Genomic DNA, 230,686 nt, shown 5'->3' on the forward strand with positions numbered 1-230,686 from the left:
TTGGTTAAAATAATGGCTGCAATGTCATCACTAATTGCACGTTGGCAAAGCTCCATATCGGAGTAACCAGAGAGTAATACACGCCCTATACTCGGATTATACCCTTTTATTTGTGATAACAACTCAACACCATCCATTACTGGCATACGAATATCAGACAGTACTAAATCAATGTCATTTTGCTTCACAATCTCAAGCGCGTTTTCAGGTTCACTGCATTTTGTAATGGTATAGTCCTTACGCAGTAAACGAGCGATTGCGTTAGTTACTTCCGGCTCATCATCAACCAGTAAAATATGTTGCATATATCACTCCTTTCCTATTAATAATAAAACACTTTTTTAAACTTGGCATAATGCATTTACGCGCAAAATGGCGAGCCGTTTTAAATCAGAGCATAAATGCTTTAAATGGCGCTTATGCGGATACTCTTTAAATGCTTTGTAAGAAAATGAAATGGCTGTAGATAAATCACCATCTTCACGGTGCATCTCGCCATAAGATTCAAGCAGTCGTGCATTTGCTTTGCGACGCGTCGTTGGCTCTACATTACCAAGTGTGCAAATGCGTTCGGTGATCTCGGCCATGGCATCAATACGGTTTTGTTTATTTGCCGTGATAGAATTTGGACGCATTAGGTAATCCATTGTAATGTCCTCACAAAAACCAATCTCACTAATAAGTGCAATGCGCAGCCAGCAATCCCAATCACTGGCGCTGCGAAGGCTTGGATCAAACCCGCCTGCACGTTCAATAATTTCTTTGTTTACCATTACACAGGAAGTACCGATAACGTTGGCAATCAGCAATAAGTTAAGAGCGTTTGCTAACAGTTGATAATTGGTGTTATTTGCATCGCGGTACTTTTTGAACTCGGGCCAATAAGAAAAGCAATCGATAATATTTTGATACTGCATATCCACATGCTGGTAGTTGGTAAATGTTAGGCCGCAATTGCGGTTAGCCAACATAAAGTCTACTTGTTTGCGTAATTTACTTGGGTACCAATAATCATCGGCATCAAGAAAAGCAATAAACTGACTATTCGCTTTTTTGATTGCACGATTGCGCGCAGCAATCACCCCTAAGTTTGGCTGAGTGATAACTCGCAATTGATTGTATTTTTTTTCAGCTTGTAACAACCATTCAAGCGAACCATCGGTAGAACCATCGTCGACAACAATTAATTCAAAACGCACATCTTGTTGCTGTAATACACTATCGATGGCTTTTGGCAAGTAAGCCAAACAGTTGTAATTAGGCATAATAATCGAAACTTCTTTACACATAGCAAATTCCTCCGAGTGATAAAGTAAATACGCAAGGTGTATGCCGAGGCAAAAAGCAGCAAATAAGGGTTAAAAAGCAAATTTGCTTTGCAAAATGCAACGGAACAATTGCAAATCGGTAAAAATTGCGTGATTCAATGCTGATTTTTGTCGGCATAAAGATTGCGATAGAGGTGTATCGACTTTGTTAGGAGAGCACCATGAAACATATTGCAATTTATGTCCCGCAGTTTCCGGTTCCATCTGAAACCTTTGTGATTACTGAAATAGAAGCACTTAGAGCTGCGGGTCACAAAGTGAGTGTAATAACGATGGAGCACTTAGCTCATGCTAACCAATTTGATTTCGAAGTGTTCGAACTAAAACGCGAGCGCATTACAACTACACTTAAAGGGTTATGGTGCACCACTGTACAAGGGGCTGTAAATGCTTATAAGGCGGCATCAAGTCAGCATGCGATACGCAACTTATCACTGCTTTATTTTGGTCTTCAAATTAACTACCTGATTAAAAAACAGCAGATCTCACATATTCACTGCCATTTTATGCACAGTAGTTTGGCCTATGGCATTGTGGCTGCAAAATACGCAGGTATTGGGGTATCAAGTGTAGGCCATGGCCACGATGTGTACGTTAATGCCAACGATCTTAACGCTAAACTGGCATTTTGTGATTTTAATGTGGCTGTTTGCCAAGATATGTTTCACTTGCTGCAAAATATTAAAACGCACTCGGTCCATTTGCTTCACTGTGGTGTCGATGTAACTAAGTTTACGCATCACAAATCACCAGGCAATCATCAAGTTAAGTTACTGTTTGTTGGTAGGTTAGTGGATAAAAAGGGTATTGAATTTGCGCTTCAAGCATTAGCGGATATTCCTGCACCACAAAGGCCACAGCTTGATATTGTCGGCAGCGGTCCTAAGCTCGCATCATTAGTTGCCAGTGTGAATTATTTACACCTTAACAAATGGGTACGTTTTTTAGGTCAACGCGATTCTCACGAAATTATAACGCTTTCAAAAGAGTACGATGCCTTTATAGCGCCGTTTTGCATTGCTGAGAATGGTGACAAAGATACCGGCCCTGTGGTGTTAAAAGAAGCAATGGCGATGGGGTTACCAACCATCACTACAAATATTATGGGCTGCACCGAAATTGTAGATGAAAGCTGTGGTTACACAGTACCGAGTAAAGACAGCGCAGCGCTAAAAAAGGCCATTTTAACATTCTGCCAATTGCCAGAAGCCGAGCGCAGTAAAATGCGTTTGGCGGCGCGCAATCGTGTACAAGCACACTTTAATGCTCGCAAACAGGGTTTGAAACTCTCTTATTTAATTGAACAGGTGGCGTATGAAAATTAATACGCCATTTATTCACTACACGTTAGCGATTGCTGGCTTAAAGGGCATAAGCTTGCTGATGCTGCCGATAGTAACGCGCTTTTTACCCCCCGAAAGTTACGGTACGTTAAATTTTCTTGTCAGCATTGGCGCGATGCTAAGTATTTTTCTTGGCTTTGGTATGGCAGAAATGCTGTTTCAATTTACGGCTAAAATTCCTTGTTCCCAACTAGAATCATTTATTGCCCGAGGCATTAAGTTTACCTTTTTGGCAAGTGGCGTTTTCTTAGCACTTGCGATTTTGGCAGCAGATATATGGCTAAGCCTATTGCCAATAACGATTGAAAAACACCATTTTATTGTACTGATGACAAATTTAGCGCTCAGTTCAGTACAAGCTATTTACTTAACCCGTTACCGGATTTTGCAGCAGTCCAAGCCTTATATGCTGGTGGCATTATGCCAAGGGACAGCGCAAGCAGTGCTCACATATATGCTGCTATCGTTTAACTTGGGTATTTTTGGGGTATTACTCAGCGGGTGTATTACCACTTTTGTGGTGACTTCAAGCTTAGTGGTATTACATAGCCATGTGTTGTTAATCAAAGCACCTTTTCTCTCACGTAAGCACTTGCGTTATGGCGCTTATATTGCACTTTCAGCATTGTTTCTTTATGGCTTAGGTGGTGCTGAGAACTGGTTTATTGTCGGTACGTTAGGCGAGTCTCAGCTTGCGTATTATTTTATTGCAACGCAATTTTCATTGGCGTTATCACTGGCATTTGAGCCTTTTCGTTTATGGTGGTTTCCACTGCGTTTTAAGCGTTTTTATGCCAATCCAGAATTAGCAGCGAGAGGGGCTGTTATGGGGTGCTTTATCATCACGTTACTTGCATTGTGCATGATGATATTTGCCCCCTTTATTATTCAGTGGTTATTACCTAGTAACTACCATGCAAGCAGTGAATATATTGCAATTTTGTGTGTGATTTTGGTGATCAAAACTTATGCAGAGCTGCTTAATTTAGGGTGTTACCTTGATAAAAATACTGTTTTCGTACCACTTATTAATGGCGTATGTGCACTAATTGCCCTTGTGAACATTGCATCTACTACTGCTAAGTGGGGAATTAATGGGGTGTTTGCAGGCTTGATATTAGCGCATACATTACGCTTTTTTAGTTTTTATCTGATAAGCCAACGTATTGCCCATTTACCCTATCAACTGAGTTTTGTCGTCGTCGCGTTTAGTTTGCTGGTAATGCAATTAGTGCTGGCAGAATCAGTTTGGCAAAATGCCCTGTTATTAGGAGTTGCTGCTCTTTGCGCTGTTAAGGTGCTATTTACCCACCAGTTAACTAAAACGGGAGGTAAATATGAATACTCTTAATCCACACCAAGATGCTTTTATATCACCGTTTAAGCTGACAACGTTTGGGTTATTGGTGAGTATTACTGTGATTGCGCTTTTTAAGATTGCAGGCCCCGCGGCACCATTTGCACTACTTCTGTTACCGTTTGCTCTCTTTTTTACAGTGCGTTATAGCGTGATCTTTGTCATTTTATTTATTCTGTTTAGTTATTTTCGTATTCACGAAGCCTTTCCAGTATTAATGCCATTAAAAATTCCTAAATTACTGGCCTTGGCATCTTTGTTTGGCATCGTATGGCACTTGGTGTTAAGCAAAAAGCTCACACCATTTTGGCACCCTGCTCATAGTGCATTTTTATTCTTTTTTGCCTGGTTAACACTGTGCGTAATGATGGCGACAAATCGCGGCATGGCAATTGAATATTGGAGTTCAACCTTAAGTAAAGTGTTGATTATGGTATTTGTTATCAGTTGGTGGGTAAATACGCCCCGGGCTTTTATTATCGCTCGAGTTGGGATCATGTGTAGTGGTGCTCTAATAGCCTCAGTTGCTGTATCCAACAAGTTGCAAGGTATCGGCTTGGTGGAAGGTACTCGAGTTACAATTTCACGTCATTTACAGTCGCAAATTGGTGACCCAAACGACCTCTCTTTAGTACTGCTGTTCCCTGTGTCATTTTTCTGTGCCGAATTATTTAACAAAGAAAGTAAACCGGTGTTCCGTGGACTGGCATTTTTAGGTTTATGTTTAGTGGTGTACGGCATTATCGCGACTCAAAGCAGAGGCGGCTTGTTAGGCGTAATGGCGATTATTGCTTATTTTCTTGCGCGCACGGTTAAAAACCCAGTGGTGTTGATTTCTATTTTAGTAATGGGATTAAGTGTGTTGCTAGTGGCTGCTGGCATAAGCGATAGGCAAAGTGGTGGCGCTGCCGAAAGTGGGGTTGATGAATCAGCAATGGGGCGGATTTATGCTTGGCAAGCCGCAATTAATATGGCGCTCTCAAATCCACTTACCGGTGTTGGGGTTAATAACTTCTATGTGAATTATTTCTTTTATAGCCCACATTGGGATGGCAAAAATCACGCAGTACACAGTACCTGGTTTCAAGTATTAGGTGAAACTGGTTTTGTCGGAATTTCGCTTTTTGCAACGCTTATCGCGACGATTTATCGCACCTTAAAACGCAGTGGGTCACTTGTTAAGTATTGCATAGAGCCCAATCTGCTGGTCAATGTACAAGCTTTAAAGGCAGGATTAATAGGCTTTGTCGTCTCTGGCACCTTTTTAACGCAAGCGTTTACATGGCCAATCTATATTGTGCTTTCGCTTAGTATTGCGTTGGAACGAATGCTGCAACTCACCAGTAAATCGCATGTGGAGGTTAACCATGATAGCTGATATGAAAAATTGGGTAAAAAGCAGTGACACTGGGTTTGGTAAATTTTGCCGTAGCAGTTTTTATGCATTTAAACATATCGAAATGCCGGTGATCCCAGTGCTTTACAAAGTACTGTTTGTTGTTCATCACAGCATTAAAAATATCTGGCAAAAAGCGCTTCAGTTTTTTTATTTCACGCCCATGTTTAAAAGCCAACTCAGCGGCTCAAAAAAACGTTTAACGCTGCAATGCGGTATGCCGCAAGTACTCGGCGCTTTAGCAATAACCGTTGGCGATGATGTCAGAATGTCAGGCATTGCAACATTTTGTGCCCGTTATAACCCTGAAAAAATGGCGCAATTGGTGATTGGCAATAATGTTGATGTTGGTTGGCAAAATGCTTTTTCGGTAGGCACGCGTATAGAACTTCATGATGATGTACGCCTTGCAGGAAAGGTGTTTTTAGCGGGTTTTCCAGGGCACCCACTTAACTGCGCTGAACGCGCAAAAGGCAAACCTGATTTACCTGAGCAAGCCGGCGATATCATTATTAAACAAGGCGCCTGGATCGGCACAGGCGCAACCGTACTGGCTGGCGTTACAGTAGGGCAAGGGGCAATTGTGGCAGCAAATGCTGTTGTTACCAAAGATGTGCCCGATTTTTCTTTAGTAGCAGGGAATCCTGCGAAAATCATCAAGCAAGTAAGCTAGGGAGGCAACATGAAATTTGTCGTATTCGCAGAAGACTGGGCTCGCCATCCAAGTAGCACCCAACATATTTTTAAAGTGATTGCCGAGCAATACGATGTCACTTGGTTTAATTCTGTTGGCATGCGCAAACCTAAATTTAATTTTAATGATGTAAAACGAGTGTTTGGCAAATTGAAATTAATGCTGTTAAATCGCAGTAAAACGCCAACGGACAAAGTACCAGTAGATGCCCGCAATCCGCTGATTTTACCTTGGCATGATAGAAAGTGGGTGCGCGAATTTAATAAACAGCAAATCGCTAAACAAATCGATTTATCCTCATCAGAACCCATTGTTTATTGGGTAAGTGTGCCAACCGCTATCAATATGATCCAACTGCGCCCACAAGATAGCCTAATTTATTATTGTGGTGACGATTTTTCGAACCTTGCAGGTGTGGATCCTGAATTGATCAAAGAAAGTGAACTTCGTCTGATTCATCAAGCACATAATATTTTTGTCGTCAGTAAAGTGCTGCTTGATAAAATGCCAAAACACAAAACTCTAATGCTTGAACATGGCGTTGATTATGCTCTTTTTAGCGAGTTAAAAAAACGCAATAGTCAGCTTAATCAGCTAGATAATATAGTCGGTTTTTATGGCTCGTTATCTGAATGGTTGGATGTCGATTTACTAATAAAACTTGCCAAGGCACGCCCGCATTATAATTTAGTGCTGATTGGCAAGGCGCATATTGATATTAGCGCATTAATTGCTTTGCCAAACGTAACCTATATTGAACAGATGGCACATCATCAACTGGCAAGTTTTTCACAGCACTGGCAAGTATCGCTGTTACCATTTTTATTTAACGGCCAAATTAAGGCGTGTAATCCATTAAAATTAAAAGAATATTTAGCAGCAGGTAAACCCATTGTGTCTAGTCATTTCCCAGCAGTAGAGCGTTATAAAGACGCGGTATTAATTGCCCGTGATCATGTTGGTTTTATTGCGAGGGTCGACCATGCCATGGTGATTTCTAAAAATCCATTTTTAGACTGGCGAACTTACTCTCAGCAGCTTGTCGAAAAACACAGTTGGCAGCAAAAAGCCGCCTTTGTTATGGAGCAACTCGTATAAGCGCTATTTAGCGCTTATTTTTTTAGCTTGGTTACAACTTTCTCCTATCCCATTTCAATCTGTTCGCATCATAAAAACATGCAATTTGAATTTTCTTTTAGCTAATCGACGAAGAGTTGGCTTCGAACTTGCGATATTCCTATTAGATGCGTGAAAAAACGGTGTTTTTCACATTTTGACAGCAAAAATCGCTAAATTGCGTTGCAATTTGCGAAATAGGATTGGAAATGGTTTTTACGATTGCGCAAATTAAAAAGCTTATTTACCTCGCGTTGTACACTATGTACGAGCGTTGGCAGCTGATTGCGCTTCCTATGATCATTGTGCCAATCGCGGTGATTGGTATTGCCCTTAACAGTGAAAAACAATACACCAACCACGCCACCATTTTGATAGAAGAATCGGCATTACTTAACCCGTTTTTAGATGAATTGGAATTCTCGTTCGAACTGTCCGCTCGTATGGATGCGTTACGCACCTTAGTGTTAAGCCGTAAAAATTTAACCGAAGTCGTGAAAGAAGTGGGTTTGGTAAAAGACTTAAATAACCAACTTGAAGTTGAAAAAATGCAGCAAAAATTGGCAAGTGCTATTTCAATTTCGTTAGTTGGTGATGAGCTGGTGCGTATTCATTTTAAATGGACAAAGCGTGAAGAAATGAAACCTGTGCTTGAAGCCTTGGTAGAAAAATTTATCGAACGCTTACTTGCGCCAACCAAAGCCTCACTCGATACCTCCGAAGTCTTTTTGAAAAATCAGCTTGAAGAAATGCGTGTTCAATTAGAACTTGCCGAAGACAAGCTGGCAAAATTTAAGCGCGATAATCGGGCAGCACTACCAGAGTTACTCAACGTAAACCAAGATACGTTGGCGCGTTTAGAGCAAGAGAAACAGCAAAAGTTGGTGGATTTAAGCGGTGCTAAAGCCCGTCTTGCAACGCTTAAAAAGCAACTTGCGAAAGCCAATCCAGTTAAAGGGCGTTTAGTAGATAGCATTATGCGTATTGAGTCGGACATTGCATTACTGCGAACTCGCTACACCGATCAACACAGTAAAGTACAAGCAAAACTTCGCGAACTAGAAACCTTTAAAACGCAAAAAGCTGAAATGGAATCGCAATCGCAGCCTTTTGAAGAAGCTGATCTAGATTCGCTTTGGCAGATAGCTAACAGTTTACCACTTGGCGCAAACGCAAAAGACAGCGCACTACTGGTCGCGCAGCTGATCACGTTAGAAGAAGCCGAAAATCGCGTTGCGCAATTTAATAATGAGCTAGAGATGCTCAGTGAGCAGCTCTCGGTGGTGTCTACTCGTTTGTCTAGTTCCAGCGAAATTGATAAGGCGCTGCGCCAATTACAACGTGACTACCAGGTGAAACAAACACTCTACTCTGAAATGTTAGAACGTTATGAGATGTCGAAAGTCACTGGGCAATTAGTGCGTTATGAAGGGCCAGACAAAGTTAAAACCATTGAACGCGCTTACAGCCCAACCACGCCAATTAACCAATCGCTTGGTGTGAGCATTTTACTTGGTATTGTACTTGGTTTATTTAGCGCGGCGGCACTGACATTTGTAGCCATGATCACCGACATGCGCGTTCGCGACGAAGGCACTATTGAAGCCATTTCGGGGCAACGTGTACTGACAAAATTACCTATTGTGAATGATGTTTCTGTACATCACATCGACTCATCGGAGGCACTATGAATAACATCATACAGCTAATTCAGCACCCATTTATTGGCGGACTCGAGAAAATGGCGTTTGGCCTATGTTGCAGTGAATTGGAAGATTCAAAAATGTTTTTAGTGGCGTTAGAGGGAACTAAAAAAGGAGCTATTCGGTCATGGCCAGAGCTTTCTGAGCTAGACAATTTTTACTGTTTAAATAAATCCAACGGCATGGACTGGAAAATAGTAAAAAAACTGGTAGCACTTATAGATCGCTACCACATAAAAGTTATTCATAGTCATCATATTGGGCCGATGCTTTACGGTAGCTTGGTGAAAATGATGCGTCCCAAAATACAGCATATCCATACCTTACATGATGCGTGGTACTTAACTGATTTTAAATATCGCATGTTCACAAAGTTAATCGATAAATTAACCCCAATTACTATTGTTGCTGATGCAAAAGCCGTTGCACAAGTAGCAAAAGCAAAAGCGAATGTGACTCCAAAGCATGTTGTTCATAATGGTATTGATACAGATTACTTTACACCATCATCCCGTTATTTAGCCCGTATAAAATTGGGGTTACCGAATAACTGCACCTTAGTTGGCTGTGCAGCAAGAGTGGAAGATGGCAAAGGTCATAAAGCCATGCTGCGTACGTTAACCACCTTACCCTATAAAATCCATATGGTATTTGCAGGGAGCGGCAGTCAGCTTGCAGAAATGAAAGCGTATGCTGCGCAATTAGGTGTTTCAGAAAGGGTTCACTGGTTAGGTTGTGTCAACCATATGCCAACGTTTTACTCCGCAATTGATGTGTTTTGTTTGTATTCAGAGCGCGAAGGTTTGCCATTATCTATTTTAGAAGCAATGGCATGTAACCGTCCTGTGGTGGCAAGCGACGTTGGTGGCATTAGTGAAGTAGTTAACGACAAACTTGGCTTTGTATTACCGCTAGGAGACGAATGTTTGTTGGCACCAAGCTTATTAAAAGCGTTAAAACTTAATTATGGCATGGATATTCGTCATTACGCGTTAGCACAAGCAACGCTTAAAGTGATGGCGGAACGCTACAACAGAATCTATCAACATGCATTGGTGTAGGAGTTGATTATGCTTTGGTTTATTTTTATATCGATTGCAATTGTATTTATTTACCATCACTTGCTATACCCGCGATTATTGGCATTTATTGCGGCAAAACAGCCTGTAAAAGCAGTTTCAGAGGCTAAGCTAAGTCATCGTGAAACGCCGTCTATTGGGGTGTTTATTGCAGCTTACAATGAAGCTGAATTTATAGAAGAAAAGTTACATAACTTAGCTTCGCAGCTTTATCCGAACGACAAAATGGGTATTCATATTGTTGGCGATGGCTGCACCGATAGCACCTCTTTGGTTGTTAAACGGGTAAGTCGCCATTTGCATGATCAATTTATCTACTGCACTTATGACGAAATCAAAGTGAATGCAGGTAAAGTGAATGCACTAAACTACCTGATTGCAAAATATCGCAGTGAGTATGACATTGTGGTATTTACCGATGTAAGTGCATTAATGAGCGTAGACTGCTTAGAGCAAGTGGCTATGTCTTTGCAAAATAAGGAAATAGTTGCTGTCTCTGGTAATTACCTGCCAAACAGTGATGCCCATGAAAGCCTTGATAAGTACTGGCAATATCAAAATGCTATTCGCAAACTGGAAGGACAATTAGGCGCAGTTAACGGCTTTGCTGGCGCTATGTTTGCGATGCGCTCAGAAGCAGTAATAAAACTGGCAGCTAAAACCATCAATGATGACTTTGTGCAAGTCGTATCTGCAATCGATAAAGGCCATTACGCGGGCTTTAACGAGTCTATCTCAATCATAGAGCGCGAAGCAGATAGCTCAAAGCAAGACTTTAAACGTCGAGTGCGCATTGGGGCTGGTAACTGGCAACAACTCAATACTATTTTTACAGCAGCAAAAGGCTTTAACAAAGGTCAATGGTTATGTTTTATATCAAATAAGGTGCTACGTGGGGTTATGCCAATACTGCTGTTTGTTGGTTTTTGTGCCCTGATGTTACTCGCTGTGAAAGGGGATTTATTAGCGCAAGTGCTTATCGCGAGCGCCCTTAGTATTAATCTCATTGGTGTTGTTAAATCGGTTTTTAAATGGCGTTTAAAATTGCCAATTCTTGATGCGTTTAACTACCTTGTTTCGAGCTATTTTGCTGCACTGATAGGTATTTTAACTCTGTCTCGCTATAACACACCTTGGCGTCGCGTTGCTCATGTAAAAGCCCATATTCCTTATATTGCGATTTGCAAACGTTGTGTGGACTTTGTTGGTGCGCTGGTGGGACTTGTACTTTTTAGTCCCATAATGCTCGTGGCTGCGATTGCGATTAAACTCGATTCGAAAGGTGGTGTGATTTATAAGCAATTACGTGTTGGTCGTATTAACGAAGATAAAACCGAACTTATTTATGTTTATAAACTGCGTACTATGCGTTTTGATGCTGAAAAAGCCACAGGAGCGGTTTGGGCACAAGGTAATGACCCGCGTATTACTAGAGTTGGCCGCTTTTTAAGAAAAACGCGCATTGATGAATTACCTCAGTTTTGGAATGTGCTGTGGGGTGATATGTCGTTGATTGGTCCGCGTCCGGAACGCCCTAGTTTTTACAGTAAATTAGAAAGTGAAATTCCCTATTTTATTCAACGTACTTACGGTATTAAACCAGGCATTTCTGGCCTCGCTCAGGTAATGAATGGCTATGATGAAAGTGTGGAAGACGTAAGAAATAAAATTGCTTGGGATTATTCTTATGTACTGTCAATGACCCGTTTTTCAACTTGGATTGCGATGGAGTTTGATATCGTATTTAAAACCATCAAAGTGGTCGTTTTAGGTAAAGGGCAATAGCATTGCAAAATGCAACAAGTCGCTAAAGGTTTGTTGCATTTTGCTACTTTTTGTTTTTGTTAAAACTTAAATGTCTGAAATTAAAGCTATTTAATTTTGGCATCGTATTTGGTTGTTATTAGTCATAGTCTCAAAAGAGGATTGGATTATGAACAACCTACTACCTACAAAAGAGCAAAACAACACACTAATTGTTGAGCTTCCTCATGATTTTTCTGGCTTAAATGTCGATAAATATCGCGAGCACTTTGAATGCTTTGCCGCTACCCAACACGATTCGGTAGTGCTGGATTTTAGTAATACTGAATTTATCGACTCTTCTGGTATTGGTGCCATGGTGTTCTTATTTAAGCGCATTGAACAGCGTGGTGTATCTATGCTGCTGCTAGATGTTGCAGGTCAACCTGAAAAGCTAATGAAGCTACTTCGCGTTGATGCCACCATTCCATTTGTGCAGTCAGAACCTGCCGCTTAAATAAGGAATCGCCGCCATGGAAAAGTTACTGCCCCTCGCATGTGTAATTAGCATCTGTACTGGTTGCTCTACTTGGCCTGAAGAAGGCCGTGGCGGCTGGGCAGAGTTATATCACCCTGATGCACCTCGCACTACAAATGGGTTTGAAAATGCTGCACCTTTTCAAGTTATGAACGAGTTTGAACATTTATCGCTAAAACTCGATTGGTTGAAAAGTCGTGGCATTAAACATTGTATGCCAGGTCAACTTTACCAAGCGGAGTTAATGCTCACCCGTATTAATCGCACGATATCGGCTGAAATGTACTCAGAAGCACAACTCGATTTGCGCACTTTTTACCATCAGCTACATCAGCTTGAGAATCATTTTGAACGGGTGATAAGTACCACACATTGCGGCACGGAAGACAAAACTGATGATTCAAAATTGGTAGGCAAGCTTGAAAACTTGCTTAATAGCGATAATCAGTTTGCCTTTGATAGCTTTGAAGTTACGCCGAAGTATCGCGTACGTTTAGCGCAAAGTGCAGAGCTACTTAAAATGTCGCCACAAACTCAGGTGTTACTTGTCGGTCATACTGACATTAAAGGTGACAAAATCAGTAACTTTGAACTGGCTTACAAACGGGCGGAAAGTGTTAAAAGTTGGTTGACGCTGTATGGCGTCAATCCTGAACAAGTAAACACGTTGGCGCAAGGCGCACAAATCCCATTTTCGAATGAAGCTGAAAGTGCACCAAAACAGCTTTCAGATCGCCGCGTAAATGCCTACATCTTAGCCACCTCATCAAAAGCAGCAGAGCTTACAAAAGTAAAACCGCTGAGTGAGTGGACAAGCGCACTGGAAGATAAGGAGTAAGCATCATGAAATACATAATTTTCCTTACATTCTTACTATTTGTTAGCGCAAGCTTTGCCAACGATAGCGTTGATGACGCGGTGATTGAAGTGGGTAATAAAGTCTTTTTTAATGTGCCAGGCGAAGCAGAATTTGAAAACACATTTGAAGTAGATGACAAAGGTTTTGTAGAACTGCCTGAAATCGGCAAAGTGAAATTGGCGGGTAAAACACCTAAGCGTGCTGAAGCCGAAGTAAAAATGAAGTTGGCAGGGGTTTATAAAGCGCTTGGGAAATTTTACTTAGAAGTGCGCTCGCGTGATTTACTGGTGACTGTACTTGGTTATGTGAATAATCCGTCACAGGTCAGTATTCCGGCCAATGGTAATATTCAAATGGTGATTGCAAAAGCTGACGGAATTAAACCTGGTGCGCAACTTAATAAGCTACAGATCCGCCGTGACGACACCATTACCACGTTCGACTACAAAGCGTATCTCGATAGTGGTGATGTCAGTTTATTACCGCAATTGCGCTCTGGCGATACCGTGTTTGTGCCAGTGTCACCGTTACTTGGCAATGTGCAAATTGATTTTGATGCTCAGACACTCTCAAGTGCAGGCGATGCAGACGGCCAAGGCCAAGCAGTGACATTATTTGGTGAATTACACAGTCCAGGCAGTTTTTCATACAAACCTGATATGAACATTATCGATGCTCTAATGCGTGCTGAGGGTGTTACCCGTTATGCTGATGTAACTAAAATTCGTGTAATTCAAAATAATCAGCCTACCATCTTCGATTTAAAACAATATTTAGATTCTGGTGATACCAGCTTACTGCCAAAAATTGGTGCAGGTACCACAATTTTTGTGCCGATTATGGTGGATGATGTAAATACCACAGCAAGAACCGTTTACATCATGGGCGAAGTGCAAAAGCCGGGTGCCTATGAAGCAAGCAATGACATTGGTTTTCTCGATATTTTGGCCAATGCAGGTGGCCCAACGCGCTTTGCAGAAACACGCCAAATTAAAATTTTAACGCCTGCTGGTAATAACGTGCTATTTGACTTACAAGCTTACAGTGAAGGTTATAGCACTGTTTCAATTCCTAAAATTGCCCCAGGCGATGTGATTTTTGTGCCAGAGAAAACCGATTTAAACGAAAAGAGCTGGCTAAAAGTCGCGCCAACGCGTGCAGTTAAAATTATGGGGGCGATTCATCATCCTGGCCGCTATGAGTGGAGCGACGAGATGGATTTTACTGACTTATTTGCACATGCAGGCGGCCCAACTAAAGGCGCTAATGTCAACGACATTAAGATTATTCGTCAAGGTCAGTTATTACAGCGCTTTAGTTTAGATGAATATGCTAACAGTGACGGTGATAACTACCCACTACCAACGATTATCGCGGGCGATACCATTATTGTTGAAGAGTTACCTCACGACCCGAAAGATAATAAATCACAATGGGTGCGCCAAGATGCTAAAAGCTCGATTTATGTGCTTGGTCAGGTCGGTGCGCCAGGTCGCTATGCATTTGATAAATCGCTTCATTTCTTAGACATTATTTCAGCAGCTGATGGCCCAACAGATGATGCAGACTTACGTAATATTCGTATTACACATCGTAATGGTACACAGTCTCGTGTGAGCAAACTGAACTTAGCGCTGTATTTTGAAACAGGCGATGAAACAATGTTCCCACGCGTTTTACCGGGCGATACCATTTTTGTGCCAGAGAAAAGTAAAGACTGGTTGCGCCAACCAAAAGAGCAAGTCGTACGTATTATGGGAGCAATTAAACAACCTGGTCGCTATAGCTTTGACGATTCAATGACACTGCTTGATGTATTAGCAGAAGCAGGTGGACCAACATCCGAAGCGCTGATCAGCAAAATTGTGGTGATTAATCACGGCTGTTGCAAAGAGCAATCGCGTCTCTTTGATTTAGAAAAATTTATCAAGCAGCCAAACTCAGCCAATATTCCGTTATTGCGTGCGGGCGATACGGTATACATTCCAGATCAAGGTCAAGACTTTACCCAACGTGCAAAAAGCTCATTGGTTGATATCTTAACTGTAATTGCACTGGCGATAAGCTTATGAAAATTATTCCAAAACAGTATCAAGAGCTTGAAGTGATATTTGAAGCAATCAATAGTGAAAACTCACGTTGTATAGCGTTTGCTTCACCTAACGGGCATGCAGGGGCAACTTCTTTAGCCATTAGTGTGGCAAAGCGTCTAAGTGGTCGCAATGAACGTGTGCTGGTGATTGATTTAAATACCTGTAATCCGATGTCAGGCAATGATTTGGTGAGTATGCCTAATGCACTAGCTAAGTGGTCTTTTGGTGATATTAGCTGCCAACTTAATGCGCAAGCCATTGATGATTTTTACTTTTTAAGTATTACCCAATTACAAGACTTAGCACTAGTCAGAGAAAAAGACGTGTTTGGCATGGCAATTTTGATGCTGAAGCAAGAGTTCGACTATATTTTGTTTGATATGTCGCCAATTTGTAAAAAGAACCACGCGAATTTTCCATTGCATTTATTGCTCTCAGTGACGGATTTACTCTTACTCGATATTGCGCTTGGCAAAACCACGCAAGAAACACTCGATACAGTGGTAAGCGAGCTAAAACAGGCAAACTGTAAACGCTACGAAATTGTGGTTAGTCAAATGTTTATGCTACCGCTAGGCGAGCGATTAATCGAGAGCATAAACAAACGGTGTTATAAATTGCCAAAACTAAAACATCGTTTGATAAATTTTGTGAATAAGCAGCATTGGTTGTTTCATGGAGTGTAACTATGAATGTCTTGTTTTATCGTCGCTTTAATCTAATGTGGTCTTCCTTACATTCGGTAAGGGAAATTCTATTAACCTTGCTTGCTAAGTTAGATGTCGAAAGCGACGCCATCGACAATACTGGATTAGTAGTCACTGAATACCTTACTAATTTAATTCGCCACAGCGAAGGGGAAGATGAAGCAGTGACATTAGTAATCGGACGTACCTTAAACGATATCAATATTGAATTAGTTGACCCAACAAACTATTTTCACCCGACCCTTTCAAGTGATCGCAATACTGATTTAGCCGACGGCCAATTACGAGAAGGCGGAATGGGGCTTGCCTTAATTGCTCATTATTTTCCGGGTTTTCGTTATTTTACTAAAGATGGAAAAAACCATTTTAGTTTTGCTTTACCTCTTAAAAAAGTAAAAAACCGCGTAGTGATCATTGATGATGACAATGCCAGTTTACAGCTTGTTAAAGCGTATCTAGAGCGCGACTATGAATGCCATGCATTTGTTGACGAACACCAAGCGTACCAATACTTAACCGGTCATAATGTGGATTTGTTGCTGATTGATATGAACTTAAATGTCATGTTGGCAGATGAATTTATCTCTAACATTAAGCAATTAGATCATCTTAATAATATTGGTATAGTGGTGATTTCCGGTGATGGTAGCCGCGAAACCATGCTAAAGGCACATTTGAGTGGGGTTGATGATTATTTGGTAAAACCGGTCAGTAAGCAGCAACTAGAAATCGTTTGTGAGCGAGTTAAAAGCCGCTGTGTGACGCGCGCTTTGCCACAGGTAAATAATCACAGCGATTACCAAAATACGGTTTTTGCAAATCACTCGCTTACTGCATGCGCTTTTGGCAATGTTGCAACAGGCAGAGGGGGCGATGTGCTTGTGCATTTTCAAGAGGGTGAGCGCACGCTTTTATTTTTTGGTGATGTGATGGGGCATGGCGAAGCGGCAAATCGGGTAGCGCTTCAACTTAAAGGGTTTTTAAAGGGGTTATTTCAAGCGCCTTATGTTTCGCTTGAACAGTTTGTTAATCATTTTGCCACAACCTTAATACAGCAAGACTTTATGCAAAAAAGCTTAGTCACTTTTATTGTATTAGAAGTGAGTGGGCGCACAATTCGTTTTATTAATGCCGGGCACCCTCTGCCGCTTGTGCTATCAGCAAATCATCCCCCGCGCAGCATTGGCTGTGCGCAAGCTTTATTGGGTTTGGCATCTCACACCGACTACCAAAGTGAACAAATCACTTTAAATCCGGATGAAACCTTGTTGTTAGCAACGGATGGGTTATTTGAAAATCATGATGAATGCGACGAGTTAACTCAGTTGCTGCGCATGATACCTAGTTGCCCAGATAGCAAAACAGTATTTGATGGTGGCCAACTTTGGCATAAATGTTTACCAAGATTGTCAAAAGAAATTGACGATTCGTCTCTCCTGGTACTTAATTAGAATAAGGAAATTGTTAAATGTGATCAGGAGGTTGCCTATGCCGAATAAGATCTTAATTGTTGAAGATACCGAATCACTTGCTCTTTTGTATCAGTCATACCTGATCCCAACAGGCATGCACAGTGATATTGCTTTTACAGGGCAAGAGGCACTTGATTATTTGGCAAACAACAAACCTGATCTGATTATGCTTGATGTAATGCTACCAGATATGAGTGGCATGGACATTTTGGCTCAGCTGCCAGTCAATGATCGCCCCAAAGTGGTGGTATTAACAGCTCATGCGAGTAAAGAAATGGCGGTGGATGCCATTCGTTATGGTGCAGCTGATTTTATCGAAAAGCCAGTTGATGCTGAGCGATTTCGCATCACAGTCAATAACGCATTAAAACTTAACTCTCTGAGTGAAACGGTCGAAAAATACCAATCTCGCTACGAAAATGGCCGTTTTTGTGAGCTAATAGGCAGCTCGGCACCCATGCAGTCGGTTTATCAAATCATTAGTAACGCAGCAAACAGCAAAGCGACGGTGTTTATTACTGGGGAAAGTGGCACAGGTAAAGAGCTTTGTGCACGGGCAATCCACCAATGCAGCGATCGCAACAAAAAACCATTTATTGCCATTAACTGCGCTGCCATTCCTAAAGATTTAATTGAAAGTGAAATTTTTGGTCATGTAAAAGGGGCATTTACGGGTGCAACCAATAGCCGTGAAGGGGCTGCAGGCATGGCCGATGGTGGTACGCTGTTTCTTGATGAACTGTGTGAAATGGATTTAAATCTGCAAAGCAAATTACTGCGCTTTATTCAAACTGGGTGTTTTCAAAAAGTAGGTAGTGAGCAACAACAACAAGTAGATGTGCGTTTTGTTTGTGCTACTAATCGCGATCCTTGGTTAGAAGTGCAAGCAGGGCGTTTTAGAGAAGATTTATACTACCGCTTATATGTGATCCCAGTACAGTTGCCGCCGCTTCGCCAACGTGGTCGCGATGTAATCCAAATTGCAGAAGCGCTGTTCTCGCGTATTGCAAGCGAGGAAGGGCAAACGTTTGATGGTTTAAGCGAAGATGCAAAACACCATCTAATGACCTACAGCTGGCCTGGAAATGTGCGCCAATTAGAAAATATGATCCGCAATACCGTGGTACTTAACAACACGCCTTGGATTGAAAAGCAGATGTTTCCGCCGTTTCCGCAAAGTAATATGCCCCATGAGCCGGTAATGGCAACACAAGCAGCAACGCCTGTGTACAGCGCTTCACCTAGTATCGAGACAACCAATTTATTGCGTAGCTCGGATATAGAGCCGCTATGGATTGTGGAAAAACGCTATATTGAAAAAGCCATAGCGGCTTGTAATGACAATGTGCCCAAGGCCGCAGCGCTATTAGATATCAGCCCTTCAACCATTTACCGCAAAATGAAAACGTGGGAGCAAATGGCCGAGCAAGCATATTAACTTAGCTAAAATAGAGCTTGCTCAATTGTACGTATTGCGCTTTGCCTGCGTAAAAACGATGCAATTGGCTGGTGGCATTTTTCACCAGATAATTGCGCTCTTGTTGGCTCATAAATAATACGGTTTTAATCTTAGTTACTAATGCATGATGCGACTGATCATCGGTTAATAATCCCGTTTGATTATTATTGATAACTGTCCCAATTGCGCCCACAGCATTGGCAACACATAGAATTTTATTATCAATTGCTTCAAGTAATACCATAGGCAGCCCTTCTTCGCGCGAGCAAATAACCAAAATATCAATTTCTTGCCAAAGTGCATTATTGGTTTGATGACCATGAAAAATGGTGTTGCTAGCGGCTGATTTTTTTAATTCTGTCGCCATTGGGCCATCTCCGTAAAGGTGAAATGTCAGTCGTTCTTGGTGTTGAAAATGTGTTGCTAGTTTTATAAAACGATCCGGTGCTTTTTCATACGATAAGCGACCAACAAACGCAATGTTGAGCTGCTTTTCAGGTAATTTTTGTTGCGGGTTGTTAGGCACAATAAAGTTTGCAAGAAACTGACTGTTTTTAACTTTATTTGTGAGCTGCTCTGCGACAACTAAATTTTGTGAAAAACGACTCGTGATGTGATCAAGCCAATTATACACCCGTATTCTGCCAGCGCCTTTTTCACCTGCATGGTAGGTAGAGATACAAGTATGACCGGTGATTTTACATGTAAGCCTGCCAATGATGCCCGCTTTGTAGCCATGGGTATGCACAACACAAGTATCATTTTGTTTGAGATAGTGAAATAAATCGAGCGCTTTGCCATTTAAACATTGAAAAGGACAGTTAAGCACGTTTAATAAATCATAAAGCTGTCGATTTTGGTGATCTTGGTAAAAAAGCACCGACACGGGCACCTTTTGTGACTGCATCAATTTAACTAATTCAACAATGTGCGATTCAATGCCGCCAAATAGGCTAGAATCTAAAAAGAGTACTAGATTTCGCATATTTATCTCCTCGACAAGGAACACTATGTTTAATCAAACAACCATAAAACAACTGGAAGCTGATGTTGGCAAAGAGGTGCTTGCCCAACTATTTGCCGTTTTTGCTAAAGAAGCCACAAAACTAACCGAGCAATTATTGGCCTGTACGTCACTTGATGAAGAGTGCATTCGTTTGAGTCATAGCCTTAAAAGTTGTGCCCGCTCTTATGGCGCAGATCAACTGGGTGCACTAGCCGAAACATTAGAGACATTGGCAAAAAATAACGATGCCAGCTTCTTTAACGAACGTGCATTACTAAGCGAAATACACCAAGCGACTATGGCTGCTTTACCTTCACCTTAATGCACTTTTGCACTCACATTTGTTGTGTGATCACTCGTGTTTGGTAACAACTGCTCAATAATATGTTTAAGCTGAGATTTATTGTGCTTATCAGTTGACTGCTCTTTTTCTATGGCACGTAAATCCATTGCTTCAAGTGCGTCAGGTGTCAGACACACATCAAAAAATTTATACCCTAAAATATCCATTGCTTTGGCGAGCTGTTCGCTTGCGGCGAGTTGATCAACCGCGTTGTGCTCAGGTGCTAAATTTTCAATAAAAATGCGGCAACCAGCCGTGCGACATAATGCACTACGAATATCGCTGAGCAATAATGGTGGCATGACACTGGTGAGCAAACTACCTGGGCCAAGTAAGATTAAATCAGCAGAGTAAATAGCCTCTATCGCTTGTTGATTTGCAATCACTTGTTTAGACAAACTTAAATCGCTTGGAAAACTTGAGAGCGCATCTACATTGCATTCACCAAAAATGGTTTCGCCTGATTCGGTAGTGGCAATTAAATCCACGGGTGAATTGGCCATTGGCAAAATAGTGTGTTTAACGCCTAACATTGCAGAGAATATTTTTACGGCATCGTTGGCGTTGTGAGTAATTTGGCACAGTGCGCTGAGTAAAATATTGCCGAAACTGTGCCCTTTTAAATCGTTTTCTAATTCAAAGCGCTGCTCGCTTAATACTGCAAGCATATGGTCTTGATTGGCAAGTGCGCTAACACAGCGACGAATATCACCAAGCGCTATCTGACTTGGGTCTTGACGAAGTCGGCCAGTACTTCCGCCGTTATCCGTAGTTGTTACAATCGCTGTCAGCGAACACGGCATATTTTTTAAAGCACTTAATACTTGCGACAGGCCATGACCTCCGCCAATACACACTATATTCATAATTCGCCCTCAGCTAGTTTGTTATAGCTACTGATTCAAGTTATGTACCAAGATGAAAGTCGCAAAAATAGCGTATTTAGGCATTTAATTCGCATTTTGCAATGCAGCTTGCAGGGACATTCGCTAAACTTATTTTTATTATTTGTGAAATGTCGCGAAGAGGTGTCATGGAAAGACTTAGTGCTAATGCTATGTTGCAACTAGTTGAGGATCTGATCAGCAGTAAAAATGCATCAGAGGTACTGGTAAAATTGCAACTTGGGCTTAAACCTATTGCCACATTTTCAGATATGCTGATTTTAACCCAAGATCATCAACAACTGTGTGCTTTAGCTAGCACATTTGAGCCGTTATCTGGGGTGTGTTTATTACACTCAAATAGCTTGATGGAACGCGTGTTTGAAAATAACGTCATGGTGGTTAGCAGCAATGTATTACCCGCAGATTGGCAATTACCGCAACAAGAGCAAAAAATTGCGCTTGTAGCGAATAACTTTGCTGAGCGACGAGGTATGTACATCTTATTTTTAGCAAATAGTAAGGTGGATAGTGCCCAGCTTGAAAGTAATTTGCTGGCAACTGTGAGTGTGTTTCGTCAGGCGTTTATTCAACTTGATCAGCAACATCAAACATCGCAAATGTTGCTCGATCGCACTTATGCGTTAACGCAAAGCCAACAACGCTTTCAAGCGTATGCTGAGCTGGCTTCGGATTGGTTTTGGGAAACCGATGAAAGCATGTGCTTTACCTATCTATCATTTACCGAACAAAGTAAACCCAGTAATTTTGCTCATTTTTTACATAAAAGTCCGCTTAATATTCGCAGTGATAGCGAGAGCACGCAATTTAAAAAGTGGGAGCACTTTTTACACCTTGTACGGCAACACCATGAGATTCTAGATTTTGAATTTGAAGCAATTGATAACCAAGGGCACAGGGTGTGGATTTCAATTAGTGGTAAGGCTAAATACAATGCTGATGGGAGCTTTGCAGGTTATTTGGGGATCGCCAAAGACATTAGTTTCGCAAAGCAACGCGAGTCTGATTTAAAGGCGGCAAAAGAAAAAGCCGAAAGTGCAAATACCGCAAAATCACATTTTTTGGCTGTGATGTCACATGAAATTCGCACACCAATGAATGCCATTTTAGGTATTTTAGAACTACTAGAAGATACGAATCCCAATGACAAACAGCGAGAATTAATTGATTTTATGCGTGGCAGTGCCCAGCTGTTACAAGGCGTTATTAGCGATACTCTCGACTTTGCCAAAATTGAGTCGGGCACTTTAGCGCTTGAAAATAGTAATGTTAATTTGCATAAATTAATAAAAAACTTAGTTCAACAATTTGAAACGCAAGCGCTTAAAAAAGGCATTCATTTCAAGGCTATTTTAGGGAATGGGGTGCCGGAGCAAATTAATACCGATGGTGTGCGCTTGTCACAAGTGCTACTTAATTTGCTGGGTAATGCCTTTAAATTTACTTTAGAGGGGGAGGTTTGCCTTGCGGTAAACCGCAGCGATACCGAACTATTAATTTCAGTAAAAGATAGCGGTATTGGTATAGAGCAGAGCCAAATCGATACGCTGTTTGAACCATTTTCTCAATTACACGATAAACAAGTGGGTCGTCAGCAAGGAGTTGGCTTAGGTTTAAGTATTACCAAACGTTTACTTGAATTAATGAAAGGAAAAATAGAATGCCATAGTGAGATTGGCGTGGGTACGGAGTTTTCTGTGGCCATTCCGCTCGAGATTGAAATCGTTTCGTCAAACAGCACGGGTGGTGCAACCAAAGCAATTGATAATCCGAGCTACCGGATTTTGGTGGCTGAAGATAACCCAGCCAATCAATTTATAATTAAAGCCATTTTAGAAAAACGAAATCACACTGTTGCACTTGCTGATAATGGTGAAAAGGCCGTTGCCGCGGTAAAAGAAACGCAGTTTGATCTTGTGTTAATGGACATGGTAATGCCGGTAATGGATGGCGTTACTGCAGCACGTACAATTCGAAATGAACTCGGTGAAATGGCGCCTCCCATTATTGCTTTAACCGCAAATGCAGGTCTGGCTGATAAAACGAAATGCTTAAATGCAGGCATGTTAGATGTTTTAACAAAACCGCTTAACAGTGCATTGTTAGATGAAAAAATAAAAGCTTTGTTTAGGACTTAAAGTTATTTGGAGAAAATAAAATCAACTCTGTTGGTTCTTGCGAATTGCTTAAACTAACAGAGTTGACTGTAAGTTACGCATTAGTTGTAACCCAAAACACAATCATAATCTTCACGTACGCACGGCTCTGCAAACTCTTCTTTGAGTTGCTGTAACATGCGCTCTTGTTGTTTAAAACTAAAAATCACTTTGCGACGATAATCAATAGAACGATTAAACAGTTCTAAATCAATAAATGGTCTCATTGCTTGTAACTTTTGATCGATTGAAAATTGTTGTTTACCGTCATGCATAATACATCTCCACTTGTGTACTTATTTCATTATGAATACAGCAAATATTGAACCAAACGTAACTGACTGAAATCGTGAAATAATTGATAATTCAAATGGGCTGACGCTGAAATTTGCGTTGCAAAATGCAAATTATTTTGTCTTCTTTATAAAGTTTAAAAAGTCATATAACGAACAGTAGAACTTTGCAGTAATTACCTTCTTAGCCACATTGTAAAGTAAGTGCATCACTGTTAAGGTGTTAAAAATATGATTATAAATTAATGTGATAGAGGCCAGCTTTGTAAGGGCATGCTATAAAAGCCTCAGTCTTTACATTAATAAATTGATTTAAGGGATATAAATGAATTTCAAACTCTTTGCCGTAAGAACCATGATGAGCGCTCTATGTGCTTTGCTTTTTATTCCAAACCTTCAAGCAAAACAAACCCAACAAAGCGAATTAGAACAAGCTAATTTGAAAAAAGCGCTGTACTGTATGGAAATTCTGGAAAATCGCCCTGATATGGCAGCAACAGAGCGCCTTAACATATTGCGTGATGACTGTTTCGCTGAAAACTATATTCAACATTCGCCACACATGGAAGATGGTCGAGAAGCCGTATTAGCGGTTTTTGCAAAACGCTATGAAAAATACCCCAAATTATCTATGTCAGTAAAACGTACCGCATCTGAAGGTGATCTTGTTTGGATGCATTTACATGTTAAACGTACACCTGATTCGCTTGGTGCAGCAGTAATCCATATTTTCCGTATGGAAGAAGGAAAATTAGCAGAGCATTGGGGTGTTGGTCAGCCGGTTCCAAAAACCGCTAAAAATACCAATACGATGTTTTAGATATCACGTTTAGCTTAGCTATTAAGATGAAATAGCTTCTGTCTTTTCTTCGTTTTTAAACTGGGTTATTCAAGGAAGAATATGATTAGTTTTAAATGTATTAGTGTCTGCACATCATTTGTAGCGATGTTGTTATGCTTTGTATTAATCATTCATCCAGACATTTTGTTTATGCTATTTGGCATAGAAAAGGAAAATGCGGGCATCTTTATTGGTCGAAGAACTGCGATGCTATTTTTAGGGTTGTCGATATTAACTTGGTGCGCTCGAAATACGGCCCATTCAAACGCTCGTCAGGCGATTTGCTTAAGCATAGCTATCTCGATGTTAGGGTTAGCTCTATTAGGTATTTTTGAGTACCTAAGTGGCACTGCCAGTATTGGTATTTTGCTTGCCATAGTGACAGAGGTTACGTTTGCACTGTTATATTTTAAAATCTGGCTGCATTATAAAGATGTTGTGATTGGGCTAAATATCAAAAACGCTTGATGTGTTTTTGCCAATAAAGTTAATTTATTGTAAATTACTCTGGTTGGTTTTTATTAGAGAAAAGAAGATTAAAAGGAATTAATATGCAAGATGAAATTCAAGGAAAAGTGTTAACTCGTGGCGAGTCAGGTTTAATCGCTGGGGTATGCTCTGGGTTAGCTGATTATTACAACGTTAGAAAAAATGGTCTTCGCCTCGCGTTTGTATTTACGAGCCTGATTTTAGTGTTCCCAGTTTTAATTTATCTTGTGCTGTGGATGATTCTACCTAAATACCCTTCTACCCAGGCGATGGCACGCCACTTAAGACGAAAAGCAATGGCAAAAAAATTGTAACTTGAATTAAGCTTTGCTTCAAAGAGATTCAAAAAAGGCGATTTCAAACTCTGTACCAACGCCAAGCTCGCTATTTACGGTCACCTTCGCGTTGTGTTGTTGCAAAATACTATAAGATATAGCAAGTCCCAATCCAGTGCCTTCACCGGGCGCTTTGGTTGTGAAAAACGGGGTAAAAATATCCGCCAAATGCGAAGGATCAATGCCATGTCCTTGATCTTTAACTGTTACAACTATTTTATTCCGATCTTTTTTACTACTGATTGTTAGTGTACCGCCCTCTGGCATTGCGTGTTTGGCATTTACAAATAGGTTTATAAATACTTGCTGTAATTTACCCGCGTTACCAAGAATATTTGCTTCGGGTAGCAGATCTTTAACTACCTGATGGTGATATTTAAATTCGTTACTTACCACATTTAGTGACTTTTCAATCACCACGTTTAAGTCAATGCTGTCGAGTTCATCATTATCCATGCGTGAAAAAGTACTCAAATCAGACACTATGTCTTTTACTCTAATAAGCCCTTGTACTGAAGCAACGAGAATCTCTTCGCTGTCAGAAAGCAAAAAATCTCCATCTAACGACTGCCATAGGCTAAGCATATTATCGACTTTGCTTTCGCTATTTAATTCAGCATTATTGAGTGGAGCTATTATTTCTGAAAAGTCACTAAAGTAATCGCGCATGGTATCGAGGTTACTTAACACAAAACCGATTGGGTTATTTATTTCATGGGCAACCCCAGCGGCTAATTGCCCGAGCGAGGCCAGCTTTTCTTGTTGTAGTAATTGCTGCTGGGTTTGCTCTAACATTTTATTACTGGTTTCAAGTTCAACTAAGCGCTCTTGCAGTGCTTCTTCAGCACGTTTACGTTCAATGGCCACTGCTAACATGCTGCGCGACGATTCTAGCGTTTGCAGCTTCACAATATTAATGTCGTCTTGTGATTCGTAGAGTAAAATTGCAATACCTACCGCTTTACCGCTAGGGACATCAAGGTTGTACAAAGGCACCATCACACTGTATTCAAAATTAGTATTGGGTGCTTTGCTGATCTCAACTAGTTCGAACATTTGCGATTCGCTTTCACTTGAAACATGTTGATAGAGCTTATTTCGATTTAGCTGGCTTAAAACAACTTTATATTGTTCAGGTAAAATTTCGGATTGTTGTTTAGAGGCTTGGCAATAATATTGAAATTGATGAAATGAAAGGTCAGCATGAATTTCAACAAATAAATTGTGCGCATTGCTCATAAAGTTATTGGTGCGCTCTAAATAATTAGCCACAATTTTTTGTAAGTTAGGCTGGCGCCATGTTTCGGCCAGTAAACCCGTTAAAAACTCAAGTTGCCCTTGCTGTGATGCAACTTCTTGTTGCGTATGGTTAACTGCTTCTTCTTGTTGGTACAGCTCTCGGGTGTAGTCTTCTAATTGTTTTTCGGCTTCTTTACGTGCTAATCGCTCACGTTCTAAGATGCGCTCAAGTGCAGCTATTTTTGCCTCGGCTTCGTTATTATCCATTGAACGTTACTTCAATTTCGCAGCATTCAGCACCTTGGTGCATACAACAGTTTTGTGAGATAGATACGGTTTCTTTAAAGTGATCTGCAGCCCCTAAAATCAGCCCTTCGGATAAAAAACACAGTTTTCGTGGCGAGCGATAGATCATAGTTAACTTATCATCAATATGATCGTCATAGTTAAATTCAGGCAATTGAGCATCTTTATAGAGTTTTTTCACTTCTACGTGAATTAATTCATCTACCATCATTAAAAATGCGCGCAGAGAAGGGGCTTTTTGCGCCTCTTCTGGCGCTTGTGGCATTAATATTGGAAAAAGGAAAACGCCAAATGCCCTGACTAGATCAGATACGGGAACTTCGAGTCGCTCTGACAAATAACCCACAATGGCAAAAAGTTCACTGTCGTCATATTGTTTTGTTGAGGTGTAAATACCATGAGAGGCTAAAGTATTGTTGGTAAGCGCATCATCCCACACTTGATAACCGTGGCCTTGCTCAACAAATTCTTGCAGTGCATTAAAGATTGCTCCTTTCATCATGTCCCCTTTTTTGCGCAAAATCAGGTTGATCAATTTAAAAAATAGTGTCACTTTTTAGTTAAGGCAATGTTTTTATAGTAAATAGCGATATCGCTTGGTTCGGGCATTATGATGACAGATAAGTTAAAAATGATGATCGTTGATGACGAAGTAGAAGTGTTGAATGCCCTGAAAAGGTTGTTCAGAAAAGACTATGACGTTGAAATATTTAGCGATCCCGAACTCGCTGCGCAACAATTTCTTGAAACGACCTATGCAGTGATTGTCTCTGATATGAAAATGCCGAAGATGACAGGCGCAGAATTACTTTCTAAAGCATGTGAAATTTGTCCTGATACACCGCGTATTTTACTTACTGGATATTCGGATATTGATTCAACCGCAATGGCGATAAACCAAGGCAAAATTAACAATTATGTAAGCAAGCCTTGGAGCAATGATGAATTGAAAAACGTGGTGCTGCAGGCGGTTGAGCAATTTCAGTTGAAACAATCTGTGCAGCGCTTAGAAGTTGAGTTGAAACTTAAAAATGATCTACTCAGGCAGCAAAATTTGGAGTTAGAAAGCAAAGTTGAAGAGCGTACAATGTCGCTGTCAAAACTTAACGAAAAATTGAAATCTGCCAACAATCGCCAGCGCAGCTTATTTTATGATGTGATTGAAATGATCAACTTGATCATTGAAGACACGACAGGTGGAGGCGAAGGCCATGTAAAGCGTGTTGCTAGTCATTGTCGAATGCTTGCGGCGACACTTGGACTTGAAAAAAACCAAGTAACCCAGGTGTATTTAGCTGGGCTTATGCATGAAATAGGCAAAGTATCTCTTACCGATAATTTAGCTAAAAGTATTGAAAACGAACTTTCTAGAGCGGAACTTTCTGAAAAGCAAACACATGCTGTTAAAGGCGCTGAAATTTTACAAACCGTGCCGCATTTAAAAGCGATTGGCACAGCGGTTAAGCATCAATATGAGCGTTTTGACGGCAGTGGTGTTCCTGAGCACTTAATCGGTTCAAATATTCCGATTGCATCACGTATTTTAACCGTGGTAAATGAGTTTGATAAGTTGGTGTTAGGGCGGATCAGCAAACAAAAACTGTCACAGCAACAAGCGATAGAATTTTTGAAAAAAGGACGTAAAACCCTTTTTGATCCTGAAGTGGTTGACGCTTATATCCAATTACTTTCGAGCAAAGTGTCTCTTGAACAACACAATATTGATTGGTGCGTTGGTGTTAACATGCTCGAGCCGGGTATGCATTTAAGCCAAGACTTAGTTAATAAACAAGGGGCAATTGTGCTTACACAAGGCACCGAAGTAACCCCAGCAGTCATTGCAAAATTAAAATCCTATGAAAAAGAGTGGCGTTACATTTTTAATATTTTCGTGCACTAATTTCTTGTACCCCACAATCCTGTTTCGAAATATGTTTAAGTGCAGGTGCAAAAATTGGCACTTAAACTTGCTTATTTGTTGAACTATCGCGTTAGATACATTTGAATTTCTTATGGTTAACATTTAAATAACTTGGTGTGTCAAAATGTGACCAAAAACACACTTTCTTACCGAAAACAGGCGATTTGCAGCCCATCCTATTTCTTTGAGCGTTAAACTATTTCTCACTTTCTTGCGACTAATTTCTAACTATAGTCAAGCACGTTGTTTGCGAAAAAATAAAATAGGGAACGCAATGAACATTACAACTCGGGCTTTAAAAAATCCGGCGGGGGTAGCGATATTTGTCACCTTGTGCTTGGTATTAGGAATAGTCAGTTTTACAAAACTACCTATTCAACTATTTCCAGATATAGAACGTCCTCAAATTACCATTTTTACCAGCTGGCGACAGGCGTCACCTGCGGAAATGGAATCTGAAATTCTTGAACCCCAAGAAGATGTATTGCAAGGCTTACCTGGGCTTACCAGTTTAAGAACGTTTGCTAATTCTGGGTCGTCGTTCGTTAACTTAACTTTCACTCTCGATACCGATATGGATAAAACCTTGATCGAAGTGATTAGTCGCATGAACCGTGTGCCACCGCTGCCACGCGATGTAAACCCGCCTGTGATCAGCTTAGGTGGCTTTAATGGCGGTGCACCAGCACTTACTTATTTCTTCTTACAAGCATTACCGGGCAATGATAAGCCGATTGGTGAATATGCTACGTTTTTTGATGACACCATTCGCCCACGCTTAGAAAGCATTCCGGGTGTTGCACGTGTGCAATTACAAACAGGTAACTCACGTGAGCAATTACAAATCGAATTTGATGCATACCGCGCTGCGGAGCTTGGCATCAATTTAACCCGCGTAAGCAATTTAATTGGTTCTGCTAATGATGCCTCGGGTGGTTATGCCGATATTGGTCGCCGCCGCTATACGCTGCGTTTTGCAGGTCGCTTTGATCCAACACAGTTAGGTAACTTAGTGCTTGAATGGCGCGATGGTAAGCCGATTAAACTAAGTGATATTGCAGAAATTAAAGTGACCCGTGACCAAGATAATGGCAGTGCGGTGCAAAATGGTAACCCTGCAATGTCAGTGCGCATTGACCGTGAAAGTGGCGCAAATGTTCTAGCCACCCTTGAGCGAGTTAAAGAGGAAGTTGATAAAATTCGCAGCCAAGTACTTGAGCCGCAACAACTGACAATGCATCAGTCGTTTGATGCCTCAGTATTTATTTACCGCGCGATAAATCTTGTATCAAGTAACTTAGTGCTTGGTATTTTACTCGCAGTGGGCGTTTTATGGTGGTTCTTACGTCAGCGCAGAGCCACTTTGATTGTGGCAATGGCTATTCCAATTTCAATTATGACGACCTTTATTGTGCTTAACATTACAGGGCGTTCGCTTAATGTGATATCACTGGCGGGTTTAGCTTTTGCAACGGGTATGGTACTCGATGCCGCAATTGTGGTGCTTGAAAACATTGTTCGGCTTAAAACCCAAGGTTTGCGCGCTGACAAAGCTGCGGCAAAAGGAACACAGTTGGTGTCAGGTGCACTTATGGCCTCAACAGCAACCACCATTGCGATTTTTATTCCGGTTATTTTCCTGCGCGATGTTGCTGGGCAGTTCTTTGCAGATTTAGCGCTCACCATTGCGATTGCTGTGTTTATTTCGTTATTGGTAGCACTTACGATTTTACCTGTGGCTGCGAAAATGTGGCTCACTCAGGCCGTGGAAGAAGATAGGCTTGATGGCCTTTGGCAAAATATCACCTCTAAAATTATGCAATTGACTAATTCAAGCAAAAAACGGGTAGCGGTGATTGTTACTCTGATGGCTGCGCCCGTGGCGTTAACTGTATTGTTATTGCCTCCACTTGATTATTTACCACCGGTAAAACGTGACGCAGTAGATGCTTTTGTTAGATTACCAACTGGTTCAAACCAAGAGTTTGTTGAGCGTGAATACATTAAACCGTTAGTTGAGCGCTTGCAGCCATATATGGATGGCACTAAGCAACCTGCGCTGAAGAACTACTATATTTTGTCGTTCCCAGGCAATGCAAACTTAGGTGTGCGTGCAAAAGATCAATCGCAAGTGAAAGAGCTTGAACGTGTAATGCGTGAAGAAATCTTGGTTGATTTACCAGATACCCGTGTTTTTTCTCAGCAAGGAAACCTCTTTGGTGGTTTAGGCTCTGGGCGCAGTATTCAAATTCACCTGCAAAGTAGAGACACACGCGCTATGGCGGATGTGGCTGATAAAGCTCGCGACATTTTGCAAGCACGTTTTGAAGGCAGCAATATTAACATCAACCCAGGTACGCAAGATGCGGAGCCGGAACTGCGTTTATTGCCAAATGATCGTCGCATGATGGAAGTGGGTTTTAACCGTCGCGATTTAGCGCAAATTACACGAGCAATGGGCACAGGCCTTTATGTGGGTGAATACTTTGATGGCAATAAACGCCTCGATATGATTTTTAAAGCCGAAGGCTGGCAAAATCCTGAAGAGCTTTCAGCAATGCCAATCACTACTCCGAGTGGCACCGTTGTGCAACTGGGCGAGCTAGTGGATGTAACGCGCACAGTTGGCCCATCTCGTATTCAACGTATTGACCGTCGCCGCACCATTACAGTGAATGTTAATCCGCCAGAAGGTATGTCGCTGCAACAAGCAATGTCGATTATTGAAACGGAAATTGAGCCGCAACTTAAAGCATTGATGCCTGCGGATGGTTCAATTAACTACGGTGGTAGTGCTGATAGTTTGAAACAGTCAATTCAAACCATGGGGCAAAACTTTATTTTGGCACTTGGATTACTATTTATTCTGATGGCCGGTCTCTTTAAATCGTTAAAAGATAGTCTCATGGTGACTTTATCGATCCCACTTGCAACGGTCGGTGGTGTACTGGCATTACAAATGATGAACTTAATTCAGTTCCAACCGCTTGATTTGTTGACCATGATAGGATTTATCATATTGCTTGGCTTGGTGGTTAACAACGCAATCTTACTGGTGGATCAAACTCGCCAAGGTGAACGTGAAGGCCTAAGCCGTGAAATGGCAGTAGAACAAGCACTGAAGCTACGTTTACGACCAATTTTTATGAGCACGTTAACCAGTATTTTCGGCATGTTACCACTGCTTATTATGCCGGGTGAGGGCAGTGTTATCTACCGCGGCCTTGCTGCTGTGATTGTAGGTGGCATGCTGTTCTCGACCTTATTCACCTTAGTACTGCTACCAGCGCTACTGAAACAATTTTCAACCCGAACAAGTGTTCAACCAACCCCTGTTACTTCAACTCAAACGCAACTGGAAGGGAATTAGTTATGAGATACGTTATTTCAACCATTTTATGTACCTTGCTGGCATTAATCAGCTGTTTTGCCAGTGCCAATGAACGTCCAGATCCGTTAGTTGCATTAGGAGAAGTTGAACAAGCCGAAATCGCTGAACAAATGTGGGTACCAGGCACTGTGGTAAGCCGTTTTGACTCGCGCCTGACCACTGAGGTTTCAGGTGTAGTAAAACGCATTGCTGAAGTAGGTGAGCGCTTTAAAAAAGGCGATACCATTTTGCTTTTGGATGATGCATTTTTGCAACTTGAAAAACAGCAAGCAAGTGCCAGCATTAAAAGCTTTGATACACGTGTTACTTTACTTGAGCGCCAATTAACACGTTTGGAAAAGCTTGGTAAAAACGCCTCTCTTGATGCCTTAGAGGCTAAAGAAGCTGAGCTGATGATGGCAAAACAAGAGCTTGAACAAGCTAAAATTACCTTTCAACGCATTGCCCTGCAATTAGGGAAAACACAGCTGGTAGCACCATTTGATGGCACAATTGTTGAGCGTTATAAACAAGTTGGCGAATTTAGCCAAACCAATGCACCTGCGGTGCGTTTAGTCAGTCTTGATGATTTAGAGGTTCGCGCTAATGCGCCACTCTCTCATACTCAATTTAACCAAGTGGGTGATGATGTATTTATTGCTAACAAAGAAGGTCGTTTTAGCTCAAAAGTTCGCGCTCTTGTTCCGGTAGGCGACGAATTAAGTCGTACCATGGAAGTACGTGTGTCATTAAGCGATCGCTCGTTACCTATTGGCACTGCGGTGCGGGTTAGCCTTGCCAGTAGTGCAAAACATAATGCGCTTACAGTTCATCGAGATGCGCTTATTTTACGTCAAGACAAAGTGTATGTGAATGTAGTGCAGGACGATTTAACTGTTAAACAAGTCACTGTGACACCTGGTAGTGGTTTTAATGAACTTATCGAAGTGAAAGGTGAATTAACATTAGGTGAAAAAGTGGCAATCCGTGGTGGTGAGATGCTGCGCGATGGCGCAAAAGTGCGTGTTAAATCAACTGACAACTTAGTTGCCTTGCGTTAAACAAAAAAGCGAGCCTAAGTGGCTCGCTTTTACCGAATTATGATTGATGGGTTGGTATTCACCTCGCCATAATCGTCAATGGTGGCGATAGAATCTTCTAACGTCAGCACCGCTAACTTTCCGTTTCCTACATTTCGAACAAATGCTAAATCATAACCATAGTTATGCAAGTCGTAGATGGCTATTCTTTGTTCGTCCGTTAACAAATCCATATGTTCATTAAATCTTGGATTGTTTACTCTACGGTCAATCATAATTACTACTCAACAAATAACCCTGACTTTTAAATATAGTTCATTTTCTATGCTGGGTAAAATATAGGCAGACGATATTTCATAAAGACATTTGCTGTTTTTCTGTGAATTGATTAAAGTCCCATTTTTCTCGAAATGAGAATGATATGTTTGCCTCTCTTTTTCCGTTAGTTGTTTTGGTTTTGCTTGGCTACCTTGCCATTCGCACTGGACGTGTCAGTCAAAGTACTATTTCTGAGTTAAGTAAAATCACCTTTAGTTGGTTATTTCCACTTTTTTTATTTATTAACATTGCACAGGCAAATTTGTCAGGTGTGCTGTCGTATTCGGTGTTTTTAACTTTTTACGGCGCTGTTTTTATCACTTTTTTATTTACTTATTTAGTGTCACCAAGGGTATTTAAAAAGGTGAATGAATCGCGAGCAGTTTTTGCGCTTGGCAGTACCTATTCCAATACCGTGATAGTAGGTTTGCCTATTTTAATCAGTTTAATCTCGCCGAATGTTACAGCGTTGGTATTTTTGATAATAAGTTTTCATAGTGCGATGCTATTTGCTGCAACCAGTTTTTTCACAAGCGTTACGACCAATAAAACGTTTGATGTTAAGTCATTTTTGCTTGAGCTTTGCAAAAATCCTTTATTAGTTGGTATTTATGCTGGTTTGTTAATGAATCTGACGGGCATGGATTTCCCGGAGTTTATTAGTAGTTCACTTCATTTAATGACAAAACCTGCGTTGACGTTGGCACTGTTTATTTTAGGCGCCAATCTCTACCAATACAGATTAGCGGGCAGTTATGGGCAGATAGCAACTGCCAGTATAATTAAATTAATTTTATTGCCGCTATTTACGCTTTTATTGGCTCATGAGGTATTTCAGCTAAGCCAAAATCTCGTTTTGACCTTAGTTGTATTAACCGCCTGCCCAACAGGTGTGAATGCCTATATTGTTGCCTGTCAGCAAAATCACGGGCAAAGCGTTGTAGCAGGCACCGTTGTGATGAGTACACTGCTTAGCGTTATTACTATCCCTGCCTGGCTTTTGATATTGGAGTATGGCGTATTTTAATAATACGCATTACTTCAGAAACCTTTCATTGTGTTGCTATTCAGTAAACCTAATGACTATCGAATAGGTTAGCAATTAACATCCGAGCACCAAAGACAACTTTTTTGTATTAAATACCCACGCTAAATGTAATCTCAAATAGGGTGTTCGGTTATTTAATAGTCGATAAATTGATTAGTATTCTAACTAATGTTATATTGTTTAGTGTTCTAATTAATTTTAAAGAGACTTACACCTGTTAGAGTTCTTAATTCCTCTAACATTAAATAATTATGTATTACTTCCACCTATGTTCAATTAACCATATTGCTATCAATTCTAATTATGTTTTGTGTGTTCAACATTGACTTGTTTTATCACCATACAAATTCCCTTTTTATACAAATTAACAGCAAGGATACTAGATGATGACAGCGACGCAATTTGACAGTGAAATGACATTAACTGGAAACAACATTCGATTTGGTAAATTAAATGACCGTGTTTACATTACGGACGCAACAATTGAGTTACCAAACACCTTTCATAAAGAGGTTGAAGATTTTGCTAAACAAGGTGGCTACAGCAAGATCATTGCGAAAGTAAAAGATGCGCAAGTATTGCCATTTCTTAAACGCGGTTATCAAATTGAGGCAACGGTGCCTGGTTATTTTGGTCTTCAGGACGCTATTTTTATTTCTCGCTTTTTTGATGAAGAGCGCGCATCTTGTGATCATATGGATTTAAGTGATGACATTTTAAATGAAGTGCAAAATGTTGATACATGGCAGCCTTCATCATTTTCGCAGCCGGTGTTTTTTCGTAAGTGTAACCAAGCTGATGTACGTGCACTTTCGAAACTCTATCAATTAGCTTTTTCTAGCTATGGCTCTCCAATAGGCGATGAACATTACATATCACAAAGTATTAAAAACGGTGTGGATTATTTTTGTGTCGAATATATGGATGCAATTGTTGCCTGTGTGCGCATTGAATATGAAAAAGATGCACCGAATGCGCGTCTGTACGACACGGTAGTACTTAGTCAATTTCGCAATGAAGGCATTGCCTCTGCTTTAATCTATGAAGCCAGTAAATACCTCAAAAACAATGGGGTTGAGTTTATTTATTCCGTTTGTAGAGCATCATCGTTTGCGATTAACAAAGTATTTGCTCGTCTCGATTTTGAATACGGTGGGCGACTGATAAACAATAACTTGGTAAACAACAAGCTTGTTTCTATGAATGTATGGTCGCAGAAACTTTGATATCAAATTAATCAATGGTCATTAATTTGAAGGAGAAGGGCACATGAAAACCGTTTTTAAAGAGCAGCTTGATAGCTTAACTGACAACCAAAATACACGTTTTTTTACAAGCCAAATTAGCCAGTTACTCAATGAACGGGCATGTGAGCTCGATCATATCTTAATTGAAATGTGGCGCGAGTGCGGCCTCGTAAACTCAAGCTGTTCGTTAAATGCTGTGGGTGGTTATGGTCGAGCATCACTCCATCCTTACTCAGATATTGATATTGCGATTATTGTTGCTGATGAAGAGAATATTCCAGAGGCAAAACTACGTGAATTTATTGCTGGTTTATGGGATTTAGGGCTCGATATTGGTCACTCTGTTCGCACTTTATCACAAGCGAAAAAATATGCCCGCGAAGACATTACTATTGCCACAAACCTACTCGATATTCGCTGTTTATATGGCGATAGCCAACATGCAGATGAGTTATTGTCATTTTTGTATGATAAAAATGACATAACAGATCATGCGTTTTTTAACGCAAAACTGTTAGAACAATCAACGCGCCATAAGAAGGCACTAAATACCGCACTTTATTTAGAACCAAATATCAAAACAAACCCTGGCGGTTTGCGTGATTTTCAAACCATAGTTTGGGTGGCAAGAAAGCATTTACAACTATCAAATAATCAATTGCTAGCTGAAGGTAGGTTGCTCCAAGAAGATGAGCAATTTGAGCTGATTGAGTGTTATGACTTTATTTGCCGAATTCGTTGGGCACTTCATTGTGTGGCTAACCGAGCACAAGAAGTTTTACTTTTTGAGTATCAAGCACAAGTGGCTGAGTTTTTAAAATTTGGTCGTGGCGATAGTGCACAACAAGCAATTGAACGTATGATGCGCCAGCTCTTTCGTGCTATGACACGACTGCAAGAGCTAAATCAAATTTTATGTGAAAATGTACGCAGTTGTATTACTAAAGATCAGCAAAAACATTCACAAAAAATTGATCAACACTTTTCACTGGTGGATGGCTTGATTGAAACGAATTCATCAAGTGTCTTTATTGATAAATCACAAGTAATCAGGCTATTTGGTTTGCTTGCTGAAAACCCGCATGCAAAAGGTATTTCGTCAAATACCCTTCAATTATTACGCAAAGTTCGTCATCGTTTATTAGGTGAACTGCAAGACTATCAAAGTTGTCGTGAACAATTTATAAAATTATTTGAACAGCCTAATACGCTTAAAAAAGTGCTTGGTTTAATGCACCGCTACGGAGTGCTTGAAATGTACTCTTCACAGTGGGCGCAAAGTGAAGGTCGCATGCAGTTTGATATTCATAATGCCTACACGGTTGATGAGCACGTTTATAAAACGGTGTCGTATATTTCTGATTTTGCCAATTGTCATGAAGCGCAAGAAAGTTACCACATTGCTTATGGACGAGTGCAAAACAAATTAGCCTTGTTTTTAGCGGCGTTTTGTCATCATCTTGCTGGTTCGCAAGAGAGCGAAAGCCACGGTACCAGTGCTATTTTGGCAAGAGAATTTGCCCGTTTTCACAATTTAAAAAATGCATCAGTTGAGTTGGTTGTTTGGTTAGTAGAGCACCAAGAGTTATTTATAAATACTAGCCGTACGTTGGATATTTATGATCCCCGTACAATTAAATCTCTCAATAAAAAAATCAAATCGCTGGAACGTTTAAATGCGTTATATACCTTCACTGTCGCCGATATTATGGCCACTAATGAAGATGCATGGAATGATTGGCAAGCAGCTACGCTTGAGCAGCTTTATATTGCATGTAGAGAAGCCTTTAAAACCGATGGACAAAGTATTTTTGAACAGCGAACTGTGATCCGAGAGAATAAAGCGCAGGCCCACACCATTTTATTGAAAAGTAATATCGCACTTGACGATGTGACAACGTTTTGGTCAACACTGCCAAACAGCTTTTTCACTTTCACTAGCGCAAAAGAACTAGCAGAAATTACAGCCAAAATAGTAACTACACGTCAGTTTCCATTAGTGTTTCTCACGCAAAGTGAGCAAATAGGCTGCTCAACGTTAGTGGTATATACCCCAAATCGAGAAAAACTGTTTGTCGATATTTTCAATACGTTAACGCGCTCTAAAGTAAATGTTAAAGATGCTGAACTACTTGAAACAAAGGACGGTAATGTGCTTGAGGTGTTTCGCGTATTAGATGTAAATGATGAGCAACTGTGTGAACGTTTTCGTATAGAGCGTGTGATAAGGCAGATAGAGCAAGTGATCACTAAGGGTTACAAAGATTGTAAATTACCAGTTGCAAAGAAAATCAAAAGCTTTGACTCAGAACCTATGGTGGAATTTATACCTACACCAAAAAGAGGGCGCACGTTGCTTAAAGTAACAACACTCAATAACCCTAGCTATGTCGATAAAATTTGCTCGGTGTTTCGCAATCACACCTTGTCTATTCATTCAGCTAAAGTAACCACACTGGGTGAAAGTCTTGAAAGTGTGTTTTTACTATCAGACAGTAACAACCAGTGTTTAAAAGAAGATTTGCGCAGCCAAGTAGTTGATGCGTTTGGTTATAAACTAAGTTAGTTATTATTTTCGTCGTTAGTACTTACGCTCATTGGCGCAATCTCTAACATCGGCGCGGCATCAAGATCTGTTGCATCCATCATGCTTGCAATACGTTGCATTGATGAAAGTAATAGGCTTTGTTCCCACTGTTCAAGCGCGCAAAAATTCTTAATAAAGTGTTCTTGTAGCGGCTGCGGTGCGTCAATTAACGACATTTTGCCTTTTTCAGTAAGAAATAAACTGACGCGGCGTTTATCTTCTTTACTTCGAACACGTTCTACTAGGTCACGTGATTCTAATCTGTCGAGAATATTTGTCACTGTTGCAGCGCTTAAATTAATTTCTTTGGCAACGGCGCCTGCTGTGACACCTTTAACACGGGCAATTTCTTGCATTATCAACAGTTGTGGCCCAGTTAAACCTGAAGACTTATTAAGTTGTTTTGAATGTAAATCGATGGCTCGGATCACCTTGCGGATAGAAACAAGCAGCTCTTCGTATTTTTCCATATTTTGATCTTAGCGCTATAGAAGTGTCATAAATTAATAATTTGAGTTGATAATAACAAATTGTCTTTGTCAAAACAGTTTTAAAATTATTTTACGCGCTAATTAGCGCGTTAAATAAGTCAAAAGGTATTAATTTATAATGATTTTTAACCAAAACTCTATTAATCTTTTAAAATAGCAACGGATGATTTGTGAATTATTTATGATGAAAAAAAGTTTTAACTTTGAAGATATTATTCAAATTTGCGTTGGCGCTTTTGCCCTAGCGGTACCCATTTCATTTTCTGAAGAAGCATGGCAGTTAGCCCAAACACTGCCTTTTACCAACTTATTACTGCTTTTTAGCTTATCGCTTATTTTTTTAAGCCTTTATACCTTTGAAAGTGTCTTTCAGCGAAATATTAATACCCGTCGCGTTTTGTTTGTAACACGGATTGTGATTGCTTACCTAATTACATTTTTAATTGTCTGTTTGGTACTTTTGAGCATTGATAAATTACCCATTTCTAGTGATCCGCTCATAGCCTTAAAACGCGTTGTTGTGATTTCAATGCCTGCATCAATGGGAGCGATTATCGTTGATAGTTTTGATAAAGAATAATTGGTATTTAATACGCTTTTATCAGGTTATTAGCGAGTAATATTGACCGCAACCAAACATATCTATCAAATTGTTTTTTAACCACTGTCTGCCATACTCAATAAGAGTTTCACTGTAATTAAAGGGATTTCAGTTGAGCACAATGACAGAACAGTTTTTTCGTGGCGATTACATGCCGCATGGGCATTGTTATCTTTGGCAACCCCACATTTTATGGACCCATGTTGTCTCTGACCTATTAATTGCAACCGCTTATTTTTCAATACCTTTTGCGCTGATAATGTTTATGCGCAAACGTAATGATATTGGCTACCACAACGTATTCTTGCTTTTTTCTCTGTTTATTTTGTTTTGCGGTATCACTCACCTGTTTGGTATTTGGACTATTTGGCAGGGAGTTTATGGCTATCATGGTATTGCCAAAGCGGTTACTGCCTTGGTGTCTATTACTACTGCATTTTATCTTTATAAATTACTACCAGATTTACTGAGAGTGCCTACGATTTCCCAATATGAGGGCATTAAGTCGCAATACGGCTATTCAAAACGGGAAAATAAAATTCTTACTGGGTTATTGGAAGGGCATATTCAAACTAAATGGATGCTCGACTCATTGCCTCTCAGTTTTATATTAGCGAATGAGCATGGCGATATTGTGTTTGTGAATGAACACTTTAGAAGTGAATTTGGCAATCCAGTGGATAAACTCGGAAATTTAATCCATGCAAATAGCCAAGAGTTTGAACGAATTATTCAATCAAATGCGGATTCGCTAGAGTTTAACGAAAGCACTAATTTTATAGGCCATGTACACACTGAAACATTAAGTAAAAGTGTTGAAATCATTTTAAATAAAAAACAATACGAAGGCGAAACGCAATTATTAATTACCTTAAAAGATTTAAAAGAGGTGGCTTCATTAAAACAGCAACTAGTAGAAACAAATGCACGCTTCGAACGCGCTATTTCAGCCACGAACGATGGTATTTGGGATTGGAATATCGTTACAGGCAAGCAGGTATGGACACCTAAGTTTTATGAATTAATAGGACTAGCTAAGACAGAAGAGGCGAATTATGAAACTTGGTTCAATCATATCCACCCAGCCTATCAAGAAAGCGTGCAACAAGCAGTCGACATTCACCTACAAACAGGCGTTAAATATGAAGTTGAATATTTAGGGCGCAACAGTGAGGGAGAATACGGCTGGTTTTTAACACGTGGAAACTCAGTTTACGATGATAAAGGTGTACCAATCATGATGTCTGGCTCGTTAAGGTATATTGATGAGCAAAAGCAAGCACAAACTTTACTCGATGAGCGTACTCAGTTCCTAGAAGCACTTTATATGGGAACAAATCACGGTATTTGGGTGGTTGAATACTTAGATAGTGATTTTAAGTTTACGACTTACAATAAGACCGCTTTAAAATGGACTGGCATCACGCATCAGCAAATTATTAATAAAAAACTTTCAGAGTTAAGTTTTTTCCCCGATGAAGTAAAGCAACACTTATATGAACGTTACTCAACTTGTATAGAGCAAGGCACACCCCTTGAGTACGTTGAGTATATTCCATTTGAAGGCAAAGCTAAGTGGTTTAAAACATCCCTGTATCCAGTCAATGAAAACTACTTAATTGGCAGTGCGGTCGATATCACCAGTGAAAAAGAATCGCAGCAACAGTTGGCTGAAAACCATAACTTCTTAGAGAGCTTATTAGACAGTTCAGTCTGTGGTTTTTATATCTTCAATTTAGAGACGCAACAAAATGAACGCATTAATAAAACCTACACTGAACTGCTTGGCTACGACCTCGATGATTTTACTAATGACGTTGATTTACTCGAGAAATTTCATCCAGATGATAGAGCAAGTGTATTCCAGCATATGGAGGTGATTTTAAATACGCCGGGTAACGAAAAGCACTATTTAGAATATCGTTTCAGACATAAAAAAGGGCATTGGGTGTGGTGCTATTCTGTTGATTCAGTTTTAGAGCGCGATGAAGATGGTAAGCCAACACGTATGCTCGGCACGTTTGTAGATGTGAGCGATAAAAATGAGTTTTTAAATAAACTTAAAGCGTCCAATGAGTATTTGGAACAATTTGCGTTTATTGCATCTCATGACTTACAAGAGCCATTACGAAAAATATCCGCTTTTAGTGAGTCAATTTATCAACGACTCCAAGAGCAATTTAAATCGGACCCTGATAGTGAATTTGAATTAGAGCGATTGCAGTTGGCTGCTAAAAGGCTGAGCAAAATGATTGAAGATTTGCTTAAGCTATCGCGCATTAATACTAATACACTTTGCTTTGATACGGTTGAATTTAAACATATCTTGGCACCTGTTTTAGAAGGGCTCGAGTTAGTTATTGAACGTGCTAATGCCAGCATTGAATGTGAAAATGAGCAGCAAAAAATCACCGTAGATGTTGGGCTTTTCTCACAAGTACTACAAAATCTTATTGGTAATGCTATTAAGTTTGCCAAAATCAACGTACCACCCAAAATAGCCATTAGTGTTGAAGAGAATGAATCATCAGTGGTAATTACATTGAGTGATAATGGTATTGGCCTTGATTCAGCGCATTCAAAACGAATTTTTGAACCGTTTAAGCGGTTACATACTCGTGAACAATATGAGGGAAGTGGCATTGGTTTGGCAATTGTCGCGCAAATAATAAAGGTTCATAACGCGCAAATTAGATGTGAAAGTATTGAAGGTGAAGGCACTCGGTTTATTATCGAGTTACCTAAGGAGTACTAGTTTTGCTTAATTTAATTTTGATTGATGATGACCCTGATGAGGCATATATTCTAAAACAAGCACTTAAAAAAGTAGATCAAGATAAAGTGTTGACTCATTTTGACAATGGCAATCAATTTGTCGATTCGTTAGCGCAATATTTAGGTTCCAATTGTTTGGTTTTACTAGATTTGAATATGCCACAAAGCGGTGGGTTAGAAATACTTAAAAAAATCAAAGCGAATAAACAAGCGGCTAATGTACCTGTTGTGATTTATTCAAATTCAAATAGCCCGCACGATATTGAATTATCATATGAGCAAGGCGCTAATTCATATGTGCGAAAACCCCAAGGGCTAAATGAAACGGTAGATTTTTTAAGTGCATTATTAAACTATTGGCAAAGGGTAAATAAAACATGAGTGAGCAAAGAAAGTTTAAGTCTAATCATCTCATTTATTTGCTAGAAGATGATAGTGATGATGCTTACCTGATCAGAAATGCCTTAAAAGACGATAAGATTATTAGTCACTCCATAATGACATTCGATTCGTTAGAAAAGTTGGTGCAAGCCCTAGCTAATTTCAAGCCTGACCTGATCATTATGGATTTAAATGTTACCGATAGTGACGGCTATAATACCATGCTAACAGTGAAGCACAGCGCACAATCAGTGCCAATTGTAGTAGTTACAGGCGTTGCTGATGAGGCTATGGGTGATAGACTTATTCAACTTGGTGCACAAGATTATGTGCCAAAATCAGAGCTTACCTCGTCGCTGTTACAACGGGTGATCCGCTTTTCAAAAGAACGCCACCATTTATTGCAGATTTTAGAAAATTCAGCGAATCGTGACGCACTAACAAAATTGTACAGTCGTAAGGCACTTGACCTAAAACTCGAAGAATTAGTAAAACACGCCCAGCGCTATGGGGAAACGTTCGCCATATTATTTATCGATTTAGATAATTTTAAACCTATTAACGACCAATTTGGCCATGATGCGGGCGATCAATTATTGCAGCATGTCGCAAATCGCCTCACGTTATTTAGTCGCTCTACCGATTTTGTCGCACGTTTTGGCGGTGATGAATTTGTAACACTACTGCCACATATTAAAAATGCAGACGATGCACATCAAGCGAGCCAACAGCAGCTTAATGCTATTTGCGATGACTTTTATATTACAGATATAGACGGGCAAGCGCAGCAAGTGCACTTATCCGCTAGCATTGGCTTCGCGCTTTTTGGAGAGCATGGTGAAACGGCGGTAGAGCTAATAAAGGCGGCAGATAACGCAATGTATCACAATAAACAAAAAGAAAGCCGTTGATGGTGATGCTTATATTTAAACACAAGCAATGCTAATTGAGCTGATAGTCAAAATAACGTGAATAAATAAGATGTACTAGCTCATATCTGATCTTATTACAGTTTAAGTAAATAAGTTTAGACTTCGTCAGACAGACAGTTTTGAGCGAATAGTAGCCGTTGAATAATCTATTTCATTTCTTAATGATTATTTCCCCCTTAATAATATTAACAGGCAATTTGCCTGTTTTCTGCAACTGATTAAATGTTAATTTTCAATTAACTATCTGACTAGTAACAACTAATTATTAGTGTTATAAATTACATCAGTATGTAAACAGGCGATGTTGCAGTAGAAAAAGAGGCAACTTGCCTCTTAATAAACTGTTAGGTTACAAGGCAATATCGGAGAGTATATTAAGCTATTGTATTAAATGAGATAATTGACTTATGTTCAGGCATATGGTATCGTTAGAGCCGCTTGTAAAACTTGTTTTGAAGCGGCTCTAACGATACCATATGCTGGTAACCCATTCTTTGTTTTATCCTTATTTTTCAATCGCTTACTTAAGTTCTTTGCTTTTCCTTTCTTAGAAAAGGTTTTTGTCTTTACGTGTGTTATTTTTTTCATGTTGCAGATCTCCGATAGTGCAATTAATGGACTTATTTCTACGTTCATTATACCATATCTACTTGAAAAACTTAAGAATAATGAGTAGTTTGCAACCTAACAAGTCATTAAAGCAGGACAAAAAACAGTTGGTTTTTGCTCCTGCGTCGCTTATTTTAACCAACTATTTTTTGCCTCTTAATGAGGCGTTATGTGCTTCAGGAGTTCACACTGCAATGGAATTAAAAGAACAATATAGTGACCAAGCACGAATTCAGCTCAATTTTGCTTCGTTTATGGTCATCGCAATTTGGATTTGTTTCGGTGTAGCACTTGCCTTCGGTGTTGCCTTTCATTTGGTAATCAGCAACGTATTTATTGCAGAGGGTTCCGAAGGTACAATTTTTATTTTATCTACCTTAATGTACTCAACACTTGGTTTTATCTTTTCATTAATCGGGTCAGCGGCTATTTACCCACTTTATAAACTGTGGTGCGAGAATATGAGAGGGCAGAGTGTGAAAGGTAAATTTGCTTTTATCAGCAAAGGCACATAACAAACGTATTAACACTCGCTGCGCTCGCTAGGGACAAAAACACGTAGGCTCCCTGCGCTTCGCTTGGTTTTGTAGCCTACGTATTTTTGTCCGTTATGCGGGCGTTAGTTTATGGAGAAGCTATGCGATGACAGACTTAACAAACTGGGTGCTGATCAAGGATATTGCGCTGTCTTTGATTGAAACAAATGATAGACCTGTTTCTGCCTCTGAAATACGAGAGGTTTTTGAAAAGCTTCACCCTGAACGAAAGTCAATAAATGTTGCGGCTGACATGAATATGTTAACTGTAAATTCGCAATCAAGACTTAGCTATTTGCACATATTCGGTAAGGTCTCGCCTTCAGGCAAAATAATGAATCCAGCACTAAATAGCAGGCCATTTGATGAGTATCCGAGAAAATCATGCGAAAGTAACCCGAAAGATGTTTTTTTCAAATCTGGTCGTGGTATGTATGAAAAGTATAACTCAAACCTTCATGGGGTTTGGTATATCAACCTTGGCCATGATTATGTAAACCGCCTTAAATGCCTAAGTGAATTTGAAGTAAAAGAAAAAAGCTTCTATTCAGATGTTAAAGAGTCTTTTAAGTTATCAGCAGCTCAGAGGTCCCAATTTGTTAATTCGGTTAAGCAGGTTGAATATGAAATAGTCCAAATAAAGAGGTTTAAAAGGAACCCACATGTTGTTGCTGAGAGACTGCATCGCGCAGATGGTAAGTGTGATAAGTGTGGCAGGTCTGCTCCATTTGATCGTAGGTCAGACGGAACTCCTTATTTAGAGGTTCATCATTTGGTCCACCTTTCAGAAGGTGGGTCTGACTCACTGGACAATACATTGGCCTTATGCCCAAATTGCCATAGAGAGTTTCATTTTGGTTAAAACTAACAAATGCTTTTAGACGAATTCTTGAACGTGTGTCGGAGTCGCTTCGCTTACACATGGCACACGTTCACAAACCGCTTAAGCAAGCTTAACGAATAACAGCTTCTGGCACATATGCAACGGTCAAATTTGATTCAGTTTTATTATTCGAGTTTGACAGTTTAAGTTAAGACTTATTCAACTAAGAGAGGGAAATAACCGCCAAGGTGACGCTCTATAGATAAAACGCCAGTCTTGGAGGTTAGTAGTTAATTACTTGAAAGTATTGCTAATTCATTTTAATCGTAGAAATCAAAGTGGCTATCGGCAATTTGCTTATTGAGCTTCGCTTCATCTTTCAACAATTCAATTCGCTGCCATGGTGATAAGCGTTTCTTGCTTGTCACTTTCATTGGTGCAGGTTTGCCTGATGTGTAGGAAATTTGATATTTAACTTCCAACTCATCTTCATAGTCAAAATCAGATTCGTCAATTTCCATCTTTATATACCTTTTAACGCATCGTTTCGTGTTTTAAGTACAACGATTGAGTTTAAAAACACTGGCTTTTCAGCCACTTTTTGGCGATAACTAAAAGCCATTGCTTGTTGTCATCGCAAAGAGAAACTTTTGCCACAGTTTTACTGCGTAAAGCGTGGCGGTTTCATCACTATTTAATTCCATTACAAACATGGCTTCTTCGGCATTTTCTGGCGAAATCAAACCATTTTGTAAACCATACAAGGTGTCACCGTAAGCAACGAGCGCTTCAGATTCACTCGAGCTAAAGTAGCCGCTTTGTGATAACCCAAATGGGAAAATATGGTTAGCATGAAAAGGTGTTTTGCCTTTTCGTATTGCTGTTTCCACTAGTCTTCACCTTTGCCAACATAAGCAATTAACTCGCTATACGTTGCAAATGTTTCAAAGCCAGAACCTTCCAGCTCAGTGTTAACACAGTTGAGAATATTTGCTTCGTGATCACTGTCACTTTCCACTAGAATATCTTTACAATACTCTAGATAATTTAGGGCAATCGAAGGTGGCGCTTTTGCCACATCTTCAGCTTCAACAATCGCAGGATTTGCTACTACAAGTAGTCCAAATGCGACCATTTTTATGAGCTTCATTTCCAGTCCTCTGGGTTAGTTTCTGCGCTAAATTTAGGGCTAGTTAAGTAAAATGAAAAGCAAATAATTATTGTCGATATAACAAAAAATCTTTAGATTAATAGGGCAAATTTCACTAGGTAAGATTATGGATATTAAGGTTTTTAAAACGTTTATCGCGGTTGCTGAAAATCGACATTTTGGCAAAGCTGCAGAGCAACTTTATATTACGCAAGCAGCGGTAAGTGCTCGTATTAAACAATTGGAAGAATACTATGCAACACCAATGTTTATTCGTGATAAAAATAACCTTACCTTAACACCTGCTGGTAATGCGCTGTTACCTTTCGCTCATTTAGTCATTGAACAAATCGACCAATCAAAAGCCATTGTTGGTGTTGCAAGTCAACAAAAAGAGCTATTTAACATTGCGGCCACGCCAAATGTTTGGGATGCTTTTTTAAGTTCGCATATGAGTGAGCTTAACTCGTTATTAGAAACCGCTGTGGTAGGTACGGAAATTTCTGTGCGCGAAGCTATTCAGCGAAAATTAGACGATAAAAGCTTAAGCATTGCGTTTTTGCCCGATCCGATTAAAGACAGCGATTTTAGCAATACGCTGATTGGTTATTTTGATATTTCATTAGTGGGCACTGAGCCTGAATTTAGTGATGATGTGACAAATTATATTTTTGTTGATTGGGGTATTACGTTTGCAAAAGAGCACGCGCAGCAGCACAAAGTACAACCAATGCATCGCACATCAACTGCAACCATTGCGTTTGATTTAATGCTGGCACAAGGTGGCTTTGCTTATTTACCAACGCACCTTGTAAAAGACTATATCGCTTCTGGTCGCTTTTATAATGTAGCTAGTTCAATGCAATTAAAACGACCTGTGTATTTAACGCAAAAAAAATCAGCGCCACAAACGGCGCTGATAGAGAATGTAATTGCTCATTTAACCGCGAAACAGTAATTCTGTTTCGCTCAAAAGGGTCTTTTGACGTTTAAGTGCGTTTTGTAGCCGTGAAAACGGGCCCTATAGAAACTTCCAACGGCGAAACATTACTAAGGCAAACACACCGATACCCGTTAAAACACCACAAAACCAATAAAAGGCATTGGGATTATCAACGCCAGGCATGCCACCCACATTAATACCAAACAACCCGGTTAAAAAACCAAGCGGTAAGAAAATACCCGCGATAATCGATAGCATGTAGGTATTTCGGTTCATAACTTCACTGTTAATTTGCGAAATGCGGTTGTTAATTACATCAATTTGAGCAATATAAAAATCAATGGTATCGACGATACGCTCCAAGGTATCGAGCTGATTAGCAAGGTTGACTTCATATTCTTCAAATGCGCTAACAATATTTTTGTTCATTGCTGAAAGAGCATATAACTGCGGTTTTAAAAAGCGATTCAGCCTAAGCAATTTACGGTGTTGTACGCTTATTTCAGCAATTTCTTCATTATTAAATGCATCGTTATCTTGCGAATTAATAAAGTGTTCAATTGGCTCAATAACAGATTCAATTTTTGCATTGAGCTGGTTGAGAATTTCAATTACTAAGGATTCTAATGAATCCGGTCCTTGCCCATTTTTAAGTTGAGTTGCAACTGATTCAATTGCTCGAGAGCGTTGTAAATTACAAGTAATGACACGCTCAGGTGTGTACAACAAGCGAATCGTTAACATGTCGTCCGGTTGTTTGCCGGTATTTAGGTTTACGCCGCGCAGAATTAAAAAGAAACTGTCGTTATCAATTTGTTGGAAACGAGGGCGAGTATCTGTTGCTAGCAGTGAGGCAGAGATTGATTCATCAATGCCTAACTGTTGAAGCCACGACTCAAACTCAGCCGAGGAGCGATTACAATGTACCCAATAATTCTGTCCTTGCAGTTGTTCGTTGTCGTTAATCGCAGAAGCAGCAGCATCTGTATTTAGTTGCCAACCTTCAATAATAAAATCATGCTTCATTGTTGTCTTCCGTAATAAGTAAATGGGTTTGTAATAAACTGAACACGAACACTGGCGTGTGCTATTTCCTTACAATTTTCAACGTACCATCAAGATGAACATCGCGCTGTGGAAAGGCGATAACAATGTCTTGTTGTTTAAATGCTTCATCTAACGCGAAGCGAATATTGCTTGATACCAAGCGTAATCCACCTTCCACTTGCGAATTGATCCAAAAATACACTTCAAATAATAATGAATTGTCACCAAAATCTTGGAAAAACACCTGAGGCTCACGGCCGTTATCATTTAATGTTTCGCTTTGTGCGTTTGCTACTGCTAGCATAATTTCACGAACTTTTTGGCAATCGGTGCCATAGGCAACACCTACAGCTACAGTACCGCGCACCAATTTATCGCGCAGCGTCCAGTTAATTACTGTATTTTCAAGAAGTTTACTGTTTGGAATAAGCATATGAACGCCGTCTACGCGGCGAATTCGTGTCGAGCGGGTATTAATTTCTTCAACAATACCTTTAACACCTTCAACTTCTAAAAAATCGCCAATACGAATTGGCTTTTCACCCATTAAAATCCAGCCACTAATGAAGTTGTTGATAATGTTCTGCGCACCAAAACCAAAACCAATTGCAATCGCACCTGATAAAAACGCAAAGGCTGTAATTGGTACATTGAGCATTGATAGGGTGGTCATAAAGATAATGGCAAACGCAACAACGTATAAAATGCGCTGAACTAAATGAATTACATTAGGATCTTTATTCTTTTTGGTTAGGCGTTTGCCAATTAATTTAATTAAAAAATGGGCAAGCCAAATACTGGCAATCACCCATACAGGGACTGCAAGCACTTCGATTAGCGTGATAACACGTTCGTTAAATTTAAATAGTGGGAAGTTAAGCCAATATTTAATTTGTTCTAACATTAAAATTTCCTTTAACAGGGATAGTTTGCTTGGCATCTGTGCATTTGCGAGCCAATACAAATGCACAGAAAAGCAAGCAAAACGTGTTTATTGTGAGGTAAACACGTGCGTTAAATTTAGGCTTGAGAAGCAACAAAACCGTTGGACGGATCAATAAAGAAGTGATCGCCCATTGCTTGGCGCCCTAATAACATTAAGTAGGTCATATCCGAGCGGTCAGTTAAGGTTATTTCAATATCCCACTGATGATCACCTAATATTGCAGGTGTTTTAATCACATAACGTTGCTCACTCATTCCGTTTGATGACTTTACTTTGCGAATATCATGCAAAATTGCAGTACACCTTACGGTCTTTTCAACGTTGTGGATCTCTGGGTGAATATCAAAAGACACCGCAGGCTTTTTATCGATTTTAGTGCGTTGAATGTTATCTACATGCAGCGACGATGTTTGTGCGCCTGTATCCACACGAACCGTTAACTGATTAATACCAAGTTCGGGTAAATCAATGTTTTCAACATGACCAATTATCATTCGTTTGTTCATAGCAATCCTTCACTGTTTTCAATATGGTTTACTAATTCTTCCTCTACACTGCCAATATGTTCGGCAATTTCTTCATCGTCTTCTTTAAAGTAGGCGATGTGGTACATGGCTTCACCTTCTTGTACCAAAGGAATATTCTGTTTGCCAATAATGACACCACTTTTATTAGCGAGTACCTCAGTTAAAACATCACCATAAGGGCTGCCGATTTCGGCTAATACTTGCCCTTTTTTAACTTGATCTCCCAAGTTAAATAAGTGAGTCACAATGCCACTACTGGTTGCGCGAACCCAACCGCTATTATTAGCGATAAACTGATTGTCAGATTTTTTACGTGAGCGTCCTTTTGGCATCATTTTCAGATGGCGCAGAACATTGACGATGCCTTTGATACCAGCGCGAATTGAAAACTCATCAAAGCGCAACGCTTCACCGGCTTCGTAGAGCAATACTTTGGTGTCATTCGCCACCGCGGCATCACGTAAAGAACCTTCAATAATCTCAGAGTTCAAAATAACCGGAGCACCAAACGCATTCGCTAGTGCAAGGGTTTCTTCATCTGCAAGCTGTGCTCTAATTTGAGGTAAATTAGTGCGATGAATCGCCCCCGTGTGCAAATCAATGCCGTAATCACAGTGGCTAACGATTTCTTTTAAGAAAATATTTGCCACTCTGGCAGCTAATGAGCCTTTTGCAGACCCTGGAAAGCTGCGGTTTAAATCGCGTCTGTCAGGCATATAACGGCTTTGGTTTATCACACCGTAAACGTTTACCATAGGTACCGCAATTAAAGTACCAGACGAGATTTTGAACCCTTTTAAATTAATTAGGCGTCTTATTATTTCAATTCCGTTGAGCTCATCACCATGTACAGCCGCACTAATAAACATTGTCGGACCCGCTCTTTTTCCGCGGATAATATGTACCGGTAAGTGAACATCCGCATCGGTGTAAAGCTTAGCAACTGGCAAATCAATCTTCTTTGTTTCGCCAGGTAAAATAGTATGCTCACCAATTATCAATTTGTTCATATATGTGTTTATGCCTAATTAACCTTGACCTTTGGTTTTAGTTGAACCTGACTTTGCAGTTTTTTCTATAAACTCAACAAGTTTACCTGCCACATCTAAACCTGTTGCAGTTTCGATACCTTCAAGGCCTGGAGAAGAGTTTACTTCCATTACCATAGGGCCATTGTGTGAGCGAAGTAAGTCTACACCGCAGAAATTAAGACCCATTACTTTTGCCGCATTTACTGCTGTTGCACGTTCTTCTTTGGTTAGTTTTACAATTTCAGCGCTGCCACCACGGTGTAAGTTTGAGCGGAATTCGCCTTCTGCGCCTTGACGCTTCATAGCTGCAACTACTTTGCCACCAACTACTAGACAGCGAATATCGGCACCGCCAGCTTCTTTAATGTATTCTTGTACTAGAATGTTCGCTTTTAAGCCCATAAACGCTTCGATAATGCTCTCTGCGGCTTTAGCTGTATCAGCAAGTACTACACCAATACCTTGAGTACCTTCTAAAAGCTTGATTACTAAAGGTGCACCACCCACGTTTTTAATTAAGTCTTTAATATTATCTGGTTTGCGTGCAAAACCTGTACGCGGCAGACCTATACCTTTACGAGATAACAGCTGAAGCGAGCGAAGTTTGTCGCGCGAACGGCTGATTGCAACAGACTCATTTACATTGAATGTGCCCATCATTTCAAACTGTCTTGCTACAGCAGTTCCGTAAAAAGTTACCGATGCACCAATACGCGGAATAATCGCATCATATTTTGGTAATTCTTTACCGTGGTAACGAACCGCAGGACGGCTACTAGTAATGTCCATATAGCAGTGAAGTGTATCGATAATATCTGCTTCATGACCACGTGCAATACATGCCTCTTGAAGGCGACGAGTTGAATATAAGTTTTCGTTTCTAGATAAAATAGCAATTTTCAAAATTTGGCTCCCTTAATCGTTTTTAGTCCGATAATTTATATTAGGAAAGGTAGTTGATAATTAATAGAAATAGAAACAAAATAAAAATAGTCATTTAATAAAACATTTTTATCAAAAGGGTGGTTTTGCGTGAAAATCGAACTTTTAACTACTTTTTTAGAAGTGAGTCAAACATTACATGTACGTATTGCGGCCGAAAATCTATATCTTACGCAAGCGGCGGTGAGCAGTCGTATTAAACAATTAGAAGAAGAGCTCGGTGTGCAGCTATTTGACCGTACGCAAAAGCGTTTAAAGCTTACCGCAGAAGGTCATCGCCTTGTTAAGCATGCTAATGAAATGCTTATTATGTGGCAAAAACTAAAACAAGATGTGGGTGTTGCTCAGCCTAACTCCTACCAGCTGTTTGTTGGTTCAATGATGTCTATTTGGGATATTGTATTGCAAGACTGGTTACAAAAAATCCATCGTAATTTGGATGATGTGCATTTATTTACCCACACATATTCGCCGTTAGAGCTTAGAAAACAAGTGGTTAGCCGGTTAATAGATATTGCCTTTTTGTTTGAGCCACCGTTTATGCAAGATATTGTGAATGAAAAAGTGGCAACCGTACCGCTACAGCTAGTGTCAACAGATCGAGAAATGACGTTACACAATATTGAGAATATGGTGATGGTTGACTATGGTGAGTCGGTTAATAGCCAAATTTTACGTGATTACAGTGATTTAAATGCTATTCGCCACCATATGAGTCAACCAAGAATTGCGCTTAATTTTATATTAGAAGCGTCTGGCTGTGCCTATTTACCTAAGCAAATGTGTTTTGAGCATATTCGTAAAGGCAAACTTTTCAGAGTAGAAGGGTCTCCGGAATATAGTCGCGATATCTATGCTATTTATTTGGATAAAAGCTATAAAAAACAGATAATTAAAGATGCTCTTATGTTGTTTCCGTATATGCGAAGTTAATTAAATTTCCATTTAATAAAAATTTTTATTTGATTTTGCTATTTTGATTAATTTAATTTGTTGTCGTCGTTTTTTTAGACTGCACTTTTAGTATTGCCTGTTTAATTAATTGTTACTTTAAGTTTTTTTAGCATGATTAATTACGTTATTTAATCAATAATGTCGTAAATAAAGTGATGTTCAGAGCATTATGAATATACAAAAAATTCGTCAAGTGGGCATTTTTACAGAGTCACCTGAAGTGACAGCCTGGTTAGAGTGCACTTTAAAGCTAACTTCCATTGCGTTTGATAGTGTCTGCATCATTAATAAAACCAGTGATATTGCTTCCTCTTCTCCCTCGTTACTGATTGTTACTGAGCGAAAGTTTCGTACAACTTATAACTACTTGAGAAAAGTGAACAAACTCTTACCTGTTTTGGTGGTCACAAGTGACTTTAATGGTTTTTCAGTGCCTAATTCGTGCAAATTGACGATTGATATTTTACCGTTACCTGCGGCTACCATTGGTTTAGTTGAGCACAGTATTAAAGCGGTTTTTCAAGATTTTAAATTAAACCAAGAGCTAACCAAATTAGCACATTATGATGCACTGACAGGTGCCGCTAATCGCTTGCTATTTCAAGACCGTTGCAAGCAAGCACTTAAAATGGCAAAACGTAGTAAACGTGCGGTAAGCTTACTTTACTTTGATTTAGATGATTTTAAACCAATAAATGATACTTATGGCCATGATGTGGGTGATGAGTTATTAAGGCGATTCGTTCAAATTATTTCATCAGTAAGCCGTGAAACAGACACATTGGCTCGGTTAGGGGGAGATGAGTTTGCATTGTTATTGCCCGACACCCCTGAATCAGAACTTTCACAATTTTGCCAAAAAATAATACAACACCTTCGTGAGCCACAACAATTAAACGAGCACGAAATTGAAATAAAATGCTCAATTGGCGCAGTGTCTACATCGAGGGAAGAGCATGTCACGTTAATTCCGCAAAAGCTCATTAAAAAAGCCGATCAAGCAGTATACCGAGCAAAAGAAGTTGAAGGTTCAAGCTTTGTTATTATTTAAATGTGTTTTATTAGTTTTTTTTGACTAGAATCATAAAGTTGAGCAGTAATTTGTATTTTAAAGCTATAACAACTCTTTTAGAGTTATTAAGTCTTTCAAATACAATAATCTGTTCCTAAAATAGTCGAGAGCTTTCGCTTTTTGCCGATAACTCAATATCCGACGTTAAAACCTTCATTCCAGTATGGTGCTTTGCGCGATGCATGATCTGAGGCGTTTTCATTTCGTTACCCATTCACTAAATAAAAGAGGTGCTTAATGTTCTTAAATTGGGTGAACAAAAGTGAACTAGAAAAATTACAACTAGAAAATCAGCACTTAAAACAAGAAAATGCGAAATTAATCCAAGCGATAGAACAAGCTCAACAAGAAAATTTAAGTATTTCGGGCGACCTCGATATGCTTTCTGATAAAGCCCAGCATCAAGAGTCTTTGTGTAAATTATCTCTTCAGTCTGGTGATCTTTTAAGTCAAATTCGTGAAAGTTTGGCGGCATCTTCGACAGAATTAATCGCACATCGTGATGACTTTAATGCGTCACAGCAATTATTTGACCAAATCAAAGATATGCTCGCTTCCACAATTAGAGCAACTTCGGTGATTTCCAATGACTCACAAGAAGCCTCAAATTCTGTTGATGAACTGAATGAAGTAACTAAGGGAATTAATGACTTTGTCAACATTATCAAAGGCATCTCTGATCAAACAAACTTATTGGCATTAAATGCAGCAATTGAAGCTGCACGTGCAGGTGAGCAGGGCCGCGGTTTTGCTGTTGTTGCAGACGAAGTTAGAACGCTTGCACAGCGCTCAGCCGAAGCCTCAAATGAAATTTCAGCATTGATTGAACAAGTAAACAATCAGATGAAAGATGTGGTGACAAGTATTCGAGGTGTTGGTGAGAGAAGTATTAAGATTAGTGACAGTACAGGCTCTATCGATAAAACTGCAAATCGGATAGTTGAGTTTTCTCAGAATATGTACACTGTAATAACTAATTCAACTGCTGATGCATTCCTGCAAACGGTAAAAATGGATCATGTTGTTTGGAAAATGGAAGTTTACCAAGTGATGTTGGGGTTATCGAATAAATCACCAGAGGATTTTGCAGATCATACTATGTGCCGTTTAGGCAAGTGGTATTACGAAGGTGAGGGTCAGAGTAAGTACACTAGTTTTACAGCATTTAAGAAACTCGAAAAGCCACATGCGGAAGTGCACCAAAATGGTTTAGCCGCTTTAAATGCTAATCTCGCAGGAGATAAAAAAGCCGCAGCTCACTACCTTGCGCTGATGGAGTCTGCAAGCTTTGTCGTCGTCGAACAATTGTCTCAGTTGGCTAATCAAATTGCCGGCGAAGTGACATTTGTAAAAGACCATGCAGAGTTATTTTAAAACTCTGCTTTAGTTGTGATTCATTATTTTATTTAAAATTTGTGTTACAAGTGCCTGTTTGCTAAGGTGCTAGCGTTATGAAAAATACATTACATATTTCTACTATCACATCATTTACATCTTGGTGGCGCTCACAATAGAGCGGCGCAGGATTTTTACATTCTTAAGCTGCTGGTAGGTAGCTTAAGCAACGTGTCTTTTTTGTATCTCCAGTGGCTACTTTTCATCTTGGAGATACACATGAAACAAACAGCATCACAGCAAAAAGAAATAATTTTAACCGGCGATAGAGCTACAGGCCCTTTACATTTAGGGCATTTTGTTGGCTCATTAAAACAGCGCACCCAACTGCAACATCTGCACGAGCAAACCATTTTAGTCGCCGATATGCAGGGCCTAACCGATAACGCCCACACCCCTAAAAAAGTCAGCGAAAACATTTTAAATGTGGTGGCTGATTATTTAGCCGTAGGTATCGACCCTGTTAAAACCACTATTTGTTTGCAATCAAAACTGCCAGCACTTGCTGAACTCACCATGTTTTACAGTAATTTAGTTACTATTTCGCGCTTAGAGCGTAACCCAACGGTGAAAAGTGAAATTCAAAGTAAAGCCTTTAATCGTAGCGTTCCCGCGGGGTTTTTAACCTACCCAATTTCGCAAGCTGCGGATATCACAGCGTTTAACGCTACGCTTATTCCGGTGGGTGATGATCAACTGCCAATGCTTGAGCAAACCAATGAGATTGTAAGAAAAATAAATTCACTTGCGGGCAAACCGATTTTAAATGAATGCCGTGCATTATTAAGTAATGCGCCGCGCTTACCAAGTACCGACGGTAAAAACAAAATGTCTAAAACCATGGGCAACACCATTAATTTAGGCGCAAGCGAAAAAGATATTCGGACTGCGGTGAAATCGATGTACACCGATCCAAATCACTTGCGTGTAGAAGACCCAGGGCAAGTTGAGGGCAATGTGGTTTTTACCTACCTTGATGCGTTTCACCCAGAAACCGCCTATGTTGCTGAGCTTAAACAGCAATATCAACAAGGTGGTTTAGGCGATGGTACAACCAAAAAGATTTTAGAAGATTGCTTGCAAACACTTATTGCCCCAATTCGTGAAAAACGCGCGATGTATTTAAATGATAAAGCCCAACTAATCGATATTTTGCGTAAAGGCAGCGAACACGCCGACCATAAAACGCAGCAGGTTTTGTTTGATGTTAAAGAGTTATTTGGTTTGAACTTATTCTAGTCAAACGCTGCTTATTTGAACAAATAGGGTGCAAGCCTAATAACTCAGGTCTTGGTTTATCTATGAAATTAATTCACATTCGCATTAGATTTATTTGCTTGTACCTTGATTAATAACTTCTATACTCAGTTGGCTTATATTTTGCGTTAAAAGGATATATGGCGAATATTTAGTGTTAAATTGCATGATTTGCATCAAATTAGTGCATAAAAAATTTTTTATGCACTGTCACGAAGCGTAAATATTCCTATGTTTAGATAATCACAGTTATACGCTAGGCAGTTTGAAGCGTGTTAGTTAAATGGAAAGGAAAAGCACAATGTTAACTAAACGATTTTTTAAGACCAAGCAAGAAGCAGAAGTAACGTTCGAGTTTGCAGCAGAAGCAGACACAAAAGTGTCGTTGGCAGGTGAATTTAATGATTGGCAGCCAGTGACTATGAAGTACGTTAAAAAGGACAACGTTTTTCGTACCAAACTTCGCTTACCTATTGAACAAGATTTCCAATTTAAATACCTCGTTAATGAGCAAGAATGGCAAAACGACCATGCTGCGGATCACTACTTACTAAACGCGTTTGGTACTGATAATTCAGTTGTTTCTACTGTGCGAGCTTAATTTGAGTGAATGCAGTAGAACAATTGTGTTACCTGCAAGGAGTAGCACTCGATTATGTTGATTATTATGGTCAACAAACACGTATCGCAGATGATGTAAGACGACAAATTCTTACAGCCTGTGGCCATGATGTTACTAACCAAGACTACGTTTGCGACACTAACTTTCGCTTAGATGCGTTGCCTTGGCAAACAGTGCTTAATGCATTTCAAGTGACTTCAAGTGAACACGCTGTATTAAAAGTACGTGCGCAAAGCTTTGAGCCAGAAAAACACCTTGAAATTGTTATTTCTGAGGGTGAAACAGAGTTTTGCAGATTACACGTTGCGCTGACAAACAGCCTAGAAATTGGTGACTATGTTATCGATGGTGTGCGTTATTGTGAATATCAAATTGAGCTACCATCACTTGTTGCAAACTACTACCAAGTTGATGTTGTTTTCTCGTCTCAAATTACAAAAGCACAGTCATTCCGTGCGACTTTGGCTGTGGCGCCGCCAAGTTGTTTTGCGTTAGATGAAAACCAAAGGCCGTGGGGCATTTCTTGTCAGTTATATACCCTGCGCGATAAGCGCGAAAGTGGCTTTGGCGATTTTTCATCACTTAAAGAGCTTATTCAAAGAAGTAGTGAAAAAGGTGCGGATTATATTCTACTTAATCCATTGCATAAGTTATTTGCCAAAGAGCCTGAGCGTGCAAGCCCCTATAGCCCAAATGATCGTAATCAAATAAACCCGCTCTATATCAGTCCGCGTTTATGTATTGATTACACTTTGCCAAACGGTGAATATCGCTCAGACAATCAATTTATTGATTACAGCCAAGCGACACAGCATAAATATCAGTGCTTTAAGGTAATGTATCTTAATTTCTGTGAATTAGAGTTGGCAAAAAATACTGAACGAGCAGAGGATTTTAATACCTTTGTTGTTGTGCATGCTGACTGGCACTTATCCCAGTTCGATTATTACTTGCAGTGGGTCGCTAAAGAGCAGCTTGATTATTGCCAGCGCTATGCCAAAAACAAAGGCATGGCAATCGGCTTAATTTTAGATTTAGCGGTTGGTTGTTCGCGTGATGGCGAAGAGTATCAGCGCAATAAATCGCTCTTTGTTAAACATGCCAATATTGGTGCGCCGCCTGATCCATGGGCACGTGATGGACAAGACTGGGGCTTGGCAGTACAAGATCCAGTTAAATTAAAAGCCTCACATTTTTCTCATTTTATCGCATTAATTCGCGCCAATATGATTGCCGGTGGCCTGCGCATTGATCATGTTATGGGATTACTGCGGTTATGGTGGTGTGTTAGCGTTAATGACCAGCCAGCAGGCTGTTATGTCTATTACCCGTTTAAAGAATTATTAGCGCTCTTGTGTTTGGAAAGTCACTTAAATCAATGCATTGTCATTGGTGAAGATTTAGGTGTTGTACCAGAAGAAATTAAACTCGATTTAGATAATGCCCATGTTTATGGCAATGATATTTTCTATTTCGAAAAAGATGCAGCGGGTCAATTTCTATCGCCAAACGAACATCGTAAACATGCCCTTGTGATGATTGCCAACCATGATGTTGCGCCGTTTTATGCGTGGTGGCAAAGCATCGATATCCACACTCGTGAAAAATACCAGCTTTATTCAAATAATGAACAATACGGTTTCGATTTAACGCAACGAGAACACGACAAACTCGCATTGATTCATTGGTTGAAAAAAGCAAATGCGTTACCACAAAACGATGATGCAAAAAGCATTTACCGTGCATTGGTAATTAACCTTGCAACAACCAATTCGCAATTTTTATGTTTACAACTTGATGATTTAAGTGGTGAAACGCTTGCGGTAAACATCCCTGGAACCGATCAAGAATACCCCAACTGGCGACGCCGTCTTTCGTGCTCTTTAGCGACTATTTTTGGCCCTTTGAGCTCAGAAGAGCAAGACACACAAAATGAAGATAACGGTTTTTGGCAGTTGTTAAATGCTAGGAGAGATCATGTCAGTAGCTAATTTTGTTTCACTTAGCCAACTAAACGAAGAACAACACACGTTAGAAAAGGCCTATTCATTACAACGCGCTGATTTTATTAATGCGTTTAGCTTTTTAGGCAAGCATAGTATTAACAATGAGCTTGCGATCATTCGCTGCTTTGTTCCTGGTGCAAAAAATGTTGCAGTGCGCGCAAATAAACTAAATCTCGCGATGGAACAGTTTAAAGACTCCGCGTTATTTCAGCTTGTGGTGAGTAACAGTAAAGTTGCAGAGCCCATCGAGCTTGATATTGATTATGGTAATTGCCAAGTACAAGGTTATTTACCTTATAGCTTTTCTTCAAGCTTAGACGTTGATGCAATGTACTTATTTAATCAAGGCACTTTGGCACATGCATATCGTCATTTCGGTGCGCATGTAATAACGCATCAAGGGGTTAAAGGCACGCGTTTTACCGTGTGGGCACCTAATGCTAAAGCGGTGTCAGTAATTGGTGATTTTAATCATTGGGATGCCAGTTGCTACCCCATGCGCTTTCACCCAGCATCTGGGGTGTGGGAAATTTTTATCGGGGAAGATTTAAGCGATAAAAATTACAAATACAGCCTGCTAACCGAGCACAACCAGCGCATAGAAAAAGCCGATCCATTCGCGCTGCAAATGCAGTTGCCGCCCCATACGGCCTCGCGGGTAGCTAGCTTACCTACAAACCCAGCGCCAATTTCACCTATTAATAAATTCAATCAAGCAATCAGCATTTATGAAGTGCACTTAGGTTCGTGGCGTCGCAATGTTGAGCAAGGTAACGGTTATTTGAGCTACCAGCAACTTGCCGAACAATTGATCCCTTATGTATTAGATCTTGGTTTTACCCATATTCAATTAATGCCAATCAGTGAATTTCCATTTGATGGTTCGTGGGGCTATCAACCCGTTGGCCTTTATGCGCCAACCAGTCGTTTTGGCGATATCAATGAATTTGCAAAGTTTATTCGCCAAGTAAAGGCAGCGGGGCTGGGCGTACTAATTGATTGGGTGCCGGGACATTTTCCAAATGATCCCCACGGCTTAGCCATGTTTGATGGTACTCATTTATACGAACATGCGGATAAACGTCAAGGCTATCATCCAGATTGGAATACCCATATTTATAATTACGACCGTGCTGAAGTGCGCAGCTTTTTACTGTCGAACGCCACATATTGGCTGACAGAATTTGGTATTGATGGCATTCGTGTCGATGCGGTGGCATCGATGCTTTACCTGGATTACAGCCGCGAAGAAGGGCAATGGGTACCGAATTGTTATGGTGGCCGTGAAAACCTCGGGGCAATAAGCTTATTGCAGCACATTAATGCCAGCGTTTATGGTGAAAATCCAAATATTGTCACGATTGCAGAAGAATCTACAGCGTGGCCGGGAGTGACCAAGCCAACCGACCAATCGGGCTTAGGCTTTGGCTTTAAATGGAATATGGGCTGGATGAATGACAGCTTAGAGTACATGAAAAAAGATCCCATTTATCGCCGTCATCACCATAACGAGATGACCTTTTCATTAGTTTATGCGTTTAGTGAAAATTATATTCTGCCGCTATCGCATGATGAAGTAGTGCACGGAAAAGGCTCACTTATTAACAAAATGCCGGGAGATGACTGGCAAAAGTTTGCAAACTTACGTGCATTTTATGGCTTTATGTGGGCACATCCCGGTAAAAAACTACTGTTTATGGGCGGCGAATTTGCTCAATATCATGAATGGGATCATGACATTAGTTTGGATTGGCACTTACTTAATGAGGCGAAACATCAGGGTGTTTCTAACCTAATAAAAGCACTCAACACGCTGTATAAAACGCATCCGTCACTGTATCAACTGGATAATCGTGGCGAGGGCTTTCGCTGGATTGATGGTGGTAATGCTGAGCAAAGCGTTTTTAGTTTTATTCGTAAAACTAGCGACCAACCAAATGTGATTGCGATTTGCAATTTTACCCCAGCGGTTCGTGAAAATTTTAAATTAGGCGTGCCAAAAGCAAAAGGTTACCAGTTGGTGCTAAACACTGATGACATTCAGTTTGGTGGAAGTGGCGTGTTGGTTGAAAGCGATGTCACTGTGTCAGATGAAGAAAATCATGGCTTTAAGCACAGTATTTCGTTAACGCTTGCACCGCTTGCAACCTATTACCTTGTGGAGAAATAACTGTGTCTGCGCGCTTTGCAATACGACCCGGAAACACTTCACCACTTGGTGCAACACCAAGTGAAAATGGCACTAATTTCGCGCTTTTCTCAGAAAGGGCAAGCAAAGTTGAGATCTGTTTGTTTGATCAAAGTGGTCACAGCGAAATTGCGCGTATTCCGCTTTACCGTGACGAGCAAGGTATTTGGCATATATTTATTCGCGGCGTTGGCCAAGGTCAGCTTTATGGTTATCGGGTTTATGGTGACTATAACCCGAAAAAAGGTCACTATTTTAATGCAAATAAATTGCTACTAGACCCGTATGCTAAATCCTTATTTGGCGAATTTAATTGGGGCAATTCGCATAAAGCTGATGAAGCTTACAGGCACTTAGATTCGGCAACGGATATGCCAAAATGCAAAGTCTCAGTGTTGCCACATTATCAAGGCACAAGGCCAAATATCCCCTGGCATAAAACGGTCATTTATGAATGCCATGTCAAAGGTACTACCAAGTTATATCCGTCAATCCCAGAAGAACTTCGCGGTACTTACCTAGGTTTGGCTCACCCAAATTTTATTTGGCATTTAAAAAGCTTAGGTGTGACTGCTATTGAATTATTACCAGTTCACAGTTTTATTAGTGAAGCGTTTTTACCAGAGCGCGGTCTTAGCAATTATTGGGGTTACAACACACTTAATTTTTTCACACCTCATTTAGCCTATGCACACACCAAGCAGGAACAAGAATTTCAGCAGATGGTTTCGGTACTGCACGAAGCGGGTATTGAAGTAATTGTTGATGTGGTATTTAACCATACTGCGGAAGGTAATGAACAAGGGCCAACCTTGTCTCTGCGCGGCATTGATAATCAAGCCTATTACCGCTTACAACAAAATAACTTTGCTTTTTATGTTAATGATACAGGCTGTGGTAACACCCTAAATATTTCACATCCTAAAAGTTTGCAGTTGGTAATGGATAGCCTGCGTTACTGGGTGCAAGTGTATGGAGTTGATGGCTTTCGTTTTGATTTGGCGAGCATTTTGGGGCGTGATCAAGATGGTTTTAAAAAGCATCACACCTTTTTTCAAACCCTTGCCCAAGACCCAATTTTAAAAGGTATTAAGCTTATCGCAGAGCCATGGGACTTAGCGATTGATGGCTATCAACTGGGTAATTATGTTGCTCCATGGCGCGAATGGAACGATCAATACCGCGATACGGTACGCAGCTTTTGGCGTGGCGATATGAGCATGTTGCCAGAGTTTGCCCGTTTCTTTCATGGCTCAAGCCATTTGTTTGAGAAAAAAGGGCGTGCGGTTACGTCCAGTATCAACTTTATTACCGCCCATGACGGTTTTACCTTGGCCGATTTAGTGAGTTATAACAACAAACATAATCTTGCCAACCAAGAAGAAAATCGCGACGGGCACGACCATAATCTATCCAATAACTGGGGCTTTGAAGGTGTCACAGACGATACAGATATCAATGCACTACGTTTGCGCGCACAAAAGAACTTTTTACTGACACTGTGCTTATCAAATGGTGTTCCCATGTTGTGCGCTGGCAGCGAAGTTGCACACTCGCAAGGCGGCAACAACAATGCCTATTGCCAAGATAACGAAATTAGTTGGATCGATTGGCAAATTGATGGTCTTGACGATACGCAGCAGCACCCGCTTTATCAATTTATTAGTCGCGCATTAAAACTGCGCAGTGAATTTTCTTTATATCGCCAAAGTCAGTTTATTCACGATGATGATCCGCGTTTTAGTGTTACTTGGCTAAATGAACACGGCGCGTTAATGCAAGATGCTGACTGGCATAATCCAAATGGCCATTGTCTTGGCTATTTAATGGAAGATATTCAAGACGATAAAGCGCTGTTATTACTGTTTAATGCCTCTAGCAAAAATGTAATGTTTAAATTACCTGAACAAGAAGCCCATCACTGTTGGCGTATCCGCCTTTATTCTTATTCAGACGAGCGCGATGAAGAATGTTTAGCGCCTGGCCAAACGCTATTACTCAATAGCTACAGTGCCTGGGTGCTTTCCAGCCATATCAAAATGCCTGCAAATACGCAGGAAGATAATGATACGTCCCATACGTTCAATTTAACTAAGCAAGGAGTTTAGTGTGAACAAACAATCAAACTTAGCGAAAAAGAAAACTACCTTGTCACCTAGTGTGATTGAAAATTCCGACTTAAGTGAAGATTTATATCGCCATTTTTATTACACCTTAGGGCGCGATCAGGTGAATAAGTCGCAGCGTTACTTGTATCAGGCGCTGGCGCTAACCATTCGAGACAGATTGGTGGCAAAATGTCGTCACACAAATCAACAGCGCGACAGCGCACCTCACAAACAAGTTGCTTATTTATCGCTAGAGTTTTTAATGGGGCGTGCACTAAACAATGCCATTTTAAATTTAGATTTAGCACCTGAAGTAACCGAGGCACTTACCCAATATGGCAGTGAACTTGAGCAAGTTGCGGCGGCAGAGCATGATGCAGGCCTTGGCAACGGCGGTTTAGGGCGTTTAGCCGCGTGCTTTTTAGATAGCTGCGCCACACTAAAATTGCCTGTGGTTGGCTACGGTTTACGTTATGAATATGGCATGTTTAATCAATCGCTTGAGCAAGGGCGTCAAATTGAACAGCCCGATCACTGGCTACATGAAGGTCACCCGTGGGAAATTGCCGCGCCAGAGCAAAGCCACCGAGTAAAATTCTTTGGTCATGTGGAAGTGTATAAAGACAAACATGGCCGTGAGCATCGCAACTGGGTGAATACCCAAGATGTTTTAGCTGTGCCATATGATGTGCCGATTCCCGGATACCGCAATGACGTGGTTAACCGTCTACGCCTTTGGAAGAGCGAAGCAACAGAAGAGTTTGACTTAAGAGAGTTTAATGCGGGCAGTTACCCAGAAGCGGTAGCTAAAAAGAACCAAGCTGAACAAATCACTATGGTGCTTTACCCGAACGATGCCAGCGAAAATGGTAAAGAACTGCGTTTACGTCAGCAATACTTTTTATCAAGCGCAACACTGCAAGACATCATTGCAAAATGGGTTAAACAATACGGAGAAGATTTCCATAACTTCCCGAAATACCATGTTTTCCAATTAAACGATACACACCCAAGCATTGCAGTGGCAGAGCTGATGCGTATTTTACTGGATGATCATCAGCTTGATTGGGATAAAGCATGGCAAATTACCTCAAGTACTATGGCATACACCAATCACACCTTGTTGCCGGAAGCATTAGAAAAATGGCCAGTAAGGTTATTTGAGCGTTTACTGCCGCGTTTACTTGAAATTATTTACGAAATTAACGCGCGTTTTTTACAGCAAGTAGCCACCTGCTGGCCGGGTGATACACAAAAACAACGCGATATGTCACTAATTGAAGAAGGGCCTGAGCCCAAAGTGCGTATGGCATATTTAGCCATTGTTGGTTCGTTTTCGGTAAATGGTGTGGCAGCGCTTCATACTGAGCTACTCACTAGCGGCTTATTTAGCGATTTTTATGCGCTGTGGCCAGAGCGCTTTAATAACAAAACCAATGGGGTAACACCACGGCGTTGGTTGTCGCATTGTAACCCTAAATTAGCGCACTTAATTAACCAACAAATTGGCGACGATTGGGTCAGCGATTTTAGTAAAATTAATGCGTTACGTGCAAAATTTGATAACAAAGCGCTGCATAAAAAGTGGCAACAAGTAAAGTTTGAAAACAAACAAGCGCTGGTGGATTTAGTAAAACGTGAAACTGGCGTGGAGTTTGATGCAACCATGCTGTTTGATGTGCAAGTAAAGCGTATTCATGAATATAAGCGCCAGTTACTCAATATTTTGCATGTTATTCACCTTTACGAACGTATTCGCGAAGGGGAACTTGAAGGCTTTACACCGCGCTGTGTGTTATTTGGTGGTAAAGCAGCGCCTGGTTATTTTATGGCGAAGCTGATTATTCGTTTAATCAATCATGTGGCGGATGCCATTAACAATGACCCAGCTGCCAAACCTTATTTGCGTGTCGCATTCTTGCCTAATTATAACGTTACGGCGATGGAAACCATCTGCCCTGCAACCGATCTCTCAGAGCAAATTTCGACGACTGGCAAAGAAGCGTCGGGCACTGGCAATATGAAATTTATGATGAATGGGGCACTCACCATTGGCACCTTAGATGGTGCAAATATTGAGATTTCAGAGGCTGTAGGCCTTGATAACTTCTTCTTATTTGGTGCCAAAGCTGAGCAATTAGCGCAAATTCGTGAGCATTATAACCCCAATGAAATTATTGCAAATTCGCCTAATTTATCTCGCGTCATGACGTTATTGGAAAGTGGTCATTTTAATTTATTTGACCCAGACTTATTCCAGCCATTAATTAATTCAATCCGTGACAATCATGACCAATGGCTAACAGCTTACGACTTTGATAGTTACGTGAAAGCACAAGAGGCAGCAGCTACGCTTTACCAAGAGCAAAGTGCTTGGACTCAGAAGAGTATTTTAAATACGGCCGCATCAGGTATGTTTTCGAGCGACCGCACAATTAGCCAATACAACAGTGATATTTGGCAAGCAAAGGCAATCGAATTCAACAAGGCACAAGGAGACCGCAATGCCTAATTCTGCAAATCGTTATATTAGTAACCTTACCCGTGATACGTATGCACTTATTTTGGCAGGTGGACGAGGTTCACGCCTTAAAGAGTTGACGGATTGGCGTGCTAAACCCGCAGTGTACTTTGGTGGCAAATTTCGCATTATCGACTTCCCACTATCAAACTGCATTAACTCAGGCGTGCGCAAAGTAGGTATTGCTACGCAGTATAAATCGCACAGCTTAATTCGCCATGTGAATCGCGCGTGGGGTCACTTTAAAAAGGAATTAGGTGATTCAGTTGAAATTTTACCAGCGTCACAACGTTACAGTGATGATTGGTACTGTGGCACTGCCGATGCGGTGTATCAAAATATGGATATTATTCGTCACGATTTACCTAAATACGTAATGATCTTATCGGGCGACCATGTTTACCGTATGGACTATGGTGAGTTGATTGCTAAGCACGTAGAAACGGGTGCGGACATGACAGTATGTTGTTTGGAAGTGCCAGTGGAAGAAGCTGCCGGTGCTTTTGGTGTGATGGCGGTTAATAACGAAAAACGCGTACAGCGCTTTGAAGAAAAACCAGCGAACCCTGCGCCATTACCGAACGACCCAACTAAGTGTTTAGCATCGATGGGTAACTATGTGTTTAATACTGAGTTTTTGTTTGAGCAATTGAAAAAAGACGCACAGAACAGCTGCTCTGGTCGCGATTTTGGCCACGACATTATTCCATCAATAATTGAAGAGCATAATGTGTATGCGTATCCATTTAGAGATACACGCCAAGGCGGTACACCGTATTGGCGCGATGTAGGTACACTAGATTCGTTCTGGGAAGCGAATATGGAATTAGTATCGCCAACGCCATCGCTTGATTTATATGATAGAAATTGGCCAATTTGGACCTATCAAGAACAGTTACCACCCGCTAAATTTATTTTTGATGATGAAACACGTCGCGGTATGGCGGTGGATTCAACGGTGTCGGGTGGTTGTATTATTTCTGGCTCAACCATTCGTAAATCACTGCTGTTCTCAAATGTGCACGTGCATTCTTACTGCACCGTCGAAGAAGCGGTGATTTTACCGGGTGTAGTGATTAACCGAAACTGTATTATCAAAAAAGCCATTATTGATCGCAGCTGCGTTATTCCTGAAGGCTTAAACATTGGGGTTGATCATAAACAAGATGAAGCCAATGGCTTTAGAATTTCAAGTGGCGGCGTGGTGCTTGTGACGCGCGATATGATTGCTGCACTGGCAAAAAAGTCGCAAGAAGCGGATGCTAAAAGTAGTGAATCTTCAAGCCAAGCGGCGATTGCATAAGAGGACTGTATGCGAATTTTGATGTTAGCGGCTGAAAATGATTGTATTTCGGGCGCGAAAGTTGGCGGTGTCGCCGATGTAATTCGCGATGTGCCACAGGCACTTGCAGAGCATAACATTAATGTGGATGTGGTGATCCCAGATTATGGTTATTATCACAGCCATTATAACGGTGAGTGTGTCGCAGAAGTGAGCTTTTCATTCGCTCATCAGCAACACACAGCTTACCTTTATAAATTGCATGCAATTTCAAGCGACAAAGTGACACAGTATGTGGTGGTGCATCCGCTCTTTCAACAAGCAGGGGAAAGCCGGGTTTATTGTCATGATGAAGATAACCGCCCATTTGCCAAAGATGCCACCAAGTTTGCGCTTTTTTGTAATGTCATTGGCGAATGTATTTTACAGGGGCATTTAGCGGCAGATATTTTTCATTTGCATGATTGGCATGCAGCAACTTTGGCTGTGCTACTGAAGTTTGATACACGCTATCGTGATTTTGCAAACACAAAGCTGGTATACACAGTTCATAATCTCGCGCTACAAGGTACGCGACCATTTAATGGCGATGATTCAAGCTTAGAGGCGTGGTTTCCAAGTTTAAGTTACGACGGCCAGCAATTATGCGACCCGCGTTACCCGTTTTGTTATAACCCGATGCGTGCAGCAATCAGTTTAGTTGATAAAGTACACTTTGTATCAGACAGTTATGCCGAAGAGGTGCTCTGTGCCAGCGACCATCAAAATGGTATATATGGCGGCGAGGGGCTGGAGCATATTCTAGCTGAAAATAGTGACAAACTGGTTGGTATTTTAAACGGCTGTGAATACAGCAATGAACCTGAGCCGAAAGTCACGTTAGATTGCTTTTTACGCAGCAGTAAATCTTGCCTTCGAAACTGGATGAGTCGCTTTGAGCAACTAAAAACCGTGCATTACCTTGCTAACGAGCAAATATCGCTTTGGCAAGATAGTCCTCAGTTTAAAGGCCCCATTGTTTCTAACATTGGTCGATTAACCGAGCAAAAAGTACGTTTGCTAGTTGAGCGCATTGATGGCGAATTAGTGTTAAGTAAGTTGCTGTTCGATTTAGAACAAAAGGGCGGGCGTTTTATTATGCTTGGTAGCGGTGATAGCCACTATGAATTTGTCCTAATGCAGTTGATGGCAAAGCACAGTAACTTTTTGTTTTTAAATGGTTATGGGCAAAGCTTATCGGATGATTTATACGTGCTAGGTGATATGTTTTTAATGCCAAGTTCATTTGAACCATGTGGCATCAGCCAAATGCTTGCGCTAAAAGCAGGGCAACCTTGTATCGTGCATGGGGTCGGCGGTTTAAAAGATACGGTCAAACACCACGAAAACGGCTTTGTATTTGAGGGTAATACTATTGGTGAGCAAGTAGTTTCATTGCAAAATGTGTTTAATGATGCACTTAATTGTTATATGAACGAAAGTAGCCATTGGCAAACTATGATCAGTACCGCAAAAGCCAGCCGCTTTAGTTGGCAAAGCAGTATAGAGCAGTATTTATCTAAGCTTTATAACAATTAATGTTATAAATAACAGCTAGTTGCATTGTTTAAATTAAATACCAATGTTAGGGTGACTAATTAACATTAGTCATCTTTTTTATTTATGAAACCTCTTTTTTTTACAGCAGCTATTATTCTCTCGTTGTTATTTGCAAACACTACAAGCGCAAAGCAAATCGCCTTTTCTTTTGATGACGCACCGAGGCAAGCAACTGGCTATTTTGATGGGCCAACGCGCGCGAAAACACTGATTAAAGAACTAAACGATCACGGCATAAAACAAGCGGCATTTTTTGTAACCACACGCCATTTAAATGAAGAAGGCAAAGCGCGATTAAAAGCGTACGCAAATGCTGGACATATTATTGCCAATCACACCCATACCCATCCTGATATCAACAAAACCAGCTTAGAAGATTATTTGCAGGAAATTACAACCGCCCATAATCAAATTAAAGACTATCCAAACTTTAAAGCTTGGTTTCGCTTCCCCTATTTGCGAGAAGGCGACACTCAACAAAAGCGCGACGGCGTGCGTGCTTATTTAGCTAAAAATGATTACAGCAATGCATATATCACACTTAATAACTACGACTGGTACATTGAAAACTTGTTTCAAGATGCACTAAAAAATGGCAAAGAAGTCGACTTTGATAAACTAAAAGAGTTTTACATCGATGTAATTATACAAGGTGCACAATACTATGATGAATTGGCGGTAAAATATTTAGGTCACTCGCCAAAACACGTTATTTTGCTGCATGAAATGGATATTACTGCCCTGTTTGTTGGCGATTTAGCCGATGCTTTTCGCGAAAAAGGGTGGCAAGTGATCTCGCCAGAAAAAGCCTACCAAGACCCAATTGCCAGCTACCAAACCGAGCGCATTATGAAATATAACCCCGGGCGCATTGGCGAAATTGCAAAAGACAAAGGACAAACTAAACAGCTTTGGCACAACACCTTAGATGAAACGTATCTAAAAGCACGCTTTGACAAGGAAGTGGTGAAAACTAGATTCTAATCTCTATTTTTATACAACCGAATGCTTAAAATTTGGATTATAAGGGGAAATCAGGTTAGGTACTCTAGGGCTTAAGTAATTTTATTTTGGAAGTGAAAACAAATGACGATGTGCACCCATCAGAGGCCAATTCAGGCTATAAATGGGTTTTTACACCCGATATGATCCCAAACTCCAGAAAGCTACATAACGTTCCAAGCGATGCGTTGATAAAAGAATATGAAGAGAAGTTGCTTAAGCACACGATTGATCACTTAAAGAATGATGAAAAAGCTCTGAAAACTCTTATAGATAAAACAGGACTAGATAGTTCGAAGCTCGATCAATTCGAACTTGACGAATATCTTGATGATTTAGCTAAAGAATTAAGCGATGCTAAGTTTTTTGAAATCACAAAATTTAAACATATAGTAAAAAACAATGATTAGAATTTATTCAGCTACATGCAAACAATACGAGTTGTTTTTAGAAGATAAAAATAGCACGGTATTTTCAACTCAACTTGAAGACTCGGCACTCAGTATAACTAATGATGGACTGAGGATATGCCACTATTCATCGACTGAAAAATTTGTATTTGCAGAAAACCTGTTAGGTGAAAATCAAATATTGATGGGGTCGGATAAAAAAGGGTTTAAGTTTGCGAACTCATCACTTGAACTTGATTCAAGTTTATTTATTTCACCATACGGCATGTTTGAGAGTAAATCTGGTTTCATTACTGGAGATGTAAGGAATGATAAAAAAGACTTAGTTACTTATGCATATCATATTAATGGTGAATTATATTACTGTGAGCCATACATAATGATTGAATATGTCGATGACAAATTTATCTATGGTAAGCATAAAAGGACGTTTTATAAAAAATTTGATAGTAAATTAAATGAACTTTGGTCGTTCAACATCCCTTATAAAGTTCGAGGCTATTTTACCAAGAAAAAACCTATCCGCTATGGTCATAAACTAATTTGGTTTGTCGGACCAACAGGGGCACATGGAACTTATAATGAAGGTGGTCTCCTTGTCGGGTTAGATGACAATACAGGCCAACTTATTTGGCAAAAAGAGTTTGTGAATGCGTTAGATACTACCTGCATTGATGAAGGCATTTTATATGTGGGTACCTTTGAAGGGGTGTATTTACTTAACCCTGAAACAGGTGAAACACTTAATTTTATTAGTTCAGGTCACAGCGAACAAACTAAAACCTGCCGTGGCCGGGGCTATGCTGAAGTAGTGGGCAATTTGATTTACTACACCCATGAAGCCAGTTTTACGTTAACGATTTTTGATAAAACATCGCTGCAACAAGTAAAGCAATATCAATTACCTGACAGTATTCGACCGAGCAAACATTTATTTACCCACCCAAAAACCGGCGTAATGTACTTTTACGGTTTTCAAGACAAAATCGACATTGGTGGCAGCTATTTATTAGAGCTAAACCCCGCTGAGAGCAAAACTCAGGTGTATTTTGAAGAAAAACCTACGATATCCCATGAATTTGTGCCAACTGAAGCAGATGCCAATGAATGTGATTTAGTGATTACCATAGACACCCCGTCACTTGATGATGCCATTCGATACGGCGAGATTGTAACCCGAGACTTAGCCAAGCAACATGGCGATACTGTGGCAGAGCCTCAGGCATGGGAAATTCGCTATAACCGTTACCCTGATAAACGCTTTAACGGTACTATTAAGGTTATTTTTAAAGGGTGTGTTGCCGAAAGTGAACTCATTAATGAGCGCCTAGCGGTGTTTGAAAAGCGTTTTTTAAATTGGATGAATGATATTAACCCAATAACTGGTTGGAAAAACGGGAAATCAAACCGCCAATTAGCAAACCTAATTGCCGTCACAGCCGATAAAGCCAATGAGCTAATAGCTAACAAGCCGATAACCACACCTAAGAACGAGCAGGCACATGCTTTCAGCCAATATACGTTAGCGGATTTGCTGGATGCAGTGATTGGTCAAGCACCTCCTGATGACTCTGATTTCTATTCACAGTTGAAACACGTTGCAGAAAAAACCATAAATGAAAGTAAAGAAACTGAGTTTAAAGCGATAGCATCAGCCTATCTTTTAATGGCGGTGTATTATCAAAACGAAAACGATGTAACTGAAAAACAAGCCGCGTTTGCAAAAGCAGCCGAGTATGGCAGTGTAAACGGTGCCATAGAGCTGTTATCAGAAGTGTATTTCGATAGTTTAGCGCTAACAATACAAGCAACAATCATCGCCATGAACAAACAAGATAACGAAATGTGGAGTTGCCAAGAGGATGTTGATTATATATTTGAAAAAATGCCACAACAGCAGCGTGATGAAATAAATAACAACGCACAAGCGATACTCAATAAATGGCAAGCAGCAAAGTTTGAAAGCTTTTATCTGTATTAACTTGATGGTTTTAGAATCAACGATTCTGACCTCATTGATTCGAAAAGGTGGAAGCGCTTTGACCTTAGTAAAGGTGGTCAGGGGCTGCACAAACAGTTTTATTTAGACCGTGTTTTAACCGCGCAAATAAACACCCAGCAAAAGATTGTAAATGAAATGCAATGGTTTTACCAAAAGTTTAAACGGTCTAAAGAGCTGGAAGGTTATAGCGAACAAACATTAGATAAAGTCGCCCAACGCGCGCGCAAACTGCCAAAAGAAGGTGGCAAGAGTGGTGGTTTTGCAAGCTTAGGCTTTAGCAGTGCGAAAGAGAATGATAAATACACGGTCAAAGACGTAAGAAAGATATTATTACATGGTGATATCAAAACCTTGATATTAACGACTGGGCGAGATGTTATGCTCGATGGCGTGGAAGACGAATTAATAACAGAACTAATTGAACAAAGTGTGGCATTTTAATGGATAAATATTTAGCTGGCTGGCAGCCTGATAACAAAGAATGGCTTAAAGCCCGTAAAGAAGATTGGAAAAACGTTAAAACCGTTGTTGAACGTTATGGTCCGCGAGACAGAGAAGCGTTTAATAAATTAAAGACGTTTTTTTTAACGGGTGATTTAGATTTCACCAATAGTAGAGGCTATTCGGCAGATTCTTTAAAAGAAAACAGCGAAAAAATAAGAGATGATTTTGACTGCGCGCTAAATGGCTTTCATGCACGTGTATTTCTTTTATTATTGTTTAGCCCAGTTCAAACTGATGAGATGTATCAGTATGTAATTGATACCTTCAAAGCACGTGATAAGCAGTGGCCGCAAAAAATGGCGGATGCGAGAAAACGTTATTTATCATGTGCAGAACTTTACCATGGAACAGCCATAGCCAGAGAATTAAACTTTAAAGACAGATACCCCTTAGCGGGGCGTGAGGCGCTGTTATATAAATACCTTCACGGTAATAGCCTTAGTCAAGATTATCAATTTGCAATAAGTAAAACCCAAGTAGCTTATGTTAATGGTGTTTTTTATCAATTGACGAATATATACCGTTTTTGTTGCCGTCCTTATGTTGACAACAACGATTACTATCAGTGGTACCCTAAATATATCGAGTCATGTTTGGATTTTGCCAAAGATCATCGAGATGTGACCGTGTCAATATCAGAAATGGCAATTAAAGCAATGGTGTACAGTGTATTGGAAATTGTCGAAAATGAGACAGCGTTTGTCCCTATAAAATACCAGTTTGCTAAAGAAATACATCGTTTACTTATTAGTCGAGCAGACGACTTTCCTGAAAATCTTGTTTCTTGCATTAAGGATGCACTGAGTGCTTGGAATAATGGCGAGGGAGTAAACGAGTGGCGAGTGCTTAAGCCTAAAGCATGGAATTCGTGGAAAAAGAATGATTGGTTAGATGAGACACTATTTGATGAGTGTGGAAAGCCATTAAATGGTGATTTGCAATAATTAGGTTTTTGAAAAAAAACAATGGGTTATTTTCACAATTATGATTGAACGGAGATGAATTAGTGAACGCAAATATTAGCATCATCCTAAGAATAAACGAGGTAAAACGTGATTCAATAAGGGAAATCATTGAAGATGAATTGAACGAGCCTCAAATGTCGATAACAGATGATGTGGTAGTGTTTACCTTAGAGCAAGAATATGCAACATCAGTTGATTTAGTAAGTGTGCTTCATGAAATTGCACTAGAAACTGATGAACCCGTATTGGGTTGGTTTTGTGGCCTTGATGAAGACTTTGTTGAATTGCAATGGGTTGACCATCATGATGAAAAGCGGGTTGACAGTGTCTTACTTCATCCGGAAATTTATCATGAAATTAGTGAGCAAGTCGATTTTAAACTAAACAGCACAGATTATGATATTTCTGAAGTAAAAGAGTATCTATCGCCTTTAGAGTTTGAAGCGTTGACCTTAAAACCAGAAGTTTTTTTCAATCAACGCTTAGCTAATTGGCTTAAGCCCTATCAAGGAAGCGTAAACGAAAATAGCTTTAAAGACTATATTGATAAAATAACAATAGAAGCTAAGTCTATTTGGGAAACATGTTAGCTTTGTTTAACACTCTATCAAAAAATAGGGGCAGAGTCGTTGAAAACTAAGTTATAGAAGTTTATCTAGTTCCCAGAATTAAAGTGAATGAACCGATGCGTTCTGGGTTTAGTTAGATAGTTAATCTAACTAGGCATAAATTGAAACAAATTTGATATACCCTCATATTTAGAAAGGAAGCGAATATGATCAAGTTTACGTTTTGCCAGCTTTTGCTTTAGAGACATGATAGTCGCAAAACTTACCTTTGATGATGTTGTGATTGGTAAAAGAACATCAGCATTTCAGTGGTAATAGCGCGCTTTTTTTAATCAAGAAAGGCATCTTTAAAAGTTGGGTTCGACTATTAGCCCTAATCGTAACTATGCTCCTACATACATAAGAAATCACCATAGCATTTTGCTTTAATTTTAATTAAAAGATATACGCATTCTTATCAAGGGGTTTAAACAGAATGCGTATGTGATTTTAATGAAAAGCCAACAGCGTAGAACTGGTATTATACCAATTCACTTAAGTAGCTAATCATCCTAGCGGGCTAAATATCATGCTAAATGCGTTAGAATTTATCAATGTAGAACAACTACATAAGAAAAATTCTGCCTTGTTAGCATTTCATTTATCCAGCGCTATCCCTGATCACATACTTAACAGAATTGGTATTACACTTTTCCCTATTACTTCTGATTTGCTACAACCACCGCTGTTTTAAGACGTTGGCTGCCAAAGGCGGCCATTGATTGAAATGCCTCGATGGCAACAGGTAAATGTTGGCAATCAATATCGCTTTGAATTGGTTCGTTTACATCGGGGTCGTGCACATAAACGCATTCATCGTCGATGCCTGTAACCAATACCCAATGGGGCGCTTTCATACCATCGAAACGGTAGGTGCTAATGAGTACAATAACCGCGTGCCCTTGCTGTAATTGCGCTTGCAACCACTCAAGATTGAGCTCTTGATAACTTATATTAATGCCTAATTGTTGGCAGTCGCTTAGCATTTCATAGTGAACCCGTTCAATAACCTGTTTTTTTGTGAAATCGCGTACGCTGTCAATAAATAGCGGGGCATCGGTATTTACCATAACTTGGCTGATAAACCCACGTTTATGCGCTGCCAGTGCTAAACCAAATGGGTGGCAGCCGCCATGTCCTGAGGTCATAAAAATGGTGGTGGCTTCACGCCAAATTGCCAGTTCTTGCTCGACCCAATCTTTGTTGTTTGGCGCCAGCGCTGACATTGCCATAATTAGACTTGCTGGGCCGCAAGTAAACTCAGTGGTTTGTCTAAACCAAGGCGCAGCTAAGTGGGCCCCTTGCTCGGTATTGGCACGAATGCGTTTTTGCATTCTGAGTGCATCACTGCTGTCAGCATAATAGGCTGAAAAGCGGCCAAACACACGGTATCCAAGCTTTTCATATAAATTAATAGCCGCTTGGTTTTCTGCTGCAACTTCAAGGCGAATGTAAAAGCGCTTGTGTGCCTTAGCAACGTTTTCAATCACCGTTAATAATTGCTCAGCAATGCCTTGCCCACGTATTTCAGGTAATACCGCTAACGAATAAATGCGCCCGAGGCGGGTGCCTTTGTGTAGCCAAATTAATACGTAGCCAACGACTAAGTCGTCGTTTTCTGCAACTAATAATTTACTGTGCTCCGACACTAAATAGCGTTTAAAGCTGCGCCGACTGATTTTATCACTATCGAAACAGCGGTTTTCAATGGCAAGTAATGCAGTTAGGTCGTTACTTACTGCATCACGAATACAGCATGCCATGGTTATTTGCCTCGGCTTTCTAAACGGCGTAAAAACTCCGACATAATTTGCATATACAGCTCTTCGCCGAGGTATTTATCTTCAACACCATGGTCGATGCTTGGATTGTCGTTTACTTCAAGGACAAAAGCTTTGCCGTCGACTTCTTTAATATCAATGCCATAAAAACCATCGCCAATTACCGCCGCTGCATTGAGTGCGCTACTCAGCACCGCTTTAGGCACCTCAAATGTCGGTAAGCTATCAAACGCGCCTGAAAAATTGCGCTTTGATTTATGATTATAAATTTGCCAATGATTGCGTGCCATATAATAGCGGCAAGCATACAGTGCTCGGCCATTAATGACGCCAATACGCCAATCGTAATCGGTAAACATAAACTCTTGCGCCAGCACCAGCGCTGATTCTGCAAATAATTCGGCTAAACGTGTTTTAAGTTCGTCACGGGTTTTAACCTTAAACACCCCTTTAGAAAACGAACCTTCTGGCATTTTAAGCACTAATGGGTAGCCAAAAATGCTCTCGAGCATGGCGATAGTTTCAGGGCTTTGATCCGCCAAAATATGTGTTTTTAAGCTTGGCACTTTTTGGTAGTTAAAGGCATCTTGTAAAAACACTTTATTGCAGCAACGTAAAATCGACGTTGGATCATCCATAACCACAAGGCCAAGCTTTTCAGCGTGTTGCGCTAAGCGATAAGTATGGTGATCAATACCTGTGGTTTCACGAATAAATAAGCCATCGTAATGTGCTAAATTCACGCCGCTACTTGCTTCCACTGTATGTACTGCAATGCCGAGTTTTTCCCCTGCTTTAATAAACCGACTTAACGCACCTTTGTTACTCGGCGCTGATGCTTCATGTTGATTAACCAACATAGCAACATCCCAACGCATCTTTTTAATGCCTTGGCGTTTTTTCCACGCAGTATTTGCTAGCTCGCTTACCACGCTATTAAAAAACTGCTTTTCTGCGTCGCTTAAAACGGAAAAGCTCAGCATTTCAATAGTGAGTGTGAGCTGCTCTACACCACATTTAATGGCAATACGTAATACCGGCACCGGGTATTCTTGATAAACCATAGCTGCCAGTTTTTGCATTTTTTCATCTTGCACACGACCAAAACAAATTAGCACCGAACAGTTTTCGCCGTCGTTACAAACGGTTTTATCAAGGTACTTTCTCGATACTAATGTTTGGGTTGGTGCGCGCAAATTATTAAGCGTTTTTACACTCGGTAAAACGTCATGGCCACGGGCTTCTGCTAATAATGAACAATAGTAGCCTTGGCTTAAATAGCGGCTGCTTTCGCAAAGGTTTATAACACGCGTTTTAGGCTCATCACGCTTCGGATAGTCTTTTAGGTAAGTTGCAAAATCAATTGCTTTAATATCGTTATGTGATGTGGTTTGAGTGTCATCAACCACAATTAAGGTTTTCACCATGGATCATTCCAAGTAGTGTGGATGATGCTTTGGCACATCAAAACTGACGGTTGCAGCACACCACGTATTTAAAAAAATAGGGTGCGAATAGGATTATTTATGCGCACTGAAGTCTTGCAAAAATTTTCGTGAGTGTGTCATGGCAAACGGGGCTCAGCAAGCAATATAGGTGGGATTTATCACGATTTATTTTTGTTGTAATGACAAACATTTTTATTGGAATATCAAAAGCGTAAAGGCCAACATGTGCTAGTTGTTTCTTGATGAAAAACAGCTCTTAAATTCTCTTCAATCTTGCCTTTAAATTTAACGCAATTGCTAATAGTTAAGCGATGGCGTTTTGCTTTCTAAATTCACTCGGTGTTACCCCAGTTTGTTGTTTGAATGCTTTGTAAAAAGAAGAACGCGCGTTAAACCCCGCTGCTAGGGCAATATCGAGCACCGAACTTTGGTTTGCAATAATGTGTGGTTTTGCAGCCTCAATGCGCCATTGGTTTACGTAATCAAAAAAATTAAGGCCTAATGTTTCATTCAATGTTTGTGAAATGTAGTTGGGCGAAATCGCAGTATGCTTAGCCAGCTTATGTAGAGATAAGCTTGAGTCTAAGTAAAGCTGCTCATTTTCCATTGCAGTATTTATTTTTTCAGCAATACGCACTGATTGTGCTTGGCTTAGTGCAGAGCGCTGGTATTTTTGCTGGTGGCTATCGTTTTGATGTTGTTTTTGGTTTGGCTGGTCTTTGATTTCTGTTGTGGCATCGCCTAACCAATACGCGCCTTGACCTATAAGCGCAGGTTTTTGTTGTAAGCCAAAGTACGCCAAACTCCAAAGTAAAAGGAGCGATAAGAAGGCCTCAACTCTGGCAGTAAACAACACATTGTTAAATAGGCTTGATGCAAATAACGTGATGAGAGAGAAAAGCCAAGCGCACAGTGCGCTAAAGAGCAGCCAATTTACCCATTTTAACTCTTTGTTTTCATTGTTAGAAAAAACATTTTTTAGCTCCTTTCGATAATCGCTCAAACGGCGAATAATACAATACAAGGTATAAACGCACTGCAAAAGCCATAGCACCATCATAATCAACATAGTGCTAAACAATGTGTCAACAAGCGTGTGATTTGCAGTTATATCGTCAATAAAAATAGCGCGGTGAACATCGCTTGGCAGCATTAATATCATCACTGAAACCACCGATGCAGGAATTACTAACACACCATGTAACGCATGCTTTTTAGTGAATTTCCATGGGGTATTAGAGGTGATCCCTTCAATATAGAACCAGAGCGACGGGCAAAGTACAAAAAGGGTGGGGAATACCAGCGCGGTATAAATTAAATACGCATTTTCAAACAGGGTCGCTACAATGGAATTCATAGCAAGTAATCCACATGCTAATAAAAATACTGCCAAAGGGATAAAAGTAGCGTTCGCACGAAATCGAGAAATTAATAGGGGTACGCTTAAACTTATTTGCCCCAGCATAACGATGCTTAGCACCTGAACAATTGGATCGCTCACTGTTTACTTCCCTTTATTGAAAATATCCATTTTTTACACAAAAAAGTGTCCGCGCTTTTAGTCTCGGACGACTTAACCCTTTATAAATTATATTGTTTATTTGAGTCAAGCGAGGTTGGCGACGCTACAAAAACAACGCGCATTAACAAAGTGGTTGATACAATAATTTAATAATGGAGTGAAAAATGAGTCAAAGTAATCAGATACAAAATGGGTTGGTAAACGACACTATCAATATCAAACTTAAACTTGCAGCCCTTTGGGTGGCAGTCATGTTTTGCTATGTCTATGGGGATTACATCGAGGTCTATGTGCCTGGTGTTATGTCTAACGCGAGGGCGGTAAGTGCTAATAGTGAAGGGCTACAAGCAAAGTTTTTTGCGGTAGCGTTTTTAATGTCTATTCCAAGTTTGATGGTTTTTTTATCGCTAGTATTAGAGCCAAGTGTTAACCGCTGGCTAAACATCATTATTCCCGCGTTATTTGTATTTTTGTTAATAGGGCTAAACTTAGAAACCACGTGGATTTTTTATCTTTATTTAACAGGATTAGAAGTTATTTTGTCGCTTATCACGATTTGGTATGCATGGCATTGGCCTAAAAATGACATGCGCTAAAAAGTGCTGATTTTTGCTCTTTATTTGGCATGGGTTATTAATGAAGTTCAAATTTGATAATAGATAACTCAGCCATATGTTTTGAAATAACCAATAAAATTATTTAATTTTTAAGTCAATTTTATGAAAGAAATGCTAATATTGCTTTTTGTGTATTAATCGTTTGGTAAAACATATCTTAACTGTTTGATTTACCAAGATTACATATTAACTCAGTTTTATAACACTTTAATTTGGTTTAAATTTTAGCCGAATGCAGTGTTTAAAATTGAAGCGAAACGATTATAAATTACCGAATAACTGTCGTGCTAATTCATTGTTAGTAATTACTCGGTATGAGCAAAAAGGCGCTACTTAATGACAACAACTCACTCTTTCTTGCGTTTTAGCAAGTTAAATTCAATCACGCTTTCACTTCTTGCTGCATCAAGCTTTGCAACTATGGCAAACGAAGCTGAAGACACACAAACAGCTAAAAAAGAAATTGAAGCTATTACCGTAACCGCAACTAAACGTTCGCAGGTTATTTATGAAGTGCCAATTGCAATGAGTGCATTTAGCGGCGATAAGCTAGCTGAGCAAGGTATTTCTGAAATTAATGATGTGGGTAAATTTGTTCCTAACCTAAACATTACTGGTTTTTCAGCAGGTCATAACTCGTCGGCTAACCCGTTTATTCGTGGTATTGGTTTGCAAGATCACTTGATCACAACCGATCCGGGTGTAAGTGTATATGTAGATGGTGTTTACTTAGGTCGCCAAGTAGGTCAAAACTGGAACCTAGCCAATATTGAGCGTATTGAAGTATTACGTGGTCCACAGGGCACGCTTTATGGTCGTAACTCAATTGGTGGTGCAATTAATATCATCACCAAGCAAGCTAATAGCGAGTCGGTTACTAAAATTTCGGCTGAAGTAGGCACGCGTGAGCGTGTTAAAGGCGATGTATTTATTAACCGCGGTCTTACAGATAACTTAGCGTTTAACTTTAATGCAGGTTACAACCACCGTGGTGGTTTAGGTGAATTTATTAACCTGCCAGAAGCTAAATACGATGTGGGTGAAAACCGTGAGTTTCATGGTCGCGTGTCAGTTAAATATGATGCAGCGGATGACTTAAGTTTTGTTTTAACGGCTGATGCTAATGATGCTGAAGGCGGCCTTCGTCCTTATACAACTCTAATTGATGAAGTACCAACAGGCGCTTACTACACAGGTATGCGTTTTGGTAGCCCAACACCAACAGGTCCATTACGTAATTCTGATGTTGCAGCTGATCCATACGATAATGCAACGGGCTCAATTGAAGTAACCGAAGTTACTAATAAAGCAAATGGTGTGTCGCTCACCACTAACTACGATATTTCAAATGACCTTGGTGCTAAGTTTATTTTAAGCAAGCGCTCATCTGAGTATAAAGCGGGCCTTGATGATGACAGCACAATTTATGCACTTGATCATTACCCAGAGCGCGGTGAAGCAGATCAAACTTCTGTTGAGCTTCAGTTCAATGGCTATTTAGGTCAGTTTGACTTTGTATCAGGCTTATATTGGTTTGAAGAAGAAGGCAGCAACCGCCAAGGTGCTGATTCTCGCTTTAATGGCGGTGCAAACTTACTTGAACTTGACCAAACAACCACAAGTAAAGCGGTATTTGTTAATGTTGGTTACGACATGACAGATGATTTACGTGTATCGGGTGGTTTACGTTATACCCAGGATGAAAAAGAAGCTACCGCCAATGTTGGTATTGGTCCAACTCATGCAGAAGATGATTGGAGCCAGTTAAGCTACGATTTATCAGCTAACTACACCCTTGAAAATGGCTTAAATGTGTATGGTAGCATCCAAAGTGGTTATCAAGGTGGCCAGTTCCCGGCACGTCCTTACTGCCTATTCGGTGACCCAAATTGTTTTGTAGCAACAGACAACATTACAGCAGTTAACTACGAAGTGGGTTTAAAAGGGCAAGTTACTAGTGACTTCAGCATGAGCATTGCACTATTTAATACTAACTATGATGACTTACCTTACCAAGTAAGTACTACATCTGAAGGTGGTTTCGATACACGCAATTTAGTGGTTTCGCAAACGTCACGTGGTATTGAGTGGGAAGGTACAGCGTATATCACTGATAACTTTAGCGTTCATACAAGCTTAGGTTATATGGATGTGGATGTAGATGAACAAGCAGGTGTTAAACCAGTTGCACCATTAACGCCAGACTTAACAGCGTCAATTAGCCCAAGCTATGAGTTTGCCTTAGCGGATGGCTCACTTATCACAACCCGTGTGGACTATTCGTATCGTAGTGAAATGTACGGTGAGCCAAGCTCAGATCCTAAGCGTTTAACTAAAGTAGATGCTCGTAGCCTAGTTAATTTAACGGTAGGTTATTCACCAGCGAATGCTAACTGGCGTGTTGATTTATATGGTCGCAATATTTTTGATGAGCGTTACGATGATGCTCGTTTAAATACTGGCGATTACGTATTAGTAATTAAGAGTAACGATGCAAGTGAATTTGGTGTTCGATACTCAATGACTTTCTAATTATTCTCATAGCTAATGAGTATTTAAAAAGGCGCTTTTGCGCCTTTTTTGTTATGTATATCTTCGAATATACTCGGCTTAAAAAAAGCTCATCTTTTAATTTTCGCTTTAGGATTTAAACAAGCGCTTTCCTATAGCAAAAAAGCTACTTTTTAATTCAATAATAAAGAATGATTCGCTAATTATTTATATTTACACTTTGTTAACATGTGTTTGGGTTGTTTAATGATGTTTTAACTTAGTCTAAATAATAAAATTCTTCATTTATCCGAATTTTAATTTTTTAAATGTGATATTGAAAATACAGCCGTTGTAAAATTCGGGCTTACAAAAATTACTATTTTATATGAGAAAAGATATTGTTTTAAAAGTACTTTTATTTTCATTCTTTTGTATTATTTTTACTTTTTAGTTACAAACTTTTACAAAGCATAAAATATTTAATACTAATTATCATTCAGATTTTACTATCTAAAATAAGCTATTAGTAACCTTACTTAAGTATAAATGATCCCTAAATTAACAATCTATTATCGGTACAAATGTTAATGAAATGAAAATGGGGTTTGAGTTGTTTGTTTTTTGAACTAGGTTTTTAGCTGTTATTAAAAACCAAGCAACAAGGAAACGTCATGTTTAAATATTCAAAAACAATGTTACTAATCGCGTCGGTATGTTCGGCTAACTTTGCCTATGCAAACAGCGATAAATTAATCCAAGTAAACGCCAGTAAACAAATTCCTAATAAATATATTGTGGTGTTTAAAACTGTTCCAACTAGTTTGGCGAACTTTGGTATAGCTGAACAAACTAAAGAAAATGTTGATAAAATTCGCGGTAAATATGGTGTCAAAGCTAATAAAGTGTTTGGAAACACTCTAAACGGTGCGCAATATACGTTATCAAAAGGGCAGCTAAAACAACTATTAAAAGAAGATTTAGTGCAGTTTATTGAGCCTGAACAGGTAATCTCAATTGACCCTCAGGTTGCAACCAATGCAAATCAATCTAATGCTATTTGGGGCCTAGATCGCATCGATCAGCGTGATTTACCACTTGATAGTAATTACCAATACAACTTCGATGGTTCAGGCGTAACTGCTTATGTAATTGATACCGGTGTACGCACTACGCATAATGAGTTTGGTAATCGTGCAAGTAGTGGTTGGGATTTTGTTGATAATGATTCTGATGCGTCTGACTGTAATGGTCATGGTACGCATGTAGCTGGCACTATTGGTGGCCAAAGCTATGGTGTTGCGAAAAACGTTAATATTGTGGGTGTTCGTGTACTTGGTTGTAATGGTTCAGGTAGTACATCAGGTGTTATTGACGGCATTAACTGGGTGAAAAACAACGCCAGTGGCCCGTCGGTTGCTAATATGAGTTTAGGTGGCGGGGCGTCATCGGCCATTGACCAAGCGGTTGAGGCGGCAGTAGCGTCTGGCGTAAGTTTTGTGGTAGCTGCAGGTAATGATAACAGTAACGCATGTAATTATTCCCCTGCTCGTGCAACAACAGCCATTACGGTTGGCTCGACTACATCAAGTGACAGCCGTTCGAGCTTTTCTAACTATGGTAGCTGTTTAGATATTTACGCGCCGGGTTCAAGCATCAAATCAGCATGGTATAACTCAGACTCAGCTGAAAATACCATCAGTGGCACGTCTATGGCTTCACCGCATGTTGCGGGTGTAGTCGCACTTTATCTTGATGAAGACAATAGCCTAACACCTTCTCAAATTGACAGTAAGTTATCTGCTGGTGCGAATAAAAACAAAGTATCTGATGCAAAATCGGGCTCACCGAATGAATTACTATTTGCTCTTGAAGGGACGGTAGATCCTGAACCACCAACAGTCACTGAGTTACTTAAAGATCAAGCCGTTTCAGCATCAGGTGCAGCAAGCAGTGAAACAAACTATTTTGTTGAAGTACCAGCTGGGCAGTCGAGTTTGTCGATTTCACTTTCAGGCGGGCAAGGCGATGCAGACCTTTATGTGAAACAAGGTTCAGCACCAACTACGGGTAGCTACGATTGTCGCCCATATAAAAATGGTAATAACGAAAGCTGCGAATTTAATACGCCTGCTGCGGGTAAATACTACGTGATGCTTCAAGGTTACTCGGCGTATTCAGGCGCAAGTTTAGTCGCTACGTATAGTGCTGATGGTGGCTGTACGGATTGTTTAGATAATGGCGTGCCGATGACGAATTTATCTGGCGGTGCTAATAGACAAGTGTTTTACAAAATCGAGGTTCCAGCAAATCAAACGCTGACTGTGACGACCGCAAATGGTAGTGGCGATGTCGATTTATATGTGAAAAAGGGATCACAGCCGACAACATCTGATTACGAATGTCGCCCTTATCGATGGGGTAATAATGAGTCATGTAGTTTAAATAGTGGCGCAACAGGTGGTACTTACCACATTCTATTAAATGGTTATTCTGCATACTCGGGTGTAACACTTACAGCAAGTTACTAAACATTAAGTTCTCCGGTTTTAAGCCAGCTCTTTCGCTGGCTTTTTTTATGAGCTGATGCTTCAGATGAAGACACTGTAGCTGGTTTGTTTTTATCGGAGTATGTGAAATAAATAGTTGTTTATATTGTAATTGCCGTTATTCCTTGCCAGTATAATTCTCTTAAAATTAACAAGTTACTGTATGGATGCAGATGCCACCGCTTATTAAAAACGCAAAAACGCCAACACTTAGCTGGGTAATTATCATTATGTTGCTTTTTCTCGTTCCCACTATTTTTTTTATAGAAAGCGGCGCTATTCCTGCGGGGCGTAGCGGTGAAGCAATTTTACGAGAAGAGTCTCCATTGTCGTTTTGGTTACATATAATTGGTGCGAATTTGATTTGGCTATTTATGCTTTATCTATATATAAAAGCACGTAAAAAATCGTAGGTTTAAATCATCTCAACTTGCCAATAAAGGCGATTAGGGTTACTGTTTTGTACCTGTTTTGGTTTTTATGGTTCAGGCCTGAACGCTTGATAAAAATGTGACCACCTTCTTAAAACTGATAGCGTGTATATTGATTGCCATGTGCTTGTTGGCTTTTCCATGCCAAGCAAAAACGCTGAACATTGCTATCGGTGAATATCCACCTTATTCGACACGTGTAAAAGGCGAATTTAACTTTGTTCCTTCGGTTATTCGCGCAGCTTATCAAACACAAGGTTATCGCGTTAAGTTTAGTTATTTCCCTTGGGGGCGAAGTTTAGTTGAGGCTAAAAAAGACAATTTTGATATTGCCGCATACTGGTTTTGCACCCAAGAAAAACAACGCGATTTTTACTGTAGTGATGCACTTTACACTGAAACCACTTACTTCTTTTATAACGTCAATAACCCCATTTCTGAGTGGAAGAGCATGAGTGATTTTCAAGGGAAATTAATTGGTGTTACCACAGGCTACAGTTACACCAATGAATTACTAAATGAAGGAAAGCGTGGCACCTTTGGGCTAGATTGGGCAAAAACAGATAAACAAAACCTCGCGCGATTGATTAAAGGGCATATTGATGCGTTTCCCATGTCACTGATCCCAGCGGAGTATTTACTAAAAACGCAATTTTCAAATAGCCAACGTAAAATGCTTGCCTATAGTCAAAAAGCATTGCTAAGCGACACCGCGCATTTACTCTTTCGAAAAGATTTACCGCACTCTGAAATGTATCGCCAAGCCTTTAATAAAGGCCTGGCAGAAATTAAACAAAACGGAGTATATGAGCGGCTATTAAAGCAATTGCCGCATCATACTGAAATAATTACAAACCAATAAGTAATTAATTTGCTGTTACCATTGCCAGTGACTCGCTAGGCATATAGTCACGCCACCAAAGGCTTGTTTGATATTCGTGCCCAAGTGTGAGGATTTCACCTACCGTCGGCGTGTTTAATTGTACCCATTGTTTGTCAGCTTCCTCTTTTACGCGTTCAAGCGGCTCAAACCATGCGTGAAAGGCGAGATCAAATGTGCCATTGTGAATGGGCGTCATCAATTTTCCTTTTAAATCTAAATGAGCTTGTACACTTTGTTCAGGCGTCATATGAACATCTGGCCAATCTTTGTCATATGCCCCTGTTTCAATAAACGTCATATCAAATGGGCCGTAGCGCTCGCCAATTTGTTTAAAGCCATCAAAATAACCGGAATCACCACTAAAATAGAGTGTTTGATTGTTGGCTGAAATAACCCATGATCCCCATAACGTCTTGTTTCCATCGTTAAGTGCTCTGCCAGAAAAATGCTTGATTGGTGTAAAGGCGATAAATCCCTGTTTAGTTTTGAGCTCTTGCCACCAGTCAAATTCTTTCACTTTTGTTGGGTTTATTCCCCATCTTGCAAGGTCGCCAGCCACGCCCAGTGGCACTAAAAATTGTTTGGTTTTACGCGCCAGTAATTTAACACTTTGTTTATCAAGGTGATCGTAATGATTGTGAGAAATCAATACTTTATCGATAGGTGGTAGTTCTTCTAATGAAATTGGTGTTGGTTGAAAGCGCTTTGGTCCCATAAATGAGAAGGGCGATGCACGCTGTGCAAATACAGGATCAAGTAACCAAAACTCACCATGAACTTTAAGTAAGATGGATGAGTGGCCAAGTTTTATAGTATGGATTGCATCGTTACTTAGGGCATCTAATTGAACACGTGTGACGGTTTGCAAAGGTAACGCTTGGCTTGGAAATGCATGTTGTTTTTTCTCAGTGAAATAACGTAAAAAGATTTCAGCCATTTTACGGGCACTATTCGGTGCCATTTTTTCAGCATTATAAAACTTACCATTTTTGTAAAGGCTTTTTGTTGGCGCTTTGGAAGTACCTTCGCTGGCTAAATGATGATTCACTGTACACGCTCCAATTAATAAAATAACAAAAATTAAACTAATCCATTTGATTGCTTTCATGTGTTTCTCTAATGAAAGTAAACTACACGGTGTAGTTTTGCATCTAAGTTATAAAAAGTAAACTGTGTAGTGCACTTTTTTTTTATTCAGTCTAAAATAGTCAAAGTTTTCAATGAGGGTGCTATGAAATTATCTGAACAAAAACGTATTCATATTCTTGATGCCGCCGAACAATTGTTTTTTGACAAAGGTGTGGCAAATAGCAGTATGGATGAAGTGGCTAAAACAGCGGGCGTATCAAAACGTACTGTTTACAACCACTTTGAAACTAAAGATGTGCTTTTTTATGCCATTATCGAGCGTATGATGGGATTATTAAATAGTGCATCAACCATTGAGTTTGACCCGAAAGTATCATTGAAAGCACAGTTAATAAAAATTGCAGAGCAGGAATGTGACCTGTTTAAATCAGATAATTTTTTACGTGTTGCAAAAATTGCCTTTATGCAAATGATGCAACAGCCAGAATTTGCGAAGCAGTTAAGTAACAACAAAATTGGTTGTATGGCTTACTTTGAGCATTTTTTAGCGGATGCTGAAAATGCACAAAAAGTAAGGGTCGACGACAAAGCGCTTGCAGCAACGCAATTTGTTTACTTACTCAAATCTCATATCTTTTATCCGCGTTTATATGGTTTTGATGAACCTAATGAACAGCATGAAAACTACTTAATAGAACAAACAGTAGCGTTATTTTTAGCTCGATATCAATGCAACCCTTAATTTTACTTTGTTTGTTTTTGTAACCTTACACTGCACAACTGAAAGTATTATCTATACTTTCAAAATGTAGATTAACCAAAGCAAATGAAGGTGGTATGCGTTTAATACGTTTTTTAGTGTGTTTTGTTCTGGTTCAAATAACGTGTGTTTGTGCTGCCGAGCCTATAAAAGTAGCATCAGCGCATTGGCGAGAGTTTTCTGAGCCAGGTGGCAGTGGCGTTTACCTCAATTTAATTAAACAGAGTTTTGGTAATCATCAAATTGAATTTGATGTTGGCAGTTTTGCTCGCGCGAAACGATTGTTTAAAAATAATAAAGCCGATATTTTAGTTGGTGTTTATAAAGATGATGACACATTACTCACAGATACGCTTTACCCCAAATACCATCTGGATTTTGAATTTCCAATCGTTGCCATTTACAACCCACGTACAACAAAGTTGCGTCATAGCGAAGACTTTAAACCGCTTACTGTCGGCTGGTATGAAGAATACGCTTATGATCGATTTGTACCAGTTCATGGTCAAAGTTATCGTTTTGCCGATATTAAAAAAGCGCTCGATTTACTTGAGTCTGGCAAAGTTGATGTGGTGGTAGATCATATTTATAACTTGGATGAAAGGCAGCTTAAAATTTTTAAAACAATTGAGTTACATGGCCAAATGCCAATTTGGGTGGTATTTCAAAATACTGAGAAAGGCAAACGCTTAAAAGCACATTTTGAGACATCGTTTGAGCAACTCTACAAGAGCCAAGCACTAAAACAGATTTACGGTGAAAATTATGAGCATGCGAACTTTTCGAGTTTATTTTTAGAAAAATAAACAGGTAGCATTAAACTTTTTTAGCTTTTTAACCTTATAACATGCTACTTGTATTTTTGAGAGTTAAACCGTGACATCACGCCGACATCGTAAAGATAAACCGCACCCTCAAAACCAACGCTATTTACTCTCTGTAATAGAGGAATTAAAAACTAATCCAGAAAAATTAGCGATAGTTAAACATAATGTTGATGAGTACCTGAGCCAACAATATTTAAAAAGAGGCTTTTTAGTTGCGCTTGAACGCATGGAATGGCTGTTTGAAGCAAATTTGTCGATTGACGAATTTTGCCAACAAATTTTAGCTGACGATTATATTGGCAATCGCATTCGAAGATACCCATTAATTTTTAAAGGGGTGCTTGTAAATAATTAATTTGAGATTAGGGTGCTCAGGATTTAGTGTAAACACGCCTTAGTTAGTGGGATTTTTGTTGCATTTTACTTTGAAGCTTTCTACCTTATTGGTAAAGCTAGCTAGGAAATCTACATGTATTCTCAGTCTAAAAATATTTCAAGTAAACCTAAGCTTTTTAATACGTTATATTGGAAACTGATTTTAGCGTTTATTATTTCAGGTTATTTGCTTTCCTTTATTTCGTTCCAATCTCAAGTAATGCCCATTTGGTTGCCCGCAGGTATTGGTTTAGTTGGCTGCTTTATTTTTGGTAGGGTGTTTGTTCCTGCTGTACTTGTTGCCTCTTTTATATTCAACTGCTCAGTAACGCCTAACTTTCAAATTACAGATATCGTCGGTGTTATTGGCTTGCAAAATTTACTTATTGCAACCGGAGCGAGTCTTCAAGCATGGATTAGCGCGTTTATTTTATCGAAATGGATTGGTAATCCGCTTAAATTGTCAAATAAAGGTTTAGTTAAATTTATTATATTGATTGGCTTTGTCGTCAATCTTATCTCTGCCAATATCGGCATATTTTCCCTAAGTACTTTTAACCCTGATTTTGATGCTACTAATTATTGGATCAACGTTGGCTATTGGTGGTTGGGTGACTCACTTGGTGTATTGTTAGCTACACCTTTGATTTTATGCTTGATTGATTATAACAAAACTACTGGGCAGCAAAGAACAGCAAGCAATGTGCTGTTAGCATCTATTGTGTGTTTGTTTATTGCTGTTTTGGCAATCACCTATGTTTTTATTGAATCAGAAAAGCGAAATACATTTGAGTGGTTAGAAAACGAGGTTCAACGGGTCGAGAATAAAGTGCACCGAGAGCTTGGTAATACAGTTTCAATACTTGAACAACTCGCTGAAGCTGTACAAACAACCCCAAACCTAACAAGGCAACAGTTTGAGCAAGTGGCCACGCAATTGTCAGCAAATTCGAGTGTAATTCGTGCGGTCTCTTGGAATCCAATTATTCCTCAATCAAGGTTGTCAGTAGCAAGTAACGAACTTGTGGATATTTATAACGGGAACACGGGTGTAAAGGGCACACCGCTAAATAAAACGGATCCGGTTGTGTATGTTAAATATATTTACCCTGTTGCAGGCAATGAAAACGCGATTGGTTTTAATGTCTATTCGAACCCCTCTCGTAAAGAGACATTGAATCTTGTTTTAAGCAACTATCAACCAAAGGCAACTCCCATAATTAAATTGGTGCAAACCGAAAAATCGAATCCCGCATTTTTGCTATTTTTCCCCGTATTCTCAAGTGATCCAGAACAAGCGATACAAAATAATGTACGCGTAATTGGTATGGCAACAGGGGTCTTTCTTGCAGAAGAACTATTGAGCAATGCAATCAGTATAATTGATCAAGAAATGTTCTTTATTCGGGTGACTGAGGCTAATTCAACAGAACCTTTTTATGATAATGCCGAAACCATTAGTACATTAAATGATGGTGATACCTTTAAAAAAATTAGCATTAATTTGCTTGGCCAATCATGGTCTATGAGCTTTTATGTGAATCATGCCAATTTACTGCATTTACAAAACAAAGAATTTGCCCCACTTTATCTTCTGCTAGTGATTATTGTAACGGCAATTATGTTGATTGTGATGATAATGAATGGTCAACAGCAACTGCTAGATAAACAAGTCAAAGAACGTACTAAATCACTTAAAAAAGCGACCGAGCAAGCAAAACAAGCCAACCTTGCTAAAAGCCGCTTTGTCGCGAATATGAGTCATGAAATTAGAACGCCAATGAACTCGGTAATTGGCTTTGGTCAGTTGGCGCAAAAAAGCGAAGATATCGACGAAATTAAATCTTATCTGCAACAAATCAATGCTTCTTCTCGATTGTTACTTAATATCGTAAGCGATATTTTAGACTTATCAAAAATAGAGTCAGGAAATTTATTGCTTGATGTACAGCCATTTGCGCTTTGTAAATCATTAAATGATATGGCAAATATGTTTGAAACCTTAGCCAAAGAAAAACAGTTAACATGGCATCAAGCAATTAGCATTGACCCTAATTTATATGTGCTTGGCGACCAAACACGCATTGAACAAGTGATATTAAACTTATGCAGTAATGCCCTTAAATTTACCAAACAGGGCAGTATTTCATTTGATGCACAAGTAACTGCATTAAACGATAAAGTGATGGAGCTTAAAGTCAGTGTTGCTGATACAGGAATTGGCATTGCTGAAGATAAACACAAAGAAATTTTTAAGCCATTTATTCAAGCGGACTCATCAACATCTCGCCATTTTGGCGGTACAGGCTTGGGGCTTGCGATTAGTGGAGAAATTAGTCGCCTTATGAAAGGCGATATCCAAGTGCAAAGTAATGATCCCCAAGGTAGTATTTTTACATTTACTGCGCAAATGCAACTATCGCAAAAACCAGCAATAACTGTTGAGCAAGTAAATAATAAGGCGCTCAAAACATTGCATATTTTGGTTGCGGAAGACAATTTAGTAAATCAAAAAGTGATTTCAGCCATGCTTGAAAAATTAAACATGACTTTTGATGTGGTTGAAAATGGAGAGCAAGCAGTAAACGCGCTACAAAAGCAGCATTACGATGTGGTGCTAATGGATTGCCAAATGCCCGTGTTAGATGGCTATGAAGCGACCAAGCAAATTAGGACTATGCCTGAATTTGATGCTTTACCTATATATGCACTTACTGCAAATGCAGACACCGAAAGCAAAGAGTTAGCGCTAAATATAGGATTTAATGAGCATTTATCAAAACCAATTACCCTTGAAAAGTTAACACTAAGCTTGCAAAAAGTTACTGTTAGTAAATGCTAACTTATTGCAGGCTGGAGGATATAAAAGCTTTTTAAAATAGATAGTAAATTTTTAGACATCAGGTTTGCTTAACTAAGCAAACCTGATTTTTAAACTGTAGTTATTCGCTTAATTTTAGGCTACGGCCAATTCGGTGCTGATTGCGGGCTCTAACAGCGTTAATTTTTTCATTATGTCGCATATTTTCAATCGCTTGCCACTCACCATTTTTGCTTTGTACTTCTATGATAAAGCCAGGGTAAGGTGTAAATGCATCTAACTTGTCATCGTTTACTTTTGCTGCAACCGTAGGCACACGATAAAACACACCCGAAGCATCAAGTTTAGCGATTTCTTTAAAGCCAACAAGCGCTGCAAAGCGTTGCCAGTCTTGCTCTCTATTTTGCTTGTGTTTTCCAGTGAATACATTCGAGTGTTGATTGTATACACGGCCTTTCTCATTGTAATTAAGTTGCCAGTCGGCGCGGTGCCATGCGCGCTCAGCAAGCGCTAAAAGCCTTGGGTACAACATGTATTCGGCTTGTCTATCTGAGCGCAGCATTTCGCTCCATAAATGACCTTGTAGCCCTTTAAAGCGAACGTTTTTTGTTAGGCGATGTTGGCTATCATCAGCGCTGTAATTATGCTGCTCTTTGGTTTGCCATATTTCAGCGTGCGCTGGTAAGTTTTCAGGCATAAAACTAAAAACTTTAAAGCCATCAATTGCGCGCGATGCCCAATGATTTCCACGCTCCTCTGGGTGACTTTGATAAGGAAAGTCAAAGTAAGTAACTTCAGGTGTTGAGAGCACCATATCCCAACCTAAGTTTGCTTGCGCGTGAACATCTTTGTGGCCACCTTCGGTGATCATAGACCAGCCATTTGATTGCACTGATTTTGGTATATTGGACGCTTGGGTATCGCCTAATCCGTCATTCCAAGCAGCCACTTTAATGCCTTTGCTGTCGATCATATGTGCTACTTTTTCAATAAAATAGCCGTTAAAGTTGGTTACTTTAGGATTACTAGATTTAAGTGCATTACAGGCAGGGCTATTTACCCATGCACCAGCAGTTTCATCGGCACCAATATGATAAGTTGTAAGCTCAACGCCTACTTCTTGGTGTATCGCGATTAATTCATCAATTACTTTTTCAATAAACGTATACGTACTTGGCAAACATACATTCAATGTATTGTCATTGTAATGTTGAATGGACGAGTAAACCGTGGCGTCGTTTGCTTCACTTAACCAATATTGCTCTGCTTTAAGCTTATCGCCTTGTGCCATATACTTTTGATAACGGGCATCCATGGCTTTAACCGCTGCGCGAGAATGTCCTGGCATATCAAGCGATGGGATCACTTCAATATGGTTAAGTGCAGCAAATTTTAAAATTTCTTGATAACCCGCTTTACTATAAAAACCGTTGATTTCATTGCTTTTATCATTGCCAGCACCTAATTGCGGCAATAAGCATTCTGTTTCGCTTAAATCAAAACAGCGATAAGCTCCTACATCTGTAAGTTCAGGTAAATCTGCAATGGCTAAGCGCCAACCTTCATCATCAGCCAAATGTAGGTGAAGCTTGTTGAGTTTATAAGCAGCCATTTGTGACAAGGTGTTTAAAATAAACTCTTTAGAGCGGAAATTACGCGCAACATCTACATGTAAGCCGCGAAATTCAAAGTGTGGTTCATCTTCTATTTTAAGGCTCGGCAAAGTTAAATTATCAGTACTAACAAGCCCTGCAATCGACATTAAAGCATAAAATGCACCAGTATTGCTGCTGGCACTAATCACAATTTGATTTGGATTGATATTTAGCTGGTATGCCTCATTAGGCAAACTGGTATCTTTTATAAGTTTAGTTTTTATGCCATTTTGACTTTGCTTGATCCCGAACATTTCTAAACGCGTAAATGCTGCCGAAAGTGCGTGATTATTTGAAAGCTCTGGCGAGAGCAGTAAGCCTTTGGCTAAGTTTACTTTGCTATCAGCACTTAATATTTCTAAATGCTTTGGTTTTGGAATTAAACTCACAGGCGCTTTCGTTAAGCTTGGCTTTACCTGCGTTTGGTAGAGATATTCGGCGCCCATCCAAGGCGTTTTATCTTGGTTACTCACCCTGAGCTGATTTAATGCAGTAAACGGTGCAAGGTAGGGCTGACGTTCGAGCCCGGTGGTTTCATCCAGCACGGTTTGCGTACTTTTTATGACTTTTGCATTGATATTTTTTGTCGCATCTTTGTTGGTCACAATGTAATTGGGCATAAACTCTGAGCGCGTAATTTGCGAATCTTTTGTATAAAAACGAATTGTTTCTGGCACTTCTTTTTGAAACCCTTTAAAGCCTTCTTTTGGTGTTATCTTATGAAAATCCCCATTGATATGAGTGATTATAAAGTGCTCAGATTCAACTGAATAAATCGGCATTAATTGGCTAAAAAAGATTGAAAAGTCACTGTAATTAGTTGCAGTTGGGTAAGTTAAGGTAAGCTCTGATAAATAGCAGTTTTTAACTTCTTCTGGGCAAGTTGGGTTCATGGCATCTAACAAGGAGTATTCTACTTGTAGGTGTTCAGCTAATTGATCAATCGCAGTTTGATTTGCAAAAAGCGGAGATACTAATAATAAAAGGGGCAGTGTAAAACGTTTAGTCACAAGAGATAACCTCAACTTGGAAAAGATAATAGGCGCCAAATAATGCAGTTTTGGTGTCTTGGGTATAGTGGATTTGCAGCGCATTAAATACGCTCGGTGGTAGTTTATTTTGCAGTGTGGTTTGCAGCGTATTTATGAAATAAGGCGCGCTTTTAGATACCGAGCCACCAAACACAATAACTTCAGGGTTAAACGCTTGCACAACTTGTACAATGGCGTTGCCTAGGTGCTCACCGAGCTCTGCAAAAATTGCAAGGGCGCTGTTATCACCCGCTTCTGCAAGTTGAAAAGTTGCTAAGCCATCGATGCCTTGTCTTTTAAAAAATTGACCAGAGCAATAATCTTCAATTATGCCATCAAGATAGGGAAAGCTGCCAAATTCACCAGCAGCTGATTGCTTTCCTGTATATAGCCTGCTATTTAAAATTAACCCAGCACCTAAACCTGTGCCGAGTGTAACGCCTACTAAATTATCATACTGACAATATTTGGCATTATTGTAGATGCCGTAGGTAAAGCAATTTGCATCATTATGAATAAGAGCTGGTAATTTAAACGTTGATTCAATGAGTGTTTTTAACTCAACATTTTGCCAATTTGGTATGTTAAGCACTTCTATAACAAAGCCTGTACCAGTTTCGACTAAACCGGGCACACCAATACAAATACCTTGGCAAGCATTTGTTATAAATGGCGTAATTTCAGATATTAAAAACGCATTAAAATCATCTTTACTCAAATCAGCGCAAATGGGCACTTGGTGAAATGCGATTATTTCACCGTTTTGAATATTTGCGATAGCGAGTTTTGTGCCGCCAAGATCAACACAGGTAACGTAAGGGGTATCTATAATTGTCATGTTGCTATTTAATCCAGTGCTTCGCGTTTTTTAATAAGTTGAATGGTGTGGTTTTTTACCAGTGGTTTTGCCCAAAAACTGACGCTTAGAATAAAACCAAGCGGAATAAACAGCACAAGTAATGAAATGCGCAAATCACCTGAAAGTTCGGCAATAAAGCCAATAATTGGTGATGCCAAAGCACCGCCCACAATACCTGTACACAAAATTCCAGATACCGCACTGTGACCTTTGACAATAGAATTAAGACCTAAAGAGAAAATCACCGACCACATAATTGATAAAAAGAAACCCGATGCAGGGAAGGCTATTAAGGCAATTTCTTTTGAACCAAAAATGGCAAAAACCAGCGAGCATGCTGCACCAATTGAAAACAATTTAAGCACTAATTTAGCATCCATCACTTTAAGTAACGCTAAACCTAAAATGCAACCTATGGTAAGTAGTAACCAAAACTGACTTACAACGTCAGTGCCCTGTGTCATTGGGTCAACACCATGGTAGGTTGCCAGAAATACTGAAATTGAGTTGGCAATACCTTGCTCTAAACCGACATAACACGAGATGGCTATAAAAAATAACACGACGGTTTTGTCTTTAAAAAGGGCAAGTGAATCGCTTAAACGAAGTGTTTGAGATGATTGCTGCTCTTTAGGAATAGTCATAAATGATGTGACAAGCAGCATCACAATGCTTATTACAGCAAATAAAGCGTACATTATTAGCCAATCTTTATTTGGCTGCGTAAATAAACTCAACTGTTGCCCAAGTTCACTACCAGTCTGAATGTGAGCTACCAAACTGCTGTAAACGATAGGCGATAAGGTTGCCGCCGCGCCAAAAAGAAGCTGTGCAGCCACCGAAAATGCAGCGAAATGTTGCTCTCCCCCAGCGCGTCTCAGCAATGGATTAATGGCAACTTGTAAAAGAGCCATTGCGCTACCTATGGTAAAGAGTGCAAACATCGCCATGGCAAAACTCGGCAATAGCACAAATACTATGGCGCCGATAGCAGCGAGCAAAAAGGCTAATAAGATGACAAATTTTTCACCTTTTTGCTGCGCAATTAAGCCAGCCGGAATAGACATTAAGCCGTAGGCGGCAAAAAAAGCAAATGGGAAGAACCCCGCAAGTAAAAGCCCAATTTGGTAACTCTCAATTAACGCAGGAAAGATGGGACCAAGTAAATTTGTGACAAACGAAATCACAAAAAAGGTAATGAGTACCAAGAGCACGACAGGATAGGCTTTCATAATTTATTCCTAATTATTGTTGTTTTGTTAGTTCGCCCAAGTGGTGAGGTGATAGCAAAAATTTGATTTTGACGGGCAGACAAAAACAAGGGGAATTGCTACCACCTCGTGTTCACATGCCTGATTTAGCAATTTCTTAGGGGGAAATACCTTATAGACAGTAAACTTTTCTAGTCTGCCAAGATATTTAGCTTGTTAGCGGTATTTTTCTATTTATTAATAATACTTTTCAATCAATACGCTGATTTGTCATACCGGAATATGGCGAAAAAGAATGCAAAACATCTGCGACTTTTCGCTTATAGCGATACTTAAATACTCTTTTTACAATAGGAAAATATCAAAACTAAGTTGAATCGTATCAATCATAGGCGTGGATTCTGTTGAAATGTCTTTTAATAACTTGTCGGGAATAGTAAACAAAGATGCGTGCTTTTTGTGAAAAAGTCATAACCCCAACAGATGCGTCATGGCGATATCATAAATACTTAATGCCATACTTGCCATTTAGTTGGCATTATCACCCTGAATATGAAATTTGCTTAACCTTAAACAGCAAAGGTATGCGCCATATTGGTGATCATATTGAAGAATACGGCGATTTAGATTTGGTATTTGTTGGGCCGAATCTTCCACATACATGGCAGTCTGAAAGCAATAAAGACGGAACCGAGCAAATTGTGTATGTGGCACAAATACCAGTAAAATGGCTAGATAAGTTAGTGCGAGATCATAAAGAACTACAAGGTATGATGTCGCTATTAGCGCGCTCTTTAAAAGGCATTAAGTTTTCTGAGGCATGTGCATCGAGTGCTAAAACACTGTTTGAACAAATGGAAAATGCCAGTGTAACTCAGCGTTTAATTTTTTTGTTAGAACTACTGAGTGTGATGCAACAAGATTGTGAACAACAAACATTATCTTCCCCGATGTTTGCATTTGGCAAACAAATGGAAAAAGACAATGGAAAGTTAAATCAGGTTATTGAATTTATTTATGCGCATTACACAGAAAGCTTATATGCCGATCAGCTTGCCGAGCTTGCCCATATGTCGACAAACCATTTTCATCGGTATTTTAAACAACGCACTGAAACAACGCTAACCGAGTTTATTAATCGCTTACGTATTGGTAAAGCATGCAAACTGCTTGTCACTAGCACGTCACCGATTTCGGTTATAAGTGATCAATGTGGTTTTAATAATGTGTCTAACTTTAATCGACGATTTTTGGCGATTAAAGGCTGCACACCGCGAAAATTTCGCCATCAGTTAATCAACAATAACTTAATCAGCTAGAAAAACAGGGCACTTTCGTGCCCTTAAGCGTGTTAACTTAGTAGGGAAAATGACCAAAATTGGTCAAACATTACTAACATACCAGGGGAACCCGTTTAACTTTTTAAGTTGGCTGAAACTATGGGCGTTTAATTGCCATCATAAAAAGCGCACGTTTATTGTTATTTATTAAGTATCTAGCGAATAAGCTATGTACTTAGTGATGGCAACTTTACATCAAACGATAATGATTCGCAATACCGTTTGTTGCTTTGGTACAAATTATTTCACAATAAACTAATTCAGATTTAATTTGGCTAAACAAACAGTTACTATTTAGCAAAACTATTGATTGGCTTTCAAATGATATCGTTTTGTAACTACAGTTTAGTACCTGCAAGCTTTAACCCTTGGCGAGCAGTGTTTTTGGATGTTGCCGAGGCAGTAATAGCTGAACTTGCGGACGAACGATTTGATTTTCTTCATTTTGGCTCTTCATCTTTTAAAGTGGCAGGCAAAGGCATTATTGATATTTCGATTTTATATCAAGCTGGCCATTTGCAAGATGCCGTCGCTTATCTTAAAAACTTTGGCTTTGTTGACCAACATAGCGAAAACCCCTTCCCAGCTACTCGACCACGAAAAGATATAGCCGTTTTATACAACAATGAAGTGTTTAATGTGCATATGCATGTGATTGAAAAAGAGAGTGAAGAGCATAAAAAGCAAGTTACTTACAAAGAGCATATGCTAAATAACCCAGATGACAGAGCAGCTTACGAAGCGCAAAAACGCAAAGTACTGGCAGAAGGTATAACCGTACAAGATGATTACGGCAAAGCCAAATCACCCTTTGTCAAAGAACTCTTGAAGCGTATAGTGTAAAAATTGGCAAAGGGTGGTTTAAAAAGTGCTTTTTCTTTTAAGCAGTTTAAGAGCATGATTCTTTCTAAATTCTAAATTCTAAATTCTAAATTCTAAATTCTAAATTCTAAATTCTAAATTCTAAATTCTAAATTCTAAATTCTAAATTCTAAATTCTAAATTCTAAATTCTAAATCAGCTCAGGTTGCATATTGCTATCGGCGAAACTTAGCCCTTATTAAAAGGTGCTGTCTAATAACAGGTTAGTTTCTGTTTTTATAATTCCGTGAATTAAACGGATTTCACCTAACAACTTGTTAAGAGAAGACAAGGTATCGGTTCGAATTTCCGCAATCAGATCCCAATGCCCGCTCGTATGATGAATAACGATAACTTGTGGGTAAGCATGAAGCTTTTTAATCACTTGGGGTTCGTCTTTTGCTTCTAGTGAAATATTCATCAATAACCTAATTGGGTCAAGCTCAATTTCAGGCTTTAATTTTACGGTATACCCTAAAATAATGCCGTGTTGTTCTAGGCGATCTAGCCGATTTTGCACCGTCGCACGAGAGACATTTAACGCTTTAGCAAGAGTGACTACAGGGGTACGAGCGTTTTGTCTAAGTAAAGAGATAAGCTGTTTATCTTTCTCATCAAATTTTGTGTCCATAACTAAGAACTTACAAAAAGAAAATTGGTATAAAACAATATGTATAGTATATCGCTCAAATTGTACAGTTTATTGGCTATCTATTGGCAATGCTACTCGCTAAAGTTACAACATACTTTAATTAAAAACTTGAGTGGACTATGACTTTATTTATAGATGTTAATACCTTAACTAATTTAATTAGCAAAGTTGGGTTGCCTAACTTTATGCAACAGTTACTTGACTATATGCAAAGTGATTTTAAGAAATGGGAACAATTTGATAAGTCAGCAAGAACTGCTGCACATAGTTCTGAAGGCGTTATTGAGTTAATGCCAATAGCAGATCAACAACAGTATTCATTCAAATACGTTAATGGGCATCCCAATAATCCAAAAAATGGTTATTCCACTGTAATGGCTTTTGGCGCTTTCGCTGATGTAGCTAGCGGTTACCCTTTATTATTGAGTGAATTAACATTGGCAACAGCCATTCGAACCGCGGTTACGTCTGTTATGGCGGCAAAAGCATTAGCGAAACCAAAAGTCGATGTGATGGCGATGATTGGCAGTGGTGCTCAAAGTGAATTTCAAGCGATAGCATTTCATTGCTTAATGGGTGTCAACACGCTACGTATTTTTGACATTGATTCAAAAGCAATGGATAAGTTAGAGCTACATCTAAAGCAATATCCAAAACTTACTGTAATACGTTGTAAGAACGCTGAGCATTGTTGCCAAGACGCAGATATTATTACAACGGTAACTGCGGATAAAAATTTTGCCACGATTCTGACTGCAGATATGGTCTCACCAGGTGTTCATATTAATGGGGTGGGAGGCGATTGTCCTGGAAAAACAGAAATAAGTGCTGAGCTGTTAACATTGGGCAAGATATTTGTAGAACATGAACCGCAAACTCGTGTTGAAGGTGATATCCAACAATTACCACCTGAGCATCCTGTAAATGCAATTTGGCAGGTGATTGCTGGAAAAATTAAAGGACGTGACAATTTACAACAAATAACTATCTTTGATTCAGTTGGTTTTGCTTTGGAGGATTTCTCAACATTACGATACCTCTATGATTTAGCAACTCAATTTGAGATTGGTGAGCGTGTAGAGCTTGTTCCATCCCTGTCAAATCCGAAGGATTTATTTGGCTTAATCAATGCTTCAGGTGCAATAAACAATGCATCAGTATGTGCTTAAATATTGAGGTTTTTATGAAGTATTCAGCTTTACTTTTAATGCTTTTAGCATTTAATTGCCAATTATTGTTTGCAGCGTCAACTGCTGATGAATCTGTAATGGCACGCTTTATTCGTTATGTTCAAATTAATACGCAATCTGATGACACGAGCACTACAGTGCCTACCTCTGCCAATCAAATTGAGTTTGCAAAACAGTTAACACAAGAATTACGCGAATTAGGTGTGAAAGATGTTCGAATGAGCGAATTTGGTTTTGTTTATGCTTTATTACCTGCAAATAGCAAAGCTGAAGGCTTAAATATTCAACCGTTTGGCTTAATAGCACATTTAGATACATCACCAGGTATTTCTGGAAATAACGTTAAACCAATTGTGCATCGTAATTACCAAGGAGGTGATATTGTATTGCCGGCAGATCCAAAGCAAGTGATCCGTGTTGCAGCAAATCCAGTGCTAAATACACTGATTGGTGATGACATCATCACCGCTGATGGCACAACGCTCTTGGGCTCTGATGATAAAGCTGGAATAGCTGCCATTATGGATTTGGTTGCCAGATTACAGAAAACCCCTGAAATAGTTCATGGTGATATCGCAATTGCATTTACTCCCGATGAAGAAACCAGTATGGGTATCGAGAAATTTGATGTGGCTAATTTCCCTGCAGATGTTGCGTATACAGTAGACGGCGGTGCCTTAGGTAATATTACAAATGAAACATGGCATGCGCGCGAGGTAAAAATTGAATTTATTGGTCAAAATGCTCATACCGGAAAGGCAAAAGGAGCGATGATCAATGCGGGATACGCTGCCGCAAGTTTTATTACCCGTTTACCAGTATCTCAAAGGGCAGAAGAAACAGATGGACGGACAGGTTTTATTCACCTAGAAAAAGCAAATTTAGCTGTAAGTAGTGCCGAAATTGAAATATTGCTAAGGGACTTTAAATTGACTGATTTGGATAAAAAATCAGAGCTCATTCACGATTTAGCGTCAAAAACTCAAAAGGACTTCCCAAATACAGAGATAAAAGTACAAATACTTGATAACTATCAAAATATGTATGAGGTGATAAAACAACATCCCTATTTAGTTGATTATGCAATGCAAGCAACCGTACGCGCTGGCATAATACCTAAACAAACTGCGGCAAGATGGGGAACAGATGGCTCAAGCTTATCATTTATGGGATTACCAAGTCCTGATATATTCACGGGCGGTCATAACTTTCACAGTAAGTTGGAGTTTAACAGTCGCAAAGGGTTAGAAGGCACCGCAGAAACACTTTTCCAGCTTAGCCAAGTATTTGTTGAAAATGCTAAAATAGAGAGTAAAAAGCGCTAAATATTGATGCTTTTAAACTGAACTGCCGGCAATTTTCTTGCCGGCTAACTAACTATTTACGATACCCTTCAGATTGATTAAATTCTTAGTACGCTATCGCGTTTGGGTTAATTAATCACCTCGAGGCTGATTATTTGACTCGTTACGTCTTTATCTTCATCAAAAATGATATAGGGGTTTGAATCAATAAACCCAAAGTCCGTAACAAACTGACTATGGCTGAGCATAAAAAGAGGCTTTGATTTTTTTAAATCAAAGTCGTAAAAACTAATCACTTGGTTAGTATCAATTTTACTTAAATAAAAAAATCCGTTTGCTATAAGTTTTATACTATTTGCTCTGATATTTAGCGCTTCATTTGAGAAATCAAAAAGGGTAATAGTTTCGCCCAAGTGAGTTTGATACACCAAAGCGTGCTTGTTAAATGAATAAAAATAAACCCCATTTTGGTCACTTTGCGCAGTAATTCCTGCGTTTAGAGCGAGTTTAGATAGTGTTTTGTTTTTAATATTTAAACTCACTAAATCATAATTTTGAGTTGCTCGTTGACTGATAAATAAATGCGTAGATGTGTGATCAAAATTGAGTAAATAGCTATCGTTCTTTATTGTAATATCTGACATTATTGTCTTGTTTAATAAAGAGTAAATCGCAATATGTTTGGTTTTGTCTTTAGTATAACTAAACGCAATCAGGTTTTCAGTGTTATCAACTTTAATCGTATGAATATAGCTTGCACTTATATCAGTTAGTTTTGATTGTTGACCATCTGACTCTAACCAAACTTCGTAGCTGCCTGAACGATTTGAGCTAAAAATAAGGTGATTCGTATTAGCAAGGTATAAACCATCAAGATTGAGGCTTGGGTGATCAATTTTAATTGATAATTCGCCTTTACTTTGAATCGTGATGGGGCGATTTTGAATGGCATAATGAATAGTTTTGCTTTTGGTGTCGACTGCTACTCCAGTGACTTTCTGCTGCGGATCAATGTTATCTAAAACAGACAATGACAAGGGTTCTAACGCCAATAGCCATAACGCATACTGCCCATTATACCGTCCAGAGATAACAAACTTTGAACCACTATAAAGAGATAAACTGCCAACTCTATCAATCGGTAATGGCTTCGTTGTTGTTTTACCTGAAACGATATTATAGCTGGCTAAATAAGTCTTTCTGTCAGCAGTTTGTGATATGTAATACAGGCTCTCATTGTTGGCAAATATCGGGTGTTTTTCACTGCCGTCATGAGGTAGGTAGAAAGATTTGGGATCTTTTTCTTGCAATGAAATTAACACAACATTGTGTCTATTGTGTTTAGTGGTTTGTATTGCCAGCCAATTTTCATTTGGGGAAACGCTTAGTTTAACAATTCTCTCGTTTAGCGTTATTAGAGGAATGACACTACTCTTGCTGCGTTTAACAACAGAACAAACGTCATCACAGTTAATAATATAATCGCTGCTACTTGCTGAAAATATGTCTTTTATTTTAGGTGATTGTGTTTCAAGTAAGGTGTTATTAAGTGTTTTATTATCGTGCAGGTAAAGTTTAGATAAAGCGTGTGTTTTGTGAGTAAACAAAAGTTGGTTACGGTTATTTACGCTTATCGAACCGATTTCCCCATCGCTAATGTGTCGTATGGTCTTTTTTGTCGTTAAGTTAACTAACTCAACCTCATTTTGCTGCGCATTTTGGTGAAGAAACATCATAATCAATGCACAGATAAAAATACTTACTAGCAAAAGAGGTGATAATTTCAGTTTGTGCGTATTTGATTCTACTTTGCCAATAAATACATAACCCTTGCGTGGGATCGTTTCGATAAACTGAGGCGATTTAGGGTTATCGTTAAGTATCTTTCTAATTTCGAAAACAGCTTTTGTTACAAGCTCTGGTTCAAGGGTTTGATTAGGCCAAAGTGCCGTTAATACTTTATCTTTACTGAGCACCTGGCCTTGGTGTTCGACCAAGTAACATAATATAGCCATCACTCGAGGTTCTAGACGAAATTCGGCTTTAGGTAAACTTACCTTATTCTTTCCAGGTTCAATTTTAAACTTCCCTATATAAAAATTTCTCACTGTAACCTTCTGAAAATAAATAAGATAACTTTTAAATAGTATCGAGATAACTTCACAATTGCAATTGATTAGACGGTGCAGGCATTTTTAATAAAGTTATATCTTTAGGAGAATAAAATGAACAAAAGAATCTGTGCAATTGCCATGTTAGTTAATTTGCCTTTCAGTACTTTTGCAAACCAAATAACGTTAGAAGTTAAGGGCACTGGTAATGTTAAATATGGTGATGAAACGTGTACCGATACCTGCACTATAAGTACCGAAAATAATAGTGTAATGCTTTCTCCAAATGCGAACTCGGGAGGCAATTTCTCGCATTGGAGTGGTCAGCAATGTGACTATGGTCAAGGTGTTAAAACAAGCACTGAACGTTCATCGATTGGTCGAGCGGCCGGCGGTGCTAAAACCCTTGCAACGCTCGATCTAGATAATGATGGCGACAGTGACTTGTTAGGTATTAGCCTTTTTAGAGGTCAAATTATTAAGTATCAAAACCAAGGGAATGGCACATTTAATTCGAGTAGCCTAATTTCTTCATTAAATTATCCCTCAGCTATGGCAAGCTATGATATGAATGACGATGGCTTTTTGGACTTATTAGTAGCGGAGTATGGTGCTAAACAGCTTCGTGTTTATAACAATGATGGTGCGGGACAATTAGTTGAATCGGAGATTATTAAAATATCAAATACTATTCCTTATGCCATTAGTGCAGTTGACTTAAATCATGATGGTTCTGCTGAGTTGATTATCTCGAGCTTTTCGGCTGATAGATCTGGTGATTTATTTAAACTAGTTAACTCCATTCAAAATCAAGAAATTGCGATTTACGAAAAATCAGCCGATGGATATAAAAAGAAACAGGTTATAGCAAATAAAGCGGCTGTTACATTAGATAGTTATATTGATGAAGTGCATGGTTTGACAATCGTTTCTACAGAAATCGACACCGGCGACGTATCTTTATATCGCGCGTCAAATGGGTTTTCAGGCATTGTAGTTGATGAGAGTGATGCGCCATACGGTGTTGGGTTTGCAGATGTCGATGATGATGGCGATATGGACATAGTTACAGCACACTACGGGCCATATAGTTTACGTATTATATACAACTTAAACGGAAGCTATAGCAATGCTATTGAAATTGGTAAGGGTGAAGACGGTTTAACAGCAGTATCTGTAAACGATTTTAATAATGATGGCTATCAAGATATTGCAACTGGGCAATTCAATACAAATAACTTCTTTTATCATGCAGCTGAAAGTTACGTTGAATGTGGTGTTTTAAAAGGCACAAGTATTGAGCTGACTGCTAATTTCAGCACAACAACTAACACGTCGCCAAGTGAGCCTGTAAAAGAAAAAACAAGCGAAAGTAGCGGGGGAACATTTTCTTATTTGATAATGCTTCTACTTGGGTTCGGTATTATTCGTCAGAGAGTCAATTTTTTATAAAACTAAACCTTAATAGGAATTTCAGTTTTTCAATCGCTAAAAAAATGCCGGCAATGTAGCGTTGCCGGCATGAAGTTCACTTTAATGGGAAACCAAAGTGAGTTTTAAAAAGAGTTAATGGTCGTGCTCTTCTTCAAATGCACCTACCCAAGTCAGTTGATTAATGCCTTCACTAACAGACATAATTTCAGTGACTGTTTGAGCGTCTAAATCGATTTGCGAAATGGCATTGTCGTAAACTAAATACATAAGATTATGTGCTTTGTTTGCGATTAATTTCGCTTGTTTCTCTAAATCAGGGTTGCTAATTATTTGGAATCGATGAGCTAGTTGCCACTGGCTTTCTTGTTCAAATACATTGAGAAAACCATCTTCATCTAACACTAAAATTGCTTCACTATTTCCGCTTGTAGCATAGGCCATATAATTGGTAATACCCTCTGCTTGCCACTGAAATGGTTTTATTTCATCATTAGTTAAATTAACCGAAAATACGACACCGCGAGACAATCCCAAAATTGTATTGCTCTCTTTACTGCCGATAAATTTACCAATTCTAACGCCTTGAGGCATAGTCGCTGGGTTAGCAATCTTGCTTGAAGTAAACAACTCACCCTCTTGTTTAATTTTTACAACGCCATCACTACAAGCAAAGGCAATGTAGTCTTCGGTTTGGAAGCTGCCGTGTAAATCGGGGCACATATGTTCAAAGGTTTGCTCTTGATGAAAGTGATCGCCATGAACTTCAAATAAACCAATAGACTCAGGTAAAGAAGTCTCACTATTTACATCGCGAATGGTGGCTAGTACAAAATTATCACGAATTTGGCCTGTACCGTGTTGATACGTTTCATAATGATGTTCAGCAATAATGCGTGTCTCGCTAATACTTTCATCTGAAATAATGGCAAAGCCTGCATCGGCTGACGCGTCTTTATCGCCATCAAAAAATACCAGTGCTTGTTCGCCAACTGGGACGTAATGGGTTGGTTTTACGTCTAATAATTCAAAAGTGCTGGTTGTTGGTGCGTCTTCATGAAGGTCATGATGATCATCGTGTTCTTCAAGGTAAACACCACCATCAATAAATTCAACAAGACTTTCATTTCTTTGAATAGCAACAACATAACGGCCATTGGGACTTGTATAAAGAGCCGATGGTGTATTTGTTAGTGGGAAACTATTGATTACCTGCTTTGTCGCTAAGTCAAAAATATGAATTTCATTTGAGTTAGGTGAACTATAAGCAAGACGACCTTCAGGCAACTCAAGCGGTTGATGAGGCTCAGAGGGAGTATCAACTTCTGGCGTCTTATTTATCACTGTATGGTTATCAGAACCACAGGCGCTTAATAGAGAAATTAATACTGCACTGGCAAGCGCTTTACGAATCATATCCAATCCTTGTAATGTTATAAAGTAACATTTGCATTATGTTATAATGTAACAATAATATGCAAGCAGTATTTGCACAGATTCAAAATATGTTGTCTTTTATTGAATGAGTACGCAGGTTTTTAAAGGCGTATGTGTTGTATAAATTTAATGTTGTAAAAGATGTAAAATACGGGTGCTAGGTATATTTCTATCACTGCCTAGGTATTAGATTCAGTAACATCAATTACTGGTCAATACGAAAAATTTCAGCTTTGCACACCTTTGCTTTTTTACAATTACTGTTGCTTGTGTTCGAGTGGCAGTAATTGAAAACCATGGCATTGCCACCATTTTGCGCTGTTTCTATGGCAAGCTTTCCACGCATTTGCGATTCAGTAGGCATAAAATTATTGTATTCACTAGCACAGCCAGTAGATTCAATCACACCTAAAGCGACAAAGTTATATTGATGCAATTTCTGATAAGTTAAATCAAGTACATGATTTGAAGCGGCACTACGAGCCATTGATGATAATATGGCTTGATCAGCATTTGTTGAAATATTAAAAGAAGCAGAAGAGCAGCTTATTAATAAAATAGAAGATAAAACAAGTAGCACACGCATGATAAAAATCCTTCTAAATAAGCGAGTTACTTTGAATCTAATTTTGAGTTTAACACAATTTTGTCAATAAAAAAGGCGCCCAATTGAGCGCCAAACACGGAATCGTTTTTAAACAATATTAAGCATCTTTTGATTTATAAAATGCGATAATTGCCAATGCGACGAACGCTAAAATAAAGCAGTAATATGAGCTTGTAGCCACATCCCAAGGGGTAATATGGAAAGTCGCGCCAAGTAATAACGCTTGTGCACCGTATGGCAAACTGCCTTGCATCACACAAGCAAAGATATCCAATAAGCTTGCTGAACGTTTTGCTGGAATGTTGCCATCTTCAGCGAGCTTTTTCGCAATTGGGCCTGCAACAATAATCGAAACGGTATTATTGGCAATACATAAATTAGAAGTAAGTACTAACGCAGCAATACCAAATTGGTCTGCTACTTTACGATTCCATTTAGCAATTACCTTGGTGCCTTTTTGGATTTTATGCGCAATATAATCAAGGCCACCATTAAGGCGAATAAACTCAGAAAGGCCGCCAATAAACATTGATAACAAGAATATTTCTTGCATGCCTTTAAAGCCTTCATAAATGTCTTTCACAAATTGACCACCTTGATAGTCACCGGTAAAGCCCATTAACCCCGCAAATACAATACCGCTAAAGAGCACCACAAATACGTTAAAACCAGCGACCGCAAGCACGAGAATAAAGGCATAAGGCAGTACCAAGAGTAAGTCGTAATCTTTAACATCGATAATTTCTGGTTCTGGCGTTAAAAATGCCAAAAGTAATACGGTTAATGCTGCAGCTGGTAATGCGATTTTTAAGTTTTCACGAAACTTATCTTTCATTTCACAGCCTTGCGTGCGCGTTGCAGCAATGGTGGTGTCTGAAATAATTGATAAGTTATCACCAAACATTGCACCCGACACAACTGTACCGGCTACAAGTGCTGGATCAAGGCCTGTTTTAACAGAAAGAGCATACGCAATAGGGCCAATGGCACCAATTGTACCCATTGAAGTACCCATCGCGGTTGATACTACAGCTGAAATTAAAAATAAGCCTGGCAGTAAAAATGCGGGTGGCACAAGGTCAAGGCCTGCATTTACAACAGCATCAACACCACCTGTTGCTCCTGCAACAGTCGAAAATGCACCAGCTAATAAATAGATCAAGCACATAGTGATGATATTGCTGTGACCCGCACCTTTAATAAAGGTCTCTACCGATTCGTTAATGGACTTCTTGTTTAATAGAAACGCCAACAGAATCGCTGGTAAAATAGCTACAGGCGCTGGCAATTGATAAAACGCGTAGTCAACACCTTGCGATTGCAAATAAAGACCTGCACCTAAAAATAAACCAACAAATGTTAATAATGGCAGCAATGATAATTTTGCCGCTGTTTTATTGATATGAGTATCCATATAAACCTCAAACGGAAACTTTGTAGGTTGCGTGCTTAAAAGCACGAAACTGAAATTTCTTCTTCTTATTCATCACTATTAGTTCCACGTTTTGCACTTGAGCGCAAGTTTTAAGCAAATTTCGTAAAAAATGGCATGAATAAAAATGGATGTGCGAATGTATAGATGTCTAGATGTTTTGTCAAACTGAACTTGCTATAATCGCCAAACGGATAAAAATTAGCGTGAAAAAATGCTAAGGTCGGCTTTCTTTAAAGGGTTATTTACAACAAACTCTAACTGACCTTACAAAAGTGTCTGGTATAACGCGTTAAAATTTAAAAATAAGTAGAGAATAGTATGACAAAAATCGCTGTGTATGGTGCTAATGGCCGAATGGGTCGTGCACTTTGTGAAGCCAGTATAAATAGCGAAACAACAGAATTAGTGTGCGCTCTAGTGCGTGAAAATAACGAATTACTAGGTCAAGCTGTAAAACACTTTATTAATTTGGGTGATACGCCAGTACTATTTTCAAACGAAAATACCCTTGAAGATAGGCCTGATGTCATTATTGATTTCACATTACCTGTAGGCATGAAAAAGCATTTAGCTTATGCAGTGGCACATAAAATCCCCATGGTGATTGGTACCACAGGGTTAACTGCGGCTGATATGGCAGAACTTGAAATGGCTGCAAAAGAAATCCCCATTGTTTTCTCGCGCAATTACTCGGTGGGAATAAACTTGCTCGAAAATCTTGTTAAAACTGCAGCCCAGACGTTAGCAGATGACATTGATATCGAGATTTTTGAGCTGCACCACAAACATAAAATTGATGCGCCTTCTGGCACAGCATTAATGATTGGTGAAGCAATTGCAGAAGCAAAAGGCTGGCAGCATGATGAAGTCGCGGTTTTTGACCGCTCAAAAGATGAGCAGGCCAAAAGTCAAAAAGAAATCGGTTATTCAGTGATGCGCGGCGGCGATATAGTTGGTGAACATACGGCTTATTTCGCAGCTGAGGGCGAAAGACTCGAACTTACCCATAAAGCAAGTTCAAGAATGACCTTTGCTAAAGGTGCTGTAAGGGCTGCGGCGTGGTTACATAATAAACCGGTTGGACTTTATACTATGCAAGATGTGCTAGGTTTTAGGTAGAAAACTGAATTTTTTGGCTGTTTAAAGTAAATTTTCTGTTAAAAGCGTTATTTTTAATTTTTTCTTATTTTTTATTAGACCTTTTTTGAGAATTCATCTAAAATACTTGGAATTTGCCAAAATTTTATAATCTAACGCTTTCTCTAGGGTGTTAGATCGATTGAACGGGTTGAAATTTACGCAAATTTCGCCCGTTTTTTACTGTTAGGAGGTCAACTTGTCTAAATCCGCTTTGTTAGTCCTAGAAGACGGCACGGTATTTCGCGGTACTGCCATTGGTGCTGAGGGTATCTCAGTTGGTGAAGTAGTTTTTAATACTTCAATGACTGGATATCAAGAAATTTTAACTGATCCATCTTATGCTGAACAAATCGTTACTTTAACTTACCCGCACATCGGTAATACAGGTACCAACAGCGAAGATGAAGAAGCGAATAAAATCTGGGCGAAAGGCTTAGTAATTCGTGACCTTCCACTGCTTGCGAGCAACTTCCGTAATGAACTTTCACTTGATGAGTATTTAAAATCTCGCAATATCTTAGGTATTGCTGATATCGATACGCGTAAACTAACACGTATTTTACGTGACAAAGGTGCGCAAAACGGTTGTATTATTGCAGGTGAAGTTGACGAAGCTAAAGCGCTTGAAGCGGCGAAAGCATTCCCAGGCCTTAAAGGTATGGACCTTGCGAAAGTAGTGTGTACAAAAGAGCAGTACACATGGAATGAAACAAGTTGGACGTTAGGCGAAGGGTTTAAGACTCTGAGCGATGAAGATGCAAAATTCCACGTAGTTGCTTATGACTTCGGTGTGAAACGTAACATTTTACGTATGTTAGTAGACCGCGGTTGTAAATTAACTGTAGTACCTGCTGAAACTCCTGCAGCAGATGTACTGGCGTTAAATCCTGATGGTATCTTCCTATCAAATGGCCCTGGTGATCCGGCGCCATGTACTTATGCGATTGACGCTATTAAGACCTTCCTTGAAACAGATACACCAATTTTTGGTATTTGTTTAGGTCACCAATTACTTGCACTTGCCTCTGGTGCAGAAACAGTAAAAATGAAATTTGGTCACCACGGTGGTAACCACCCGGTTAAAGATTTAGACCGAAATGTGGTTATGATCACAGCGCAAAACCACGGTTTCGCAGCGGATCAAAACACACTTCCTGAAAATTTACGTGCAACGCACGTTTCATTATTCGACGGCACATTACAAGGTATTCACCGCACAGATAAGCCTGCATTTAGCTTCCAAGGTCACCCAGAAGCAAGCCCAGGTCCTCACGATGCGGCACCGTTATTTGACCATTTCATCGACTTAATGCAAGAACGTAAATAATTAGGACTGAGACTAAAATGCCAAAACGTAATGACATAAAAAGTATTTTGATTTTAGGTGCAGGCCCGATTGTTATCGGTCAGGCATGTGAATTCGACTATTCAGGCGCACAGGCGTGTAAAGCACTTAGAGAAGAAGGTTACCGTGTAATCTTAGTAAACTCTAACCCAGCTACAATTATGACTGACCCAGAAATGGCTGATGCGACTTACATCGAGCCAATTCACTGGGAAGTTGTTGAGCGCATCATCGAAAAAGAAAAGCCAGATGCAGTACTACCAACTATGGGAGGTCAAACTGCGCTTAACTGTGCACTTGACTTAGACAAGCACGGCGTACTTGCAAAGCACGGCGTTGAGCTAATTGGTGCAACTGCTGATGCAATCGACAAAGCAGAAAACCGTGAGCGTTTTGATGCGGCAATGAAGGCGATTGGCCTTGAGTGTCCTCGCGCAGAAATCGCACACACAATGGATGAAGCACGTGACACGCTAACGCGTATCGGCTTCCCATGTATTATTCGTCCTTCTTTCACTATGGGTGGTACCGGTGGTGGTGTTGCTTACAACATGGAAGAGTTCGAAGAGATTTGTACCCGTGGTCTTGACCTTTCACCTACAAGTGAACTTCTTATCGATGAAAGCTTACTAGGCTGGAAAGAATACGAAATGGAAGTTGTTCGTGACAAAAACGACAACTGTATCATCGTATGTTCTATCGAGAACTTCGACCCAATGGGTGTTCACACAGGTGACTCAATCACAGTAGCACCAGCGCAAACGCTAACAGACAAAGAATACCAGCTTATGCGTAATGCATCGATGGCGGTTCTTCGTGAAATCGGTGTTGAAACAGGTGGTTCAAACGTACAGTTTGGTGTAAACCCAGCTGATGGCCGTATGGTGATCATCGAGATGAACCCACGTGTATCTCGTTCATCTGCACTTGCTTCAAAAGCAACAGGTTTCCCAATTGCGAAAATCGCTGCAAAATTAGCAGTAGGTTACACGCTAGATGAGCTTCAAAATGATATTACTGGTGGCGCAACACCTGCATCGTTCGAGCCGTCAATCGACTACGTTGTTACTAAGATCCCTCGTTTCAACTTCGAAAAATTCGCAGGTTCTAACGACCGTCTAACGACGCAGATGAAGTCAGTTGGTGAAGTTATGGCAATTGGCCGTAACCAGCAAGAGTCTCTACAAAAAGCACTTCGCGGCTTAGAAGTTGGCGCAACCGGTTTCAACCCAATTGTTGCACTTGACGACCCTAACGCGAAAGAGAAAATTGTACGTGAATTACGCGAGCCAGGTGCAGAGCGTATTTGGTATGTTGCTGATGCATTACGTCACGGTATGAGCGTTGAAGATGTGTTTGAGCTAACTAAGATTGACCGTTGGTACTTAGTGCAAATCGAAGACATCATCAAAGATGAAGCAAAAATCATTGAAGGCGGCATGGCTGGCCTTAACAAAGATTTCTTACGTCGCTTAAAGCGCAAAGGTTTTGCTGATGCGCGTATCGCTGAACTTCTAGGTGTGAGCGAGTCTGAAGTACGTAAGAAGCGTCACACGCTAGAAGTATTACCTGTTTACAAGCGCGTTGATACCTGTGCGGCAGAATTTAGCTCAGACACTGCTTACATGTACTCTACATATGACGAAGAGTGTGAAGCTAACCCATCTGATAAAGACAAGATCATGGTTATCGGCGGTGGCCCTAACCGTATCGGTCAAGGTATCGAATTCGATTACTGTTGTGTACACGCAGCGCTTGCAATGCGTGAAGACGGCTACGAGACTATCATGGTTAACTGTAACCCTGAGACAGTTTCTACCGACTACGACACATCAGACCGTCTATTCTTCGAGCCAATCACGCTAGAAGACGTATTAGAAATCGTACGTGTTGAAAAGCCGAAAGGCGTTATCGTGCAGTACGGTGGTCAAACACCACTTAAACTAGCGCGTGAACTTGAAGCGAACGGCGTGCCAATCATTGGTACTTCGCCAGATGCAATCGACCGTGCAGAAGACCGTGAGCGCTTCCAGCAAATGGTTGAGCGTTTAGATCTACTTCAACCTGAAAATGCAACGGTTACTTCTCTAGAAGAAGCGGTAGCGAAATCTGCTGAAATCGGCTTCCCACTAGTTGTACGTCCTTCATACGTACTGGGTGGTCGTGCAATGGAAATCGTATACGACGAAGACGATTTACGTCGTTACATGACAGAAGCAGTATCGGCGTCAAACGAAGCACCAGTTCTACTAGACCGTTTCCTAGATGACGCAATTGAAATCGACGTAGATGCTATCTGTGACGGTGAGCAAGTAATCATCGGTGGTATCATGGAGCACATCGAGCAAGCAGGTGTTCACTCAGGTGACTCTGCATGTTCATTACCAGCATACTCACTAAGCCCTGAAATCCAAGATCGCATGCGTGACCAAGTAACACGTATGGCATTAGAGCTTGGTGTAGTGGGTCTAATGAATACGCAGTTTGCTGTTAAAGATGGCGAAGTATACCTAATCGAGGTTAACCCTCGTGCAGCACGTACTGTACCTTTCGTATCAAAAGCAACTGGTGTAGCACTTGCTAAAGTAGCGGCTCGTTGTATGGCGGGTCAGTCTCTTGCAAGCCAAGGCGTAACCAAAGAAATCATTCCACCATATTACAGCGTAAAAGAAGTTGTACTTCCGTTCGCTAAGTTCCCTGGCGTTGACCCAATGCGTGGTCCTGAAATGCGCTCAACAGGTGAAGTAATGGGTGTAGGTGAAAACTTTGCTGATGCATTTGCTAAAGCACAGCTTGGTGCAGGCAACGTAATGCCACGTGGTGGTCGTGCGCTACTTTCAGTTCGTAACAGCGATAAGAAGCGTATTGTTGAGCTTGCGCGCACCATGCGTGAACTTGGCTTTGAGCTTGACGCAACTGGTGGTACAGCAAAAGCACTTGAAGATGCAGGTATTGAAGTACGCCACGTAAACAAAGTTTACGAAGGTCGTCCGCACATTCTTGACCGCATTAAGAACGGCGAGTACAGCTACATTGTAAACACTACTGAAGGTCGCCAAGCGATTGAAGACTCAAAAGTGCTTCGTCGCGGTGCACTACAAGGTAAAGTGAACTATACAACCACGCTTAATGCTGCATTTGCAAACTGTAAAGCACATGCTGCTGATGACCGCTCAACGGTTTCATCAGTACAAGAGCTTCACAAGCGCGTAAATTAAAAAATTGCCCCGTCTATCTTTTTTGATATAGACTAAGGCAATTAAATAAGAAATGATAAAAAGCCCGGTTTTACCGGGCTTTTATTGTGACAGAGTTCTAGGAAGAATAATGCAACAGACACCTATGACAGTACGTGGTGAGAAATTACTACGTGATGAGTTAAATGAATTAAAAACAGTTCGTCGCCCAAAGATTGTTGCGGATATCGCAGAAGCCCGTGAACACGGTGATTTAAAAGAAAATGCCGAATATCACGCAGCGCGTGAAGAGCAAGGTTTTTGCGAAGGTCGTATTCAAGAGATTGAAGCAAAACTATCAACGGTACAAATCATCGACGTTACTAAAATGCAAAATAATGGCAAAGTTATTTTCGGTGCAACAGTAACGATTGTTAACGTTGATACAGACGAAGAAACTACCTATAAGATTGTGGGTGATGATGAAGCAGACATCAAAAACAACCTTATTTCTTTCAATTCACCAATTGCCCGTGGCTTGATCGGTAAAGAAGTGGATGATGCTGTAACAATCCAAACACCAAATGGTACGGTTGAATACGAAATCACAGAAGTAGAATATATCTAATCTTATAAGCTCGGTTTTGACCGAGCTTTTTTGTTTGTAAATTATGAAAACACGCTTTCTCTTTATTTTATTGCTTTTTGCACCTTTTTTAACTGCACAAACTCAGTATGTGACTGAATTAGATAACGATTGCACCGCGGCATTTAATAACGCCGATTTTGTGAATGCTCGTTATGAGTGTGCAGAATTATCAGAAGATGAAAATGGTGAGGCGAGTTTTCTTTTAGCGACCTTGTATGCCAAAGGGCTTGGGGTTGTTAAAAACAAACGAAAAGCCCTTGAATATCTGATTTTAGCAGATGAACAAGGTCATGCTGAGGCCTCATTTAACCTCGCTTTAGCTTATGAAGTGGGCAAAGTAGTGGGTGTGGATGTTGAAAAGAGTAAGCGCCTTGCATTTGAGCATTACCTTAAAGCGGCTCGCAATGGCTCTTTAAATGCCAAGCGTAAAATTGCAAACCGCTATAGTGATGACACAAGCTTGGTTTATGAACCTGAAAAAGCGGTTGAGTGGTTATCTCAAGCCGTAGAGCAAGGTGATGAAAAAGCCAAGCTTGAATTAGGTGCGCTTTATTTAAAAGGGGAAGGTGTTAAACGCAACCAAAGTCAGGGTTTAAGTTTGATAAAAGAATCCGCAGACAGTGGCTATGATAAAGCCCAGTTTATTTACGCTACTCTGATATTTAAAAATAATCCAGATGAAGCCGTGACTTATTACCAAAACGCCGCAAAACAAGGTAATGGTTTTGCTGCACATAACCTTGCGTCGCTTTATTTTAACGGTGAGTATTTTAGCCAAGATAAGACAAAAGCCAATGAATATGCAGAAATTGCTATTAAAAATGGTGTGCCCCAAGCTGAGTTATTTTTATTAAATACGGCTATCTCAGAGCCAAAAGTTAGCGAAAAACCATTCACCACTCCGTCAACAGTTAGTGAGCCAATAGCGCAAACTAACAGTAAAAATTTAAGTGGTTTTGTTTTGCAATTTGGTAAGTTTGCAAAGCAAGCTAATGCACAAATTTTAGCTCAGCGTTTAAATGCAGAAATAGTTGAAAGCAATGACTTTTATTTTGTAGTGACCTTTGGTTTTAATAGCTACAGCGCTGCTAAGAAGAAGGCAGAAGAGTTGATAGAAAAACACAAAATCACGATGCCTTATATTCGTGTAGCGAGTGATTTTAACCAAGCAAACTGGCTGTAAAACTCAGCTGAAAGCGTAACTTTTTAATACAAGTGACTTTTATTTAAGCTGACTGTATTTAAATCATAATTGCATTTACTTTGTTCTAAATTAGTTTTTTGCTCTTATTTTTGCGTACTAATTGCACGTATATCGCTGGCTTTTCTAAGTTAAGCACGTAGAATGGATTTTAAAAATAATAATATCTTCTCATAGGATGAGCCGATGAGTCATCGAGATAACTTTCTCTATCTCACAATTGCACTGACATTATTGCTGTTTGGCACTGCTTTGTGCCATCAATTTTTTAGCTCAAATATGCAACATGTTATGCAAGCTAGCACTATGTTTACCTTGCTTATTTCTGTTTGGGGTATTGATTCGCAAAGTCAGTTTTTCAAATATAAGCTATTGTTTCCTTTCGTTATTATTGCCTTTTCTTGGTTTACGGTATTTATCGATAACACCATGGGCGATAATGTCACACTGATACTGATGCTGGTATTTTTTCTCTTCACTGCATTTAAAACGGCAAAGCAAGTACTGTTTTCCGGTGTTATCGACAGTAACAAAATTCTTGGCGCGATTTGCCTTTATTTTATGATGGGTATCATTTGGGCAATTCTCTATTGTTTATTACAAATTAATTTAACTCCAGCATTTAACAATGTACCTGAAACAACTAATTGGTATGTTTTGTTTCCAGAGTTTATCTATTTTTCTTTTGTCACATTAACAACATTAGGCTTCGGTGATATTTCACCAAGTATCCCTCTTTCTAGGGTATTTGTTTATTTTGAAGCGGTTGTTGGGCAATTATACCTAACGATTTTAGTTGCTAGCCTTGTTGGCGCGAGGCTCAATATTATGCATCAAAATCACTCAAGCAATCAGACACATAAAAGGAATGAAAGTGAATAACCATCTCGATACAAAGGCAATTATCGACATTGCGATTAAGCTGACGGCGCTTGCCATAGTTGGTGCGTGGTGTTTTAAAATTCTCAGCCCTTTTATGTTACCTATTGTATGGGCTGCTATTTTAGCTATAGCGCTTCACCCTCTGTTTATAAAATTAAGCAGTACGTTTGGTGGTAGCGATAAGCTTGCCGCTATTGTTATAGGGGTAGTTGGTGTGGGGCTGCTTGTAGTGCCTACAGTAACGTTTGGCATCAGCTCTGTAGAAAGTGTGTCTGGTTTACTGGAGCAAGCCAAAGCGGGAACTTTGGTAATACCCTCACCTAATGAATCAATAAAAGAATGGCCACTCGTTGGAGAAAAACTCTTCACAGCATGGTCGCAAGCTTCCGTTGATTTACAAGAATTTCTGATTAAACATGCAGACAGCGTGAAGCATTTTGTAAGTTCTGTTTTTGGTGCCCTTGCAGGTGTAGGTGCAACGGTTTTACAGTTTGTTATTTCAATTATTATTGCCTGTGTATTTTTAGTAAATACCAAAGCGTGTTCATTAGGGTGTGAGCAATTAATTAATCGTTTAATGGGATTAAAACACGGTCCTCAGGCACTAAAAACCAGTGTACAAACGGTACGAAGTGTTGCTGTAGGGGTACTTGGTGTTGCTGTTATTCAGGCGCTTTTATCTGGTGTTGCTTTGGTGCTTGCAGGTATTCCAGCAGCTGGTGTATGGGTGTTAGCAGTGTTATTAGTCGCAATTATGCAATTGCCACCAATTATCGTGTTAGGTCCAATAGCGGCATATTATTTTTCAGTTGCTGATACAACACCTGCAGTACTTTTCTTAGTTTGGTCAATTGCTGTGAGTGTATCTGACGCTATTTTAAAACCTATGTTCCTTGGTCGCGGCATGGATGTACCTATGCTTGTTATCTTGCTCGGCGCCATTGGCGGTATGATAGTCTCTGGGATTTTGGGCTTATTCACAGGTGCAATCATTCTAGCGTTAGGTTATCAATTACTTGTTGATTGGTTATCTCACACCAAGCAAGACCTTGCTAACACAGATGCTAAAGGTGAAGCCTAATGAGTGAAAGTCAAAACGCAAGCAATGCACAGAATGACAATGATCTAGCAAACAATGCAACAATAACAGCTGTTCAGGAAAGCGCTGAAAGACCAACTGAAGTAAAAGAGCAGGCTGATTTTACACGTAAATTCACCCGTTGGTTGTTGCTTTTAGCTGCACTTTATTTTGTTTGGTACTTAGTTAGCGACCGTATTACCCCCATGACTGAGCAAGCTCGTGTACGCGCGTTTGTGATTCCGATAGTGCCAGAAGTATCGGGCAAGATAACGAAAATTCACTTAGGTGGCGACAAAAAAGTAGCTGTAGGTGAGCCGTTATTTGATATTGATGAACGTGATTATCGCTTAGCTGTAGAACAAGCCGAAGCGCAGCTAGAGCTTGCAGGACAAGAAGTTGGGGCAAATACAGCTTCTGTAGCATCAGCTAAAGCGCAACTTGAAAAAGCCAAGGCTGATTTAATTGTAAAAGAAGCCAATGCCAATCGGATTATTCCGCTTGAAGAACAAGGTGTTGTAAGTAAAGCGCAGGGCGACCGTACACGTGGTTTATTAGCACAAGCCGAGCAACAAGTAATTAACGCAGAAGCCGCTGTTGAACAAGCAAAGCAAACGTTAGGTAAAGCTGGGCGTGAAAACGCCAAAGTACAAAATGCATTAGCTTCGCTTGGTACTGCACAGCTCAACCTAGAACGTACTCAAGTGGTAGCACCAGGAGATGGCGTTATTTCATATGCAAAAGTTTATGAAGGGATGTATGCCAAAGCAGGCGCGCAAATTATGACGTTTATCTCGTCTGATTATGTTTGGGTTGAAGCGGCATATAGAGAAAATAATTTAGGCAATATCTCCAAAGGGAATGCTGTTGAGTTAGTACTTGATTCAATGCCCGGAGAAGTACTCAGTGGCGAAGTTATTAGCCTTGGTTATGGTGTAAGTTTTGATAAATCGTCACCAGGTGCATTACCTACCCCAGAGCAAAACAAAGGCTGGATGAGAGATCCGCAACGTTTTACCGTGATTATAAAAATCAATGATGCAAAAAGCGTGATGCCCATGTTACGTGAAGGTGGGCAAGTGGATGTAATAACCTATACCGGAGACAATTTCATTTTTAATAGCTTAGGCAAACTGTGGATCCGCTTAATTAGCTGGTTCTCGTATATTTATTGATGGAAGCCTAATTGTGTTTGGTAAGTTATCCCTTAAAGATATGCAAATAATGCGCTTTGCAACAGGGCTTTTAGTTGCGATAGCCCTTGCATATGGCTTTAACTGGCCATTGGCATTTTTAACCCCTGTGCTGGTTGCAAAGTTTCTAGGCCCAAACACAACACGTATTAAATTATCGGGTTTACTTACGTTATTTATTATTATTGCTGCGGCATTTTTTGCAGGCTTTGCCCTTTCTAGTAGCCTAATCAATTACCCAGTAGTTTTTATACTTGTGGTTACCGTGATTTTGTTTTGGCTTGCCTACTGGGGGAACTCAGGTGGTAATGAAATTGCCATTACCATGTTGTTGGTCGCAATAACGCTTATTCCTATGTTGAGCATGTTACATCCACTGATTGCCAAACAGGCAATTTTAGGGGTGTTATGTTCTTGCGTTGTTGCGCTAATGATCACCCTTATCTGTAATGAAATCTTTGTTAAGGGAATTGGAGATAAACTCAAAGAACAAGCAGCACCTATTGCTGATCATGCCGTGCGAGTACGTATGTCACTGCTAAGCGTGGTTATGATTGTGCCTGTATTGGTTTTCTTCCTTTATTTTCAACTTACAGGCGCTGTTTTAGTACTCATTTTTATTGCAATTTTGGCGCAAAAACCTGATTTTGTTGCAGGGGTTAAAGGTGCTGGCGCGCTGCTGTTAGGAAATAGTATTGGCGGAATAGCTGCAATTATCATGTTCAGCTTATTACTGGCCGCGCCTAATTACAGTTTTGCTCTATTACTGTATGCGATTGTTATTCTAATTTTTTCACAATTTATATTTTCTAATCGAAAATTATCGCCTATTTATGCTATGGCGCTTACTACTGTGATTATTATTATATCGGGTTCGACATTAGAAGACGGCGGGGCATCAAGTAAGTTTTACATGCGCATTTTTCAAATCGCCATGGCATGTGGCTACATTGTACTAGTCACTTGGATTATGGCGCCTTTGCTTAGTAAAATTCAAAATCAATCAAATGCGCTTGAAACGCAGTCCGTAGATAGCTATTCAGAGGTCTGACACTGCACAATATTGAGTGCTGTGACATTATGAGGAATAAGCTCTGGATGACGCTCAGTTAATTGCTGGTAAAGTTCAGGTACGGTTAATTGCAGGCGGTACACTTCATTAAGGTGTTGAGCTTCAATTTTTGCCCCGTTATTGATTAGCGCGGTTATTACTCCAATCCATTTTTCTGACTCGCGATTTTCTTTTAAAAAGTGCAGCATTTTTAATAAAGGATCAGGGCTTTGCTGGCTATGCTTTTGGCTGAAACCGCGGTTAATTAACTCACTAGTCAATTCGGGGTTAATAAACATTAAGTTATACACCATACTTTCACCACGTTGGTTTGGTAAATCGACATTACCCATTCGCTCTAGCATTTTAATGGCATCATCTTGATTAAGGCGTTGTATAACTGCAACTGCGTTAGCATTTTTAGGGTATAGCCCTTGAGTTACTAGGGCCTCGATAATTTCGTTTCGTTTGCTGTGCATGGGTCTTGAATAGAGCAGTAAATACGCAAGCTCTCGTTCAAACTCTGGTTTTTTATCAAGATACTCATGAACTTGCACTAGGTCAGCGCGTTTAACTTGCTCGGCATCATTTAAATTATTGAGATCAATGCCTGCTGCTAAAAACTGCGACGATATTTCAGAAAATAGCGCTAACATGCCAATTTCTTTAGCTTGTTCTGAGAGTAGTCGGTCACAACTTGGGTGAGGGTAATCAAGGCTATTTGCATCAATGTAATTTACAGTGACATTACTATCAATCGGTGCGACATCATAAAGCTGACAAACGTCTTGATCATCAATAAACAAATTTTGTTCAGTGATTATCTCGTGTAATTGAGACTGCAGCTCATCGCTTTCTATAGGCGCAGGCGGGGTTATTGGTGCGCCATTAATGATATCTACAAATTGTTTGTCAATGCCGCCAACACGCGCGAGTAATACTGACTTACTGGTGTTAGAAGGTAATTGTTCAATCAATAGTAAACGTGAAAGCACTTTTGCTGCGGTATCTTTTGGCAAGCCATTTAGTACATACGGCAACTGTTGTGAGGTAATAAATTTATTAATACTAGGGTTAAGGGAATAATAACTATCGTAAAGCAACAATAAGGCATCGAAATCAGGTTTAGGATTATCAATATTTACAGCCTGTACAAATGCATACTGCAAAATATCAACAGCAATATCTTGGTTGCGCTCAACTTGCTTGCGGTAACTTTCAACAAAGTCTTTGCTAACTACTGATTGGCGAAATTTTTCAAAACTATAGCGGTGCTTTTCTTTAATATAATCCGCAAAATCTAAGCCTTTATTAATATATTTTTGGCTTTTTAACTGATTTGCCTCTGAGTTGAAAGAAACCAGTTTTACTTCTCGCATAAAGCGCTCGGCCGCATCTTTTGAAACAGCATGTTCTAACGCATGCATTATTTTAAAAGGCGATTCCCCTTGTATACGCCACGCAATTGCAATTTGACTTAAATAACTTTGTTTATCTCGTTCAAACTTCGCGAAAAAGCGCGGCTGATCTTTACAATAACTTTGTTGTTCATCTTTTAATACTTCACCTGGCTTTTTTGTTTTTTCAGGCTTTTGAATTTGGTTTTCGGTCAGTGAGATAATTGGTTCGTTAGCTATGTGTTTTTGTGCATTAACAGGGGAGGCGTCCAATTCAGCTGTGGAATGGAAGTTAGCAAACCAAATAAGGCAAGCCAGTAGCAATATAAGAACAACAAAAATTGAATATTTCTTTATCACACAAATTCCATTAGTTATGACAATTCTAATTTAACGAAGTAGCTATTTAAGCCTTCCAATAAGACTTTTAATTATAAGGAGTATTGTGATTTTTTAACATGCCAACAAAGGATTCTGCAAATAAAAAGCCCACAACAGAGTGTGGGCTTTGGTAGGTTAGACAAGTAATCAGATTTTTACAGTAGCGTCGTCATCAATGTCTGATTGAGAAATTTCCTTTTTCCCTTTGTCTCGTCTAATAAGGCCTTTAATGTCTTCCAGTGCAACGTATTGGCAAGGGATCAACACTAATGTGATAACAGTGGCAAACAACACACCAAATGCCAGCGAAACAGCCATAGGTACTACAAGCTGCGCTTGTAAGCTGGTCTCACTTAAAATTGGGATTAAGCCAATAAAGGTCGTTGCTGATGTTAGTAAAATCGCACGGAAACGTTTACAACCGGCTTCCACAACAGCTTCTTTAATTGCTACACCTTCTTTACGGGCGCGGTTTACAAAGTCCACCATTACAAGCGAGTCGTTTACAACTACACCTGCTGCAGCAATGATACCGAACATCGAGAGCGCACTCATGGTCATGCCTAAGAACATATGACCGAACATCGCACCGATAATGCCAAATGGGATCACCGACATAATTAATAGCGGCTGCGAATAAGAACGAAGCGGAATTGCCAGTAAGCTATAAATCACTAATAGCGAGATAATGAAGTTTTTAATTTGCTCCATCATCGAGTCCATTTCTTCTTGAACACGACCAGTTAAGTTAGTTGTAATACCTGGGTATTTATCAAGTAACGTTGGAATATATTCTTCGCGAATATCTTTAGCGACTTTAAATGGCTCAACTTGCTCTGCATCAATGCTAGCCCATACGTTAATAGTACGGCGCGCGTTTTCACGGCGAATGCTGCTTACACCATCAACTAATTTCACTTCAGCCACTTCAGAAAGAAGTACTTCAGCACCTTGTGGGGTGATAATACGTACATCATGAATGCGACTGATAGCGTTACGTTCTTGCTCTGGGTAGCGGATCATCACGCGAACTTCTTCACCGTCACGTAAAATACGCTGTGCCTCTAAACCATAGAAACTAAAGCTAACTTGTGATGCAACATCAGCAAGCGTTAAGCCTAAACTATACGCCACAGGTTTAAGTTCAAACTGTACTTCATCGGTTGCAGTTTGCATTGAATCATTTACATCGCCCACGCCTTTAATGGTGTTTAAATGCGCTTTTAATTCAGCGGCTGCAAGGCGAAGCTCTGTCATATCTTTACCTTCTAAGCGGAAGCTGATATCGCCATCGTCACGGTCATTACCACCAATACTATCGCGAATATTTAACGTTTTAACGGCAGAGAATTCAGGCATTTTACTGCGCCAGCGATCAGCAAGCTCAAAGGTATCCATTGGGCGTAAATCAGGGTCAACCAGTTTTGCCATAATACGCGCACCTGTGCGGCCATCAAGGCGTACCGAGATATCTTCAACCATTTTTTGACCAAACTCTTGCTCAATCAGTTTGTCTTCATTCAAGATAAGTTGTTCAACTTGCAGTGCTGTTTCAAGCGTTGTGCGCTCAGCAGTTGCTTGCTCCATATCAATATTGATATTGGCAAAATCATGCGGCACTTTAGGGTTTGCAACAAACTTAACAAAGCCGCCAGCGAATAATCCACCACTGATAATCATTAAACCAACAAAGGCAAAGATTACCGGATAGCGAAATTCAATGAACTTCACAATCATCGGGCGATAGCTATTATCGATAAAGCGCTTTAAACCACCATCTAAGCCTTCACGCATACGGTGAAGAGGATTTTTAGGGTTGTGCGGAGATAACTTCATTTTCGCTAAGTGCGCAGGCAAAATAAGCTTTGATTCAATTAGCGAGAAAATTAAACACAGAATAATTACGCCGCCAATCGACTTCGATACCGCAGCTTCAGGTCCGCTATCTAGCATCATTGGCAAGAAAGCCGCAATGGTAGTTAAAACACCAAATGTAGCTGGGATTGCAACGCGTTTTACGCCACGAATAACATTGTCTGTTGTGTGTCCGTGCTTTTCAATCTCACTGTGGGCTGATTCCCCTATTACTATGGCGTCATCCACCACAATACCGAGTACTAAAATAAAGGCAAACAGCGACATAATATTGATGGTGATATCAAGACCGCCTAAAGGCATTACTAATAACGCACCTAAAAACGATACTGGTAAACCCATCATTACCCAGAAAGCCAGCTTGATACGAAGGAATAACGCTAAGCTTAAAATAACCAGCAAGCCACCCCAAGCCATGTTCTCAATCATCATATTTAAACGACCTTCAAGGTAGTAGGTCATATCAACAAATGATTCGAGCGTTACACCCTCAGGAAGTTCTTTGGCTTTTTTGTCTAAGTATTGATTAATGGTGTCGGCTACTTTTGTAATATCCTGCTCTTCTGATGCACCAATAAAGAAAGTACGAGAGTTATCACCATTGAATTTAGAAAATTGAATACCTTCTTGGAAGCCATCGTTAATGTTTGCAACATCACCGAGTAACACTTGGCTACCATCCGGTAGGCTTAATAACGGTAGCTTTTCAAATTCATTGCCATGGTAAGCTTGGTTTTCAACACGCATTGAAATATAGCCATTTTCAGCGCGAATTTGACCTGCTGACATGTTCGCTGATGATGCACGAACTGCATTGGCAACATCTCTAAACGTTAAACCGTATTCACGTAGTTTATCAGGGCTGATCTCAATGCCGATTTCATAGCGAAGTCCGCTAAAATACTCAGCAACATTAATACCTGGTAAGGCTAGTAACTCATCATGAATTTTTGAGCCTAAGTCTTTTAGTTCGCGTTGAGAAAGCGGGCCATGCAGTGATAAATACATTACTTCTTGGCGGTATTTTTCTTTCGCGACAATAGGACGCTCCATGCCATCAGGGAAGGTTGAGATAGAGTCAATTTGCATTTTAACTTCATCTAATACTTCTTTGGCATCGTAGCTTTCGTCAATACGGATCCATGTTTGTGAAAAACCGCGGTTAGAATAGGTAATTAAGCGCTCTAGGCCTTGCATACCCTCTAATGCTTCTTCAATTTTCATGGTGATCCCTTCTTCTACCTCTTGCGGGGCAGCGCCAGGGTATGCAACTTGAATTGACATCCAGCTATTTTCAAATTGCGGAAACATTTGCTTGCGAATGGTCATGGCGGTAAATAAACCGCCGATCAGAATGATGATCATCAGCAGGTTTGCAGCAACTGGGTTGCGGGTAAACCATGCGATGATACCTTTTTTCGTATCAATCATGGTTTAGTCCTCTTTTTTCATTGCCAGTTCTGCAACTGGTTGAGCTGGTTTTTCTTGTGTCGTTAAGGCGGCATTTGAAAGCTTCATACCAGCTTTTGGACGCTTAATATTTGATGCAATGATTTGCTCATTATTGGCAAGCTCACCTTTAACAATTAACTCGCGACCTTCTTCACGCAGTACTTCAACCGTGCGATACGCTAAAACACCGTCTTCTAAAACGGCAATTTTGCCATTACTTACAAGGTGAGATTTAACGCGGCTAACACCTTCAACCGATAAACCGGCTATTGAAGCGTTAACATATGAACCGTAACGAAGAGGCGTGTTATTTGACTCTAAACCATATGGGTCTTTAATTTCAGCAACTAAGTATGACATACGGCTTTTGCTATCAACTTGGCCTTCGCTGCGCACTACTTTTGCTTGCCAGTGATGTAATTTACCTTGGAAGTTTGTTACTAAATCTACATCTGCATCAATGCCGCCTTGCATTAAGAATTGTAATTCTTTATCTGCAACAGGTAAGCGTACTTCAGCAAAATCAGTGCTACTTAATTCGCCAATTGGGCTACCAGAATTAACCACAGAGCCCAGTGCTACTGAGCGTGCTGTAATAATTGCATCGTAAGGTGCTTTGATATAAGTACGCTCTAAATTGCGTTTTGCACGCTTAACACCGGCTTCTGCAGCACGGTAACGCGCTACTTTTTCCGCTAACTGAGGTTTACGTAAGTAAAGTTCAGTTGGCACAAATTCGTTTTTCGCACTTTCTTTAATGCGCTCCCACTCTGACTCGGCAACGCGTTTTTGTGCGCGCTCTAATTCAAGTGCAGCACGTGCTTGTGCAAGGCTTGCTTCGGCTTCAGTTAAAGCCGCTTCGTAATCATTTGGGTCGATGCGTGCTAGCACGTCACCTTGGTTTACGAAACCACCTTTTACAAACGCATCTGAAATTTCAGTAACTTGCCCAGTTACCTGTGCTTTAAGTGAGGTATTATATTTAGGATTAACTAAACCGTAAGAGTTTACGTTTAGTGTAATCGTTTCAACACTGTTGTCTTCTACCACAACAACAGGTATTGATTCTTTTTCTTCTTTCTTTTCCGGTGGCTTTTTCATTGCACCTAAACCTGCTGCAACGCCTACAGACGCTAGCAAAACGGCTAGGGTGATCCCGGTCATTTTTAGTTTGCTCGCCATTGTAAATCCCTACATTTTTCTATTGATGACGAGCCTACTATAGGAAAAAGAATGTTTATGAAGATGAACCAGATGTAACAAACTGTGTTTATTATTTGATAATTGTTATTAACAACGCTGTAAGTGTATGAAATACAATAAATCTAAACTTAACTTAAATATTATGTAAATTCATAATTTCTTACAATTAAACGATTTAACTGCACAAATAGTCGACTTATCGCAAGCATAAGCAGAATGTTTTATAATGCACGCTGAGCAAAAAAGGGGCTTTTAAAAGTGGAATGTCGATTAGGTTGTGGTGCGTGTTGCATTGCGCCAAGTATTTCATCATCAATTCCAGGAATGCCATTTGGCAAACCTGCTGGTGTGCGTTGTGTGCAATTAGACGAAAACAACCTATGCCGATTATTTGGTGACAAAACCCGTCCTAAAGTCTGTTTAGACTTCAAACCAACACTTGATGTGTGTGGTAAAACCAACGATGAAGCGATGAAAATCATCAGCTATCTTGAAGGCGCTACTTGATACGCCATATTAAGAGAAGATACAAAAAAGCCATCTAAATGATGGCTTTTTTATGATACTTGAACCGACTTACATAAGTTCTGGTGGGAAGTTCGATAAAATTTCTGCAATAAGCTCGTTCGCAATTTGAGTACGCTGTTCAGGTGATTGGTTCTTTTTAAGCTTGCCACCTTTTGCACCGCGCCAAACTAGGGCTTTTTCATTGCGATCGATAACATCCAGTACCAATGTGCCAACTTCGTACTCACGCGTTGAGGTATGCGTTTCATAACCTACACCCCAATAACCCCAACGTGCACTGTAAGGGTGACCCATTCCCGCATTGTATGAAATAGTATCTACATCAATTTTCTTCTCAACCGATGCATGGTAATTGATTAACACGTCAGCTTGGTTTGAGGCTACTTGTGAAAAACCTTTAGCTTTTAATTCACGAGTTACCGCTTCGCGAACACGCTGCTCCATCAAAGGGCTAATTTGATAATTTGTTGTGTTTTTTGCAAGGTTTGCATTATCAACAAATGCAAACGTTTTATAACTTGCAAAATTGGCTGTGCGGTCATAATCCCAATCCGGGGTTTTTGCACAGGCAGCTAGTAGTAAAACGCCACATGCTAATAATAAGTTTTTCATAATCAAGCTCCTTGGCTAGCGAACGAATTTGTGTTTTGCTAGGAAAAGATAACATAGAATTTGCGAACTGTAATCTCTATACACAGGTAAAGACTACAGTTTTTACCTTAATAAACAATGAATGGGGAATAAATGAATACCAATTGGACAAAACAGGCGTTTGCTAAAATTGCGGCTGACTATACCCGCTCTGCCGACACTCATTTAATCCCGTTTAATTTAAGTGCATTTCCAAACATTCACTTTTACCTAAAAGATGAAAGCACACACCCTACAGGCTCATTAAAACACCGTTTAGCGCGGTCGCTATTTTTGTATGCGCTTAGCAATGGTTGGATAAACGAAAACACGCCGATAATTGAGTCTTCAAGTGGCTCAACGGCGGTGTCAGAGGCTTATTTCGCAAAACTACTTGGTTTAGAGTTTATTGCTGTAATGGCAAAAACCACTGCGAAAGAAAAGATAAAACAAATTGAGTTTTATGGTGGTAAGTGCCACTTAGTTGATAACACTACGCAAATTTATGCCGAATCACAGCGTTTAGCTGATCAACTTGGCGGTCATTATATGGATCAATTTACCTATGCTGAGCGTGCAACAGATTGGCGTGGTAATAACAATATTGCAGAGAGTATTTTTTCGCAAATGGCGAAGGAACCATTTGCTATTCCTCGTTGGATAGTAATGAGTCCAGGCACTGGCGGCACTTCAGCAACCATTGGCCGTTATGTACGATATCAAGGCGTTGATACGCAACTACTTGTGGTAGACCCAGATAATTCGGTTTTTTATGACTTTTATAAAAGCGGTGATAATTCGCTAACTAACAAAACCGGCAGCCGCATAGAAGGTATTGGACGGCCGAGGGTAGAACCTTCGTTTATTCCTGGTGTGATTGATGAGATGCTAAAAGTACCCGATGGACAAAGTATTGCGGCAATGTTTTGGTTGAGCAATTTGCTTGGTCGTAAAGTAGGGCCGTCAACAGGTACTAACCTTGTCGGTATGTTACATCTAGCCAAAAAAATGCAAGAGGCTGGCGAATCTGGTTCAATAGTTAGTTTAATTTGCGATAGCGGCGAGCGCTATTTAAATACCTATTACGATATAGATTGGCAGCAAGCGCACATTCCAATTGATTTTAACTATCAGCAATGGCTTGCTAGCTTGTCTTAACGATTAGGTAATGCTGTATATTCAAGCAAAGGAAGATGTTGTTATGCAAGGCTGTAGTAGCATGCTATAAAATTTAAACCAAGATTTATTAACACTGTAGTGATTCAAAATAGGACTTAAAATCATGAAAACGTTATTTATTATACTTGCTTGTATAACAATCGTTATTGGGTGTGGTGAGAGTAAGCCCACAGCCAACAAAACAAATACCAATGTGGTTGGCGGCGATTTAGATAAACATGGATGTAAGGCGTCGGCAGGGTACAAGTGGTGTACTAAAACTCAGCAGTGTGAACGACCTTGGGAGCTTGCAAAAACTGAGCAATTTGAAAATGACTCACATACCTTTAATGCTTTTTGTGGCAACCAAGGGGTTGAATAAATAAGTGATGAATAAGCTGAATTAATGTTTATAAATATTAATTCAGCTTGACAAAAACACTAGTTTGATTCTTCAGTGCTTTTATCTTCTTTAAATACAGGTGGCGTAATGTTTTCTGGATCTTCAAATTGTTCAAACCCTTTACCTACTATTGGCTCTACATTTACTGGGTTTAATTTTACAATGTGTTCAATGCGGAAAATAAGTTGGCCACTGCGCTCAATATCTTTGTAATCGTAGATTAAATTGTTATCACCCCAAAACTTAACATTTTTAAGTTGGATAAAACCGCTTGAAAGTGCGTTGTTGGCGATGGCATTGTAGAGAGATTCAGACACTAAGCCATAGTAATAATAGGTTTCCATCTGATCTTTTTCTTCAGGCACATTAAACTGCGCGAATATCCAAATTTGATCTTCTTGTAAGTTAGCATTCGCTGCCGTTACTTCATCTTTCATGTTACAGCCAAGCAGCAGCATTAAAGCCAAAGTGACCAATATCTTTTTCATAATACATCCATTTATTTATTGATTTTAAAGCGTATTTTATATCAGTTTGTTACGTTAAGGTAAAATAATTAAAAGCTAACAACTAAGGTGTTTTTTTGTCACTTTTATAAATTAGCGGTGTACAGCAAGCGGCAGAACAGTCTGTTTTGTGAATCAAAAAAATCAGCTAATTTATTACGGCACTTTCACTTAAAGCATTTTTTTGCAATTATGATTTTTACTGTTCAAAATAAGCCGCTTAATGCGTCCTGAGAATAATAATGAACGATTCAATTTATACCATTATCCCGCCGATTGTGGCCATTTTAGTTGCCATTTGGCGTAAAAGCGCGATTCAAGCGTTGCTGGTGGGGTTAGTACTTACCTACTTTATGTCATCAAGTTTTGCGCCAATTACCAGTATTACAGCGATGACAACAGGGGTGATAGATGTCGCTACATCCACTTATAATCAACGTATTATCATTTTTAGTTTATTAATTGGTGCCGTGCTTGCGCTGGTTAATGCCAGTGGCGGTGTAACGGGGTTTATTCATGCCCTTAATAAAAAGCACTGGGTTGATAACGACAGAAAAGCGGCGATGGTTCCGACCTTAATTGGTTCATCGATTTTTACTGATACCAACTTAAGTATGTTTACTGCAGGCCTTGCATCACAGAGCATATTTGATAAATACAAATTATCGCGTGCACGCCTTGCGTTTATTCTCGATTCTACCTGCTCGCCGATTAGTATTTTACTGCTAATAAATGGCTGGGGCGCGTATATTTTAGGGCTACTTGATGGCTATAACTTATCAGATCAAGTAGGCGTTTTAATAAGCACGATTGGATATAATTTTTACCCGATTATTGTGGTGTGTGTAGTTTACTATACCGCGCTTAGCGGCCGTGTATTTGGCCCATTAAAAGACGCCAATAGCATAGTCGAATCAAAGTTCGAAAAGAATGATACCGTTGGCAAAGCAAGTTACCTTGTGGTGCCGATGCTTGGTATTATTTTTATTACCTTGGGCTTACTCTATTACACAGGTGATGGCGACTTACGCCGTGGTAGCGGTTCGTTTTCGGTGCTTTGGGCTGTGGTAACGAGTTACCTAATCCTAATTTTAATGTTATTAAAAGATAAGGTATTTTCTAGCAAAGAGGTGCTAACGCACAGCATTAAGGGCATTAAAAATCTGGTGCCAGCTGTGATGGTATTAGTGTTGTCGTTTGCTTTTGGTGATGCTGTTAAAGCCTTTGGTACAGGTACTTATGTCAGCGGGTTAATGAGCTCTGAAGTATCTCTACTTTGGATTGCACCGCTACTGTTTATTACCGCGGGTATTATGGCGTTTGCTACCGGTACTTCGTGGGGCACATTTGCGATTTTATTCCCAATTGCACTGCCAATTGCGTTACAAACAGGTATTGAACCTGCGTTTTTATTAGCTGCGGTGCTTGGTGGCGGAGTATTTGGTGACCATGCATCACCAATTTCAGACTCAACCATTGTGGCATCTATTGCCAGTGGGTGTGACCATATTGAACACGTTAAAACCCAGTTACCGTATTGTTTGGCGATTGCGCTAGTGAGTTTAGTGCTTTACGTTGTGGTTGGTAGCGTTATTATTTAACGTAAACTTTTAGTAAGACACGGAGGCCGTATGCAACACGAAAAAATTAATTATCTTGAGTTTCCAGCCAGTGATTTAGAAAAGGTAAAAGCGTTTTTTAATGCAGTATTTGCTTTTGAATTTACCGATTATGGCCCTGAGTACACCGCATTTAATAACGCGGGTATTGATGGCGGTTTTTATTACTCTGATAAGGTAATGGCAACAACTACGGGCTCGGCACTGGTGGTGTTTTACAGTGAAAATTTAGCTGAAACACAAGATAAAATAATCGCTGCTGGCGGTAAAGTAGTGGTTGAAACGTTTGAATTTCCAGGTGGAAAACGTTTTCACTTTAGTGATCCATGCGGTAACGAGTTTGCCGTGTGGAGTGATAAATAAAGCGAGAATACGTTAAAAGTGAGGCATGCTAAAGATATACAGCATGCCTTGTTTTTCTTAAATGATTACTGGCTAACCTCTGTTTTTTCATCGAGCAATTCCGAGTTTGATGTTAAATCTTCACCTAAATAGCCCGCTAATAAATTCATCATGGTTTTTGGGTTATCGCCCTTGGCAATATGCATTACGCCATCGCGCACTAAGCACATATGGTGTTTTATCTCTTCTGCGCGCTCGCCAAGTTTGTTGGCAAAAGGCCCTGTAATGCCATTGGCAATCAGTGCACCATAAAGGGTCGTTAACAAAGCAACAGACATTTGTGGGCCGATGGTTTTTGGGTCATCCATTGCAATTAGCATCGCCACTAAGCCAATTAATGTGCCTATCATGCCCATGGCGGGGGCAAGCTCAGTAAAGCTATTCATCACTTTTATGGCATCGTTATTGTTTTGTCGAGTATGCAAAATATCGCGATTCATCGTAAATTCAATGGCTTCTGGGCTGTGACCATCCACTAGTAAATTAATTGCTTTGGCCATAAATGGGTCGTTAATGGGTTTTTCTTCTAAGCCCAAAAAGCCGCTTTTACGCGCAATTTCAGCCAGTTCTACCAATTCATCCATGGTACTAAATAAATCAGGCGTGGATTTACTAAACACCCATTTAATGTGTTTGATAGCAGCAACGAATTTAGATAAACGATAACTTAACATCACCGCACCTAAGGTGCCGCCAAGCACGATGCAAATAGACGATAAATTTGCGTAAGCTTCGGGCGCTGCACCACTGGCAAAAATACCAAAGATCAGTGCCAAAATAATAATTGAAAGGCCGAAGCCACTTGCTGAATCCATGGGTTTTCCTAAAAAGATTGAGAAGGTTGAAGTTCGAAGGCGCTACCTTGCGATATGGCAATTTCAACGCGGCGATTTTTAGTTCTGTTTTGCTGCGATGTATTGGGCAGCAAGGGCTTAGTGTCAGCATAGGCTGCTATATGCAAGCGGTTGCTGTTAAGCTGATTTGAACCGAGTAAGGTTTGCAGCACGGCATTGGCACGTTTTGAAGATAATTCCCAATTGTTGCTATGCAGTTCGTTACTAACCTGCAAATCATCACTGTGACCCGAAACCGAAATTTGCCCTGGAATGCGACCAAGTTGCTCGGCTATAGTCGTTAAAATAGATTTGAATCGTGGTTGTAAAAAGCTGGAACCAGAGGGAAAACTACCGCGTTCGTTTAAACGGATAATTAGTTGTTGGCCAAGCATTTCAAGTTCAATTAATTCGTTTTCAATTTCGCTTTTAAGCAAGTGTTCGAGTGTTTCTTTTAATTTAAGATTGATTTTAGCTGCTTCACTCTCATCCTTTTGCGTTTGTAGATTAGGCTGTTCAAGGTCAGTTGTGAGCTGCTTTACAGACTCAATAGGTGTGGGTTCTGGCTTACCTGGTGAAAACTCAGTGGCGATAACTGACGTGCCTTTTGGTATGTCTTCTAATATCACTTCAGATTGCACACCAAAGGCTTTTTTCATTGAGCCTGCGATGTGTTTAAACTTTTCTACATCCATTACGGAATAAGATAATAGCAAAACAAAAAAGCACATAAGCAGTGACATTAAATCGGCAAACGTCGTCATCCAATTTGGTGCACCTTTGGCTTTTTCATCAATAAATTCGAGGTTTTCCATGATGATACTTCTTGCTTTATTTAACTATCAGATTGCCAGATTTGACTGTGCTCTGTGCGAAATCGCTTCGCAATAAAATAGCAGCTGGGTAGCACTAAATAGAACACACTTAGCAACATGCTTGCGAGAATGGGGCCTGTTTGGGTTGCGGCATAATCATAGTTATTAAGCAAAAATAACCCATACAGATAGGGCATTAAAACCAATGAGACGCTACTAAAAATAAGTGATTTTAAACTCGCAGTTTTACTTAAATAGTGAATGGCAATAAGTGATGCGGACGCTAGAATAAGCGCAGGTAAGTGAATAAAAAGACCAATAAATTGCCAAATACCGTCATTGGTACTTTTCATAATGTAATCGGGAGTGCCTGACCAAAATGCACCTTCGAGTAAGGCAAGGTGAATATTGCCATTTAAAAGTGATTGCCAAAATCCGTCACTAAAGCCATCAACATTATCCATGCTACTTAACCACATTACCAAGAGAGCACTAATAGTAAAAACACTAAGTCCGATACTAAAAAGAAATGCTTTAATGACATTTGCATTTGTTACTAGGCGATGAAATGCAGCTTTACCACAAAGGCGTGTTTGCAGCCAAAACCAGCGGTTAGCAAGCGTAAGGTTTTGTTCTTTTAGTTCAAAATACTCTTCGTATAAATCGCCTAATAACGCGTCTTGATGGTGCTTGGGAGTAAAACGTTCAATTAGCCATGCAGCAAGCTTAGGTGGGTTATGATGTTTAGTCATGGTGTTCACCAATTATACTTCAAAGGGGTGGTTTGGCAGGTTTTGCCAAAGGGTATCCATGGCGTCTTTTGCCCGTTGCAATGCATTTAATCCATCATTGGTCACTGTAAAAAAACGTTTTGGGCGACCGCCGCGCTCGGGCGTGGCTTCCCCTAATTTTGATGACACTAAGCCTTTGTTTTCAAGTCGCTCAAGGGTGGCGTAAAGTGCACCTAGGGCAACTGTGCGTTCAATTTGTTGGTCTAACAATTGGCGAATTGCCGCGCCATAGGCGTTATCTTTTAGTTGCAATAAGGCGAGCAACACCATTTGCTCAAACTCACCTAAAAATTTATCACTTTTACCCACAAACCACCTATAAAAGCCATTAATGCTTAATTTACTACAAAATAGGTTTTTAAAATAAAAGATGCAAATAGTTTTTACTATTTTGTAGTAAAAACTAAAAAATGAGCAAAAGGTATGGTTGTTTAATAATCTCAGGTATGGAGAAAATCTGCTCCTAGCTGTTTTTACTATGAGGTAAATATTAAAACTGGCATCCTGTGCTCAGAAAAGACCGAGAAATAAAAGTGCTAAAAATAAAAAACAGGTGCAATGCACCTGTTAAAGGGGAGGGTGTTTAATATTATTTATTAACCAAGCTGCGCCATAATAGTTGCAAGTTCATCTGCAAGTTCACCATTGGTGATTTGGCCTTTTTCTACATCAAAGTTATCGAAAAAGCTTGGTAGAGAAAAACTGCCTTTAACGTCCATTGCAAAGAAACCTGCAGAGCCAGTTGCTGCGCCTAATACACTTTTTGCACCGCCAGGGCCTGGTGATGATGCCATCAATACAACAGGCTTATCTTGGTAAACTTTCATATTAATGCGCGATGTCCAATCGAATAGATTTTTATACGCCGCCGTGTAAGAACCGTTATGCTCAGCAAATGAAATTACAACCGCATCTGCATCACCGATTTTTTTATAAAAGGTTTGTGCTTGCTCAGGAATACCGCCTTGCTGTTCACGATCTTGACTGTAAATTGGCATTTCAAAATCGTTTAAATCTAAAATTTCAACTTCTGCATCGACTAATGATGATGCGTATTGAACTAGTTGCTTGTTGATTGACTGGCTATTGTTTGTTGCTGCGAATGCTAATAATTTCATAATGCTCTCCGACATGAATGCTATTTAAGTTAGTTACCTTGACTTGATGGATATAAGGTTATATTAATTCCTTTACGATATTAATACTTGTAAAATTAAAATACTGTTTCCATATGACTAATAATATATTTGATGGTATTCCCATCTTTGTACAAGTGGTAAAACTCGGTGGTTTTGGTGCAGCTGCTGAAGCGATGAATCACTCAAACTCCCATGTAAGTAAGGTAATCAGTAAGTTAGAAGAGCGTGTAGGAGTACGCCTATTAAACCGTACTACGCGCTCAATTTCACTTACGCCAGAGGGGCAAGTGTTTTTTAATCACTGCGAGCAGTTGGTGAATGATACAGAGCAAGCATTGCAATCGATCTCGCCCAGTGATGAAAAACCTAAGGGCAGCTTAAAAGTCAGCTGCCCACTTGGCTTAAGTAAAGGGCTGTTACAGCCGGCACTGTCGGAGTATTTATCGCTTTATCCCAATGTCAGTTTGGAATGGAATATTAGCGATGAAAAAGTCGACTTAATTAACGAAGGCTACGACTTAGCCATTCGTGCCACGCCATCGCTCGATGACTCAACTTTAATTTGCAAACGCTTAACCAGTTATCCAACTTATACTGTGATCAGCAAAAAATACATAGAACGTTACGGTAAGCCTCATCACCCGCGAGAGCTCGCGAATCATCATTGCATTTGCTACAGCAACTTGAAAAAAGCCGATAAATGGGACTTTATCGATAAAAATGGCAGTGAATTTACCGTACCCGTTAAAGAGCGAGTACGCAGCAATAATGGCCATATGGAATTAGCAATGGCGTTAGATGGCCATGGCATTGTACGCTTGCCAGAATTCTTTTTAGCAGAGGCTCTTGAAAACAACGATATTGAAGTGCTTTTTGCTGATTTTCCAGCGAAAGAAGTCCACGTTTACGCAGTTTACCCAAGCCGTAAGCACTTATCGCCAAAGGTGAGAAAGTTTGTTGAATTGTTACAACATAAACTCACTTAAATTAGGCTCTGTTGGCTTTTCAAGTTCGTTTATACAGCAGTTTGATTGGGTTTAATAAAAGGAAGAAGCTGACTCTAGCCCACACCCAGAGCACTTTGATACAAGCCGGATTAAAGAGAACAAAATTAAAACTGCAAAGACTAGTAATTCCAAGTTTTTGATTTGGAATAACAATACCTTAATTAACTTGTTCCTTTTTTAGGATAAATGAGTTTTACTAACGATGAGGCAATTTTTTAAATAGTTAACTCAAAAATGATTAAGTAAAGGAGAATACATTATGAAATGGCATTGGATGATGGCAAGTGCTGTTGGGCTTTCACTAACTGGGTGTTTTTCAGAAAAGCCAACACAAAGTGAAGCCGTTACAAAACCATTGGCAGTAACTGCAGCCGATAAAATTTACTTTGGCGGCGATATTTTAACAATGGAAGGTGAAAAGCCAGACTACGCAGAAGCAATTGCGACGTTAGGTGAAAAAATCATTTTTGTAGGAGATTTAGATGAAGCTTTAGCTCACAAATTTGGTAAAACAGAACTAGTTGATTTAAAAGGAAAAGCATTATTACCCGGTTTTGTTGACCCGCATAGCCATGTTTATGGTGTAGGTTTACAAGCGGTAGTTGCCAATGTATTACCGCCACCAGATGGTAAAGCAAATACCGTTGACAGCATTATTGAAATCTTAAAAGCCGCTGATCAAGACGAAACACAGCGTTTATTTATTGAAAAAACAGGCTGGATCTTAGGTTTTGGCTATGATGATGCCCAGCTTGACCGTTACCCCACCAAAGAAGACCTTGATAAGGTGAGCACTGAAAAGCCCGTACTTATTGTGCATACCTCGGGTCATTTAAGTGTGGCAAATAGCAAAGCTCTTGAACTAAGTGGCATCAACGCAGCATCGCAAAACCCACAAGGTGGTGTAATACGTCGTATTGAAGGTAGCCAAGAACCTAACGGCGTGCTTGAAGAGAACGCGCATTTTGCGATGTTATTCAGTTTAAATAAACTGATAGATAAAGACTTGCAAGATGTAATGCTTGAAGCCTCGCAAAAAATGTATGCTAAATTTGGCTACACCACCGCACAAGAAGGCCGAGCAACAACTGAAGGTTATGAGGCTCTCAAGCGTGCATCAAATAAAGGTGAGTTACTAATTGATGTTGTTGCATACGCCGACATGCCATCAAGCAGTGGCTTTATGAGCTCGCCTTACAATGCGCCTACTTACACCAACCATTTTCGTATTGGTGGTGTAAAACTCAACTTTGATGGCTCACCACAAGGTAAAACAGCATGGCTAACGCAGCCGTATTTTCATCCGCCTCATGGACAAAATAATGAGTATGCGGGCTATCCAACGTTTAAAGATGAAACAGCCTATAACTATGTTGAAACCGCGTTTAAAAATGATTGGCAGGTATTAACTCATGCCAATGGCGATGCGGCAATTGAGCAATTTATCACAGCAGTAGAAAAAGCAAATGCCAAACTTGGAAAAAAAGATCGTCGCCCTGTGCTTATCCATGGTCAAACTATTCGTCAAGATCAAATTGCACGACTAAAAGAAGCGGGAATATTCCCAGCGTTATTCCCAATGCATACCTTTTATTGGGGTGATTGGCATCGCGACTCGGTGTTAGGTGAACCTCGTGCTGATTTTATCTCACCGACCAAAGCAATACTTGATGCAGGAATGATTTTCAGTAGTCATCACGATGCACCTGTGGCACTGCCAAGCTCTTTTAGAGTTCTTGATGCAACGGTAAATCGCACCACGCGCACCAATAAAGTGCTTGGCCCAGATCAGCGCGTAGACGCTTACACAGGTTTAAAATCAATGACGCTTTGGCCTGCTTATCAACACTTTGAGCAAAATAGCAAAGGTAGCTTAAAAGTGGGTAAACAAGCGGATTTAATCATCTTGGACAAAAATCCACTTAAAGTAGCGCCTGAAACATTAAAAGATTTACTGGTGATTGAGACGATTAGCCGCGGACAATCAGTGTATCGACGTCAATAAAAGAGTCACTTTATAAATAATAAAAGGGATCTTTGGATCCCTTTTTTTCCAAAATTTTAAAATGGTTTTAAAGGCAATGGTTAATGAAAATAACTTGGTAAATTTTCAATACCCACAAACTTAAGTGCCAAGTCATATTGTTTTGGCGAAAAAATTTCGCATTTCACCAGCGAGTTCGAGACCATTAATTGATAGCCTTTAAATACTTGCATTAGCGAGTGATTATTCGGGTCAATAATCACTGCCACAGAAGATGCTTTACTGATAACACGCCTATCTTTCATGGTGTTAGCTATCTTCATCAAAGCGTTTAAATTTCCAGATATTTTATTAACCAAGCGGTAATCGTATAGGGCGTTAATACCCACATAAAACGCTGGGTCGTTTAGTAAATCTTGTTGATGCGTATATAAATCATCAATACAAAGGTCGTGATTCGGCTTGCACATTATCAGTCCAAGCGCGTCATTAATTTGGTAATTCATATTTTTGAATGACATTTTTGCCGATATTTAGTTACTACACTTTAGATTTTCAGCCAATCGCGTTGTTGTTGTTTTTAATACGAAGAGCTGCATTTCTAATATTCTTATTATTGTAATCAGTTGCTTTAAATTGTGTTCGAAGCCAGATCCTTAGCAGCGATTTTGATACAACAGCATTTAGCATTTGAGTTCATAAAACGAACTCATTATTTTTGCGTTTTAAGTGCGTGTTATATCAATAATCTTTCACTCTACTGCAATTTATTAAAGAGCGCTAGAAACAGATAAAGACCCATTCAAAAATAATTTTATCAGTATTCTTAATAGTTTAATTTGTGAACATTTCTATTTTATTTGGGTAACTGTTACCAGCTTGATGACTCTAGTAGCTGAGGTGAGGTGTGTGCGGTATGGAATAAATTAAACGTAAAAAGGACTATTAAAAGTTATAAAAAAGCACTTACTGTTTAGTTAAGTGCTTTTTTACAATGTACTGTTTTGCTGCATAAGCGCTCCAATAATTGGTTGGGCTATTTGTTAATTCATTACTTTAATATCAAGTAAGTTGCACCAATTAATGACCCTGTTACAAGTGCCATTGACATACCCGCAGTAATAAGGCTTGCAACAACAAAGGTAGTTAAACCAGCTGTAAATAATAAATCAAATGCATTAGACGTGTTCATATCTCTATTCCTATTGTGTTAAGTAAAGCATTTATCGCTTAGGTTATTTATTAAGTCGTAGTTGGGTCTAAAAAGGTTTAAAAAAGAAACAAAAAAATTTTGAATTTGTTACATTGAATTGTGGAAAGATGATATTTAAACGCCGATACAACAATAGCTTAGATTTTAATATAACAAAAAGTTTTTAGCGTTAAGTTAGCAAAGATTGAAATGAGCTAGATAACTGAGTTAGGGATTTTTGTTCTTTTAGCGATTAGCGAGTACTGAAATTTAGTTAGAAATACGTAAGTTTGTATAGTTTAAGATATATGAGCAGCTGATTTATTCAGCTGCTCAAAACGTCTTAATTTAAACTAAGTTCTAACTTCTCATTGAATAGAGGATCGTTAGTTTTGACTGGTGTCGCTTTACTGTTAGTACGATCTTTTATAGGAATATAACCTTCAGGTAATTGAACAGGCCTTTCATTGGATCTAGTAAACTCAGTTACGAGCTGTGAAATATGCCAGTAAAGATGCTCATTTGCGGGTATCTCATTGTCTGGGTCAAAGTATGAGCGTTGAAAGTCCATGTAATAATGCGTTTTTTGCAACACAACATGCTGATTTTGAGGCTGAGCCGTTAATTGTACATTTTGCCAACGGCGTTCAATATACATAATACATTCACTATTAGCATTTGTTTCCCAGCTTTCTGAATGACAATGGGCCACATTTCCAACGATATCCTCATTGCCTCGGTAACGCCTTAAAACAAGCTCATTATTAATAATACGCCAAAGGCCAACTGATTCAAAAACATGAGATTCATCGATTTTACCGAGCGGGGTACCTGACTCCTCAACATAAAAGTAGGATAAAGTGCCGTCCTCTCTTAACTCATACCAACCGGCCTTGTTAGGGTCTAAATCTCGAGACTTATACTCGTAGCTATAGACTCCAGGCACATTGTCATTTGTCCAAGTTAATGATTTATCTATTTCATATATATTACCGATTTCAGGTGACACTTTATGCGGTTCAATTACCTCTTGAGTGAATGTCATAACCTTAGCTTGCGCATCACTTTTATCCTGTAATTTAGCAATTTTAACTTTAAGTTTGTCAGCCGCTAGCTCAAGTTCACCTTCACTATTAATTAACCACTCAGTATTATGCAGCTCAGTATTAAAATCTTTATCAATAACAGATTCAATGGTAGCTGTTTTACTCGACTCAGCATTAAAACGCACCTTTGCAGCAGTCATTTCAATTGCTACCGGAGAAGGATCATTTGGTGAGTTATAATGCAGTGGTAAATTTGGCAAAGACATACTAATTATGTAGTCTTTACTTGGTTTTATTGGTGTTAATGCCTCGTTGGTTAACTTCTTATTTCTAGATAATGTTGTAAAGAATGTTTCTGATATTTCGCTCTCGGTTTCAATTACTTCTTTAGTGAAAATATCTTTGTATTCGATTACAAAAGTAACCCGTAAGATTGATAGATTATTACCTGTAAATACAGTGTTAATCTTATAATTATTAATGTACCCAACTGCTCGGACTTGATCATAAGAGTTTTTTGGATAGATATACTCAATGTGATAAAGCATAGGTTCGTCAAACACCAGATTTAAGCCTGAATCATTTTGAGTCCAAGTAATCGCGCTTTGTTCTTTTGCTTGAAGTGTTATCAACGAACCAGTCCCATTTTGATTGAGTACCAGTTTTCCAAAACCTAAGTAGTAAGGTGTATTAAATTCTAGCTTAACACTTTTTCCAAACGCTTGATCAGTTACTAAAACGTCATGTTCAAGATCATTTAATAAATAACGGTCATAGTTATTGAAAGCATAAAATAGACTCGAAATGGCCTGCTTATTTGTAAAAAGCTGATAAGTATTTTCTAAATTGTCTGGCAAAAGTTCAGCTGGTAAATCACTAATATTATCAATCAAGTACTTATTCATTGCAGCATAGGTTTTGACGATACCGAAGTTTAAGTTACTTAGTGCTAATTGGTATTGTTCAACATTGGCTAAAGCTTGATTACTGTTTTGCTGTACCATTAAAGCCGCAACTACAGTGCTAAAATGACTAAGTTTTAAACCAATATGTTCATCAGTTGATAATTTGTTTTCGTGACTTTCTGCAAGTTCAACAACATCATCAATGTTTCCAAGTTCAGAAACTAATTTGATCACACTGTTAGTGCTGGAACCTGTTGCTGATAATGTTAACAGTTGGTCTTGGTAGTCATCATCAACATTAATGTTGAGTTGATAACTGCCTACTTCATTGGATTGGGTAGTAAATTGCAGATCACCTAATTGCGCCGTAATATTAGCATTTGCTATTGCCTTACCTGTTGTGACTTCACCAGAGAGGGTAAAGCTGGCAATGATATTGGGCTCGATGGTGAGTGTCATACTTTCAGATGTTTGTGCGCCATCATCATCGGTAACGGTGAGTTTAAATGTTAAATCTGTTTTTTCTACAATCGATGGCGCAGAAAATGACAGCTGATTGCTGGTAGTATTTGATAATTCAACATTAATGCCGCTGGTTTGTTGCCATTGGTAAGCCTGAATTGTTCCGTCTGTATCAGAAGCTGAAGCCGAAATGGTTACTTCAGATTTTTCAATAACAGTTTGATTAGTTAGTGATACGCTAGGTGCTTCATTTTCTGCTTCTACTGTTAGCGTCATACTAGCAGACGCCTGTGCGCCATCATCATCGGTAACAGTGAGTTTAAATGTTAAATCTGTATTTTCTTCAATCGATGGCGCAGAAAATTTCAGCTGATTGCTGGTAGTATTTGATAACTCAACATTAATGCCGCTGGTTTGTTGCCATTGGTAAGCCTGAATTGTGCCATCTGTATCGGAAGCTGAAGCTGAAATGGTGACTTCAGACTTCTCAATAACAGTTTGATTAGTAAGTGATACGCTAGGTGCAATATTTTGAACAGTATTATCGTTATTGGTGTTTGTATCTTGTTTTGAGCTACTGCCACCACCGCAACCAACTAAGCTGAGTGCGGCTACGACAAGCAAACAAGACTTGTTTAAATGAATATCCATATAAGTGTAATTGTTATTTTAAAAGGGAAGTCATCATACTTATATGAAGTTTTATTTTGAAGTTACCGCCCTTTAATAATGTGTTGATTTTGTGATGAATTGTAAACACATTTATTGTTGTAGCTAATCTCAGTTTGAGCTTAATTCTGTTACTGATTTTTCTTTCACAACAAACACTTTGTGGAATTCTGATTCCGAAACACCGACGTCCTGACCACTTAGTAGCTTAACCATTTCAGGGGTTGTGTTGCTATGGCCCACAATAACGATATTGCCTTTTAATGTACTCAGTTGCGCTGCCAATGCGCTGAGTTGGCGCGGGTTGTAATGCGTTACGGTAATACCAAGCTTGTCGCTAAGGGGCTTAGCTGTTTCTAATGTACGATTATAATTAGAGCTAAAAATATGCTTAATATCATAGTCTTTCAATAGTGTTACAAGGCGCTCTGCACGTGCTTGGCCTGCTTCGGTTAGGCTTGGGTTTGGTCCTTCTTTTTTCTCGGCGTGACGCAATAAAATAAACGTATCTGGCGTTGCAAATACTGTATTTGATAATAATAAAAACAAAATAGCCGTTAATAAGCGCATGATATAAAAGCCTTTTACAACAGGTTGTGAAACAATTTCAGCCACTTTAACTGAGCTTTTTATAAAAGCAAAGGGCGATTTAGTTAAAAATTGCCTCATCGGCAGGGCAATATTGTTGCAAAAATTCATCATGGCTAGGCTGTGTTTCAGCGCATTTATCAAGTGCACTTCTGCCTGCTGCAAGGCTTTTTGCCAGCGTTTCGCTGTTAAGCGCATCTAAGGTTGGGTTGTATCCATTAGGCACTACTCCCATGCCATCGAACACCGCATACCAGCTGGTGGGTTGGAATAGTTCTTCGACACCTGGGGTCAATCCGCCGCTTTGTCTAAAAAACTCAATGCGCTCAGATAAGCTTGCTGGAACTTGTTTTTGTTGCCAATCGCGCCAAAACGCTGAGTCGTCACGTTTTGTGGTGCAGTAGTGCAGCACTAAAAAGTCACGAATTTCTTGATAATCACCAATAATGCGGCGGTTAAATTCGTTTTGTAATACCGCATTTGGCGTTTTAGTCGGAAACATTCGCACAAACAGTGCCAGCGATTTAGAGACTAAATGAATAGCAGTAGATTCAAGCGGCTCTAAAAACCCCTGTGCCAGACCAAGTGATAGGCAGTTTTTATTCCATACTTTATCGCGCACACCGGTAACAAAGGGGATCACTCTTGGTTCGGTTAGTGGCTCGCCGTCAACATTATCGAGCAAAGTTTGAATCGCTTCTTCATCTGAGATGTATTTATCGCAAAATACATAACCATTACCTGTGCGGTGTTGTAGCGGAATATGCCAGCTCCACCCCGCTTTTTGGCCGCGCGAAACGGTATAGGGTTTGGTATCGCCCGTGAGTTTGGTTTGCACAGCAACTGCGCGGTTACAAGGTAAATGCTCCGACCAATCTTGGTATTCGGTATTGAGTGCATTACCAATCAGTAAGCCCTTAAAGCCAGTACAATCAATAAAAAAATCGCCGTTAATTGTCTCGCCTGATTTTAAAGTGACAGACGCTATATTGCCGTCTAGCGTTTTGCTGATTGATTCCACGTGGCCAACGGTGCGTTTTACGCCAATATTTTCAGAAAATTTGCGTAAATATTGCCCTGCCAGCACTGCATCAAGGTGTAGTGCAAAACGGGCGCCTGCAAGTGGCGTATTCATCGCTTGGTGCGGTACAAAAAAGCGATTTTTTTCAGATAATACCGCTTCTGGAGAATAGGCCATTAATGGTGTGCTGTCGCCTTCGGCTTTTTGTTTTAGCCAACATTGGTAAAACTCGTGACCATCAATCTTTTGGCCAACTTCACCAAAAGGGTGAAAATAGCTATGCGATTCTTGATACCAGTTTTCAAACTGAATACCCCATTTAAAACTGGCTTGAGTGGCTTTTATAAATTCCACTAGATCAATGCCGAGGCTTTCAAGGGTATCAATGAGCGGTGGAATAGTGGCTTCGCCAACACCAATAATATTGACTTCGTCTGATTCAATCAGCTCAACTTGGGTGTGACTGTCTTTAAAAATATTGCCAAGTGTTGCTGCAGCGAGCCAACCTGCAGTGCCGCCACCAACAATCACAAACTTTTCAATGGGATTTTGTGTTAACTGCATACTGCTTCCTGTTGTTTAATGGGTTGATAGCCACAGTGCTTTTCTAAGAAATCGCTGTGGGTAGGCGCATTTTTTACTTGGCTTGATACCATTTCACGCATTTTAGATAAATGCTCGTTTAAGTAATTGAGCGGCATATTATCGGCGCTTGCTTGATAGCTTTCAGGTAAGAAATTTAAGCCATGATAGATTGCCAACCAACTATCAGGGCCAAACATTTCCCAAGGCAAGCGTTTTAGTTCGCCGGTTTTGGCAAAGGTCAGCATTTTTTCTTCAAGTGAAGCCGGAATTGCCATATCGCGGTAATACTGCCACATTGGGCTGTCGCTGCGGCCGTTTAATTTGTAGTGCAAAATAATAAAGTCGCGCACGCGCTCATATTCTTGTGCATTCACATCATTAAATTTTGCGACATCGTTTACTGAATATTGATTACTCGTGAAGGTTAGTAAGAGTTTTTCGATTGCCGTTTCAACCAGTGCAATGCTGGTGCTCTCTAATGGCTCTAAAAAGCCTGAGCTTAAGCCAATTGCGACACAGTTGTTGTGCCAGGCTGTTTTACGCCTTCCTGGGGTAAAACTAAACTTACGCGCTGGCTGTAAAATGTCACCATCGATAGACGCAAGCAAACTTTGCTTTGCTTCTTCATGGGAGAGGTATTTGCTGCTATAAACATAACCATTACCAACACGGTGTTGAAGTGGAATACGCCATTGCCAGCCCCCTTTTTTAGCGATAGCGAGGGTGCGGGTGATGGGCTCAGCCGTTGCGCTTGTTTGCACTGCAACAGCGCTGTCATTTAATAGCCAGTGGCTCCAGTTTTCATAATCAACAGCTTGGTTTTCACCAATTAACAGCGCCTTAAAGCCAGAACAATCAATAAATAAATCAGCGGCGATGCATGAACCATCTTCAAATTGTAATTGGCTAATACTGCCATCAGGATGATTTTCAATGCTACAAATGGTGTTATCAATATGTGTAACACCTTTATTGGTTGAATAATCGAACATCAGTTTGGCAAACAAGCTGGCATCAAAATGCAGTGCCCAATCAAAAATTTCTAATTGGTTTTGTGGTTTAATTTTGGGTGGCACAAATTTGTTGTGCTTTGCCATTTGCACACCAAGTGAGTAATCGGTTAAATCGCTGTGCGCACCAGCACGTTCTGCGCGTAACCAATAATGATGAAATGGGGTAGTGGGCGTGCTTTGCCCGTAAATGCCAAACGGATGAATAAAGCGGGAATTTTCACCTGCCCAGCCTTGAAATTCAATGCCAAGTTTACAGCTGCCTTTGGTAGCTTTTAATACCTCAATATCGCTAAGACCTAAGTTTTGATAAAAGCGACGTAGGGTTGGAATGGTGGCTTCACCCACACCTATGGTGCCAAGTTTGCTTGATTCAATCAGGGTTATTTTACAGTGTTTTAGCGGGGCATGATTAGCAAGGGCTGCAGCTGTCATCCAGCCAGATGTGCCGCCGCCGACTATGACGATGGAATTTATTGTTTTTGTTGTTTCTGTCATGGTTCACACTCTGTGCTATTACTTCAATACCAATTTGATTAAGTAACTTGATTAAGTAAATAGGCAATTAGTTAATCAAATGGGTATTTGCATTGTATCGTGATGAAACCAAAAGAAAAGACTGCCGCCAAATGTCGGCAGTCTTGGGCAGAAAGTGTTAATTCAACCTAAATCCTAATAATTCTAAGGATTAAAATGTTGCCCTAACACCAAGGGTCCAACGCGATTCATACTCGTTACGGAACGCTTTTTGTGAAGAGAATTCAAGGTAAGTTTGTTGAACTTCTTCAGTAATGTTCGAACCGTGTAAGTAAATATCTAGATAATCAGTTGCGTGGTAAGTCGCACTGAAATCAAGTTGAGTATATGTATCTTGGTATAGTGACTGTCCGCCTACTGCACTTGAACCTTGTGTGATTAAGCGCGGGCTACGTGAGTTCCATGCTAAACGCGTTGAAAACTCTTCTTGCTCATACCAAAGTACAAAGTTGTAAGTGTCTTTTGACATACCAACGAATGGTAAGTCGTCGCCATTTACGTCTTTATTTTGCTGTGAACTGTCACTGTATGTGTAGTTAGCATCAATACCGAAGTTATTAAGGAATGCGATATCAGTGTAGTCGCTCATTGCTGCGCGAATACCTACTTCTAAACCGCTTACATCACCACCTTCACCTTGTACTTGCGTACTGAAAGGCCATGGACCACGGCTGATACCATCATCATCTGGCTCATCAATCCAAACTGTACCGCTTTCTGTGAAGCTTTCAATTTCGATTTTGTACAATGCTAAGAACATCATAGATGCGTCGCCGTTATACCACTCAGCTGAAAGTGAGTAGTTATCTGAGCGCCATGGGTTAAGAGCAGGGTTACCTGTTAGGTTACCATTTACAACGCGTAAACAGTCACACTCACCGTTAATTGCTTTACCCACTGTTTTACCACCGCCCCAGCTAGCAAGGTCAAGTGATTGCATATTCTTAGAGTATGCACCACGTAAAATTACTTCTTCAGTAATGTCAGCTGAAACGTTTAGTGAAGGTAGGTAGTCTGTGTAGCTACGCTCAGTTACCACGTCACCAATATCCGGGCCTAAACCTGAGTGAGGTAAGTTTGAACCAGCAAGGTTTTGCTTAACATAAAGGTCAGTTTCAACCACCTTCATACCAAAGTTACCGCGGATCATTTCCCACTCAAAGTTAGCTTGTGCAAAATAGCTAAATTCACTTAATTTAACATCGTATGATGCACCCGCATTTTCAACACGTTGTACATTACCGAAAGTATCTAAGTGGAACTGACGTGGATCACGGAAGTTAGATGGATCAATTGCCCACATTGTCGGAATGCCTTTCACACTACCGAAGTTAGAAATTTGGCTAACTGTAGTATGTGTGTCAAGACGAGTTGGGTTAAGTAATGTATAAGGCACCCAAGTACCCGCAGTTAAATCACCTACATCTTCTGTTAGGTATTCACCTGCAGCAGGATTACCTTCACATGTAGATGTTGTGTGGTATTGGTCAACTGCTTTCCACTGTGCGATATCACAGCCATCACCAAATTCTGATGTGTATGTGAATTGGTCGTGATCTACTTTACGTTCCATAAAGCGCACACCAAAATCAACACTTGTTACGAAAGGCATATCGTCAAATTGATAATTCCATTTCGTGCTGAATGTATTGATTTCACCTTCATCATCAGTGTTACCTTCTGATGAGAATGCACCAATGTGGTATGAATCGAGGCTGCCCATATAATCAGCAATGCTCATTAAGCCCTGACCACCATTAACCATTTGGTCAAAACCACTAAATACTGGAGATTCGCCACGTGCATCATAACGCAGTAGGAACGAATCGCTTTCAATACCGCCTGGTGAGAATTGAGCGTAACAACCGCCTTGATCACCAACAGCATCTGAACCTGAACAGTATTCAGCAGGAGCAAACTGACCAGGACCTGTAACTAAAGTACCTTGGTCGATACTTAGTAAATCACCTTCGCCGTAGCCGTGACGCATGCTTGCATCGGCTTTAGCACGCGTTACACGTACTTGACCTGAAAGTGGGCCACCGTTATTAAAGTTTAGCTCTAAGTTTAAGTTGGTAGATGTTTCGTAGTTATTGTTTACCTGAGTGAATGTTTGTAAGCGCCATGGCTTCAGGTAGAAGTCATTTACCGCGCCCCAAGCATCACCATTCTCATCAGTGAAAGAATCACCTGTCCAACCAGACTCAGTTGGGAATGCATAATCGTTGAAAGAGTACCAACGGTTGTTTTGAGAAAGACCTTGACGCTCATTGAAACGTTCTTGGTCGGTGTAGAACGCTTCAAATACAAGTTCTACGCCTTCACTTATATCAGCTTGGAAAGCGAACTGATAACCTTGACGCTCACGCTTCTCTTGTTTGTTAAATGCTGCAAAACCTTGTGGAACAACGTGACGGATGTCATTGCCTTGTGGGTTTTGACCCCAAGTAAAGTTGTTGTTTGCCGCACCGATACCGCCATTTTCTGACGTATCAAAGTAACCATTGTAGTCTGTTGCTAGCGTTGCTTCTTGAGTTACAGCTGAGAATAAAACACCCCATTTTTCAGCGTTGTAGCTAATTAAGCCGTTTAGATTAGGATCAGTTTCGTCACTGATAGAGCCTTGTGTTACATCTGCGCTTACGTTAGTTGTCCAACCTTCGCTCATATCGAATGGACGGCGTGTTTTAAGGTCGATTGAACCAGAAATACCTGCAGCTGAACGCTTAGATTCACTTGTTTTATAAACATCAACACCAGAGAAAAGCTGTGCTGGTAAATCACCAAAGTCAGCGCCTGATGAATCAATGGTTGTTGCACTTAAAAATACTTCGCCGTTAAGCGTGCTGTCTACTTGAGGTAAACCACGGATTTGTACCGGACCACCTTCACCAGCTGTACGTTCAACTTGTACACCAGTAATACGTTGTAGTGAGTCTGAAATTGTTACATCTGGCAGTTTACCGATGTCTTCTGACGCAATGCCGTCAACTTGTGAAGGTGCGAAACGCTTTACGTTAATTGCTTTAACTGTACTTGCGCGAATACCTTTAACCTGAATTACTTCCATTTCAGCTTCAGCAGCTGACTTTTCTTCCGCCATAACGTTGTGAGCAAAACCCGCAGAGAGTGCTACCGCGATGGTTGAAGACAACACACTTCGTTTAAATGTTCTGTTGGACACAGTCTTCCCCTATTAGTGTTTAGTTCTATCAGAAATTACTTCTGAGAAACCTTATTGTTGTGATTACTTACATAAATCAGTTAATGACAGCGTTGTCACTCGCAGTCAAAAAAAAGGTTGTAACTTAGGCAGTAACATTTGCGTTTTACAGCTCAATAAACGCGCACCAAACTCAATAAACAGCCCAGTTTAGTTGATACTCGAAAGCTAACTTACCTAGTTCAAAAATTTGTGTGTGTTACTTGCCGATGTTAGAAAGTAACAAATAAAAATCTTGAACTTGTTACTTTTTAACATTAACATGACCACAAAAGCAACACTTTGATAACAAATTTGTTTGAAAATCATCTAGATTGAATAGAATTGTATTAGTTTGGTGTTTTGCGGTTAGCAATTTGGTAACAAGTTTTCATGAATGAAGTCGTTAAAGGTTCGGGAAACCCTAATTCCTTAGAAAAAAATGGTTGGCACATATTACGTGAGGAAGTGAGTTTTCCTGTGGCGGTGTTATCACAATCGGCCATTAATAATAACGCAAAGTGGATGAGCGATTTTTGTCAAAAGGCAGAAGTAAACTTAGCCCCCCATGGTAAAACCACTATGGCCCCCGAGCTTTTTAAAATGCAGCTTGAGCACGGTGCCTGGGGCATTACCCTTGCTACGGTGGCGCAGGTAATTAATGCTGTGAATCATGGTGTTACACGTATTATTTTAGCAAACCAACTGGTGGGTAAGTATCACTTTGAGCTAATAGCTAATTTACTTGAAACCACCGATGTAGAGTTTTATTGCTTTGTTGATTCGGTGGAAAACGCTAAGCAAATAGGCGCTTTTTTTGATGCGCGAAAAGTATCAATTAACATTCTTTTAGAAATTGGTGCGAAGGGCGGTCGCTGTGGTTGGCGTGATGTGAATAATGCAGAGGCATTTTTAGCTGCATGTAAACAGCATCCAAGTTTAAAACTTGCAGGTATTGGTTTTTATGAAGGGGTGATAGGTGGTAGTAATGCGCTTGAAAAAGTGACCAATTTTGTTGAAGAAATCTATCAATTAGCAAATACACTAAAACAACAACATGCGTTTGATGTAACTAAACCCATTATTACTGGCGCAGGCTCTGCCTGGTATGACATCGTAGCAAAGACGTTAGCTAAACATAATCACCAACAAAACTTTAATTTGGTTATACGCCCGGGCTGTTACCTTATTCATGACACTGGCATTTATCAAGACGCACAAAATGCCGTGATGTCACGCAGCCAATTAGCATGCGATGTAACAGGCGATTTAGCATCGAGCCTAACGGTGTGGGCGTATGTTGTTTCGCGTCCCGAAGCAGGATTTGCCATTGTTGGTTTAGGTAAGCGCGATGTAGCGTTTGATGCTGGCCTACCCAAAGCAGAGCTAATCTATCATGTTGATTCTCAAACATTACAAGCGGCTGATGCATTAATTGAAACGGTTAAAATTATGGATCAGCATATGATGCTAACCTTGCCTGAAAATTGCGCGCTTAACGTGGGTGATATGGTATGCTTTTCGACGTCTCACCCGTGTTTAACCTTTGATAAATGGCGTCAAGTTGCTATCGCCGATGACGATTGGGTTATTCGCAAAACTATTTCCACCTTTTTTTAGCAAGGAAGCAGTAACAGATGGATATTATTAACAAAATTAAAGAAGGGCTAGGGCACTTTAGCCCTGCAGAAGACAAGGTTGCACATCTTATTCTGAGTGATCTTGAGTTTGCAGCCACGGCTTCAATTAATGAATTGGCCGATAAAGCTAATGTGAGTCACGCCAGTATTACGCGCCTTGCCAAAAGCTTAGGATGTGAAAATGTACGTGATCTTAAATTCCAACTTACTCAATCTGCTGCGATTGGTGAGCGTTTTACAAACTCAGACCTAATTGAAAAGAAAGATATTTTTCATGTTTACTCTTCGATTCAAGAAATTTTAACGCTTAATGCGGGGCTGATTAAAGAAGTGGATGTTGCTATTGCTGCAGAGGCTATATGCAGCACGCGTCATTGCTTGATTTTTGGTGTGGGTGGCGGCAGCAGTATGCTGGCGATGGAATGTCAAAACCGTTTGTTTCGTTTAGATGTGTTATGCAATGCACACTCTGATCCCATGATGATGCGTATGACGGCATCAACAATCAATAAAAATGATGTGGTGTTGTGTTTATCGTTAAGTGGCGTATCGCCAGATGTGATTGATGCCGCGCGTATTGCAAAAGAATACGGCGCAAGCATTATTGCCATTTGCCCAGAAGGTGAACTTGCCGCACTCGCGGATGTGCATTTACCTATAAAAACGCAAGAATCTGATTACATTTTTAAGCCAAGTGCTGCGCGCTATGCAATGATGGCGGCGATTGATATTTTATCGAGCGAAGTGGCGACTAAAAATCAGCGCCGCTCAAAAGAAAAATTACGTCGTTTAAAAATTCAATTAGATCAGCATCGTAACCAAAAGAGCGACGCACCACCGGCTGATACTCGCTTCCCGCTCGGTGATTAAAGATGAGTGATAACAACTTTAATATCACTGTTATTCGTAATGCGACTGTTTACACGGGCGAGCTAAATGAATGGTTTGTTGGCGATGTTGCTATAGCTGGTGAGCGCATTATTGAGCTAGGTGATTGTTCTCACTTCTACTCAGAGCAAGTCATTGATGCAACAGGGTTAACATTAGCCCCAGGGTTTATCGACGTGCACACCCATGACGATTTAGAAGTGATCCGTAACCCGCATATGCTGTGCAAAGTAAGTCAAGGTGTAACTACGGTAATTGCAGGAAATTGTGGTATTAGTAGTGTGCCTTGTGTTACAGATATTGAACCCGTTGATCCTATTAATTTATTGGGACAAAAAGCAGATTTCAAATACACCAATTTAGCTGATTTTAGAAATGCTTTTGAAAGGGCAAAGCCCAGCGTAAATCTTGCCCAGTTAATTGGCCATACTAGCCTTCGTGCGCAAGTGATGAATGATTTGAGCAAACCAGCGTCAGAAGATGAAATTACCCAAATGCAGTCTTTACTGCGTATTCAAATGGAACAAGGCGCATTAGGGTTAAGCACTGGCCTTGCTTATCCAAATGCTAAAGCATCAAGCAGTAACGAAGTAAACAGGCTAGCAGCACAAGTTACGCCTTTTGAAGGCGTTTATACCACCCATTTGCGCACTGAGTTTCAAGGCATTATTGATGCAATGGATGAGGCGTTTGCAACAGCGAAACAAGCAAATCTGCCGCTGGTTATTTCTCATTTAAAATGCGCAGGCATTGAGAATTGGGGCCGTGCAGCAGAGGTTTTAGCGCATTTAGAAGATAAACGAAAATCACAACCAGTTTGCTGTGACTGTTACCCATATGCTGCAAGTTCAAGCACACTCGATTTAAATCAAGTAACAGACAGTACTGAAATTTATATTACGTGGTCTGAAACCCATCCTGAAATGGCAAAACGCACACTGTCTGATATTGCAAAGGCTTGGCAATTACCATTAATGGAAGCTGCTAAAAAATTAATGCCAGCAGGTGCGGTTTACCACTGTATGTTAGAAGATGATGTAAAACAGTTTTTAAGCTATGAAAACAGCATGATTGGCTCGGATGGTTTGCCGTGCGATCCACACCCGCATCCGCGTTTATGGGGTACGTTCCCAAGAGTATTAGGGCATTACGCAAGAGAGCAGCAAACGCTGTCGTTGGCATTGGCTATCTACAAAATGACAGCGCTGCCATCATCAAAGTTTAAGCTCAATAAACGCGGCAAAATTGCCAAAGGTTACTTCGCCGATTTAGTGCTATTTGATGCTAACACCATAAAAGACAATGCAACATTTGATAATCCTATTGCGCAATCGGTAGGCATTAAACATGTATGGGTTAATGGTGAAGAAAGCTTTGTTGAGGGTCTTGATGATCTAAGCATTACGCAATATGGCAGAGCCGGGCGATTTTTATCACGCACTTAATATTAGCGTGTACTAAATAAGAATTTTGAAATGTTGAGAGATGGTTCTCAACGCAGCATTTAAAAGAGGAAATTATGACAATTAGACGTATTGGCGCAGAAGGCGGCACAGGTACAGGTGGCCAACATTTACCTTTTTCACGCGCAGTAGAAGCGGGTGGTTGGTTAAAAGTTTCAGGACAAACCCCGATGCGCGATGGCGAAGTTGTTGAAGGCGGCATTATTGAGCAATCGCGTCTTGCCATACAAAACTGCATCGACATTATGACTGAAGCCGGGTACGGCCTCGAAACAGTAACCCATGTTTCGGTGGTATTAACTGACTCTCGTTATTTTCAGTCATTTAATAAAGTGTTTGCAGAAGTATTTGGTGAGCACCCGCCTGCGCGCATTTGTATGGTGGCAGACCTGGTTGTCGACTGTAAAGTGGAAGTGGATGTGACCTGCTACAAAGGTCAATAAGGGAACTAAAACCTTAAAAGAATAATAAAAAATAGGGGCACTTATGACATCACAACAAATGACGTTTCTGGCTGCATTTTTTGCCTATTTGCTTGCCATGATTGCAATTAGTTGGTTTGTTTCTCGCTGGCAAAAATCGGGTAGCGACTTTTTGTTAGCTGGGCGAAAAGTACCTTTATTTCTCACACTCGGCACCACTGTTGCAACTATGGTCGGCACCGGCTCTTCTATGGGGGCTGTGGGTTTTGCCTATCAAAATGCTTGGGCTGGTGCGCTTTACGGCATAGGTGGCGCAGTGGGAATACTGTTATTGGCGTGGGTATTTGCACCAGTGCGCAAACAGCAATTTGCCACCATGAGTGAAGAGCTTGCGAGCTATGTTGGCAATAACGCGCTTGTAAAAAAAATACTTGCTTTGATTATTTATGCCGCAAGTATTGGCTGGTTAGGTGCGCATTTAATTGGCGGTGGCATGTATTTAGCTTGGCTTACGGGCATAGATGATACCACTGCAAAGCTAATTATCGGCATTGGCCTTGCCATTTATGTCACGCTAGGGGGCTATTCTGCAGTGGTGTGGACCGATGCCATTCAAGCGGTGATTCTATTTGTAGGCTTTTTATTAATGGCCTATTTTGCGATTGATTCTGTCGGTGGTTGGCAAGCGGTACAAAACAACCAACTGGTTAACGGAAGTGGTTTTTTGTCTTATCAGAATATCGGCCTTATTCCAGCAATCTCTATGTCATTTGCAGTATTAGTTGGGGTAATGGCCACCCCTTCATTTCGCCAGCGTATCTATTCAGGTGACAGTGTAAACAGTATTCGCAAATCGTTTGTGATGTCGGGTGTACTTTATCTAGGATTTTCATTAGTACCAGCAATTATCGGTATTTGTGCTTATTTGATTAAGGGTGATTTAGTGAATCCCGCGTATGCTTTTCCGTATATTGCACTTAATACTCTACCACTCCTACTGGGCGGGCTTATTTTATTAGCGGGCATATCGGCGACTCTTTCAAGCGCAAGCTCCGATGCTATCGCTGGTGTGAGCGTATTTGTCAGTGATATTTATGCTTGGCTTTTCAAAAAATCACTGAGCAAGCAACCTCTCACTGATAAACAACAACTTTTATTGTCACGTTTTGCCATGATTTTAACCGTGTCCATCGCACTGTTATTTGCCCTTTTATCAAATAATATCATTACCTACATCACTAAAATGATCTCGCTCGCACTGTGTGGTTTGTTTGTGATGGGGCTACTTGGTCGTTTTTGGCAAAAGCTTACATGGCAAGGCAGTATTGCAATTTTAGTGGCGAGTACATTAACGGCAGCGCTGATAGGTTTTAACCCCACGTGGCTCGCACTTTTTGGAAACCCTTCAATACCTGCGGTGATCAGCGGTGCGTTTTTTGGCGTTGTTGTGAGCCTAGTGACACAAGTAAAAACGCCATCAAAAATAGTGCAGAAAAATACAGTGGAGCTAATGTGATGTTGCAACCATTTAATTCCATTGTGTTTTTAGGCGAGTGTATGATTGAGCATCGCGCTGATGGCGATGTGTTTTTTGGTGGCGATAGCTTTAATACTGCCTATTACCTGAGTCAACTCATAACTTCGCAGAGCGAAAAACCTATTCAAATTTATTACGCAACGGCAATTGGCACGGATAACCAAAGTGAAATGCTAAAAGCGTTAATAACACAATCTGGAATGCAGCTTGATTTTGTTGAGCGCCACCCAACCAAAACATTAGGGCAATACTGGGTTGATGTTTGTGGTAGCGGCGAGCGCTCTTTTCGTTTCGATAGGCAAAATAGTGCGGCTAGGGATTATTTTTCTTTGTCACACACACTACTTACTGCACTTGAAACAAAACAAGTGGATGCCATTTATCTGTCGGGTATCAGCCTTGCCATTTTAGATGAAAAGCAACGCGCTTTCCTTATAAATGCACTGCACCAATTTAAAGCGAAGGGAGGCATTATCTATTTTGATAATAATTATCGCCCAGCGCTTTGGCAGTCGATATCGCCCATTCATGATTACTTTTCGTTAATGGCACTTGCCGACATCGCATTTTTAACCAATGACGATGAATATGCCGTTTATGGCACGCAGTCGGTGAGCGATATAATTGACTTACACTTCAAAGGAAAAAGTTCTAGGCAAACTCTTGTTATTCGGCAAGGTGCAGCGCCCTGTGTGATTCAAGAAGTTGGCAAAGATTCATTGCTTTATGTGGCAGCAGAGCAGCTTGCCCAAAAGCAAGTTGTTGATACCTGCGCCGCGGGCGATTCGTTTGCCGCAGGTTTTTTAGCGGCAATGTTATTTGGGCGTGATACGCAAAGTGCCGTGCATTTTGCGCATAAGGTAGCGGCTTCGGTGATTAAGCAGCATGGTGCGCTTATCCCAACTCATTTTCTTCCCAAACTTTCGAACCAGGAGTGTTTAGGTGTCGATACATTTTATTAATAAAGCATGTGTATTTTTAAAGCTGTGTAGTTTATTGCTGTTTAGCTCATTACTTTTTGCAGAAACCAGCTTAATGCCACAACCACAATCATTTGAGAGGCAAGCGGGTGAACTGCGTTTATCTAGTCAAATTGAATTTTTATTTGAAGGGGTTAGTGACCAGCGAAAAGAATTTCAAGCCAAGCGTTTAGAGATGCACTTAACACGTATAGCAAAGCACAAAATCACCTTAATAGACTTAGCAAATAACAAAAAGCAAACGCCAGATAACGCAACCCTTAAAGTCATTGTGCGCGACAAGGAAAGCGATTTGCTGGTGCCACAGCTCAATAACGACGAAAGTTACCAATTAGTGATTAACCAAAATGGCATCACACTAAACGCCAATACCGTGTTTGGCGCGCAGCATGGTTTAACAACACTCACACAACTTGCGGCAAACCACTTTGATAATCAACTGATAATACCCCATGTAACGATTACTGATTCGCCACGTTTTGCTTGGCGTGGGTTATTAATTGATAGTGCGAGGCATTTTTTATCAACTCACACAATTAAACGTCAGCTAAACACCATGGCTTCGGCCAAATTAAATGTGCTGCACTGGCATTTAACGGACGATCAAGGTTGGCGCATTGAAAGTAAACGCTTTGCAAAGCTTACGCAAAAGGCATCAGATGGCCTCTATTACAGCCAAAGTGAGGTAAAGGCTGTTATTGAGTATGCCGCTCTGTTAGGTATTCGAGTGGTGCCTGAATTTGGTATGCCGGGTCATGCAAGTGCCATTGCTGTTGCATACCCTGAGCTTATGGCAGAGGTAAAGCCCTATGATATGGAGCGTCATTGGGGCGTATTTAAGCCGTTACTTGATATTTCAAAACCTGAGGTATACCAGTTTGTCGATAGTTTAATCGAAGAAATGACAGCTATTTTCCCTGATAAGTATTTACATATTGGCGGTGATGAAGTGGAACCTGAGCAGTGGTTAAATAATAAAGATATTCAAGCGCTAATGGCCAAGCACTCCCTTAAAAATGGCCATGATTTACAGAATTATTTTAATACCCAAATTCAACCTATTATTGCTAAACACCAGCGCATAATGATGGGCTGGGATGAGATTTTTCATCAAGATTTACCAAAAGATATTGTGGTGCAATCATGGCGCGGTCATGACTCATTAAATGAAGTAGCTAATAGCGGCCATTTAGGTATTTTATCGACAGGGTTTTATATTGATCAGCCGCAATACAGCGATTATCACTATCGCAATGATCCACTACGCAAATTGCCACAGGTTGATTTATCAAAACCGCAGGTATTGGCAAAGTCGTTTGTGATTGACCGCTTAAAAGGCAGCGATGTTAAAGGTGAGTTGGTTGTTTTAGGTGAGCAAGTTTTAATTAAACTTAACAATAACCACCATCAGTTGGCATTAGTTAATAAAACACCTAATCACGCAACAAATGCATTTAAAGCCAAAATGGACAGTTGGATGGGGCCATTGACCTTTGAATTTGATTTAAAGGGCGAAAATAGCGCTGTGATGATTGGTAATAGCCGTTACCCAGTTAAATTATCAATACTTAACACGCCATCACCCGTATCGCTATCCCAACCATTAAAAAGCTCAAATGCAGCGAATATATTGGGTGCTGAAGCGACTATTTGGAGCGAGATGGTGACCGATGACAATATTGATTTGCGCATTTGGCCACGTTTGTATGTGATAAGCGAGCGCTTGTGGTCAAATAAAGACAATACAGATGAAAACAGCATGTATTTGCGCTTGGCTTTTATCAATTCATTTGCTGCAAATGTGATTGGGGCAGCGCACTTTTCGCAGCAACAAAGTGGCTTTGAAAGTCTGCTTTCTAAGTCGCTTAGTAAACAAGAAAAAGCCACTACCTTAGCGCTTCTTAACACGATGGCAGCACTGCTTGAACCTGCTCATTACTATACGCGCCACCATATTAAATATTTAAACGATGAATATCATCAAGAGGCGCCACTTAATTTATTTGTTGATTATTTAAATGTTGAAAGTGAGCAAGTACGCCAAATTAAACGCTGGGTATTAGCCTATACCGCGGGCGATGTTAATTCACTCACGCAATTAGATGATCAATTAATTAAATGGCAAAAAGGCCTTGAAATGGGGCTTGAAACCCTCTCATCAAGTAAAAAATTAAACGAGCTAAAACCGACGCTTATATCACTAACGCAATTTATTGGGCTTTCACAACAGGTGATAAGTAGTTGTAAAGGTGAAATAAAAGGAACCGGGTTAGACGAGCAGTTGCTTGATTTACAAAAACTCACTGATGAACTTGTGATTGCAGGTATTTATCCAATGCGAGATCTCTATCTTGCTTGCACCGAACAATAAGGAATAACAATGAAATTAAACATAGCAAGTGCACTAATTCTGGCATTATTTGCCGCCCATGCAAGCAGTAGCAGGTTATTTGAGACCAGTGACTGGGTGAAAGATAATGCGTTTACCAATGGCGTAGAGGGCCCTGCAGTTGACTCGCAAGGTCTGTTATATGCGGTGAATTACAATCACCAAGGCACTATAGGTAAAGTGCTTGGTAAAGATAAAGTTGAGACGCTCGTTACGCTTAAAAATGGCTCTATCGGTAATGGCATTCGCTTTGATAAAAAAGGCAACATGTATATTGCTGACTACGTTAATCACAATGTACTAACAATAGCTGCGAAAGACTTAGCGCAAGGCGGCGAACTCACAGACAAAGTTAAGGTGTTTGCCCACAATGCAAAAATGAATCAACCAAATGATCTCGCCATTATGGATAACGGTATTTTATTTGCGAGCGACCCAAACTGGCAAACCAGCACAGGTAATTTATGGCGTATAAACCAACAAGGTGAAACGAGTCTATTAGAGGCGAATATGGGCACCACCAATGGTGTTGAAGTAAGCCCAGATAACAACACTTTGTATGTAAATGAGAGTATTCAACGCAAAGTATGGCGTTATGACCTTGACGGCCAAGGCAATGTTTCTAATAAACAATTGCTGATTGAATTTGATGATTTTGGCCTTGATGGAATGCGTACAGATAAAGCAGGTAACTTATATATTGCACGCTACGGTGCAGGTGTTATTACGGTGGTTTCTCCTGAAGGTAAATTACTAAGAGAAATAAAACTAAAAGGGCAATTTCCAACTAATGTGGCGTTTGGTGGTAAAGACGGCAAAACCGTGTTTGTAACCATGCAAAAACGCGGCGCCATTGAAACCTTTAATGTGGATATTGCAGGGCGCAGCTTCCATTTACATCAGTAATTTGCTTCAATAGCCTAATAACTGTTCTTTGCGCATTTTAACTTGTAGCAGCGCATTTATTAGGTTTAAGAAAATAACAGGGATTAGTTATGAATGAAGTTGTTGTGCTTGCAGACGGGGTATTTTGCTCTGATGGTACTGTTCAATTAAGCAGTGAATTAAACGAACAGGTTGCAGAGCTAATTGCTAATAACCCAGATATTCACTGTATCCAAACTAACAAAGGGTTTTCAAACACCACATGGCAAGTGTTAAACGATAAAGTATTGTTTTCACGTCCCGATATTTGGCTGCGTGTTTACGGTTTTTATGATTCTGAATGTGACTTTTCTTTTTTAGATTTATTACCCAACTTGAGTAAGCTTTGGGCGAATTGCCTGCGTGCGGCAAATAATATTGAAAAAATTGCGCAGCTTACAAAGTTAACGCATTTGCATTTGAGTATCGAAAGTATCACGTCCTTTGAATTTTTAGCACAATTACCGCGCTCACTCGTGTCTTTACACCTAGGCAAAACCAAATCAAAAAGACCATCGCTTGCTTTTTTATCACACCATTTAGAATTAGAAGAACTCTCAATTCATGGGCATGCAAAATGTTTTGAAACAGTGGGGCAGCTGTCTCAGCTTAAATCTCTAGGGTTAGCAGGGGTAAAAATAAACACATTTGATGCGCTAAGTCGGCTTGACGTGTTACAGGAATTATCACTTGATCTTATGCCCAAAAAGCTATTTAACGATGTGCTTGCTATTAAGCATGTGAAACATCTAAGCATTTCTGAGATAAGAACGCTTGATAATTTGGCTTTTTTAACCGAGTTTACGCAGTTAATTGGGTTAAAACTATATTATCTAAAACATGTGACCTCATTGCCAAATCTGAAGCAGGCGACAATGCTCACTGATATTTCGCTTTATGAACTAAGTGGTTTAACCTCTGTGGAAGGCATTGCTCCATGCAAGCAATTAAAAACATTCTATTTTAGTTGCACGACGAAAATGCAACCTTCAGATTTTAGCCTATTAACTCATTTGCCTAAGCTTGAAAAAGCGACAGTAGGCACAGGTTCGTTCAAAAAGAATGACACGATTGCAGATATGCTAACTCAAGCTGGCATTAAAGCGACACGCTAAGTTGAAACGGAGTAGGTCGGAAAGAATAGATACCCTTGCATATAGTGACATTACGGCACAAACAATTGAAGCTATGAAAGCTAAAAGCGGCGTTATTAAAGTAAGATTAAACAATAAACAGGCAATGGTGTTTAAGCACATTTCAATGAGGTTGTTAGAGGCAGAACTGTTTGATGGGAAAAGTAGTAAGCTAATATCGAAACTGATCCAGGTGATGCGATCTGCTTATTATGTTTTTAACGCATTGATTTTCTATACAAAAACAATTGAATTTCTAACCGTTTCGATGATAAATTCACCCATTGCAGGCAAAAGTCAGGCACTAGCGAATAGCGTTATTTTTGAATTCACATATTCACTACAAGAGTGATTAGCGAAGAATTATGACAACACTGGCACAAATTAAAAAATTAGCAAAACCTTGGTTTATACCTGAAATGAAAGCTCGAGGGTTTTCTCAAAATAGTAAAGCGTCAATGACATTTTTCCGAGAAGGTGTTGATGGCATTTATCACTTTATCAGTTTTTACATTCTGAGCAGTGGCGAAAACCTGAGGGTTAACGTGTTTGCATGGGTTCCAGAAATAAATGCAGTTTACGACTTTTCTCAATTTCCTAAAAAAATAGGTATCACAAATGGAGGGGGGCTTCGAGACAACGACATTAACATAGGCCACAAATACTGGAAAGTTAGGGATGAAGCGGAGATTATCAATGCATTAAAAGAGATATTATTGGGAATCGATAAAGTGGCGATTCCATGGCTTGATGGGGTGGATACCCGTGAAGAGTTGTTAGAGCGTTTTTTTATTGACGAAAAAAATCGCGATAACTTTCAAGAAATAAAAGAAAGAATATTAAGTAAATCACTAAGCAATTTAGACAATTAAAAGGATATTTTATGTCAAATACCCAATATGCTTTTTTAGAGAAAGGTAAAGTACCCACGCAACAACAATGGCAGCAAGCCATTGACGACTTAGGCTTTGATTTTAAAATACAAATTGACCCTGAGTTAACGCCGTTTGAAGATGAAGGCTTCTCCCCTTGTATCTGGGGCGAAACTGAAGATGACGTAGGCTTTGAAATTTTTTACGAACCAGCGGAAGAAGTTCATGAAGGCGATGAAGATGTGTTGTCTATGATAGGGGCGAGAGACTATTGTATTAGCTTTTGTTGGTATGGCAGCATGAAAGATTGCGCTGCGGTTATGGTTGCAAGCTGCGCATTAGCAAAGTCATTTGACGCCGTGATTTCGTATGAAGGTGAAGACCCAGAGCCGCTAGAAAAGCTCATATCAGATACCAAGAAAATCATACAAGAAGCATTGGCAGAGTATTAATATGCATAGCAATCCTGAGTGTGATTACCCTCTAAGAAATATACAGTAAAGTCGAGACTGATATTAGAGCATGACTACTTTAGTGAGAACTTAGAACAAGAATATAGGAAGCAATTATGAGTGAAGGAAAGTTCTATCTTGTCGACTGGCATCAGTCAAATGGGCTGCATCACCTTTCTTTACAAAAAGCAAAATCGATTTCTGTTTCTCATAACGATTTAGACGAAGCTAAAGAACTGCTTTATGAAACAATTTGCTTTCAATATGGTGATGGCGAAGCACATTTGGAGTTAATTGCGAATGACAGCGCTAACCATGCACAATGGTATGAAATAGAGCCTATTACAAGCGCTTGGTTAAAAAATCAAGGTGCGACACTTTATGAAAAAGGTATTTGCCAAGGGTGTGATTTCCCAATCGGCGACAGAACAGATGTTTTGCTGGAAAGCGGTAATCTGCTTAAAAATGGTGTGGGGTATTTTTCAAATACTAAGCCAAGGATTTATTATTATTCAAAAGCGCTGCTCGACAATATTAGCCTTCACCTAGATGTGGCCTTTGTGACACAACCTATTTTGTACAAGGGGCAAGAAACGGATTATGTTGAAATACTAAATCTGCCTACAGTGAATTACCAAATACTTAAAGGGCAACAACCTAATAGCCAGCTAAGAACCACATTTGAATGTAATCGATGTGGCAGAAAGTCTTTTGCAAGTTTTGACTATGAAGCAATCGCTGAAGAAGATCTTATTGCAGGTAAGGTTAATTTCTGTCAAACCAACTCGCTGCACTATAGTAACCTTGTTTTGAGTGGTACTGATCTTGCTAAACTAGCGCGTAAACGTGTCAATCACCGTTTTGCCACGGAAGAAGTCAAAACGCTTAACCAAGATGCGTTATATACTCCCTCAACATTACCTAAAATTGATAAGATTGATTGGCGCTAATTAATTTTGTATAGCTTAAAATATTAATTTGATATTAAAAAAGCAGGAAAACTAAAATCAAAATATTCTGAGTTAACGATTGCTTAGTTTCGAGCTATTTCAGTTTTATAGTGTCTGTCTATGAGAAGTAACTATGACAAATAAAGTACAACTAAAAAATTTAGCAAAAGAATCTCTTACGCCAATGATGAATAGACATGGCTATGAGTTAGTTAATGGTTTTGATTATCTTAAAGAAGGACCAAACGATATTTATTATATGATTTCGTCAACTATTTCATATTCAGAGCATCTGAAGCTATTTGTCGGCTGTTATATAGATGAAATGGACGAGCTTACGTCTTTAGCTTTTCCTAAGCACTTACCTGAAATGTTTGGCGGGGGGTTAACAGATGAATACCCTATTCAGCCAACAAAGTGGAAAATTTGGCAAGTAGGCACAGAAAGTGAAGCTATTGAATCATTGAAGCAAATTGAAAGCAGTATACAAAAGTATGCATTCCCTTTTTTTGATTCGATACAATCAAAAGAAGACCTATTAGCAACTCTTCCTAGAGTACCAACCAAAGGTCCGTGGGTACCTGTTATTAATAAAATAAAGAGTAAAATATAAATAAAAATTAGTGACTCTGATAATCCTCTAGTCAGTCTCATAGGCCTTTATTTGATATGCTATTAGGTGCTGAAAGCAAGACTGCCTTGAAGATTATCAGTTTGCATAAAAGGTTCTAGCTTTGGATGATAAATCCGTGTTTTTTAGTAAATGAAGAGATACTAATATCAGTGTATTGTGTAAAAAATCTGTGCATGCTAGTTGATGAAATCGCTAGAATATTTATAAGTTTAGTCTAGCTTAATTGGTGCCTGGGCTTGAAGGTGGCACCAATGAATTTATTTAGTTGACCAGTGTGCTAATCGAGTAGAATTTTAGTTGTTGTGGGTAAGCTAAAAACTTGTAAGTTTATGTGGCCACCTGCAAAACGTTCATTTACATTTACTTTTTTTCGGCCAACTAAATACACTGAAAGTATGCAGTGATCTAGCTCCTTACCAGTTTCCATATCAAGATCTTTGAGTAAATGTGACTCCGGTAACGAAATTTCGAGAGGGGACAGATTCTCTATTGATTGTGCTTCTCTAATCCCGCACCCTGTTAACCAAAAAGTATCGATGTTGAGGTTTGTATTATTTTGCCAGTTAATTGATAGTGAATCACCGGGTAAAAAATCTTGCGAGCTCAAATCTGTTGTGAAAAAAGGAGCACCTTGATGAGTAATGCTGGATTTTATAGCAGCAAAAACTTTATTTGAAGTCGTAATTTTGAACGTTTGTTGTTCATTATAATAGTCACCAAATAAACTAAAATGTGTATAGTACAAACCTTCAAAAAGATAGTAATCAAAAGTGTTTATCGGAGAGTCTTCGGGAATTTCAGGCCAAGGATATTGTTGATTTTGTTGATTTTGTTGATGAGTTTGATAGTTATCAGCGATAGATACTGATAATGTATTCATTTTTATTGACCGTTCATTGTTCATATGCACTTGAGCGCGCGCGATAGCTGATGAACCTTGTTTATCTACTGGAAGTATTTGAATATCAACATTTGTAAAAATCACTTGGCTAGGTAACCCTTCACCATCTTGAGGTGTACATGCTGCAAGCATTAGAGAGCTCGCAAAAAGACCACATACAAAAACAGTCCTTTTCATAAATATGATAATCCTTATTATTTTCATTGTTATTTTCATGGTGTGATATTATTATACTGAAATAATTGGATATTGCATCTCGATATTTTAACACACTGATATTAATTGCTTTTCGATATTGTGCAGGTATGTTTTACACCATAGCTTTATGGGTATAACTAAATGTTGAGGGGTGCGTCAATTCAGATAGTAATAAGGAAATTTTGTGAAACGCTTTATTCTCTTTAGCGCTGTAATGTTAAGTCTAACTACAAATGCTACTGCCCAACAAAATAATAACTACAGTTATGTCGCTTTGGGCATCGGTGGTGTCTCATCTAATGACGACGTTTTGGGTGATATGATTTATTCAGTTGATCTCGCAGCAGCATATCATTTTAATAAAAATTGGGGAGTTGAAGCTGGATATAAACGTGGTTTAGGAATAGATGATAAAATCTGCAATGAAAAAAATAGTTCTGTATGTCTAAAATGGGAGCGAAACATCTCAGCTCTGACTTTAGCACCACAATACAGTATTTACTCAACTCAAGAATTTTGGCGAATGAACTTAAAAGCGGGCATTGCTCAGGTAATGACCGATTATCAATATTTAGATACATCACACACTAGCTTGTATTTAGAGATGGATAACGAGTTTAAAGTGTATGATTCAATCCGAGTGGGGTTTTCAGTTGGTACATTTGACGGTAAAAACCTAGCGGATGATAATTTTGCTAATATCTTTACTGCTTTGCGGGTGACTTACCAATTCTAATTCTCGTTTTTTTACTTTTTGTTTTTTTCTTAAGTCGACTTTGCAGAAGCCCAGCGGAAAATGCTGGGCTTGAAGTTGGTTTAAATTTCGCTGTGATTTACCAGAGAATCAACTAATTGGCTGAAGGTCTTGGCGCTTTTAGCCTGGTTAAGTGAATAGCCTGTGATCTTTGCTATATCGATTAAATCAAAATAACCGCGTAATTCACTTTGATTAGCACCTGTTACCAGTAAATATTCGTAACTGGCTTTTTCCATGGTTTTTAACACGTCGCCTACTTGGGCATTGGCGAGTGTTGTTTCCGACACGGTGTCAATCTCTTCTAATTTCACCATAATGTCGCCAATTGTAAGCTGTGCACGTGTTAAGCCTTTTTTACTTGCTATTTTAAGTACATAGCTGCTGGCTAAACGTGCTTTTGAGATAACCCCTTTTAATTGATTTTGGCTATCAACTACAAAACTAGTACGCATATGGGTTTTTTCTAAAATGCGGTTGGCATCATCCAAATTGGTATCTATATCGATATATTGCAGAGGTTCAAGATGAAACCCGTGCATTACAAATGAAGCGGGGCTAGAAAGTGACACACTAGTGTCTACATGAACTTGAGCAAATAAACTTGCGCCATCAAGAAGCGGTTTTGTTGAAAATGAAGTGAATTGGTTCATAACGACCACCTTAATAATACTGTTAGATTTAAGACAAAATATGAATAAAAACTAGTAGTGGAGAGGTGGTGCTCTTATAGGTTTAACCGCACTTGGCGAAAAGACAACAGAACTTACTTTTTGGGTTGGTTGGAAATAGTTGGGTATAAGGTTGTTGCTAGAATTAAACTCTAGCGCAACATCATCTAAATCAAGTTGATTCTGATTAAGATCTTCTGAAATATCAGAGTTAATAACGGATGCTTGTACATCGCTGGCAATAACAGTAGCAGGGCTTAGACCAAGCGCCATAAACACCACTGTAACTACAAACAACAAACGAAGCATAAGGTACAACTTTAAAATTACTTATAAATTAATAGTGGGACTGTTCGCACAATAATTCAACATCTATTTTTATAAAATATTTATTTTATTTTTATAAATGTTTTTAACTTGCTGAATTTAATTGCTATTTATGCTTTTTCGTTGCCGAATATATTTATAATCGGCAACGGGCATAATTACGAGGTGACGTACTCATTTTTATGTTGCATTCGGCGTTTGGGTTTTCTGCGCTTAAGCCATAAATAGCATCCGGTAATCGCAAATATGAGTGGTGTTAAACCGATTAAACACCAAATTATACGGCTCGTTAACCCTGCAAAATAGCCAAAATGCAGTTTGCGAAAGCTATCTACCGCAACTAAAAAAAACGGTGCTTCGCGAATATCATAATTAGGCAGTTGTTTTCCTGTTTCTTTATCAAAGCTCACCGTTGAAGCATATTCGCTTGTAACAAAGCTGGTATTTGCAACTTCGCCAAAAAACGTGATGGGTAAGTCGGGTTCATAAGGGAACATTAAATAAGTCGCTCTAAAACCGCCCATTTGGGTTTTAGCGGTTGCCATTAAGTTGTCGATAGATAATTGATGGTTATATAAAGGACCTTGAACTAAATGTGGTGGTTCATCCGCATGCTCAAATTCATGATGGATGATCTCTGAAATATTCCAATACACCCCTGTAAAGCCCAATATCAGTAAAATAGGGGCTGACCAAATTCCCACTAATTTATGTAAATCACTGAAAAAGGCCATACGCTTAACTTTTACACGTAAGGTAAAAAACTTCTTCCAAAACTGGCGATAAATAATGAGGCCTGAAATGCCCATAAACATCAAAATAAGCGAAATAGTGCCTGTAAACCAAAGCCCAGTGTCGCCAATTAAAAACTTATAATGTAAGTCTAAAAGCCAATCGGTGAGGTAAAAATCGACCGCTTGAGGGTTGGAGCGAACAACACCTTGGTATTGATCTAAATAGATTTTAGACCAGGTATCTGTGCCGTGTTTTAGTACATAAACCCTATCTGCAGTTTTACCATCGTCAAACACTTCCCAACTACCAATTTGATAGTTAGGCAAATTTTGCTTAATCGTATTGTGAAGACTATCGTAGCTAAGACGTGTACCTGGCGCGGCATTTACAGTGGCAAGCTTTGGCATTATGAAATGATCAATTTCTTCTTTGAAGACTAAAATACTGCCTGTTAGCGAAATTATAATCAACGGTAGGGCAATGACTAACCCGCAGTAGCGATGCCATAAGTGGAGTTTCTTTTTCATAATTCGGTGACGTCCGTTTATAAAAACAACAAAAGGCCGCATAGCGCGACCTTAACGTTTTGAGTTTTATTATAGTGACCAGTTAAGTGATAATGCGTAGTTACGCGGTGCACCGTAGTAACCTTGTGCCCAATAAAGTGAGTTAACGTATTTTTTATCAAATACATTATTCACATTGGCTGTAACACTTAATTGTGAATTAATTTCGTAGCTTGCCATAAAGTTAACTAGGGCATAGGCACTTTGCTCCGTGACAACACGAGGAGCTTGTTTCTGTACGCGACTAATATCGTCTTGCCAGCGCATATTCATACCAAACGATAAGCCCTCAACAAACTCAGCGTCGTATTTGGCTGCAAGTTTAAATACCTGCTTTGGCGTGTAATTTTTAACAAGTTCAGCAGATGTATTACCCGCATTTACCGTATCTGAAACATCAATATCGGTGTAGGTATAGCCTAAGTTGGCACTCACGCCGTAACCAAGTTCACCACTTAGCTCAAGTTCAAAACCTTGTGATTGAATACCTGGTGCAGCCATATGTACGGTATTGTCTGGTGTCGAATTCTCAGCATCTGCAACGGCAATGTTTTCTTGCTCAGCATCAAATAATGCAACATTTAACATCATTAAATCGTTAAACAGCTCAGTTTTAATACCAATTTCTTTGGTGTCGCCACTAATTGGGTCAAGCGTTTGGCCAGAAATATCTTGCTCTGCTTGTGGGGCAAACGTTTCGCTGTACGATGCGTAAACATTAATATCGTCGTTGATTTGATAAACTGACCCTAAGTGTGAAGTGGTGTCGCTTACATCACGTGATTTATTTTTCCCGTAGGATAAACCGTCTGTTTCCCAAGCTGTGTGGCGAATACCAGCAAGTAGTTTTAAGTCATCTGTGATTGAAAAACGTGCAGAAACGTATTCTGAAATTTGCTCACTATCAACACGAGAGCCATTTAAGCCATCTTTTAACACTGGTACTGGCGCTACGCCATCCCAGTCATTTAGATTTGGCATTGCAGGGAAGCCATTACCTGTTGTGTAGTCGTATAATGAGCTATCTTGGTATGCCATATCAGCAACGCTCGCACCTGCAGCAATTAAATGCTCTTGGCCAAATAGCTCAAAACTACCTTTTGCATACACATCAAACAAGTTAAGGCGATCTGTTAGTTGGTAGTCACTTGCATAGCCGGTTAAACCTAAACCCGTTTCAGCATCCGGCGTACCATAAACATAAAAAAGATTTGAATCTTGCTCAGTTTGAGTATGCGCATAACGTGCGATTACACTCCAGTTATCACCCACAAGTTGTTCTAATTCTACAAAGGCTTGTTTTGATGTGTTATCCCAATAAGCCCAATCAGCAGCAGTCGAAGTAGATGTATCGTAATTTGTTGGTTGCCCTTTTGAATCATATAACGCAAGCGCGCCCCAAAGTGGGCTGTCGGCGTCATTTTGCTGATAAGTAAGGCTAGTTGTTAGGGTGGTTGTGTCCGTTAGATTTAATTCAGCAATACCGTAAAATACGTCACGCTCTACGCTGTAACGGTCAAGGTATGAATCACGTTTTTGTTTAACAACTACAGCGCGGCCAGCAGCAAAGTCATTTAAGCGGCCAGAAACGTCAACATCCAAACGCATATTCGACCAAGAACCTGCAGTAATTGACACATCTGTACGAAAGTCATCGGTAGGACGTTTACGAATAAAGTTAACTGTGGCAGATGGGTTACCGGCACCTGTCATCATGCCGTTCGCACCCATAACTACTTCAATTCGTTGGTAAATGGCGGTATCTAACGTGCCTTGAAGAGAGCCGTTTTCTTGCGGTAAACCAAGGCCGTCTACTTGGAAGTTGGTGATATCAAAACCACGTGCTTTGTAGTAAGTACGGTCTGTTTCAATTTTCTCAACAGATACACCTGGTGTGGTTTCAAGTACTTGATTAACATCATCAAGTGAAAAGTCGTTCATAAGGGCACGGGTAATTACGCGCACCGATTGAGGTGTTTCTTTGATTGAAATACCTAGTTTTGAAGCGGTTTCTGCTTCAACTGCAAGGTAGTTTGAATGGTTATTTCCTAAAACTTCGATTTTTTCGATGCTTTTATCCGTTTCATCGTTGGCAAAAAGGGGAGTTGCTAGTACTGAAGAAGTGGCAACAAACAAAGTACTTAATTTAAAAGTACGAGATTTCATATCAAAAGACCTAACATTGAGAGTAAGTAAAAATTTCGCGGACATGTTAATCTAAACAATAATCGATCTCAATATCATTATTGTGTTATTTTCATTTGTACCTTATATGGTGTTAATTTGGCTTTAAAACTGAATACTGATTGTTTTTGTCGTTTTAAAAATATCGCTAAAGAAGCGCTTGAAGTGAAACGCTGTTGGCAAGAAGTGGGGCTATTTAGTTACCCGACCATAAAGATAGGGTGATAAGTCCAATTATTTTTAGATCAAACAGGTTAGATAGAGAGGGAATTATTCGCCAAGTTGGCAGCAAACATACTCTGCTATTGCAAGTGAAGCGGTTAAACCTGGTGATTCAATTCCAAATAAATTGATAAGTCCTTGTATTCCATGATCGCGATGGGATTGGATTACAAAATCTTGTTGACCTTTTAATTGCAGTTTTGGCCGAATACCTGCGTAATCTATATGAAGCTTATTGGTGTTTAGCTTTGGCCAATAGCGCTTTATAGCAGTAACAAATTTGGCTTTTTGGTGTTCATCTGTTTGGTAATTAAGCGAATCAATAAACTCAGTGTCTGGACCAAATTTAAGTTGACCCATCAGATCTAATGTTGCATGAATGCCTAAGCCATGCTCCTCTGGTACAGGGTAAATTAGGTGTTTAAATGTGTGACTACCTTGGTAGCTAAAATATTGCCCGCGACAATAATAAAGCGCTGGTATGTATGAAGCTGACAGCCCTTCAATCGTTTGTGCAACCTGTTGTGCGAAAAGCCCAGCGGCATTTATCAGATTGCGACAGTTAAGTTGCATTATCTCGCCATCACAATCGAGAGTAACAATAAATCCGTTGGAGCACTTTTTTGCGTTTATAAAGCGCGTTCTTGCGACGTATGCGCCATTATTTTGTTCAAGTTGGGTTATTAGCGAAAGCATATATTGATGACTATCGATAATACCTGTTGAAGGTGAAAAAAGGGCAGCAACTGCGTTAATTTCAGGCGCGTAGCGTTTAATTTCCGTTGTGCTTAGCCAGCTTAAATCATTAACACAATTATCATTAGCGTGCTGTTTTATTGTTTCAAGTTTCTCTGCATCGTCATTATTTGTTGCAATGATAAGTTTACCGATTTTATGAAAAGGCACATGAAATGATGAGCAATGCGCGTAAAGGCGTTTTTTACCAGAAACACACAGTTTTGCCTTTAAACTGCTTTTGGGGTAATAAATGCCAGCGTGGATTACTTCACTATTGCGGCTAGAGGTATGCTCTCCAAAATGTGCGTTTTGTTCAATAACAATCACATTTTGTTGTTTACTCAGCTCAGCACCTATGGCTAAACCGATTACCCCTGCACCAATGATTAAACTATCAACAGTTTCCATGTAAAAACTAACGAATGACTTTCTTGCAGTGTAACAAACTCACTTTTAGATGCACATAAAAAAGCCAGCGAATGCTGGCTTCAAATTATTTATTGGCGTTAAATTTCACATTATTTGGTTTACGTCTTGGGCGTTTGCTTTGCCCATTGTTTTCACTTTTTCCTTTGCCATTTTGCTTGGGTTTATCAGCGCTTTGTGGCTTAGATTTATGTGATGTATTTTTCTTCTTTGGTTTGCTTATGGCTTTTGCCTCAGCTTTTACCTTATCGTTAGTACTCGTGTTTTCTTTTGGCTTTTTCGGTTTCTTCGGCTTTTTAGCTTTTATTGGTCGCGTATCTAGCTTTGATTCTGGTACAGGGTTTTGTGGTTCAAAACCAGCTTCAATTTTACGTGGAATTAGTTCTTGAATTAGACGCTCAATGCCAAATAAATCTGCTGCGACGTCTTCTGTAACGAATGAAATTGCTTCACCGGATGCACCTGCTCGGCCAGTACGGCCAATGCGGTGAACATAATCTTCATACACATTTGGCAGGTCAAAGTTAACTACATAAGGTAGCTCTTGAATATCAAGGCCGCGGGCAACAATGTCTGTTGCAACAAGCACATTAATTTCACCTAATTTAAATCCGTTAAGGGCATTCATACGTGCGCTTTGGCTTTTATTACCATGAATTGCAGCGGCATTAATTTTTGCTTTTTCAAGGTCGCGAACTAAACGGTTTGCACCGTGTTTGGTGCGGGTAAATACCAATACTTGGCGCCAGCTATTGGTTTTTATTAAGTGTTTAAGCAGGCTAGTACGCTTACTTTTATCAACAGGGTAGGCCCATTGGGTTACCGTTTTTGCCGTGGTGTTGGCAGGGGCAACCGAGATTTCGATTGGGTCGTTAATTAGGCCTTTTGCAAGTGCGCGAATATCATCAGAAAAGGTTGCTGAAAACAGTAAATTTTGACGCTTTTCAGGCAGTGCTTTAATCACTCGTTTTATATCGTGAATAAAGCCCATATCTAGCATACGGTCTGCTTCGTCGAGTACAAATAGTTCAAGCTGATCAAACTTAAGGGCATTTTGCTGGTAAAGATCAAGTAAACGACCAGGGGTGGCAACGAGAATGTCGCACCCTTTGCGTAGCTTTAACATTTGTGGGTTGATTTTGACCCCGCCATAAACCACCTGGCATGACAATGAAAGGTGCTTACTGTATGTGGCTACACTTTGCCAAACTTGCGCTGCAAGTTCACGTGTTGGTGTAAGTACAAGGGCACGCACTTGGTTACTGCGTACTTTTGGCCCTTTACTTAGCATTTCTAGCATTGGCAGCGTAAATCCTGCTGTTTTACCCGTACCCGTTTGGGCAGCAGCCATCACATCGCGACCAGCTAAAATTGCTGGTATCGACTTTTCTTGAATTGGCGTTGGGCTTTCATAACCTTGCTCTTTAATTGCTTGGTTTATTTCAGGGCAAAGATTTAAGTCTGAGAAATGCATTTTACGTACTCTTATAACGGCGGCCGAGCAGGGTACAGTATATAAACGATTAACGCAATTTAACTGATGTTCTGCAAGGTAAATAGTCAAAGTAGCCGTTTAGTAATGTGATGCAATAATAATTAATAAAATGATGTGGTTATCAATTTCACTAAATTTGCTTTTATTGACTATTGTTTATGTAACGAGATACCAAAAAGACTTTAAAAATGCAGTTGATATACCGAGTTACCCTATTAGCTTTGTTGTTAACATCATTACAAGTAGTTGCTGAAAAACGCGTTTTCAATATTTATCACGATTCTGATTATTCAACGCATGGGCAGTCGGCAAATGCAATGAAAATGGGCTTTATGACCGCGCTTGCTCAACAACAAGCTAACTTCGAAAATATCGAATTTAATTTTATTGAGAAAGATCACCGTGGTAACAGTAATCGCAGTTTACGACATATGAAGCAGTTTTTAGCAGATCCAAATGCCTTATTTGTGCTTGGTGGTTTGCATTCTCCTCCCTACATCAAATACAAAAAATTTATCAGTCAAAACGAAATTTTATTATTAGTCCCGTGGGCTGCTGGTGGCCCTATTACTCGACATGCTGAGCCGGATAATTGGGTATTTCGTTTGTCGGTTGATGATACTAAAGCGGGTTACAGAATCGTAAGCTACGCACAACAACAGCTTAATTGTCAGCGGCCACATATGCTATTGGAACAAACGCCTTGGGGTAAGTCTAATTTCGCAACGATGAGTAAAGCACTAGCACAACAAGGTGAGGCCAATGTTACTTGGTTTAGTTGGAATACCAAGTTGAACAAGGCAAAAATTATGCTGCGAGATATTGCATCAAGCAAAGCGGATTGCCTGTTGTTTGTGGGTAACGCAGTAGAAGGTAAACAATTTGTTGAGGCAATGGCGAGTCTGCCTTCAAGTATACGTATGCCGATTATTAGCCATTGGGGTATCACGGGAGGTGATTTTTTCAATAATGTTAAACAGTATTTGAAAAAAGATGTGGATTTGAGTTTTATTCAGAGCTGTTTTTCACTACGCGATGCACAATCAGAACTTGCAAATCAAGCAACAAAAAATGCAAAAATACTCTTTCCAGAGCAGTTTAAAAACGCAGCAACGTTACCAGCCCCTGCAGGATTTATTCATGCCTATGACCTAGCGAATGTGCTTTTAAATGCGTTAGCTAATATTCCTCTCAATCATGACATAAAAACTACGCGAGCTTTATTACATCAACAACTCGAAAACTTGCAGAAGCCTGTTAAAGGGCTGATAAAAACCTATCAACAGCCATTTACTGTGTGGTCGAGCGATTCTCCAGATGCCCATGAAGCGCTTGGTTTAGAAGACTTATGCATGGCGAAATACATGCCTGATGGCGGCATAAATGTGTTTGAAAATTAAGAGAGTGTAATGAGTAAAGAGACGCGCAAAGCACAGTTATCCGCTAACCACGCTTTTTTGCTTTTTGTATTATTGAGTTTGTTGCTATCGGTATTAGTAAGCGCGGTATTGGTTGGTTACACAACTGATAACAATATGCGTCAATACCACAGTAAAACGGCGCAAACAGAAGCGCAATTAAGTGCGCGTTATGTTCAGCAATTTCTAGAAACACGGTTACAACTTTTACACGACCTTGCTAAGCAACCTATATTAATCAACGGTGTAATGGGCAGTGATGTGTCTAATGCTTCACTTTTCGATTATTTAAATAGTTATCAGCTGGTTGGCAAAAAGCAGCCTATTTGGATTGTAAATATTGCGAATGAATTGATTTACAGTAACAGCATTGAGTCTTCTTTTGAGGCCAATACCGATTGGATAGAAGAGTTACTTTTAGGGCAAAGAAATCACGTTATCACGATTGTTGAACATGACGCAGCCGCTTACTTTTTGCTTGCTGTGCCGATTAAATATAATGGCCTGAGCGAAGGAGTACTCATTGCTAAGTTTGACCGAAGTTTAAATCTACTTTTAGAAGATGTGATTAATAGCGATACCTATGCCGTGACCCTTACGGGAGATTGGCTTGAATTTTCAACTATAGACAACTCGTTAGAATATCAATCAGTTTCGTCTTATTTGCTAGGGGATTCAGGGCTTACGCTCAATTATAAATTTAATAGTCAATTAGTTGAACAAAGAGTCATGAGCGTTATTGGTAAAATAGCCTCTGCTATTGTTGCTAGTTTGGTTATTGCGTGGATTGTGCTTTATCTGATTGGGCACAAATTACTGTTAGACCCCTATCGGCGATTAGCGCAATCGGAGCGTGCCATAAAACAAAGTGAAGAGCGTTTCAAAGTTGCGGTAGAGGGCAGTAATGATGGGCTTTGGGATTGGGATTTAACAAAAGACAGTGTATTTTACTCCCCTCGCTTTAGAGAGTTACTGGGTTATGAGGGTGATGATGAAAAAGCCTTTCCAAGTACATTAGCTAGCTTTGATAAAGCCGTTCATCCAGATGATAAAGCGCGCGTAGACAATTGCGTTGAGCAACATTTACAAAATAACACACCTTACGACATAGAGTACCGGTTGCAAAATAAAGATGGTAGCTATCGCTTTTATCGCGCTAAAGGTACAGCGCTTAGGGATGAGCAAGGTAACCCGACGCGTATGGCGGGATCATTGACAGACATTACCATTCAAAAGCGTGATCAAGATGCATTAAAAGCCGCTAAAGAAAGAAACGATTTGCTTGCTCAAGCTATTGAAGCTTGTAATTTGGGCATCACAATATCCGATGCCAAAGCACCCGATATGCCGCTGATATTCTTAAATAGTGGCTTTACAAAAATTACTGGCTACGGGCAAGAAGTGATAGGGACCAATTGTCGTTTTTTACAAGGCGATAAAACTTCGCAAAAGGCAATAGGGAAAATTCATACTGCGCTCAATGAAAAATCCAAATTGCGTGTGGAATTAGTCAATTACCGTAAGGACGGCAAACAATTTTGGAACAGCTTGCAAATATCACCAGTGATCGATCATAACAAAGAGCTTGTTGCGTTTGTGGGTATTCAACAAGACGTGACAGAAAGAATTGAAACAAACAAAGCACTCGAACAAGCAAAACTGCAAGCTGAGCACGCAAATAAAGCGAAAAGTGAATTTTTAGCATCCATGAGCCATGAAATTCGCACCCCAATGAACGGTGTGTTGGGCATGCTTAATTTATTACAAAATAGCGATCTATCAAAAGAACAACTTCACCGTACAAATGTGGCGATTAGCAGTGCAAATGCGTTACTTAACTTATTAAACGATATCTTAGATTTTTCAAAAATAGATGCTGGAAAACTCGAACTTGAGAGCCTTGAGTTTGATTTGCGCGCTATGCTTGGTGAGTTTGCTGAGGCAGCAGCAATTCAAGCACATCAGAAGAAGCTAGAGCTGGTGCTTGATATTACCAATGTGCATACCAAAACGGTAAAAGGCGATCCAAACCGATTGCGTCAAATTTTACATAACTTAGTTGGTAACGCGATTAAATTTACTGCCCATGGTGAGGTTGTTATCAAAGCGGGGCTGACAGACTATGATGATGCGTTTTTGCAATTGCAATGTGAGATCTCCGATACAGGAATAGGCATTTCTGCACAGCAACAAGAAAAACTATTCAAATCATTTTCTCAAGTTGATGCGTCAACAACACGAAAATACGGCGGTACCGGGCTTGGGCTGGCAATTGTTAAAAAACTATGCAGCTTAATGGACGGTGATATTAGTGTACAAAGCGAGTTTGGCAAGGGCTGCTGCTTTAAGTTTTCAATACTATTGGGCAAAAGCGACTCGTTACAGGCCGTTATTCCAACCGTTGATATTTCAAAATTAACGATTTTGATTGTCGATGACAACAAAACTAATTTAGATGTACTGCGTGGGCAGCTAGAATTTTGGGGAGCCACCGTTATAGAGGCAATTTCAGCAGAGCAAGCAATTGAAGTGTGCGAAGAATATTACGATGTTCATCAAAAATGCTTTGATATTGCCTTTCTAGATATGCAAATGCCCGATGTGGATGGTGCACAACTAGGTCAAATGATTAAACAGCATGCAAATCTTCATGCGACCAAGCTTATCATGATGACGTCAATGAACGATCAAGGGGATGCGAACTTCTTTGCTAATTTGGGCTTCTCTGGTTATTTTCCAAAGCCTGCAACCACATCAGATTTATTAGATGCGTTAGCAATTGTTGTTGACGGTGGTGAAGCACTTAAACAAGCAAACCCACTTGTAACACGGCATTACATTCAAGCGCTACAAACTAAGCACAGTGATAAGCCAATCGCTTGGGATAGCCAAATTCGCATATTATTAGCCGAGGATAATCAGGTAAACCAAATTGTAGCTGAGAGCACGCTAAATAAACTAGGGCTGATGGATGTAACCATTGCTGAAAACGGACAAAATGCCATTTCTACCCTTGCAGCTTGCGATAGTGAAAAGCCATTTACCCTTGTTTTAATGGATTGCCAGATGCCAGAAATGGATGGTTACGATGCTACAAATGCAATTCGAAGGGGCGAAGCTGGCAGCTTTTATCAAAAAGTTCCTATAATCGCCATGACTGCAAATGCCATGGTGGGTGATAAAGAAAAGTGTTTAGCTGCAGGCATGGATGACTACATATCAAAGCCAATTGTTGAAACTAATTTACTCAATAAATTGTTAACCTGGCTACCTCATCAATCACAAGAACCTGAATAGCCGCTAAACTTGGCTCTTGAACTAATATTTTTTAAGATATTGTAAAATAGAACAATCTAGACAAAGCTGAGTTTTTGATTTGCAGGTAATTGAGGCAGTAATATATGAGCAAGGAAAGTAAAAAATATAAAGTACTCGTCGTATGCATGGGTAGAATACCCTTGGAAATCGAGTGCTTTTTTGTCTAATAAAATCAATAATTTACATCGTTAAAATATATTCCCCATAATTCTCCTAAAATTCCCCACAAAAAAATATGTACTCCCCACTCGCTATTATTTGCTCAGTAAAGCTAGATTTCTTAGTTCTTCAACAATAATTTTCATGGTCTGTTCCTAGTTAGATTTGAACTAATAAAAAAAGGAATAAAGAATATGAAACGAATTTCGACCGTTGATTTATTAAAAGCAAACGATGACTTAGGCTCAGCAATTTACATGGCTGAAAATGCATTTTGTGAATTAAATGCAGGAGTCAGTGAACTTACGTATGAGGACATTTGGAAGCGCACTCTAGATCCACATTACAGCCAACATGATGACTTTGAATACGAACTAACCAAACGCTTATTCATCAGTTACCTCACAATATTTGATGAATTAAGGAACACTCCAAATTTAGTTGTAGACCGTGAAAATGATTATTTTGATGAGCAGCTTATTTTAGATTTTTACGACTAACTTAATAATTCCCCCAACGTGTTCCTACTTAATTTGAAAGACATAAAGTAGGAACTTTAAAATGAGCCAAAATCAATTTATCCGTAAATATAAGCGTATTTCTAAATCAAAGTGGGCATCACATGACAAAAGTACAATATTACTATTGGCAGACGTTGTTAATGACACAGGTGGTGAAATAGAACTGGGGTTTACCCGATATATCTATTTACATCGAGATGAGGTGGGCAAGGTACTTGGTATATCGATTTCAAAAGCCATATTTGAGGAGACCGATCTTCATTTTGCAGAACGGTATCTGGAGGGCAATGACATGTTGTTATTGCTACTTACTTATATTGATGAAATTACCGAGTTCTGTGATTTATTTACGGATGAGTTTAAAAGTATTTTCATGCTGCCACCAAAAGAGTATTTTGAAGTAGCAATTCAAGTTTGGTGTGAACAAATTGAAAATGCGTAACTAGAGCGAGCCTATCGGCTCGCTTTTTCACTTTTTGCTCTTAAAATAAAAACAGAGTCTGGAATACCTGTACTATCAGATTTGTTTTTTGTTTCTTTTCTAGCGTCTAAAACGCGTTGCTTCAGCGCTCGTCTTTCTTCATCAGATGGCAGTGTCAGTTTGATACCGCAGAAGTAAGTTTGTGTAGTCATTAGGATGAATATGATTATAGAAAAATGAAATTTAACTTAGCGTGATATAAAAGTCATTTCAAGATTGTTCATCCCATGAACAACTAAACTTTATTTAAAAGACTTATTTACCTGTTTTGAACTTATGATTACCCATTTAGGAGTATTTAAATTCTTAACCAGATCAATACTATTTTCCAAGTATCCCTAACTAGGTTTAAGCTATGATCTCAAAACTTTCAGATTTAGTCGAAATGGCTAATGAACAACCCGATCCACAACGTTTACTTTTCTTGTTTGCAGAAGTAAGCAGTGAGAGTAAAAAAAATAAAAGTCAGCAAAAAGGTACCATTACACCAGTAATGTGTGTAGACAAACTGCCTTCAGATATAAATGCCTTTGATGACTTGGTAAAAGAAGCCGATGAAATTGCGAAAAACTGGGATTTTATGTTTATCGCAAGTTTAAGTGGTGATAAAGGTGAGCCGCCAACCTCTGAAGATGCTGAGCCTTACTTAACTAAGATGACGAATGATGTGATGAGTGGGCAAAATATTGCGCGCTATGTTGTATTTGACCGAAAACATAACCCTGTTGAACTTGTGGCTAGCTAAGACGCTTTTTTAATGAAAAGTTAACACCGATTCCCCATTGAATGCTTGCGTCAATGGGGATTGACAACAGCTAAGCAACTTGGCCCGTTTCCATTATCATAAACATAAGTGAACGCTCTGTTTCAGACGCATTTTGGTCTACCAATGGGTATAATATATTCTCTTCTTTATGGTTATGTTTGGTGAGTAAATTCACTAACTCTTCGAAGAGAACATGGGATTTATTCGGTTCGTCAGTTAAACTATGTTGGATTTGTGATACAAGCTGTAAAATTTCGATATGCTCGTTAGTCATTACATGTGTTGGTCCATGACTAAACTGCGATTTTTTTTCAAAAAATGGAAAAAGTACGCTTTCTTCCCACAAAATATGTTTACGAAGCCCACTCTCAAATGCTTCAAAAAGCCCTATGGCCCGCGTTTTATCATTTTCTAAGTTGCTTTTAAATTGCGCTAAGAGTAAATCTAAGCGCTTGTGATCGGTTTCAAAGTATTCAGTCAGAGTAATCATCTTAGTGGTTCCTTATTCTAGGATCAGTTGACAGTGAGTAATTAGAATTTGATTGAGTTGTTTTGGAAGACGGCTTCTGTCGAAGTTCTCGATTATCCCTTTAACCTCTAAGCTCAATTCTGTATTACCACTTATGACTAGGTCGCGGTTAAAAAAAAGCATGTCAGGGTCAGTCTGTTGTCCTGCAAGTAGTACAAACTTATTGAAACCACCTTTAAACACGGTATCAGCGGTGGATGAGTTTGTAACAACGAATTGATTATTTTCAAGCGTAATAGCAAAACTAAATCGAATATCTGTCACATCAATTTTGATCGATTTGCCAACAAGAAAATCCAGCTCATGATGTTGTCGTTCTTCTCTAAAAACAACGTTGAGTACTTTGGCTATTAATGAGTAGCTAATGTGGTCAGGGATCACATGCAACGAGGCTGCAATTCCAGTAGGCATTGTGTTAACAAGACATTTTATTAACGACATAGTTGTTGGACCTAACATAGGTTGAATCTCACAAAATAAAATTTACATTACCTTGGACATCAAAGAGAAACTTAATCTAAATCAAATTAGTGTATAACAGCGATGAAACTACCTCTTAAGATTTGCCCAGAGTAACCGAGTAGGTAGGTTCACTACCTTCTTTGTTAACCGATAAAAACAAATAGGGGTATTTCATTGATTTGACTATTGTTTATTGACTTAGATCAATTTTACCGTTTGCAAATATACGTACTTTATTGACACTTATGGTTTTAATACAGGTAGCCCCTATGGAGCTCTTATGCCCTGCTGGCAGTTTATCGTCGCTACAAGCGGCGGTTGATGCTGGGGCTGATGCCGTTTATATCGGCTTTAAAGATGAAACGAATGCACGTCATTTTGCCGGGTTAAACTTTAACCCGCGACAGCTTGAAAATGGTATTAACTACATTAAAAAAGCAGGGCGTCGCTTGCATATAGCGATTAATACCTTTGCCCATCCAGGTTCGATTGAAAGGTGGTATCACGCAGTTGATAAAGCTGTCGCGATAGGCGCAGACGTATTAATTATTGCCGATTTAGCGGTTTTAGAATATTGCGCGACACGTTATCCAAATATTGAAGTACATGCCTCGGTTCAAGCCAGTGCAACGAATATCGGGGCAATAAATTATCTAGTTGATAATTTTGCGGTAACGCGGGTGGTGTTACCACGTGTACTTTCGATTCATCACGTCCGAAATTTAGCGCGTCATGTCAAAGTGGAGTTGGAAGTATTCGCTTATGGCAGTTTGTGTATTATGGCTGAAGGGCGCTGTTATTTATCGTCTTATTTTACCGGAGAGTCCCCTAATACTGCAGGTGCATGCTCGCCAGCAAAATATGTTGAATATCAGCAGCAACAGGGCAGGCTCACAACGCTGCTCAATGAGGTGGTGATTGACAGTTTTACTGACAGTGAAAAAGCAGGTTACCCAACGTTATGTAAAGGCCGATTTGATATTGATGGCGAGCGCTATCACGTACTGGAAGAGCCAACCAGCTTAAACAGTATGGCGCTATTACCTGATTTAATGGCAGTAGGAATTGCAGCGATTAAAATTGAAGGACGGCAACGTTCTGCGGCCTATGTGAGTGAAGTAACACGGACTTGGCGTGAAGCGATTGATAACTGCCTTGCCAACCCATCACAGTTTACCCCATCAAGACAAGCAGAAGCGTGTTTATCTGCATTATCTGAAGGTAGCCAAACGACGCTAGGGGCATATCATAAACAATGGAAATAACGGCTATGAGGTATTCATTAGGGCCTATTTCGTATTACTGGCCAAAAAGAAACGTATACGAGTTCTATCAGCAAGCGGCACAAAGTGATGTTGACATTGTTTACCTAGGTGAAACAGTGTGCGCTAAACGACGTGAATTAAAAATGAAAGATTGGCTGACAATCGCAGAACAATTAACTCACGCTGGCAAAGAGGTTGTGCTCTCAACCATGGCGCTGCTCGAAACGCCTTCTGATTACCAGCAATTGAAAAGACTCTGTCAAACGAGCGAATTTAGGATTGAGGCAAACGATCTCGGTGCGATTGCGTTGCTTGAAAAGGCAGGTTTTCCTTTTGTGGTTGGCCCCGCGATCAACTGTTATAACGGAGAAACACTAGCACAGCTACTAGCAAAAGGGATGAAGCGCTGGGTGATGCCAGTGGAACTATCTCGAGATTGGCTCAGCAATATATTAAATTCAACTGCGATCCGTGATAAACGCGATCAGTTTTCGGTTGAAGTATTTAGTTACGGTCACTTACCACTTGCCTATTCAGCACGCTGTTTTACTGCGCGTTCGTTAAATCGCTCAAAAGATCAATGTGAGTTGTGCTGTATTGATTACCCAAATGGGCGTACCGCATTCAGTCAAGATGGCAGTCAGGTGTTTGTGATCAATGGCATTCAAACCCAATCTGGACTTAAATATAACTTAATCAACGAGCAAAGGAGTATGCATGGGCTAGTGGATATTATGCGTATTAGCCCTGAATTAGATAACACATTTGATGTGATCAATCAGTTTGTGCAACAGGCAAAACAGCCACACTATCGAAAGCTAGACAAAACGAAAGAGGTCAATGGTTATTGGCACAATATTGCAGGCTTAACTTTGGCTGGCGAAGCAGGCTGATTATTTACTGGAGGATAAACTAATGCATTTACATTCGGATGGAAAACTCGGCGCAAAGCCGCAAGCTATGACCACAGTGCCACTATTCCGTTTAGCTTTTCGGCCTTTTTTTTGGTTCGCATCGTTATTTAGTGTATTAGCGATCGCACTATGGGCTGGTTTTTTATCGGGCACATTGAATTTTTCGCCGCTGGGGGGCGGACATTTTTGGCATATTCATGAAATGCTATTTGGCTTTACCAGTGCAATTGTTGTTGGCTTTTTACTTACCGCTGTACAAACTTGGACAGGCAAGCCAAGTATTAAGGGCTATAGCTTGATGGGGTTGTTCGGTTTATGGGCTTTGGCGCGGGTGTTACTCATCTTTACACCGCCTGAACTTGAAACTGTTAGCATCGGAATAGACCTGATTTTTCTACCCTTGGCCGCATTTTTCCTCGCTCGCCCTATTATTTTGGTAAAGCAATGGCGCAATATTATGTTTGTACCGATTTTACTAATTATGGCTGTGCTTAACGCAGTGATGTATTTGTCATTGTATGGTGTTATTGCAATAAGCTATAGCGCAATCAGTCATATGATGGTACTGATGGTAAGTTTAGTGATGTGCATTATCGGCGGCCGTGTCTTTCCAATGTTTACGGCAAATGGTACTCGTACAGAAAAAGTTGCGGCTATACCACTTTTAGAAACCCTTTCAATTATGAGTATTGTGTTAGTTATTTTCTCACATGCGTTTGTTTTATCATCAGAAGTAAAGGGTTTTCTACATATTTTCGCAGCCACAATTAACTTTATTCGCGCCTTGCGCTGGCGCATCTGGGTAACGTTTACGACGCCGTTAGTGTGGCCCTTACACCTCAGTTATTGGTTTATGTGTTTTGGACTGTTGGGGGTTGGTTTAGTTGAGCTAGGTCTAAATACTTCAATATCCTTGGCCTATCATAGCATCACCGTCGGTGGAATTGGATTAATGGTTTTGGCTATGATCTCACGAGTTTCGCTTGGTCATACGGGACGTATGATCCAAGTTGGCAGAGTAATGTCATTTGCATTTATGATATTTGTGATAGGTGTTGTGTGGCGCGTAATGTTCCCATTGTTTTGGCAACATTATCAAATGAATCTAATATTTTCAGCCATTATCTGGATCATTAGTTACGGGTTATTTGTGATTAAATATGCAAAGGTACTCTTCTCAGCGCGTATTGATGGCCGGGATGGTTAAGGACTAGAGACAGTCTCTTATTTTTGTGAGAATAAAATAATAACGATAATCAGCATCAGTACCCAAAAACCAGATAGAATTTGCCAAAACAACAGTTTTGATGAGTCTTTTTGGATTTTTGGGTCGTCGAATAAAAACTTTGCATTGGGTTCACGCAAGTCAGCTAATAAGTTCTCAATGGTGCCATAGCGTTCCAGTGGTTCAAATTTAACACCTTTTTCCAGTGCGCGATCGAACCAAATCGGGATCATCGGATTGTGCTCAGTAATACTGGTATAACGCAGGCGATCAAAGTCAAAGCGTGATTGGCATTCTTCAATCTCTTTACCGTAAGGCAAGGCAAGACTAAAAGTTTCATAACAAATGGTTGCAAGGGCGTAGACGTCACCTTGTACCCCTGTATTTTGACCAAACAGATAATTGGGATCGGAATAGGTTGCTGTGCCCAGTGCCCCTTGATGTTGAATAGGGGAGTATATTTCGGCGACACCAGCCACGAATACAGAACCAAAATCTACAATCTTAATTTGGTTGTTTGGCATGACTAAAATATTGCCGGGCTTTAAATCTTGGTGCACTGTTTCTTTGTTGTGAAACGCCATCAGACCTTGGCCTATTTGTTCGATTAGGGAAAATTTCACACTGGCTTTGGCATCACGGTTTTTGATTATCCAATCATCAAGCCCGACCCCTTCAATATATTCCATAAGGTAGTAAAGAAAAGTCCGTTTGCGATTTTGTTTGATTACGTTAACCACATAATCACTGTCGATTCTAAGTCCAATCCACTCCTCTTGAATAAACCGATCAATGTAGTGGGTGTCGTCTTCAAAATTTATGGAGGGGGTTTTCATAACTAACTCAACCCCAGTATGGTTATCTGTTACTAAATATAGCTGGCTTCTACTTGAAGCAAAGAGCTCTTTTTTAATGGTAAAACCATCAAGTTGATACCCTGGTTCTAATGTTGGAGGGAAGGGAAGTCGTGTTAATTTCGTATTGTAATCATCTAGAGTTTGTTTCGGTAATTGATCGATACGGATCACAATACAACTTAAATTATCATCACTGCCATTCTCAAGTGCTAAGCTGATAAGTTGATCTGCACTTTGTTGGAAATTAGGGTGTTTTGCGAAATAGTGTGGCCATATGTTTGGGTCGAGAAAGTCGTGCACACCATCTGAGGTTAGTACTAAATAATCACCTTCTTCTAATGCATACTTACGATAATCGATCGTCAGGTTGTTATCCATACCAAGCGCCCTTGCAAGCGAGCTTTTTTCTCCCATAAAAGCAACATGGTCTTGGCTAAGTTGGGTAATATTACTCCCGCGGATATGGTAAATGCGTGAGTCGCCAACATGAAACAGGTGTGCTGTCATCGATTTAATAATGACACCACTAAAGGTACTTAGAAACCCCTTAAGTTCAGTATGGAAAGCATGGCTTTTTTTATATAAATTGAGGTTGATACTGGTCAGTATTTTTTGGCCACATTGCCCTACTGACCAGGTATCGGGTGTTTGATAATAATCTGCTATAAATTGTGTTACAGCATAATAGCTGGCTTCCTTGCCTGCTTCAGCAGTGCTGACACCGTCAGCCAACACTGCTGTTATACCTTTATACTGAATACTATGTTGATGTTCTGGCACGTGGCTTTCTATGGCATCTTCATTAATTGATTTAATGCCTTGATTACAACTTGAAGCAATCGTGACCTTTAACTGAGACATTGTATTCCTTGTTGTTAACCTACATCGATTAAATGTACTGAGCCATCAGGCATCACTTCAGCAATTTGCCCTTTTGGTTCATCCAATAACATCGCGATGAAGAAAATGATCAGTGCTGAACAGCCTATCACTAAAAAGAAGGTACTGTAATCAACAAATGATAGTACGGTTAAGTATGTCACTGCGCCAACATTACCGTAAGCACCAGCCATACCTGCTATCTGTCCTGTCATACGACGTTTAACTAACGGTACGATAGCAAATACAGCGCCTTCACCCGCTTGCACAAAGAATGAACAAGCCATGGTCGCTGCAACAGCCAGCGGGATCCACCAAGTGCCATCAACATTACTTAGGATAAAGTAACCAACGGCTAAACCAGCAATCAGGATCATTAAGCTCTTACGTCGACCAACTTTATCTGATAACCAGCCTCCTGTAGGGCGTGCTACTAGGTTCATAAACGCAAAACCGGATGCGAGTAAACCCGCTTTAACAGGATCTAAGCCTTCAAATGTTTCTAAGAAAAAAAGCGGTAACATAGAAACAACAGCCAGTTCAGAACCAAAGGTAACAAAGTATGATAGGTCTAAAATAGCAACTTGCTTAAAGTTATATTTTTCAAGTTCAGGTACACCTTGTGTCAGATTTTCTTTATTAACTTGCCAAATTGCGTGAACTTGGAATATATACAGTGCAACTAGCCCAGCCCAAATACCGTACATCGCAGTTTCACTAAACAGGTTTACTCCGGTTGGTGATAATTTCCAAGCAAGAACTGCAAGCGCAGCATACATTGGAATATTCATAAATAAATAAAGATAAAAATCTTTCCAGCTCGTGACTTCAAGACCACCTGCTTTTTTAGGTTTAAAATAAGTTGAGCCTTTAGGTGTATTTTGTGCAACAAAGAAATAGAAAACGCCGTATAAACCAGCAATGACACCTGTGGTACCTAATGCATAACGCCAACCATCATCGCCACCATAAAACATAGCAAGAGTAGGTAAAGTCATTGCCGCAGCAGCTGAACCAAAATTACCCCAACCACCATAAATGCCTTCTGCAACCCCAACTTGTTTTGCTGGGAACCATTCTCCAACCATGCGAATACCAATAACAAAGCCGGCACCGACAAAGCCGAGTAAAAAGCGAAATAGGGCTAATTGTTCATAGCTGTTTGCGGTCGCAAAGGTGATACATAAACCTGATGAGGCCACAAGTAAACTGGAGTAGACCATTCGTGGGCCAAACTTATCCACCAAAATCCCGATGACTATGCGGGCTGGAATGGTGAGGGCAACGTTTAAAATTAGTAATGCTTTAATTTGCGCAGACGATAAATCAAAGGCTTCTTTTATAAAGACCATCAGTGGTGCGTGCGAAAACCACACCACAAAGGTCAAGAAAAAAGCAAACCAAGTGATATGCAGTGTTTTTATTTTTGGGTCGCCAAAGTTGAGCAACCGGATTTTACCTGAGTCGGTCATTATTCTACTCCTGACTGAGTGCAGTCGTTTTATTAACTGCCATATTTGTAATGTAGTTAGAGTTTTAAACCTTGATATATATCAAACCATAAGTGTTGAAAAATACGCTGTTTAGCGGGGTATACCGCTTTGTGGGTAGTACTGCCTTGAAAATTAATTTTATATATCAATTGGTTATACTTTTTTGTTAGTGTTTTGAACGTCAGCGAGAGTAGGCTGGAAATGAGTGAGTAGTGACAAAGTTGTGAAAGCTTGTTGTTATACTTAAATTGGACTCGACAATATTTAGAATGTGGACATAAAATGCAAGCTTTTTTGGCTAAACGTGCGCTTTGGGCTGTAACCTTGGCATTTGCTGCCAATTTTTCAGTGTGGACCTTGTATGCTGTATTAGGTGTCAATATTCGTAGCGAACTAATGCTGTCAGCAACAGAATTTGGTTTATTACTTGCTGCGCCGATATTTAGTGGCGCGATTTTACGTTGGCCTGTGGGTTACCTTGTTGAAAATAACAATTGTAAGTCATTATTTATTTGGCAAATGCTACTTATCATACCCGCATTATTGTTGTTGCCTAAGGCATCGAGCTACTTAGAGTATTTACTGATTGGGCTTTGGCTTGGGCTATCAGGCGTATCGTTTACCATTGGCATTCGTTATGTAACAGATTGGTTTGAAACTAAGTATCAGGGCACTGCTATGGGGGTGTTTGGCGCTGGTAATGCGGGAGCGGCCATAACCTTAGCGCTTGTACCATGTATTGTGAGCTATTTAGGTTGGGAGTTTGTTGGTTATTGTTACGCTTTCGGTATGTTACTAATCACACTTGCATTCGCTTTAATTGCGCCGAAATCAAATCGATTTATCTCAGATTTTCAGTCAGTTAAGAAAGTTAATCCATTAACTAGCCTGCAAGTATGGCGCTTTGGCTTATATTATTATTTCGTTTTTGGTAGCTTTCTTGCGCTCATTTTATGGTTACCGCAATATTATATGCAGGCATATAGCACCAGCTTTACAACAGCAATGAATTTAACCTTACTGTTTACTTTTGTATCGAGTTTAGTACGTGCACTTGGCGGGTGGTTTGCTGATTTATACGGTGCAAGGGCTGTGAATTGGAGTGTGTTTTGGATTTGTCTGGTGTGTTTGTTCTTTTTAAGTTATCCGCCCACTACGATGACTATACATGGTATGAAAGGTGATGTTGAACTCAATATCGAGGTGAACATCTATTTATTTACGGGGTTAATTTTAATCATTGGCATTGCACAAGGGTTTGGTAGGGCATCGGTTTACAAAATAATTCAAAATTATTACCCCACACAAATGGGGCAAGTTGGCGGTTTTGTTGCATTTATTGGTGCTACTGGCGGCTGTACTTTACCTATTTTGTTTGGCTTAGCTGATGATTTAGTGGGAGTGTATAGCGCGAGCTTTATGCTGTTATATGGCGTACTCGCCTGTTGTATGATTGTGATGCATTCGGCACAAAAATCGGTGCTAAAGGCAAAGCGCCTTCAGCATGCGATTGATACTAACTTTTTACATGATAAATAAACTAGCCGCAGATTTGGCAGTTGTTAACCGGTTTAAAGGAAAACTCTTTGTTTAGAGATGTTTTGCCATCGAACAGCGCTAACCGACCAACAAGTGTTTCGCCAATACCTGTTAATAGCTTAATTGCTTCCATTGCTTGATACGCACCGATCACTCCCACAAGTGGCGATAATATGCCTGATTCGACACAGGTTAATTGCTGCTCACCAAAACGCTGGCTAAGGCAGTGGTAACAAGGCGTATTAGGTTGCCAGTTAAAACTAGTTACTTGCCCTTCAAAGCGGATTGCAGCTCCAGATACGAAAGGCACCTTGTGGTGATAGCATAAAGCATTAATTTGCTCACGTGTGTTGAGATTATCGGTGCAATCGAGCACTAAGTCATGTGCTTCTATTAATGCGCTTAACGCGCTGTCGTCGAGCTTTTGCTCAATAGCAGTGACATCACATTCACTGTTTATGTTCGCGATGTATTGTTGTGCCGACAGCGCTTTATTGATGCCAATTTTATCTTCAGTATGGATGATTTGTCTTTGTAAATTGCTGAGTTCAATCGTATCGAAATCAATTAGAGTGAGTGCGCCAACACCTGCACTTGCTAGGTACGGAGCAGCACTGCTACCAAGGCCACCTAAGCCGATAATCATAACCTGACTATTTAAGAGTTTCTCTTGTCCAGCATAATCAAATTCAGGCATGAGTATATGCCTGCAATATCTAAGAGATTGTACGTCTGTTAATTGCTTCATAAATGACACCTTTAAGTTATGGGAACAGGTTATATCCCTTCTGTGAGATGAGCTCAATACTTCCTTGTGGGTAGCGAGTTTTATATGGGAGTAGCTGGAGGCAAAGCTTGATTTTAATCAAAAAAACAATTCAGCAAGGGCGTATGGTGGCGCTAAAACATCAACAAACACATTCAGGTGAAAAGATGAAAAAAGCAATGTTTACGCTGACAAAATTAGCAATGGCACTTTCGGGCATTTTTGTAATGCAAACCGCAGCAGCAGAACAAGCAAGCAGGGTTATGGATGCTGTGGCAGATGGCCAAGTAAAAGTGAATATGCGTTATCGCTATGAGTTCGTTGACCAAGATGGCATCGATAAGAATGCAAATGCATCGACTCTACGTACGCGATTGACCTATAACACGCAGGCATATCAAAACTTTAGTTTGATTGCAGAATTTGACAATGTCTCTTATATCGGGAACGACAATTTTAATAGTACAGCAAATGGTAAGGGCGAATATCCTGTAGTGGCTGATCCTAAAGGCACAGATGTTAATCAAATCGCTTTAAAATACCGCAATGCTGGTTTAAGTGCCGATTTAGGCCGTCAACGTATTGTGCAAGATGGGCAGCGTTTTATTGGCGGTGTGGCCTGGCGTCAAAACGAGCAAACCTTTGATGGTGTAAGGTTAGCTTACGAATTTAATAATAAAATGAAGATCGATTACGCTTATATTCACAACGTGAATCGTATTTTTGGGCCTGAAGGGGCAAAAGCAGATTTAAAAGGTGATATTCATTTAGTGCATGGCTTCTTGCCAATCAATGAGAGTCACAAAATAACGACATTTCTTTATGAGATGGATTTTCGTGATGCTTTAGCGTTATCAAATCAAACGCTCGGTGTTGATTATAATGGTGTGATTGCTGGCATAAAATTACATGCAAGCTATGCAACACAAACCGACACCGGTGATAGCCCACTTGACTACAGCACAGATTACTTAGCATTAGATGCTACTTATAAATTTTCTAAGGTGGCCTTCACAGCAGGCTTTGAGTCACTGGGCAGCGATAATAGCGTTGGTTTTCAAACACCTTTGGCAACGTTACACAAGTTTCAAGGTTTTGCCGATAAATTCTTGAGCACACCCAAAAATGGAATTAACGACCTTTATGTAAAAGTCGCTGGTAAAGTTAGTGGTGTGGCGCTCAGTGCAACCTATCATATTTTCGATTCTGCAGAGCAGAGCATTGATTATGGCTCTGAACTTGACTTAACCGCTAAGTATAAATTTAACAAGCGTGTATTAGGGCTATTAAAATATGCTCATTACTCAGCGGATGAGCATGCCAGTGATACTTCAAAAGTATGGGCTATGGTCAACGTTAATTTCTAAAACTATAAAGAATCCACTCCCAGAGCCGGCTTAGGTCGGCTTTTTTATTGGTGGCCTACCCCTAATTAGGTAGTGTTATAGCTGATCTCTACTAACTCAGTTGTATGGTTTTAAGCAGCCTATAACGGCACAATTTAGACAGCTTTAAAGCAACTCCGAGCTTAATTTCCTTCGACTAAATTTCATGGATTTTAAGCCGTGGCTAAGCCACCAGGGTATAGTAAGAAATTGCTATGCCTCCCGTATTTGGAAAGGTGTTGACTATGTTACAAGACGCGCACGGACGTGAATTTAGCTATTTGCGTTTGTCAATCACAGATGTATGTAATTACCGTTGCAATTATTGCTTACCTGATGGTTATCAGTGTGAGAGTAAGCAGCAGCACTTGTCGCTGGATGAAATTAAAACGCTGGTGTCAGCGTTTGCACGCAATGGTATAGAAAAGGTTCGTATTACCGGTGGGGAGCCTAGTTTACGTCGTGATCTCTGTGACATTATTACTGTTATCAAAAATACGCCAGGCATTAAAAAAGTGGCGTTAACCACCAACGCGCATCAGCTCGATCGTAAAGTGAAAGCGTGGGCCGATGCTGGCTTAGATGCCCTTAATGTGAGCTGCGATAGCTTCGATGGTAGAATGCTAAAAGCCATTATCGGCAGAAATAACCTGACAGAATTACTCAATGGTTTAGCTATTGCGCAAACAACTACAATCAGTTCAATCAAAATCAATACGGTGCTATTAAAGCAATATAACTTCTCGCAAATTCAAGATTTAATTGCATGGGTGAAAGACAAACCGATTTCGTTACGCTTTATTGAATTGATGCAAACGCTCGATAATAAAGCTTATTTTGAGAAAAACCATGTAAGTGCTCAGCACGTTGCAGATATATTAACTGCACAAGGGTGGCAAGCGATTAAACGTTCGAAAAGTGCGGGCCCGGCAAAAGAGTTTTTTCACTCAGATTCTTTGGGTAAGGTGGGTTTTATTGCCCCATATTCAAAAGATTTCTGTCAGAGCTGCAACCGCTTGCGTATTTCATCATTAGGTAAACTGCATTTATGCTTATTTGGTGAGGCAGGTCATGACCTGAGACCATTACTTGCTGAGGACAAACAACATCAATTAGATGGTTGCATTGCTGCCTTGCTAAACGATAAACCGGTAAGCCATTTTTTACAGCAAGGTATTTCTGGCTGCACATCAGAGCTTGCGATGCTGGGAGGTTAGTATGGAGATAGTTGGTTTAGTGTTAGCTGGTGGCAAGTCTTCACGAATGGGGCAAGATAAGGCCGAATTACGCTTTGGTGATCAAAATCTATTGGACCATGCCATTGAAACGCTGAGTGATTCTCTGTGTCAGCGAGTGTTAGTGAGCCGTAACAAAGGTAATGCTATTAAAGATCGATTTATTGGCCTCGGACCTTTGGCAGGCATTGATGCTGCAGTCGTTGGACTCAACAATGGCATTTGGCTCAGTGTATTGCCAGTAGATATGCCTCTTGTCAATTCTGCACATCTGATCGCATTGCAACACTATTCATTGAAACAGCAGCAAGCCTGTTATTTTGAGGGTTTTATGCTGCCATGTGTGCTGCAAATAAATAATGCGTTGCGCGTTTATTTAGCAAATAGTTTAAGCAAGCAAAAATCACTTTCGCTGCGAGCATTACTCAAGGCTCTTAATGCAAAGCCCCTAGCATCAATCAGACCCGATTTACTTATTAACACCAACACGCCAGAGCAATGGCGGAGTTTAGAGACAACATTGTAGGAATTATTATGGGACATAAAACACCAGCCCCTTTTCAAGCGTTAAATATTGCAGTTTTGACGGTGTCAGATACACGTGATGAAAGCAGTGATACGTCTGGCCGCTATCTAGTTGACGGTATTGAAACAGCAGGGCATATACTCGCAGATAAGCAAATTGTGATTGATGATATTTATAAGATCCGTGCAGTAGTATCACAGTGGATTGCCAGTGATAAGGTGCAAGCAATTGTGATCACTGGTGGCACAGGCTTTACTGCACGCGATTCAACGCCGGAAGCATTGGCACCATTATTTGACAAAGAAGTTGATGGCTTTGGGGAACTGTTTCGTCAAATTTCATATCAGCAAATTGGCACATCGACCATTCAATCAAGAGCGGTTGCGGGGTTTGCCAATGGTACGGTGATTTTCGCCATGCCAGGTTCTACTAATGCCTGCAAAACTGCATGGCAAAGCATTATTGTTGAACAATTAGATGCATCTCATCGGCCATGTAATTTTGTGCCGCAATTAAAGCAAACACAAAGCGCACAGTGTCAATCGCGAGGCTAATATGACGTCATTTACACATGTTGATGAACAGGGGGCTGCGAGCATGGTTGATGTTAGTGAAAAAACACCATCAACACGAGTTGCGAATGCCTATGCCCGTATATCTATGGATCAGACCACTTTTGATTTATTAGTGGCTAACGCTAATGCAAAGGGAGATGTCTTGCAAGTTGCACGGATTGCAGGAATTCAAGCAGCGAAACGCTGTGCTGACTTAATTCCACTATGTCACCCTTTGTTGCTTAGTAAAGTTCAGGTTGATCTAGAGTGTGATGCCGCGCTTTGCTGTGTACATATCAAAGCGATGGTGAAATTGACTGGCCAAACTGGGGTTGAAATGGAGGCGCTCACAGCGGTCAATATTGCGGCACTCACTGTTTTTGATATGTGTAAAGCAAGCGACCCTGAAATGGTCATTAGCCATTGTCATGTAAGCCATAAAGAAGGTGGTAAAAGTGGTGATTTTAGTCATTCGCAACACCATGCTTTAACTGTTTAGGAGGCGTTAAATGAAAATTTTATTTTTTGGTCGGTTACGGGAAATGTTGAACTGTAGTGAACTCGAAATACATGATATTGAAATTCAAACACTTGCTCAACTACGCATGCTGTTGGCCGAACGCGGCGAAAAATGGCAAGAGTTCTTGTTAAAAGGCAATGCTCTGGCTGCGATAAATCAAGCAATGGCACTGGAAACAGATACTGTAACGACCTCTGATGAGGTGGCGTTTTTCCCACCGGTAACGGGAGGCTAATATGATAAGAATACAACATCAAGATTTTGACTTAAATGCACTTTATACAGATTTAAAACAGCATAATTTGCATGCTGGCGCAATTGTCACATTTACTGGATTGGTACGTGATTTTAATCAAGGCAATGATGTAACGGGACTATTTTTAGAACATTATCCAGGTATGACAGAGCGTACCCTTGAGGCGATTATTGAACAAGCCAAAGAACGGTTTTTTGTTGATCGTGTGGATGTTATTCATCGAGTTGGTCAGTTGAGTTTGGGCGATCAAATTGTCTATGTAGGCGTCTCTAGTCAACACCGAGAAGAAGCGTTTGATTGTGCTCAATATGTGATGGATTACCTTAAAAAACAGGCCCCTTTTTGGAAAAAGGAAACCACAACACACGCGGATGTATGGTTAACACCAGCAGACAAAGATCAAACGGCTTATTTAAACTGGGAGTAGCTTGAGGTGCGGTTTTGCTTGCAGCTTTATTTTATATGTGTGTTATTTGCAGCGGGCACAGCAGACGCGCAGCCTTTGCGAATTGCGGTGGCTAGTAATTTTAAAGCCCCTTTACAGCAAGTTGTCAGTGAATTTGAAAAGATTTATCAAATAAAGGTATCTTTATCTTCAGCTTCTTCCGGAGTGCTTTATCAACAAATTAGCCATGGTGCACCATTTGATCTATTTCTTTCGGCAGACGAATATCGCCCTAGCAAATTAATCGAGTATGGATTGGCTATTGCAGCCAGTAAACGCGTGTATGCGATAGGTGAATTGGCATTTTATTCTCCCAATCAATATACCAGTCTGTCACAGCTAAACAATGACGAGACGCTTGTTTTAGCAATCGCGAATGGTAAGCATGCACCTTATGGCATTGCCACACAGGCGTATTTAGAAAAGTACTTTGAAACGCTTTCAGTTAAAACCGTGACGACGAATAACATTGCTCAAACGTTTCAGGTCGTGCACTCAGGCAATGCGAAAGCAGGGTTTGTCGCTTTAAGTCATTTACTGGCGCACAATGTAGCAAAATCAGATTATCAAATACTGAATACTAAAGAGTCATCTATAGCGCAATATGCGGTTGTTATTTCAGCTTCAAGACAGCAAGATAAAGCGCAGCAATTTCTTAGTTATTTAAGTTCCGTCTCTGTACAGCAACAATTGTCGCGCTGGGGATACCATTAATGGTGATGATATCAAACAGCGAAATAATGGCATTTTGGTTGACGGTGAAACTTGCCCTGAGCACCATGGCGATTCTACTGCTTATCGGTATCCCTTTGGCGTGGTGGCTAAGCCAAAGTCGTTCTTTTATTGCGCGTATTATCGAGTCTTTAGTGGCGCTGCCGATTGTATTACCGCCCACTGTTTTGGGCTTTTATTTATTAATTGCGTTTTCACCACAGACGTTTATCGGTGGTTGGTTTGAAACCGTAACTAACCAACAACTGGCATTTTCCTTTTGGGGGATTTTAGTTGGCTCGCTGATCTATTCATTGCCTTTTGTAATACAGCCATTACAGTCAACATTTTCCGATATGGACCACCAGTTACTCGAAACGGCGTACTCATTGGGTGCATCCAAGTGGGATAGTTTTATTAACATTGTCTTGCCTATTTCTCGTAATGGCATTATCAGCGCAGGTTTATTATGTTTTGCCCATACGGTGGGAGAATTTGGTGTGATCTTAATGATTGGTGGCAATATTCCTGGGGAAACTCAAGTACTTTCCATTGCACTATTTGATGCAGTTGAATCAATGGAATATGACAAAGCACATACTATTTCTGCAGGTTTATTGGTTTTTGCTGTGTTTAGTCTAGCTGTAATTAATTATTTAAAAAGGCCGCGACGATGTTAACTGTGAATGCTGAAATTGTTCTTGCACAACGTCATTTTCGTTATCAGATAGCGACTAAACCTGAAAGTCAATGCATTGGTATTGTTGGCGGATCAGGATGTGGTAAGTCGACATTATTTAAGATAATTGCGGGGTTTGCGCCGGAGGCGAAAGGGAGCATACAAGTAAAAAATAAAACGTTACAGGACGCCAGCATATGGTTAACGCCTCAACAGCGAAATATTGGCTATGTGTTTCAAAATGCACGACTGTTCCCGCATTTAAATGTGGAACAAAACCTGGTGTTTGCATATAAACGAGCGACACAAGGTATGTTCTCATTTGAACAGGTAGTCTCAACTATGCAGCTAAAACCTTTGCTAGCAAGAAAAACACAGTTTTTATCAGGAGGGGAACAACAACGAGTGGCTATTGCCAGAGCAATCTTGAGCAGTCCGCAACTACTTTTACTTGATGAACCGCTGACAGGTATTGATAAAAATCAAAAATTGCAATTGCTTGATTATTTAAAACAAATAAAACAAGAATATACGATCCCCATGTTGATGATCTCGCATAATCAAGATGAGTTATGCCAACTCGCAGAAGAGATTATCGCCGTTGATTAGTTGTTGTTATCGCTTTTGTCGTTGAGATTTTGATGAGCTTTAATGACATTACACAAGGGATAAAATTGTTTTTACCTCTAGACCGCCTGCTTGAAATTTTAGTCGGAAACTGAAAAGTAAACTCTTAAATCATAGGGAACATCAGTTCCCTATATACGAAAGAGAATTAAGCTGGTTGCTTGTGGTAATGCCGTTTGGCATGCTCAACACGGCGACCTTTACTAAAGGCTGTTACAGGCTTTAAATAGCCGATAACCCGAGTTGCATAGTCGATTTCAAGGCTACCGCATGCACTGCAATGTTGTTGAGTTTGTTTATCAATATGGCCGCAATCATGACACAGCGTACTTTTGACATTAATACAAAAATAATTACACCCTGTTTTGGCAGCAATATTGAGTAGTTGTAAATAAGCGGGTGCGCTGAGGTGTTCGTCTAAATTAAGATGTAGAGCACTACCGCCATCAAGGTATTGGGTGAATTGCGTACCATGAAGCATTAGTTTATCTAAATGGGTACAGTGTTCATCCTCAACTAGATAAAAATAGCTGTTATAGCAATCCCGAGGCACACTTAGCTGACTTTGTTTATCCCATTTTGCATTCTTTACGCCTAAATTCTCCGCGGGTACAAATTCAGTGTTAAACAAATAGCCATATTGTTGTTTAGCCTGTTGGTTAGCATCAAAAATAGTTTTTAGTTGTTGGTTTATAAATTTTTGATAATCTGAATTATTGCTCACTTCAATGCCGAGGAATTCAGCGGCTTCAGCCATACCATTGACACCTATGGTTAAAAACTGTTTATCCAGTTGTATAAACCCTGCATCATAAACTGTGAGTAGGCCTGCAGCTAGATACTCTTCCATCACTTTTCGGTAGGCAACTTGGTATTTATGAATTTTTTCAACTTGTTGCTTTAAGTCGTGACCACACTGTATCAAGCGGTTCATATTTAAAGTAATCACATTGATTGAACCCGTGGCGACACCGCCCGCTCCAAGCGAATAAGAGAAGGTGTTATTAACCATTTCATTACGTAATCGACAGCAAGATGCCAAAGAGTCTGCGCTGGTAGATAGATAAGTGAAAAAGCTGTTGCCATTTGCGAGCTGTTTGGCAATCTGGCAGGCGAATTGTTGATCTTTCACTTTCGTCTCATCACTGAGCATGGCGACGGTCACCACCGGGAAGGTCAATAATGCGCGTTCGCGCTCTGTGTTAAACCAATCAAGAAAATACCATTGTAATTGTTCAACACTATGCCAATTAGGTTTGCTAAAATCAGGGAAGACAAAATCAGCAAAAATACTGTGAAAGTAGTGTTGATCATAAATACTAATATTCCAAAATACACTTTGATAGCCCCGTGCTGCCGCCGGTTGGTTAAGAGCGTATACCACATGCTGTAAATGATTGGCGATTTGCGAAGTATGCGTATTTAAATAATCATCGCCATAATCTTTACGGGCAAAATAATCGAAGTAAGTTAAAAACTCTACCGTGGCGACGGCACCAGCAAATTGACTGCTTATAGCAAATACGAGATTAACAAAACTGCCGCAAAAACTTTCAATATGTTTTGGCGCTTTTGATTCGCCGCCTAATTTGGTTAATCCATCTAATAAGAAGGGGTACATGCTGAGGCTAACACAGTATGGTTTGAGGCTAGTTTCATCATGCACATAGATCTCGTGAGCTTCAATCTGTCGAATATATTCATGCGCTAACTCATGATCAAATAGTTCAGCAATTTTGTTATACATTACCTTACGGTTAATCTGAATAAAGCAGTCTTTCATCATTTCGGCTTCGAGTGTGGCTAAGTTTTTGCTGGTGACATTGGCATTGGCATCAAATTGTGTACCATCAGCTGGCGTACAAGCCGCTTTATATTCGTCTATAAAATTAAGCTTTTGTTTGATTTGTTGATGATTAAGAGTGAGCACAGTTAATTCCTTCTAAAAACATGAGTTAAATCAGAATGGGTGTTTAAATCGAAAAATCGTTGGTTGCTTCGTGGGCTGTCTAAGCCTCCTAATTTCGCTTGCCAGCTGCCGGTTTTGAGATAATCCAGTTGGTTTATTAAGGCTTGTGATAACAGACATTGACTGAGCCCGGTGTATAGGCAAGTTTTAAGCTTGGCGTGTCGAATACGTTGCAAATACTCAATAAGTTGTTGTTCATGCCATTCGCCACCTAAAAAACAGACACACGAGATATAGTCGCGATATTGGTTTAGATAATGTTCGAGCAAAGTTACTGTTAGGGCTTTGCCAGCCTTGCTGTTCCATGTTTCGGCACTATGACAACCCTTACAAGCGAGTGGACAGCCGACAATGGAAAAAACCAGGCTGAATTCGTTTGGCACTTCTTGCCATGTGGTCTGAATATTAGAATATCGCATACTATATATGGTGTTGTTTTTTTATATTTTGTCTATATATAGTGTTTTAATATTTTTGGAGTTAAGTTGATTTGATCTAGATCAAGCTAATGTTTGTGTTACCTCTTGATGGGTAGAGTGGAAAAGACGAAAAAAATGCACCGCGAAGGGTGCATTTTTAGCAAATATTATTTGAGCTATGCCTTAAAACAGAGCGATGGTGACTGTATCGCCTATTGCGGCACCGTTTGAGTTTTCTTCTAGCAACACGTAGCAATTGGCCCGCGACATTGAGGAAAGAATGCCAGATCCTTGCGCACCAACAGAAACCACCTGCCACTTGCCGTCTTGCTCGGTGGCAATGGCGCGCTGAAATTCAAATCGACCTGGACGCTTTTTAAAATCACTGGTTGCGGTAGCGAGAAGTTTGGTTTGTGATTTTGCTTGTGTGCCCATTAAGGTTTGAATAAATGGTAAAGCCAGCTGCTCGAAGGTTACAGTGGCAGAAACAGGGTTACCCGGTAAGCCGATAAAGTGACTATTGGCAAGCTGGCCATAAGCAAAGGGTTTGCCAGGCTTGATAGCCAGTTTCCAAAAGTTGATTTCACCCAGTTCGTTAAGAATATCTTTGATAAAGTCTGCTTCACCGACTGATACACCTCCTGAAGAAATCACTACATCGGCTACTTCATCAGCATGCCAGAAGGCTTCACGGATCGCTTCTTTACTATCTTTGATTATGCCAAGGTCAACGATGTTAACCGGAAGCTGCTGTAGGTAAGCAATTAATGTATGGCGATTTGACTCATAAATTTGACCGGGCGAAAGTGTATCGCCGGGTGATACCAGTTCATCACCAGTCGATAATACAGCAACCGTAATTTTTTGATAAACCGTTATTTGGTGAATCCCCAAAGAGGCGAGTAAACCGATGTCCGCTGCTTTTAGAGTATGGCCTTGGTTTAATATTGTTTGGCCCAGTGCTATATCTTCGGCACATTGTCGAACATTTGCACCGAGTTTTAACTTATGCGCATCCTTGATACTGATGACATTATCTGTTGCACAGGTCATTTCCTGCATCACCACCGTATCGACCGAACTTGGTATTGGCGCACCCGTCATAATACGAATACATTCGCCATGGTTGATTCTATTGCTGTAAGGATGGCCAGCGAGTGCAGTACCAACAAGTGTTAAATTCTGATGCTCAGCTAAATCGTTAAACTTAAATGCATAGCCATCCATTGCAGAGTTATTATGTGGTGGCACATTGACTGGTGAAATTACTGCTTGGCTGAGTATTCTCCCGGTTGCTTGCAGCAGTGGTATGGTTTCACTTGCTAAAGAGCATTGTGCATGTGCTATTAAGTTTGCATAAGCCGTAGTGAATGGAAGCAAATGTTGTTGATAACTATCGCAATCGCAACTCATATTGAGACCTCTATTTTTGTAAATCGACCATCCACACAGCGGCTTCGATACGCGAGCGGAAATTTAATTTTTTAAGTAGATGTTTAACATGCACTTTCACTGTGCCATCAGAGATATCAAGTTCTCTGGCAATTAATTTATTGCTCAGACCTTTTGCAATGAGTTTTAGAATTTCTAATTCACGGCTGGTCAGGCTGTTTAGCGGATTGTCTTTTGGTTTGTCTGGTTTACGCAATGCGGTTGCTAGCGCTTCTGTTAAGGTTGGACTTATCGCCATTTTACCGGTGACAGCCATTTTAATATTGTGGACAATATCTTCTGGCTCCATATCTTTTAACAAATAACCATCAGCACCATTTGAAATTGCAGTGACGACATCTTCGTCATTGTCTGAAACAGTTAGCATAATAATGCGCGAGGTAATTTCTAATTTACGCATTTCTTTCACAGTTTCGAGGCCATCAATTCCTTGCATATTAAGATCTAAAATAATCAGGTCAGGTTCGAGTTCTGCGGCAAGTGATATTGCGTCACGGCCATTGCTTGCTTCACCGATAACTTCTATTTCATCTTCTAGCTCAATAAGTTGGCGTAGACCTTTGCGAAATAATGGGTGGTCATCAACGATCATGATGCTTGCTGCTAGTTCACTCATAATTGCCCCTTGTGAGTTCGATTTATTATTGTTGTTATTCGTTTAATAGGTTGTTGCGTTTATTTTCGCGCTAAATGTACTGTAAAAATTGATTTAAATCATGATTAACTCAAATCAAATTTAGTTGATTATTTGCCAACTACCTACAAATAGGTAGTTTTAATTTCCTGTATAAACTGACTACTTAATTGAATTTATTGATTTTTTGCTTTTTGTTTGTGGAAGGGGAAGAGCTATGTCGGTTATTGTATCTATTTCTGGGTAGGGGGGAGCTACCGCATTTAGTTAATTGTTCCAACCACGTTCAACAGACATAGTAGGCACAAATCCCAAGCTCTAAGGCATAAAAATTATGAGTGATCTAAAAAAGTGGGATCCCGAAAATGAACAATTTTGGGAATCCGAAGGAAAAAAAATAGCAAATAGAAACTTATGGATTTCGATCCCGAGTTTATTATGTGGTTTTGCCGTTTGGCTTTACTGGGGCATTATCACAGTACAAATGCTCAATTTAGGCTTTCCATTTGCCAAACCTGATTTATTTAGTCTGATGGCGATTGCTGGTCTCACTGGTGCGACTCTGAGGATCCCCAGCAGCTTCTTTATTCGTTTATGTGGTGGGCGAAATACCATCTTCTTTACCACTGCATTGTTAATGGTGCCAGCGATAGGTACAGGCATAGCATTACAAGACCAAAATACGCCGCTTTGGATGTTCCAACTATTAGCGTTGCTATCTGGTATTGGTGGCGGTAATTTTGCCGCATCTATGTCAAATATTAGCTTTTTCTATCCTAAAAAAGAGCAGGGACTGGCGCTTGGCTTAAATGCAGGGTTAGGTAATTTTGGCGTAACGACCATGCAAATCTTAGTGCCGCTGTTTATGACGTTTGGTATCTTTGGTGGCGAGTCAATGACTTTAGTTAATACCTCAGGTACGTTAATTGGTAAGATCCCTGCAGGTTCTGAAACCTATATTCATAACGCCGGTTTCTTATGGCTTATGTTCTTAATTCCGCTGTTCTTTTTAGGCTGGTTCGGTATGAATAATATTCGTACCAAAGAGGTGTCGCCTGATATTGGTAATCCGCTCTCAAGCTTTATGTTAATTTCAGTAATGTTGTTTATTGGTTTCGTTACCGCGGCATTCGGTCTATGGCTAATGTTACCTGAAGCGGCAAATGGTTCGGGCTTTGGTGTACCAAAAGAAATAGTATTGGTGCTAGTGGTTGCATCGACAGTATTCCTATTAAAAATGTTACCAGGACAAATTAATAAATCACTGACCCGTCAGTATCAAATTTTCAACAATAAACACACTTGGGTAATGAGTATTATTTATACCATGACGTTTGGTTCGTTTATTGGTTTTGCAGCGTCTTTCCCATTAGCAATTAAAGTTATCTTCGGCTACCAACACGTAATGGTTGATGGTGTGATGACTCACGATACGATCAATCCAAATGGCCCAAGTGCGCTGATGTATGCTTGGATGGGTCCGTTTATTGGTGCACTTATTCGTCCGCTAGGCGGTTGGATCTCGGATAAATTTGGTGGTGCACTGGTTACACAAATTTGTTCAGTTGTGATGGTAGGCAGTGCACTGGGTGTGGCTTACTACATGCAAGCAGCTTATCAATCGGCTACACCAGAAGAATTCTTCTTGCCATTCTTCTTATTGTTTTTATTACTGTTTGCTGCAACAGGTATCGGTAATGGTTCCACTTTCCGCACTATTGCAATGGTATTCCCGAAAGAGCAAGCAGGCCCTGTACTTGGTTGGACATCTGCAGTTGCAGCTTATGGCGCTTTCTATATTCCGAAAGTATTAGGTGAACAAATCAAAGCAACCACGCCAGAAGTTGCATTAGTTGGTTTCGCAATTTTCTACGCGGTATGTTTACTTATCAACTGGTGGTTCTACTTACGTAAAGATGGCGAGTTTTATAACCCTTAGTATCGTACGCAAACGGTTCATGGATGAACTCTCCCGAAAGGTAGTCATACCTAGAAGCAAAACCACTTAATTACTTAAGTGGTTTTTTTATCAGCTGGGATAAAGAGTGAATTGCATAAACTGGTATGTCCAATTGATAGAATGTTAATCTTATATTTCCAGTTCTAAATGAGTGAAGTGCCAATAAAGGTAATAGAATAAAGCCATAGCCCTTTAAGCTCTGGCCAAAATCACCTTTCTCTGCGTTGGTAATAACTTACTTAGATAACTAAACCTTATTAATTCATCTCTTAGCTTAATTATCAAATAAAAACCTACAGTTTTTATACCAATTCTGTTAAGTATGTGATCAGGGTTAGCGCTAGATAAATGAAATGATAATAAGGCGATTTTTTCTTATGTAGTTGCTCTACATTGATAAATACTAACGCAGTTAGCATGATATACCCAAGTCACCTGAAGATGCTTTATTTCAGCAAGAGATAAAAAGCATTTAGACAAGGCAATGATTGCAGGAAATGGTGTTCCCTTTTCAAAATCAATAAAGACAATGTGCTCCTGCATTGTCACCTTACCCTACATCCTTGTGGGGCAACGCGGTATAAATGCTTTTTAACCTTGCCCTTTAGGAGCTTCACCGCAAATTCAATCCTACGTTGTGTTAATTTGAATGGTACCTACATTCCTTGATTAACACGCCTTGACTTGAAAGCGCTGTGATAGCTCTGAAGCATGCATCTTCAGATGGCTTGGGTATATTTAGTCCGCTAGGATGAGCAGCTACTTAAGTGAATTGGTATTATCACCTAGCAAGGCTATAAATTTCAGTGCTAAGCACCTTGCTAGGTTACATTTGTTATTGAGCTTGTCTAATCAAATGATTTAAGCGGCATGAGCATTAAGGTAAGTAGGCTTAAAGCGGACATGAACTTCAGTACCGCCTTGTCCAACTTCGTTAATGTTGAATTCGCCATTTAAGGATGTGCTGCGCTCTCGCATAATGGCAAGACCGTAATGATTGATTTTCTGCGGATCATTACCAATACCTACACCATTGTCTTTGATTGCAAGTGATATTGTTTTATCCGCATTTTCAGCAATTGAGATTGATGCTTCAGTGCCTTTTGAATGGTATACCGAATTTTGTAACGCTTCTTTTGCCACCTGTAAAATATGGATCTCTTCGGTTGGAGAAAGTGGAATATTGCCAATCTGATAATCAAGGCTAAGGCGCATTGCAGTTCGTTGTTGCAGTAAATCAAGGGTATCACTCAATGCCTGCTGTAACCCTGAATCGGTGATTTGCAATCTAAATGTGGTGAGTAGTTCACGTAATTGACGATAGGCGGAGCTTAACCCTTCACGCAACTCAGCAATAATCTCTTGTAATGCCGCTTTGTCTACTTCTTTATCTACCCCTTTTTGAATTCGGGTTACTTGAATTTTAAGGTATGAAAGTGACTGAGCGAGGGAGTCGTGTAACTCTCGGGCAATAATTGAGCGTTCATTATGCAGCGCGATACGACGTTGTTGGTGGCTCTTTCCCTGCAAACTGAGCGCAAGAGTAATTTGATCCGCAACGGATTTAAATAACTGACTTTGCCATGGATCAAGCAATGCACCCTCTGGTAAGTTGACGACTAACACACCATATCTCAACGTGGGTGTTTGCAAAGGGAACTTAATTTGAATGGTTTTAGAGCTGTTGTCATAAACATATTGCCTTTCATGACAGGTTGCGCAATTCCCTTTAACACACGCACTTAATAATAATTGTTGTGGGCTAGATACTAGATGTTGAAATGGCACATCGCCTTCAGGAGTCAGCAAACATAAGTCTATGTCTGATATTTCACTAATATCAGCAAGTTGTTCAATAATCGGTTGAAACATCAATTCACCTGATGCAGATTGATTGGTTTGATTAGAAATATCAAACAATAACTCGATCATGTCTTTGCTACGTTTTAACTTTTTCGTCTTAGAGGCAATACGCTTTTCTAAATTGCCATACATGGTTTCAATGGTATCACTGGCTGCGTTGATAGTGTTGGCAAGCAAACCTAGCTCATCTTGTTGGTCAAGGTTAACGCGGTGAGAGAAATCACCTTGCGTGGACTTTTTTGCCACATTGGTAAGCTCTTTTAATGGTATTGAAATTTTGTAGTGAACAGAATAAAGGCAAATATAGATCAGGATTAAAGTTATAAACAGCGTGGTAATTTGCACGATGCGTAATAACTCCAAGCGGCTTTCGGCTTTTTGTTGATATAGGATCACCTGTTTATCAATTAAATCAACAAATGCTGTGGCGCGAAATAACAGCTTATCAATAGGGATTTGTTGTTGTATTGCTTGATTAAACAACGGGATAATTTCTTCCTGCCAAGTTGTTTTTATGGTGTTGTAGCCATGTTCAATAGCGATGTCTTTGTGTTGGGTAAACTCAATTTTTAAAATGCTATTATTCAGTTTTTTTTCAAAGCGCGAGATTGAATTGTGTATATGAGCGAGCTTCTCTTCACTCGGTAAGTTTTGATAATCGGCTATTTGGCTGGTTGTTTTGAAGGTTAACATGCGCATAGAACCAGATAGATTAATCGCAGCGCCATCAAACTCACTCAACTCCGAGATATAAACAGACGAAAAAATACTGATAAAGGCCATGGCAATCACGCTGGTCATAAGTGTGCTAATTCGAAAAACAATGGAACGTTTGGCTCGATTTAACATTTATTTCTTCTCTCTTTAAAAACTACCCCTTAAAACATCACTGTTACTATGTTCAATGCGTTTTTTTGGGTATGCATATCGCTGGAGCCCCTATTATAAGAGGTTCAATTTTTCACTCTATACCTATAAGGGGGTAGTTAGCAACCCTCTGCTAATTACCTCGTTTTGGCTTTTTGATCTATATCAATTTTATTACCTGCCGAGCTCTTATTATCTCTTTCAGCACTGGTTTTTTTGCTTGCTGTCACCAAGCGATAACGCCGTAAGAAAAGTAATGTAGGAGTGAAAAATGAGTCACTTTTTAGATAAAATGCAATTCTTTAAAACAAAAAAAGATGCATTTTCCAATACTCATGGTGTAACCACCAATGAAGATAGAAGCTGGGAAGATGGTTATCGCCGTCGTTGGCAGCATGACAAAATTGTACGTTCAACGCACGGTGTAAACTGTACAGGTTCATGTAGCTGGAAAATTTATGTAAAAGACGGGCTAGTAACATGGGAAACACAACAAACAGATTACCCTAGAACACGTCCCGACCTGCCTAATCATGAGCCAAGAGGTTGCCCTCGCGGGGCTAGTTATTCTTGGTATATTTACAGTGCCAATCGCTTAAAACACCCAAAAATTAGAAAACGCTTAATCAAATTATGGCGTGCCGCTAAGTTGCAGCACAAAGACCCTGTTGACGCATGGGCTTCAATTGTAGAAAACCCAGAAAAAGCGAAAGAATACAAACAACAACGTGGTCTTGGTGGGTTTATTCGAGCTGATTGGAATGAAGTTAATGAAATCATTGCGGCAGCGAATGTTTATACAGCAAAAACCTATGGCCCGGATCGTATTACAGGCTTCTCACCAATTCCAGCGATGTCGATGGTATCTTACGCGGCCGGTGCGCGTTACTTATCACTTATCGGTGGTAACTGTTTAAGTTTTTATGATTGGTACTGTGATTTACCGCCAGCATCACCACAAATCTGGGGCGAACAAACTGACGTACCAGAGTCGGCAGATTGGTATAACTCAAATTACATCTTAGCGTGGGGCTCAAATGTGCCACAAACGCGTACGCCTGACGCGCACTTCTTAACAGAAGTACGTTATAAAGGTACTAAAGTAGTGTCGATCACATCAGATTACTCTGAATTGTCGAAACTGACGGATCATTGGTTAGCACCTAAGCAAGGCACTGACTCTGCACTTGCGATGGCGTTTGCTCACGTTATTTTAAAAGAGTTCCATGTTAAGGGGCACAGTGAGTACTTTAGTGACTACGTGCGCTGTTATACTGACTTCCCAATGCTAGTTTTGCTAGATGAAACGGAAAATGGCTTAAGCCAAGGTCGTTTTTTAAGAGCGTCTGATCTATCCGATAACCTAGGTCAAGATAACAACCCAGAGTGGAAAACCATTGCTATTAACGAAACGGATGGTGAGCTGGTATCGCCAACGGGCTCTGTGGGTTATCGCTGGGGCGAAAAAGGTAAGTGGAACATTGATCAACTGGATGGTAAATCAGGCGAATCAGTACAGCTTAAAACCAGTCTAAAGTCTGGCCATGATGAAATTGTTGAAGTTAACTTCCCCTATTTTGGTGGCGCTGAACACGAGTTTGGTTACTTCCAAAATACCCAGCATGATGAAATATTAAAACGTAAAGTACCAGCTAAACGCATTTCGCTAGCAGATGGTTCAAGCGTATTAGTAACCACCGTATTTGATTTAACGGTAGCAAACTATGGTGTGGATAACGATTATGATGATCCCAATGTTGCGCTTACTTATGATGATGACATTCCTTATACACCAGCGTGGCAGGAACAAATCACCGGTGTACCGCGTGAAGACGTAATTAAGATTGCCCGTGAGTTTGCGCAAACTGCTGATAAAACACGTGGCCGTTCAATGATCATTGTCGGGGCTGCGTTAAATCACTGGTATCACATGGATATGAACTATCGCGGCCTAATTAACATGTTGATGTTATGTGGTTGTGTAGGTCAATCGGGTGGTGGTTGGGCGCACTACGTAGGTCAAGAAAAATTGCGTCCACAAACAGGTTGGCAGCCGTTAGCGTTTGCGCTTGATTGGCAGAAACCACCGCGTCATATGAACGGTACTTCGTTCTTCTACAATCACTCAAGCCAATGGCGTTACGAGAAACTACGCATGGAAGAAGTGTTATCGCCACTTGCCAATAAAGAGAAATGGACCGGCTCAATTATTGATTACAACACGCGTGCTGAGCGTATGGGTTGGTTACCATCGGCGCCACAGTTAGGTAAAAACCCGCTGAAAGTTTGTAAAGAAGCCCAAGCTGTTGGTATGTCACCAAAAGATTATGTGGTGAAAAGTTTAACCGAAGGCAGTTTGAACTTTGCTTGTGAAGAGCCAGAAAACCCTAAAAACTTCCCTCGCAATATGTTTATTTGGCGCTCAAACCTACTTGGTTCATCAGGTAAAGGCCATGAATACATGCTGCGTCACTTATTAGGTACAAAACATGGCTTAATGGGTAAAGATTTGGGCGAAGAAGGGGGTGTTAAACCGGAAGATGTGAAATGGGAAGATACACCTGCTGAAGGCAAGTTAGATTTACTCGTTACTCTTGATTTCCGTATGTCTACGACCTGTTTGTATTCAGATATCGTACTACCAACCGCAACTTGGTACGAAAAAGATGATATGAATACTTCGGATATGCACCCGTTTATTCATCCATTATCAAAAGCGATTGACCCAGTGTGGGAAGCGCGTTCGGATTGGGATATTTTCAAAGGGGTAGCGAAAAAATTCTCTGAATTGACAGAAGGTCATTTAGGAAAAGAAACGGATATCGTTACCTTACCAATACTGCATGATACTCCAGCCGAAATCGCACAGCCGTTTGGTGTGAAAAAATGGTGGAAAGGAGAATGTGAACTTATACCGGGTAAGACAGCGCCAAATATGATTGAAGTAGAACGCGATTATCCGAATACCTATAAGCGCTTTACCTCACTCGGTCCATTGCTTGAACAACAAGGCAACGGTGGCAAAGGCATTAGTTGGAATACCGATGAAGAAGTCGAGTTCCTAGGCAAACTAAACCAAGTTCATCGTGAAGAAGGTGCGCATAAAGGTCGTCCTAAAATTGAAACAGCGATTGATGCAGCTGAAGTTATTCTATCACTAGCACCAGAAACTAATGGGACTGTGGCGGTGAAAGCATGGGCTGCGTTAAGTGAATTTACAGGTAAAGATCATACCCACTTAGCTAAACCAAAGCAGGAAGAGAAAATTCGCTTCCGCGATATTCAAGCGCAACCACGCAAGATTATCTCTTCACCTACTTGGTCTGGTTTAGAAGATGAACACGTGTCGTATAACGCAGGTTATACCAATGTGCATGAGCTTATTCCTTGGCGCACAGTAACAGGTCGTCAGCAGTTCTATCAAGATCATGAGTGGATGCGCGACTTTGGTGAAACCATGTGTGTGTATAAGCCACCGATTAACTTAAAAACGGTGCAACCTATTATGAATCAAAAGCCTAATGGTAATAAGGAAATTGCACTGAACTGGATTACGCCACACCAAAAGTGGGGTATTCACAGTACTTATTCAGACAACTTACTGATGTTAACACTGAGCCGAGGTGGTCCGATTGTTTGGTTATCTGAAATAGACGCTGAAAAAGCAGAGATTAAAGATAATGATTGGATTGAAGTATTTAATGTTAACGGTGCAATAGCCGCAAGGGCGGTGGTGTCTCAACGCGTACCAGAAGGTATGAGCATGATGTATCACGCACAAGAGCGTATTGTGAATGTGCCTGGGGCAGAAACCACGCAAACTCGTGGTGGTATTCACAACTCAGTAACCCGTGCAGTAATGAAACCAACCCATATGATTGGTGGATATGCACAGCAGTCCTACGGCTTTAACTATTACGGTACGGTAGGCTGTAACCGCGATGAATTCGTTGTAGTACGTAAGATGAACAAAGTAGATTGGTTAGATACCGAATAAGGGGCAATGAGATGAAAGTAAGAGCGCAAATAGGTATGGTGCTAAACCTTGATAAATGCATTGGTTGCCACACTTGTTCGATCACTTGTAAAAACGTTTGGACTTCACGTGAAGGCGTTGAGTACGCGTGGTTTAATAACGTAGAAAGTAAGCCGGGTATTGGTTATCCAAAAGAATGGGAAAACCAAGAAAAATGGAACGGTGGCTGGAAACGAAACACTAACGGCAAGATAGAGCCTCGCCAAGGGGGCAAACGTCGGATCTTAGCAAATATTTTTGCTAACCCAGACATGCCAGAAATTGATGACTACTACGAACCATTTGATTTTGATTACCAACATTTACATAAAGCGGGTGAAAGTAAGCACCAGCCAGTAGCGCGTCCGCGCTCACTGGTGAGTGGTCAGCGTATGGAAAAGATCAATTGGGGCCCAAACTGGGAAGAGATCTTAGGTACGGAATTTAAAGAACGTCGTAAAGATAAAAACTTTGAGCAAATTCAAGCAGATATCTACGGTCAATTTGAAAAGACCTTTATGATGTACTTACCTCGTTTATGTGAGCATTGTATCAACCCTGCATGTGTTGCATCGTGTCCAAGTGGTGCAATCTATAAGCGTGAAGAAGACGGTATCGTGCTAATTGACCAAGACAAGTGCCGAGGTTGGCGCATGTGTGTATCGGGTTGCCCATACAAGAAAATCTACTACAACTGGAAAACAGGTAAGTCAGAAAAATGTATCTTCTGTTATCCACGTATTGAATCAGGTCAGCCAACTGTGTGCTCTGAAACCTGTGTTGGACGCATTCGTTATCTTGGTGTGATGCTTTACGATGCCGATCGCATTGAAGAAGCAGCATCAGTGGCGAATGAACAAGATTTATATCAAGCGCAATGCGATATATTCCTTGATCCAAATGATCCCGAGGTACAACAAGCAGCGCGCCAAGAGGGTATTCCACAAGCGTGGTTAGATGCAGCGATTGAATCGCCCGTTTACAAAATGGCAATGGACTGGAAAGTGGCGTTACCGCTGCACCCTGAATACAGAACACTGCCAATGGTTTGGTACATTCCACCACTTTCGCCAATTCAAAGTGCAGCAGAAAGTGGCACAGTGGGCATGAACGGTGTGATCCCCGATCTGAAATCGTTACGCATTCCAGTGAAATATTTAGCGAACTTATTAACCGCCGGTGATGAAAAACCAGTGATAAAAGCGTTAGAACGGATGCTGGCAATGCGCGCTTTTAAACGTTCAGAGCAGGTTGATGGCGAGCTTGATCTCGAGGTTTTAAAGCAAGTGGGATTAACAGAGCATCAGGTACAGGATATGTATCAGATTATGGCATTGGCAAATTATGAAGATCGTTTTGTAATTCCAACGAGCCATAAGGCGTATGCTGCGGATGCCTATGATATGAAAAATAGCTGTGGCTTTAGTTTTGGTAATGGCTGTAGCACAGGTAATAACGACGGCAATATGTTTGGTGGTAAAAAACAAGCTGTACGTCAAGTTATACCAGTAGAAGTACAGGATTAAGTTATGAAAATTTTAAAACTCATTTCGTATTTACTGGATTACCCAGCAGATGATTTACCACTGCATAAGGGTTCTATGATTGATACTGTTACAACAGCAGAACACCTCAGTGAAAACGCAAAAACATTGTTAATTGATTTTATCGAGGCACGTTGTGGATCAGATATTCTCGATTGGCAGTCTGATTACGACGGCTTATTTGAACGCGGTCGCTCATTGTCATTGTTATTGTTTGAACACGTACATGGCGAAAGCCGTGACCGTGGTCAAGCGATGATTGACTTGCAGAACCAATATAAAGCAGCGGGTTTAGAAATAGGGGTAAGGGAATTACCCGATTATATCCCCTTATATCTTGAGTTTGCTTCAACGCAAGGCTCTGATAATGCAAAACATTGGTTGCAAGATGTGGCGCACATTATTGCGTTACTGGCGGCACGCCTCAAAAAACGAGAGAGCAACTATGCGAACTTGATGTTGGCACTATTGGATATCGCAGAGATCGACATTGATCTTACTGAGGTCGAAACCCAAATCGAAAACGAAAAACGTGACGACACCAAAGAAGCACTCGATAAAGTCTGGGAAGAAGAAGCGATTAGTTTTGGTGGTGATGCGGTCAATGGCGGCTGCCCAAGTAATGCGAATCGCCCTTCTGAAAGTCAACGTCGGGATCAAGATTTACCAATTAATTTTGTCGATGCCGCGCCTAACGCGCGCCCATCGCAACCACTTCATTAAGGGGAAACAGTATGGAATACATTAACACCTTGTTGTTTGGTATTTACCCTTTCATTGCACTGGCTATATTTGTGTTAGGTAGTTTAGTGCGTTATGACAAAGAGCAATACACTTGGAAAACAGGTTCGAGTCAATTACTCGAAAGCAAAGAGCTTAAACGTGGTTCTCGCGCCTTTCATATCGGCATTATTATGATATTGCTTGGTCATGCGGTGGGTTTATTAACACCACACCAAGTTTGGGATGTGTTGGGTATTAGTGCAGCGTTTAAACAAGTTGTTGCGATGTCTGTGGGTGGTTTTTTTGGCTTAATTTGTTTATACGGCTTATTAATACTTGTTAAACGTCGTTTAAATAATCCGCGCATTCGCGCAACTAGCAGCACCATGGACATTGTAATTCTATTGACTATTTTAGTTCAGCTTGTTTTGGGTTTGATTAGTATTTTGTTCTCGTTCTCACATTTAGATGGCAGTGAAATGTTACTGATGATGGGTTGGGCACAAAATATTGTAACTTTCGATATTACTGAAGCTGCCGCTTATATTGCACCAGTGGGCTTTATTTATAAGCTACATATCTTTTTGGGCATGACATTAATTGCAATGTTCCCATTTAGCCGATTAGTTCATGTTTGGAGCGTACCTGTTCGTTATTTCCGCCGCAACTATCAAGTTGTAAGAGAAAAGCAAAGCGAACAAGTAACGAAAGAAACAATATAACCCTTTTCCGGTAGTCCAGGGCGGCCGCAGTCTGGTCGCCTTTTTCCGAGGCAATTTGATACACATAAAGGTCTGTAATGAGTTTAACAAATACCCCGAGTGTAACGGTAAATGACATCGTTATCTCGCCCGCTCAAATCGATGCTGAAATGCAATATCACCCTGCAGAATCACGCCGTGAAGCCATGATTAAAGCCACTGAATCCTTAATCATTGGACAATTATTGAAACAACGTGCAGCTGATCTTAATCTAACTATCGATATGGCACGTTTTTCAAATGAAGCGCAAGCGGATGATGCGCTATTAAGCCTACTTATTGAAAAAGAAGTTGATATTCCTAAAGCAAGCAAAGCAGAGTGCGAACATTTTTATCAACAGAATAAAACAAAGTTTATCAGTGCCCCATTACTCGAGGTAGACCATATTTTAATAGCCAGTGCACCCGAAGATTTGGAAGGTCGCGAGCATTCCAAACAATTAGCGCAACAGCTTATTGAACAACTCGTGCAGCAACCAGACCAATTTGCTTATTTGGCACGTCAGTATTCTGCTTGTCCATCCAAGGAAACCAGCGGTAACTTAGGGCAAATTAGCAGTGGTCAAACTGTAGCTGAGTTTGAAAAGGCCATTTTTGCGGCATCTGAGGGGCTAATTAACTACCCGGTTGAATCACGGTTTGGTCATCATATTGTCTTTGTCAGACGCAAAGTCGACGGTAAGCAATTACCCTACGATTTGGTCGCAAAGGAGATAGAAACGTACCTGAATAACAAAGTAGAACATAAAGCAATTGCCCAATACATTCAGATTTTGATAGGTGAGGCGACAATCGATGGTTTTGCTTTTGATCAGCAAAACTCACCCCTTGTGCAATAAAGAGAGTTATTTATGTATGGGTTAGATAAATTATTTACAAATAATGAACAATGGGTGAGTAATTGTACTGCAGATAATCCGGAGTTTTTCCATGATTTAGCTTCGCAACAAACACCCGAATATTTATGGATTGGTTGTGCAGATTCTCGCGTACCTGCTAACCAAATAGTCGGTTTGAAACCCGGTGAGCTATTTGTCCATCGCAATATTGCCAATCTGGTGCACAATATGGATTACAACTGCATGTCAGTGGTGCAATACGCGGTTGAAGTTTTGAAAGTAAAACATATCATAGTTACTGGGCACTATGGTTGTGGTGGTGTTCAAGCAGCAATGGACGACCAAGAACATGGACTTGTTGATAATTGGCTCCGTTCTATTAAAGATGTATATACACAACATCGAGAAGAAGTTGAACGTTTGCGTTTTCGTGAGCAACGTATCAACCGTCTTTGTGAGCTTAATGTGATTGAACAAGTAAAAAACCTGTCAAAAAGCAAAATTCTATTACATGCTTGGCAGCGTCAACAAGATGTGAGTATTCACGGTATGATCTATAGCATTTGTGATGGTCGTTTGAAAAACCTTAATGTCAGCGTGAATAGTGCTGAGCATATTGATAGATTATATAATTTAAAAGCAACTACACGAGAAAATCGCCCTGAAGTTCAAGCCGTGCAATCCTGTGCTGTCGGCGATGAAACAATATAAAACGTTAGCGACTTGATGAACCCGTTTATTGCGAAATGGAGTGCTGAAGGCCATACCTTATGTTTGGGTCACTGGCAAATAAGCTATAAAGGTTTGCCAATTGCATTGCCGGAAAAACAAAAAGTAAATGATATGGGGACATATGGTGTATATGACCCCATTTTTGATAATGACCCTGAGTTTTCTGAAGGATTGGAAGAAGACGATTGGATTCTCGCTAATCTCGATTGGCTTTCTAAGGTATTCTTTAAACATAAGATCCCCTGTGATGAAGCTCATTGTCGCTGGTTTTATCAAGCGGTAGATAAAGCTGACTGGCGTTGTGGTAGCTGCGGTGGATGTATGTAATATATTTAATATTTTACCTTGGCATTGTGTTCATAAGATTCAAATCGAATTTATGTATTTAAAACATTCTAATTACAACCTGTTACAGGTTGGGAAAACAATCTCGAGAGTCATCATTTTTTTCATGAAAAATACATGCTAAATGTTTTTGATACTGTAGGAATGGAGGCCGATAATATTTCAAAATGGCAAAGTGAAATAGATACTTTCGTAGAAAGTAAGCATGATAAAAATGATGTAATAGAAAATCAATTACACGGGGTTTTCTACATTGTAAATGCGGCTAGTTCACGTATAGAGCCTTTCGAAGAAGACATAATTATAAAGTTTTCTAAAAAACATAACTTACCTGTGACAGTGGTATTTACTAATTCAGATAACGCTGATAAAAATCAGTTGTTAGAAATGAAAAAAATACTAAGTATCTTTTCGCCGATAGAAGTATGCTCGATCGCTGTAAAAAAAGAGGTGGCCACTCAAAACAATATGGGCGAGACTAAGTTCTTAATCACTTTATTGGTCAATTTAACTCAATTTTTACACGAAGAGCTTTAGGAAACTCGATATATAGAATGAATGAAACCTTCATGAACCTTCGAGATGAATTGCATAAAGGGATAGATAAATCTGAATTAAGTGCTTTTAATTTGAGTAAAATTGATGACCTAGACTTTGATGAACTATGTGATACAGATACAATTAATTCTAGTTTTGAACAGTTGTCACCTATTTTAGATTTTCTAGATGATTTAGGTGTTATTGATGGATATGAAATGCAAGAAAAAATTGATTCCTCCCTTCAATCAGCATTTGATAATTTTGATGAAAAACTTCAAGCAAATTTCGATAAAATCGAAGAGAAAATGGACAATGGTGAATATTTTGGAGTGTTGAAAGATTTAGCTTCATTGGGAGTTAAAGTACTTAGAATCAAAACAACGATGAAACAATTAGTTGACGATATAATAACTGATGCTTTAGCCTGAGTTACAAAAGATATAAATACTATACTTCGCCAAATTGTTTCACCAGCTCATGACGGGGGAACGGACATAGAACATACAATGAGCATGAGTATCGCTTGCAGCATTGCTATCCGATCAATGTTTTAATCACAAGCTTGCAAACCCCACATTTAAACGGTGAATGTTAATTTAATGACATTCACCGTTTTTATTTGGAGATAACATGGCATTTCGACCTAACCCAGTAAAGTTAAGTTGTACTCAATGTAATTGGCATAAAATTATCGCCCCCAAAAGTGATGTTGTGCCAAACGACTATTTTTTGGATGAGTGCCCTAAATGTGATGGCGAGCTACAGCGCAAGCCATTAAATAACTTATTTAGCAGTTTAATACGTTTGTTAAACAGTTAGTTCTCTTTGCATCGTCCTATTTAAATATGTAAGCCACTACTATTGATATTTTAGATATCAAATCTCGTTCATCAACCTTAAAAATGTCACCTCGCTAGCTACAGCGAAACTTACTCAGAAGGAGGCTGAAGTAGCTTTTGGCCTGTTTTTGTAAACTCTAAAATGAGTTTGTAATAACGATGGATATTGACAGAGTTCAATGATTAGGACACCTGAAAACAGGCTCATTTGAGCCTGTTTTCTTATTTTTACCCCATGGCAACCCTAGTTGTTAATGCAAGACATAACAATAGGAGATTGCATGAAAGGTTTAATTAAACAGAAACTAACTGAATTAGCAGGGATATTTGCTAAAGCATTCAAAGTTGCAGGCGACCTTGTCATAATCGTTGGTGCGTTAGGCGATTTAAATAACGACTTGCGGGTCATTTATTTAAAAGATGCTGTGTTGGTATCACTTTGTTTGTATACGCTGGCATTAGCGCTGTATGTACTCGATATGAGGTTAAATCCAGATGAGTAAATTACAAAACTATTTATTGGATGAGCTCTATCGCATTACACGCTTTCTGGGATTATTCGGGTGTTTACTGGGTATGTTAAGCGTATTTGATGTAATCACTTTGCATAATAATTTCCCGCTAAATAACTGGGAGCTTATTGAGTTATCAATACTGATTTATATAACGGGTTTATTAGTAAAACTAACAAAAAAGCCAGACTAATTTTAAATACTAGCCCACAAACGTGGGCTTTTTTACGTGATGATTTTTAGTAATGATATCGATGTGGTTTATTGATAAAACAACTCATTTATCTCATTACAGAACTTAGTACGATAGATGATATTAGTTTGTAAAAGCGCAGCATCTTCATCACTTAAATAGTCTTTTTTATACTTACTTTGGCTGGCAGAGGTTAATTCATCAATTATTTGGTTATTAAGACGTTTTGCATCATTTAATATGTCGAGCGAATGCGATACTAAAAACACCTTGCTGTAATAACCCGCTTTTATCGCACTTAAGTATTTAAGCAGGATTTGGCGGCGGGTAGTTTTGTTTTTAAATGAGTGTTCAACTTCGATGGCAACGAACGCACCATCAGACTCTTGCACCAGCCCATCAATGTTACGCACGTCTTTATTGGTAATGTGTTTAAACTCTTTTTCAGTCACAAATCCTTGCCAAAAAGGGGAGTAGCTTTCATCTGTTTGCCAGTTGTGAATACCCCTCATTAACACAAATGCATTAATTAAATCATGCATTACGGTGTTGTGGTTAAAGGAGAGTTGCGGGTTAGTTTTAGAGCGAAAATAAGTTTGAATGCCCGTTAACTGCTCCGTATATTTTGCAGCAGAATAGGTAGGTACATAAATACGGCCATCGTTCGAACGGTGGGTTTTAACAAGCAGTAATAAACCTTCTTTTACGAGTTTATTTAAATGCTCAAGTGCATGATGCCTACTGGTTTGATATAACCTGCTAACGAGTGTTGGCGAGATAATACCGAACCTAACGGCAATTATAGCGGTAAGCTTTCGGCGATTTAAGCCAGTAACAAGGTTGTTTGCACCAGGGCGATAAAACATATCGACAGAGAGGTAGCGATTAAAATTGTTTGTAGGATTTTTCATATTTAATTACTCATTTTATTAATGGAGTAATTACTTAGATTTAACGCATGCAAAATAGCGATGTTCATCGCACTAAATTTAAGAAAATACAAAATAGAAGCGGGTACATTCGTCAATATACCCGCTTTTAGAAATTATTAGCTCGTATTCATGGTTTTAACTCTTAATCAAAATAAAATGTGAGTGCACTCTTCGGATCTCAACACCTCTGGCAAACAATCCATATATCGAACAGCGCTGGCTTATAAATTATGCGCGCACCAGTTGTTCGTCGCCTGTACTTCGGTGAATTTATCTTATGCAATGATTACAAATAGCAAAAACTTTGATTAAGCCGTTTTTTGCACCCAATGCTTTTTATTGCTGGGTGAGCGAATGATTTTATTTGCTTTGTTTAACGAGGTAATAGCGCGACAAAACTCAGCTTTAGTTAACCCTAATTGCTTTTGTAATTTATCGTTTAAGGGCCTTGGTTGATGTAATGCCTCAAACACAAGCTCGACATGTGTTTTTGGTTGAATAGGCACAACAGTGTCGTCTTTAGTCTTTATGATGCTTGTCTTTGCGCCAAATAATGCACACTGAAACTCAAACGCATCAATCAGGCTTGTGTCATTCGTGTATAAACAAAATTCAACGTTTTTAACGTGTGATTTTGGTATTGAGGCGAGAATACGCGATAAGTAAGCGATGATGTAAAAATCAGCTTGATTAGACGAACTCGGGTAATCTGATAAGCACAAAAATAGTTGCTGTTCGCATACGCGTTTAATGCTTTCAACCTTTGAGAAAACAAACACTTTATCAATAATTGTGGCGTTTACTTTTTCAAGCTCTTTAAGGCCAATATTTTCGGCATCAACAAAAATCATCTTCATCATAAAATCCTTTTACACCATGTTGAATTTTGATTATTCAATACTTGAAAGTAGCAGTCAAACACACCAACTAGCAATATTCATTGCTAGTTACTACAAAATTAGGCTCGATATAATTCTCATAATCACTGTGTGATGAAAATAGCCTTCGGCTAATAGTCTCATTGCGTTGCAACTCAACTATAAGCACTTTAACCACTCGTCATTGCTGGGTTTTGCTACGCAAAGCAATGACTCTGCGTGCTCCGCACTGGGCGCTTAAAGTGCTCGCGCTATCTACCGAGCTACGCTCTGTAGTACCCGCCTTTCCGCCCGTTTTTAATTGTGGCTGTTTTTACAAAACGTTTAGCCACTATTAACGTGCTGCTTTCTAACGAAAGCCTTGGTTCGCTTTCGAGTTTTACAAACTCTTAGCGAATTTTGCTGAAGGCAAAACGAAAATGCGGGTACTACAGACCAGCTGTAGATAGCGCGTTGGCTTCATTTGATTTGTCATGCTGACAACTAAAATTACGCGCTTGTTGGCATCATGCTGATGCGCTTTTATTGCATTTTGCTTGCAGCAATATGATGTTTTTGTTCTTTCAGAAGGCGCTATATTTTGACTATTTGCCAATCTGAGCCGCGTAAGTCGTTGTAAGCGTCTGTCATTTTTTGTTCGCTATGGCCGCATAGTAGGCGTGTATCTATGCCTTGCTCACGGTATAACCGCTCAGATAAAGATCTTATTTCATGAAAGCTTGCAGGTGTGCAGGTCCATTTAATACCTGTTTTATCGCGGGCATTTTTAAAATGACGAGTTAAAAGAATAGGGCTTACTGCATCACCTATTTTAGCTTTACTTCTACAGGCTGTGTGATGTAACACAAAGTCACTTTTAATATTGTGATGCGTTAATTTAATGACATCATGTATTGATTGATCAATTACGTTTAACTTAAGAGCTAAAGGTATTTTTAAAAGCTTGCCAGTTTTTAATTGAAAAACATATAAATAGTCGTTTTCGATATAGGAGTAGGGAGCAAATTTAACTAATTTTTGAAATGAGTCGCCAGCATCGCTGGTATCGATAAAGTGATTTGGGTTTTCTTTATATTTATTGAGACGCTCCTCCCAATCGCTACCTTTAAATTTTCTTAGAAGGCATAGGTCAGTTCTTCGCTGCGCGGTTACTAGAGCTAAAAGACTCGCTAATTTGAACGGCTCGTAATCAAATTGAGCTGAGATTTGCTCAAATTGCGATAGTGATAAACGAGATTTTGTGACTTTAGCAACTGGCTTTTTAGTTGTTTTTGCTGGGTTAAACATAGATTCCACTTCGCCAGCTTGTGCAGCTTCTGTAAATATGTCGATATACACACTCCGTACAGCTTGCGCTGAACGCACTTTACCTTCTTTTATGTAAGTATCCAAAAATGCTTTAACTAACTTAGTGTTGATGGTTTCAAGCTTATATTTACCATGTGCTTTATTAATTCGGTTAATTAATCCGCGGCGAACTTTCCAAGTATTCGGTTTTAAAGCACCTGATTTCAGTTTTTCTTCTTGTATAGCTGTGTATTGACTGAGCCATGAACTCAGTTTAATGTTTTTGTTACTTTTCTTGGTGTTAAGAATCGATTTTACTTTTTCATCAGCAATTAAGGGAATAATCGATGCATTAAGCTGCATCGCTATATTTTTAGCTAGATTAATATCACTGCCCAGACTGCGAAATTGTTTTATGTTCGTAAAAAGCTTATTACCAAACCTAGGATCTCGATATTGGCAACTAAACCCTGTTTTACTTCTAGCATCATGCTTTACATAAAAGTTATCAATACCGTGTTGGTTTAATGTGTTACGCATAAAATATTTAGGTTTAATTGTTCAGCTAAGTATTTAATTTTCCTCACTTATATGATAAAAGTCATGAATATGTTTTACACTTGTAAAAGAATTCTTGGCTCAAGCTATTGCACTACTTGTTGTGCGCTTGCTTAAATATGTTTCCGTTGATTTGCTTAAATGTGTATGTCCGAGTGATTCAGCTGTGCCTTTACTGGCGCATTGTGCATTCATTATTTCATAAGTAACTGAGCCTTTTTTATTTTCAGGTTTGACCAAACTATTGCCTTTGTGTTTATTCAATAGACGAGCACTTAGACTTCGTATTTCGTATAAAGAAGGTTGCACGCCTGAAAGCCACTTTTCATTTAGTTTAGTGACTTGCTTTCTAAAGTTATTAGCTGCGGCTTTGGGCGAGATTGGATCTCCTGCTTTAGCTCTACCACGATTTTTCTGATGACATAAAACAAAATTTGATTGTAAGGGCAAATCCTCTTTAACTTTTTCAATTAATTCGCCGACTGTAAGAGAATGCTCAGTTAATTTGTGAGAAAAAGGTACGTTACGAAAACTGCCAGTTTTAGATTGGAAAATATGAACAACTTCGTTTTCATCGTCAATATACGAGTATGGCAGGATTTTAACTGAATCTGAAAATGTTTTAGGCTTATAGTTTTGGCTGAACGATTGTTCGAAGTCAGCGAGTCTGTTCTCTAGGTCAATCCCTTTTTTTGTTCGCATCAATGATAACTCGACGGGGCGCGTTTGAAGCGCAAGCGAGAGTTCATTGTAATGTTTGTACTCGACGACTTGGTCTGGCTTAGCTTGGATATTCTCAAAATGTGAGTGTTCAATTCTTGAACGTTTAACTCTTACTCGTATCGTTTCTAAATCATCTGTGGGAATTCTGTCATAAGTTAAAAAATTCTTACGTTTGCCAAACTTTAACAGTCGGTCATATGCTGATTTTAGTTTTTTGGCAGAAGCAGTTTTCCCATCCTTTTTTAAGCTCTCAATATGCGCATCTATGTTAGTTGTACAAAGTATTGATGGGGGTTGATTTCCCATGAAGCTTCTTATTTTATTGTAATGTGTTTTGTAACTTTTAACTGTATTCTCGGCTAAATCATTACTGTTGTCATATTCAATTAAGTAATCAATGATTATATTTATAGTTAGGTTTGTGTCGTTATAAAATACTTCCTGTTTAAGTGGCTCAACTAAATTAACCAATTGTTCTTCAGTTGGCGCAGTGTCGGTATTATCTGACATAAATTGCTTTCTCAACTGAATTATTTTATCTCGGCCAAGCTGTTCAATAATTTGTTCAGCTTTTTGAACAATTTCTTTAGCCATTTTTATAGCTTCTTTTCTTGAACTTCCGAGTGATAAGTTTCTTTTTGTACTCTCTGCAAAACCTGATATCCCATACAAAGGGTTATACATTTGATATGCTTCGCCACTTTTGCTTTTTTCAGAGTATTTTCCGAATACATTCGTTGGTAATCCGATAGATAAAGGACTAATTTTCTTTGCGGGCATTAATTAATTCTCTTACGGATGTTGGCGAAGTCGTTGTTGAGTTGCTTCATGATTTCTTGAGTGCAAAGCGACTTTGTAATTGGGGTCTTATGAATATAAGAAGCGTTTAAGCAGACCATATATTCGCGCCCATGTAATACGGGTTTAGGATAAATAAGTCCTTTTTTTACCCAAGCACGAACTCGTTGTGGTTTATATTCTTCAAGATAATTGTGCTCAAACCAGACTTTCAAAGTAACGAACTTGTTCATTATGTATTTCTCTAATTGATTAATCTTTTTCTATTAGAGAATATTTTTAAAAATTCACAAAGTTTACGTTAAGCAAAAAAATGCAGGAGTTTATTCAATAAAAACAAGTGATTACTGTGCTTTTAGGTGTTTTTTCTAATTTTTTTAAAATATTTTTCATTTATAAAACTGTTTGGATAAAATTTGTTCGCTTTTGGTCTTGCAAACCTTGGTAAATACTAACAATTGGTGCTGTACATTTTTTTATAAAAACAGTTCAGACTCATTTGAGAATGACAATATTGCCTAACCTAACTTATTTCAAAACTTCTATTTAACCCCCCATTACTAAACTTTTTGATGCCTCAAGATTAAAGCACTTTAATTTTAAATCAGCTTAATCACTATTTTGTAAATATAAACCGGTGGTTTATCGTTCATTTTGTCGCCGGAAATTCCCCAAGGATTCCCCAACGGTATTCCCCATAAAAAATGTAACCTATTGATAGCTAAAGATATGTTATGATAAGTGTATTAAGTGTCTAAAACTTGGGTAAGTTATTGTGATTAAAGGGAAAAATTTGCCTTCCAGGGTGCTAGTCGTATGCATGGGTAATATTTGTCGTTCGCCTACGGGTGAAGCAGTACTTAAAGCTAAGGCGAATGATGCAGGTGTTGCTTTAGAAGTGGATTCGGCAGGTACTATTGCTTATCACGCTGGGGAGCGCTCAGATCCGCGTTCTCGTGCTGCGGGTGAGGCGCGTGGTTATGATTTCTCGATGATCCGTGCGCGGCAAGTAACAGCAAATGATTTTGAATATTTTGATGAGATCCTTTGTGCGGATAAGCAAAACTTGGCGGACTTACAAGTGATATGTCCGAATCAATATCAAGACAAACTAAAGTTATATTTAAGTTACGGTGATATGGGCGTAAACGAAATACCCGACCCATATTATGGTGGTGAGCAAGGCTTTGAAACCGTGTTGGATTTGGTTGAAAATGCTAGTGATGCTTTTTTAAAATCACTCGATAACAAACAAGCGTGACTTAGCAGATTATTTAAAACAAATTAAGACAATTCTAAAAGGCACAAATCAGTTTGTGCCTTTTTTTTGCCTGCAAAGTAAAGGTTTACAGGGTAATTACACAATTTCGCCCTGCATCTTTTGCTTTGTATACCGCAACATCGGCTCTTTTGATGGTTTCTTCAATGGTATGCTCTAAGCCCATTTCAGCAACACCAAAACTTGCAGTCAGTTTAATAATCTTCTGCTCATGTTGAATCGACATGTTTTCAACTGACACACGCAATCGCTCGGCCAATAGCGATGCTTGTTTTTCTGTAGTGTATGGCAAAATGATTATAAACTCTTCGCCCCCATATCTACATAGAACATCCTCTAATCGCAATTGTGTTAAGCAGTTTTTTGCAAACTGTGCGAGTACAATATCGCCCGCTTCGTGACCAAATTCATCATTAACTTGTTTAAAGTGATCTAAATCGATCATTATCAGTGATAGTGGTGTTTGCAAACGATATTGCGAATTTTTAGCACTTTGAACCCGTTCGTTAAAATAGCGGCGATTTTTGAGACCTGTAAGGGTGTCTACAAATGCCATTTCTTTAAGTTGATTTTGAAGCTTTAGTGTTTCTAGCGCCATCAATCGTCTACTACAACTATCAGCGAGTGATTCAGCGTAAACTATATCCTCGTTAGTCCAAATATGATGATTTGCATAAGATTCGCAGCTCACCACGCCATGTGGTTTACCATTATGATAAATCACCGTATCGAGTAGCGCTCGTGAACAATTATTGTTGTGAATTTTCAACTCAATGGTGCGGTTATCGAGTTCGACATTGTTCGCGGCAACAGTATGCCCTAAAAGTATTTGTTCAAAATACACTGGGTATTGGTGTATTGCTAAGCTTTGACATAATTCATCTTGATTGTGGGTACTTGCAATACAGTTTAATTGGGTTGGTTTGTCTAAATCATTAACTAACCAAACGGATATTTTATCAACACAGAGAAAGTGTAAGCCTTCACTAAGCAGATCTTTTAACAGTTCATCAAAGCTTTCAGCAAACTCAATGCTATGAGAACTAACGCGACGCAACCTTTGGCGTGCTTGTTGAGGTGTCAACATACAACTACAGCCCTTTAAAAGTGTGCTTCCATTCACAGGAAAATAACTTTTTCACCAACTATAGTATTGCTTTTGGGTAATTATTGTTTGATGTAGCGCAATAAACCATCGTTATTAGAGCTAATAATCGATTTAACGTATTAGATAAGCTCCTCGTAATAAGTCGAGATAGTATTCTTAAACGACTTCCCCTAATATACGCCTAGTTTTTATTTAAGGAGAAAATTAAGGCTATGTCACAGCAAAAAGACACGCTGAGAGACTATGCTATGACCTTTTTGAAAGGTGCAGGTATGGGCGCAGCTGACGTAGTACCTGGCGTTTCGGGTGGTACCATTGCATTTATCACGGGGATTTACGAACGATTACTTACCGCCATACGCAGTGTTAATTTAACCGCATTTAAAGTATTAAAAGAGCAGGGTATCAAAGCGCTTTGGCAACATATTGACGGAAACTTTTTAGTTGCTGTTTTTAGTGGTTTGGCAATCAGTGCATTATCGCTTGCTAAAATAATTACTTATTTATTAGCACATCATCAAACCTTTGTTTGGTCTTTTTTCTTTGGATTGATTATTGCCTCATTTTTACATATTGCTAAACAGCTTGAGAAATGGGACATAAAAACAGTTTTAGCATGTATTTTAGGAACTGTGATTGCCTTTACCATTACCTCTTTAGCACCTGCAGAGGCTAATGCGAGCTGGTGGTATTATTTTGTAGCAGGTGCGATTGCTATTTGCGCCATGATTTTACCGGGTATTTCTGGCAGTTTTATTTTATTGTTACTTGGCATGTATGGTCATGTATTAGCTGCTGTAACATCATTAGATTTACCACTGATTGGCCTGTTTTTAGGCGGTTGTATTGTTGGCTTAATGACGTTTTCACACTTTTTAGGTTGGTTGTTAGCGCGCTTTAGAGACGTCACTTTTGCGTTATTGGCAGGGTTTTTATTTGGCTCACTAAATTTACTTTGGCCTTGGAAGCAAGTAGTCAGTACTTATACCAATTCTAAAGGTATTGAGAAGCCATTAAGCCAAACTAATATTGGCCCAGAAACTTATCAAATGGTGACAGGGCAAGATCCACAAACACTGATCTGTTTTGCTTTAGCAGTATTTGGCTTAGGCTTAATTTTAGCAATTGAAAAAATTACTGCAGATAAGCCAAAAGGCTAAATATTACAGTATCTTATAGAGTAAAGCCCGAGCTGTTGTCTCGGGTTTTTTATTGCTTAAATAACACTGGTTGAATAAAAAGTGTGCTAAATCGATTTTTTATGATACAAATTACTTGAACATAAAATAACCGTTAGTGAAGTATTATGTGTCGTAAAAATAAGTTAATAATGCGCGTGGTATTGAGCGAACTGATGACCAATCACCCAAAGCCAATTAAGCGCCATGAATTAGTTCTGTCGGGAGTGGCAGACAGCGATGTTGATACGGTAATCGATTATTTAACGCAAGAGAACTACATTAGCTGTGATGAACAAGGGCAACTTATTCTGTCCAGTGAGTTTGAACCTAATAGTTAACTGTTGTTTGATTTGTATAAAAAAGCCCGAAATTGTGTTTCGGGCTTTTTAGTATTTGCTTATTAGAAAGCGTAACGTGCTTCAAAGCGGAGGTAACGAGCACCTAAACGACCGGATGTCATACCCCAATTAGGGTTAACTTCTTGACCATTTGCGCCATCACGGGCATTTGCTTGCACAACCGATGTTTGTGTATCGAAGTTAAACAGGTTGAATGCTGTCGCTTTTAGCTCTAACGGGTTACCTGCCACTGAAATGTTGTACGCAAGGCTTAAATCAAACTCTTTTAACCAGTCAGTTTCGCCAAAAGTACCACGTGGCGCTGGGTTACCGTCTGCATCATAGAAAGACACATGATCATAACCGCGGCTATTACATTCATCCCATACCGAACCTTCAGCACAGCTATCTACACCCAGTGGGTGACGAGAGAATTTGCTGATTGGTACACCTGATGTGATACGCATATTAAAGCCAAGCACTAATTCATCCGTGATGTTGTAATAACCATTCATTTTGAATGAATGACGACGGTCATTAGGCAAATTACCTCTTGAGTGATCCATTAAATCTGCGTAGTCATATGAGGTTGTCCAGCCTGGATCAGCCTGGCCGTTATCAGTTCGCACTAAACCTTCTGTATTACCCCAGCTGTGTGACCAAGTGTATGACGCGTTATAGTGGAAATCACTGCCAATCGAGCCTGATAGGGTGTTTTCGATTGCGCCGTACTTACGCTCAGGATCAGGTAAACCGATGTAATCTGCTGGGATCACAATGCGCTCTGCAGTCCCATCGCCATTTGTATCGTAGAATATTTCTAAATCAGTGCCTGGGTTATTAAGGATATAAGCATAACCTGGGTCGCTATTGATACCATTTTCAGCAAACCATTTACGCATCACAGGTGCATAGTTGGTATCTTCAATTGATTCTTTTAGGTCACGGTAAATACCGCGAACACCATAAACTAGGTCGCCATCTAGAAATTCGCCTTGATAACCAATGGTGATTTCATCAGAGTACATGGCTTCTAAGTCTTGGCTAACAATCATGCCGGTATCAATTTCACCAGTTTGAACTACTTCTTCGCCAATATATGCGCCTGTACTTGGTGAACCATCAGGTAGTAATACAGATTGACCATTGCCATCCACTTCACCTACTTCGTAGTAATAACTAATATCACGACGCTGACCACCTTGTGTAATGTTCATATTTGCTGAAACAGGTTGGTAATAACGACCAAATGTTGCATACACCTTCGATGTACCATCACCTAAATCATAGATAGCTTGTAAACGAGGCGCGATTTGGTTATCCACATCAACATATTTTTCACCGGTTGAAACCGTGTTATAAACACTTGAATAACGTAAACCTAGGTTAAGCGTTAGTTGATCGGTAACTGTCCAAGTATCTTGAATATAAAATGCGGTTGAATTTACTTCTGAATCAGTAAAGTCAGTACGAACACGCTGTTCAATAAACGCTTCGCCTGCTGGATGGTCAACCGGGTTGCCATTCCATGCATACATTGGGTACCACCAACCAGCACGATCACCAACACCGTTCGGGCTATTTACGTAATCTACATCGATATTAACGTAATCGAAACCCACTTTGATATCGTGATCTTCTAACGTCCAGCTAAAGTCAGCACGTAATTGGTCACGAATAAATTCGCTTTCTGTGATTGAAGAAGCTGACTCTTGTGATAGCTTCACCCATCCACCTGTCAGTTGTGACCAAACCAGTGGATCAGAGCTGGTTGCTGAATTATAAGTTTTATCAACAGTGCGCCCTGCAACAACTTCAACTGACATATCGTCATTGATAATGCCTGAATAAGTTAAACCAAAAATATCACCGCCTGAGCGAGATTTGTAATCACTTAAATATTCACCAACTTCTTGTGTTTCCCAATCATTTGCATAAGTTTTACCTTTGCCTTTGTTGGTAAAGCCGATTGCAGTTGCTGTAAGTGAATGATCGTCAGTGATAAACCAGTCTACCGTTGCAAGGTAGCGATCTGATGTGCTCTCGCCAATATCAATGGTATTGCTGCCAGCTGCCTCATAATCGCTTTTTTGCGGTGCATAAACACCGTAGAAGAAAAGCGTATCTTCAATTAAAGCGCCACCTGCGGAGAATGAAAAACGTGTGAACGTGCTTTCATCTTGTTCGCTGTTTGAAAAGTAATTTCCTTCACGGTCAATCATATTTTTATGATGTGAACGTGTCGCTTCTGGGTCAATACGTGCGTATGCTTCGAATTCCCAATCGTTACTACCTGATTTTGAAATAGCATTAACAATGCCGCCTAAAGCACCGCCAAATTTAGGGTCAATGCCACCCGTCATTACTTCAGTTTGCTCAACACCTTCCCAAGGCAGGTTAATTGAACCGATACCCGTTTTGATATTGGTAATGTTAATACCATTTAAGTAATACGCATTTTCTGCAGAAGAGCTACCACCAATACTGGCAGCGCCAAACTCACCGTTACTTACAACACCAGGAGAAAGTAGAGCAATGGCTTCAAAACCTGTTTCAACTGGTAATCGTTTCAACTCAGCTTGTGTTACAACAATACCACCTGTAGATGATTCCATATCCACACGGGCAATTCTGCTGCCAGTGATTTCAATGGTTTCCATATTTGTACCAACAGAGTACATGGTATTGTTAAATACTACTGAACCACCTACCGTAACTAAGATGTCTTGCTCTAATACTTGCTCATAACCTTCTTTTTCAATAGTAAGTGTGTACTCACCAATCGGAAGTTTACGAAGTGTATAACTACCATCATCTGATGTAGTAATTGAGCGAGTAACACCTTTGGTTTTATGTTTAAGCGTTACAGTAGCGTTTGCGAGTTGTTGCTGATCAGCGCTTGATACCACGCCTTTTACAGTACCGTTAAAGGTATCGTTGGCTAAAGCAGGTAAACTAACAGCCATTGCAGATGCTACAGCAAGTGCGCAAGCAGAGCGTTTAAGTATGTTGCTTGTTTTTATCATTATTGCATATCCTGATTGATTTATCGGTATAATGTATACAGTATGTAAATTCATGTTACAGAACGAGTTGCCGATTGTAAATATTGTATACATTATAATTTATTCTTAATCGGATAAGACTTTGTTATGAATAATTCCAAATTAGAGGTTGCCAAGTTAACTTATTGAATAGTATGTGTTTTTAAAGGTTGTGAAGGAAGGGCTATAGATTATTTTTAATAATTAAAAACGTATTTATAGTGCAGAAAATAAAATAAATTGTGTTTTCTGCACTAATTTGAATTTGGTTTATATTGAGTTTTACGCAATTAAAGCATGTGGTTAGTTATTACTAATTAAACAGTTCATCTAACGTATAAATGGCTTGGTGCTCTGTTTGATTTTGATAAACATCAACTAGTTTATGTGCTACCTGCTGCCCAGAAATTGGCCTGTATCGTTTTAACCAAGGAAGCTTACAAAGTATTGGTAAAATTACACTTGCGAGAGTTTCCATTACTCTAAACTCTTGCCGTTTACCAAGTAGTAATGACGGTTGTAAAATTGATATGCGTTTAAAACAAAGTGCTTTTACTTTTTCTTCAAGCTCACCTTTCATTTTAAGGTAAGGGCTGCGGCTTTTGCTATTTGCACCGCTAGAAGAGACGAGTAAGTAATCTTGTATATTGTTATTAGCTGCCATTTCGGCAATTAAATATTGGTAATTTAGGTCAACTCTTCGCTGCGCATCAATTGTTTTAGCTTTCTTTTTAGTAGTACCTAGGCATGAAAAAAGCACGTGACCTTTAAGTAAATGGCTGTGCTCTGCTAACTTTTCAAAATCAACAATGTGGCATTTTAGTTTTGCATGGTTAAAAGTGAGTTCTCTTCTTGCGATTACAACGACTTCTGAAATGTCATTTGTTTTACAGAGTAATTTAACAAGCTCATTGCCAACCAAGCCTGTTGCACCAATAACGATTGCTTTTTTTGACATTAAAAGGCCTAAATATTTGTAATTAAAACGCG

General features: G+C 39.8%; 201 protein-coding genes, 1 pseudogene and 1 riboswitch (2 of these 203 only partly in view). Of the genes and pseudogenes, 128 read left to right on the forward strand and 74 right to left on the reverse strand.

The genetic code is table 11. The features are described from left to right. Both AAEU29_RS09565 and AAEU29_RS09570 read right to left on the reverse strand, forming a co-directional pair. Window positions 1-305, reverse strand: partial view of a response regulator gene (locus tag AAEU29_RS09565; protein WP_421973107.1) — the 5' portion only. It extends 121 nt beyond the left edge of the window; only the first 305 of its 426 coding nucleotides appear in the window; the start codon lies at window positions 303-305; its stop codon lies beyond the left edge, outside the window. A 36-nt stretch (window positions 306-341) separates the two neighbouring features. Next, window positions 342-1,289: a glycosyltransferase family 2 protein gene (locus AAEU29_RS09570; RefSeq protein WP_421973108.1), complete on the reverse strand. Its 948-nt coding sequence runs from the start codon at window positions 1,287-1,289 to the stop codon at window positions 342-344. Window positions 1,290-1,489: 200 nt separating this feature from the next. Here AAEU29_RS09570 and AAEU29_RS09575 point away from each other — a divergent pair, with 200 nt between their 5' ends. From AAEU29_RS09575 to AAEU29_RS09640, 14 genes are all read left to right on the forward strand, one after another. Next, window positions 1,490-2,653, forward strand: coding sequence for a glycosyltransferase (locus tag AAEU29_RS09575; protein WP_421973109.1), 1,164 nt, complete (start codon window positions 1,490-1,492; stop codon window positions 2,651-2,653). After that, a complete protein-coding gene (locus tag AAEU29_RS09580; protein ID WP_421973110.1) occupies window positions 2,643-4,022 on the forward strand; it encodes a lipopolysaccharide biosynthesis protein in 1,380 nt (459 codons plus the stop codon). Before AAEU29_RS09575 ends, AAEU29_RS09580 begins: the two co-directional genes overlap by 11 nt. Further along, window positions 4,009-5,406 carry an O-antigen ligase family protein gene (locus tag AAEU29_RS09585; RefSeq protein ID WP_421973111.1) on the forward strand — a complete coding sequence of 466 codons (1,398 nt, stop codon included), beginning with the start codon at window positions 4,009-4,011 and terminating at the stop codon, window positions 5,404-5,406. The genes AAEU29_RS09580 and AAEU29_RS09585 overlap by 14 nt, the downstream gene beginning before the upstream one ends. After that, window positions 5,396-6,097, forward strand: a complete 702-nt coding sequence (locus AAEU29_RS09590) for an acyltransferase (protein ID WP_421973112.1) — start codon at window positions 5,396-5,398, stop codon at window positions 6,095-6,097. Before AAEU29_RS09585 ends, AAEU29_RS09590 begins: the two co-directional genes overlap by 11 nt. Before the next feature lie 9 nt (window positions 6,098-6,106). Next, entirely contained in the window at window positions 6,107-7,216 is a 1,110-nt protein-coding gene (locus AAEU29_RS09595; protein WP_421973113.1) for a glycosyltransferase, read from the forward strand. Between the two features lie 227 nt (window positions 7,217-7,443). Next, the gene (locus tag AAEU29_RS09600; protein ID WP_421973114.1) at window positions 7,444-8,925 is read left to right on the forward strand and encodes a GumC family protein; all 1,482 of its coding nucleotides are present in this window, start codon (window positions 7,444-7,446) and stop codon (window positions 8,923-8,925) included. After that, entirely contained in the window at window positions 8,922-9,998 is a 1,077-nt protein-coding gene (locus AAEU29_RS09605) for a glycosyltransferase (RefSeq protein ID WP_421973115.1), read from the forward strand. The genes AAEU29_RS09600 and AAEU29_RS09605 overlap by 4 nt, the downstream gene beginning before the upstream one ends. A 9-nt stretch (window positions 9,999-10,007) precedes the next feature. Then, window positions 10,008-11,801: a sugar transferase gene (locus AAEU29_RS09610; protein ID WP_421973116.1), complete on the forward strand. Its 1,794-nt coding sequence runs from the start codon at window positions 10,008-10,010 to the stop codon at window positions 11,799-11,801. A gap of 148 nt (window positions 11,802-11,949) precedes the next feature. Beyond that, window positions 11,950-12,276: an STAS domain-containing protein gene (locus AAEU29_RS09615; RefSeq protein WP_274762821.1), complete on the forward strand. Its 327-nt coding sequence runs from the start codon at window positions 11,950-11,952 to the stop codon at window positions 12,274-12,276. A 16-nt stretch (window positions 12,277-12,292) separates the two neighbouring features. After that, window positions 12,293-13,135 carry an OmpA family protein gene (locus tag AAEU29_RS09620; protein WP_421973117.1) on the forward strand — a complete coding sequence of 281 codons (843 nt, stop codon included), beginning with the start codon at window positions 12,293-12,295 and terminating at the stop codon, window positions 13,133-13,135. A gap of 5 nt (window positions 13,136-13,140) precedes the next feature. Next, window positions 13,141-15,228 (forward strand): SLBB domain-containing protein, encoded by a 2,088-nt coding sequence (locus tag AAEU29_RS09625; protein WP_421973118.1) that lies wholly within the window; start codon window positions 13,141-13,143, stop codon window positions 15,226-15,228. Continuing rightward, entirely contained in the window at window positions 15,225-15,935 is a 711-nt protein-coding gene (locus AAEU29_RS09630; RefSeq protein ID WP_421973119.1) for a P-loop NTPase family protein, read from the forward strand. Before AAEU29_RS09625 ends, AAEU29_RS09630 begins: the two co-directional genes overlap by 4 nt. 2 nt (window positions 15,936-15,937) lie before the next feature. Continuing rightward, window positions 15,938-17,407 carry a SpoIIE family protein phosphatase gene (locus AAEU29_RS09635; protein WP_421973120.1) on the forward strand — a complete coding sequence of 490 codons (1,470 nt, stop codon included), beginning with the start codon at window positions 15,938-15,940 and terminating at the stop codon, window positions 17,405-17,407. A 37-nt stretch (window positions 17,408-17,444) separates the two neighbouring features. Then, entirely contained in the window at window positions 17,445-18,866 is a 1,422-nt protein-coding gene (locus tag AAEU29_RS09640) for a sigma-54-dependent transcriptional regulator (RefSeq protein WP_421973121.1), read from the forward strand. A gap of 1 nt (window position 18,867) precedes the next feature. Here AAEU29_RS09640 and AAEU29_RS09645 read toward each other — a convergent pair whose 3' ends face one another. Further along, window positions 18,868-19,872: a glycosyltransferase family 4 protein gene (locus AAEU29_RS09645; protein ID WP_421973122.1), complete on the reverse strand. Its 1,005-nt coding sequence runs from the start codon at window positions 19,870-19,872 to the stop codon at window positions 18,868-18,870. Between the two features lie 25 nt (window positions 19,873-19,897). Here AAEU29_RS09645 and AAEU29_RS09650 point away from each other — a divergent pair, with 25 nt between their 5' ends. Beyond that, on the forward strand, window positions 19,898-20,215 hold the full coding sequence (locus AAEU29_RS09650; RefSeq protein WP_421973123.1) for an Hpt domain-containing protein: 318 nt from the start codon (window positions 19,898-19,900) through the stop codon (window positions 20,213-20,215). Here AAEU29_RS09650 and AAEU29_RS09655 read toward each other — a convergent pair. Further along, window positions 20,212-21,102 (reverse strand): gluconeogenesis factor YvcK family protein, encoded by an 891-nt coding sequence (locus tag AAEU29_RS09655; RefSeq protein ID WP_421973124.1) that lies wholly within the window; start codon window positions 21,100-21,102, stop codon window positions 20,212-20,214. The two genes, AAEU29_RS09650 and AAEU29_RS09655, sit on opposite strands and share 4 nt — an antisense overlap. Before the next feature lie 167 nt (window positions 21,103-21,269). On the opposite strand from AAEU29_RS09655, the gene AAEU29_RS09660 reads away from it, so the two are divergent. Continuing rightward, window positions 21,270-23,279 carry a response regulator gene (locus AAEU29_RS09660; protein WP_421973125.1) on the forward strand — a complete coding sequence of 670 codons (2,010 nt, stop codon included), beginning with the start codon at window positions 21,270-21,272 and terminating at the stop codon, window positions 23,277-23,279. Between the two features lie 80 nt (window positions 23,280-23,359). On the opposite strand, the gene AAEU29_RS09665 is transcribed toward AAEU29_RS09660, so the two are convergent. Continuing rightward, window positions 23,360-23,572 carry a hypothetical protein gene (locus AAEU29_RS09665; RefSeq protein WP_421973126.1) on the reverse strand — a complete coding sequence of 71 codons (213 nt, stop codon included), beginning with the start codon at window positions 23,570-23,572 and terminating at the stop codon, window positions 23,360-23,362. A 343-nt stretch (window positions 23,573-23,915) separates the two neighbouring features. Between AAEU29_RS09665 and AAEU29_RS09670 the strand changes: the two genes are divergently transcribed. From AAEU29_RS09670 to AAEU29_RS09680, 3 genes are all read left to right on the forward strand, one after another. Then, window positions 23,916-24,410 carry a nuclear transport factor 2 family protein gene (locus tag AAEU29_RS09670; protein WP_421973127.1) on the forward strand — a complete coding sequence of 165 codons (495 nt, stop codon included), beginning with the start codon at window positions 23,916-23,918 and terminating at the stop codon, window positions 24,408-24,410. Between the two features lie 81 nt (window positions 24,411-24,491). Next, a complete protein-coding gene (locus tag AAEU29_RS09675; protein WP_421973128.1) occupies window positions 24,492-24,899 on the forward strand; it encodes a hypothetical protein in 408 nt (135 codons plus the stop codon). An 83-nt stretch (window positions 24,900-24,982) separates the two neighbouring features. After that, window positions 24,983-25,234 (forward strand): PspC domain-containing protein, encoded by a 252-nt coding sequence (locus AAEU29_RS09680; protein WP_421973129.1) that lies wholly within the window; start codon window positions 24,983-24,985, stop codon window positions 25,232-25,234. A gap of 18 nt (window positions 25,235-25,252) precedes the next feature. Here AAEU29_RS09680 and AAEU29_RS09685 read toward each other — a convergent pair whose 3' ends face one another. Beyond that, the gene (locus tag AAEU29_RS09685; protein WP_421973130.1) at window positions 25,253-26,761 is read right to left on the reverse strand and encodes an ATP-binding protein; all 1,509 of its coding nucleotides are present in this window, start codon (window positions 26,759-26,761) and stop codon (window positions 25,253-25,255) included. Further along, complete coding sequence (locus AAEU29_RS09690) at window positions 26,754-27,299, reverse strand: heme NO-binding domain-containing protein (protein ID WP_421973131.1); 546 nt, start codon at window positions 27,297-27,299, stop codon at window positions 26,754-26,756. The genes AAEU29_RS09685 and AAEU29_RS09690 overlap by 8 nt, the downstream gene beginning before the upstream one ends. A gap of 114 nt (window positions 27,300-27,413) precedes the next feature. On the opposite strand from AAEU29_RS09690, the gene nosR reads away from it, so the two are divergent. The 3 genes from nosR (at window position 27,414) to AAEU29_RS09705 (ending at window position 33,152) form a co-directional block, all read left to right on the forward strand. Next, complete coding sequence (gene nosR, locus AAEU29_RS09695; RefSeq protein WP_421973132.1) at window positions 27,414-28,700, forward strand: response regulator c-di-GMP phosphodiesterase, NosR family; 1,287 nt, start codon at window positions 27,414-27,416, stop codon at window positions 28,698-28,700. A gap of 295 nt (window positions 28,701-28,995) precedes the next feature. After that, a complete protein-coding gene (locus tag AAEU29_RS09700; RefSeq protein WP_421973133.1) occupies window positions 28,996-32,091 on the forward strand; it encodes an efflux RND transporter permease subunit in 3,096 nt (1,031 codons plus the stop codon). A 2-nt stretch (window positions 32,092-32,093) separates the two neighbouring features. Then, the gene (locus AAEU29_RS09705; protein WP_421973134.1) at window positions 32,094-33,152 is read left to right on the forward strand and encodes an efflux RND transporter periplasmic adaptor subunit; all 1,059 of its coding nucleotides are present in this window, start codon (window positions 32,094-32,096) and stop codon (window positions 33,150-33,152) included. A 29-nt stretch (window positions 33,153-33,181) separates the two neighbouring features. Here AAEU29_RS09705 and AAEU29_RS09710 read toward each other — a convergent pair whose 3' ends face one another. Further along, on the reverse strand, window positions 33,182-33,406 hold the full coding sequence (locus tag AAEU29_RS09710; protein WP_274763418.1) for a hypothetical protein: 225 nt from the start codon (window positions 33,404-33,406) through the stop codon (window positions 33,182-33,184). 146 nt (window positions 33,407-33,552) lie between these two features. Between AAEU29_RS09710 and AAEU29_RS09715 the strand changes: the two genes are divergently transcribed. The 3 genes from AAEU29_RS09715 (at window position 33,553) to glnD (ending at window position 38,310) form a co-directional block, all read left to right on the forward strand. After that, entirely contained in the window at window positions 33,553-34,476 is a 924-nt protein-coding gene (locus AAEU29_RS09715; RefSeq protein ID WP_421973135.1) for an AEC family transporter, read from the forward strand. Window positions 34,477-34,880: 404 nt separating this feature from the next. Beyond that, on the forward strand, window positions 34,881-35,723 hold the full coding sequence (ablB, locus tag AAEU29_RS09720) for a putative beta-lysine N-acetyltransferase (protein ID WP_421973136.1): 843 nt from the start codon (window positions 34,881-34,883) through the stop codon (window positions 35,721-35,723). A gap of 43 nt (window positions 35,724-35,766) precedes the next feature. Continuing rightward, entirely contained in the window at window positions 35,767-38,310 is a 2,544-nt protein-coding gene (gene glnD / locus AAEU29_RS09725) for a [protein-PII] uridylyltransferase (RefSeq protein WP_421973137.1), read from the forward strand. Here the strand turns inward: glnD and AAEU29_RS09730 are convergent. Next, a complete protein-coding gene (locus tag AAEU29_RS09730) occupies window positions 38,307-38,801 on the reverse strand; it encodes a MarR family winged helix-turn-helix transcriptional regulator (protein ID WP_421973138.1) in 495 nt (164 codons plus the stop codon). The two genes, glnD and AAEU29_RS09730, sit on opposite strands and share 4 nt — an antisense overlap. Before the next feature lie 205 nt (window positions 38,802-39,006). Here AAEU29_RS09730 and AAEU29_RS09735 point away from each other — a divergent pair, with 205 nt between their 5' ends. From AAEU29_RS09735 to AAEU29_RS09750, 4 genes are all read left to right on the forward strand, one after another. Continuing rightward, complete coding sequence (locus AAEU29_RS09735) at window positions 39,007-39,402, forward strand: DUF2391 family protein (RefSeq protein ID WP_421973339.1); 396 nt, start codon at window positions 39,007-39,009, stop codon at window positions 39,400-39,402. Window positions 39,403-39,544: 142 nt separating this feature from the next. Next, the gene (locus AAEU29_RS09740) at window positions 39,545-42,178 is read left to right on the forward strand and encodes a PAS domain-containing sensor histidine kinase (protein WP_421973139.1); all 2,634 of its coding nucleotides are present in this window, start codon (window positions 39,545-39,547) and stop codon (window positions 42,176-42,178) included. 2 nt (window positions 42,179-42,180) lie between these two features. Then, the gene (locus AAEU29_RS09745) at window positions 42,181-42,579 is read left to right on the forward strand and encodes a response regulator (RefSeq protein WP_274763412.1); all 399 of its coding nucleotides are present in this window, start codon (window positions 42,181-42,183) and stop codon (window positions 42,577-42,579) included. After that, window positions 42,576-43,490 (forward strand): two-component system response regulator, encoded by a 915-nt coding sequence (locus tag AAEU29_RS09750; protein WP_421973140.1) that lies wholly within the window; start codon window positions 42,576-42,578, stop codon window positions 43,488-43,490. Before AAEU29_RS09745 ends, AAEU29_RS09750 begins: the two co-directional genes overlap by 4 nt. Window positions 43,491-43,922: 432 nt before the next feature. On the opposite strand, the gene AAEU29_RS09755 is transcribed toward AAEU29_RS09750, so the two are convergent. Beyond that, entirely contained in the window at window positions 43,923-44,099 is a 177-nt protein-coding gene (locus AAEU29_RS09755) for a hypothetical protein (protein ID WP_421973141.1), read from the reverse strand. 215 nt (window positions 44,100-44,314) lie between these two features. Between AAEU29_RS09755 and AAEU29_RS09760 the strand changes: the two genes are divergently transcribed. Then, complete coding sequence (locus AAEU29_RS09760; RefSeq protein WP_421973142.1) at window positions 44,315-44,635, forward strand: hypothetical protein; 321 nt, start codon at window positions 44,315-44,317, stop codon at window positions 44,633-44,635. A 127-nt stretch (window positions 44,636-44,762) separates the two neighbouring features. Beyond that, a complete protein-coding gene (locus AAEU29_RS09765) occupies window positions 44,763-45,518 on the forward strand; it encodes an HNH endonuclease (protein WP_421973143.1) in 756 nt (251 codons plus the stop codon). A gap of 281 nt (window positions 45,519-45,799) precedes the next feature. Here the strand turns inward: AAEU29_RS09765 and AAEU29_RS09770 are convergent, their stop codons facing one another. The 3 genes from AAEU29_RS09770 to AAEU29_RS09780 form a co-directional block, all read right to left on the reverse strand. Next, window positions 45,800-46,000 (reverse strand): hypothetical protein, encoded by a 201-nt coding sequence (locus AAEU29_RS09770; protein WP_421973144.1) that lies wholly within the window; start codon window positions 45,998-46,000, stop codon window positions 45,800-45,802. A 90-nt stretch (window positions 46,001-46,090) separates the two neighbouring features. Then, complete coding sequence (gene maoP, locus AAEU29_RS09775) at window positions 46,091-46,369, reverse strand: DUF413 domain-containing protein (protein ID WP_421973145.1); 279 nt, start codon at window positions 46,367-46,369, stop codon at window positions 46,091-46,093. Beyond that, a complete protein-coding gene (locus tag AAEU29_RS09780; protein WP_421973146.1) occupies window positions 46,369-46,629 on the reverse strand; it encodes a hypothetical protein in 261 nt (86 codons plus the stop codon). The genes maoP and AAEU29_RS09780 overlap by 1 nt, the downstream gene beginning before the upstream one ends. A 127-nt stretch (window positions 46,630-46,756) precedes the next feature. Here AAEU29_RS09780 and AAEU29_RS09785 point away from each other — a divergent pair, with 127 nt between their 5' ends. After that, window positions 46,757-47,587, forward strand: a complete 831-nt coding sequence (locus AAEU29_RS09785) for a LysR family transcriptional regulator (protein ID WP_421973147.1) — start codon at window positions 46,757-46,759, stop codon at window positions 47,585-47,587. Window positions 47,588-47,650: 63 nt separating this feature from the next. Here the strand turns inward: AAEU29_RS09785 and AAEU29_RS09790 are convergent, their stop codons facing one another. The 5 genes from AAEU29_RS09790 to rimK form a co-directional block, all read right to left on the reverse strand. Continuing rightward, window positions 47,651-48,598 carry a zinc transporter ZntB gene (locus AAEU29_RS09790; RefSeq protein WP_421973148.1) on the reverse strand — a complete coding sequence of 316 codons (948 nt, stop codon included), beginning with the start codon at window positions 48,596-48,598 and terminating at the stop codon, window positions 47,651-47,653. Between the two features lie 61 nt (window positions 48,599-48,659). Continuing rightward, entirely contained in the window at window positions 48,660-49,523 is an 864-nt protein-coding gene (locus tag AAEU29_RS09795) for a mechanosensitive ion channel family protein (protein ID WP_421973149.1), read from the reverse strand. A 116-nt stretch (window positions 49,524-49,639) separates the two neighbouring features. Next, the gene (locus AAEU29_RS09800) at window positions 49,640-50,071 is read right to left on the reverse strand and encodes an ATP-dependent zinc protease family protein (RefSeq protein WP_421973150.1); all 432 of its coding nucleotides are present in this window, start codon (window positions 50,069-50,071) and stop codon (window positions 49,640-49,642) included. After that, entirely contained in the window at window positions 50,068-51,102 is a 1,035-nt protein-coding gene (locus tag AAEU29_RS09805; RefSeq protein WP_421973151.1) for a succinylglutamate desuccinylase/aspartoacylase family protein, read from the reverse strand. Before AAEU29_RS09805 ends, AAEU29_RS09800 begins: the two co-directional genes overlap by 4 nt. Before the next feature lie 18 nt (window positions 51,103-51,120). Continuing rightward, window positions 51,121-52,026, reverse strand: a complete 906-nt coding sequence (gene rimK, locus AAEU29_RS09810; protein ID WP_372765837.1) for a 30S ribosomal protein S6--L-glutamate ligase — start codon at window positions 52,024-52,026, stop codon at window positions 51,121-51,123. 129 nt (window positions 52,027-52,155) lie between these two features. On the opposite strand from rimK, the gene AAEU29_RS09815 reads away from it, so the two are divergent. The 18 genes and pseudogenes from AAEU29_RS09815 (at window position 52,156) to AAEU29_RS09900 (ending at window position 74,542) form a co-directional block, all read left to right on the forward strand. Next, window positions 52,156-52,998 carry a LysR family transcriptional regulator gene (locus AAEU29_RS09815; protein WP_421973152.1) on the forward strand — a complete coding sequence of 281 codons (843 nt, stop codon included), beginning with the start codon at window positions 52,156-52,158 and terminating at the stop codon, window positions 52,996-52,998. A 190-nt stretch (window positions 52,999-53,188) separates the two neighbouring features. Further along, a complete protein-coding gene (locus AAEU29_RS09820) occupies window positions 53,189-54,070 on the forward strand; it encodes a diguanylate cyclase domain-containing protein (protein ID WP_421973153.1) in 882 nt (293 codons plus the stop codon). A gap of 567 nt (window positions 54,071-54,637) precedes the next feature. Next, window positions 54,638-55,018: pseudogene (locus AAEU29_RS09825) on the forward strand (methyl-accepting chemotaxis protein); the annotation flags it as partial. Between the two features lie 84 nt (window positions 55,019-55,102). Further along, the gene (locus tag AAEU29_RS09830; protein ID WP_421973340.1) at window positions 55,103-55,465 is read left to right on the forward strand and encodes a CZB domain-containing protein; all 363 of its coding nucleotides are present in this window, start codon (window positions 55,103-55,105) and stop codon (window positions 55,463-55,465) included. Between the two features lie 240 nt (window positions 55,466-55,705). Beyond that, a complete protein-coding gene (gene trpS, locus AAEU29_RS09835) occupies window positions 55,706-56,725 on the forward strand; it encodes a tryptophan--tRNA ligase (RefSeq protein ID WP_421973154.1) in 1,020 nt (339 codons plus the stop codon). 319 nt (window positions 56,726-57,044) lie between these two features. Then, on the forward strand, window positions 57,045-57,344 hold the full coding sequence (locus tag AAEU29_RS09840; RefSeq protein WP_274762227.1) for an isoamylase early set domain-containing protein: 300 nt from the start codon (window positions 57,045-57,047) through the stop codon (window positions 57,342-57,344). Window positions 57,345-57,349: 5 nt separating this feature from the next. After that, complete coding sequence (malQ, locus tag AAEU29_RS09845; protein WP_421973155.1) at window positions 57,350-59,356, forward strand: 4-alpha-glucanotransferase; 2,007 nt, start codon at window positions 57,350-57,352, stop codon at window positions 59,354-59,356. Then, window positions 59,343-61,541, forward strand: coding sequence for a 1,4-alpha-glucan branching protein GlgB (gene glgB, locus AAEU29_RS09850; protein ID WP_421973156.1), 2,199 nt, complete (start codon window positions 59,343-59,345; stop codon window positions 61,539-61,541). The genes malQ and glgB overlap by 14 nt, the downstream gene beginning before the upstream one ends. 2 nt (window positions 61,542-61,543) lie before the next feature. After that, window positions 61,544-63,667: a glycogen debranching protein GlgX gene (gene glgX / locus AAEU29_RS09855; RefSeq protein ID WP_421973157.1), complete on the forward strand. Its 2,124-nt coding sequence runs from the start codon at window positions 61,544-61,546 to the stop codon at window positions 63,665-63,667. Between the two features lies 1 nt (window position 63,668). Then, window positions 63,669-66,179, forward strand: a complete 2,511-nt coding sequence (locus AAEU29_RS09860; protein WP_421973158.1) for a glycogen/starch/alpha-glucan phosphorylase — start codon at window positions 63,669-63,671, stop codon at window positions 66,177-66,179. After that, entirely contained in the window at window positions 66,172-67,491 is a 1,320-nt protein-coding gene (gene glgC / locus AAEU29_RS09865) for a glucose-1-phosphate adenylyltransferase (RefSeq protein WP_421973159.1), read from the forward strand. The genes AAEU29_RS09860 and glgC overlap by 8 nt, the downstream gene beginning before the upstream one ends. Window positions 67,492-67,500: 9 nt before the next feature. Then, complete coding sequence (locus AAEU29_RS09870) at window positions 67,501-69,048, forward strand: glycogen synthase (RefSeq protein ID WP_421973160.1); 1,548 nt, start codon at window positions 67,501-67,503, stop codon at window positions 69,046-69,048. Window positions 69,049-69,132: 84 nt separating this feature from the next. Then, window positions 69,133-70,053, forward strand: a complete 921-nt coding sequence (locus AAEU29_RS09875; RefSeq protein ID WP_421973161.1) for a polysaccharide deacetylase family protein — start codon at window positions 69,133-69,135, stop codon at window positions 70,051-70,053. A gap of 86 nt (window positions 70,054-70,139) precedes the next feature. Continuing rightward, window positions 70,140-70,481, forward strand: a complete 342-nt coding sequence (locus tag AAEU29_RS09880; RefSeq protein ID WP_421973162.1) for a hypothetical protein — start codon at window positions 70,140-70,142, stop codon at window positions 70,479-70,481. Further along, window positions 70,474-72,462, forward strand: a complete 1,989-nt coding sequence (locus AAEU29_RS09885; protein WP_421973163.1) for a PQQ-binding-like beta-propeller repeat protein — start codon at window positions 70,474-70,476, stop codon at window positions 72,460-72,462. Before AAEU29_RS09880 ends, AAEU29_RS09885 begins: the two co-directional genes overlap by 8 nt. Before the next feature lie 156 nt (window positions 72,463-72,618). Next, window positions 72,619-72,924, forward strand: a complete 306-nt coding sequence (locus AAEU29_RS09890; RefSeq protein WP_421973164.1) for a hypothetical protein — start codon at window positions 72,619-72,621, stop codon at window positions 72,922-72,924. Beyond that, the gene (locus tag AAEU29_RS09895) at window positions 72,924-73,931 is read left to right on the forward strand and encodes a hypothetical protein (RefSeq protein WP_421973165.1); all 1,008 of its coding nucleotides are present in this window, start codon (window positions 72,924-72,926) and stop codon (window positions 73,929-73,931) included. The genes AAEU29_RS09890 and AAEU29_RS09895 overlap by 1 nt, the downstream gene beginning before the upstream one ends. Before the next feature lie 62 nt (window positions 73,932-73,993). Then, the gene (locus AAEU29_RS09900; RefSeq protein ID WP_421973166.1) at window positions 73,994-74,542 is read left to right on the forward strand and encodes a hypothetical protein; all 549 of its coding nucleotides are present in this window, start codon (window positions 73,994-73,996) and stop codon (window positions 74,540-74,542) included. A 677-nt stretch (window positions 74,543-75,219) separates the two neighbouring features. Here the strand turns inward: AAEU29_RS09900 and rimI are convergent. The 3 genes from rimI to AAEU29_RS09915 all read right to left on the reverse strand — a co-directional run bounded on the left by rimI (window position 75,220) and on the right by AAEU29_RS09915 (window position 79,146). Further along, complete coding sequence (gene rimI / locus AAEU29_RS09905; protein ID WP_421973167.1) at window positions 75,220-76,323, reverse strand: ribosomal protein S18-alanine N-acetyltransferase; 1,104 nt, start codon at window positions 76,321-76,323, stop codon at window positions 75,220-75,222. 2 nt (window positions 76,324-76,325) lie between these two features. Next, window positions 76,326-77,768, reverse strand: a complete 1,443-nt coding sequence (locus AAEU29_RS09910; protein WP_421973168.1) for a RimK family ATP-grasp domain-containing protein — start codon at window positions 77,766-77,768, stop codon at window positions 76,326-76,328. A gap of 325 nt (window positions 77,769-78,093) precedes the next feature. Beyond that, window positions 78,094-79,146: a helix-turn-helix domain-containing protein gene (locus AAEU29_RS09915; protein WP_421973169.1), complete on the reverse strand. Its 1,053-nt coding sequence runs from the start codon at window positions 79,144-79,146 to the stop codon at window positions 78,094-78,096. Between the two features lie 329 nt (window positions 79,147-79,475). Here AAEU29_RS09915 and AAEU29_RS09920 point away from each other — a divergent pair, with 329 nt between their 5' ends. The 4 genes from AAEU29_RS09920 to AAEU29_RS09935 all read left to right on the forward strand — a co-directional run bounded on the left by AAEU29_RS09920 (window position 79,476) and on the right by AAEU29_RS09935 (window position 86,260). Then, a complete protein-coding gene (locus tag AAEU29_RS09920; protein ID WP_421973170.1) occupies window positions 79,476-79,907 on the forward strand; it encodes a DUF6326 family protein in 432 nt (143 codons plus the stop codon). 357 nt (window positions 79,908-80,264) lie between these two features. Then, window positions 80,265-82,460 carry a TonB-dependent receptor gene (locus AAEU29_RS09925; RefSeq protein WP_421973171.1) on the forward strand — a complete coding sequence of 732 codons (2,196 nt, stop codon included), beginning with the start codon at window positions 80,265-80,267 and terminating at the stop codon, window positions 82,458-82,460. Between the two features lie 632 nt (window positions 82,461-83,092). Further along, a complete protein-coding gene (locus tag AAEU29_RS09930; protein ID WP_421973172.1) occupies window positions 83,093-84,949 on the forward strand; it encodes a S8 family peptidase in 1,857 nt (618 codons plus the stop codon). 528 nt (window positions 84,950-85,477) lie between these two features. After that, window positions 85,478-86,260 carry a substrate-binding periplasmic protein gene (locus tag AAEU29_RS09935; protein ID WP_421973173.1) on the forward strand — a complete coding sequence of 261 codons (783 nt, stop codon included), beginning with the start codon at window positions 85,478-85,480 and terminating at the stop codon, window positions 86,258-86,260. A 4-nt stretch (window positions 86,261-86,264) separates the two neighbouring features. On the opposite strand, the gene AAEU29_RS09940 is transcribed toward AAEU29_RS09935, so the two are convergent. Beyond that, on the reverse strand, window positions 86,265-87,389 hold the full coding sequence (locus AAEU29_RS09940; protein ID WP_421973174.1) for an MBL fold metallo-hydrolase: 1,125 nt from the start codon (window positions 87,387-87,389) through the stop codon (window positions 86,265-86,267). A 123-nt stretch (window positions 87,390-87,512) separates the two neighbouring features. On the opposite strand from AAEU29_RS09940, the gene AAEU29_RS09945 reads away from it, so the two are divergent. The 4 genes from AAEU29_RS09945 to AAEU29_RS09960 all read left to right on the forward strand — a co-directional run bounded on the left by AAEU29_RS09945 (window position 87,513) and on the right by AAEU29_RS09960 (window position 92,174). Continuing rightward, entirely contained in the window at window positions 87,513-88,112 is a 600-nt protein-coding gene (locus AAEU29_RS09945; protein WP_421973175.1) for a TetR/AcrR family transcriptional regulator, read from the forward strand. A 95-nt stretch (window positions 88,113-88,207) separates the two neighbouring features. Next, window positions 88,208-88,936, forward strand: coding sequence for a transporter substrate-binding domain-containing protein (locus AAEU29_RS09950; protein ID WP_421973176.1), 729 nt, complete (start codon window positions 88,208-88,210; stop codon window positions 88,934-88,936). 70 nt (window positions 88,937-89,006) lie between these two features. Next, a complete protein-coding gene (locus AAEU29_RS09955) occupies window positions 89,007-89,312 on the forward strand; it encodes a hypothetical protein (RefSeq protein ID WP_421973177.1) in 306 nt (101 codons plus the stop codon). Window positions 89,313-89,426: 114 nt separating this feature from the next. After that, on the forward strand, window positions 89,427-92,174 hold the full coding sequence (locus AAEU29_RS09960) for a CHASE domain-containing protein (protein ID WP_421973178.1): 2,748 nt from the start codon (window positions 89,427-89,429) through the stop codon (window positions 92,172-92,174). Window positions 92,175-92,274: 100 nt separating this feature from the next. Here the strand turns inward: AAEU29_RS09960 and AAEU29_RS09965 are convergent, their stop codons facing one another. Genes AAEU29_RS09965 through AAEU29_RS09975 form a run of 3 tightly spaced genes read right to left on the reverse strand, consistent with a single transcriptional unit; the run spans window position 92,275 to window position 96,930 of the window. Continuing rightward, window positions 92,275-94,818: a family 20 glycosylhydrolase gene (locus AAEU29_RS09965; RefSeq protein ID WP_421973179.1), complete on the reverse strand. Its 2,544-nt coding sequence runs from the start codon at window positions 94,816-94,818 to the stop codon at window positions 92,275-92,277. Beyond that, window positions 94,811-95,677, reverse strand: a complete 867-nt coding sequence (locus tag AAEU29_RS09970; protein WP_421973180.1) for an ROK family protein — start codon at window positions 95,675-95,677, stop codon at window positions 94,811-94,813. The genes AAEU29_RS09965 and AAEU29_RS09970 overlap by 8 nt, the downstream gene beginning before the upstream one ends. Before the next feature lie 8 nt (window positions 95,678-95,685). Beyond that, on the reverse strand, window positions 95,686-96,930 hold the full coding sequence (locus AAEU29_RS09975) for an MFS transporter (RefSeq protein WP_421973181.1): 1,245 nt from the start codon (window positions 96,928-96,930) through the stop codon (window positions 95,686-95,688). Window positions 96,931-97,355: 425 nt separating this feature from the next. Between AAEU29_RS09975 and AAEU29_RS09980 the strand changes: the two genes are divergently transcribed. Next, window positions 97,356-98,228, forward strand: coding sequence for an AraC family transcriptional regulator (locus AAEU29_RS09980; RefSeq protein ID WP_421973182.1), 873 nt, complete (start codon window positions 97,356-97,358; stop codon window positions 98,226-98,228). Window positions 98,229-98,570: 342 nt separating this feature from the next. After that, window positions 98,571-99,092 carry a GrpB family protein gene (locus AAEU29_RS09985; protein WP_421973183.1) on the forward strand — a complete coding sequence of 174 codons (522 nt, stop codon included), beginning with the start codon at window positions 98,571-98,573 and terminating at the stop codon, window positions 99,090-99,092. Between the two features lie 217 nt (window positions 99,093-99,309). Here AAEU29_RS09985 and AAEU29_RS09990 read toward each other — a convergent pair whose 3' ends face one another. After that, the gene (locus AAEU29_RS09990) at window positions 99,310-99,741 is read right to left on the reverse strand and encodes an Lrp/AsnC family transcriptional regulator (protein ID WP_372768274.1); all 432 of its coding nucleotides are present in this window, start codon (window positions 99,739-99,741) and stop codon (window positions 99,310-99,312) included. 140 nt (window positions 99,742-99,881) lie between these two features. Here AAEU29_RS09990 and ocd point away from each other — a divergent pair, with 140 nt between their 5' ends. Continuing rightward, window positions 99,882-100,931, forward strand: a complete 1,050-nt coding sequence (gene ocd, locus AAEU29_RS09995; protein WP_421973184.1) for an ornithine cyclodeaminase — start codon at window positions 99,882-99,884, stop codon at window positions 100,929-100,931. A gap of 14 nt (window positions 100,932-100,945) precedes the next feature. Next, entirely contained in the window at window positions 100,946-102,277 is a 1,332-nt protein-coding gene (pepT, locus tag AAEU29_RS10000; RefSeq protein ID WP_421973185.1) for a peptidase T, read from the forward strand. 107 nt (window positions 102,278-102,384) lie between these two features. On the opposite strand, the gene AAEU29_RS10005 is transcribed toward pepT, so the two are convergent. Then, complete coding sequence (locus AAEU29_RS10005; protein ID WP_421973186.1) at window positions 102,385-104,364, reverse strand: winged helix-turn-helix domain-containing protein; 1,980 nt, start codon at window positions 104,362-104,364, stop codon at window positions 102,385-102,387. A 117-nt stretch (window positions 104,365-104,481) separates the two neighbouring features. Between AAEU29_RS10005 and AAEU29_RS10010 the strand changes: the two genes are divergently transcribed. Further along, complete coding sequence (locus AAEU29_RS10010) at window positions 104,482-105,819, forward strand: FG-GAP repeat domain-containing protein (RefSeq protein ID WP_421973187.1); 1,338 nt, start codon at window positions 104,482-104,484, stop codon at window positions 105,817-105,819. A gap of 114 nt (window positions 105,820-105,933) precedes the next feature. On the opposite strand, the gene AAEU29_RS10015 is transcribed toward AAEU29_RS10010, so the two are convergent. The 3 genes from AAEU29_RS10015 to AAEU29_RS10025 all read right to left on the reverse strand — a co-directional run bounded on the left by AAEU29_RS10015 (window position 105,934) and on the right by AAEU29_RS10025 (window position 109,256). Continuing rightward, complete coding sequence (locus tag AAEU29_RS10015; protein WP_421973188.1) at window positions 105,934-107,214, reverse strand: hypothetical protein; 1,281 nt, start codon at window positions 107,212-107,214, stop codon at window positions 105,934-105,936. A 226-nt stretch (window positions 107,215-107,440) separates the two neighbouring features. Beyond that, complete coding sequence (locus AAEU29_RS10020) at window positions 107,441-107,821, reverse strand: hypothetical protein (RefSeq protein ID WP_421973189.1); 381 nt, start codon at window positions 107,819-107,821, stop codon at window positions 107,441-107,443. A gap of 118 nt (window positions 107,822-107,939) precedes the next feature. Next, entirely contained in the window at window positions 107,940-109,256 is a 1,317-nt protein-coding gene (locus tag AAEU29_RS10025; RefSeq protein WP_421973190.1) for a Na+/H+ antiporter NhaC family protein, read from the reverse strand. Between the two features lie 339 nt (window positions 109,257-109,595). Here AAEU29_RS10025 and dapB point away from each other — a divergent pair, with 339 nt between their 5' ends. From dapB to AAEU29_RS10070, 9 genes are all read left to right on the forward strand, one after another. Further along, window positions 109,596-110,396 carry a 4-hydroxy-tetrahydrodipicolinate reductase gene (gene dapB / locus AAEU29_RS10030; RefSeq protein WP_421973191.1) on the forward strand — a complete coding sequence of 267 codons (801 nt, stop codon included), beginning with the start codon at window positions 109,596-109,598 and terminating at the stop codon, window positions 110,394-110,396. Window positions 110,397-110,613: 217 nt separating this feature from the next. Beyond that, window positions 110,614-111,744 carry a glutamine-hydrolyzing carbamoyl-phosphate synthase small subunit gene (gene carA, locus AAEU29_RS10035; protein ID WP_421973192.1) on the forward strand — a complete coding sequence of 377 codons (1,131 nt, stop codon included), beginning with the start codon at window positions 110,614-110,616 and terminating at the stop codon, window positions 111,742-111,744. Between the two features lie 17 nt (window positions 111,745-111,761). Continuing rightward, window positions 111,762-114,980 carry a carbamoyl-phosphate synthase large subunit gene (carB, locus tag AAEU29_RS10040; protein ID WP_421973193.1) on the forward strand — a complete coding sequence of 1,073 codons (3,219 nt, stop codon included), beginning with the start codon at window positions 111,762-111,764 and terminating at the stop codon, window positions 114,978-114,980. Window positions 114,981-115,089: 109 nt separating this feature from the next. Continuing rightward, a complete protein-coding gene (greA, locus tag AAEU29_RS10045; RefSeq protein ID WP_421973194.1) occupies window positions 115,090-115,566 on the forward strand; it encodes a transcription elongation factor GreA in 477 nt (158 codons plus the stop codon). Window positions 115,567-115,609: 43 nt separating this feature from the next. After that, window positions 115,610-116,770 (forward strand): SPOR domain-containing protein, encoded by a 1,161-nt coding sequence (locus AAEU29_RS10050; RefSeq protein ID WP_421973195.1) that lies wholly within the window; start codon window positions 115,610-115,612, stop codon window positions 116,768-116,770. A 204-nt stretch (window positions 116,771-116,974) separates the two neighbouring features. After that, complete coding sequence (locus AAEU29_RS10055; RefSeq protein ID WP_421973196.1) at window positions 116,975-117,670, forward strand: potassium channel family protein; 696 nt, start codon at window positions 116,975-116,977, stop codon at window positions 117,668-117,670. Next, on the forward strand, window positions 117,663-118,751 hold the full coding sequence (locus AAEU29_RS10060) for an AI-2E family transporter (RefSeq protein WP_421973197.1): 1,089 nt from the start codon (window positions 117,663-117,665) through the stop codon (window positions 118,749-118,751). Before AAEU29_RS10055 ends, AAEU29_RS10060 begins: the two co-directional genes overlap by 8 nt. Further along, window positions 118,751-119,923 (forward strand): HlyD family secretion protein, encoded by a 1,173-nt coding sequence (locus tag AAEU29_RS10065; RefSeq protein WP_421973198.1) that lies wholly within the window; start codon window positions 118,751-118,753, stop codon window positions 119,921-119,923. Before AAEU29_RS10060 ends, AAEU29_RS10065 begins: the two co-directional genes overlap by 1 nt. Window positions 119,924-119,936: 13 nt before the next feature. Beyond that, a complete protein-coding gene (locus AAEU29_RS10070; RefSeq protein WP_421973199.1) occupies window positions 119,937-120,992 on the forward strand; it encodes a DUF2955 domain-containing protein in 1,056 nt (351 codons plus the stop codon). Here the strand turns inward: AAEU29_RS10070 and AAEU29_RS10075 are convergent. The 3 genes from AAEU29_RS10075 to AAEU29_RS10085 all read right to left on the reverse strand — a co-directional run bounded on the left by AAEU29_RS10075 (window position 120,977) and on the right by AAEU29_RS10085 (window position 127,279). Continuing rightward, window positions 120,977-122,749: a hypothetical protein gene (locus tag AAEU29_RS10075; protein ID WP_421973200.1), complete on the reverse strand. Its 1,773-nt coding sequence runs from the start codon at window positions 122,747-122,749 to the stop codon at window positions 120,977-120,979. The genes AAEU29_RS10070 and AAEU29_RS10075 overlap by 16 nt on opposite strands. Window positions 122,750-122,917: 168 nt before the next feature. Beyond that, window positions 122,918-126,076, reverse strand: a complete 3,159-nt coding sequence (locus AAEU29_RS10080) for an efflux RND transporter permease subunit (RefSeq protein ID WP_421973201.1) — start codon at window positions 126,074-126,076, stop codon at window positions 122,918-122,920. A gap of 3 nt (window positions 126,077-126,079) precedes the next feature. Continuing rightward, a complete protein-coding gene (locus tag AAEU29_RS10085; protein ID WP_421973202.1) occupies window positions 126,080-127,279 on the reverse strand; it encodes an efflux RND transporter periplasmic adaptor subunit in 1,200 nt (399 codons plus the stop codon). Between the two features lie 279 nt (window positions 127,280-127,558). Here AAEU29_RS10085 and AAEU29_RS10090 point away from each other — a divergent pair, with 279 nt between their 5' ends. Continuing rightward, complete coding sequence (locus AAEU29_RS10090; protein ID WP_421973203.1) at window positions 127,559-127,807, forward strand: YkgJ family cysteine cluster protein; 249 nt, start codon at window positions 127,559-127,561, stop codon at window positions 127,805-127,807. Window positions 127,808-127,876: 69 nt separating this feature from the next. Here AAEU29_RS10090 and AAEU29_RS10095 read toward each other — a convergent pair whose 3' ends face one another. Then, window positions 127,877-128,440, reverse strand: a complete 564-nt coding sequence (locus AAEU29_RS10095) for a DUF4136 domain-containing protein (protein ID WP_421973204.1) — start codon at window positions 128,438-128,440, stop codon at window positions 127,877-127,879. A 132-nt stretch (window positions 128,441-128,572) separates the two neighbouring features. Between AAEU29_RS10095 and AAEU29_RS10100 the strand changes: the two genes are divergently transcribed. Further along, on the forward strand, window positions 128,573-129,616 hold the full coding sequence (locus tag AAEU29_RS10100; protein WP_421973205.1) for a PLP-dependent cysteine synthase family protein: 1,044 nt from the start codon (window positions 128,573-128,575) through the stop codon (window positions 129,614-129,616). Window positions 129,617-129,740: 124 nt separating this feature from the next. Next, entirely contained in the window at window positions 129,741-129,998 is a 258-nt protein-coding gene (locus AAEU29_RS10105; protein ID WP_421973206.1) for a hypothetical protein, read from the forward strand. Between the two features lie 59 nt (window positions 129,999-130,057). Here AAEU29_RS10105 and AAEU29_RS10110 read toward each other — a convergent pair whose 3' ends face one another. Continuing rightward, window positions 130,058-130,507: a hypothetical protein gene (locus AAEU29_RS10110; protein WP_421973207.1), complete on the reverse strand. Its 450-nt coding sequence runs from the start codon at window positions 130,505-130,507 to the stop codon at window positions 130,058-130,060. 260 nt (window positions 130,508-130,767) lie between these two features. On the opposite strand from AAEU29_RS10110, the gene AAEU29_RS10115 reads away from it, so the two are divergent. Together AAEU29_RS10115 and AAEU29_RS10120 are read left to right on the forward strand one after the other, a co-directional pair. Continuing rightward, entirely contained in the window at window positions 130,768-132,126 is a 1,359-nt protein-coding gene (locus AAEU29_RS10115; protein WP_421973208.1) for a Na+/H+ antiporter NhaC family protein, read from the forward strand. A 30-nt stretch (window positions 132,127-132,156) separates the two neighbouring features. Further along, entirely contained in the window at window positions 132,157-132,507 is a 351-nt protein-coding gene (locus AAEU29_RS10120; RefSeq protein WP_421973209.1) for a VOC family protein, read from the forward strand. 65 nt (window positions 132,508-132,572) lie between these two features. Here AAEU29_RS10120 and AAEU29_RS10125 read toward each other — a convergent pair whose 3' ends face one another. From AAEU29_RS10125 to AAEU29_RS10145, 5 genes are all read right to left on the reverse strand, one after another. Further along, on the reverse strand, window positions 132,573-133,361 hold the full coding sequence (locus AAEU29_RS10125) for a motility protein A (RefSeq protein ID WP_421973210.1): 789 nt from the start codon (window positions 133,359-133,361) through the stop codon (window positions 132,573-132,575). A gap of 8 nt (window positions 133,362-133,369) precedes the next feature. Next, a complete protein-coding gene (locus AAEU29_RS10130; protein ID WP_421973211.1) occupies window positions 133,370-134,194 on the reverse strand; it encodes a flagellar motor protein MotB in 825 nt (274 codons plus the stop codon). Between the two features lie 20 nt (window positions 134,195-134,214). Further along, window positions 134,215-134,946, reverse strand: a complete 732-nt coding sequence (locus AAEU29_RS10135) for a hypothetical protein (protein WP_421973212.1) — start codon at window positions 134,944-134,946, stop codon at window positions 134,215-134,217. A 12-nt stretch (window positions 134,947-134,958) separates the two neighbouring features. Next, window positions 134,959-135,294, reverse strand: coding sequence for a PadR family transcriptional regulator (locus AAEU29_RS10140; protein WP_421973213.1), 336 nt, complete (start codon window positions 135,292-135,294; stop codon window positions 134,959-134,961). Between the two features lie 287 nt (window positions 135,295-135,581). Further along, window positions 135,582-136,103 (reverse strand): NADPH-dependent FMN reductase, encoded by a 522-nt coding sequence (locus AAEU29_RS10145; protein ID WP_274761494.1) that lies wholly within the window; start codon window positions 136,101-136,103, stop codon window positions 135,582-135,584. A gap of 113 nt (window positions 136,104-136,216) precedes the next feature. Between AAEU29_RS10145 and AAEU29_RS10150 the strand changes: the two genes are divergently transcribed. Beyond that, window positions 136,217-137,110, forward strand: a complete 894-nt coding sequence (locus tag AAEU29_RS10150) for a LysR family transcriptional regulator (RefSeq protein ID WP_421973214.1) — start codon at window positions 136,217-136,219, stop codon at window positions 137,108-137,110. Window positions 137,111-137,390: 280 nt separating this feature from the next. Then, a complete protein-coding gene (locus tag AAEU29_RS10155; protein WP_421973215.1) occupies window positions 137,391-139,136 on the forward strand; it encodes an amidohydrolase in 1,746 nt (581 codons plus the stop codon). A gap of 80 nt (window positions 139,137-139,216) precedes the next feature. Here the strand turns inward: AAEU29_RS10155 and AAEU29_RS10160 are convergent, their stop codons facing one another. The 7 genes from AAEU29_RS10160 to AAEU29_RS10190 all read right to left on the reverse strand — a co-directional run bounded on the left by AAEU29_RS10160 (window position 139,217) and on the right by AAEU29_RS10190 (window position 150,314). Further along, entirely contained in the window at window positions 139,217-139,585 is a 369-nt protein-coding gene (locus AAEU29_RS10160; RefSeq protein ID WP_421973216.1) for a hypothetical protein, read from the reverse strand. A 581-nt stretch (window positions 139,586-140,166) separates the two neighbouring features. Continuing rightward, window positions 140,167-140,307, reverse strand: coding sequence for a hypothetical protein (locus AAEU29_RS10165; protein WP_421973217.1), 141 nt, complete (start codon window positions 140,305-140,307; stop codon window positions 140,167-140,169). A 343-nt stretch (window positions 140,308-140,650) separates the two neighbouring features. Then, complete coding sequence (locus tag AAEU29_RS10170; protein WP_421973218.1) at window positions 140,651-143,344, reverse strand: carboxypeptidase-like regulatory domain-containing protein; 2,694 nt, start codon at window positions 143,342-143,344, stop codon at window positions 140,651-140,653. Window positions 143,345-143,500: 156 nt separating this feature from the next. Continuing rightward, a complete protein-coding gene (locus AAEU29_RS10175) occupies window positions 143,501-144,004 on the reverse strand; it encodes a SixA phosphatase family protein (RefSeq protein ID WP_421973219.1) in 504 nt (167 codons plus the stop codon). A 34-nt stretch (window positions 144,005-144,038) separates the two neighbouring features. Continuing rightward, a complete protein-coding gene (locus tag AAEU29_RS10180) occupies window positions 144,039-145,562 on the reverse strand; it encodes a tryptophan halogenase family protein (protein ID WP_421973220.1) in 1,524 nt (507 codons plus the stop codon). Further along, window positions 145,553-147,091: a tryptophan halogenase family protein gene (locus AAEU29_RS10185; protein ID WP_421973221.1), complete on the reverse strand. Its 1,539-nt coding sequence runs from the start codon at window positions 147,089-147,091 to the stop codon at window positions 145,553-145,555. Before AAEU29_RS10185 ends, AAEU29_RS10180 begins: the two co-directional genes overlap by 10 nt. Window positions 147,092-147,281: 190 nt before the next feature. Further along, on the reverse strand, window positions 147,282-150,314 hold the full coding sequence (locus AAEU29_RS10190) for a TonB-dependent receptor (protein WP_421973222.1): 3,033 nt from the start codon (window positions 150,312-150,314) through the stop codon (window positions 147,282-147,284). 411 nt (window positions 150,315-150,725) lie between these two features. Between AAEU29_RS10190 and AAEU29_RS10195 the strand changes: the two genes are divergently transcribed. From AAEU29_RS10195 to AAEU29_RS10255, 13 genes are all read left to right on the forward strand, one after another. Then, window positions 150,726-151,952 (forward strand): amino acid deaminase, encoded by a 1,227-nt coding sequence (locus AAEU29_RS10195; RefSeq protein WP_421973223.1) that lies wholly within the window; start codon window positions 150,726-150,728, stop codon window positions 151,950-151,952. A gap of 17 nt (window positions 151,953-151,969) precedes the next feature. Further along, window positions 151,970-152,842: a MurR/RpiR family transcriptional regulator gene (locus tag AAEU29_RS10200; RefSeq protein WP_421973224.1), complete on the forward strand. Its 873-nt coding sequence runs from the start codon at window positions 151,970-151,972 to the stop codon at window positions 152,840-152,842. A gap of 2 nt (window positions 152,843-152,844) precedes the next feature. Beyond that, window positions 152,845-154,305, forward strand: a complete 1,461-nt coding sequence (locus tag AAEU29_RS10205) for an N-acyl-D-amino-acid deacylase family protein (protein WP_421973225.1) — start codon at window positions 152,845-152,847, stop codon at window positions 154,303-154,305. A 74-nt stretch (window positions 154,306-154,379) separates the two neighbouring features. After that, on the forward strand, window positions 154,380-154,766 hold the full coding sequence (locus tag AAEU29_RS10210; RefSeq protein WP_054980188.1) for a RidA family protein: 387 nt from the start codon (window positions 154,380-154,382) through the stop codon (window positions 154,764-154,766). Between the two features lie 43 nt (window positions 154,767-154,809). Next, window positions 154,810-156,261, forward strand: a complete 1,452-nt coding sequence (locus AAEU29_RS10215; protein WP_421973226.1) for a sodium:solute symporter family protein — start codon at window positions 154,810-154,812, stop codon at window positions 156,259-156,261. 41 nt (window positions 156,262-156,302) lie between these two features. After that, window positions 156,303-157,244 carry a sugar kinase gene (locus AAEU29_RS10220; RefSeq protein WP_421973227.1) on the forward strand — a complete coding sequence of 314 codons (942 nt, stop codon included), beginning with the start codon at window positions 156,303-156,305 and terminating at the stop codon, window positions 157,242-157,244. After that, window positions 157,225-159,633 carry a beta-N-acetylhexosaminidase gene (locus tag AAEU29_RS10225; RefSeq protein ID WP_421973228.1) on the forward strand — a complete coding sequence of 803 codons (2,409 nt, stop codon included), beginning with the start codon at window positions 157,225-157,227 and terminating at the stop codon, window positions 159,631-159,633. Before AAEU29_RS10220 ends, AAEU29_RS10225 begins: the two co-directional genes overlap by 20 nt. A 9-nt stretch (window positions 159,634-159,642) precedes the next feature. Further along, window positions 159,643-160,557, forward strand: a complete 915-nt coding sequence (locus tag AAEU29_RS10230) for an SMP-30/gluconolactonase/LRE family protein (protein ID WP_421973229.1) — start codon at window positions 159,643-159,645, stop codon at window positions 160,555-160,557. A gap of 89 nt (window positions 160,558-160,646) precedes the next feature. After that, complete coding sequence (locus AAEU29_RS10235; RefSeq protein WP_421973230.1) at window positions 160,647-161,690, forward strand: leucine-rich repeat domain-containing protein; 1,044 nt, start codon at window positions 160,647-160,649, stop codon at window positions 161,688-161,690. A gap of 383 nt (window positions 161,691-162,073) precedes the next feature. Then, window positions 162,074-162,580 (forward strand): hypothetical protein, encoded by a 507-nt coding sequence (locus AAEU29_RS10240; RefSeq protein ID WP_421973231.1) that lies wholly within the window; start codon window positions 162,074-162,076, stop codon window positions 162,578-162,580. A gap of 11 nt (window positions 162,581-162,591) precedes the next feature. Next, window positions 162,592-163,032, forward strand: coding sequence for a hypothetical protein (locus AAEU29_RS10245; RefSeq protein ID WP_421973232.1), 441 nt, complete (start codon window positions 162,592-162,594; stop codon window positions 163,030-163,032). Between the two features lie 116 nt (window positions 163,033-163,148). Continuing rightward, a complete protein-coding gene (locus tag AAEU29_RS10250) occupies window positions 163,149-163,982 on the forward strand; it encodes a hypothetical protein (protein ID WP_421973233.1) in 834 nt (277 codons plus the stop codon). 133 nt (window positions 163,983-164,115) lie between these two features. Then, entirely contained in the window at window positions 164,116-164,595 is a 480-nt protein-coding gene (locus AAEU29_RS10255) for a hypothetical protein (protein WP_421973234.1), read from the forward strand. A gap of 298 nt (window positions 164,596-164,893) precedes the next feature. Here AAEU29_RS10255 and AAEU29_RS10260 read toward each other — a convergent pair whose 3' ends face one another. After that, window positions 164,894-165,694 carry a hypothetical protein gene (locus tag AAEU29_RS10260; RefSeq protein ID WP_421973235.1) on the reverse strand — a complete coding sequence of 267 codons (801 nt, stop codon included), beginning with the start codon at window positions 165,692-165,694 and terminating at the stop codon, window positions 164,894-164,896. Between the two features lie 205 nt (window positions 165,695-165,899). On the opposite strand from AAEU29_RS10260, the gene AAEU29_RS10265 reads away from it, so the two are divergent. Beyond that, entirely contained in the window at window positions 165,900-166,451 is a 552-nt protein-coding gene (locus AAEU29_RS10265; protein WP_421973236.1) for an outer membrane beta-barrel protein, read from the forward strand. Window positions 166,452-166,531: 80 nt separating this feature from the next. On the opposite strand, the gene AAEU29_RS10270 is transcribed toward AAEU29_RS10265, so the two are convergent. The 6 genes from AAEU29_RS10270 to AAEU29_RS10295 all read right to left on the reverse strand — a co-directional run bounded on the left by AAEU29_RS10270 (window position 166,532) and on the right by AAEU29_RS10295 (window position 173,812). Next, the gene (locus tag AAEU29_RS10270; RefSeq protein WP_421973237.1) at window positions 166,532-167,122 is read right to left on the reverse strand and encodes a CBS domain-containing protein; all 591 of its coding nucleotides are present in this window, start codon (window positions 167,120-167,122) and stop codon (window positions 166,532-166,534) included. A 51-nt stretch (window positions 167,123-167,173) separates the two neighbouring features. Further along, window positions 167,174-167,449 (reverse strand): hypothetical protein, encoded by a 276-nt coding sequence (locus tag AAEU29_RS10275; protein ID WP_421973238.1) that lies wholly within the window; start codon window positions 167,447-167,449, stop codon window positions 167,174-167,176. Window positions 167,450-167,625: 176 nt separating this feature from the next. Further along, a complete protein-coding gene (locus AAEU29_RS10280) occupies window positions 167,626-168,729 on the reverse strand; it encodes a PepSY-associated TM helix domain-containing protein (RefSeq protein WP_421973239.1) in 1,104 nt (367 codons plus the stop codon). A gap of 69 nt (window positions 168,730-168,798) precedes the next feature. Continuing rightward, entirely contained in the window at window positions 168,799-170,934 is a 2,136-nt protein-coding gene (locus AAEU29_RS10285) for a TonB-dependent siderophore receptor (protein ID WP_421973240.1), read from the reverse strand. A 288-nt stretch (window positions 170,935-171,222) separates the two neighbouring features. Continuing rightward, entirely contained in the window at window positions 171,223-172,320 is a 1,098-nt protein-coding gene (locus AAEU29_RS10290) for an NAD(P)/FAD-dependent oxidoreductase (RefSeq protein ID WP_421973241.1), read from the reverse strand. 85 nt (window positions 172,321-172,405) lie between these two features. Then, on the reverse strand, window positions 172,406-173,812 hold the full coding sequence (locus AAEU29_RS10295; RefSeq protein WP_421973242.1) for a DEAD/DEAH box helicase: 1,407 nt from the start codon (window positions 173,810-173,812) through the stop codon (window positions 172,406-172,408). A 209-nt stretch (window positions 173,813-174,021) separates the two neighbouring features. Here AAEU29_RS10295 and AAEU29_RS10300 point away from each other — a divergent pair, with 209 nt between their 5' ends. From AAEU29_RS10300 to AAEU29_RS10315, 4 genes are all read left to right on the forward strand, one after another. Further along, entirely contained in the window at window positions 174,022-175,233 is a 1,212-nt protein-coding gene (locus AAEU29_RS10300; protein ID WP_421973243.1) for an ABC transporter substrate-binding protein, read from the forward strand. Window positions 175,234-175,242: 9 nt separating this feature from the next. Continuing rightward, entirely contained in the window at window positions 175,243-178,548 is a 3,306-nt protein-coding gene (locus AAEU29_RS10305; protein WP_421973244.1) for a response regulator, read from the forward strand. Between the two features lie 374 nt (window positions 178,549-178,922). After that, the gene (locus tag AAEU29_RS10310) at window positions 178,923-179,228 is read left to right on the forward strand and encodes a hypothetical protein (protein ID WP_421973245.1); all 306 of its coding nucleotides are present in this window, start codon (window positions 178,923-178,925) and stop codon (window positions 179,226-179,228) included. Window positions 179,229-179,289: 61 nt separating this feature from the next. Next, complete coding sequence (locus AAEU29_RS10315) at window positions 179,290-179,691, forward strand: hypothetical protein (RefSeq protein ID WP_421973246.1); 402 nt, start codon at window positions 179,290-179,292, stop codon at window positions 179,689-179,691. An 11-nt stretch (window positions 179,692-179,702) separates the two neighbouring features. Here the strand turns inward: AAEU29_RS10315 and AAEU29_RS10320 are convergent, their stop codons facing one another. Next, window positions 179,703-179,882: a hypothetical protein gene (locus AAEU29_RS10320; protein ID WP_421973247.1), complete on the reverse strand. Its 180-nt coding sequence runs from the start codon at window positions 179,880-179,882 to the stop codon at window positions 179,703-179,705. A gap of 203 nt (window positions 179,883-180,085) precedes the next feature. Between AAEU29_RS10320 and AAEU29_RS10325 the strand changes: the two genes are divergently transcribed. Continuing rightward, window positions 180,086-180,475 (forward strand): ribonucleotide reductase subunit alpha, encoded by a 390-nt coding sequence (locus AAEU29_RS10325; protein ID WP_421973248.1) that lies wholly within the window; start codon window positions 180,086-180,088, stop codon window positions 180,473-180,475. A 70-nt stretch (window positions 180,476-180,545) separates the two neighbouring features. On the opposite strand, the gene AAEU29_RS10330 is transcribed toward AAEU29_RS10325, so the two are convergent. Together AAEU29_RS10330 and ubiT are read right to left on the reverse strand one after the other, a co-directional pair. Beyond that, window positions 180,546-180,986 (reverse strand): hemerythrin domain-containing protein, encoded by a 441-nt coding sequence (locus tag AAEU29_RS10330; protein WP_421973249.1) that lies wholly within the window; start codon window positions 180,984-180,986, stop codon window positions 180,546-180,548. Between the two features lie 12 nt (window positions 180,987-180,998). Then, window positions 180,999-181,466 (reverse strand): ubiquinone anaerobic biosynthesis accessory factor UbiT, encoded by a 468-nt coding sequence (gene ubiT / locus AAEU29_RS10335; RefSeq protein ID WP_421973250.1) that lies wholly within the window; start codon window positions 181,464-181,466, stop codon window positions 180,999-181,001. A 290-nt stretch (window positions 181,467-181,756) separates the two neighbouring features. Here ubiT and ubiU point away from each other — a divergent pair, with 290 nt between their 5' ends. From ubiU to AAEU29_RS10350, 3 genes are read left to right on the forward strand one after another with little or no spacing between them, the layout of a single operon-like run. Continuing rightward, entirely contained in the window at window positions 181,757-182,752 is a 996-nt protein-coding gene (ubiU, locus tag AAEU29_RS10340; RefSeq protein WP_421973251.1) for a ubiquinone anaerobic biosynthesis protein UbiU, read from the forward strand. Between the two features lie 5 nt (window positions 182,753-182,757). After that, window positions 182,758-183,645 carry a U32 family peptidase gene (locus AAEU29_RS10345; protein WP_421973252.1) on the forward strand — a complete coding sequence of 296 codons (888 nt, stop codon included), beginning with the start codon at window positions 182,758-182,760 and terminating at the stop codon, window positions 183,643-183,645. Window positions 183,646-183,667: 22 nt separating this feature from the next. After that, the gene (locus AAEU29_RS10350) at window positions 183,668-184,873 is read left to right on the forward strand and encodes an NnrS family protein (protein WP_421973253.1); all 1,206 of its coding nucleotides are present in this window, start codon (window positions 183,668-183,670) and stop codon (window positions 184,871-184,873) included. Window positions 184,874-184,890: 17 nt separating this feature from the next. Here AAEU29_RS10350 and AAEU29_RS10355 read toward each other — a convergent pair whose 3' ends face one another. Then, window positions 184,891-186,609 (reverse strand): bifunctional protein-serine/threonine kinase/phosphatase, encoded by a 1,719-nt coding sequence (locus AAEU29_RS10355; RefSeq protein WP_421973254.1) that lies wholly within the window; start codon window positions 186,607-186,609, stop codon window positions 184,891-184,893. 14 nt (window positions 186,610-186,623) lie between these two features. Then, on the reverse strand, window positions 186,624-188,099 hold the full coding sequence (locus tag AAEU29_RS10360) for a NarK family nitrate/nitrite MFS transporter (RefSeq protein WP_421973255.1): 1,476 nt from the start codon (window positions 188,097-188,099) through the stop codon (window positions 186,624-186,626). 303 nt (window positions 188,100-188,402) lie between these two features. Here AAEU29_RS10360 and AAEU29_RS10365 point away from each other — a divergent pair, with 303 nt between their 5' ends. Beyond that, window positions 188,403-189,659: an MFS transporter gene (locus AAEU29_RS10365; protein WP_421973256.1), complete on the forward strand. Its 1,257-nt coding sequence runs from the start codon at window positions 188,403-188,405 to the stop codon at window positions 189,657-189,659. A 1-nt stretch (window position 189,660) separates the two neighbouring features. Here the strand turns inward: AAEU29_RS10365 and AAEU29_RS10370 are convergent, their stop codons facing one another. Continuing rightward, on the reverse strand, window positions 189,661-190,407 hold the full coding sequence (locus tag AAEU29_RS10370; protein ID WP_421973257.1) for a molybdopterin-synthase adenylyltransferase MoeB: 747 nt from the start codon (window positions 190,405-190,407) through the stop codon (window positions 189,661-189,663). Between the two features lie 107 nt (window positions 190,408-190,514). Here AAEU29_RS10370 and AAEU29_RS10375 point away from each other — a divergent pair, with 107 nt between their 5' ends. The 10 genes from AAEU29_RS10375 to AAEU29_RS10420 all read left to right on the forward strand — a co-directional run bounded on the left by AAEU29_RS10375 (window position 190,515) and on the right by AAEU29_RS10420 (window position 197,345). Further along, on the forward strand, window positions 190,515-191,792 hold the full coding sequence (locus tag AAEU29_RS10375) for an alginate export family protein (RefSeq protein ID WP_421973258.1): 1,278 nt from the start codon (window positions 190,515-190,517) through the stop codon (window positions 191,790-191,792). A gap of 141 nt (window positions 191,793-191,933) precedes the next feature. Then, window positions 191,934-192,065, forward strand: a riboswitch (molybdenum cofactor riboswitch). After that, window positions 192,056-193,027, forward strand: a complete 972-nt coding sequence (gene moaA / locus AAEU29_RS10380; RefSeq protein WP_421973259.1) for a GTP 3',8-cyclase MoaA — start codon at window positions 192,056-192,058, stop codon at window positions 193,025-193,027. Its footprint overlaps the riboswitch before it by 10 nt. A 1-nt stretch (window position 193,028) precedes the next feature. Next, the gene (mobA, locus tag AAEU29_RS10385; protein ID WP_421973260.1) at window positions 193,029-193,571 is read left to right on the forward strand and encodes a molybdenum cofactor guanylyltransferase; all 543 of its coding nucleotides are present in this window, start codon (window positions 193,029-193,031) and stop codon (window positions 193,569-193,571) included. Window positions 193,572-193,579: 8 nt separating this feature from the next. Beyond that, on the forward strand, window positions 193,580-194,125 hold the full coding sequence (gene moaB / locus AAEU29_RS10390; protein WP_421973261.1) for a molybdenum cofactor biosynthesis protein B: 546 nt from the start codon (window positions 193,580-193,582) through the stop codon (window positions 194,123-194,125). A gap of 1 nt (window position 194,126) precedes the next feature. After that, entirely contained in the window at window positions 194,127-194,624 is a 498-nt protein-coding gene (moaC, locus tag AAEU29_RS10395) for a cyclic pyranopterin monophosphate synthase MoaC (protein ID WP_421973262.1), read from the forward strand. 43 nt (window positions 194,625-194,667) lie between these two features. Then, on the forward strand, window positions 194,668-194,880 hold the full coding sequence (locus AAEU29_RS10400; RefSeq protein ID WP_421973263.1) for a MoaD/ThiS family protein: 213 nt from the start codon (window positions 194,668-194,670) through the stop codon (window positions 194,878-194,880). 1 nt (window position 194,881) lies between these two features. Continuing rightward, complete coding sequence (moaE, locus tag AAEU29_RS10405; RefSeq protein ID WP_421973264.1) at window positions 194,882-195,328, forward strand: molybdopterin synthase catalytic subunit MoaE; 447 nt, start codon at window positions 194,882-194,884, stop codon at window positions 195,326-195,328. 18 nt (window positions 195,329-195,346) lie between these two features. Further along, window positions 195,347-196,060, forward strand: a complete 714-nt coding sequence (modA, locus tag AAEU29_RS10410) for a molybdate ABC transporter substrate-binding protein (protein WP_421973265.1) — start codon at window positions 195,347-195,349, stop codon at window positions 196,058-196,060. Next, a complete protein-coding gene (modB, locus tag AAEU29_RS10415; RefSeq protein WP_421973266.1) occupies window positions 196,060-196,737 on the forward strand; it encodes a molybdate ABC transporter permease subunit in 678 nt (225 codons plus the stop codon). Before modA ends, modB begins: the two co-directional genes overlap by 1 nt. Further along, the gene (locus AAEU29_RS10420; protein WP_421973267.1) at window positions 196,731-197,345 is read left to right on the forward strand and encodes an ATP-binding cassette domain-containing protein; all 615 of its coding nucleotides are present in this window, start codon (window positions 196,731-196,733) and stop codon (window positions 197,343-197,345) included. The genes modB and AAEU29_RS10420 overlap by 7 nt, the downstream gene beginning before the upstream one ends. Before the next feature lie 166 nt (window positions 197,346-197,511). Here the strand turns inward: AAEU29_RS10420 and nrdD are convergent, their stop codons facing one another. From nrdD to narL, 4 genes are all read right to left on the reverse strand, one after another. Beyond that, the gene (gene nrdD / locus AAEU29_RS10425; protein WP_421973268.1) at window positions 197,512-199,293 is read right to left on the reverse strand and encodes an anaerobic ribonucleoside-triphosphate reductase; all 1,782 of its coding nucleotides are present in this window, start codon (window positions 199,291-199,293) and stop codon (window positions 197,512-197,514) included. Window positions 199,294-199,295: 2 nt separating this feature from the next. Further along, complete coding sequence (nrdG, locus tag AAEU29_RS10430; protein WP_421973269.1) at window positions 199,296-199,751, reverse strand: anaerobic ribonucleoside-triphosphate reductase activating protein; 456 nt, start codon at window positions 199,749-199,751, stop codon at window positions 199,296-199,298. Window positions 199,752-199,934: 183 nt separating this feature from the next. Next, window positions 199,935-201,164: a molybdopterin molybdotransferase MoeA gene (moeA, locus tag AAEU29_RS10435; RefSeq protein WP_421973270.1), complete on the reverse strand. Its 1,230-nt coding sequence runs from the start codon at window positions 201,162-201,164 to the stop codon at window positions 199,935-199,937. Between the two features lie 10 nt (window positions 201,165-201,174). Continuing rightward, on the reverse strand, window positions 201,175-201,819 hold the full coding sequence (narL, locus tag AAEU29_RS10440; RefSeq protein ID WP_372768628.1) for a two-component system response regulator NarL: 645 nt from the start codon (window positions 201,817-201,819) through the stop codon (window positions 201,175-201,177). 352 nt (window positions 201,820-202,171) lie between these two features. Here narL and AAEU29_RS10445 point away from each other — a divergent pair, with 352 nt between their 5' ends. After that, entirely contained in the window at window positions 202,172-203,776 is a 1,605-nt protein-coding gene (locus AAEU29_RS10445) for an MFS transporter (RefSeq protein ID WP_372768626.1), read from the forward strand. 882 nt (window positions 203,777-204,658) lie between these two features. Here the strand turns inward: AAEU29_RS10445 and AAEU29_RS10450 are convergent. Beyond that, window positions 204,659-206,509 (reverse strand): histidine kinase, encoded by a 1,851-nt coding sequence (locus AAEU29_RS10450; protein WP_421973271.1) that lies wholly within the window; start codon window positions 206,507-206,509, stop codon window positions 204,659-204,661. A 289-nt stretch (window positions 206,510-206,798) separates the two neighbouring features. Here AAEU29_RS10450 and AAEU29_RS10455 point away from each other — a divergent pair, with 289 nt between their 5' ends. The 12 genes from AAEU29_RS10455 (at window position 206,799) to AAEU29_RS10510 (ending at window position 217,570) form a co-directional block, all read left to right on the forward strand. Next, complete coding sequence (locus tag AAEU29_RS10455; protein ID WP_421973272.1) at window positions 206,799-210,524, forward strand: nitrate reductase subunit alpha; 3,726 nt, start codon at window positions 206,799-206,801, stop codon at window positions 210,522-210,524. An 11-nt stretch (window positions 210,525-210,535) separates the two neighbouring features. Then, window positions 210,536-212,068 (forward strand): nitrate reductase subunit beta, encoded by a 1,533-nt coding sequence (gene narH, locus AAEU29_RS10460; protein ID WP_421973273.1) that lies wholly within the window; start codon window positions 210,536-210,538, stop codon window positions 212,066-212,068. A gap of 3 nt (window positions 212,069-212,071) precedes the next feature. Next, window positions 212,072-212,809 (forward strand): nitrate reductase molybdenum cofactor assembly chaperone, encoded by a 738-nt coding sequence (gene narJ, locus AAEU29_RS10465; RefSeq protein WP_421973274.1) that lies wholly within the window; start codon window positions 212,072-212,074, stop codon window positions 212,807-212,809. 11 nt (window positions 212,810-212,820) lie between these two features. After that, entirely contained in the window at window positions 212,821-213,531 is a 711-nt protein-coding gene (gene narI / locus AAEU29_RS10470) for a respiratory nitrate reductase subunit gamma (protein ID WP_421973275.1), read from the forward strand. A gap of 77 nt (window positions 213,532-213,608) precedes the next feature. Beyond that, on the forward strand, window positions 213,609-214,409 hold the full coding sequence (locus AAEU29_RS10475) for a peptidylprolyl isomerase (RefSeq protein ID WP_421973276.1): 801 nt from the start codon (window positions 213,609-213,611) through the stop codon (window positions 214,407-214,409). Between the two features lie 12 nt (window positions 214,410-214,421). After that, a complete protein-coding gene (can, locus tag AAEU29_RS10480) occupies window positions 214,422-215,120 on the forward strand; it encodes a carbonate dehydratase (protein ID WP_421973277.1) in 699 nt (232 codons plus the stop codon). A 15-nt stretch (window positions 215,121-215,135) separates the two neighbouring features. After that, window positions 215,136-215,468, forward strand: a complete 333-nt coding sequence (locus AAEU29_RS10485) for a PM0253 family protein (RefSeq protein WP_421973278.1) — start codon at window positions 215,136-215,138, stop codon at window positions 215,466-215,468. Between the two features lie 135 nt (window positions 215,469-215,603). Further along, window positions 215,604-216,023: a hypothetical protein gene (locus AAEU29_RS10490; RefSeq protein WP_421973279.1), complete on the forward strand. Its 420-nt coding sequence runs from the start codon at window positions 215,604-215,606 to the stop codon at window positions 216,021-216,023. A gap of 32 nt (window positions 216,024-216,055) precedes the next feature. Beyond that, window positions 216,056-216,454, forward strand: a complete 399-nt coding sequence (locus AAEU29_RS10495) for a hypothetical protein (protein WP_421973280.1) — start codon at window positions 216,056-216,058, stop codon at window positions 216,452-216,454. 202 nt (window positions 216,455-216,656) lie between these two features. Continuing rightward, window positions 216,657-216,845, forward strand: coding sequence for a hypothetical protein (locus AAEU29_RS10500; RefSeq protein WP_421973281.1), 189 nt, complete (start codon window positions 216,657-216,659; stop codon window positions 216,843-216,845). A gap of 301 nt (window positions 216,846-217,146) precedes the next feature. Next, window positions 217,147-217,368, forward strand: coding sequence for a hypothetical protein (locus tag AAEU29_RS10505; protein ID WP_421973282.1), 222 nt, complete (start codon window positions 217,147-217,149; stop codon window positions 217,366-217,368). Further along, complete coding sequence (locus AAEU29_RS10510) at window positions 217,361-217,570, forward strand: hypothetical protein (protein WP_421973283.1); 210 nt, start codon at window positions 217,361-217,363, stop codon at window positions 217,568-217,570. The genes AAEU29_RS10505 and AAEU29_RS10510 overlap by 8 nt, the downstream gene beginning before the upstream one ends. A 68-nt stretch (window positions 217,571-217,638) precedes the next feature. Here AAEU29_RS10510 and AAEU29_RS10515 read toward each other — a convergent pair whose 3' ends face one another. From AAEU29_RS10515 to AAEU29_RS10535, 5 genes are all read right to left on the reverse strand, one after another. Then, window positions 217,639-218,481: a hypothetical protein gene (locus AAEU29_RS10515; RefSeq protein WP_421973284.1), complete on the reverse strand. Its 843-nt coding sequence runs from the start codon at window positions 218,479-218,481 to the stop codon at window positions 217,639-217,641. 329 nt (window positions 218,482-218,810) lie between these two features. Beyond that, entirely contained in the window at window positions 218,811-219,362 is a 552-nt protein-coding gene (locus tag AAEU29_RS10520) for a hypothetical protein (RefSeq protein WP_421973285.1), read from the reverse strand. 591 nt (window positions 219,363-219,953) lie between these two features. Then, the gene (locus AAEU29_RS10525; RefSeq protein ID WP_421973286.1) at window positions 219,954-221,207 is read right to left on the reverse strand and encodes a site-specific integrase; all 1,254 of its coding nucleotides are present in this window, start codon (window positions 221,205-221,207) and stop codon (window positions 219,954-219,956) included. Between the two features lie 99 nt (window positions 221,208-221,306). Further along, window positions 221,307-222,728 carry a hypothetical protein gene (locus AAEU29_RS10530; protein WP_421973287.1) on the reverse strand — a complete coding sequence of 474 codons (1,422 nt, stop codon included), beginning with the start codon at window positions 222,726-222,728 and terminating at the stop codon, window positions 221,307-221,309. Further along, window positions 222,728-222,979, reverse strand: a complete 252-nt coding sequence (locus AAEU29_RS10535; protein WP_421973288.1) for an excisionase — start codon at window positions 222,977-222,979, stop codon at window positions 222,728-222,730. Before AAEU29_RS10535 ends, AAEU29_RS10530 begins: the two co-directional genes overlap by 1 nt. A gap of 542 nt (window positions 222,980-223,521) precedes the next feature. On the opposite strand from AAEU29_RS10535, the gene AAEU29_RS10540 reads away from it, so the two are divergent. Then, window positions 223,522-224,007: a low molecular weight protein-tyrosine-phosphatase gene (locus tag AAEU29_RS10540; RefSeq protein ID WP_421973289.1), complete on the forward strand. Its 486-nt coding sequence runs from the start codon at window positions 223,522-223,524 to the stop codon at window positions 224,005-224,007. 85 nt (window positions 224,008-224,092) lie between these two features. On the opposite strand, the gene AAEU29_RS10545 is transcribed toward AAEU29_RS10540, so the two are convergent. Beyond that, window positions 224,093-225,112: a sensor domain-containing diguanylate cyclase gene (locus tag AAEU29_RS10545; RefSeq protein ID WP_421973290.1), complete on the reverse strand. Its 1,020-nt coding sequence runs from the start codon at window positions 225,110-225,112 to the stop codon at window positions 224,093-224,095. Between the two features lie 233 nt (window positions 225,113-225,345). On the opposite strand from AAEU29_RS10545, the gene AAEU29_RS10550 reads away from it, so the two are divergent. Then, on the forward strand, window positions 225,346-226,293 hold the full coding sequence (locus tag AAEU29_RS10550) for a polyprenyl-phosphate transporter (RefSeq protein WP_421973291.1): 948 nt from the start codon (window positions 225,346-225,348) through the stop codon (window positions 226,291-226,293). Window positions 226,294-226,439: 146 nt separating this feature from the next. Further along, window positions 226,440-226,652, forward strand: coding sequence for a hypothetical protein (locus AAEU29_RS10555; RefSeq protein WP_421973292.1), 213 nt, complete (start codon window positions 226,440-226,442; stop codon window positions 226,650-226,652). 62 nt (window positions 226,653-226,714) lie between these two features. Here AAEU29_RS10555 and AAEU29_RS10560 read toward each other — a convergent pair whose 3' ends face one another. The 3 genes from AAEU29_RS10560 to AAEU29_RS10570 all read right to left on the reverse strand — a co-directional run. Further along, window positions 226,715-229,678, reverse strand: coding sequence for a TonB-dependent receptor (locus AAEU29_RS10560; RefSeq protein ID WP_421973293.1), 2,964 nt, complete (start codon window positions 229,676-229,678; stop codon window positions 226,715-226,717). A gap of 331 nt (window positions 229,679-230,009) precedes the next feature. Beyond that, a complete protein-coding gene (locus tag AAEU29_RS10565) occupies window positions 230,010-230,654 on the reverse strand; it encodes an NAD(P)H-binding protein (protein ID WP_421973294.1) in 645 nt (214 codons plus the stop codon). An 8-nt stretch (window positions 230,655-230,662) separates the two neighbouring features. Next, a protein-coding gene (locus tag AAEU29_RS10570) for a LysE family translocator (RefSeq protein ID WP_421973295.1) crosses the window boundary here: on the reverse strand, window positions 230,663-230,686 show its 3' end. 594 nt of this gene lie beyond the right edge of the window; only the last 24 of its 618 coding nucleotides appear in the window; its start codon lies off the right edge, out of view — the gene reads right to left on this strand; the stop codon is at window positions 230,663-230,665.

Origin of the sequence: Pseudoalteromonas aquimarina, from assembly GCF_049257255.1 — a bacterium.
In the GTDB taxonomy this organism is placed as follows: domain Bacteria; phylum Pseudomonadota; class Gammaproteobacteria; order Enterobacterales; family Alteromonadaceae; genus Pseudoalteromonas.

What these genes read in the sequence shown, in the direction of transcription:
- AAEU29_RS09570 (WP_421973108.1), bottom strand. Translation starts at nt 1,289, where the DNA reads ATGTGTAAAGAAGTTTCGATTATTATGCCTAATTACAACTGTTTGGCT.
- AAEU29_RS09575 (WP_421973109.1), top strand. Translation starts at nt 1,490, where the DNA reads ATGAAACATATTGCAATTTATGTCCCGCAGTTTCCGGTTCCATCTGAA.
- AAEU29_RS09580 (WP_421973110.1), top strand. Translation starts at nt 2,643, where the DNA reads ATGAAAATTAATACGCCATTTATTCACTACACGTTAGCGATTGCTGGC.
- AAEU29_RS09585 (WP_421973111.1), top strand. Translation starts at nt 4,009, where the DNA reads ATGAATACTCTTAATCCACACCAAGATGCTTTTATATCACCGTTTAAG.
- AAEU29_RS09590 (WP_421973112.1), top strand. Translation starts at nt 5,396, where the DNA reads ATGATAGCTGATATGAAAAATTGGGTAAAAAGCAGTGACACTGGGTTT.
- AAEU29_RS09595 (WP_421973113.1), top strand. Translation starts at nt 6,107, where the DNA reads ATGAAATTTGTCGTATTCGCAGAAGACTGGGCTCGCCATCCAAGTAGC.
- AAEU29_RS09600 (WP_421973114.1), top strand. Translation starts at nt 7,444, where the DNA reads ATGGTTTTTACGATTGCGCAAATTAAAAAGCTTATTTACCTCGCGTTG.
- AAEU29_RS09605 (WP_421973115.1), top strand. Translation starts at nt 8,922, where the DNA reads ATGAATAACATCATACAGCTAATTCAGCACCCATTTATTGGCGGACTC.
- AAEU29_RS09610 (WP_421973116.1), top strand. Translation starts at nt 10,008, where the DNA reads ATGCTTTGGTTTATTTTTATATCGATTGCAATTGTATTTATTTACCAT.
- AAEU29_RS09615 (WP_274762821.1), top strand. Translation starts at nt 11,950, where the DNA reads ATGAACAACCTACTACCTACAAAAGAGCAAAACAACACACTAATTGTT.
- AAEU29_RS09620 (WP_421973117.1), top strand. Translation starts at nt 12,293, where the DNA reads ATGGAAAAGTTACTGCCCCTCGCATGTGTAATTAGCATCTGTACTGGT.
- AAEU29_RS09625 (WP_421973118.1), top strand. Translation starts at nt 13,141, where the DNA reads ATGAAATACATAATTTTCCTTACATTCTTACTATTTGTTAGCGCAAGC.
- AAEU29_RS09630 (WP_421973119.1), top strand. Translation starts at nt 15,225, where the DNA reads ATGAAAATTATTCCAAAACAGTATCAAGAGCTTGAAGTGATATTTGAA.
- AAEU29_RS09635 (WP_421973120.1), top strand. Translation starts at nt 15,938, where the DNA reads ATGAATGTCTTGTTTTATCGTCGCTTTAATCTAATGTGGTCTTCCTTA.
- AAEU29_RS09640 (WP_421973121.1), top strand. Translation starts at nt 17,445, where the DNA reads ATGCCGAATAAGATCTTAATTGTTGAAGATACCGAATCACTTGCTCTT.
- AAEU29_RS09645 (WP_421973122.1), bottom strand. Translation starts at nt 19,872, where the DNA reads ATGCGAAATCTAGTACTCTTTTTAGATTCTAGCCTATTTGGCGGCATT.
- AAEU29_RS09650 (WP_421973123.1), top strand. Translation starts at nt 19,898, where the DNA reads ATGTTTAATCAAACAACCATAAAACAACTGGAAGCTGATGTTGGCAAA.
- AAEU29_RS09655 (WP_421973124.1), bottom strand. Translation starts at nt 21,102, where the DNA reads ATGAATATAGTGTGTATTGGCGGAGGTCATGGCCTGTCGCAAGTATTA.
- AAEU29_RS09660 (WP_421973125.1), top strand. Translation starts at nt 21,270, where the DNA reads ATGGAAAGACTTAGTGCTAATGCTATGTTGCAACTAGTTGAGGATCTG.
- AAEU29_RS09665 (WP_421973126.1), bottom strand. Translation starts at nt 23,572, where the DNA reads ATGCATGACGGTAAACAACAATTTTCAATCGATCAAAAGTTACAAGCA.
- AAEU29_RS09670 (WP_421973127.1), top strand. Translation starts at nt 23,916, where the DNA reads ATGAATTTCAAACTCTTTGCCGTAAGAACCATGATGAGCGCTCTATGT.
- AAEU29_RS09675 (WP_421973128.1), top strand. Translation starts at nt 24,492, where the DNA reads ATGATTAGTTTTAAATGTATTAGTGTCTGCACATCATTTGTAGCGATG.
- AAEU29_RS09680 (WP_421973129.1), top strand. Translation starts at nt 24,983, where the DNA reads ATGCAAGATGAAATTCAAGGAAAAGTGTTAACTCGTGGCGAGTCAGGT.
- AAEU29_RS09685 (WP_421973130.1), bottom strand. Translation starts at nt 26,761, where the DNA reads ATGGATAATAACGAAGCCGAGGCAAAAATAGCTGCACTTGAGCGCATC.
- AAEU29_RS09690 (WP_421973131.1), bottom strand. Translation starts at nt 27,299, where the DNA reads ATGAAAGGAGCAATCTTTAATGCACTGCAAGAATTTGTTGAGCAAGGC.
- nosR (WP_421973132.1), top strand. Translation starts at nt 27,414, where the DNA reads ATGACAGATAAGTTAAAAATGATGATCGTTGATGACGAAGTAGAAGTG.
- AAEU29_RS09700 (WP_421973133.1), top strand. Translation starts at nt 28,996, where the DNA reads ATGAACATTACAACTCGGGCTTTAAAAAATCCGGCGGGGGTAGCGATA.
- AAEU29_RS09705 (WP_421973134.1), top strand. Translation starts at nt 32,094, where the DNA reads ATGAGATACGTTATTTCAACCATTTTATGTACCTTGCTGGCATTAATC.
- AAEU29_RS09710 (WP_274763418.1), bottom strand. Translation starts at nt 33,406, where the DNA reads ATGATTGACCGTAGAGTAAACAATCCAAGATTTAATGAACATATGGAT.
- AAEU29_RS09715 (WP_421973135.1), top strand. Translation starts at nt 33,553, where the DNA reads ATGTTTGCCTCTCTTTTTCCGTTAGTTGTTTTGGTTTTGCTTGGCTAC.
- ablB (WP_421973136.1), top strand. Translation starts at nt 34,881, where the DNA reads ATGATGACAGCGACGCAATTTGACAGTGAAATGACATTAACTGGAAAC.
- glnD (WP_421973137.1), top strand. Translation starts at nt 35,767, where the DNA reads ATGAAAACCGTTTTTAAAGAGCAGCTTGATAGCTTAACTGACAACCAA.
- AAEU29_RS09730 (WP_421973138.1), bottom strand. Translation starts at nt 38,801, where the DNA reads ATGGAAAAATACGAAGAGCTGCTTGTTTCTATCCGCAAGGTGATCCGA.
- AAEU29_RS09735 (WP_421973339.1), top strand. Translation starts at nt 39,007, where the DNA reads ATGAAAAAAAGTTTTAACTTTGAAGATATTATTCAAATTTGCGTTGGC.
- AAEU29_RS09740 (WP_421973139.1), top strand. Translation starts at nt 39,545, where the DNA reads ATGACAGAACAGTTTTTTCGTGGCGATTACATGCCGCATGGGCATTGT.
- AAEU29_RS09750 (WP_421973140.1), top strand. Translation starts at nt 42,576, where the DNA reads ATGAGTGAGCAAAGAAAGTTTAAGTCTAATCATCTCATTTATTTGCTA.
- AAEU29_RS09755 (WP_421973141.1), bottom strand. Translation starts at nt 44,099, where the DNA reads ATGAAAAAAATAACACACGTAAAGACAAAAACCTTTTCTAAGAAAGGA.
- AAEU29_RS09760 (WP_421973142.1), top strand. Translation starts at nt 44,315, where the DNA reads ATGGAATTAAAAGAACAATATAGTGACCAAGCACGAATTCAGCTCAAT.
- AAEU29_RS09765 (WP_421973143.1), top strand. Translation starts at nt 44,763, where the DNA reads ATGACAGACTTAACAAACTGGGTGCTGATCAAGGATATTGCGCTGTCT.
- AAEU29_RS09770 (WP_421973144.1), bottom strand. Translation starts at nt 46,000, where the DNA reads ATGGAAATTGACGAATCTGATTTTGACTATGAAGATGAGTTGGAAGTT.
- AAEU29_RS09780 (WP_421973146.1), bottom strand. Translation starts at nt 46,629, where the DNA reads ATGAAGCTCATAAAAATGGTCGCATTTGGACTACTTGTAGTAGCAAAT.
- AAEU29_RS09785 (WP_421973147.1), top strand. Translation starts at nt 46,757, where the DNA reads ATGGATATTAAGGTTTTTAAAACGTTTATCGCGGTTGCTGAAAATCGA.
- AAEU29_RS09790 (WP_421973148.1), bottom strand. Translation starts at nt 48,598, where the DNA reads ATGAAGCATGATTTTATTATTGAAGGTTGGCAACTAAATACAGATGCT.
- AAEU29_RS09795 (WP_421973149.1), bottom strand. Translation starts at nt 49,523, where the DNA reads ATGTTAGAACAAATTAAATATTGGCTTAACTTCCCACTATTTAAATTT.
- AAEU29_RS09800 (WP_421973150.1), bottom strand. Translation starts at nt 50,071, where the DNA reads ATGAACAAACGAATGATAATTGGTCATGTTGAAAACATTGATTTACCC.
- AAEU29_RS09805 (WP_421973151.1), bottom strand. Translation starts at nt 51,102, where the DNA reads ATGAACAAATTGATAATTGGTGAGCATACTATTTTACCTGGCGAAACA.
- AAEU29_RS09820 (WP_421973153.1), top strand. Translation starts at nt 53,189, where the DNA reads ATGAATATACAAAAAATTCGTCAAGTGGGCATTTTTACAGAGTCACCT.
- AAEU29_RS09830 (WP_421973340.1), top strand. Translation starts at nt 55,103, where the DNA reads ATGGATCATGTTGTTTGGAAAATGGAAGTTTACCAAGTGATGTTGGGG.
- trpS (WP_421973154.1), top strand. Translation starts at nt 55,706, where the DNA reads ATGAAACAAACAGCATCACAGCAAAAAGAAATAATTTTAACCGGCGAT.
- AAEU29_RS09840 (WP_274762227.1), top strand. Translation starts at nt 57,045, where the DNA reads ATGTTAACTAAACGATTTTTTAAGACCAAGCAAGAAGCAGAAGTAACG.
- glgB (WP_421973156.1), top strand. Translation starts at nt 59,343, where the DNA reads ATGTCAGTAGCTAATTTTGTTTCACTTAGCCAACTAAACGAAGAACAA.
- glgC (WP_421973159.1), top strand. Translation starts at nt 66,172, where the DNA reads ATGCCTAATTCTGCAAATCGTTATATTAGTAACCTTACCCGTGATACG.
- AAEU29_RS09870 (WP_421973160.1), top strand. Translation starts at nt 67,501, where the DNA reads ATGCGAATTTTGATGTTAGCGGCTGAAAATGATTGTATTTCGGGCGCG.
- AAEU29_RS09875 (WP_421973161.1), top strand. Translation starts at nt 69,133, where the DNA reads ATGAAACCTCTTTTTTTTACAGCAGCTATTATTCTCTCGTTGTTATTT.
- AAEU29_RS09885 (WP_421973163.1), top strand. Translation starts at nt 70,474, where the DNA reads ATGATTAGAATTTATTCAGCTACATGCAAACAATACGAGTTGTTTTTA.
- AAEU29_RS09890 (WP_421973164.1), top strand. Translation starts at nt 72,619, where the DNA reads ATGCAATGGTTTTACCAAAAGTTTAAACGGTCTAAAGAGCTGGAAGGT.
- AAEU29_RS09895 (WP_421973165.1), top strand. Translation starts at nt 72,924, where the DNA reads ATGGATAAATATTTAGCTGGCTGGCAGCCTGATAACAAAGAATGGCTT.
- rimI (WP_421973167.1), bottom strand. Translation starts at nt 76,323, where the DNA reads ATGGCATGCTGTATTCGTGATGCAGTAAGTAACGACCTAACTGCATTA.
- AAEU29_RS09910 (WP_421973168.1), bottom strand. Translation starts at nt 77,768, where the DNA reads ATGGTGAAAACCTTAATTGTGGTTGATGACACTCAAACCACATCACAT.
- AAEU29_RS09915 (WP_421973169.1), bottom strand. Translation starts at nt 79,146, where the DNA reads ATGAATTCCATTGTAGCGACCCTGTTTGAAAATGCGTATTTAATTTAT.
- AAEU29_RS09920 (WP_421973170.1), top strand. Translation starts at nt 79,476, where the DNA reads ATGAGTCAAAGTAATCAGATACAAAATGGGTTGGTAAACGACACTATC.
- AAEU29_RS09925 (WP_421973171.1), top strand. Translation starts at nt 80,265, where the DNA reads ATGACAACAACTCACTCTTTCTTGCGTTTTAGCAAGTTAAATTCAATC.
- AAEU29_RS09930 (WP_421973172.1), top strand. Translation starts at nt 83,093, where the DNA reads ATGTTTAAATATTCAAAAACAATGTTACTAATCGCGTCGGTATGTTCG.
- AAEU29_RS09940 (WP_421973174.1), bottom strand. Translation starts at nt 87,389, where the DNA reads ATGAAAGCAATCAAATGGATTAGTTTAATTTTTGTTATTTTATTAATT.
- AAEU29_RS09945 (WP_421973175.1), top strand. Translation starts at nt 87,513, where the DNA reads ATGAAATTATCTGAACAAAAACGTATTCATATTCTTGATGCCGCCGAA.
- AAEU29_RS09950 (WP_421973176.1), top strand. Translation starts at nt 88,208, where the DNA reads ATGCGTTTAATACGTTTTTTAGTGTGTTTTGTTCTGGTTCAAATAACG.
- AAEU29_RS09960 (WP_421973178.1), top strand. Translation starts at nt 89,427, where the DNA reads ATGTATTCTCAGTCTAAAAATATTTCAAGTAAACCTAAGCTTTTTAAT.
- AAEU29_RS09970 (WP_421973180.1), bottom strand. Translation starts at nt 95,677, where the DNA reads ATGACAATTATAGATACCCCTTACGTTACCTGTGTTGATCTTGGCGGC.
- AAEU29_RS09975 (WP_421973181.1), bottom strand. Translation starts at nt 96,930, where the DNA reads ATGAAAGCCTATCCTGTCGTGCTCTTGGTACTCATTACCTTTTTTGTG.
- AAEU29_RS09980 (WP_421973182.1), top strand. Translation starts at nt 97,356, where the DNA reads ATGCGTGCTTTTTGTGAAAAAGTCATAACCCCAACAGATGCGTCATGG.
- AAEU29_RS09985 (WP_421973183.1), top strand. Translation starts at nt 98,571, where the DNA reads ATGATATCGTTTTGTAACTACAGTTTAGTACCTGCAAGCTTTAACCCT.
- AAEU29_RS09990 (WP_372768274.1), bottom strand. Translation starts at nt 99,741, where the DNA reads ATGGACACAAAATTTGATGAGAAAGATAAACAGCTTATCTCTTTACTT.
- ocd (WP_421973184.1), top strand. Translation starts at nt 99,882, where the DNA reads ATGACTTTATTTATAGATGTTAATACCTTAACTAATTTAATTAGCAAA.
- pepT (WP_421973185.1), top strand. Translation starts at nt 100,946, where the DNA reads ATGAAGTATTCAGCTTTACTTTTAATGCTTTTAGCATTTAATTGCCAA.
- AAEU29_RS10010 (WP_421973187.1), top strand. Translation starts at nt 104,482, where the DNA reads ATGAACAAAAGAATCTGTGCAATTGCCATGTTAGTTAATTTGCCTTTC.
- AAEU29_RS10015 (WP_421973188.1), bottom strand. Translation starts at nt 107,214, where the DNA reads ATGATTCGTAAAGCGCTTGCCAGTGCAGTATTAATTTCTCTATTAAGC.
- AAEU29_RS10020 (WP_421973189.1), bottom strand. Translation starts at nt 107,821, where the DNA reads ATGCGTGTGCTACTTGTTTTATCTTCTATTTTATTAATAAGCTGCTCT.
- AAEU29_RS10025 (WP_421973190.1), bottom strand. Translation starts at nt 109,256, where the DNA reads ATGGATACTCATATCAATAAAACAGCGGCAAAATTATCATTGCTGCCA.
- dapB (WP_421973191.1), top strand. Translation starts at nt 109,596, where the DNA reads ATGACAAAAATCGCTGTGTATGGTGCTAATGGCCGAATGGGTCGTGCA.
- carB (WP_421973193.1), top strand. Translation starts at nt 111,762, where the DNA reads ATGCCAAAACGTAATGACATAAAAAGTATTTTGATTTTAGGTGCAGGC.
- greA (WP_421973194.1), top strand. Translation starts at nt 115,090, where the DNA reads ATGCAACAGACACCTATGACAGTACGTGGTGAGAAATTACTACGTGAT.
- AAEU29_RS10050 (WP_421973195.1), top strand. Translation starts at nt 115,610, where the DNA reads ATGAAAACACGCTTTCTCTTTATTTTATTGCTTTTTGCACCTTTTTTA.
- AAEU29_RS10055 (WP_421973196.1), top strand. Translation starts at nt 116,975, where the DNA reads ATGAGTCATCGAGATAACTTTCTCTATCTCACAATTGCACTGACATTA.
- AAEU29_RS10065 (WP_421973198.1), top strand. Translation starts at nt 118,751, where the DNA reads ATGAGTGAAAGTCAAAACGCAAGCAATGCACAGAATGACAATGATCTA.
- AAEU29_RS10080 (WP_421973201.1), bottom strand. Translation starts at nt 126,076, where the DNA reads ATGATTGATACGAAAAAAGGTATCATCGCATGGTTTACCCGCAACCCA.
- AAEU29_RS10085 (WP_421973202.1), bottom strand. Translation starts at nt 127,279, where the DNA reads ATGGCGAGCAAACTAAAAATGACCGGGATCACCCTAGCCGTTTTGCTA.
- AAEU29_RS10095 (WP_421973204.1), bottom strand. Translation starts at nt 128,440, where the DNA reads ATGAAAAACTTATTATTAGCATGTGGCGTTTTACTACTAGCTGCCTGT.
- AAEU29_RS10100 (WP_421973205.1), top strand. Translation starts at nt 128,573, where the DNA reads ATGAATACCAATTGGACAAAACAGGCGTTTGCTAAAATTGCGGCTGAC.
- AAEU29_RS10105 (WP_421973206.1), top strand. Translation starts at nt 129,741, where the DNA reads ATGAAAACGTTATTTATTATACTTGCTTGTATAACAATCGTTATTGGG.
- AAEU29_RS10110 (WP_421973207.1), bottom strand. Translation starts at nt 130,507, where the DNA reads ATGAAAAAGATATTGGTCACTTTGGCTTTAATGCTGCTGCTTGGCTGT.
- AAEU29_RS10115 (WP_421973208.1), top strand. Translation starts at nt 130,768, where the DNA reads ATGAACGATTCAATTTATACCATTATCCCGCCGATTGTGGCCATTTTA.
- AAEU29_RS10120 (WP_421973209.1), top strand. Translation starts at nt 132,157, where the DNA reads ATGCAACACGAAAAAATTAATTATCTTGAGTTTCCAGCCAGTGATTTA.
- AAEU29_RS10125 (WP_421973210.1), bottom strand. Translation starts at nt 133,361, where the DNA reads ATGGATTCAGCAAGTGGCTTCGGCCTTTCAATTATTATTTTGGCACTG.
- AAEU29_RS10130 (WP_421973211.1), bottom strand. Translation starts at nt 134,194, where the DNA reads ATGGAAAACCTCGAATTTATTGATGAAAAAGCCAAAGGTGCACCAAAT.
- AAEU29_RS10135 (WP_421973212.1), bottom strand. Translation starts at nt 134,946, where the DNA reads ATGACTAAACATCATAACCCACCTAAGCTTGCTGCATGGCTAATTGAA.
- AAEU29_RS10145 (WP_274761494.1), bottom strand. Translation starts at nt 136,103, where the DNA reads ATGAAATTATTAGCATTCGCAGCAACAAACAATAGCCAGTCAATCAAC.
- AAEU29_RS10150 (WP_421973214.1), top strand. Translation starts at nt 136,217, where the DNA reads ATGACTAATAATATATTTGATGGTATTCCCATCTTTGTACAAGTGGTA.
- AAEU29_RS10155 (WP_421973215.1), top strand. Translation starts at nt 137,391, where the DNA reads ATGAAATGGCATTGGATGATGGCAAGTGCTGTTGGGCTTTCACTAACT.
- AAEU29_RS10160 (WP_421973216.1), bottom strand. Translation starts at nt 139,585, where the DNA reads ATGTGCAAGCCGAATCACGACCTTTGTATTGATGATTTATATACGCAT.
- AAEU29_RS10165 (WP_421973217.1), bottom strand. Translation starts at nt 140,307, where the DNA reads ATGAACACGTCTAATGCATTTGATTTATTATTTACAGCTGGTTTAACT.
- AAEU29_RS10180 (WP_421973220.1), bottom strand. Translation starts at nt 145,562, where the DNA reads ATGCAGTTAACACAAAATCCCATTGAAAAGTTTGTGATTGTTGGTGGC.
- AAEU29_RS10185 (WP_421973221.1), bottom strand. Translation starts at nt 147,091, where the DNA reads ATGACAGAAACAACAAAAACAATAAATTCCATCGTCATAGTCGGCGGC.
- AAEU29_RS10195 (WP_421973223.1), top strand. Translation starts at nt 150,726, where the DNA reads ATGAATGAAGTCGTTAAAGGTTCGGGAAACCCTAATTCCTTAGAAAAA.
- AAEU29_RS10200 (WP_421973224.1), top strand. Translation starts at nt 151,970, where the DNA reads ATGGATATTATTAACAAAATTAAAGAAGGGCTAGGGCACTTTAGCCCT.
- AAEU29_RS10205 (WP_421973225.1), top strand. Translation starts at nt 152,845, where the DNA reads ATGAGTGATAACAACTTTAATATCACTGTTATTCGTAATGCGACTGTT.
- AAEU29_RS10210 (WP_054980188.1), top strand. Translation starts at nt 154,380, where the DNA reads ATGACAATTAGACGTATTGGCGCAGAAGGCGGCACAGGTACAGGTGGC.
- AAEU29_RS10215 (WP_421973226.1), top strand. Translation starts at nt 154,810, where the DNA reads ATGACATCACAACAAATGACGTTTCTGGCTGCATTTTTTGCCTATTTG.
- AAEU29_RS10220 (WP_421973227.1), top strand. Translation starts at nt 156,303, where the DNA reads ATGATTGAGCATCGCGCTGATGGCGATGTGTTTTTTGGTGGCGATAGC.
- AAEU29_RS10230 (WP_421973229.1), top strand. Translation starts at nt 159,643, where the DNA reads ATGAAATTAAACATAGCAAGTGCACTAATTCTGGCATTATTTGCCGCC.
- AAEU29_RS10235 (WP_421973230.1), top strand. Translation starts at nt 160,647, where the DNA reads ATGAATGAAGTTGTTGTGCTTGCAGACGGGGTATTTTGCTCTGATGGT.
- AAEU29_RS10240 (WP_421973231.1), top strand. Translation starts at nt 162,074, where the DNA reads ATGACAACACTGGCACAAATTAAAAAATTAGCAAAACCTTGGTTTATA.
- AAEU29_RS10245 (WP_421973232.1), top strand. Translation starts at nt 162,592, where the DNA reads ATGTCAAATACCCAATATGCTTTTTTAGAGAAAGGTAAAGTACCCACG.
- AAEU29_RS10250 (WP_421973233.1), top strand. Translation starts at nt 163,149, where the DNA reads ATGAGTGAAGGAAAGTTCTATCTTGTCGACTGGCATCAGTCAAATGGG.
- AAEU29_RS10255 (WP_421973234.1), top strand. Translation starts at nt 164,116, where the DNA reads ATGACAAATAAAGTACAACTAAAAAATTTAGCAAAAGAATCTCTTACG.
- AAEU29_RS10260 (WP_421973235.1), bottom strand. Translation starts at nt 165,694, where the DNA reads ATGAAAAGGACTGTTTTTGTATGTGGTCTTTTTGCGAGCTCTCTAATG.
- AAEU29_RS10270 (WP_421973237.1), bottom strand. Translation starts at nt 167,122, where the DNA reads ATGAACCAATTCACTTCATTTTCAACAAAACCGCTTCTTGATGGCGCA.
- AAEU29_RS10275 (WP_421973238.1), bottom strand. Translation starts at nt 167,449, where the DNA reads ATGCTTCGTTTGTTGTTTGTAGTTACAGTGGTGTTTATGGCGCTTGGT.
- AAEU29_RS10280 (WP_421973239.1), bottom strand. Translation starts at nt 168,729, where the DNA reads ATGAAAAAGAAACTCCACTTATGGCATCGCTACTGCGGGTTAGTCATT.
- AAEU29_RS10285 (WP_421973240.1), bottom strand. Translation starts at nt 170,934, where the DNA reads ATGAAATCTCGTACTTTTAAATTAAGTACTTTGTTTGTTGCCACTTCT.
- AAEU29_RS10290 (WP_421973241.1), bottom strand. Translation starts at nt 172,320, where the DNA reads ATGGAAACTGTTGATAGTTTAATCATTGGTGCAGGGGTAATCGGTTTA.
- AAEU29_RS10295 (WP_421973242.1), bottom strand. Translation starts at nt 173,812, where the DNA reads ATGCATTTCTCAGACTTAAATCTTTGCCCTGAAATAAACCAAGCAATT.
- AAEU29_RS10300 (WP_421973243.1), top strand. Translation starts at nt 174,022, where the DNA reads ATGCAGTTGATATACCGAGTTACCCTATTAGCTTTGTTGTTAACATCA.
- AAEU29_RS10305 (WP_421973244.1), top strand. Translation starts at nt 175,243, where the DNA reads ATGAGTAAAGAGACGCGCAAAGCACAGTTATCCGCTAACCACGCTTTT.
- AAEU29_RS10310 (WP_421973245.1), top strand. Translation starts at nt 178,923, where the DNA reads ATGAAACGAATTTCGACCGTTGATTTATTAAAAGCAAACGATGACTTA.
- AAEU29_RS10315 (WP_421973246.1), top strand. Translation starts at nt 179,290, where the DNA reads ATGAGCCAAAATCAATTTATCCGTAAATATAAGCGTATTTCTAAATCA.
- AAEU29_RS10320 (WP_421973247.1), bottom strand. Translation starts at nt 179,882, where the DNA reads ATGACTACACAAACTTACTTCTGCGGTATCAAACTGACACTGCCATCT.
- AAEU29_RS10325 (WP_421973248.1), top strand. Translation starts at nt 180,086, where the DNA reads ATGATCTCAAAACTTTCAGATTTAGTCGAAATGGCTAATGAACAACCC.
- AAEU29_RS10330 (WP_421973249.1), bottom strand. Translation starts at nt 180,986, where the DNA reads ATGATTACTCTGACTGAATACTTTGAAACCGATCACAAGCGCTTAGAT.
- ubiT (WP_421973250.1), bottom strand. Translation starts at nt 181,466, where the DNA reads ATGTCGTTAATAAAATGTCTTGTTAACACAATGCCTACTGGAATTGCA.
- ubiU (WP_421973251.1), top strand. Translation starts at nt 181,757, where the DNA reads ATGGAGCTCTTATGCCCTGCTGGCAGTTTATCGTCGCTACAAGCGGCG.
- AAEU29_RS10345 (WP_421973252.1), top strand. Translation starts at nt 182,758, where the DNA reads ATGAGGTATTCATTAGGGCCTATTTCGTATTACTGGCCAAAAAGAAAC.
- AAEU29_RS10350 (WP_421973253.1), top strand. Translation starts at nt 183,668, where the DNA reads ATGCATTTACATTCGGATGGAAAACTCGGCGCAAAGCCGCAAGCTATG.
- AAEU29_RS10355 (WP_421973254.1), bottom strand. Translation starts at nt 186,609, where the DNA reads ATGTCTCAGTTAAAGGTCACGATTGCTTCAAGTTGTAATCAAGGCATT.
- AAEU29_RS10360 (WP_421973255.1), bottom strand. Translation starts at nt 188,099, where the DNA reads ATGACCGACTCAGGTAAAATCCGGTTGCTCAACTTTGGCGACCCAAAA.
- AAEU29_RS10365 (WP_421973256.1), top strand. Translation starts at nt 188,403, where the DNA reads ATGCAAGCTTTTTTGGCTAAACGTGCGCTTTGGGCTGTAACCTTGGCA.
- AAEU29_RS10370 (WP_421973257.1), bottom strand. Translation starts at nt 190,407, where the DNA reads ATGAAGCAATTAACAGACGTACAATCTCTTAGATATTGCAGGCATATA.
- moaA (WP_421973259.1), top strand. Translation starts at nt 192,056, where the DNA reads ATGTTACAAGACGCGCACGGACGTGAATTTAGCTATTTGCGTTTGTCA.
- mobA (WP_421973260.1), top strand. Translation starts at nt 193,029, where the DNA reads ATGGAGATAGTTGGTTTAGTGTTAGCTGGTGGCAAGTCTTCACGAATG.
- moaB (WP_421973261.1), top strand. Translation starts at nt 193,580, where the DNA reads ATGGGACATAAAACACCAGCCCCTTTTCAAGCGTTAAATATTGCAGTT.
- moaC (WP_421973262.1), top strand. Translation starts at nt 194,127, where the DNA reads ATGACGTCATTTACACATGTTGATGAACAGGGGGCTGCGAGCATGGTT.
- AAEU29_RS10400 (WP_421973263.1), top strand. Translation starts at nt 194,668, where the DNA reads ATGTTGAACTGTAGTGAACTCGAAATACATGATATTGAAATTCAAACA.
- moaE (WP_421973264.1), top strand. Translation starts at nt 194,882, where the DNA reads ATGATAAGAATACAACATCAAGATTTTGACTTAAATGCACTTTATACA.
- modB (WP_421973266.1), top strand. Translation starts at nt 196,060, where the DNA reads ATGGTGATGATATCAAACAGCGAAATAATGGCATTTTGGTTGACGGTG.
- AAEU29_RS10420 (WP_421973267.1), top strand. Translation starts at nt 196,731, where the DNA reads ATGTTAACTGTGAATGCTGAAATTGTTCTTGCACAACGTCATTTTCGT.
- nrdG (WP_421973269.1), bottom strand. Translation starts at nt 199,751, where the DNA reads ATGCGATATTCTAATATTCAGACCACATGGCAAGAAGTGCCAAACGAA.
- moeA (WP_421973270.1), bottom strand. Translation starts at nt 201,164, where the DNA reads ATGAGTTGCGATTGCGATAGTTATCAACAACATTTGCTTCCATTCACT.
- narL (WP_372768628.1), bottom strand. Translation starts at nt 201,819, where the DNA reads ATGAGTGAACTAGCAGCAAGCATCATGATCGTTGATGACCACCCATTA.
- AAEU29_RS10445 (WP_372768626.1), top strand. Translation starts at nt 202,172, where the DNA reads ATGAGTGATCTAAAAAAGTGGGATCCCGAAAATGAACAATTTTGGGAA.
- AAEU29_RS10450 (WP_421973271.1), bottom strand. Translation starts at nt 206,509, where the DNA reads ATGTTAAATCGAGCCAAACGTTCCATTGTTTTTCGAATTAGCACACTT.
- AAEU29_RS10455 (WP_421973272.1), top strand. Translation starts at nt 206,799, where the DNA reads ATGAGTCACTTTTTAGATAAAATGCAATTCTTTAAAACAAAAAAAGAT.
- narH (WP_421973273.1), top strand. Translation starts at nt 210,536, where the DNA reads ATGAAAGTAAGAGCGCAAATAGGTATGGTGCTAAACCTTGATAAATGC.
- narJ (WP_421973274.1), top strand. Translation starts at nt 212,072, where the DNA reads ATGAAAATTTTAAAACTCATTTCGTATTTACTGGATTACCCAGCAGAT.
- narI (WP_421973275.1), top strand. Translation starts at nt 212,821, where the DNA reads ATGGAATACATTAACACCTTGTTGTTTGGTATTTACCCTTTCATTGCA.
- AAEU29_RS10475 (WP_421973276.1), top strand. Translation starts at nt 213,609, where the DNA reads ATGAGTTTAACAAATACCCCGAGTGTAACGGTAAATGACATCGTTATC.
- can (WP_421973277.1), top strand. Translation starts at nt 214,422, where the DNA reads ATGTATGGGTTAGATAAATTATTTACAAATAATGAACAATGGGTGAGT.
- AAEU29_RS10485 (WP_421973278.1), top strand. Translation starts at nt 215,136, where the DNA reads ATGAACCCGTTTATTGCGAAATGGAGTGCTGAAGGCCATACCTTATGT.
- AAEU29_RS10490 (WP_421973279.1), top strand. Translation starts at nt 215,604, where the DNA reads ATGCTAAATGTTTTTGATACTGTAGGAATGGAGGCCGATAATATTTCA.
- AAEU29_RS10495 (WP_421973280.1), top strand. Translation starts at nt 216,056, where the DNA reads ATGAACCTTCGAGATGAATTGCATAAAGGGATAGATAAATCTGAATTA.
- AAEU29_RS10500 (WP_421973281.1), top strand. Translation starts at nt 216,657, where the DNA reads ATGGCATTTCGACCTAACCCAGTAAAGTTAAGTTGTACTCAATGTAAT.
- AAEU29_RS10505 (WP_421973282.1), top strand. Translation starts at nt 217,147, where the DNA reads ATGAAAGGTTTAATTAAACAGAAACTAACTGAATTAGCAGGGATATTT.
- AAEU29_RS10510 (WP_421973283.1), top strand. Translation starts at nt 217,361, where the DNA reads ATGAGTAAATTACAAAACTATTTATTGGATGAGCTCTATCGCATTACA.
- AAEU29_RS10515 (WP_421973284.1), bottom strand. Translation starts at nt 218,481, where the DNA reads ATGAAAAATCCTACAAACAATTTTAATCGCTACCTCTCTGTCGATATG.
- AAEU29_RS10520 (WP_421973285.1), bottom strand. Translation starts at nt 219,362, where the DNA reads ATGATGAAGATGATTTTTGTTGATGCCGAAAATATTGGCCTTAAAGAG.
- AAEU29_RS10525 (WP_421973286.1), bottom strand. Translation starts at nt 221,207, where the DNA reads ATGCGTAACACATTAAACCAACACGGTATTGATAACTTTTATGTAAAG.
- AAEU29_RS10530 (WP_421973287.1), bottom strand. Translation starts at nt 222,728, where the DNA reads ATGCCCGCAAAGAAAATTAGTCCTTTATCTATCGGATTACCAACGAAT.
- AAEU29_RS10535 (WP_421973288.1), bottom strand. Translation starts at nt 222,979, where the DNA reads ATGAACAAGTTCGTTACTTTGAAAGTCTGGTTTGAGCACAATTATCTT.
- AAEU29_RS10545 (WP_421973290.1), bottom strand. Translation starts at nt 225,112, where the DNA reads ATGTTGACACCTCAACAAGCACGCCAAAGGTTGCGTCGCGTTAGTTCT.
- AAEU29_RS10550 (WP_421973291.1), top strand. Translation starts at nt 225,346, where the DNA reads ATGTCACAGCAAAAAGACACGCTGAGAGACTATGCTATGACCTTTTTG.
- AAEU29_RS10555 (WP_421973292.1), top strand. Translation starts at nt 226,440, where the DNA reads ATGTGTCGTAAAAATAAGTTAATAATGCGCGTGGTATTGAGCGAACTG.
- AAEU29_RS10560 (WP_421973293.1), bottom strand. Translation starts at nt 229,678, where the DNA reads ATGATAAAAACAAGCAACATACTTAAACGCTCTGCTTGCGCACTTGCT.
- AAEU29_RS10565 (WP_421973294.1), bottom strand. Translation starts at nt 230,654, where the DNA reads ATGTCAAAAAAAGCAATCGTTATTGGTGCAACAGGCTTGGTTGGCAAT.